128 protein-coding genes and 2 tRNA genes are annotated in these 166,449 nt (G+C 63.5%); 48 read left to right on the top strand and 82 right to left on the bottom strand.

The window, feature by feature from the left end; all coding sequences use genetic code 11:
- Nucleotides 1–571: 571 nt before the first annotated feature.
- The 18 genes from ACFSJC_RS16915 to ACFSJC_RS16830 form a co-directional block, all read right to left on the bottom strand.
- The gene (locus tag ACFSJC_RS16915) at nucleotides 572–703 is read right to left on the bottom strand and encodes a maturase (RefSeq protein WP_386028374.1); all 132 of its coding nucleotides are present in this window, start codon (nucleotides 701–703) and stop codon (nucleotides 572–574) included.
- 293 nt (nucleotides 704–996) lie between these two features.
- Nucleotides 997–8,259 carry an amino acid adenylation domain-containing protein gene (locus ACFSJC_RS16910; RefSeq protein ID WP_386028373.1) on the bottom strand — a complete coding sequence of 2,421 codons (7,263 nt, stop codon included), beginning with the start codon at nucleotides 8,257–8,259 and terminating at the stop codon, nucleotides 997–999.
- A 26-nt stretch (nucleotides 8,260–8,285) separates the two neighbouring features.
- Nucleotides 8,286–10,151 (bottom strand): asparagine synthase (glutamine-hydrolyzing), encoded by a 1,866-nt coding sequence (asnB, locus tag ACFSJC_RS16905; RefSeq protein ID WP_386028372.1) that lies wholly within the window; start codon nucleotides 10,149–10,151, stop codon nucleotides 8,286–8,288.
- Between the two features lie 7 nt (nucleotides 10,152–10,158).
- Nucleotides 10,159–23,952, bottom strand: coding sequence for an amino acid adenylation domain-containing protein (locus tag ACFSJC_RS16900; RefSeq protein ID WP_386028371.1), 13,794 nt, complete (start codon nucleotides 23,950–23,952; stop codon nucleotides 10,159–10,161).
- A 215-nt stretch (nucleotides 23,953–24,167) separates the two neighbouring features.
- Nucleotides 24,168–27,920 (bottom strand): AMP-binding protein, encoded by a 3,753-nt coding sequence (locus ACFSJC_RS16895; RefSeq protein WP_386028370.1) that lies wholly within the window; start codon nucleotides 27,918–27,920, stop codon nucleotides 24,168–24,170.
- A 207-nt stretch (nucleotides 27,921–28,127) separates the two neighbouring features.
- Nucleotides 28,128–28,982 (bottom strand): hypothetical protein, encoded by an 855-nt coding sequence (locus ACFSJC_RS16890; RefSeq protein WP_386028369.1) that lies wholly within the window; start codon nucleotides 28,980–28,982, stop codon nucleotides 28,128–28,130.
- Nucleotides 28,963–29,976: a type IV toxin-antitoxin system AbiEi family antitoxin gene (locus ACFSJC_RS16885; protein WP_386028368.1), complete on the bottom strand. Its 1,014-nt coding sequence runs from the start codon at nucleotides 29,974–29,976 to the stop codon at nucleotides 28,963–28,965. The genes ACFSJC_RS16890 and ACFSJC_RS16885 overlap by 20 nt, the downstream gene beginning before the upstream one ends.
- A 196-nt stretch (nucleotides 29,977–30,172) precedes the next feature.
- Entirely contained in the window at nucleotides 30,173–32,011 is a 1,839-nt protein-coding gene (locus ACFSJC_RS16880) for a DNA phosphorothioation-associated putative methyltransferase (protein ID WP_386028378.1), read from the bottom strand.
- Nucleotides 31,933–32,577 (bottom strand): class I SAM-dependent methyltransferase, encoded by a 645-nt coding sequence (locus ACFSJC_RS16875; protein WP_386028367.1) that lies wholly within the window; start codon nucleotides 32,575–32,577, stop codon nucleotides 31,933–31,935. The genes ACFSJC_RS16880 and ACFSJC_RS16875 overlap by 79 nt, the downstream gene beginning before the upstream one ends.
- A 199-nt stretch (nucleotides 32,578–32,776) precedes the next feature.
- A complete protein-coding gene (locus ACFSJC_RS16870; RefSeq protein WP_386028366.1) occupies nucleotides 32,777–33,658 on the bottom strand; it encodes a hypothetical protein in 882 nt (293 codons plus the stop codon).
- 18 nt (nucleotides 33,659–33,676) lie between these two features.
- On the bottom strand, nucleotides 33,677–34,783 hold the full coding sequence (locus ACFSJC_RS16865; protein WP_386028365.1) for an AAA family ATPase: 1,107 nt from the start codon (nucleotides 34,781–34,783) through the stop codon (nucleotides 33,677–33,679).
- Between the two features lie 35 nt (nucleotides 34,784–34,818).
- Nucleotides 34,819–36,345 carry an FtsK/SpoIIIE domain-containing protein gene (locus ACFSJC_RS16860; protein ID WP_386028364.1) on the bottom strand — a complete coding sequence of 509 codons (1,527 nt, stop codon included), beginning with the start codon at nucleotides 36,343–36,345 and terminating at the stop codon, nucleotides 34,819–34,821.
- A 3-nt stretch (nucleotides 36,346–36,348) separates the two neighbouring features.
- The gene (gene dndD / locus ACFSJC_RS16855; protein ID WP_386028363.1) at nucleotides 36,349–38,394 is read right to left on the bottom strand and encodes a DNA sulfur modification protein DndD; all 2,046 of its coding nucleotides are present in this window, start codon (nucleotides 38,392–38,394) and stop codon (nucleotides 36,349–36,351) included.
- Entirely contained in the window at nucleotides 38,391–38,615 is a 225-nt protein-coding gene (locus ACFSJC_RS16850) for a hypothetical protein (RefSeq protein ID WP_386028362.1), read from the bottom strand. Before ACFSJC_RS16850 ends, dndD begins: the two co-directional genes overlap by 4 nt.
- On the bottom strand, nucleotides 38,612–38,929 hold the full coding sequence (locus tag ACFSJC_RS16845) for a hypothetical protein (RefSeq protein ID WP_386028361.1): 318 nt from the start codon (nucleotides 38,927–38,929) through the stop codon (nucleotides 38,612–38,614). Before ACFSJC_RS16845 ends, ACFSJC_RS16850 begins: the two co-directional genes overlap by 4 nt.
- 30 nt (nucleotides 38,930–38,959) lie before the next feature.
- Nucleotides 38,960–39,739, bottom strand: coding sequence for a phosphoadenosine phosphosulfate reductase domain-containing protein (locus tag ACFSJC_RS16840; RefSeq protein ID WP_386028360.1), 780 nt, complete (start codon nucleotides 39,737–39,739; stop codon nucleotides 38,960–38,962).
- Between the two features lie 532 nt (nucleotides 39,740–40,271).
- Nucleotides 40,272–40,348, bottom strand: a tRNA-Arg gene (locus ACFSJC_RS16835).
- A 59-nt stretch (nucleotides 40,349–40,407) separates the two neighbouring features.
- Nucleotides 40,408–40,484, bottom strand: a tRNA-Arg gene (locus tag ACFSJC_RS16830).
- A 315-nt stretch (nucleotides 40,485–40,799) separates the two neighbouring features.
- Between ACFSJC_RS16830 and mazG the strand changes: the two genes are divergently transcribed.
- The 5 genes from mazG to ACFSJC_RS16805 all read left to right on the top strand — a co-directional run bounded on the left by mazG (nucleotide 40,800) and on the right by ACFSJC_RS16805 (nucleotide 44,671).
- A complete protein-coding gene (gene mazG / locus ACFSJC_RS16825; protein ID WP_386028359.1) occupies nucleotides 40,800–41,600 on the top strand; it encodes a nucleoside triphosphate pyrophosphohydrolase in 801 nt (266 codons plus the stop codon).
- A 43-nt stretch (nucleotides 41,601–41,643) separates the two neighbouring features.
- On the top strand, nucleotides 41,644–42,498 hold the full coding sequence (locus tag ACFSJC_RS16820; protein WP_386028358.1) for a DUF4743 domain-containing protein: 855 nt from the start codon (nucleotides 41,644–41,646) through the stop codon (nucleotides 42,496–42,498).
- A 139-nt stretch (nucleotides 42,499–42,637) separates the two neighbouring features.
- The gene (gene ispG / locus ACFSJC_RS16815; protein ID WP_386028357.1) at nucleotides 42,638–43,879 is read left to right on the top strand and encodes a flavodoxin-dependent (E)-4-hydroxy-3-methylbut-2-enyl-diphosphate synthase; all 1,242 of its coding nucleotides are present in this window, start codon (nucleotides 42,638–42,640) and stop codon (nucleotides 43,877–43,879) included.
- A 77-nt stretch (nucleotides 43,880–43,956) separates the two neighbouring features.
- A complete protein-coding gene (locus tag ACFSJC_RS16810; RefSeq protein WP_386028356.1) occupies nucleotides 43,957–44,448 on the top strand; it encodes a GlcG/HbpS family heme-binding protein in 492 nt (163 codons plus the stop codon).
- A gap of 40 nt (nucleotides 44,449–44,488) precedes the next feature.
- Complete coding sequence (locus ACFSJC_RS16805) at nucleotides 44,489–44,671, top strand: hypothetical protein (protein ID WP_386028355.1); 183 nt, start codon at nucleotides 44,489–44,491, stop codon at nucleotides 44,669–44,671.
- Nucleotides 44,672–44,678: 7 nt separating this feature from the next.
- Here ACFSJC_RS16805 and arfB read toward each other — a convergent pair whose 3' ends face one another.
- Nucleotides 44,679–45,101 carry an alternative ribosome rescue aminoacyl-tRNA hydrolase ArfB gene (gene arfB, locus ACFSJC_RS16800; protein ID WP_386028354.1) on the bottom strand — a complete coding sequence of 141 codons (423 nt, stop codon included), beginning with the start codon at nucleotides 45,099–45,101 and terminating at the stop codon, nucleotides 44,679–44,681.
- Between the two features lie 140 nt (nucleotides 45,102–45,241).
- Here arfB and ACFSJC_RS16795 point away from each other — a divergent pair, with 140 nt between their 5' ends.
- Together ACFSJC_RS16795 and ACFSJC_RS16790 are read left to right on the top strand one after the other, a co-directional pair.
- Entirely contained in the window at nucleotides 45,242–46,036 is a 795-nt protein-coding gene (locus ACFSJC_RS16795) for a dienelactone hydrolase family protein (RefSeq protein WP_386028353.1), read from the top strand.
- A 114-nt stretch (nucleotides 46,037–46,150) separates the two neighbouring features.
- A complete protein-coding gene (locus ACFSJC_RS16790) occupies nucleotides 46,151–46,618 on the top strand; it encodes a universal stress protein (RefSeq protein ID WP_386028352.1) in 468 nt (155 codons plus the stop codon).
- A 125-nt stretch (nucleotides 46,619–46,743) separates the two neighbouring features.
- Here ACFSJC_RS16790 and ACFSJC_RS16785 read toward each other — a convergent pair whose 3' ends face one another.
- The 4 genes from ACFSJC_RS16785 to ACFSJC_RS16770 all read right to left on the bottom strand — a co-directional run bounded on the left by ACFSJC_RS16785 (nucleotide 46,744) and on the right by ACFSJC_RS16770 (nucleotide 51,718).
- The gene (locus tag ACFSJC_RS16785; protein ID WP_386028351.1) at nucleotides 46,744–49,617 is read right to left on the bottom strand and encodes a DUF349 domain-containing protein; all 2,874 of its coding nucleotides are present in this window, start codon (nucleotides 49,615–49,617) and stop codon (nucleotides 46,744–46,746) included.
- Between the two features lie 142 nt (nucleotides 49,618–49,759).
- Entirely contained in the window at nucleotides 49,760–50,392 is a 633-nt protein-coding gene (locus tag ACFSJC_RS16780; protein WP_386028350.1) for an MBL fold metallo-hydrolase, read from the bottom strand.
- Nucleotides 50,393–50,539: 147 nt separating this feature from the next.
- Nucleotides 50,540–50,776, bottom strand: a complete 237-nt coding sequence (locus ACFSJC_RS16775; RefSeq protein WP_386028349.1) for a YdcH family protein — start codon at nucleotides 50,774–50,776, stop codon at nucleotides 50,540–50,542.
- A 426-nt stretch (nucleotides 50,777–51,202) separates the two neighbouring features.
- Nucleotides 51,203–51,718 (bottom strand): OmpH/Skp family outer membrane protein, encoded by a 516-nt coding sequence (locus ACFSJC_RS16770; protein WP_386028348.1) that lies wholly within the window; start codon nucleotides 51,716–51,718, stop codon nucleotides 51,203–51,205.
- A gap of 278 nt (nucleotides 51,719–51,996) precedes the next feature.
- Between ACFSJC_RS16770 and ACFSJC_RS16765 the strand changes: the two genes are divergently transcribed.
- The 4 genes from ACFSJC_RS16765 (at nucleotide 51,997) to ACFSJC_RS16750 (ending at nucleotide 54,897) form a co-directional block, all read left to right on the top strand.
- Nucleotides 51,997–52,536, top strand: a complete 540-nt coding sequence (locus ACFSJC_RS16765; RefSeq protein WP_386028347.1) for a DUF2058 domain-containing protein — start codon at nucleotides 51,997–51,999, stop codon at nucleotides 52,534–52,536.
- Between the two features lie 63 nt (nucleotides 52,537–52,599).
- Nucleotides 52,600–53,346, top strand: coding sequence for an NYN domain-containing protein (locus ACFSJC_RS16760; RefSeq protein WP_386028346.1), 747 nt, complete (start codon nucleotides 52,600–52,602; stop codon nucleotides 53,344–53,346).
- Nucleotides 53,347–53,365: 19 nt separating this feature from the next.
- Nucleotides 53,366–54,151 carry a TatD family hydrolase gene (locus tag ACFSJC_RS16755; protein WP_386028345.1) on the top strand — a complete coding sequence of 262 codons (786 nt, stop codon included), beginning with the start codon at nucleotides 53,366–53,368 and terminating at the stop codon, nucleotides 54,149–54,151.
- On the top strand, nucleotides 54,148–54,897 hold the full coding sequence (locus ACFSJC_RS16750) for a tRNA threonylcarbamoyladenosine dehydratase (protein WP_386028344.1): 750 nt from the start codon (nucleotides 54,148–54,150) through the stop codon (nucleotides 54,895–54,897). Before ACFSJC_RS16755 ends, ACFSJC_RS16750 begins: the two co-directional genes overlap by 4 nt.
- 18 nt (nucleotides 54,898–54,915) lie before the next feature.
- Here ACFSJC_RS16750 and ACFSJC_RS16745 read toward each other — a convergent pair whose 3' ends face one another.
- Together ACFSJC_RS16745 and ACFSJC_RS16740 are read right to left on the bottom strand one after the other, a co-directional pair.
- Nucleotides 54,916–56,343, bottom strand: a complete 1,428-nt coding sequence (locus tag ACFSJC_RS16745; protein ID WP_386028343.1) for a cryptochrome/photolyase family protein — start codon at nucleotides 56,341–56,343, stop codon at nucleotides 54,916–54,918.
- Between the two features lie 111 nt (nucleotides 56,344–56,454).
- Nucleotides 56,455–57,387: a histone deacetylase family protein gene (locus ACFSJC_RS16740; protein WP_386028342.1), complete on the bottom strand. Its 933-nt coding sequence runs from the start codon at nucleotides 57,385–57,387 to the stop codon at nucleotides 56,455–56,457.
- 156 nt (nucleotides 57,388–57,543) lie between these two features.
- Between ACFSJC_RS16740 and ACFSJC_RS16735 the strand changes: the two genes are divergently transcribed.
- Complete coding sequence (locus tag ACFSJC_RS16735; protein WP_386028341.1) at nucleotides 57,544–60,222, top strand: bifunctional acetate--CoA ligase family protein/GNAT family N-acetyltransferase; 2,679 nt, start codon at nucleotides 57,544–57,546, stop codon at nucleotides 60,220–60,222.
- Nucleotides 60,223–60,304: 82 nt separating this feature from the next.
- Here the strand turns inward: ACFSJC_RS16735 and nadB are convergent, their stop codons facing one another.
- On the bottom strand, nucleotides 60,305–61,933 hold the full coding sequence (nadB, locus tag ACFSJC_RS16730; RefSeq protein ID WP_386028340.1) for an L-aspartate oxidase: 1,629 nt from the start codon (nucleotides 61,931–61,933) through the stop codon (nucleotides 60,305–60,307).
- Nucleotides 61,934–62,175: 242 nt separating this feature from the next.
- Here nadB and rpoE point away from each other — a divergent pair, with 242 nt between their 5' ends.
- From rpoE to serS, 16 genes are all read left to right on the top strand, one after another.
- The gene (rpoE, locus tag ACFSJC_RS16725; protein WP_386028339.1) at nucleotides 62,176–62,754 is read left to right on the top strand and encodes an RNA polymerase sigma factor RpoE; all 579 of its coding nucleotides are present in this window, start codon (nucleotides 62,176–62,178) and stop codon (nucleotides 62,752–62,754) included.
- 125 nt (nucleotides 62,755–62,879) lie between these two features.
- The gene (locus ACFSJC_RS16720) at nucleotides 62,880–63,431 is read left to right on the top strand and encodes a sigma-E factor negative regulatory protein (RefSeq protein ID WP_386028338.1); all 552 of its coding nucleotides are present in this window, start codon (nucleotides 62,880–62,882) and stop codon (nucleotides 63,429–63,431) included.
- 49 nt (nucleotides 63,432–63,480) lie between these two features.
- Nucleotides 63,481–64,437 carry a MucB/RseB C-terminal domain-containing protein gene (locus tag ACFSJC_RS16715; protein ID WP_386028337.1) on the top strand — a complete coding sequence of 319 codons (957 nt, stop codon included), beginning with the start codon at nucleotides 63,481–63,483 and terminating at the stop codon, nucleotides 64,435–64,437.
- An 8-nt stretch (nucleotides 64,438–64,445) separates the two neighbouring features.
- Nucleotides 64,446–64,940, top strand: a complete 495-nt coding sequence (locus ACFSJC_RS16710) for a SoxR reducing system RseC family protein (protein WP_386028336.1) — start codon at nucleotides 64,446–64,448, stop codon at nucleotides 64,938–64,940.
- Between the two features lie 11 nt (nucleotides 64,941–64,951).
- Entirely contained in the window at nucleotides 64,952–66,379 is a 1,428-nt protein-coding gene (locus tag ACFSJC_RS16705) for a DegQ family serine endoprotease (protein WP_386028335.1), read from the top strand.
- Between the two features lie 260 nt (nucleotides 66,380–66,639).
- Nucleotides 66,640–68,442 carry a translation elongation factor 4 gene (gene lepA, locus ACFSJC_RS16700; protein WP_386028334.1) on the top strand — a complete coding sequence of 601 codons (1,803 nt, stop codon included), beginning with the start codon at nucleotides 66,640–66,642 and terminating at the stop codon, nucleotides 68,440–68,442.
- 35 nt (nucleotides 68,443–68,477) lie between these two features.
- Nucleotides 68,478–69,296, top strand: coding sequence for a signal peptidase I (gene lepB / locus ACFSJC_RS16695; RefSeq protein ID WP_386028333.1), 819 nt, complete (start codon nucleotides 68,478–68,480; stop codon nucleotides 69,294–69,296).
- Between the two features lie 17 nt (nucleotides 69,297–69,313).
- Nucleotides 69,314–69,718 carry a DUF4845 domain-containing protein gene (locus tag ACFSJC_RS16690; protein WP_386028332.1) on the top strand — a complete coding sequence of 135 codons (405 nt, stop codon included), beginning with the start codon at nucleotides 69,314–69,316 and terminating at the stop codon, nucleotides 69,716–69,718.
- Nucleotides 69,715–70,392: a ribonuclease III gene (rnc, locus tag ACFSJC_RS16685; RefSeq protein ID WP_386028331.1), complete on the top strand. Its 678-nt coding sequence runs from the start codon at nucleotides 69,715–69,717 to the stop codon at nucleotides 70,390–70,392. The genes ACFSJC_RS16690 and rnc overlap by 4 nt, the downstream gene beginning before the upstream one ends.
- Entirely contained in the window at nucleotides 70,385–71,308 is a 924-nt protein-coding gene (era, locus tag ACFSJC_RS16680; protein ID WP_386028330.1) for a GTPase Era, read from the top strand. Before rnc ends, era begins: the two co-directional genes overlap by 8 nt.
- Nucleotides 71,309–71,353: 45 nt before the next feature.
- Complete coding sequence (gene recO, locus ACFSJC_RS16675) at nucleotides 71,354–72,103, top strand: DNA repair protein RecO (RefSeq protein ID WP_386028329.1); 750 nt, start codon at nucleotides 71,354–71,356, stop codon at nucleotides 72,101–72,103.
- 70 nt (nucleotides 72,104–72,173) lie between these two features.
- On the top strand, nucleotides 72,174–72,935 hold the full coding sequence (gene pdxJ, locus ACFSJC_RS16670) for a pyridoxine 5'-phosphate synthase (RefSeq protein ID WP_386028328.1): 762 nt from the start codon (nucleotides 72,174–72,176) through the stop codon (nucleotides 72,933–72,935).
- Between the two features lie 95 nt (nucleotides 72,936–73,030).
- On the top strand, nucleotides 73,031–74,263 hold the full coding sequence (locus ACFSJC_RS16665) for a GlgC family sugar phosphate nucleotidyltransferase (protein WP_386028327.1): 1,233 nt from the start codon (nucleotides 73,031–73,033) through the stop codon (nucleotides 74,261–74,263).
- Between the two features lie 64 nt (nucleotides 74,264–74,327).
- The gene (locus tag ACFSJC_RS16660) at nucleotides 74,328–74,987 is read left to right on the top strand and encodes an endonuclease III domain-containing protein (protein WP_386028326.1); all 660 of its coding nucleotides are present in this window, start codon (nucleotides 74,328–74,330) and stop codon (nucleotides 74,985–74,987) included.
- Between the two features lie 14 nt (nucleotides 74,988–75,001).
- A complete protein-coding gene (locus tag ACFSJC_RS16655; protein WP_386028325.1) occupies nucleotides 75,002–75,598 on the top strand; it encodes a class I SAM-dependent methyltransferase in 597 nt (198 codons plus the stop codon).
- 57 nt (nucleotides 75,599–75,655) lie between these two features.
- A complete protein-coding gene (serS, locus tag ACFSJC_RS16650) occupies nucleotides 75,656–76,933 on the top strand; it encodes a serine--tRNA ligase (protein WP_386028324.1) in 1,278 nt (425 codons plus the stop codon).
- A 169-nt stretch (nucleotides 76,934–77,102) separates the two neighbouring features.
- Here serS and ACFSJC_RS16645 read toward each other — a convergent pair whose 3' ends face one another.
- From ACFSJC_RS16645 to ACFSJC_RS16625, 5 genes are all read right to left on the bottom strand, one after another.
- Nucleotides 77,103–77,594: a universal stress protein gene (locus ACFSJC_RS16645; RefSeq protein ID WP_386028323.1), complete on the bottom strand. Its 492-nt coding sequence runs from the start codon at nucleotides 77,592–77,594 to the stop codon at nucleotides 77,103–77,105.
- A gap of 29 nt (nucleotides 77,595–77,623) precedes the next feature.
- Nucleotides 77,624–79,024, bottom strand: coding sequence for a TRAP transporter large permease (locus ACFSJC_RS16640; protein WP_386028322.1), 1,401 nt, complete (start codon nucleotides 79,022–79,024; stop codon nucleotides 77,624–77,626).
- Complete coding sequence (locus ACFSJC_RS16635) at nucleotides 79,021–79,566, bottom strand: TRAP transporter small permease (RefSeq protein WP_386028321.1); 546 nt, start codon at nucleotides 79,564–79,566, stop codon at nucleotides 79,021–79,023. The genes ACFSJC_RS16640 and ACFSJC_RS16635 overlap by 4 nt, the downstream gene beginning before the upstream one ends.
- Before the next feature lie 126 nt (nucleotides 79,567–79,692).
- Complete coding sequence (locus ACFSJC_RS16630; protein ID WP_386028320.1) at nucleotides 79,693–80,688, bottom strand: TRAP transporter substrate-binding protein; 996 nt, start codon at nucleotides 80,686–80,688, stop codon at nucleotides 79,693–79,695.
- Nucleotides 80,689–81,266: 578 nt separating this feature from the next.
- On the bottom strand, nucleotides 81,267–83,513 hold the full coding sequence (locus ACFSJC_RS16625; RefSeq protein WP_386028319.1) for a PhoPQ-activated protein PqaA family protein: 2,247 nt from the start codon (nucleotides 83,511–83,513) through the stop codon (nucleotides 81,267–81,269).
- 301 nt (nucleotides 83,514–83,814) lie between these two features.
- Here ACFSJC_RS16625 and ACFSJC_RS16620 point away from each other — a divergent pair, with 301 nt between their 5' ends.
- On the top strand, nucleotides 83,815–84,132 hold the full coding sequence (locus tag ACFSJC_RS16620; RefSeq protein WP_386028318.1) for a hypothetical protein: 318 nt from the start codon (nucleotides 83,815–83,817) through the stop codon (nucleotides 84,130–84,132).
- Nucleotides 84,133–84,214: 82 nt separating this feature from the next.
- Here the strand turns inward: ACFSJC_RS16620 and ACFSJC_RS16615 are convergent, their stop codons facing one another.
- The 5 genes from ACFSJC_RS16615 to mnmL form a co-directional block, all read right to left on the bottom strand.
- Complete coding sequence (locus tag ACFSJC_RS16615) at nucleotides 84,215–85,573, bottom strand: sigma-54-dependent transcriptional regulator (RefSeq protein ID WP_386028317.1); 1,359 nt, start codon at nucleotides 85,571–85,573, stop codon at nucleotides 84,215–84,217.
- On the bottom strand, nucleotides 85,570–87,375 hold the full coding sequence (locus ACFSJC_RS16610) for a sensor histidine kinase (protein ID WP_386028316.1): 1,806 nt from the start codon (nucleotides 87,373–87,375) through the stop codon (nucleotides 85,570–85,572). The genes ACFSJC_RS16615 and ACFSJC_RS16610 overlap by 4 nt, the downstream gene beginning before the upstream one ends.
- 83 nt (nucleotides 87,376–87,458) lie before the next feature.
- Nucleotides 87,459–88,391, bottom strand: coding sequence for a ubiquinone anaerobic biosynthesis protein UbiV (gene ubiV / locus ACFSJC_RS16605; protein WP_386028315.1), 933 nt, complete (start codon nucleotides 88,389–88,391; stop codon nucleotides 87,459–87,461).
- 73 nt (nucleotides 88,392–88,464) lie between these two features.
- Nucleotides 88,465–89,460, bottom strand: a complete 996-nt coding sequence (gene ubiU / locus ACFSJC_RS16600; protein WP_386028314.1) for a ubiquinone anaerobic biosynthesis protein UbiU — start codon at nucleotides 89,458–89,460, stop codon at nucleotides 88,465–88,467.
- Nucleotides 89,461–89,480: 20 nt separating this feature from the next.
- Nucleotides 89,481–90,455, bottom strand: coding sequence for a tRNA modification radical SAM protein MnmL/YtqA (mnmL, locus tag ACFSJC_RS16595; RefSeq protein ID WP_386028313.1), 975 nt, complete (start codon nucleotides 90,453–90,455; stop codon nucleotides 89,481–89,483).
- 367 nt (nucleotides 90,456–90,822) lie between these two features.
- Here mnmL and ACFSJC_RS16590 point away from each other — a divergent pair, with 367 nt between their 5' ends.
- Nucleotides 90,823–94,674, top strand: coding sequence for a DUF3683 domain-containing protein (locus tag ACFSJC_RS16590; protein ID WP_386028312.1), 3,852 nt, complete (start codon nucleotides 90,823–90,825; stop codon nucleotides 94,672–94,674).
- A 294-nt stretch (nucleotides 94,675–94,968) separates the two neighbouring features.
- On the opposite strand, the gene ACFSJC_RS16585 is transcribed toward ACFSJC_RS16590, so the two are convergent.
- Nucleotides 94,969–95,163: a hypothetical protein gene (locus ACFSJC_RS16585; protein WP_386028311.1), complete on the bottom strand. Its 195-nt coding sequence runs from the start codon at nucleotides 95,161–95,163 to the stop codon at nucleotides 94,969–94,971.
- Between the two features lie 325 nt (nucleotides 95,164–95,488).
- A complete protein-coding gene (locus ACFSJC_RS16580) occupies nucleotides 95,489–96,406 on the bottom strand; it encodes a LysR substrate-binding domain-containing protein (RefSeq protein ID WP_465325790.1) in 918 nt (305 codons plus the stop codon).
- A gap of 145 nt (nucleotides 96,407–96,551) precedes the next feature.
- Here ACFSJC_RS16580 and clpB point away from each other — a divergent pair, with 145 nt between their 5' ends.
- The 3 genes from clpB (at nucleotide 96,552) to ACFSJC_RS16565 (ending at nucleotide 100,705) form a co-directional block, all read left to right on the top strand.
- Nucleotides 96,552–99,149: an ATP-dependent chaperone ClpB gene (gene clpB, locus ACFSJC_RS16575; protein WP_386028309.1), complete on the top strand. Its 2,598-nt coding sequence runs from the start codon at nucleotides 96,552–96,554 to the stop codon at nucleotides 99,147–99,149.
- Between the two features lie 140 nt (nucleotides 99,150–99,289).
- Nucleotides 99,290–100,267: a PDC sensor domain-containing protein gene (locus tag ACFSJC_RS16570; protein ID WP_386028308.1), complete on the top strand. Its 978-nt coding sequence runs from the start codon at nucleotides 99,290–99,292 to the stop codon at nucleotides 100,265–100,267.
- A gap of 102 nt (nucleotides 100,268–100,369) precedes the next feature.
- Complete coding sequence (locus tag ACFSJC_RS16565) at nucleotides 100,370–100,705, top strand: DUF4124 domain-containing protein (RefSeq protein ID WP_386028307.1); 336 nt, start codon at nucleotides 100,370–100,372, stop codon at nucleotides 100,703–100,705.
- Between the two features lie 97 nt (nucleotides 100,706–100,802).
- Here ACFSJC_RS16565 and ACFSJC_RS16560 read toward each other — a convergent pair whose 3' ends face one another.
- The 4 genes from ACFSJC_RS16560 to ACFSJC_RS16545 form a co-directional block, all read right to left on the bottom strand.
- Nucleotides 100,803–102,053: a NupC/NupG family nucleoside CNT transporter gene (locus ACFSJC_RS16560; RefSeq protein WP_386028306.1), complete on the bottom strand. Its 1,251-nt coding sequence runs from the start codon at nucleotides 102,051–102,053 to the stop codon at nucleotides 100,803–100,805.
- Between the two features lie 41 nt (nucleotides 102,054–102,094).
- Complete coding sequence (hslO, locus tag ACFSJC_RS16555) at nucleotides 102,095–102,967, bottom strand: Hsp33 family molecular chaperone HslO (RefSeq protein WP_386028305.1); 873 nt, start codon at nucleotides 102,965–102,967, stop codon at nucleotides 102,095–102,097.
- Between the two features lie 72 nt (nucleotides 102,968–103,039).
- The gene (locus tag ACFSJC_RS16550; protein ID WP_386028304.1) at nucleotides 103,040–103,876 is read right to left on the bottom strand and encodes a metallophosphoesterase family protein; all 837 of its coding nucleotides are present in this window, start codon (nucleotides 103,874–103,876) and stop codon (nucleotides 103,040–103,042) included.
- Between the two features lie 71 nt (nucleotides 103,877–103,947).
- Nucleotides 103,948–104,280, bottom strand: coding sequence for a thiamine-binding protein (locus tag ACFSJC_RS16545; protein ID WP_386028303.1), 333 nt, complete (start codon nucleotides 104,278–104,280; stop codon nucleotides 103,948–103,950).
- Between the two features lie 140 nt (nucleotides 104,281–104,420).
- Here ACFSJC_RS16545 and ACFSJC_RS16540 point away from each other — a divergent pair, with 140 nt between their 5' ends.
- The 4 genes from ACFSJC_RS16540 (at nucleotide 104,421) to ACFSJC_RS16525 (ending at nucleotide 108,638) form a co-directional block, all read left to right on the top strand.
- Entirely contained in the window at nucleotides 104,421–104,882 is a 462-nt protein-coding gene (locus ACFSJC_RS16540; RefSeq protein WP_386028302.1) for a hypothetical protein, read from the top strand.
- A gap of 99 nt (nucleotides 104,883–104,981) precedes the next feature.
- The gene (locus ACFSJC_RS16535; protein WP_386028301.1) at nucleotides 104,982–105,254 is read left to right on the top strand and encodes a DUF6489 family protein; all 273 of its coding nucleotides are present in this window, start codon (nucleotides 104,982–104,984) and stop codon (nucleotides 105,252–105,254) included.
- A 155-nt stretch (nucleotides 105,255–105,409) separates the two neighbouring features.
- Entirely contained in the window at nucleotides 105,410–107,947 is a 2,538-nt protein-coding gene (locus tag ACFSJC_RS16530) for an EAL domain-containing protein (RefSeq protein ID WP_386028300.1), read from the top strand.
- A gap of 82 nt (nucleotides 107,948–108,029) precedes the next feature.
- Entirely contained in the window at nucleotides 108,030–108,638 is a 609-nt protein-coding gene (locus ACFSJC_RS16525; RefSeq protein WP_386028299.1) for an Lcl C-terminal domain-containing protein, read from the top strand.
- A 25-nt stretch (nucleotides 108,639–108,663) separates the two neighbouring features.
- Here ACFSJC_RS16525 and purN read toward each other — a convergent pair whose 3' ends face one another.
- A complete protein-coding gene (gene purN / locus ACFSJC_RS16520; protein ID WP_386028298.1) occupies nucleotides 108,664–109,344 on the bottom strand; it encodes a phosphoribosylglycinamide formyltransferase in 681 nt (226 codons plus the stop codon).
- A complete protein-coding gene (gene purM, locus ACFSJC_RS16515; RefSeq protein ID WP_386028297.1) occupies nucleotides 109,337–110,410 on the bottom strand; it encodes a phosphoribosylformylglycinamidine cyclo-ligase in 1,074 nt (357 codons plus the stop codon). Before purM ends, purN begins: the two co-directional genes overlap by 8 nt.
- Nucleotides 110,411–110,574: 164 nt before the next feature.
- On the opposite strand from purM, the gene ACFSJC_RS16510 reads away from it, so the two are divergent.
- Nucleotides 110,575–111,132 carry a CDP-alcohol phosphatidyltransferase family protein gene (locus tag ACFSJC_RS16510; RefSeq protein ID WP_386028296.1) on the top strand — a complete coding sequence of 186 codons (558 nt, stop codon included), beginning with the start codon at nucleotides 110,575–110,577 and terminating at the stop codon, nucleotides 111,130–111,132.
- A gap of 83 nt (nucleotides 111,133–111,215) precedes the next feature.
- On the opposite strand, the gene hda is transcribed toward ACFSJC_RS16510, so the two are convergent.
- Both hda and wrbA read right to left on the bottom strand, forming a co-directional pair.
- A complete protein-coding gene (gene hda / locus ACFSJC_RS16505) occupies nucleotides 111,216–111,974 on the bottom strand; it encodes a DnaA regulatory inactivator Hda (RefSeq protein ID WP_386028295.1) in 759 nt (252 codons plus the stop codon).
- Nucleotides 111,975–112,574, bottom strand: a complete 600-nt coding sequence (gene wrbA, locus ACFSJC_RS16500) for an NAD(P)H:quinone oxidoreductase (RefSeq protein ID WP_386028377.1) — start codon at nucleotides 112,572–112,574, stop codon at nucleotides 111,975–111,977.
- Nucleotides 112,575–112,818: 244 nt separating this feature from the next.
- Here wrbA and ACFSJC_RS16495 point away from each other — a divergent pair, with 244 nt between their 5' ends.
- Both ACFSJC_RS16495 and ACFSJC_RS16490 read left to right on the top strand, forming a co-directional pair.
- Nucleotides 112,819–113,361 carry a thioredoxin family protein gene (locus ACFSJC_RS16495; RefSeq protein ID WP_386028294.1) on the top strand — a complete coding sequence of 181 codons (543 nt, stop codon included), beginning with the start codon at nucleotides 112,819–112,821 and terminating at the stop codon, nucleotides 113,359–113,361.
- Between the two features lie 83 nt (nucleotides 113,362–113,444).
- Nucleotides 113,445–113,735, top strand: a complete 291-nt coding sequence (locus tag ACFSJC_RS16490; RefSeq protein WP_386028293.1) for an acylphosphatase — start codon at nucleotides 113,445–113,447, stop codon at nucleotides 113,733–113,735.
- On the opposite strand, the gene cpdA is transcribed toward ACFSJC_RS16490, so the two are convergent.
- Complete coding sequence (gene cpdA / locus ACFSJC_RS16485; protein ID WP_386028292.1) at nucleotides 113,732–114,604, bottom strand: 3',5'-cyclic-AMP phosphodiesterase; 873 nt, start codon at nucleotides 114,602–114,604, stop codon at nucleotides 113,732–113,734. The two genes, ACFSJC_RS16490 and cpdA, sit on opposite strands and share 4 nt — an antisense overlap.
- 255 nt (nucleotides 114,605–114,859) lie before the next feature.
- On the opposite strand from cpdA, the gene ACFSJC_RS16480 reads away from it, so the two are divergent.
- Nucleotides 114,860–115,279 (top strand): rubrerythrin family protein, encoded by a 420-nt coding sequence (locus ACFSJC_RS16480; protein WP_386028291.1) that lies wholly within the window; start codon nucleotides 114,860–114,862, stop codon nucleotides 115,277–115,279.
- Nucleotides 115,280–115,396: 117 nt separating this feature from the next.
- On the opposite strand, the gene ACFSJC_RS16475 is transcribed toward ACFSJC_RS16480, so the two are convergent.
- The 3 genes from ACFSJC_RS16475 to glgX form a co-directional block, all read right to left on the bottom strand.
- Nucleotides 115,397–116,890, bottom strand: coding sequence for a lytic transglycosylase domain-containing protein (locus ACFSJC_RS16475; RefSeq protein ID WP_386028290.1), 1,494 nt, complete (start codon nucleotides 116,888–116,890; stop codon nucleotides 115,397–115,399).
- Between the two features lie 132 nt (nucleotides 116,891–117,022).
- The gene (locus ACFSJC_RS16470; protein WP_386028289.1) at nucleotides 117,023–117,616 is read right to left on the bottom strand and encodes a Maf family protein; all 594 of its coding nucleotides are present in this window, start codon (nucleotides 117,614–117,616) and stop codon (nucleotides 117,023–117,025) included.
- A 98-nt stretch (nucleotides 117,617–117,714) separates the two neighbouring features.
- On the bottom strand, nucleotides 117,715–119,793 hold the full coding sequence (gene glgX / locus ACFSJC_RS16465) for a glycogen debranching protein GlgX (RefSeq protein ID WP_386028288.1): 2,079 nt from the start codon (nucleotides 119,791–119,793) through the stop codon (nucleotides 117,715–117,717).
- Between the two features lie 503 nt (nucleotides 119,794–120,296).
- Between glgX and ACFSJC_RS16460 the strand changes: the two genes are divergently transcribed.
- Nucleotides 120,297–120,692, top strand: coding sequence for a DUF2750 domain-containing protein (locus ACFSJC_RS16460; protein ID WP_386028287.1), 396 nt, complete (start codon nucleotides 120,297–120,299; stop codon nucleotides 120,690–120,692).
- 111 nt (nucleotides 120,693–120,803) lie between these two features.
- On the opposite strand, the gene ACFSJC_RS16455 is transcribed toward ACFSJC_RS16460, so the two are convergent.
- The gene (locus tag ACFSJC_RS16455; RefSeq protein ID WP_386028286.1) at nucleotides 120,804–121,736 is read right to left on the bottom strand and encodes a LysR family transcriptional regulator; all 933 of its coding nucleotides are present in this window, start codon (nucleotides 121,734–121,736) and stop codon (nucleotides 120,804–120,806) included.
- A 117-nt stretch (nucleotides 121,737–121,853) separates the two neighbouring features.
- On the opposite strand from ACFSJC_RS16455, the gene ACFSJC_RS16450 reads away from it, so the two are divergent.
- Nucleotides 121,854–122,459: an FMN-dependent NADH-azoreductase gene (locus ACFSJC_RS16450; RefSeq protein ID WP_386028285.1), complete on the top strand. Its 606-nt coding sequence runs from the start codon at nucleotides 121,854–121,856 to the stop codon at nucleotides 122,457–122,459.
- Nucleotides 122,460–122,469: 10 nt separating this feature from the next.
- Entirely contained in the window at nucleotides 122,470–123,321 is an 852-nt protein-coding gene (locus tag ACFSJC_RS16445; protein ID WP_386028284.1) for a pirin family protein, read from the top strand.
- Nucleotides 123,322–123,364: 43 nt separating this feature from the next.
- On the opposite strand, the gene ACFSJC_RS16440 is transcribed toward ACFSJC_RS16445, so the two are convergent.
- The 16 genes from ACFSJC_RS16440 to ACFSJC_RS16365 all read right to left on the bottom strand — a co-directional run bounded on the left by ACFSJC_RS16440 (nucleotide 123,365) and on the right by ACFSJC_RS16365 (nucleotide 142,479).
- Nucleotides 123,365–125,215, bottom strand: coding sequence for an EAL domain-containing protein (locus ACFSJC_RS16440; protein ID WP_386028283.1), 1,851 nt, complete (start codon nucleotides 125,213–125,215; stop codon nucleotides 123,365–123,367).
- A gap of 109 nt (nucleotides 125,216–125,324) precedes the next feature.
- A complete protein-coding gene (locus ACFSJC_RS16435; protein WP_386028282.1) occupies nucleotides 125,325–127,196 on the bottom strand; it encodes a methyl-accepting chemotaxis protein in 1,872 nt (623 codons plus the stop codon).
- A 10-nt stretch (nucleotides 127,197–127,206) separates the two neighbouring features.
- The gene (locus tag ACFSJC_RS16430) at nucleotides 127,207–127,932 is read right to left on the bottom strand and encodes a hypothetical protein (RefSeq protein WP_386028281.1); all 726 of its coding nucleotides are present in this window, start codon (nucleotides 127,930–127,932) and stop codon (nucleotides 127,207–127,209) included.
- A 162-nt stretch (nucleotides 127,933–128,094) separates the two neighbouring features.
- On the bottom strand, nucleotides 128,095–128,919 hold the full coding sequence (gene pstB / locus ACFSJC_RS16425; protein WP_386028280.1) for a phosphate ABC transporter ATP-binding protein PstB: 825 nt from the start codon (nucleotides 128,917–128,919) through the stop codon (nucleotides 128,095–128,097).
- A gap of 28 nt (nucleotides 128,920–128,947) precedes the next feature.
- Complete coding sequence (gene pstA, locus ACFSJC_RS16420; RefSeq protein ID WP_386028279.1) at nucleotides 128,948–129,853, bottom strand: phosphate ABC transporter permease PstA; 906 nt, start codon at nucleotides 129,851–129,853, stop codon at nucleotides 128,948–128,950.
- Nucleotides 129,850–130,824, bottom strand: coding sequence for a phosphate ABC transporter permease subunit PstC (gene pstC / locus ACFSJC_RS16415; RefSeq protein ID WP_386028278.1), 975 nt, complete (start codon nucleotides 130,822–130,824; stop codon nucleotides 129,850–129,852). Before pstC ends, pstA begins: the two co-directional genes overlap by 4 nt.
- Nucleotides 130,825–130,947: 123 nt before the next feature.
- Nucleotides 130,948–132,006 (bottom strand): phosphate ABC transporter substrate-binding protein PstS, encoded by a 1,059-nt coding sequence (gene pstS, locus ACFSJC_RS16410; protein WP_386028277.1) that lies wholly within the window; start codon nucleotides 132,004–132,006, stop codon nucleotides 130,948–130,950.
- Between the two features lie 171 nt (nucleotides 132,007–132,177).
- Entirely contained in the window at nucleotides 132,178–132,456 is a 279-nt protein-coding gene (locus ACFSJC_RS16405; RefSeq protein WP_386028275.1) for a hypothetical protein, read from the bottom strand.
- 219 nt (nucleotides 132,457–132,675) lie between these two features.
- Entirely contained in the window at nucleotides 132,676–133,437 is a 762-nt protein-coding gene (locus ACFSJC_RS16400) for an SDR family oxidoreductase (protein WP_386028273.1), read from the bottom strand.
- A 132-nt stretch (nucleotides 133,438–133,569) separates the two neighbouring features.
- Nucleotides 133,570–136,665, bottom strand: coding sequence for a serine hydrolase (locus ACFSJC_RS16395; RefSeq protein WP_386028272.1), 3,096 nt, complete (start codon nucleotides 136,663–136,665; stop codon nucleotides 133,570–133,572).
- Nucleotides 136,666–136,725: 60 nt separating this feature from the next.
- Nucleotides 136,726–137,817 (bottom strand): hypothetical protein, encoded by a 1,092-nt coding sequence (locus tag ACFSJC_RS16390; protein ID WP_386028270.1) that lies wholly within the window; start codon nucleotides 137,815–137,817, stop codon nucleotides 136,726–136,728.
- Between the two features lie 249 nt (nucleotides 137,818–138,066).
- Nucleotides 138,067–139,251 (bottom strand): sulfate transporter CysZ, encoded by a 1,185-nt coding sequence (gene cysZ / locus ACFSJC_RS16385; RefSeq protein WP_386028269.1) that lies wholly within the window; start codon nucleotides 139,249–139,251, stop codon nucleotides 138,067–138,069.
- 270 nt (nucleotides 139,252–139,521) lie between these two features.
- On the bottom strand, nucleotides 139,522–140,220 hold the full coding sequence (locus ACFSJC_RS16380; protein ID WP_386028376.1) for an alpha/beta fold hydrolase: 699 nt from the start codon (nucleotides 140,218–140,220) through the stop codon (nucleotides 139,522–139,524).
- Between the two features lie 29 nt (nucleotides 140,221–140,249).
- Nucleotides 140,250–141,104: a GTP cyclohydrolase FolE2 gene (gene folE2, locus ACFSJC_RS16375; protein WP_386028267.1), complete on the bottom strand. Its 855-nt coding sequence runs from the start codon at nucleotides 141,102–141,104 to the stop codon at nucleotides 140,250–140,252.
- A 246-nt stretch (nucleotides 141,105–141,350) separates the two neighbouring features.
- Nucleotides 141,351–142,244, bottom strand: coding sequence for a (2E,6E)-farnesyl diphosphate synthase (gene ispA, locus ACFSJC_RS16370; RefSeq protein ID WP_386028265.1), 894 nt, complete (start codon nucleotides 142,242–142,244; stop codon nucleotides 141,351–141,353).
- Nucleotides 142,237–142,479, bottom strand: coding sequence for an exodeoxyribonuclease VII small subunit (locus ACFSJC_RS16365; protein WP_386028263.1), 243 nt, complete (start codon nucleotides 142,477–142,479; stop codon nucleotides 142,237–142,239). Before ACFSJC_RS16365 ends, ispA begins: the two co-directional genes overlap by 8 nt.
- A 135-nt stretch (nucleotides 142,480–142,614) precedes the next feature.
- Between ACFSJC_RS16365 and parE the strand changes: the two genes are divergently transcribed.
- On the top strand, nucleotides 142,615–144,501 hold the full coding sequence (gene parE / locus ACFSJC_RS16360; protein WP_386028261.1) for a DNA topoisomerase IV subunit B: 1,887 nt from the start codon (nucleotides 142,615–142,617) through the stop codon (nucleotides 144,499–144,501).
- A gap of 38 nt (nucleotides 144,502–144,539) precedes the next feature.
- Here the strand turns inward: parE and ACFSJC_RS16355 are convergent, their stop codons facing one another.
- The 9 genes from ACFSJC_RS16355 to ACFSJC_RS16315 form a co-directional block, all read right to left on the bottom strand.
- Nucleotides 144,540–148,145: an EAL domain-containing protein gene (locus tag ACFSJC_RS16355; RefSeq protein ID WP_386028259.1), complete on the bottom strand. Its 3,606-nt coding sequence runs from the start codon at nucleotides 148,143–148,145 to the stop codon at nucleotides 144,540–144,542.
- A 41-nt stretch (nucleotides 148,146–148,186) separates the two neighbouring features.
- Entirely contained in the window at nucleotides 148,187–148,858 is a 672-nt protein-coding gene (locus ACFSJC_RS16350) for a YceH family protein (protein ID WP_386028257.1), read from the bottom strand.
- A 66-nt stretch (nucleotides 148,859–148,924) separates the two neighbouring features.
- Nucleotides 148,925–149,536, bottom strand: coding sequence for a histidine phosphatase family protein (locus ACFSJC_RS16345; protein ID WP_386028256.1), 612 nt, complete (start codon nucleotides 149,534–149,536; stop codon nucleotides 148,925–148,927).
- On the bottom strand, nucleotides 149,533–151,698 hold the full coding sequence (locus tag ACFSJC_RS16340) for a tRNA(Met) cytidine acetyltransferase TmcA (protein WP_386028254.1): 2,166 nt from the start codon (nucleotides 151,696–151,698) through the stop codon (nucleotides 149,533–149,535). The genes ACFSJC_RS16345 and ACFSJC_RS16340 overlap by 4 nt, the downstream gene beginning before the upstream one ends.
- Nucleotides 151,699–151,704: 6 nt before the next feature.
- The gene (locus ACFSJC_RS16335; protein ID WP_386028252.1) at nucleotides 151,705–152,001 is read right to left on the bottom strand and encodes a hypothetical protein; all 297 of its coding nucleotides are present in this window, start codon (nucleotides 151,999–152,001) and stop codon (nucleotides 151,705–151,707) included.
- A 95-nt stretch (nucleotides 152,002–152,096) separates the two neighbouring features.
- Nucleotides 152,097–152,534: a YqaA family protein gene (locus ACFSJC_RS16330; RefSeq protein ID WP_386028250.1), complete on the bottom strand. Its 438-nt coding sequence runs from the start codon at nucleotides 152,532–152,534 to the stop codon at nucleotides 152,097–152,099.
- 182 nt (nucleotides 152,535–152,716) lie between these two features.
- Nucleotides 152,717–152,932, bottom strand: a complete 216-nt coding sequence (locus tag ACFSJC_RS16325) for a hypothetical protein (protein WP_386028248.1) — start codon at nucleotides 152,930–152,932, stop codon at nucleotides 152,717–152,719.
- On the bottom strand, nucleotides 152,929–153,480 hold the full coding sequence (locus ACFSJC_RS16320; protein WP_386028246.1) for a hypothetical protein: 552 nt from the start codon (nucleotides 153,478–153,480) through the stop codon (nucleotides 152,929–152,931). Before ACFSJC_RS16320 ends, ACFSJC_RS16325 begins: the two co-directional genes overlap by 4 nt.
- Before the next feature lie 342 nt (nucleotides 153,481–153,822).
- Nucleotides 153,823–154,299, bottom strand: a complete 477-nt coding sequence (locus tag ACFSJC_RS16315; protein WP_386028244.1) for a DsrE family protein — start codon at nucleotides 154,297–154,299, stop codon at nucleotides 153,823–153,825.
- 424 nt (nucleotides 154,300–154,723) lie between these two features.
- Here ACFSJC_RS16315 and ACFSJC_RS16310 point away from each other — a divergent pair, with 424 nt between their 5' ends.
- Complete coding sequence (locus tag ACFSJC_RS16310) at nucleotides 154,724–154,864, top strand: DUF3096 domain-containing protein (protein WP_386028242.1); 141 nt, start codon at nucleotides 154,724–154,726, stop codon at nucleotides 154,862–154,864.
- Nucleotides 154,865–154,913: 49 nt separating this feature from the next.
- Entirely contained in the window at nucleotides 154,914–156,203 is a 1,290-nt protein-coding gene (locus ACFSJC_RS16305; protein ID WP_386028240.1) for a pyridoxal phosphate-dependent aminotransferase, read from the top strand.
- Between the two features lie 150 nt (nucleotides 156,204–156,353).
- Here ACFSJC_RS16305 and ACFSJC_RS16300 read toward each other — a convergent pair whose 3' ends face one another.
- The 6 genes from ACFSJC_RS16300 to ACFSJC_RS20045 form a co-directional block, all read right to left on the bottom strand.
- The gene (locus tag ACFSJC_RS16300) at nucleotides 156,354–157,724 is read right to left on the bottom strand and encodes a sensor histidine kinase (protein ID WP_386028238.1); all 1,371 of its coding nucleotides are present in this window, start codon (nucleotides 157,722–157,724) and stop codon (nucleotides 156,354–156,356) included.
- On the bottom strand, nucleotides 157,721–158,395 hold the full coding sequence (locus tag ACFSJC_RS16295; protein ID WP_386028236.1) for a response regulator transcription factor: 675 nt from the start codon (nucleotides 158,393–158,395) through the stop codon (nucleotides 157,721–157,723). The genes ACFSJC_RS16300 and ACFSJC_RS16295 overlap by 4 nt, the downstream gene beginning before the upstream one ends.
- 343 nt (nucleotides 158,396–158,738) lie before the next feature.
- A complete protein-coding gene (locus ACFSJC_RS16290; RefSeq protein ID WP_386028234.1) occupies nucleotides 158,739–161,888 on the bottom strand; it encodes an efflux RND transporter permease subunit in 3,150 nt (1,049 codons plus the stop codon).
- On the bottom strand, nucleotides 161,878–163,152 hold the full coding sequence (locus ACFSJC_RS16285; protein ID WP_386028232.1) for an efflux RND transporter periplasmic adaptor subunit: 1,275 nt from the start codon (nucleotides 163,150–163,152) through the stop codon (nucleotides 161,878–161,880). The genes ACFSJC_RS16290 and ACFSJC_RS16285 overlap by 11 nt, the downstream gene beginning before the upstream one ends.
- Entirely contained in the window at nucleotides 163,149–164,516 is a 1,368-nt protein-coding gene (locus tag ACFSJC_RS16280; RefSeq protein WP_386028230.1) for an efflux transporter outer membrane subunit, read from the bottom strand. The genes ACFSJC_RS16285 and ACFSJC_RS16280 overlap by 4 nt, the downstream gene beginning before the upstream one ends.
- A gap of 191 nt (nucleotides 164,517–164,707) precedes the next feature.
- A complete protein-coding gene (locus tag ACFSJC_RS20045) occupies nucleotides 164,708–165,130 on the bottom strand; it encodes a tyrosine-type recombinase/integrase (protein ID WP_465325756.1) in 423 nt (140 codons plus the stop codon).
- 839 nt (nucleotides 165,131–165,969) lie between these two features.
- Here ACFSJC_RS20045 and ACFSJC_RS16265 point away from each other — a divergent pair.
- The coding region (locus tag ACFSJC_RS16265) for a hypothetical protein (protein WP_386028228.1) at nucleotides 165,970–166,449 on the top strand (480 nt) is incomplete at its 3' end.

The following is a 166,449-nucleotide window of genomic DNA, read 5'->3' as shown; positions in this document are numbered from 1 at the left end:
TCTGCTCCAAAATATCTCAGGAAAAACAACGCACCATCGTACACTCAAAGTTCTGTGTAATGGGATGCGTCAAGCCTCAATCCTCGAGTCGCCAGCAGCATCAATCCGCAGGTAGCTTCAAGTCTGAACTACAGGGTCGCTAGCAGCATCAACCCAGGCGTCGCTAGCAGCCTGAACCCTCGTGTCTCAACGTCACTGAATCCAAATGTTGTTTCTAACATTGCTGGCCACTACGTCTGGTCACTGGAATTGGAGGCTGTTGCGTTTACTGTCGAGGCTAACGACCGCGTGCGGCTTCTCTTTGATACAAGTGCCGAGTTTACTGGTGTTTTGATAGTCGTTCGCGACGATTTCGTAAATGAGTTTGACCTCGATAACGAGTGGACGGGGTATTGGATCCATGCGCGCGACAACGTTTGGCTTCGGTTCGCGGTAAATGGCGAGTGGGTTGGGTTCACGACATAACGCCGAATCGGGTAAGGGCGGGTATTTAGCCCGCCCTCCCCACACCACCTAGCATGCGGGTCCGCACTAGGCGGTTCACAACACAAGAAGGGAGCACACGAGGACTTCAGGCATAGCCATGCGCTTTCATCCACTGATCGCGAATGCTGATCAAGCCCTGACTTTTCAGCCAGTCATTGGTCATCCCGGTTTGCGTGCCCAGCGACCGGGACAGGTGCCAGTCGCTCTTGGAGCTCATGCCCGTCCAGATCGCGGTCCGTATCCGTGTTCCCAGAGCCCTCAGCTGACGAATGCGATTGTGCACCCCTCGCCACTGTTTCCAGTAGCACATGCGGATGCGTCGCCTCAGCCAGTGGTCCAGCTCGGAGATCGGCCGGTAATCGTCCGAGATGCCAAAGATGAAACGGGCGTTAGGTTGGGCCGACGAAAGGAGGCCCAACGTACGACGTCTTGTTGGGCCTCGTACCTCGGCCCAACCTACGAGCCGGCGGTTTCACGGTAAGGATTGATCGAGCAGAGCCTCGAATCCCGTCACAAACCAAGCCGATCCGCCAAATCGTCCATATCCAGTTCGCTCGCCCGATGCGCGTGTCGTATGCCGCTGGACCGGTCGAGCGCGTCGCGCAGCGCCTCGACGAAGCGCTGTCCCTGCTCCTCGTCGATGAGGGCGAGGTCCGCCGTGACCGATAGGTAGAGACCCTCCGCGACCCGATGGGCGAGCAGGGCGAGGGCGTGTCCGGTTCGGAAGCTCGGGTCGATCGGGTTGCCCAGGCCGTTCCAGTCCACCCGCAGCCGATCAGTCGGGCCGTCGCCGGACAGGTCTCCCAGATAATTGAGCGCCAAGGGGGCCTGTGCGTCGCGCAGATTCCGTCCGTCCTCGCGCATCCAGGCCAGTAGGGCGTGCCCTAGGCCGCCTCGCGGTAGTGCTGCGAGTGGATCGTCCCGGGATCCGGCGGTCACATGGACCGGCGTGATGCGGGTGAGCCAGCCGACGAGGTCTCCGGCGGCGGGCAGGTGCGCCGGCAGGTCGCGTCCATGGGTCTCGACGTCGATGACGCTCTCGGGCCAGCCGAACACCTCTTGGGCCGCCTCAGCCATCGCCAGCAGCAGCCCGCTGGCGAGCGGTTCGCGTCCGTTCCCGCGCCCCAGGAGATCCGGGCTCAGCTGGTCATGGGTCAGGGTCATCTCGAAGCGGTGCGTCGCGTTGCGGGCGCTGCCGTTCGGCTTGATCGGCAGACCGAGGGTTCCGCAGACGGCCGCGACCCGGCTCCAGTAGTGCCGCTCGGAGACCGTGGTCGGCGATTGGGCCTCCCTGGCCAGCGCGGCGGTCAAGGCGCCATAGCTCGTCGCGGGCGGGGGCAGGGCGGTCTCCGGCTCATCGAGCAGGGCCGCGAGATCGTCCAGCAGGATCCGCCAGGACAGGAGATCGACGGCCAGGTGGTGCGCGGTGAGGAAGAGACGGTCGCCCGAGTCCAGACGCAGGAGATGGGCGGCGAGGAGGCGTCCGGTCTCGGGGTCGAAACCGGAATGCACCTGCTCGGCGAGCCGTTCGAGATAGGGCTCCACCTCCGTTGCCCCATGGGTGCGGAGATCGTGCCGCTCCAGTGCGCACGGCGTCCCGGAGGGTTCGAGCCGTGCCTGCTGCCGATCCAGCCGGAAACTCAGTGCCGGATGACGTTCCGTCAGCGCGGCCAGCGCGCGCTCGACGCGGTTCGGTGTCGAGGATTCGGGCAGATCGACGAGGATCGACTGGTTGAAACGCCCGATGGGGCCGCCGTCGCAGCGCGACAGGAACCAGTGCTGAATCGGGTGCAGGGCGACCGGGCCAGTCTGCGTCTCGGCCAGGGCCGGGCTCGCGTCGCGTGCGTGAGCGGCGAGCGCGACGGCGGACTGGTACTGGAAGATATCGGTCGCCGTGATGCCGATCCCCAGTTTTCCCAGGGCGCCGACCGCGCGAATGGCCGCGATCGAATCCCCGCCGAGTCCAAAGAACGAGCGATGCGGATCGATCCCGGTCTGTCCGAGGATCTCGGCGAAGACTCGGGCGATCGTCCGCGCGGTCTCCGTCACCTCGCCCGGTTCCTCGTCGTGCCGCTCGGTCGCCGTGGGGACCAGGTCGGGCAGCTCGTCACGGGCCAGCTTGCCGCTGACCGTGCGCGGCAGGGTCTCGATCTCGCGCAGCAGACTGGGCACGGCATAGCGCGGCAGATGCCGCAGCGCATGGGCCCTGACATCCTCCAGGAAGCTGTCTTCGACCTCGCGCGGCGTCCCCTGATCGTCGAATAGATGCTCGCGCAGCGGATTGCCGCCGAGGTCCCCGGCCGTGTGGGGCATCGACACCTCGAACGTCTGGATCGGCTCGCCCTCGCGCAGGATCGCGGCGGAGAGATGGAAGTTCGGATGCAGTCCGTCGGCATCCAGGGTGCGGGTCAGGGTTCCCTCGATTCGGTCCCCCGTCCTGAGCGCGAATCCCTCCAGCGCGATGGGGACGTAGATCGGCAGCCAGCTCGATGTCGTCTGGAGGATGTCCACCTCGCGGTTCGCGCCGACATCCAGGGTCAGCCACAGCAGGAAACCGGTGAACCGGCCGTCGCGCAGCGCCTCCAGCGCGATCCGGTGGCGGTCCTCCAGCGGCCAGTCCCGCGTGAAGTCGAGACGCTCGAAGACGTCGGATCCGGTCAGCAGGCGTTCGCGGTCGAGACGCCGGAGGCAGAGGCGCAGATCGAAGGGCCGTCCCCGCTGCTCGAAGATCCTCGTGACGTAGCGCGCCGTCAGTGGGGAGAACCCTGGCTCGATCTCGTCGGCCGGCAGCTCCAGGGCGGCGATGCGGGTCTCGGTGCGGCGCGGCAGCATGTTCTCCGGCGACTTCAGCAGTGCCCGTGCCGCCTGCAGGATGACCGCCGCGCCTTCCGAGCCGCCGATCGACCCCACGATCTCCGAGATGCACCAGTCGACCTTCTCCGGCAGTTGGACGCTGGAGGCGTCGCCCGTGACGATGCGGATGCGGTCCTCCAGTCCCAGTTCGGAGACCGTCGCGCGCGCCCGATCGGCGATCTCGGGATTGATCTCGATGGCGTAGACGTATCGCGCCCCCGCCTCGACGGCCATGCGCGAGAGGACCGCATAGGGCCCCGGGCCGACCTCGACGACGGTCTTGCCCGGCAGATAGCGGCGGAATCCCTCCATATAGCGGAGGTTGCGGCCGCGGTCGGTGGCCATGGCCGAGTAGAGGATGTCGTCGTAGACGAAGAGCTCGGCGATGGACGGCCAGACGCCGACCTTTCCGGGCCGGCGCAGGATCCAGGCGCCGACCGAGGTATAGCGGCCCTCGTCGCCCAATGGGGTCACGATGGCCTCGGCGACCTCGGGCGCCCCCCTCAGGGTCTCGGCGACCTCGTCGAGCTCCAGACGCTGACCGGCGACCTTGATCTGGCCGTCGTTGCGCCCGGCGAAGAGGAGCTCGCCGTCATCGCGCAGGATCCCCATGTCCCCGGTGCGATAGACCCGCGTCTCGGGGCCGTCCGGTCCCTTCGTGAAGGCGGCGGCCGTCAGGTCCGGGCGCTTCAGATAGCCCCGGGCCAGCCCCAGGCCATGGAGTCGGATCTCGCCGGGCACACCGATCGGGCAGAGACGGTCCTTGGGGTCGCGAATGGCGAGACCGCAGCCCGCGATGGGACGGCCGATGGGGATTCGGGGACCAGGCGTCTCGGACCGCGTCCGGAAGAGGGTCGAGCACACCGAATTCTCGGCGGGTCCGTAGGCATTGAAGAGACGCAGCCTGGCACCGAAGCGCCGGGCGTCCTCGACGCGCGCCGGTTCTCCGGCCGAGACCAGGGTTTCGAGGCTGTCGGGCAGATGATCCCCGATGACGGCGAGGTAGCTCGGCGGCAGGGTCGCGACGCTCACGCGCGTCCGTTCCATGAAGTGGCGCAGCTCGGCTGGATGCTCGACCGTCGCCTGAGACGGGATCGCCAGCCGTCCGCCGGACAGAAGCGCGGTGAAGATCTCGGAGATGGAGGCATCGAAGACGGGGGCGGCGAATTGCAGCACCCGGCTGCTCTCCGTGATCCCGAAGGTCTCGATCTGCTCGCGGATCATATTGGCGACGCCCGCGTGCTCGATCAGTACGCCCTTGGGCTCGCCGGTCGACCCGGAGGTGAAGAGGATGTAGGCCAGTCCCTCGGGGCGCGCCCGATCCACGGCATCACGGACCGGGGCGATCTGGCCCGGATCGATCCGGGTCCGCGAATCGGGCAGCTCGGCCATCGGCAGAGCGGTCAGCACATGGCGGATCTCGGCCCACTCCAGGGTCGCCTCGATCCGGGTCCGCGGCCAGCGCTCGTCGAGCGCCACATAGGCCCCGCCCGCCTTGAGGATTCCCAGGATCCCGGCGACCCCTAGGATCGAGCGAACGCCGAGCACGGCGACCGCCTCCTCGGGCTGCAGACCGCGCGCGATCAGGTCGTGCGCAATGCCGTTGCCGAGCCGGTCCAGCTCGGCATAGGTCAGGCTGCCGGTCTCGTCCGAGACCGCGATGCGGTCCGCGCGCTCCTCGACGACGTCCGAGAAGATGCGGGTCAGGGTTCGGGCCGGGCGTCCCTGATGGCTTCGGTCCAGCCGGGCGACGAGTGCGGCCTGGGTGGCGTCATAGGGCGTCAGATCCGCGACGGGCGACTCGCAGCCGGGCATGAGCTGCTCCAGGATCGCCCCGTAATGGCGGGCGATGCGCGCCACCTGTTCGGCGTCGAACAGCGCGGTGTCGTAGTTCAATGCCAGGGTGAAGGCGCCGCGCCGGCGGTCGTGGGTGACATGGAAGACGAGGTCGAAGCGGCTGAAGCGCCATTCGGTGTCGCGGCCCAGGGGAGACAGGGCGACGCCCGGCAGCTGCAGCTCGGGGCGATCGGCGTCGTAGTAGACCAGCAGCAGGTTGCAGATGGGATTGCGGGAGAGGTCCCGCGCCCGGCCCTGACCCGCGATCATGCGCTGGAAGGGCCACTCCTGATGGTCGAGCGCCTCTCTCAGGTCGCGCGTCGTGCGATCGATCAGCTCGGCGACCGTCTCCTGGTCGTGGAGACGCAGGCGCAACGGCAACGTGTTGGCGAAGAAGCCGATCTGATCCTCCAGGTCGGGATGGTTGCGCCCCAGAACGGGCGTCCCGATCACCATGTCGGACTGGCAGGCGCGCTGTTCCATGGCGATCGTCAGACCGGCCAGCAGCAGGGCGAAGAGGCTGGTGCCGCGCGCCTGGGCCAGGGTGGAGAGGGTGTCGGCGAGTACGGGCGGCAGCTCCTGGTGGAGCGTGCGGCCCTCGAATGCCTGGCGTGCCGGGCGTGCCTTGGCCTCCGGGAGCTCGACCGATTCGGGTGCCCCGCTCAGGACCTTTCGCCAATAGCCGTCGAGTTCTTGGGCCGTCTCGCCATGCAGACGCTCGGCCTGCCAGGCGATCACATCGCGATACTGGAGCCGGGGCGCGGGCGTCGGGCCATCCGTGGCGTAGGCCTCGCCGAGCCGCTGGACGAAGATGTCGAGCGATTCGCCGTCGCAGACCGCGTGATGGAAGGTGACGACCAGGATCGTCTCGGCCCCGGACGCGGCGGTCGCCGCGACGAGGCGCAGGAGCGGCGGCTGGGACAGGTCGAAGGGGCGCTCCCGTTCCTCGATCAGGAGACTCTCCGCCGTCGTCTCGATGTCCGACGCATCGGCCAGGACGCGGCGCTCGATCCGGAATTCCAGGTTTCGATCCACCCTCTGGCAGGGGACGGAGTCGATCTCGAGGATCCGGGTGCGCAGGATGTCGTAGGCATCCATCACCGACTGGAAGGCCCGTTCGAGCCGATCGAGATCCAGCCCGGGTCCGGCGCGGAAACCGTAGCAGAGGTTGTAGGCGACCGGGCTCATGCCGATCCGGTGCATGGCCCACAGCTGTTCCTGGGTGTCGGACAAGGGGTCCTGGGGTGCAGGCAGGGCCTGAGGGATTCCGGCCGGGGCCGCCGTGGTCGCTCCGGTGCCCATGCGTTCGGCCAGCCGGCGGATGGTCCGGGCCTCGAAGAAGTCGGCGATCTTGAGATCATGCCCGGTGGCGCGGAAGATCTCGCCGACCAGCTTGATGGCCTTCAGCGAGTCGCCTCCGAGATCGGCGAAGGGGGTTTCGACGCCGATCCGCTCGACCTTGAGGACCTTGCGCCACAGCGCTTCCAGCAGTCTCTCGGTCTCGGTTGCCGCCGCGACTGGTCCGGCGGCGCCGTGGACCAGTGCCTCTGGACGCGGCAGCGCCCGTTTGTCGACCTTTCCGTTCATCAGCAGCGGCAGCTCGTCGAGCGGCACGATGAAGCGGGGCGTCATATAGCTCGGCAAGAGGCTGCCCAGATGCGCCCGCAGCCGGTTGCTGTCGCGGTTGCCCGGGCCGACGAGGTAGGCGATCAGGAACGGGTCGGCCGGATCCTCTCGATTGACGACCACCGTGCACTGCTCGATGTCTGGCGCAGTTCGCAGCGCCAGCTCGACCTCGCCGGCCTCGACCCGATTGCCAGCGATCTTGACTTGCGAGTCGCGGCGGCCGAGACATTCCAGCCGCCCGTCCGGCAGCAGGCGCCCCAGATCGCCGCTGCGGTAGATGATGTCGTTCTGCTGCTCGCTGAAGGGGTTTTTCTGGAAGACCTCGCGCGTTGCCTCGGGTGCATTGACATACCCCAGAGATGGAAAGGCGGTGCGGATGCAGATCTCGCCGATCTCGCCGGTCAGGGCCGGGCGGTCCGCCTTCAGCACCAATGCGGCCGTATCGGGCAGACAATGCCCGACGGGCAGAATCGCATCCGCGACCAGGGCGTCGGTGTCGATCTCGTAGAAGAGCTTGGCCAGGGTCGTCTCCGACGGGCCGTAGAGGTTGACGATGCGCTGCCGGTCACCAGCGACCGCCCGCCAGTCGATCAGGTCGCGGCCGAACAGCGGTTCGCCCGCCAGGAACAGCCGTTCCAGCCGGTGCAGAGAGGCACGCTCCGATTCGGGCTGCGCGCCACGGGCCTGGGTGAGCAGACGCAGGAGGCTGGGGACGCAATGCAGCAGGGTCACGCCTTGCGCTTCGATCCAGCGCAGCAGGCTCGGCGGGTCGGCGATCACCTCGCGCGGTGGGATCGTGACCCTGCCGCCAAGCGTCAGCGGTAGCAGTGTGTCGCGCAGACTGACATCGAAGGTCACGGGCGCGAGCTGCGCGGTCGTTGTGTCCCTGCTCAGCTGGAAGGTCGTTCGCTGCCACGACAGGAAATGGTCGAGGCTCTTGTGACGCCCAAGGATGCCCTTGGGCTCCCCGCTGGAGCCCGAGGTGAACATGACATAGCTGGGCGCATTGGGCGCCATTGTCTCGATCTGAAGCGTTTCGGGTTGCAGACCCTCCAGATCGAGGGGCGCGAGTTCGGGAGCCAGCGAGACGGCCGAGTCCTTGGTTGCCCCCACATGGACCAAAACGAAGGGGCGGGCCTTGTCCAGCATGGCGCGAATGCGGGCTGGCGGAAGGTCCGGGTCGAGCGGCATGAAGGCGCATCCGGACGCGGCGACCCCGAGCATTGCGGCAACCTGCAAGCTGCCCGCGCGACACAGGATCGCGACGATGGCGGGTCCCTGTTCCGGCCTCGGGATTCGGCGCAGCGCCTTGGCAAGGCCGCCGGCGAGGCCCATGAGTTCGCTGTAGGAGAGCGAACGTTCCGCGTCTGCGACCGCAACCTCGGTAGGGTAATCGGTCGCGGCCCTCAGAATGGCGGTCCTGTAATCGAGCATCGTCATGGCTTTGCCCCAGCTCACGTGTGCCGCTCGAAACGTGCGGCCTGTCAGGGTGGAGAGAGATCGAACAGGTCCATCAGCAGCTCCGTGGTCAGGACGATCATGAGATAGTCGTCCTCGTAGGTCTGGCTGATGTCGAAACCCGGTTTTTCGTATTGGGCGCGCAAACGCGCCACGGTCGCGGGATCGAATACCCCGCGTCGTGCGATGGTGTCGGGCGATAGGAGGTCCAGGATCCAATCCTGACCTCGGCGCAGCAGCCGGGGGCTGCCCTGCGCGACGAAGCTGAACTTGCGCCGCGCGACGAGTTCGGGTGGGAGGTATCTCAGCGCGAGCCGCTTGAGCAGATATTTCTCCTCGCCGCCGCGCACCATCAGTTCGGGCGGAATGCGACGCGCGACCGCGATTACATCGGGATCCAGAAAGGGATAGCGGGCCTCGACGCTCGCGGCATAGGCGACCCGGTCCGAGTGATCCGCCAGCAGGTGGTCCGGCAGACGCAGCTTGAGATCCAGATAGGAGCGTTTGTGGAAATCCGATCGCCCGGCCAATTGGCCGACATCGATCGGCGGTGCGGCGAGTGCCGAGAAGTCGTGGCGTCGCGCCGCCAGCTCGGGCGAGAACAGCGCTTGGGTCAGCTCGGCATTGGCCGTGTAGTCGCGCTCGTAGAAGAAGCCGCTATCGCCCCAGAGTCGGGCGCGGGTTTCCTCCTCCAGCAGCGCGTCGAGGTCGAGCTCGCCGCTGTCGCGTCGCGTTTGGTCGAGCCGATAGCCGACATAGCCTCCGAACAGCTCATCGGCGCCTTCCCCGGTCAGGACGACGCGCATGCCCTGTTGCCGCACCAGCCTGGCGAGTGCCAGGGTGCAGGCATTGTAGCTTTCCTTGAGGGCGGTCTCGCCGGCCCAGACCACGTCTCTGAGACTCGAGAGCACCTCGTCCTCGTCGAATTCGACCGCGTGATGGACGCTGCCCAGACGGTCCACCATGAGCGCCTGCCAGCGTCGTTCGTCGATCTCGGGGCGGTCGAAGGTGATCGAAAAGCTGTGCCGGCTCTGCTCGGGTGCGATCCTGTGGGTCAAGGCGGCGATCAGCGAGGAGTCCAGCCCGCCGCTGACATAGAGGCCCACCGGCACATCCGCCATGAGCCGTCGGCGCACCGCCTGGGTCAAGGCGGCATCGAGCGCATCGAGCAGCTCGGCCTCATCGGTTTCGGTCTGGGCGGAATCCGCGCATGTCGGAAAGTCATAGTCCCAGTAGCGGATCTCGCGGCAGCGGTTGCCCTCGACCACCAGCAGGTGTCCGGGCGCGAGGGCATGGATTCCCGCGAACAGGGTGCGCGGGCTCACCAGACCGGGAAAGGTCAGGATCTGGTCCAATCCAGCCGGATCCAGCCGGCGCTCGACCTCGGGATGCGCCAGTAGCGCCTTGATCTCGGAACCGAAGACGATGGCGTTGGCTGTCTGCGTCCAGAACAGTGGCGCAATCCCTGTCTGGTCGCGTCCGAGCACCAGGCGCTTGCGGGCCTCGTCATAGACGGCAAAGGCGAATTGTCCGTTCAGGCGCTCGGCGAGCTGGAGACCCTCATGCAAATAGAGATGAGGGAGCACCTCCACGTCGCAGTGCGTCGCGAATTCGGCCCCCTGACGCCGAAGCTCGGCGCGTAACTCCTGGTGGTTGTAGATCTCGGCATTGGCGACGGAGATGATGCGTCCGCCATCGGCAAACATCGGCTGATGGCCGCCCTCGATATCGACGATCGCCAGGCGGCGGCAGCCCAAGGCTACCCTGTCACCGATCATCAGGCCCTCTTCGTCGGGACCGCGATGGACGATCTGCGCCATCATGGATTTCAGGATGGCTTGGGCGTCACCCCGCAGCCCCGCATGCTGATAGATTCCGGCAATCCCGCACATGGCGCGCTCAGACCTCCAGGAGCGGATCGGCCAGGTCCAGCAGGCCGAGGTTAGGATCCAGGGCCGGTTCGGCCCGTGCCAAGATCGCGAGCGGCGACAGACTCGGCGAGTCCACGAAGGCGTCGAGCAGCGATAGCAGATCCGCGAAGAGCCAGTCGATGGTCTGGGCGCGGAAGAGGTCGGTGTCGTATTCGATGAGAAGCTCGATCGCGGGTCGATCCTCTACCATCAGACTCAGATCGTAGCGTGCGGTGCGGGTCTGGTCGGGCAGCATCCGAAGCTCCAGATCGCCGAGCCGCGTTTGCGGGTCGGCATTGGTCTGCACCAGCAGGAGGATGTCGAAGATCGGGCTGTGGCCGGGCAGGGTGTCGATCGCCAATTCCTCCAGCATGCGGTCGAACGGATAGGCCTTGTGCGCCAGCATCGCGACGGTTTCGGCGCGGCTGAGCTCGATCCAACGCTCGATGGAGAGGTCGGCGGAGCCGCTCAGGACGTGTGGAAGGAGATTGAGATAGAAACCGAGCTGATCCTCGGTTTCCAGCGCGTCCCGGCCGGCATCCGCCGTGCCGATGACGGTTGCGCCCCCGCTCTCGCCGCGAAGCTCCAGCAATATGTGCAGTGTGGCCGCGAAGACCGAGAACAGGGTCAGGCCCGATCTTGCTGCTGCGCTGCGCAAGGCGCGGCTGCGTTCCTCATCCAATCGTCTAAGGGCCATGGCGCCACGGCCCGCACGGGTCTTGGTGCGTGCCGAATCCGTGGGCAACGCGGTCTGGAGCGGGGCGTCGCTGGCCAGACGCGCACGCCAATGCGCCAATGCCGCCTCGGCCTCGGGGTTCGCGCAGGCCGTCTGCTGCCAACTGGCGAAATCGCGATACTGAATCGCCAGCGGCCTGAGCCGTGGCGGCCCGCTGCCTGCGGCTCGCGCGGCGTAGCAGCGCGACAGGTCCGCGATCATGACGGGGACCGACCATCCGTCCGAGATGATGTGATGGAGGTTGAGCACCATGAGCCAGCGCTCCGGTCCCAACGCGGTCAGGCGGACCCGGAACAGGGGGCCTTGGGAGAGCACGAAGACATGACCGAACTCGGCGTCCAGTGCGCGATCGATGATGGCTTGCTCGTCGGCAGCGTCGGTGTTGCGGATCGGGTCGAGCGCGACGGCTCGACCCGGCGGATCGATCAGTTGACGGGCCTCGCCGTCCAGGATGAGGAATCGGGTGCGCAGGATCTCGTGACGGTCCACGAGATCGGCAAATGCGGTCGCGAGTGCCTCTGGATCCAAGTCGCCCGAGACGATGAAACCGCCGACCATGTTGTAGGACGCGCTGTTCGGGTGCGCGGTCTGGATTGCGAATAGGCGCCGCTGTGCGGATGAAAGCGGATAGCTGTCCGCGTCCGAGGTCCGCACGATGCCGGTCGTTTCCGTATGCTGCGAGTCCTGTTTCAATACGGCGAGGGCGGCGATCGTCTGCGCGGTGAAGAAATCGCGCAGGGTCAGCTGGAGGCCCAAGCGTTTTCGCAACCGCAGGACCGCCTGGTTCGCCATGAGGCTGTGCCCGCCCAAGGCGAAGAAGCTGGCGCTGCGCGACATCTCGGTGCGGCCCAGGAGTTCGCAGAGTATGGCGGCAATCTCGGTTTCGAGCCCCGGACGTGGGGCGTCGCCCTCGGTCGCCGCGCCGATTTGGCGGTCGCACATGCCCGCAAGCGCACGCAGATCCGCCTTGCCGTTCAGCGTCAAGGGGATCCGATCCACGCGATAGAGATGCTTGGGGATCATGTAGGCGGGCAGGACCTTGGCCAGATAGGCGCTCAAACGGTCCGCATCCGGCTCCGCGTCGGCGATCATCCAGGCGGCCAGCGCCGTCTCCTCTCCCGCGATCCCCCGAGTGCCCACGACGGCCTTGCGAATGCTCGGAAATCCGCTCAGTGCCGTTTCGATCTCGCCCAGCTCGATGCGAAAACCCCGGACCTTCACCTGGCTGTCGGCGCGGCCCAGATAGGTCAGCTCGCCCGCGAGGTCATAGCGACCCAGATCGCCGGAGCGATAGAGACGAGACTCGGGGCGATAGGGATCCTCGACGAAGCGCGCGGCCGTCAGGTCCGGCTGACCCAGATAGCCGCGTGCGACACCGGAGCCACTGACCAGGATCTCGCCCTGCACGGTGGCTGGAACGGGCCGCAGCTCGGCATCGCGGATCGTGACCCCATAGCTGGGCAGGGGACGTCCGATCAGGCTGTCGGTGCGATCGAGATCCTCTTTGGTAAGGTGCCGGAACGTCGTGTGGACGGTCGTCTCCGTGATCCCGAACAGATTGATCAGTCGACACTCCGGATAGCGTTCGGACCAGGCGCGCAGCTGCGTCGGCGTGAGTGCCTCGCCGCCGAGCCAGATCGAGCGCACGGCCAGATCGGCCTGCGCCTCGTTCATTTCCTGATCCGACAAGACCTTGAAGGCCGAGGGGGTGAGGCTCAGAACCGTCACCTCCTGTTGCTTCAGTTGGGCGCGCAGCAGGGCGAAATCGTCGCGCGCCGCCTCCGGGATCACGACGATCCGGCCTCCGGTCAGGAGCGCGCCCCAGATCTCCCAGATCGAGAAGTCGAAGGCGGGTGAGTGGAACCAGCTCCAGCGATCGCCGGCCGCGACGGGAAAGAGGTCCTCTTGTCCGAGCATCAGTGCCAGCACGTTGCGGTGCTCGACCATGACCCCCTTGGGGCGTCCAGACGATCCCGAGGTGAAGATGACGTAGGCCCCATCCGTCGCGCGCACTGCGGGCCATTCGGGCTCGACCTCGGAGCGATCTTCCGCGAGTCTGGTCATATCGACGCGGGGCAGGTCCAACGGCAGCAGGTCCCGACCCATGGCGCCTTTGACGATGACCGAGACGGCCTGCGCATCCGCGAGGATGCGCGCGGTCCGCTCCGGGGCTGCGCTCAGATCCATGGGCACGAAGGCGGCTCCAGCACAGAGCACCGCCAGCATCGCCACCACCGTATCGCGGTCGCGCGGCAGCATCAGGGCCACGCGATCGCCGCGCAGCACGCCGCGTGCGATCAGCGCTCGCGCCAGGGCGCGCGCCTGGAGTTCCAGATCGGCATAGGTGAGTGTGCCTTTCGCATCGGATACGGCAATCATGTCCGGCATGCGGCGCGCACGATCCGAGACCGCGTCGGGCAGGCTGGCATAGGGCCAGGTTGCTCGTGTCTGGCGCGGCCCGCCGGCTGCGATGAGCTGTTCGATCTCGGTTTCCGTCGCCAGCGGCAGGCTCAGGAAGGGGCGATCGCCATGCGCGCACAGGGCCGCGAGCAGCCGGCACAGCAGCCGACCCCAATGGTCGACGGTTTCTGCGTCGAACATCTCGGTGTTGAAGACCAGCATCAGGTCGAGTCCGCCATCTGACGCACGATTCGCCGCCAGGGTCAGATCGTATTTGCCCCAGCCGATGGCCGGGGGCATTTCCCGACCTGGAACGGGCTCGGCACTGCGCACATAGAGGACATCGAACAGCGCCGTGCGACTCATGTCGTTGTCCGGCTTCAGATCCAGGACGACCTGATCGAAATCGGTCCGCGCATGGGCGAGCACCTCGGTCGAGTGACGCGCGATCTCGGCGATCGCCTCGGCCGTGCCTGCGATCACGCTCAGGTCGATGCGTAGAGCGACCAGATTGGCCTGTCCGCCCGGATATCCGGATCGGCGCGGCACGGTCTGTCCGAGCACGATCTCCTCTTGACCGCTGAGTCGGCTCAGCAGGCTGACGAATCCGGCCAGAATCAGATCGTCGAGTGCGACATGCGATTCGGCCGCAAGCCGCTCGATCGCGGCGAATTCGGCAGCGTTCAGCGAAACCTGGCTGAAGCCCGAGCCGAAGACATGAACGGCGGCGCGCGGTCGGTCGACCGGCAGCAGCAGCCGAGGCGGATGGGGGCCGAGATAGCGCTGCCAGAAATCCCGCTCATGCAGCAAAACAGCGGCGTCCGGCAAGCTAGTCTGGTCGGGCGCGGGTCGTCTGGGGATCTCGGTGCCGACCCTCAGCCAATCCGCGATCCCGGCGAGCGATGCCTCGTCCACGATGATGTGATGTCCGACGAGCAACAGCGCGCGCTGGGCGTGCGGTCGTTCCACGACCGCCATCCGCAACAGAGGACCAGTCTGCACGTCGAACGGCGCAAGGATGAAGCGGCGGACCTGTGCGTCGACCTCATCGCCGCCGATCGATGCGCACGGCGGCGCCTGGATGCGCGCTGCACTGATTCGAGGGTTGCCGTCGACGGTCTGGAAGGCAGCCCGAAAATCGGGGGTGTCGGCGAGCAGTTGCGCGAAGCGCTGCTGCAGTAGCGCCGGGTCTGCGCTTGCGTCCAGCTCGAAGGTGGCGGCCATGTTGTAGTAGGTCGGTGCCGTTGCGTAGAGCTGGCCGTTCTCGAACTGATCCACGAACCAGAGACGTTTCTGTAGCGCGGACGGCTCGCGGAGCTGGTCCGTTCGTGACCCGTGCGCGATCGGCGCCTCGGGATCGTGACACAGGGCCTGAAGCATCCGTTCGATCTCGTCGAGGATTCCGGCGATGGTTTGCGGCTGGAAGATGGCTGTCGCATAGGTGAGGTCCAGACTCACTCCATCGCCCGTTTCCACGACATAGAAGGACAGATCGAACTGCGAGGTCGGCAACGCCGGTTCCGCGAATGCGAACCCCAGCTCGGCGCCGAGCTGGCTGAGACCGCTGCGGTCGTCGTGCGTGACGCAGATCTCGAACAGCGGGTTGGCCGCTGGATCCGGGGTGAGTTCGAGTGCCGTGCAGATGTCCTGCAGGCTGCAACCGGAATGCTCGGTCGCGGCCATCAGGGCCGAGCGTACCGCCGCGATCAGATCCAGCGCCCGCCAATCCTCGTGCAGGACCAGATGCAGCGGCAGCGTATTGGCGAAGAAGCCGATGGGCCGATCGAGGCCGGGTAAATCGCGGCCTGCGACGACGCAGCCGAGCACCAGATCTCCGCTGTCGTTGCGCCGGGCGACGAGCTGGGCGATGGCGGCCACGACGAGCTGATAGACGCTGGTACGCAGCCGCTTGGCCAGGCCGCGCATGCGCTGTTGCAGTGCTGGCGCCAACGTCAGCCTGACCTGCTCGCCAGCGAAGGATTTGATCGGCGGTCTCGGGGCGTCTCCAGCGAGTGCCGTCAATCTGGGTGCATGACGCAAGGCGGTGCGCCAGTATTCCAGATCTCGGTCTCGGCGCTCGGTCCCGAGCGCACGTGCGAGCGCATAGTCGGAGTAGTCGATCGCGAGCGGCATCAAGCCTGGATCCTGTCCGGCAAGGATCTGCTGATAGGCACCCAAGAGGTCGCGCACCAGGATCTCCATCGACCAGGCGTCTGCGATCGCATGATGGACGACCAGGACCAGTGTGCAGCCGTCGTCAGGGAGCGCCAGACCGGCGCGCCACAGTGGGCCTTCAGCCAGATCGAAAGGTTCCTGCACGAAGGTCGCGAGCCATTCGGGTGCTGACGCATCGAGCGTGCGCAGCGCGATGTCCGGCTCCGACGCGATGGATTGAACGATGGATTCACCGTCCATGTGCAGCCGGGTTCGCAGGCTGGTATGACGCGCGCCGACTCGGCGCAGTGCGCCATTGAGCGCCTGGGCGTCGAGTGGATAGGCAAAATCCAATCGCAGACAGAGGTTGTAGGCGGGACCGGCCTCGCTCATCTGCTCCAAGAGCCAGAGCTGTTGCTGCTGGCGCGTGGCTGGGATCCGTGCCGGGATCGGACGCACGGGGTAGATGCCTCCGTCCGCCGCGCTAGCGGTTTCGATCTGTCGCGCCATGTCTTCCAGGAGAGGGGCTCCGAAGATCTGAGCGAGGCTCAGCTCGACCCCAAAGGTCTCGCGGATCCGCGCCAGTAGCCTGACCGCGTGGAGACTGCTGCCGCTAAGGTCGAAGAAGTCCCGCGATACCAGATCGGTGCCCGCATCCAGGATCTCGCGCCAGAGATCGGCCAGTGTCTGTTCGGTTGCGGTCGAGGGGCGCGCGGGCTCCTGGGGCCGAGGCGCCTCTCCTTGCGCGGGCGCCGTGGGCGGAGCGGGCCATGCGAGATCTCCGAGGATCTGGGCGACGGTCGCATGACCCGCGCAGCTGCGCTCGGCGATTTCGAGGAAGGCCGCGAGCCAGGATCGGGCGCTGTCCTCCGAAAAGCGGTCGCTGTTCCAGTCGAAATCCAGGATGACCTGATCGTCGAGCAGCAGGATGTTGGCGAAGAGGTCCGCGCGTGCCCCAACGATCGGCACGGAATGCAGCGCCACCGGACGCGATGCACTTCCGAATCGAATCGGGCCGTCGATGTTGAAGAGGACATGCCGCTCGGGCATGGCATCGGCCGGCGGATGGGCGCCTGGCTCCAGGAGCCTTTGGTGCAGTGTGCGGCGCAGTTCGGCCAGCGTCATCGCGTCCGCGATGTCCAGGGTCACCGGCCGGATGAAGGAGACATTGCCGACCAGCCCCGTGAGGCCGGACAGGGCCTGTCCGGCGATCGGCAGGCCAATGGTCACGCGCTCCTCGCCCGTCAGTCCACGGACCAGCAGTGCGAAGGCGGCGAGCATGCCGACCAATGGGGTCTGCCCGCCCGAGCGCGCCGTTTCGGACACCCGAGCGAAGAGCGTTCCGATATCCGTGCGGGTGATGCGGCCGCCGGCTGCCGTCATGGACCCCGGCTCGGCATCGCAGGGTAGGTGCATCGGTCGTGCCGGCATGGATGCCCGTGTGAATTCGGCCTGGGCCTCCCAGTCCAGATAGGCGTTCCAGCGATCGGCCTCGGGCAGTGGGGCATCCTCGATCAACTGGAACAGCTCGCGCAGTAGGAGTGCGACGGACCAGCCGTCGAAGCCCAGATGGCTGCTTCGAACGGCCAGCGCCTGCTCTCCGGTCGCCGTTTCGAGCAGCACCGGCTCGATGGGGGCGCGATCCAGCCGGAAGGGCTTCGCGAGTGCGCTCTGCGCCCATCGATCGAGCAGCAGGCGAAACTCGGGCTCCTCGGGGAGCTGTACGCGCTCCAGTGCTGGCGCCATGACAGCGGCGACGCATCGCGTGCCATCGGCCGCCAGACAGGCCCGCAGTGCGACATGACGTCGGCAGAGTGCGGACCAGGCCGTCGTCAAGTGGTCTGGGTCGAGTCTGTCGCCGCTGAGACGCAGGATCACCAGATCGGTCCAGGTTCCCGGATGGACGGTTCCAGCATGGCGTCGCATCGCCGTTTCGCTGATCGCGGGCTGGAGCCGGCTTGGCTCTCCCGACTCGCTCTGTCTCGGGCTCTGCCCGAGCCAGCCGGCCGTCTGGAGTGCGGCGATCCCGCGCCGTGCCGCCTCGACGATCTTGGCGATGTCCTCGTCGCTGTGCGCGGTCGACAGAAAGCAGTTGCGCTGCTCCCAGACGAAGATGCCCCCGTTCAGCAGGTGGCTGTTGAGGATCTCCATTCCAGGTCCGAACGCGAAGCGGAACAGGGATCCGAACCGCTCCATGCGCACCGGGACGCCGGCCTCCTCGAAGATCCGGTCGAGCTGGACGCACATCGCCTCGGTGCGTCGGGCCAGCGTTTGCTGCAGGGCGCCCGCGTCCTCGATCAGCCGGTCCAGCACGGCGCGGGCCGCGGCCAGTCCGAGCGGATGCGCATTGAAGGTGCCGGCGACGAACGCGGTGCGCGTACCCGGACCGCTGTCGTCGCCATAGGCCCAGTCTCCGCCGTCGATCACGTCCATCAGCCTGGCATCGCCGGCGAGCACGCCGATCGGCTGACCGCAGCCCAGCACCTTGCCATAGGTGACGAGGTCGGCCTTGATCCCGAGCATGGACTGCATTCCACCCGGGGCGAAGCGGAAGCCGGAGATGATCTCGTCGAACAGCAGCGGGATGTCGCGCTCCCGGGTGAGCGCCCGCAGTGCGTGCAGAAACTCGATCGGTCGGTTTTCGGGATTGCGGCTCTGCACCGGCTCCACGAGGACCAGCGCGATCTCCGAGGCATGGCGGGCGATGAGGTCGAGCCCGGCCATGTCGCCATAGTCGAGGACGATCACCGGGTCCACCATGCCCTGGGGCGTGCCGTCGGTGAGCGGAGCGGATTGGGGGCTGCCGTCTTCGTCGATCCAGCCGGTCGCCAGAACCCCGTCGAAGCTGCCGTGATAGGCCCCTTTGAAGAGGACGATGCGGTCCCGTCCGGTCACGGCGCGGGCGATGCGCACGGCGCACATGATGGCCTCGGTTCCGGTCGCGAAGAAGGCGCAGCGATCCACGCCCGTGAGCTGGTGGATGCGCTCGGCCACCTCCGCCGCCAGTGGCGAGGTCGGCCCCAATGGCGCGCCCCGGTCGAGCTCTTCTCTCAGGGCGCTGGCGACGAAGTCTGGATTGTGACCGAAGAGATAGACCCCGAATCCCATGGTCACGTCGACATAGGCGTTGCCGTCGAGATCCCAGACCTGTGACCCCTGAGCACGCGAGGCCATGAGCGGGTAGGTCAGTTCCTTGTAGTCGGGGGCGAAGCCGAAGACCGCCCGGCTGTTGGCGACCCGCTTGCGGGCGCGTTCGGCCCCGGCCTTGGAACCGGCGGACTTGGCATTCCAGCTCCGTGCTAGACGCGCCACATGCGAGCGTCGCCTTGGGTCGAGCTCGACACCGGAGCTGCCCGGCTGGCGGAACAGTCCCTTGATCTCGCCCCTATCCGGTTTCCGTGCATGCGTCTGAGCCGGCGTCTGTGCCAGTGTCTGAACTGGCGGCATCTGGGCTGTTCCGGCCGGTGCGCCCAGCGCGGTCAGCTGCCGCTCCATGACCTGTTGCAGTGTGCGCAGTTGCTCCTGCATCAAAGCGACGACGTCCGGGCTGGGATGCGCTGAAGCTGGGGTTGCCGCCTCCGGGGGCGGCGGAGGCTCTGGCGCTGGCTGCGGCCGCTGGGCATCGATGTGATCGGCGAGCTTGCGCGGCGTATCGAGCGTTTGGAACAGTGCCGTCAGGTCGATCTGGAGGTCGCAGGATTTAGCCAGCGAGCGTTGGATCTGCACCATGCCCAGCGAGTCCAGCCCCAATGCCACCATGGGCCGGTCCGGGTCGATCCGGTCGGGATCGATGCCCGAGATGCGGCTGGTCAGCGGCAGCACGATCGCGTCCAGTGCATGGCCAAGGGCCGGCTGTGCGTTCGACGCAGCGGTCGTCGGTCGAGGAACCGATGGCGCATTGGGCGCGACCGCCGCGCCGGACCAAGCGCGACGCGGGATGGGTGTCTCGTTCAGTGGCAGGCGCGGCAGATCCTGACCGGGCGCGCCGCGCGACCCGAAATAGCGCAGCCAATCCAGGGGGGCGCCATGGGACCAGGCCTGGCCCACGGCATGGGCGAGATCCTCGATCCGATCCCCGCCGCCAATCCAGGCGGCATCCGGCGCGCAGGCCGGACCCAGCTTGGCCAGTACATTGCGCGGTCCGATCTCGATGCAGATGAGATCGCCCGACTCGGCGGCCGCCGCCATGGCCTGTCTAAAGCGTACCGGCGACAGCATCTGCGAGGACCAATAGCCGGGTTGCGCCATCTCGTTGTCGCCGAGGACGGCGCCGGTTGCCGTCGAATAGACTGGAATGACGCCCCTGCGCTCGGGGAGGCGCAGCCCGTCGGCGAGTTCCGCCGATGCGCGGCGCATCTGGGGGCTGTGGAAGGCGCGGGTGACATGCAATCGTTGCGCGGCCAGGCCTGCCTCATCGGCCCTGGCGAGCAGTGTCTCGATCTGCGCGACCGAGCCGGCCAGGGTCAGCGAGCCTGGTGCGTTGTAGCCGGAAATGACGACCTCATCGAGCCCCCGCAAAAGTTCCTGCGCCCGTTCTTCATCGGCTCGGAGTGCCAGCATGGCGCCCTCCGGCGCGGCATGCTCCATCACCTGGCCGCGTCGCACCGCCAGCCTCATGGCCGCTTGCAGATCCAGTTGTCCGGCGGCCAGAGCGGCCGGGATCTCGCCGATGCTGTGGCCGATGACGGCGTCCGGCTGGATACCCCAGTCCGCCCAGAGTCGCATCAGGCCATGCGCCACGGCCACTAGCGCCGGTTGTGCCAGATCGGTTCGATTCATGCGCGTGGCGTCTGCGGCGTCTGGACCATAGAGCCAGGCGAGCAGGTCCTTGCCGTCGATGGGGCCGGCCGCCTCGGATGCCTCGATCAGCGCGTCGCGGAACAGGGGCTCTTGGGCGAAGAGCTCCGCTCCCATCGATGGGAATTGAGCCCCCTGGCCGGTGAAACAGAACAGCAGACGGGGCATGGTCTTGGCCTTGAAGGCGGGCGGATGCGCGGATCCGAGTCCCGTCTCCATCAGCGTCACGGCCATCCGATAGGGGCCGGACCAGCGGCGTGTGGCCTGCCCGGCACACAGGGATGGCCAGTGTTCGGCCGGACGTTCGGACAGGAGTGCGACCCAGCGATCGTGGAGCTGCTGGAGCGCCTCCGGGGTATGCGCCGAGAGCGCCAGGACCAGGATGCGGTTTGGCATGGGTGCGACCGCCTCGCTGACCTGCTCCTGTCCGATCAGGACATGCACGTTGGTGCCACTCATGCCGAAGGAGCTGATGCCGGCAACCCGGCGCTTCGCGTCGTCCCAATCCAGTGCTTGATCCAGTGGGGTCAGTGGGCTGCTCGACCAGTCATAGCGGCTGTTCGGGGCCTTGCGCGGTGCATTCCTCGGCAGTCGTCCATGGACCATGGCCAGGATCGCTTTGATGACTCCGGCGATTCCGGCCGCTGCCTCCAGGTGGCCGATCCGGCTCTTGACCGCGCCCAGCGGCAAGGGCGCGTGGGGCTCGGGCCGCAGCACCTCGCGCAGCGCGGCCAGCTCGATCGGATCGCCAAGCGGGGTCCCGGTGCCGTGGGTCTCGACCCAGTCCACGTCCTGGCCGGCGAGCCCGGCCTCCCGCAGGGCCCGCAGCAGCAGGTCGCGCTGAGCCGTGCCGTTCGGAGCGGTCACGCTCTGACTCTGTCCGTCATGATTGACGGCGCTGCCGAGGATCTCCGCCCAGATGTGATCCTGTGACCGGCGCGCCTCCGCGAGCCGCTTGAGCACCAGTAGCCCGGCACCTTCGCCGCGACCATAGCCGTCGGCCTCCTCGGCGAAGGTCTTGCAACGGCCGTCGGGGGACAAGACGCCCATGCGCGCCAGGCCGGCATGCAGTTCGGGCGAGATGATCAGATTGGCCCCACCTGCGATCGCGAGATCGCAGGTGCCTTGGCGCAGGCTGTGAGCGGCCATGTCCAGCGCGACCAGCGACGAGGAGCAGGCCGTGTCGAGCGCGATGGCGGGACCTCGGAAGTCGAACAGGTGCGCGATGCGGCCCACGGCGACGCTGCTGGCATGCCCCGTTACGCTATAGGCGCCGAGACGCTCGGCGTCCTCCATCAGGCGTCTGTCCCCGGCTCCGAGCCCGCTTTCGCTCAGTCCGATGAAGAGTCCGACCCGCTGACCGCGCAGCGCCGCCGGGTCGAGACCGCTGTGTTCCAACGCCTGCCAGAGCACCTGCAACAAGAGCCGCTGCAATGGCTGCATACCTTCCGCCTCGCCGCGCGTGATCCCGAACAGTCCGCCGTCGAAGCGATCGATGTCGTCCAGCAGTGCGGCGGGTGGGCAGGGAGTCTCCTCGGGCCAGGCGGAGGCAGGCCAGCGATCCTCGGGAATCGGGCGGATCGGGTCATGGTCGCCGGCCAGAAGATCCCAGAAGGCGTCGGGATTTTCGGCACCCGGAAAGCGACAGCCGAGCCCGATGACCGCGATGCCGCCAGCCGTTGCGCTCTGGGCCGAGCAGGTCGGGGCGGGGGAGGCATCGGCTTGCTGTGCGATCAGGGCGCGTGCAAGTCCGCGTGGGGTCGGGTGGTCGAAGAGCACGGCGATGTCCAGGCGACGATTCAGCCAGGTGCCGATCCGTGCCGTCAGCGCCAAGGCTTGCTGCGAGCTGACCCCTTGGTCCATCAGACCCGAGTCCGGCTCGATCGATGTGCCGCTCAGATGGGATGCCAAGCGGCAGAGCAGACGCGTGACCTCCGAAACGTGGCCGCTCGCGACCGCTTGACGGAGCGCAGCGGCCTCTGTCTGTCCCTCGCGTTCCGTGTCGCCGGTCTCGGCGCTCAGCGCGCTCGCCTCGAACTGCTGTCCGAGTTCGTAGCGTTTCAGCTTGCCGCTGGTAGTGCGGGGCAACTGATGCACCGGGATGACCTGATCGAGCGCCAGGCCGCTTTTGGCCAAGACGTGGTCGGTGATCGACGCTTGCAGTTTTTTGGCCTTCTCGGGCGTGCCGCGAAAGCGGACGAAGCACAGCGTCTGGATCTCATCGCTGTGCGGACAGCGTGCCTGGACGATGGCGACCGGATTTGCGCCCGAGAGCCCCGGCGCCTCTTGGGCCACCCGCTCCAGGTCCGCTGGGTGATAGTTGAGGCCGGCCACGATGATGACATCCTTGTGCCGTCCCACGAGGACCAGTTCCTCCTGCCACAGGAAGCCGATGTCGCCGGTGTCGAGCCAGCCATCCTCATGCAGGGCCGCTCGCGATTGCTCTGGGTCGTTGATATAGCCACGCATGAGCGAGGGTCCGCGCACCTCCAGACGACCGATCGTGCCCGAGGGTAGCGGCGTTCCGGCGTCATCGACGATGCGCATCGCGAAGCCGTATGCCGCGCGGCCCAGCAGGCACAGGTGGGCGGCATTCGGGGCATCGGGCTCGCGTTCGACGATCTCCGCGCCGATGGCGAGGCGATCGCGATCGACCGCAAGCACCGCGAGCGGCTCGCCCGGCTCGCGAATTGCGGTGACCAGGGTTGCCTCGGCGAGACCATAGGCGGGTGTGATCGCCGTTCGGCTCAGTCCGCTTGGTGCAAGCGCATCGAGAAAGGCTGCAATGGTCCCGGGGTTCAGCGGTTCGGCCCCATTGCTGATGCTGCGCAGTGCGCTCAAATCGAGTTGCGCGGCACTCCGAGGCTTGAGTAGGCTCGCCACCATCTGCAGCGCGAAATTCGGGGCCCCGGTGAGACTGGTACGGTGCCTGTCCATCGCCCGCAGCCAGGAGATGGGGCGTCGAGCGAAGTCGTCGGGCGCCATCAGCACCTGGGGCAGATCCACGAGCAGCGGCAGGATATGGAAGTGGAACAGCCCGAAGTCGTGCGACAAGGGCATCCAGCTCAGGAAACGGTCGTCTGCCGTCAGCCCGAGGTGACGTTTCAGCAGATCGATTTGAGCCAGCACCGCGCGATGGGTCAGTTCGACGCCCTTCGGGGCGGCCGTCGACCCCGAGGAGAACTGGATGATGGCGATGTCGTCCGGATGAATTGCAGACGCCAGCGGAGACGTCGACGAAGGCGGCTCATCCAGTCCGGCGATGCGGTCGAAGCGCTCGCCGATCAGACGGTATGCGCGGTCGATCGCCTCATTACCCTCGAATGAGGCTCGGGCGTCCTCCTCGTCGGCGAGCACGATGCAGCGACCGATGACGCCCGCTGCCGCCAGCGTGCGTTGCTGCTGGGTTGGGTTGTCCAGAGGCGGCATGGGTACGGCCGTGCAGCCCGCCGCGATACAGCCCCACAGCCCGGTCACGTAGGCCAGTGGGTCGCGCATGACGAGCATCACGCACGCGCCTCGGCCGATTCCTTCACTGTCGAGTTGCCGGGCGATCCGAGTGGCGGCTTCGCGTAGGTCGGCGGGCGAGAGAACCGTTTCGCCGTCGTCACCGGCAATGCGTGTCAGGGTCCCGCTGCGCGAATCGGCGACGAGGAATGCCGCGCGCAGATCGGGGAACGAGATAGGCTCGAGCACGTGCATCCCTCCGGCGTCTCTTGAGGCTAGATCCGGCTGCGGCTGTGAGTCGCCGATGCCAGGTGTCAGCGTGTCTGGGCGTGTTTAAGGTGCCCAGTCTGAAAGACTCTGCTGGACTGGGGCGCCACGACATTCGGTGACGGTTTCACACCGTTCTGGTCGTGAGTGCCCCGCTATTCCTATGTGCCCTCTGCAAGTGGGGGCATGCGCCGGGATTACGATATGGTTCCCTGAACCTCGCCGATCCAATCATAGACATGAGGCGGGTGAAATAGGTTGAAGTGATCGGCGGCGACGACTTTGATGCGGACGTCGCCCAAGCTCAATGCCTCAATGCGTTTTCTTCTATCGGGTCGGATGGTTCCGCTCGGCTCCGCCGCGATGAACAGAAGGTCGTTCCTGAGCGGACCACCGAAGCGATAGCGCATCAATTTTTTCCGTCGACCACGGAGCTGTTGCTGGTATCGCTCCAGCCCGGAGGCGTCGAGACTTTCGGTCATCTTGCGGAGAACGGTCGACCAATAGCGCTGCATCGCAAGTGACTGGAAATCATCCGTGACCGCGTTGCGATCGGCATCGGGATCGGCGGGAAGACCGTCGATCATCACGAGCTGCGGTCTGTGCCCACTGTGCTCCAATTGACGGGCGGCCTCGAACGCCAGGCTGGCGCCGAACGACCATCCCAGCAGTGTCTTATAGTCGTTGCCGGTCGCGGTTGCGCAGACCAGCATCTCTCGCACCATCTCCTCCAGCGTTTCGGCTTGGTCGAACCGATCCGCATCCTCAAGTCCATCGATGGAGCCGCTGAGTTCCATGAGGTCCAATGTCTCGCGATAGATGCTGGCGCTGCCGATCATGGCGGGGAAGCACAGGACGCTGGCGGCTGTGCCCGTATCCAGCAATGGGAAAACGCCTCCATGGTTCCCAGGCATGTCCCCATCGATCCGCAGCGCCAGATCCATGAGTCTCGGCGCTTCGAAGAAGGTGTGCAGTGGAACCGCCGAATGACCGCTCCGAGCGAGGCGGGCGGACACCTCGATGGCCTTGAGGCTGTGGCCGCCGATGACGAAAAAATCATCCTGGCGCGAGATGTCCTCGACGCCCAAGACGTCGCACCAGATCTCGGCCAACAGCCTTTCGGTCGCGGTGGCCGGTTTTTCCGAGTCGGTCCCGCCAGGCGCTGGTTTGGCCGCAGCGATCATGCTGCCCGTGTCGAGCTTCCCGTTTTCGGTCATCAAGAGTCGAGACAGGAAGTAGAACTGACAGGGGATCTGTGCGTCGAGAAGGGTCTCGCGCAGCCGTAGCCTCAACTGGGATGGCGAGATGGCCCGGTCTCCGACCGCCACGAAGGCAATCAGCTGGGGCTCGTCATTGTGCTTCCGGATCGAGACTGCGGCATCTTCCACCTCAGGCAGACCGATCAGGGCCTTACGCGTATCCGATGGCGATACCCAATGCCCCCGGATCTTGGCCCGCTCATCCAGGCGTCCGAGCAGGCGCAAGGTGCCATCTCGGCCCATGACGGCCTTATCGCCCGTGCGATAGGCTCGCTCGCCCCCGATCTCCATGAAGCCCGCATCGCCCTGGACATAGCCTTCCGCCAACGCTGCGCCGAATACCGTCAACTCGCCCGCGATACCCCTTGGCACGGGTTGGCCGAAGGGATCGAGGATCTTGACCCGGGTATTCAAGACCGGCGCTCCGATGTCGGCGCTATCTGTTTCCCCGATGCGCGAGATGGGAAAAGGCTTGGTCATGGTGCAGCCGATCGTGGCCTCCGTCGGGCCATAGTGGAAAGCCAATTGCAGCCATGGGCAGAGGTCCCCGAGTTGGGACAGAGTATTGAGATTGGGGCTTTCTCCACCGAGGATGATGAGTCGCCAGTGCGCCAAGTCTCTGAACCGGCTTGGATCCGGAGCGGAAAGCATCAGGGTCAAAAAGGACGGCGTCAGTTTGAGCACGCTGATCTCATGCTCCGCCATCAGCCTCAGGATCCGATTCGGGTCGACCAGATCCTCGCGGTCCGCCCAGAAGACCGATCCGCCGACCGCGAGCAGGCCGAAGGCCGTCGTATAACCCAGGTCGAATGCGGCGGAGGTCACCTGGAGCGCGCGATCCGTCTCCTTCAGTTCGAGGCGGTCGATCGCGCTGACGCAGTAATTGGTAAGCGCCCGCAGGCTCACGTCGACTCCCTTAGGGGCGCCCGTCGAGCCCGACGTGAAGATCCGATACGCCATGCCGGGGGGGCTCGCGTCGTCGCATTCGACCGTCTCGACCGCATCCTCAAGGCCAAGCTGGATCGTCGGGCGGGCTGCCGCGAGGATGCGCGAACGTCTCTCTGCTGACCATGCCGGATTGATGGGCACGAAGCTGGCGCCGAGCATCCAGGTGGCGAGGATCTGGGCGAGAAGATCGGTGCTCGGCAGGGTCGATAGAGCGACCCGTGTGCCTGCGACGACACCGTTTGCCGCCATCGTTGCCGCGAGGGATTCCGCGCGCGATCTGAGTCCCGAATAGGAGAGTCGACAATGCCGATCCCAGGTTGCCAGACGCTCGCCCGGCACCTCTGCGATCAATTCAGGCAAGGTGCTGTCGAGCACGCGGCTCGGCCCCTCGAGAATCGAGAGTCTGGGTCCAGTGTTTGAGCTCAGTGGTTGCGAGGCGATGGGGGCGTAAGGATTGTCAAGGCAATTGGCGAGCAGTGCTTGGGCGGCTTCGAGAATGTCGGACAGTTGAGCCCGCTCAATTCTGTTGGAGTCAAAACGCGCCTCGATGAATGGGGTGCGACCGAGTGTGAAGCCGATTTGAAAGTCGTAATGATCCCAGCTCTCGGCGCGGTAGTCGTCGATCAGTAGGCCCGATCGGGGAAACGGCAGCTGTTCGAGATCGCCCCAGGCCAACCCGGACGGACGGCCGTTCATCGTGTGGTCGAGTTCGGATGCCTGAAGTTTGGCGGCGGCGAGCATATCCGCCAAGGGTGGCGATGACCAATGGGGCGCGAGTGTGAGTTGCGCGTGCAGCGCTTGGCAGGTCTCGGCGAAGCCTGGGTTGCCGGACAAGGAGACCTTGACGGGCACGGTGACGATGAACATGCCGATGACCCGCTCGATGTCTGGCATGTCGTGCGTTCGGTTGGCCAAGACCGTCGCGAAAATCGGTTCCGGGGTACCGGTCAGACGCCCCAGGAGCAGGCCCCATAGTGCGTGAAGAATCGAGCTTTCCGAAATTTCGAGTCGTTGTGCGAGGGCCGAGAGCTGAGTGGCAGTACGTTCTGGGATGAAGCTCTTGAGGCATTCCTTGCGGCCAGCAGGCCGCGACGCATCGAGAAAGGGCAATCGGGCGATCTCGCCGCGCTTGAGCGTTGCTTCCCAATAGGCGCGATTGGCTGGACCCCGATTGGCGTATAGCGCATCGGCAAAGTTTCCGGGTGTCGTTCGCGGCAGTGCCGGCAAGGTCGATGCAAGGCCCGATGCGCTCTCGTAGAGCGCGATCAGATCGTCGATCAAGATTGGAGCGGACCAGGCATCCGCAATCAAGTGGTGAAAGGTCACCACCATCTGCCACACCTTTGGCGCCTGTTCGATCAGCACGACGCGCAGTAGAGGATCGCGTGCCAAATCGAAGCGTTGGGAGCGCTCGCGACAGGCAATGTCATCTCGTTCACCGGGGCTGTCGTCTTCAGTCACCAGCACATGAGGTCGGCGCGATGTCAGCACGACTTGCACGACCTTGCCGTCTTTCGTCCGGGCAAAGGCGGTTCGCAACGCGGGGTGGCGCTCGGACAAGGATGACCAGGCTTGGACGAGCAATTCGGGATCCAATGCCCCGGTTATTCGGCAGGAAAACTGCTCGTTGTAGGGCGGCGTCCCTGGGCTTGCTATCGAAAGCTCCGAATAGACGGCGAAGATCGCCTCTTGAAGCCCGGTGAGCTCGTGAACCGATGAGATGGCACTGTCCTTTGGGGCCATGATCAGGGGATCCGCTAGTTCAAAGAGGGATGGCGTTCCGCTTGCCGATGATGCGGTCGAAATCTAGCCTGTAACCGTCGGCGGAAATGCCCCTGGATGCGGGGCGGGTATCTATCGGCGGTGGAATAGCCGCCGAACGGAGCGACTCGTCTGCGTAAGCATAGACTCCAGTCGAAGCCGTTGCTGGAACACCGACGCTGCGATGGCTCAAAGTTTTCGAACGCGTGTCAGCCCGTTGCCAAAGGCCCCCAGCTTGCGTCTCGCCCGTTCCGGATCCCTCGCCTCAACCTCGCCGATCAAGCTGAGCGGGCCGTTCGGATCGGTTTCTCGCTCGACGATCATGCTGGCCCTGGTGATGATCTCCTGAGTGCGTTGACTGTGCTGATCAATGACCAAGCGCGCTTGAAACCCGATCAACCAGGCACCGGCCAGGTCGGAATCGAAGTCATCCAGTTCGAACAGCTCCGGCGCGATGTCGTGCAACCGTTCAAGTCCAGCAATCTGAAACGAATTGTCGAGCACGAACAGCAGATCGCTGGCATCTTTTCGCGGTTGCGTCCAATGGCGCTCTTCCCAGGTGAACAGCTTGATTAGCGCAAACATGGGGATCGTGATGACGGCAAGTTGCACGGTCCCCGGCAGAACGACAGTCGCTGTTGCTGCGTTGGCTTCGGCATAGCCGATCACCGACATCACAGTCTGGCCCGAAGGCGGCCAGGAGATTTGAGCCTCAGCAGATTCGACACCGCCGAACGGCAAGATGTCGATCACTGTTCCTCGTCGGCTGAGGAGACGATGTTGCGCCCGATCGTCTGGCTTGAAGAATCCGCTGTCGATCAGCCTCTCTGTCAGCGCGATGTAGGCCGGCCAATCGGGCACGGCGAAGGCGAAATCCACATCTGTTGTCTTGCGCAGCGGCTCAATGCCGTGATGGTGTTGGAGCAACAAATCCCTTGCCGCTGCGCCGACTAGCATGAAGTCGGTTCCAGCAGATTGGCTTCGGATGTCTCTGACGATGTCGCTGAGGGCACGCAGGTCATTCTTACCCTGCAAATCGATCAAGGAGTCGCCCCTCCATCTCTTGGGCTGCTTCGATACAGCGCGCGTCGCCGGTCGTCAAGAGATCGGCGTAGATCAGCAAAGGAGGGGTCAGCGTCGGCGGATCTTGATCGAAACCCCAGAATTTGCTGAGGATCTCGACATTGCCATCAGGAGCGGCGCGCATTGGCTGCTTAGCCATGAATAGCAATGACGCCGCCTTGGTCCCGTAGAGCGTCACTGTTTGCGGTTCGATGATTCCGGTGATTCTGGCGGCCGCAGCCTCTCCGCCGAGAGTCAGGCCGTACTGTGCGAAATCGAGTTCGCGCCACCAACTGATGGTCGGGGCCTGGAAGATGCGCAACAGCAGTTTGGGTCTCAGGGTCCGGGCATAGGCCTCGATCCACTGACGCAGCAGACGCTCGGGTTGGAGTAGTCTGCGCTTGCCGCCGATCTCGGCGAGGAATCCGAGCTTAGGTAGCTCCGTCATCACTGAGCCCACTGTACCGTGGGCGACGCCAGCTTTATCGGCAATGGCTCGATAGGGTTGGTTCACGAGTTCCGGTACCGACAGCAACGCGAACAGCACGCGCAGGCCGCTGGCTTTGAAAGCCCGACTAGGAGCAGGTGGGTTGAGGTGTTCTTGCGGACGCTCACCCTTGACCCAAATCAACAAGGCGGGGTGGGCTAGGAAGGCGTTGCCGGCGCTGTCGATGAATTGGATACCGAGGTCTCGCAGTCGCTCAGCCAAAGGCGGGGACACATGATCGCTGACCAGCAGGGCGTCGGGGCCGAGTTCCTTGAGCTGCAGCGCGACCGCTCCGAGTGTCGATGGCCGCAAGCTGCGTTTCACTTCGACGCGGTACAGTGCCGTACCTCCGCTCCAACCTAAGCGCAAGCGGGCGTCCGCGCGACTCAGTGGCTCGCAGGTGTCAAGCTTCGCCGTGACGTTTAAACGAGCCAGTTGAGCAGACGCCGCCTTGATCAGTTCAATGTCCGATGATGTCAGTGTGTCCACGAATATTTCGTGTCCATGTTTCATGAATTTGGCGAAAAATTAGACGCAATGGGGCCGGCATGCAAGTCTTCCCATCCCCGATTCAAGTTCGCCCGCAGGGTGTGAGCTTAAACATTGAGGTTTCGGGGAGTTGACGAATGCTAGCGAGAAACCGCTCAGATCATCGAACGAGTGCTGCCCACATGTGACGGCCCCATCACTGACGTGGCTCGGCGACCAATTGCAAGAACGCCTCCTCCGACACCACGCGAGGCATCAGACGGCTAGTCTTACCCGCGACCATCCGCACGATCTGGCGATCCCCGTTTGGCCTATAGCTCACATGAACCGGCAGGTCATCCCCGTAGAAATAGAGTCGGTCGAAGTGGGTATTGGCGACGATCCATTGCGCCACGTCCAGCATGCTCTCGTCCTCGACGAGGAAGTCCACCGCCGCCCCCAGACGCTCGCACACCGGCTTGCCGAGGCGATTGTGCTCGTGGGCAGCGTGCTGATCACGCTTCGGGTCGATGCGTCCGGGAATCTGCTTGGCGAGCGGCGGCGAACAGAAGCCATATGTCAGCCGGATCATCCCGAAGTAATCGATGACAGGATCCAGCACCTGCTCCGCCAACTCGATGAGCGCGTTGTAGCTCTTGGGCTGCTGCGGCCGATTGGGCAGTCCCGTGCTGGCCTGGGTTTCGCCACATTCGATGAGCTGGCGGAAGGTCAGGAAACGTCCGCAGGGATCATCGAGCTCCGCCAGGTTCAGGGCGCGCAGCAGTTCGAACCCCGCGACTGTCCAGCGATGTTGCGCCAGCGTCTCCAGGAAAAGCCCGGGCGGCGGACCATAGCCGCTAAGGTCGAGCAGCTCCAGCGCATCAAGTGCCTGCTCGAAGGCAACCTGCTCCGGGTAGCTTGGAAATTCCTCGTTGATGAAGCGCGACTTGTGGAAGAGAAACGGCGGGGCATACTCCTCGCCATAGGCGAAATAGTCGATGTCCAGATCGCGCAACTTGATCTTGACCCGCTCGACCAGACGCGGCAGCGGTTGACCCTCGAAATCGTCGTAGCGCATCAGGCTGACCTTGCCCGAGGCGATGTGGATCTTCACTAGATCCGCCTCGCGGTAGTCGCCATAGAGCACGGCGGCACAGCCAACATAGATGCGCAGCAGCGGCGGGAGCCGCTCGACCAGGCTGACATGCAGCTGGAGCGACAGGCCGGGATCCAGCCAGCCTAGACCATGTTCGGCGGCCGCACGGCAGGCGTCTTCGATGGCCGCCACCTCCGCAATCCGGAACAAAAGTGCCAGGGATTGCTCTCTCGCCGCCGCGTAGTCGCCAAAGAATACCTTGATGTCCTGCTGTAGGCCCCGCTCCAGATGGCTATAAGGCTTGCGCCGCTCGAACTGCTGAAGGGCGAAATAGACCTCCAGGTCCGCCGTCCGGCCAGCCGCAGCGCGCTCCAACTCGGACGGATCCTGCCGCTCCTCCAGGAAGCGCAGCGCTTTGGGCAGTGACCCGAAGACTTCGGTCAGCACCACTAGATCCTCGACCTCGGCCCTGTCCGGCTTGCGCCCCAGAGTCAGCCAGCGATCCCAGAGACGCTCCAGAGGCTCGCGATAGACGGCGCATTTCTCGGCGGCGCGATCACGGCGCTCGCGCGGCGCAGGCTCGCGCGCTCGCTGGGAGGGAACGCGCAGCCGGTTGCGCCGGCTGCGATAGCGATCGACCAGAAAGCGCTGCTCGGCGTCCTTGTCGCGAAAAACATAGAGCACGCCCGGCGCGACCGGGATCGCCTCCTCATCGAGCACCTGCTCCAGGAATGTCTTGATCTCCGCTTGGGTATAGTATTTCTGGAAGGTTCCACGCTGGGTCATGACCCCATCGCGGAAGCGCTCGCCGCGCGGATCGTTCTGGTTGGACAGCATCACCGAGACGACCAGCAGCCGCTCAGCCAGCGACCAGGCCCGAGTCAACGCCTCCAGCCGCTCATCGAAGTCCTCGATGACGTTGATGACGAATCCCAGGTTGACCAGGTCGGCGGATGCAATGGGGTTGTCCGGCGCGTAGTACGGATCCCAACCCGACGCACTGAGTCCGTTCTCGACCAGCCCAGCCCGCGCACGTCGTCACCCCGACCGCAACCATAGTCGAACAGCCGATGTCGCCCATCGAGGAAGCCATAGCGCGCCAGGGATTGGATGGGGGCGGAGAAGCCGTAGCGAACCAGGGCGGTCAAGTGGCGCGAGGCTTCCCAGCCGGCCTGTCGGGGTTCCTCCTCCTCCAACGCCACATTCGATTCCTCGTTGCCCAGCGGAACAAGCGTGTAACCGTCGAGGCGATAGCCCTTCTCCCGAATGAGCGCAAGCCACTGCCGTTGGTAGCCGATGCGCCGAGGATCATCGAATAGGCCGACGAACTCACAACTCTCCGTGAGTGCCGCGCACGCCTTTCGGCGCGGATCATCCTCCGCCAGCAGAAGCTCCTTGCGGTGCAGAATCGGCGGATTCAGCGAGTCAGCATAGGTGCGGTAGCTCACCGCGCGCTGGTCGAGGTCGACCAGCCAACTTTCCTGAAGGGCAGGAAAGGCGTCATCGTCGAAAGTTGGATAGTTCAAGAGCGCGAGACGGGAGTCAGAATCATCAAAACGCAACAGATTGAACTGCGCGTACCGCTCGACCCCAGCCAACATTTCGGCCGCCGCAACGCGAGCCGAGGTTTCCGAATCTAGACATGCCAGCGCACGGACATGGAGGTAAGTTCGACGCCCGACGATCTTGCTCGGAATCACAGGCATCACATGCGATCAGCCATCTCTATGCAGCCGCCTTGAACTCGCTTATGTACTGAACGATCTCCACTGGAATCTGTCCCGTTTCGAACAGACGGCGGGCCAGGGCCGCTCGATTTTCGTCGAATCGCGTATGTGCCCGGTGGCTGACGTACTTGAGGGCGGCTTTACCATCGAGCATACGGACAAGACGTTCCCATCGCTGAGTTTGCGGAGCCATATCCGCATCGAATCGGTCGATCCTCGTGCGCGCACTCCGCATCGATTCGGCGGCGTCAACGACGCCCTTCTTGGTCAGGAGGCTCTCCAGCTCGGCGGTGAAATCGGTGCCGCACAACAAAGGATTGCATCCGTATGCTTCAGCAGGAGGTGAAATATTCTCGGCTTTCGCCGCCACGGTTGCCGCCGTTCTATCTTTCAACTCCTCGGCACATTCGAGGCACAGTGCGACCGTGGATTCGATCGAGTGCTTCGACGTCATCCCCGCATCGTTCGCAACAGTGGACATGGCGCCGGGGTCGAGCAGGTAATTTTCCAGTTCCCAGCGCAGCAGCACGCGGATGTGAATTCCATAGGGACGGGCCGTCAGAAACAAATCGTCCTGATGCTCCCACCACAAGGACCAGTCCTGGTCGTTCAGAAGAACGTCCCGATCGACGATGCCGAATGCACTGATTCCATCCGACCTGGCTCCCTCGACCAGGTCGATGACCGCACCGCAACCGCCACCACCGGTGCCTTTCTCGTAGGTGTCGGCGGATTGAAAAACAATGTCCTCGCCCTCGTTGAAGAACCACCGCTGAGCGATGATCTCGAAATCGTCATTCGACTCCAAGAAGACGACTGCTCCGCCGCGTTGCTTGAGCACCAATTTGTCTGTCTGTTTCAACTTCTTGAACGCGCCCATGTCCCTTGAAGTAGCCTCCTAATGCAGATTGTCCTCAATGATCCATCCTCCTTTGACCAAGCCATCCTCCAGTATATCGACCGGAAAAGCCTCCAGAATCTCGACAGAGTGAGTGGCGGCGATGACCGTCGTTCCGGGTTGTCGACGGACCTGCTCTTTCATCAAATTCAACGCCTTGTGCTGCCATCGTACATGCAGGTGGACATCGATCTCGTCCACCAGGATCCATGTATTACGGGTACTGTGAGCGCCAATCCGCAAGAAGAGCTGAGCTAGATTCTTTTCTCCGCTGGAGAGACGGTCCAAGCGGTGTGTCTGATCCCCGCTATGGACGACAGCCTCTGGCGGAACTCGGCGGATTTCGGGAGCCAGGAATTTGTCTGGGGATTTTCCGAATACGGTATCGTTTACCGTCTTCACCGCATCCTCATAGCTGCCGTTGTTCAACCAGGCAAGCCAAACAAGGAGATTGTCCAGTGACTCGGTCCAATGAGTCCCGTGGGCGGCAAACTCCTGAGCTGAACGGTAGCCCCAATATTCTGGCTGAATGATTGGCCGTTCCTCGATGCCAAGAACTGGCGGAATGTCCCGGTAGGCCGGGAAGAACAGGGTCGTGGGCAGACTCAGAGTTGAATTGGCGAAACCCTCCGGTGCCATCCGGCTTGCGTCGATCAAGGTATGTCGCAAGTCTTGAACGAGGTCGTCACGGCGCTCGATTTCCACCAGCCGGCCGCGTGCTCGCTGCCGATACCCGGTTCGGTGCCAGCGCTCCGCCCCGTACCGCTTCAGATCCGCGTCATCCCAGACCTTCAGAAACGTCTCCTCGCCAATGTCCCCCGCCAGGAGGGACAGGACGATGCGATGGTCGCTCCCCTGCCAGTAGATCCGAGTCAACACGTCGAGCTGAATCCGTCCCCGGCCTTCGTCGAGATCCTCATGCCCGAACCGCTGGGGATCGAGCTCACCGAGCTGCCGCATCAGCAAGGTCATGCAGTCCAAAACCGTGGTCTTGCCGCGCCCGTTCTCGGACATCAAAAGAAAGATGTTACAAGGGCGGTTCTCCTCGTCGGTGAAATCGATCTCGTAAGGCAATCCCTGGAATGGGCCGACCCGATCCAGGGTCAACCAAAGGGGTTGGAACTCGTAGACCGTCATGTCGCTCATTGAGACCTCCCGCGAACGCTTTGCAGGCAGAGCCGGATATCGTCGCTGCCGACACGCACCCCATGGGCGCGGCGTGCCGCTACTCCGGCTTGGGGACGCAGCAGCATATCGCCGGCACCAAGCAGCTTCTCCGCGCCGGTTTCGTCGAGGATGATCTTGGACTCGGCCGCCGTGCGGACCGAGAGCGCAATGCGCCCTGGCACGTTGCTGCGCAGCAAGCCACTGAAGGTTTCGGCATCCGGACGCTGAGTGGCGAGCACCAGATGTATGCCGACGGCTCGCGCCTTCTGCGTAAGTCGCACCAGTGGTTGCTCGGCCTCTCTGGATTGGAACAGCAGATCCGCCAACTCTTCGACCACCACGACCACGAAGGGCAGATCGACCCGCCCCTGTTCGCGCCCCTCGATCAGGTTCGCGACTCCATGCTGACGCAGCAGAAGGGTCCGCCGCTCCATCTCCTCGACGAGCCCATCCAGAGCCTCAAGGGCGTCGCCGATATCCTCGATGATCTGACCGCCCGTCAGATGCGGAAAACCTGCGTAATGGACCAGTTCAACCCGTTTGGGGTCGATCAGCGTGAGCTGGAGATCCTGTGGCTCCAATCGCCAGAGCAGGGATAAGAGCAATGCATGCAAGCAAACGCTTTTCCCGCTGCCCGTGGTGCCTCCGACGAGTAGATGCGGTGCCGCAGCCAGGTCGAAACGCACCGGCTCTCCCAGTACGTCCACCCCCGGCCAAACCGTGAGGGTGGGAACCTCGGTCGCCTGAACGGCCCAATCTCGGAGCCGAGCACCCGGCACCGTATACCAACTTTCCCGAGGACGTGGCACGTCAAGGGCCAACACCCGCGCCTCACGCTCCCGGTCTTCGTCCTCTTGAAGGAGAATTCCTTGTCGCGTAGACAGTCCCAGATGCAGACCAAGTTTGTCCAAGCCCCGCTTGACTCGATCGTAATGATTCACGTCGTCGAGATAGATGCGATAACGGCTGATGCGGGGACCGTCCTCGACACCGCGAATCTGGGCTGAAACGCCAATCTCGCGTAGCCCTGCAAGGATCTCCTGCCCCAGGTCAGTTCGTGCCGGACGAGGTACGGCATTGACGAACAGCTCATGGTAGAGATAACCGTGAAAATCATGATCTGGACGCCAAGTGGTGCGGATCTCCTGAAGTCCTCTTCGGACATGGCGTTGCAGATAACGGCGGTACCGTCGCTCGGACTCCTCACCTTGGAACATGTCCTCGTCGTGGTAGACGCTGAGCAGAGCACGCACGGCTAGATCGTAGTCCCGACGCTCTCCCTTATCCGCCGAAAGGCCGACACCTGTGATACGGGCCAAGGCATATTCGCTGCCACCCAGACCGCTACCGTCCAAGTCCTCTGGTGGCGGCGTCGAGATCTGTAGCGACCGTGCCAGCGCAATTCGCAAGACACGCAATTTCGGAGCGCGGGGAGTCCCGAGCCCATGGAGCACATCCTTGATGGTCTGCTCGTCCCGAGCATCGGTGTAGAGAGCGGCCATCGATTAGCCTCCCTGGATCAGGTCTGCGACGGCCACCGGCTCGGGGACCGTGTGTTCGCCGTCAGGATTGGTTAGGCGATAAGCGCGATAGACGTGTGAACCGATAATATTAAGGTTACGGTCGTCCAATTCGGAATCCGTGGGCAACACGATGACCTGAGCTGCGGCATTTGGGTAATAGTGCTGTAAGACGCCTTCCTGGTGAGCACGATCGATGCGCGCTAACGGGGTGTCGATCACGACCGGAATCTGTTTGCCAGAAACATCGCTTAACGCCCATATCAGCGCCGTCGCCATAAGCTGTTTCATTCCTGCGGCAAGGTTGCCCATCCCGATAGAACGCCCTTGTTGATCCAGGTACTTCATCCCAAAATCCCTATCCACCTCCACCCGGTCGATGAGGTGATGAGAAGTCACCAGAACTCGAACGTGGCGGTTGATGGCCTCCTCCAACTCGCCCCGTCTTTCTTGCTTTCGCCTATCCTTGAGCGCAGCGAATAGGCCGCCAAGACGTCGCGCGGTGGCAATTCGATCCTCGATAATCACATTCTGTCCGATTTTGGCCCTGATTTGCTCCGTGCGCTTCCGCGCATCGTCCAGCTTCCGTTTTAGACCGTTGGCTTCCCCTTCGAGCTCAGTTTGACGTTTCTTTTTGGCATCCAGAGTTCGTTCCAGCTCGTCGCGTTCGACCAAATCATGGTCGTAGCGAGCTTGCTCCTCTTTGGACAGCGAGCCGACATTCAACAAGTCGGTCTCTAACTGACGAAGCTCGGCGTCGTACCCCTGCAGACGGCGCAGCTCTTCGATCCTGACTGAGCGCAGTGCGTCTGCCTGGGCGTAGGGTGAGAGTTGGTCACGGGCGGCGGCGGCCGCTTGGGGGTCTGGTGCAAAAGTGGTGTCGAGCGTGTCGCTGATCGCTTCGGCTTCCTGCTCGAGGACGCGCGTCAACTTGTATCGATAGTAGGCCCGCTGACTATCGCGGATATCCGGATCAGGAAACGCAGGCTGATCGAACAAGCGCGCGGGCAATGTCTCCAGCAAGGCGTTCAAGACACGCGAACGGGTATTGGCATCGCTGCCAAGTACCTTGTCCAGCCGCTCCAATGCCCGGGTGATCAGAGACGGGTTGGCTAGCAATACGACATCCCGGGGAAGTTGAGCCGAGAGACGATCCAGAGACTCGGCCCGCTGAGCCTGTATGCGCGCCCGAGCGTCTTTCAGCTGGGCCTCGTCGTGACGATGAACAAAGGCGCTCAAGCCCTCGATACGACGCCGGATCCGTCGTAAAGCGTCCGTATCGCTCTCGATCTCCTGCTCCAGGCTAGTTTGCGTCCGGTCCAGCAAATCCAGATCGGCCTCGGTCCCCCTGATCTCTCCCTCCAGACGTTCCAAATCGGCCCTTGCCTGGGGTTCAAGCTCGTCGCGCTCCCAGCGACCGATGGCCTGGTTCAGACTCCCCCGAAGGGCGTCGATCGCGCCGATTCCGAGGAGGCGCTCCATCTGACGTTGTTGCAGATCCCGTTTTGACTCAGCCAACTCCTGAATCTGCTCACCATCGAACAGAAAGAAATACACATAATCTTGTGGTAGTCGACGATCGAGGAACTCCTGAGCTTCCTCGTCCCTGAACGTCTCGGTCGCGGTCGTAACAGTCAAGAGCTCTTCATTGTCCCAGGCTCCATTCTCGATGCACCAGGCGCGTTCAGCGGCGACTCGCCCACTCTCCTCGTTCCAGATCAGTCGAACCGAGCAACGGGTCTGGCCTTCGTTGCGTGCCCGCCGATTCATGATGCCCCACCAATCGTTGCCAGCGCCTTCGACGTATTGCTTGACCGTGGGCATGCGCGTGCGCTGCACCGCGCGACGCAGGGGCTCGTAACGCACTCCGGTGAACAAGAGCTTGAGGCTGTTCAGGAGACTGGTCTTGCCGAAGCCGTTGCGACCCATGATCAGGCAGACATTTCGGCCTGGCTGGGGACTGCCGAGTTGGATCTCCTGAGCCCCGTAATAGGAGAACAGGTTTGTGAGTTGGATACTCTCGAAGATCATGCGGCCGGCTCGGTCCGATCGGCTTGACGCACGGCGTTCTCGACAACCTTGATCACATCGTCCAGAAGCTGCTGATGACTGCTCGGGCTATACAATGACGGGTAGCGCTCGGTCACCAAGTGATAGAGATCCGTTGCCCAGATACTTTGGACCTCGAAGCGAGGGGCCAGCTCCTCGATCAGGGCGAGGTCGCTGGAAGCGTCTTCAGGTGTGACCTTCAAGGCACCTGCCTCCCTCCAAACTCTCTGGCGATGGCCAACGCGCTATCCGTGACATCGAACTTATCGCTCCATTGCTGCTGAATATAAGAGATCTCAGCATCCTCGATCAGTCGGTGTCCTACAGTCTTCTCCAACTCCAAGAGCCGCCGGAGAATCGTTTTGCGTGCCTCGGAATTGAAAGGACCAGGCCCGATGGAGTCGTTGCGGCGGATCCCGTCCCGCATGCTCGTCTCTTCGCGAATCGATTTGAGCCAGTCCCGGAATTCATTGAGTGGCCGCATCCAAGCAGCCCCTGAGTCGATGAATCCACGCATGGATTTATCCTCCTTGACGACGGTGCAGGTCTAGCAACCGAAGCGGCTTCCCCCACAGGATGGGGTGTTGAGGTCCAAGACGACGGGGCATTCGCCCCCGCTCGCCTGCCGATAGAGGTCGAGCATGAAATCGTGGGTTCCGCCCCAGGGCGGCGGATTGTGGGTGAAGAGGTATTCCCAGACTTGATCGGTCGTCCAATCGGCGATCGGCGTCATGACAAGTGCATCTGGGATTTCGCCGTGGGGATTGAGCCCACGACTGTTGGTGGCGCGTCCTTCCATCCGCTGTGCCCGACCCGCGCTTTCATCAATGCGGGTTCCCAAGAGCAAGACGACGCCTCCATGCTTCCGTACGATACCGTCGATCACCGCCCGAGAAGGCTTGATCTTCATCTTGGTCGTGCACCAGCGAAACCAGCGCGTCGGTGACGGATAGCCCTTCCCGATCAGGTTGCCCCAGAAGCTTTGCTCGGGCGTCGGCTGAACTCGATGCACATGAACGGGCAAGCCATTGGCGCGTGCGTGACTCTCGATCCGCGAGAGCCGGTCCGCAAGATACTCCTCCACATTGGGAGCCTCGACTCTGGTATCGGATGCCACGATATCGATTGGCTTGGTCGCGCCTGACCCGAGCTCTAGGATCAGCTCGTAAACCAGCTGCAATAGAAGGGTTGAATCCTTTCCGCCAGAATATGCAACCACCCAAGATCGCTGATCCGCAAAATAGTGTTCGCGGAGGGATTCCTTGGTTTGCGAGATGTGTTCCGGTGCTAACGACACATCAGTCGCTGATTTGACAAGCATTTGCATCGAATACTTTAAGATATGCAGGGTAAAGAGGCGTTAGTCTACATCTTGCAGCTAGGTTTAAGGTCATGTGGGAGCCTCATCTCCTCAGAGCCAGCCCGGCTCGGGATCCACCACGACCGCGATATGTCCAAACCTCCACTCGGGGTCCACCGGGGCAGGCTCATAGATCCCAGGTTCCCGCTGGGCGCTTCTTGGCCTTTAGGGCGCGTGAGTGCCAGCTTGCGGGGGCTTTGGGAATTTGCGTATTGCCCGCCAACGTAGAGACTGGCTCGTTCTGCTGCGTGAGCATATTGGCGGTGAGGTCGACTTTCAGTTCGTCCCAAACGATTCTCATCGTTCCGTGCCCGTGTCAGCAGTGTAAGGGCTTTCTTGTGCGGCTTGTTGCAGTGAATAAGGCGGGCGCTGGGATGCGGATGCGGATGTGGATGTGGACGCTCAGAACGCAAACGACGATTGGTTGAGTTGATCACAATCAGGAGGGCAACTCAAACAAAAACGGCTCAGGCGAAAATCGCCTAAGCCGTTGATTGTATGGCGCGCCCGGAGAGATTCGAACTCCCGACCACCTGGTTCGTAGCCAGGTACTCTATCCAGCTGAGCTACGGGCGCATTGTACTTTGATCTTTGAAATTTAGAGGCTCGTTATCCATTCAAGCCACTGCACTGTATGGCGCGCCCGGAGAGATTCGAACTCCCGACCACCTGGTTCGTAGCCAGGTACTCTATCCAGCTGAGCTACGGGCGCATGGTTCAACGATGTGTGATTTCGCTTATGAAATGCGTCGATCAATCGTCGAGCTGCGCATTATCTTTTTCCGGGATTGCTCTGTCAAATTTTTTTCACCATTCTCGGTGATCCCGTGCGTTGGGCTTGCACGCGCCTTTACAAGGCTTGTCGGCGGTTGGTGCGCGGCATAGACCGTCGGTGGGGCCTTCCGCTACCATTCGGGCATGAACTTGAGTTCCTGAGTCGGATTCGGGTTTCGTCTTGCCCTGATGGCTTCCTTACCATGCCAACCGAGCCGGTTTTCGGCGCGGTTCGCCTTCTGCTTTCGGATCTATGGATCGAGACGCTTCCATTGAGGATTTGCTTGGCATCATGGCGCGGCTGCGCGATCCGAGGGACGGCTGTCCCTGGGATCTGAAGCAGACCTTCGCCAGTATCCTGCCCTATACCCTGGAGGAGGCCTACGAGGTCGCCGAGGCGATCGAGCAGTCGGACATGCCCGCGCTGCGCGACGAGTTGGGCGATCTTCTGCTCCAAGTGGTCTTCCACTCGCGCATGGCCGAGGAGGGAGGGCATTTCGATTTCCATCAGGTGGTGCGATCCATCTGCGACAAGATGATCCGGCGTCATCCGCATGTCTTCGACGATCAGGATCTCGGTAGTCCCGAGGCGGTGTACGCCAGTTGGGAACGCATCAAGGCCGGTGAGCGCGAGGCGAAATCCAGCGCTGTGGAGACGGGCGCCCTGGCCGGCGTGGCCCAGGCGCTGCCGGCCCTGATTCGGGCCGAGAAGCTGCAGAGGCGCGCGGCACGGGTCGGTTTCGACTGGGACTCGGTCGATGGGGTTCTCGATAAGGTTGCCGAGGAACTCGACGAGTGCCGCGAGACCCTGGCCGATGATCTGCCGTTCTCGGAACGCGTCCATGAGGTTGGCGATCTGCTGTTCTCCTGTGTAAATCTAGCGCGCCATCTCGGGGTGGACGCGGAGCAGGCCTTGCGGGCGGCGAATCATCGCTTCGAATCGCGCTTCGCCAAGGTCGAGTCGGGGCTGGCCGAGCAGGGATTGGAGCCTGGGGTGGAGGTTCGCGACGAGATGGAGCGTCTCTGGGAGCGCGCCAAGAAGGATCCGCAGTGATACCGAGGCCGACCGCCCCGGCGGTGTCTCATTCGGAGTTTCGATGAGCTTTCTCGATAAGATTCAAGCCTGCAATGCCTGGAATCCGGGCGATTTCGTTCCCTTTCTGCTCGACGGCGAGCGCATCGGCATGCTGCGCCATACGGCAGTCGATCGGCTACGCCGCTGGCCCGAACATTTCACTGTCTCCGATACGGCGGTGCATTGGATTCAGGCCCCGAGCGATTTCGATGGCCGCACGGCGCTGCTGGCGGATCTGGTGCGACAACTGGTGGAGGAGGGCGTGCTCTCGCATGTCCACGGCGAGCGCTATCCGGTGACCTCGGGCAATCGGGATCGGGCCATCTGTCTGGTGGATCGGGCCTGCGCACCCTTCTTCGGGATGCGGGCCTTCGGGCAGCATCTGAACGGATTCGTTCGCACCCCCACGGGGATCGAGATGTGGGTCGGCCGGCGCGCGGCGGATCGGCGGCTCTATCCTGGATATCTGGACAATCTGGTCGCCGGCGGACTGCCGTTCGAGCTGACCCTGGCCGAGAACCTGCGCAAGGAGTGCGCCGAGGAGGCGGGGATGCCACCGGAGTTGGCTGATCGGGCCGTGGCCGTCGGTGCCGTGACCTACTGTCGGGACTCCGAGCGGGGACTCAAGCCGGATGTCATGTACTGCTACGACCTGGAGCTGCCCGAGGATTTCGAGCCACGTTGCACCGATGGCGAAGTCGAGGCCTTCTATCGTCTGCCGGTCGAGGAGATCCGGGATCTCGTACGCGATACCGGCGAATTCAAGCTCAACTGCAATCTCGTGATCATCGATTTTCTGATTCGGCATGGGATCATTCCACAGACCGATCCGGACTATTTGGCGATCCTCAGCGGATTGCGTTCGCCGCTTTCCTGAGCGGCGGTCCAGTCGACTCGGAGCCGCCCAAGATGCCAGGTCGTTGAAACCAGGCAAACTTCGTCTGTTTCCGGGTCACGTTCAAGTGTCAGACTACACTCATTCACATATCAGCGAATCCCATCGCGGAAAAGGCACCATGAGCCCAGTTCTAGATCCCATCCAAAGACGCAAAACCCTTCCAGTCGCCGTCGGCCCGATCACCATCGGGGGCGGTGCGCCGATCGTGGTTCAGTCCATGACCAATACGGATACCGGCGACATCGAGTCGACGGTCCGGCAGATCGCGGAGCTGGCGCGCGCGGGATCGGAGCTGGTGCGTATCACGGTGAATCACGAATCGGCGGCCAAGGCGGTTCCGGTGATTCGCGACGCGCTCGCCGTCCAGGGTTGCGAGGTGCCGCTGGTGGGCGATTTCCATTTCAACGGTCATCGTCTGCTGGCGGACTATCCGGAGTGCGCCGAGGCGCTCGCCAAATACCGCATCAATCCGGGCAACGTCGGTAAGGGCGAGAAGAAGGACAGCCAGTTCGCGACCATGATCGAGCTGGCCTGTCGCTACGACCGTCCGGTGCGCATCGGTGTCAACGGCGGCAGTCTCGACCAGGAGGTCGTCGTCCGTCTGATGGACGAGAACGCCCGCGCGGCGCAGCCGAAATCGGCTGAGCGCATCATGCACGAGGCGATGGTCGAGTCGGCCATCTCCAGCGCCGAGCGCGCCGTGCAGATCGGGCTTCCGAGGGATCACATCATCCTCTCGTGCAAGATGAGCGGCGTGCAGGAACTGATCTCGGTCTATCGGATGTTGGCCGATCGCGGCGATTTCGCGCTGCATTTAGGGCTGACCGAGGCGGGCATGGGCTCCAAGGGCATCGTGGCCTCGACGGCTGCGCTTGCGGTGCTGCTCCAAGAGGGCATCGGCGACACCATTCGCGTCTCCCTGACCCCGGCGCCCGGCGAGGCGCGGACCCGAGAAGTCCAGGTCGCCCAGGAGATCCTGCAGTCCATGGGATTTCGCTCCTTCGCCCCCATGGTCACGGCCTGTCCGGGGTGTGGCCGCACGACCAGCGATACCTTCCAGCATCTGGCTCAGAACATTCAGGCCTATCTGCGCGATCAGATGCCCGACTGGCGTAACCGCTATCCGGGCGTCGAGCGTATGCAGGTCGCGGTGATGGGCTGCGTGGTGAACGGGCCGGGCGAGAGCAAGAACGCCAACATCGGCATCAGTCTGCCGGGCAGCGGCGAGCGGCCCTCGGCCCCGGTCTACGTCGATGGCGAGAAGGTTGCGACCCTCAAGGGCGAGGGGATCGCCGATCAGTTCAAGCGTATGGTCGACGATTACATCGAAACGCACTACGGCGCGCAGTCCCGAGGCTGAGATCGCCGCTCGAATCGCTCCGGGCGAGCGCGACGCTCATCCTCGTCAGCATTCCCACAACCGATGGAGAAGGACCGATGGTGAGACGATTGCTTGGTGTGATGGGGCTTCTGTGCGCGGTCGGCGCCGCGCAGGCCGAGGAGCCGATGGTGATTTCGCTCAAGCGGCTATCGCTCGACACGGCGATGCAGATCGCCGAGGGTGCGATTGCCGCCTGCCGTGAGAAGGGTATCCAGATCGGGGTGACGGTGGTCGATCGGGAGGGCAACGTGCAGGTGAGCCTGCGCGACACCATTGCCTCCCCCATCACGGCGCGCATCAGCCAGATGAAGGCCTATACGGCCGTCAACTTCAATGCGGCGACCTCCGGCATGAGTTCCAGGGCCGACAGTCCGGTCGGTCGGGTCGAGGGATTGGTGATGTCTGCCGGCGGTGTGCCGGTGCTCGTGGGCGGCTCCTCGCTGGTTGCGGGGATCGGGGTCAGCGGCGCGCCCGACGGCGAGACCGACGAGGCCTGTGCCCTCGCTGGCCTGGCCAAGGTACAGGACGAGCTGGATATGGCGATGTAGCGGTCGATGTGAGAGTCCACTCGAAAAACGGAGGTGTGTCGTGTCGCGCCTGATCGATGCTGAACCAGCCCTGATCGATGACCTGAAGGAAGAAAGCGAACTCATCAGCGAGAAGACCGTTGCGGGCGTCACGGTTTTCGTTGCGCGTCATCCTACGCTCGGCAAGATTGTTCTGGTGAGGACTAAAGACGGTTCGGGGATCGCCGTCGAGGTCGACGCCTGATGGTCGCTCACTCCTCGCTCGGTCGAGATTGACGGCCGCGCTTCTTTGCCGAGGTGCGGCGTTTGCTGTCCAGGCGTCGTTCCTTGGAGGCGCGTGTCGGTCGGGTGCCGATGCGCGTTTTCGGCCGATGGCTGGCTTGGCGGATGAGCTGTGTCAAACGCTCGCGTGCATCCTCGCGATTGCGCTCTCGGGTGCGGAAGCGGTGCGCCTCGATCGTGATGACGCCTGCGCTGTCGATCCGACGCCCGGCCAGTCGACGCAATCGCTGACGCACGTCCTCCGTCAGCGCCCTCGATCCCGCTGCATCGAATCGTAGTTGAACGGCCGTTTCGACCTTGTTGACGTTCTGGCCGCCAGGTCCGGGTGAGCGGGTGAAGCGTTCGCTTAGTTCGGATTCGTCGATCTGAATGTGCGGCGTGATGTGGAGCATGTCGAAAAAGGGGCGCCCTTAGATGGTGGATGGACAGAATCAGGGGCGGAAGCTTGCCCGTCGCGCGCGCCAGCATCAAGTCTCGGGGCGGAATACCCGCCGACCAATCGTGTTTATCAACGCCATTCAGGAGAAAGACCATGCTTCATCGCATCGCCGTGCTCTCGTCGTTGTTTGCAGCAAGCCTCTTCGTCACCGCCCAGGCTCAGGCCGAGGTCCAATCCAAGCCCATCGAGTACGAGGACCACGGCACCCATTTGACCGGCTATCTCTTCTGGGACGATGCCGCGACCGGCAAGCGACCGGGCGTCCTGCTGATCCATGAATGGTGGGGGCTGAACGACTATGCCAAGGAACGGGCGCGGATGCTCGCGGAGCTTGGCTATGTCGCCTTCGCGGCCGATATGTATGGCGATGACCGTGTGACCGACAAACCGGATCAGGCCCGGGACTGGATGCAGGAGGTCACGGCGGACGTGGAGCTGTGGCGCGAGCGCGCCGGTCTCGGTTTGAAACAGTTGATGGCGAGCGATCTGGTCGAGCCCGGTCAGGTCGCCGCGATCGGCTATTGCTTCGGCGGCGGGACCGTGTTGCAGATGGCCTATGGCGGCGCCGAGCTCAAGGGCGTCGTGAGCTTCCACGGTTCTCTGCCGGCCGCGCCCGAAGAGTCCAAAGGGCGGATCGACGCGAAGATCCTGGTGCTGCACGGCAATGCGGACAGCTTCGTGTCGCCGGAGGTCGTCTCCAACTTCCAGGACAAGCTGGAGGCCGCCGAAGCCAACTGGGAAATGGACATCTATGGCGGCGTGAAACACAGCTTTACCAGTCCGAATGCCGGTGACTACGGCATCGAGAACCTCCGCTACGATCCCCAGGCCGACCGCCGCTCTTGGACGCGGATGCAGTCCTTCTTCGACGAGCTGTTCGGGCGATAGGGCGCATCGCTCATGGCGGGGCGGGGATGCCGCCGCCCAGCCCCGCCGGACGGCTCGGGGTCGCCGATCCTCCGATATACTTCGGGTCAGACCGAACAGTCATCGAGGTGTGCGATGGAGATCAATGCCTACCGGCATATTCTGGTTGCGGTGGACTTCGAGCAGGAGAGCGAGGTCGTGATAGCTCGCGCGGAGCAGTTGAGTCGTCTGCTGGATGCGCGTCTGACGCTGCTCCATGTGGTCGAGTACATCCCTCCGGCGGTCGAGTCCATGTATCTCGGTTACTCGGGCGAGATCGCCTTGCCCGACACCAAGGACCTGGAGGATGAACTGATGAAGCTCTCCCAAGGCCAGATGGCACTGCTGGGCGAGCAACTCGGGGTGCCCGAGGCCGATCGGCTGATCCGGGTCGGTGCGACCGGTCGTACGATCGATACGGTTGCGGCGGAGCTGGAGGTCGACCTGGTGATCGTCGGCAGTCGCGGACGTCATGGACTGCTGGGGCTCTTCGGCGATACGGCCGAAAGCGTACTGCGTCGAGCCACCTGCGATCTGCTGTGCGTCAAGATCCACGAGGAATGAGTGTTTGCGCCGAGATTGGGTCGGATCGGCGCGTTGGCGTTGAACCTCCTGGGTTGCGCTGCGCTTCACCCAGGCTACACCGTAGCCAGGATGGAGCGGGAGCGGAATCCGGGAGCGTTCGAGACTCAGCCTTGTTCCTGAGTGGACCTCAGCTTGAGGCGGACCCGCTCGAAACGTTGGCTGAGCGCCGTGTCGTCCGCCGCTGGGCCGCAGATATACCAATCCTGCAGCAATCGGGTCGCGCCCTCTAATGGGTCTTCCTCTCCCTCCATCATTCGTTCGGAGAGTCGCGCGACCTGATATTCCAGTCGCTGCTGCGCCTGTTCCGGTGGCGACTCGACGCCGGCGATGATTTCCAACTGTAGACAGAGCTGACTCAATCGCCGGTCGTTGGCCTCGCGTCGCTTGCGGAGTTCTTTGCGTTGCTCGGGGTCGGTCGCAGCGGTCTGGGCGAACGCGAAGCGTGTCTCCAGCGCCTGTTGCAGATCGGCATCCGTTTGCTTGGGGAGCTGTTGCCAGGCCTGCTGGGCGGCTGTCGGATCCATTCCGTCGGCATCGTTGGCCAATAGGCTCGCTTCCAGGCGCTTGCAGAGTTCCGACTGGCGTTGCAGCAGTTCCAGCGCGGCCTGGCTGTGTCTGTCTTCAGCAGCGCGGCGGCGGTTCTCGAACGCAGCGCGCGCGTCCCGCCAACGCTGATTCGACTGGCTGGCCGACTGGCGCGGTATGGGGCGCGACTCCAGTTCTCTCCAACGTGACTCGAAGTCGCGCAATGCGGCACTCAGGCGTTGCGGATCGGTTTCGGTTTCGGCGAAGGCCAGCGCCTCGTCGCAGAGTGCGTCGCGGGCAGACAGGTGATCGCGCATCTCGTTCGCGTGCGCCTGCTGGATCGCGGCGCGGCGCTCGAAGACGGCGTCGCAGACCGCACGAAATTCTTGCCACAGCTTGTTCTCGTCCTTCTGGCGCGCGGGTACCGTGGTGTGCCATTCGCGTTGCAGCGCCTTGGTTTGCTCGATGGCCGTATCCAGGTCCGGGTGCTCGATCAAGGCCCGGACCTGCTCGACGAGGTTCTGTTTATGGGCCTGGTTCTGACGTCGCTCGCGTTCCAGGCGCTGGTCGAGCGTCTTGAGCCGTTGATGGAAGCGGCGTTCGAGCTTTTTGCGCTGGCGCGGATCGGTCGGGCCGATTGCGGCCCAGGCCTGGCGGGTCTCGCGCTCGGCGCGCAGGATTTTCTTCCAGTCGACCCGCTCCCAGTCGACCTTGGACAGGAAGTCTTCGAGTTGAGCGCAGACGCGCTCGCGTGCGATCGCATTGGCCTCGCGTTCGGCCGCCTGCGCCTCCATGAAGGGGCGGCAGCGCGCATAGACCTGCTCGGAGGCCGCGTGGAAACGCTCCCACAGCCCCTGATTGGCCGGCGATCCGGTCTTGTCGAGCCCTTTCCAGTCCGTCTGCAGACTGCGCAGCTGTTCGGCTACTGCGGCGAGCGGGAGATCCTTGTCGATCAGGGACTCCATCTCGGCGCACAGCCCTTCGCGATGCTGGTCCGCACCCCAGCGGCGCCAGTTCTGCAGCTCGCGCAGTTTGGGTGCGAGCGCGCGCAGTCGCTGTCCCAGTTCGGTGGCGGTCGCGGGCTGTAATCCGCTCATCTGGATCAGTTCGAGTGCGGCCTGCAGGCTCTGGTGTACGGGGTCGGCCTTCTTGAGTTCGCCGTTGTCCAAATGGCCCTCAAGCTCTTCGAGGCGTTCGGCAAACTGTCTCAGACGCTGTTCGGCGCTCTTGCGCTGATGTTTGAGGCGGGCATCCAGCCGCTCGGCGTGGGCGGTGAAGGATTCGGTCAGGGCGTTCTCGCTCGCCTCGGCGGCCAGCGTGCGTCCTTGGTCGAGCAGCGTTTTGACCTGTTTATGGTCCAGGGGCTTGGACTCGCCGAGTAGGCGTTCGATCTTGTTGGTGAGCTTGCCGAGACGCTCGTTGGCGTGGCGTCGATCGGAGAGCGCCTTGCGGCGTGCCTCCAGTGCCTGGAGGCCGTCACGATAGCGGGCGTCCAAGTCGCGTTGCGTCGTGTCGTGCGCGGATGGGAGCGCGTCCCAGGAGGCGGCGATGCGCTCGCCTGCTGCCTGGAGTTCCGACTCATCGGTCAGCGCGGCGGCCTCGGCGAGTTCCTGGATCAGGCGTTCGCGTTCGGTGCGCGCCGCCTCTTGCGCCTCCTGGGTTGCGATCTGAGCGGCATTCTCGCGACGGTATTCCTCGTAGGCGCTCAGGAAGCGCTCGCGCTCGGCCTGGAAGCGGGCCTGCCATTCGGGGTCGGCTTCGTCCTGGACCGTGCCCCATTGGCGCTCCAGATGGTCGAGCAAGGCACGGTCCTGGGTCCAGTTGCCGAGCCGTCCCAGGCGTTCGATCTTGGAGCAGATGTCCTCGCACTGGGTGCGAATGCGTTTCGGATGTTCCTCGCGGACCGCGATCAGACGTAGCTTCTCGCGCGCGGCGCGCAGGACGTTCTTATCGCGCTTGCCGATGTCGTGCACCACCTGTTCGAGGCCGGCGCGATCCTCCAGGCGCTCGATGGCGCGGGCGCGATTCGCCGCCAGGGGGTCATGGACCGCACAGTGCGCGAGGACTGGCTGCGAGCCGATACGTTCGATGGCGCTCCGGCGCAGTTCCGGGGCGACGCCGTGCTGGGCGACACGCTCGATCAGTGCGTCGTCCTGGATGTCGGCGAAGGCGGCCAGCAGCTCATCGTATGGCGGGGGCGGCTGAGTCTTCTCGCACTGAATCTGCATCAGGCGGTCGAGTGCGTCGGAGCGGACCCCGGAATCGGCATCCTGGGCCAGGATCCGGCGGAGGGCGGATGGGCTGACGACCTGGCGGATCGCCTTGCTCCGGGTGCCTGGATCGGCGTGGCTCAGTGCCTGTTCGGTCAGTGTCTGCTGATTCTGTGACGCGACGGCCTGCTGAGTCGCCTCGGCGGCCTGTTTGCGTTTTTTGAGGAATCGCTGGAATAGCATGTCAGCTCCGCCAATCATTTGGTGTCAGCGCGGCATTGTAACCGAGCCTGAAAACCGCTCGGTTCGGTTCGCGCGAGGCCGCCGATGTCGTGTGATTCGGGGTTCATCGGCACCTTGGTTCCTTGCTTTGGTTCTCGTCTCTCTAGCCCCTGACGTAGGGGTTGGTCTGACGTTCGTCACCGAAGCTGGACATGGGGCCGTGTCCTGGAATGAAGCGCATCGCGTCGCCCAGGGGGAAGAGGCGCCTCTGGATCGAGTCGAGCAGCTGGCGATGGTCTCCGCGCGGAAAATCCGTGCGTCCGATCGAGCCGCGAAAGAGTACGTCGCCGACCTGGGCGAGTTGCGCCTCGGCGTCGACGAAGACGACATGGCCGGGCGTATGCCCGGGGCAGTGGATCACGTCGAGCCGGCGCTCTCCGACCTCCAGTGTCTCGCCGTCTTCCAGCCAGCGGTTCGGCATGAAGGCCTCGGCTGGGGGAAAGCCGAACATCTCGCACTGGCCGGGTATGGCCTTGAGCAGGAAGGCGTCCTCGGCGTGAGGGCCGATGATGGGGAGCCCGATTCGTTGGGCGATGATGGCGGCGGCGCCGACATGATCGAGATGCCCGTGGGTCAGCAGGATCTGCTCGGGCTCCAGATTCAGCGCGCGGACAACGTCCAGGATGCGGTCGGGCTCACCACCTGGGTCGATGATGGCGGCGCGCCGCGTTTGTTTGCACCAGAAGAGGGTGCAGTTCTGCTGAAAGGCCGTGACGGGGAGGATGCGGAATTCCACTGGCTTGAGCGTTCCTGGTGCGGGCTGATTGCGGTAAGTGGGACCTTGCGAGTTTCGGTTGCGGGCGCACGCTCGGGCGATCTCACGCAAGGTGAAGGCGGCCACTCGGCCGAGCGTCGGCGAAAATCGCTCGGTCCCTGGGCGGGGTCAGCCCTTCAATATGGCGTAGAGGGCGTCCTTGAGCTGGAGGCGTTCCTTCTTCAGTTCTTCGAGGGTTTCATCGGCGACCGGGGAGCCGAGTTCCTCGATGCTGCGCACGCGCGCATCGAGGCTGTCGTATTGGTCCATGAGCGACGCGAAATCCGGGTTTTGAGTCCGCAGATTCGCGATTTTGCTCTCCAAGTCGGGAAATTCGTGAAACAGGTCGTGCGATTCACCAAGCATGGGTCCGCTCCTAAGCAGTGAAGGTGGCCGCGACAGGCGCGGTCGGGGAGTTGTGGGTGAGATTGGTTCGGGCAGGGGCGAGGGATTCGGGACAGTTGAGGTCGCGCTGCGTTGCCGCCTGGCGACAGGGGGTGGGGGAGCGCGTGTCCCACTGAAATGCCAGAAGAACCGCCTTCCTCGCGCGGACGCGCAGTCTGGTTCGGAGTCTCACATCAAATGTTCCGGCAATGCCCGATCGACTCGCATACGGCGAAGAAATTAGGTGTGTTTGGCGCGGCCTCGATCGGTCTTCCGCGCCCGTGCTGCGGGCCTGGGAAATGCCCCGAAGCGCCTGGATTATACCCTATGGGTAATCGTCGGAAACAGCCCGGTCACACAGCCGTCAGACGTCATCGGGTAGCTGTGTGACCGGACCTGTCTCAATCCCTATTTGGTCGATGCGTCAAGTTGTTTGATGACGTCGGCGGTGATGTCGAACCCGTCGTCGACGTACATGAGGCCGCTCATGCCGCGCTCGACGACCATGCCGAGCTTCTTCTTCTTCGCGACCTCGTTGACCGCCTTGCGCGCGGGCGCCACGATCTCGCGACCCTTCTCCTGCTGGGCCTTCATCAGTTCCTGCTGAACGGGCGCGGCCTTCTTCTGGTAGGCGGCGATGCGGGTCTCGATCTCCTTCTCCTTCTTCTTTACCTGATCGTTGCTCATCAGCGGCTTGTCACGTGCCAGTTCCTGCTGGAGTTGGTTGATCTCGCGCTCTTCGATGGCGAGTTCCTTGGCCTGGGATTCGAACTCCTTGCGCAGCTGTTCTTGCAGGCGCTGTCCGAGCTTGCTGTCCTCTAGCACCTTTTGCATGTCGACATAACCTATGCTGACGGCGCTCCCCGCGTAGGCCGGCAGAACGAGAGAGAGCGACAAGGCGGCGAACAGAAAGAGTCGGGTCATGAAGGCTACTCCGTGTAATCAGTGGGGCTTGGAATGTGGACTGGATCGGAAATCGGTGGCGGCGGGCGGCGTGCATTTGCCGCCTTGCCGCGCGGATTGTACTCATCCAAGTTGGTCGGGCACAAAATTGTCCATTCGAGACGGCAAACTTGCGTCCCGGGCGCGGCTGTCGGATCCTCTCGCCAACGTCGATTGCAGCCATCCTTTTCACCATGGGGTCGTCGAGATCATCTGGCTTCGGCCGGATCCTTCGACTCCGATCAGCGGGGAACCATATCGTGGGTAATTCACTTCAAGATCAGCTCCTGAAGGCCGGCCTGGTCGACGAGCACAAGCTCAAGCAGGCGCGGTCGTCGAAGCGCAAAAACGTCAAGCAGTCCGGCAAGCATGGTCCTCGGCCCGACGCCGAGGCGCGTCAGGCGGCGCAGCGAGCGCAGGCCGAGAAGGCCGAGCGCGATCGCGAGTTGAACCGCCAGCGCCAGGAGGAGGCGGCCAAGCGCGCGGCCGAGAACGAGATTCGCCAGCTGATCCACACCCATCGGGTGGTGCGCGACGGTGGCGAATTGGCCTTCAACTTCACCGACGGCACGAAGCTCAAGCGCATCTATGTCAATAAGGATCAGCACGCCAAGCTGGTTGCTGGCCGCTTGGCCGTGGTACGTCAGGATGCCTTCTATGAGGTGGTTCCGGTCGAGATCGCAGAGCGTGTGCGTGCACGTGATGCGAGTCTGGTCCTGGTCCACAACCAGCCGATCGAGGAGAAGGACGCCGACGATCCCTATGCCGACTTTCAGGTGCCCGACGACCTCATGTGGTAGAACGATCGGGCCATGCTCGGGCGTTTTTCTTCGTTTATCCTCGACCCAGGGAATCCGGTACCCATGTCCGATCCAGTCAATCTCAAACTCGCCGTCCTGATCGATGCCGACAACGCCCAGGCGAGTATCGTCGACGGCCTGCTGGCCGAAATCTCCAAGTACGGGACGGCCCACGTCAAGCGCATCTATGGTGACTGGACGCTGCCGAATCTGGGCAGTTGGAAAGAGACTCTGCTGCAGCATTCGATTCAGCCGATGCAGCAGTTCCGCTATACCAAGGGCAAGAATGCGACCGATGGGGCCATGATGATCGACGCCATGGACCTGCTCTATTCGCGCAATTTCGAAGGCTTCTGCATCGTCTCCAGCGACAGCGATTTCACCCGTCTGGCTCAGCGCTTGCGCGAGTCGGGGATGACGGTCTATGGGTTCGGCGAGCAGAAGACGCCCGAACCCTTCGTCGCCGCCTGCGACAAGTTCGTCTATACCGAGGTGCTGCGCGAGGATTCGAGTACGGACGCCACCACCCGCAAGAGCGGCAAGGAGCTCAAGCGCGATGCCAAGCTGGTCGCCCTGTTGCGCGGCGCCGTGGACAGCGCGGCGGACGATACGGGTTGGGCGGCGCTGGGCATGGTCGGCACGGCCATCGCCAAGCGCAGCCCGGAGTTCGACTCGCGCAACTACGGTTATGCCAAACTCAGCGGTTTGCTCAAGGCGACCCAGTTGTTCGACCTGGAGGAGCGCGCGGCGGGACGGGGGGCGCATAAAGCGATCTTCGTGCGCGATCAGCGCAGCAATGCCGGGGCCTGATGGCGAGCGAGGAGAGGTAGTGCTCGAATTGATCGACACCCATTGCCATCTGGACGTCGCTGCATTCGACCAGGATCGCGATGCGGTCTGGCGCCGATGCGGGACGCTCGGTCTGAGCGCGATCCTGGTTCCGGCGATCCAGGCCGACGGTTGGACGCATTTGCTCGATTGCTGCGCGCGCTCGGAGGCGGGCGCGCCGCGTCTCTTTGCGGCCCTCGGTCTGCATCCGGTCTATCTGGAGCAGCATCGTGAGGTTGATCTCGTTGCCTTGGAGCGGCTGGTCGCCGAGCAGCGTCCGAGCGCCATCGGTGAAATCGGTCTGGATTTTTTCGTCGAGGGACTGGATTCGGAGCGCCAGCTGCGACTTTTCGAGGCGCAGCTGCAGATCGCCCGCGATGCCGGTCTGCCGGTTCTCCTGCACGTGCGCAAGGCCCACGATCAGGTGCTGGCGGCGCTACGGCGGATTCCGGTCCTCGGCGGTATCGCCCATGCCTTCAGTGGCAGCCTGGAGCAGGGGAGGCGCTATCTGGATCTGGGGTTCGCGCTCGGCTTCGGCGGTATGCTGACCTTCGAGCGTTCTACTAAGCTGCGGCGTCTGGCGCGTCAGCTGCCCTTGGAGGGCATCGTCCTGGAGACGGATGCACCGGATCTCACGGTCGCCTCGCATCGCGGCGAGCGTAACAGCCCGGAATATCTGCCGGAGATTCTGGCCGCGTTGGCTGCGGTTCGCGGGCTTGGTTTGGATGAAGTCGCGCGCGCGACGACGGTTAACGCGCGGCGAGTGTTGAGATTGGATCGCGTATGAACGAGGCAGATTCGAACGTATTGTCCGAGGGGCTCTCGGATCGCACCCGCATTCTAGTCGGCGATGACGGGGTCGCGCGTCTGGGTGCGAGCCATGTCCTGGTCGCCGGGCTCGGCGGGGTGGGTTCCTTCGTCGCCGAGGCGCTGGCGCGGGCCGGTGTCGGCGCCTTGACCCTGGTCGACCACGACCGGGTCGCGCCCTCCAACCTCAATCGCCAGTTGGTCGCGCTTCGCTCCACGGTCGGTCGACTCAAGACCGATGTCATGACCGAGCGCATCGCCGACATCAATCCGGGCTGCTGCGTGACGGCGTTGCCGGAGTTCATCAATGAGGATCGAATGGAGGACTTCGTCGGCGGCGGTTTCGACCTGATCGTCGATGCCATCGACAGCCTCTCCAGCAAGGTGGCCCTGATCGAAACCTCCGTGCGGCTCGGTGTGCCCATTCTCAGCAGCATGGGCGCGGGCGGGCGCATGGATCCGACCCGGCTGCGGGTCGGTGATCTGATGGAGACCCAGGTCTGTCCCCTGGCGCGCGAGGTGCGCAGCCGGCTGCGTCGGCGCGGTGTGGGGCAGGGCGTGACCGTGGTTTGGTCCGACGAGTCGCCGATTCCGCCACGTCCGCCTGAGGATACGGGACGCGGACGGCCCCGCGCGGTCAATGGGACCCTGAGCTACATGCCTTCATTGTTCGGACTCACCCTGGCCGGTCTTGCCGTGCGCCGCTTGCTCGGTCAGGTCGGCTGAGCGAGCGTCCCTCGTCGCTCATTTGAGTGTCTCCCAGGCAGCGAGCGCCAGCTTGCGCGAGGTCGCCAGATCCACCATGGGATGCGGATAGTCGGTGCCGAGCGTCACCACGGCCGCCGTTAGGACCGCCGTGGGTGCCGTCCAGGGTTGGTGCAGATACTTGAGCGGCAGACGTGCGAGCTCGGGGCACCAGTGTTTGACGTAGGCACCGTCCGGGTCGAAACGCTGACCTTGCAGGACTGGATTGAAGACTCGGAAATAGGGTGCCGCGTCGGCGCCGCAGCCGGCGGTCCATTGCCAACCGAGCGTGTTGCTGGCCAGGTCGGCGTCGACCAGGGTGTCCCAGAACCAGTCCGCGCCTTTCTGCCAGGGCAGCAACAGGTTCTTGGTCAGGAAGGAGGCGACCAGCATGCGCGCCCGGTTGTGCATCCAGCCGGTGTGCCAGAGTTCGCGCAGTCCCGCGTCGACCATGGGAATGCCGGTGCGGCCTTGGTGCCAGGCCTCTAGTCGGGTATCCGTGCCGTCCTGCTTCCAGGGGAAGTCGGCGAAACGGGGATTCAGCGGCTCGGTCGGCGTCTGCGGGAAGTGGTAGAGCAGGTGATGGGCGAACTCGCGCCATCCGACCTCGCGCACGAAGGGCTCGGCCGGATCTTCGGTCGGGTCCGCAGCGCGGGCGCGTGTCAGCTCCAGCAGGCGACGCGGACCGATCTCACCGAAATGCAGGTGGGGCGAGAGTCTGGATGTGCCAGGCACGTCCGGTCGGTCGCGGTCCTCGCCGTAGCGCTCCAGCCGGGCGTCGAGGAAGCGGGTGGCCATGTTGAGCGCGGCCTGTTCGCCTGGCGTCCAGGACGCTTGGAGTCCGGCATCCCAGTCGATGCGGGGGCAAAGGGCCAGATCCTCGATCGCGAGCCCGGGGGATTCGATGCTCGCCCATTGGATGTCTTGGGCTGTCGCCGTCGGTCGGATGTCCGGGAGGCGTCTCGCCGCATTGCGCCAGAAGGCGCTGAAGACCCGGTAGGGCTGGCCTTGTGCGGTGAGAATTTCCCAAGGCTCGAACAGTAGGGATGCATTGTGGCTCTCGCAACGCAGTCCGTCGGCCCTGAGCGCCTGCTTGATGGCGGCGTCCCGCTCCCGGATGCGCGGGTCGTAGAGTCGGTTCCAGTGGACCTCGGCGGCGCCGGTCGCGGCGACGATGCGTCGGAGTTCCGCGAGGCTGTCGCCTCGGGTGATCCATAGCCGGGTTCCCCGCTCTTGGAGCGAGCGATCCAGGGACTGGAGGCTGCGATGCAGCCACCAGCGGCTCGCTGCGCCGGGCGCCCAGGGTGCCTCTTCGTGTGGCGCATGGATATAGACGGGCAGGACGGGGCTGCCGCTCGCCAAGGCGGCAGCCAATGCGGGGTTGTCGTCGAGACGCAGATCGCGTCTGAACCAGAGGATCGCGGTCATCCTGAGCCTTCGATTGGGGCGGTTTGTCCGACGGACGTCATTGCAACCGATGGGGTGGACGTCTATTCTAATGCTGCATTGCAGCACCCGAATTCAGACCATGCGGCCGGTTCAGACATGACCGATCAGTTCGTCGATGTGGGTGCTGACGCAACGTCCGAGCGCAGATAGCGTATATCCCCCTTCGAGACAGGAGACCACCCGCTCTTTGCAGTACTTCGTCGCCAGCTTGTGGATCTCTCGCGTGATCCACCCAAAGTCTGCCTCGCGTAGATTGAAGTGAGCCATATCGTCTTCGACGTGTCCATCGAATCCGGCCGACACCATGATCAATTGAGGGGCGAAGGCATTGAGTCTCGGAAGCCAGCTGGCTTCGACCTTCGCCTTGAAGGCCTCTCCGTCGGTCAATCTCGGCATCGGCAGGTTGACGACGTTCGGTGCAACGCTATCGGCTCCGGTCCCTGGATAGAAGGGATGCTGAAAGCTGGAGCAGAAGAGGATGCGCTCGTCCCCGGCGAAGATCTCTTCGGTTCCGTCCCCGTGATGCACGTCGAAATCGACGATGGCGACCCGCTCCAGGCCGTGGTGCTCCAGTGCGTGGGCCGCCCCGATGGCGACGTTGTTGAAGATGCAGAAACCGCTGGCCTTGGCGCGTCCGGCATGGTGGCCGGGTGGGCGTACACTGCAGAACGCGGTGTGATAGCGATCGCCCATGACCAGATCCACGCCGAGTATGGCTGCGCCGGCGGAGTGCAGCGCGGCCTCCAGGGAATGGCGGTTCATCGCTGTGTCGCCATCGATCCAGGTCAGGGCGTCGTCTGTCTTGGGCGCAGCGTCCATGATGCTCTGGATGTATGCGCGATCGTGGACGCGGGCGAGTTGATCGATGGTCGCTGCGGGCGAGTCAAAATGAGTCACCAGCATCTCCATCCCCGACGCGATCAGGCGGTCCTGGATCGCGTGGAGCCGTTCGGGGCATTCTGGATGATGTGCGCCCATCCTGTGTTCCATACAGGTTTGGTGCGAGATTAAGGCGAGATTCATGGTGGCTCCTCAGGACGCGTACCCGACGCGTGACCCGATGGTCTCGGTACAGGGTGCGTGAGCTAGGCTTCAGATAGTCGATTGCCGCTAGTCGATTGCCGCTCTTCGGCGGCATGACGAGAGATTAACCCCTTTTATGCCTCAGAGGGCAGACCCATGCGTTTGACGGATATTGACCAACTCTTCACCCCGAGTGCCGTAGCGGTGTTCGGCGCGAGCGACAACGAGGGCTCGATCGGTGGCATGGTCTTCCGCAACATCTTCGCGGGCGGCTTCAAAGGCGTCTGCTATGCCATCAACCCCAAGCATGAAGAGGTGAACGGTCAGCCCTGCTACCCCTCGCTGAATGTGCTGGACAAGCAGGTCGACCTGGCCGTGATCGCAACCCCGGCCGAATCGGTGCCGGCGATTCTCGATCAGTGCGGAAGCTATGGGGTCAAGGCGGCCGTTGTCCATTCCGCTGGCTTTGGCGAGCATGGCGAGCGCGGCGCCATCCTGCAGGAGAAAATGGTCGAGGCGGCTCGGCGCAATCGCATCCGCGTGCTGGGACCCAACTGTCTCGGGGTGATGCGCCCTCAGCATGGACTCAATGCCAGCGTCGGTCAGGATCTGCCCCGGCGCGGCAACGTGGCCCTGGTGTCTCAATCCGGCGCCATCTGTACCGCCATGATCGATTGGTCCGAGCCGCGCGGCGTGGGCTTTTCGGCCGTCGTTTCCTTGGGCGCGGCGGCCGATTTGGACTTCGGCGATATTCTCGATTACCTCGCCCTGGATACCCAGACCCAGTGCATCCTGCTCTATGTCGAAGGGGTCCGCAACGCGCGGCATTTCATGAGCGGTCTGCGCGCGGCGGCGCGTCTCAAGCCGGTGATCGTGGTCAAGGCGGGCCGCCAGCCGGCGGGAACCCGCGCCATTAAATCGCACACGGGGGGCTTCGTGGGTTCCGCCGATGTCTTCCGGGCGGTCACCGATCGCGCGGGGGTGGTTCAGGTGACCAATCTGGATCAGCTGTTCTCGGCGGCTCAGGTTTTCGGTACGCGGCGCCGGCTCGCCGGGGATCGCATCGCCATCATCACCAATGGCGGCGGACCGGGCGTCCTGGCGGCGGATCGCGCGGTCGAGCTGGGGCTGTCCCTGGCCCAGTTCAGCGACGCCACGCGCCAGAAGCTGGAGCAGGCGCTCCCGGACTATTGGTCGCACGGCAATCCGATCGATATCATCGGCGACGCCCCGCCCGAGCGCTATCGTATCTCGCTCGACGCCTGTCTGGCCGATCCCGAGGTGGACGGCGTGCTCTGTATCCTGGCGCCCTTGATTTTCGGGGATCCGGTCGCGACCGCCCGTCACCTGGTCGAGGCGTCGAAGAGCAGCCGCAAGCCCGTGCTCGCCTGTTGGATGGGCGGCAATCGTGTCGCCGAGGCCCAGGCCCTGCTGTCCGAGCACAACGTCCCTCATTTCGACAATCCAGAGGCTGCGGTCGAGGCGTTGTCCTTCCTCGCCGCGCATGAGCGCAATCAGAAGCTGCTGATGCAGTCACCCTCGCCGCTGTCCTATGAGGATCCGCCGGACGTCGAGGGCGCGCGACTCATCATCGAGGGCGTCATGGCCGAGGGGCGCAAGGTGCTCGGAACGGTGGAGGCCAAGGCGATCCTGTCCGCCTTCCGTATCCCGACCATGCAGGCGGTGCTGACCCGTACCCCCAACGAGGCCCTGATGGCGGCCGAGGCGCTGGGATTTCCGGTGGTGATGAAGATCAACTCGCCGGATATCGAACACAAATCGGATGTCGATGGGGTCAAGCTCAACATCGATGACGCCCAGTCGGTTCGGCGCACCTTCACCGAGATCCTGGAGCGCGCCAAACGGTTGCGCCCAGAGGCCCGGATGGATGGCATCACGGTCGAGCACATGGTGTCGAGTCGCGCCGCGCGCGAGTTGATGACGGGCGTCTTCCGCGACAAGATCTTCGGCCCGGTGATTAGCTTCGGCTCGGGCGGAACCAAGGTGGAGGTCCTGCAGGATCTGGCCCTCGGTCTGCCGCCGCTGAACGCCTTCATCATCCAGACGATGATCGATCACACCCGAATCGCGCGTCTGATGGGGGCCTTTCAGCACATGCCGCCGATGAACCGGGTCGCGCTGGCTCGGATTCTCCAGCGCGTCTCGGAGATGGTCTGCGAGCTGCCCGAGATCATCGCCATGGATATCAACCCATTGATCGGGAACGATAAGGAGGTCATCGCCGTCGATGCGCGGATCAAGGTCGAGTATCGCCCGCCGCAGCAGCCGACCTATGGTCACATGGCCATCCATCCCTATCCGAGTCATTTGATCGAGCGGGTCCAGCTCCCGGACGGCAAGGACTTGGTCATCCGTCCGATCCGGCCCGAGGATGCGGAGATGGAGCAGGATTTCGTGCGCGGGCTTTCGGAGCAGACCAAGTATTTCCGTTTCATGCAGGCGATCAAGGAACTGACCCCGGAGATGCTGGTACGCTTCACCCAGATCGATTACGACCGCGAAATGGCCCTGATCGGCGTGGTCGAGTACGAGGGTTCGGAGGCCGAGGTGGGCGTCGCGCGCTACATGTCGCGTCCCGGCGGTGAGGCCTGCGAGTTCGCGATCGTGGTGTCGGACACCTGGAAGAATCTAGGCATCGGCGCGCGCTTGATGCGCTCGCTGATGCAGAACGCGCGTCTGCGTGGTTTCCGCCTCATGGAAGGGGAGGTCCTGACCGCCAATACCCGCATGCTGGCCCTGGTCAAGTCGCTTGGATTCCGCATCGAGAGCGATCCGCAGGATATGGCCGTCAAGCTGGTGACCAAGATACTCTGACACCCGGGTATTCGCGCTTTGGCGCGCGCGGAGCGGCGGTGCGCTCCGCGCGCGATTCAGGCTGGATTCGACGCTGGCGCGGTCATTCCCGATCACGCGGCTGATAGGTATCCGGAATCAGAATGGTCGGGCCGTGCTGGTTCTTGTCCTTGAAGGGGAAGTCGAGCGTGTAGTGCAGTCCTCGGCTTTCGCGACGGCGCAGTGCGGATTGGATGATGAGGTTCGAGACTTCCTGTAGATTGCGCAGCTCGATGAGGTCGTTGCTGACCCGGAAGTTGCTGTAGTACTCGATGATCTCCTGCGCCAAGAGCTCGGTGCGGCGCTTGGCGCGTCTCAGTCGCTTGTTGGTGCGGACGATTCCGACGTAGTCCCACATGAAGCGGCGCAGCTCCTCCCAGTTGTGGGTGACCACCACCTCCTCGTCGGGTTCGGTGACGCGGCTCTCGTCCCAGTGCGGGACCTCGACCGGATCCGGGTACCGGCCCATCAGCCGCTCGATGTCCTGCGCGGCCGACTCCGAGTAGACCAGGCATTCCAGCAGCGAGTTGCTGGCCATGCGGTTGGCGCCATGCAATCCGGTATAGGCCGTTTCGCCGCTCGCATAGAGGCCGAGCAGGTCGGTGCGCGCATGATGGTCGACCATAACCCCGCCGCAGGTGTAGTGTGCGGCGGGAACGACGGGGATGGGCTCGCGGGTGATATCGATTCCGAGTTCGAGGCAGTGCGCGTGGATGGTGGGGAAATGTTCGACGACGAAGTCCGAAGGGCGATGCGAGATGTCCAGGTAGAGGCACTCCGACCCCAAGCGCTTCATCTCATGGTCGATGGCGCGGGCCACGACGTCTCTTGGGGCCAGTTCGGCTCGGGAGTCGAAGCGCGGCATGAAGCGCTCGCCGTCTGGCAGCAGGAGTCTGGCGCCCTCGCCGCGCAGCGCCTCGCTGATGAGGAAGGTGCGGGCCTCCGGGTGATAGAGACAGGTCGGGTGGAACTGCATGAATTCCATGTTGGCGACCCGGCAGCCGGCCCGCCAGGCCATGGCGATGCCGTCTCCCGTGGAGACGTCCGGGTTGCTGGTGTAGAGATAGACCTTGTTGGCCCCGCCGGTGGCCAGGATCACGAAGCGCGCGAGGAAGGTCTCGACCTGGCCGGTTCCGCGATCGAGAATATAGGCCCCCAGGCAGCGATTTTGCTCTTGGCCTGGGTGGTGTCTGGAGGTGATGAGATCGACCGCGATATGTTGTTCGTACAGCGTGACGTTGCTTTTGGCTCGGATTCTGCCCTCAAGGGTGTTGGCGACCGCCGCTCCGGTGGCGTCTGCGGCGTGGACCACGCGACGATGGGTGTGTCCGCCCTCGCGTGTGAGGTGGTAGCCGCCGGCCGAGACGTATTCCTCGTCGCGGGTGAACTCGACCCCTTGGTCGAGCAGCCAGCGGATGTTGGCCGGTCCGCGCTCGACGACGAAGCGCACCGCCTCGGGGTCGCACAGTCCGGCCCCGGCCTTGAGCGTGTCTTGCACGTGCGACTCGATGGAATCCTTGGCGTCGAGCACGGCGGAGATGCCGCCCTGGGCGTAACGGGTACTACCCTCGATCAACTCGCGTTTGGAGACGACCGCGACCGAGAGGTCGTCGCGCAGTCGCAAGGCGAGACTCAGTCCCGCAGCACCGCTGCCGAGGATCAGGACGTCGTGGCGAAAATAGTTTGCGGACATGGAATCACTCGTATGAAGGGCGGACGCTCTGCCGGCCCCGGGCGGCGGCGGTTCGCCAACTGCTGCGTCGATGGCCTGTCGCCATCCGGTATTGCAAGGGCTTTGCGATCGCGGCCTGGGTCAAAATACCGCACTTTATTCGACTTGAATCGGCCGCATCCGTTCGCGGCCCAGAACTTCCCTTTCGGTGGATTGTCCATGCCAACGGAACCCATGGCTAGATGCCATACGGGGCCTGTCCTATGACGGAGCGTCAAACCGACCAAGAATTGGTGGTGCGCGCTCAGTCGGGAGACAAGCGCGCCTTCGACCTGCTGGTCCTCAAATACCAGCAAAAGGTATCTAACCTGATTTCGCGATATCTCAGAGATCCGAGTGAAGTCTTGGACGTGACCCAGGACGCCTTTCTCAAGGCCTATCGCGCACTGCCCGGATTTCGCGGCGAGAGTGCCTTCTATACCTGGCTTTATCGGATCGCTGTCAACACGGTCAAGAACCATCTGGTGGCGCAGGGCCGCAGGCCGCCGGGAGATGATGTCGAGACCGAGGTGGCTGAGCAGATGGACGGAGGCGGTCGGCTGCGCGATTCCGCAACGCCCGAGCGGGCTCTGCTGACGGACGAGATCGCGCGCACCATTCAGGGCGCGCTCGACGATCTCCCGGAGGATCTGCGCACGGCCATCATGTTGCGCGAATTCGAGGGTATGAGTTACGACGAGATCGCGACGGCGATGGAGTGCCCGATCGGAACCGTCAGATCAAGGATCTTCCGCGCCAGGGAGGCGATCGATAAGCGGCTGCGGCCATTGCTCGAGGCATGAGCGATGGCGTGGTCCAAAACAGACATGGCGATGACTCGCGGGAGGGTCGTCATGGCGACAAGGCTGAGGCGAATACTCGATCTCGATATGACAATGGCATAGATAATCAGCTCAGGCGTGAGACGATGACCGACGAGCACAAACAGCGACTTTCGGAACTTCAGGATGGCGAGCTCGACTCCACGAGCGTGACGCGATTGCTCGATGACTTCGCGTGCGACCCCTCGTTGCGCGGGAGTTGGGAGCGTTACCACCTGATCGGCCAGGCGATCCGAGGAGAACCCCTGGACCTTGAGCATAGGCGGATCGCCGATGCCGTTCGGTGCGCATTGGATGGCGAGCCTGTCATTTTGGCGCATCGCCGCAGGCGCTGGCCCGGGCGCCAGCAATTGCAGCGTGTGGCCGGGATGGCGCTAGCCGCCTCGGTTGCCTTCGCGGTTTTCCTCATGGGGCCGATGTTCTATCAGGATCTGTTGCAGGACGACCAGCCGGTCGTTTCCTCGCCTCGCTTCGTCGAGCGTGCCGTGGCGCCGGCTCAGCGCTGGCATCTCAATCGCTCGGACGTGGCCAATAAGCTCGACCTCTTCCTAGTGACCCACCAAGCGACGGCGCCGACGACCGGGGCCAAGGGCATGCTGCCATATGCGACACTCGTCGGTTATGAACTGCCGCGTTGATCGGCAAGGGGGGCTTCGTGTGAGCGGAGCGGCCCTGAGACGCGCGCTCGTGTGTTTTGGAGTTGGGATCTGCGGTTTCGGGGCTGCGCCCTGGACCTTCGCTGGAGGCCAGGAGGCGAGCGAGGTGGTCGCCACGCCCGCCGAGGACGTGAGCGCGCTGCTTGCGCGGATGGCCGAGGCGGTACGCGTGCTGAGCTACGAGGGCACCGTCGTCTATCTGCATGAAAATCGTTTGGATGCCTTGAGTCTGATGCATCGTGTCGAGAACGGGCAGGTCCAAGAGCGTCTCATCTCGTTGAGCGGCCCCGTTCAAGCGACCGCCCGCCAGCATGATCGCGTCATGTGCGTGTTGCCCAACGGTCACCCGATTTCGGTCGAGGCCGAGAACGGTCCCGGTTTTCTCGATGCCAAGGGCATCGACCCGACGGTTCTGGGGCGCTATTACCGGATCGTGGCGCTCGGGTCCGCGCGCGTCGCCGGACGCGATACGGACGTGGTCGGCATCATCCCGCGCGACAACTTGCGTTATGGATACCAGTTCCACATCGATCGCAAGACGGCCTTGCCGCTCAAGTCCGACCTGATCGATGCCAATCGGGAGCCGCTCGAACAGCTGATGTTCACCGCCATCAGTCTTCAGCCCTCGGATGGGGAGCCCCCTCGGGACGATCCGCCCTCGGTGCGCAACGCCCCGGTCGCCGGGAGCGAGGGTGAGTGGCGCTTCGAGGATCCTCCGGCTGGGTTCGAGTTGGTGATGCATAACGGCTTGAAACAGACGGACGACTCGACGGTCGAGCATTACCTCTTCACGGATCGCCTCTCGTCCTATTCCATCTATATCGAGGCGGGTGCTTCGGATGGTCTGGAAGGCGCCGCCAATATCGGCGCCGTGCACGCGGTTGGCCGTCGTGTCGATGGGCATCAGGTGACGGTGGTCGGGGAAGTGCCCTTGGAGACCGTTCAAACCGCTATCGCCGGCGTGCGTCACGCACGCTCGGCGCATTGAGGCGCGAGATGATCGAACAAGAGGGAACCGTGGTCGCCGTTATCGGGCGGTATGCGCGGGTTCGTACCGAGCGTCGTGGCGCTTGCGGCAACTGCTCGGTGAGCAACGCCTGCGGGACCTCTTTGCTGGAACGTTTCTTCGGACGGCGTCCGGGCGAACTGACCCTGCTCAATGTGCCGAGTGCCGGCGTCGGCGAGCGGGTCGTCGTCGGAGTCAGCGAGCAGGGATTGTTGCGCGCTTCGATCGCCGCCTATCTCGTCCCGGTGCTTGCGCTGATCGGTGGGGCGATGATTGGCGACACCTGGGGCGGCGATTATCGCGGTATCGCGAGTCTTCTGGGTGCGGGTTTGGGGCTGACGCTGGCATTGCTTTGGCTGCGTCGCTACAGTGTCTTATCGGTGCGGCACCCCGAGCGCCAGTCATTGATCCTCAAACGATTAGAACCCCATTCGATCGCCGTCGCAGTGCCTGCGGCGCATTGCCAAACGCGCGATCGCGATTAACGGAGCCGTCCATGCGATCCTCACCAGCCCTGTCACTCGCCTTTATCGCCCTGTTCTGTTGCGCACTGGCGCCTGGGATGGCCGTCAGTCGCGAACTTCCCGACTTCACCGCGCTCGTTGCCAAGAACGGGCCGGCCGTCGTGAACATCAGCACCAAACAGACGACGACCGCCACCACGCCCGGCCTGCGCGGCTTTTCGATTCCGGATCTGCCCGACGACAGTCCGCTCCAGGACTTTTTCCGCCACTTCTTCGGTGAGGAGGGCGAGCTTCCGGACGACACCATTCAGGCCCGTTCGCTTGGGTCGGGCTTCATCGTGTCCTCGGACGGTTACGTGTTGACCAACTCGCATGTGGTCGAAAGTGCCGATGAAATCGTGGTGCGTACCAGCGACCGTCGCGAATTTGTCGCCAAGTTGGTCGGGACCGACAAGCGTAGCGACATCGCACTCCTCAAGGTGGACGGAACGAATCTGCCCGCAGCTCGGATCGGCTCCTCCAAGGATCTGCAGGTCGGCGAATGGGTGCTTGCGATCGGTTCTCCATTCGGCTTCGAGTCCTCGGCGACGGCGGGTATCGTCAGCGCCAAGGGGCGCAGTCTGCCGACCGAGAACTATGTACCCTTCATCCAGACGGATGTCGCCATCAACCCAGGTAACTCGGGCGGACCCCTGTTCAACCTCGACGGCGAGGTGGTCGGCGTCAACAGTCAGATCTACAGCCGCACCGGTGGCTTCATGGGGTTGTCCTTCGCCATCCCGATCGACGTCGCGATGGACGTGGTCAATCAGCTCAAGACCAAGGGGCGTGTCAGTCGGGGATGGCTCGGCGTCTTGATCCAGGACGTGACCCGCGAGCTGGCCGAATCCTTCGGGATGCCTCAACCGAGAGGGGCGCTGGTGGCTCAGGTGCTGCCGAACAGCCCGGCCGAGGCGGCCGATCTGCGCCCGGGTGACGTCATCCTCAGCTTCAATGGGCGCGATGTGGTTACCTCCAGCACCTTACCGCCGTTGGTCGGCGAGACGGCGGTCGGTGCCGAGGCCAAGTTGCAGGTGTTGCGACGCGGTGAGAAGGTCGATCTGAGCGTGAAGATCGAGGAGCTCCCCGATGATGAGCAGGCCGCATCGCCCAGTCAGGCTCCGACGGAGGAGCCGGCCAATCGGGTGGGACTGGTGGTGCGCGATCTGACCGCCGATCAGCGTCAGCAGTTGGGTCTCGCGCAAGGCGGCATCCTGGTCGAGGGCGTGGATCCGGGGCCGGCGGATGATGCGGGAATCGCGCCGGGCGATGTCATTCTCATGTTCGACAATCAGCCGGTCGCGAATGTGGCCGGTTTCAATCAGATCCTGGATGCGGTTTCGCCGGGCAAGCCCGTGGCGGTGCTCGTGCAGCGCGGAGAGAGCCGCATGTTCTACGCGATCAAGGTCCCCAAGAGCTGATTCCGGCGCGGGATTCGTGGGCCATTCGTCGCGCGTGCGGCGGATGGCCCGATCGTTTGATTGCGCTCGATTCCTTCAGGTCTGCTACTATTGCGCGTTCTTCAGCGCACAGTCTCCTTCGTGATTGGCCGTTTCGGACCCGATCTCTCGTTTCCCGATGGTCCTCCGAAGGCTCGATCGGCGTCTTCCCATGGATTTCGATCCGTTTCGGCGGCGTCTGGCGTACCGCTTTCATTTGCCTCTGGGCCTCCTGACTATCGATGACCGACCTCAGTCATATCCGTAATTTTTCGATCATCGCTCACATCGATCATGGAAAATCGACGATCGCCGATCGTTTCATCCAGATCAGTGGGGCACTCAGCGACCGTGAGATGTCCAGCCAGGTGCTGGACTCCATGGACCTGGAGCGCGAGCGAGGCATCACCATCAAGGCGCAGAGCGTGACGCTCGACTTCCGTGCGCACAACGGCGAGATCTATCAGCTCAACTTCATCGACACCCCCGGGCATGTCGACTTCTCCTATGAGGTCTCGCGTTCCCTGGCGGCCTGCGAGGGCGCGCTGCTGGTGGTCGATGCCGCTCAGGGTGTCGAGGCCCAGAGCGTGGCCAATTGCTATACGGCGATCGAGCAAGGACTGGAGGTGATTCCGGTTCTCAACAAGATCGATCTGCCCTCTGCCGAGCCCGAGCGGGTCATCAACGAGATCGAGGAGATCATCGGTCTGGAGGCCCAGGACGCCCTGCGTGTCAGCGCCAAAACGGGGGAGGGCATTCCCGAGCTGTTGCAGATGCTGGTCGAGCGGGTTCCTCCGCCGCAAGGCGACGTGGAGGCGCCGCTCCAGGCGCTCATCATCGACTCCTGGTTCGACCCCTATGTCGGCGTGGTATCGCTCGTGCGGGTCGTCAACGGGACCATTCGTCGCCGCGACAAGATTCTCATCATGTCGACCGGTCGCTCCTTTCAGGCCGACAACGTCGGTGTCTTCACACCGAAGAAGACCGAGCGCGAGCGTTTGTCGGCGGGCGAGGTCGGCTATCTCATCGCCGGCATCAAGGAGATCGACGGCGCTCCGGTGGGCGACACCATCACGCTGGCCGACCGTCCCGCGCAGAAGCTGCCCGGATTCAAGGAGGTCAGACCCCGGGTGTTCGCCGGTCTCTATACGGTCGTCTCGGATGATTACGAGGACCTGCGCGAGGCATTGGGAAAGCTGCGTCTGAACGATGCGGCGCTGAATTACGAGCCCGAGGTGTCCCAGGCGCTCGGATTCGGCTTCCGCTGCGGCTTTCTCGGCATGCTGCACATGGAGATCATCCAGGAGCGGCTGGAGCGCGAATACAATCTGGATCTCATCACCACCGCGCCGACCGTGGTCTACGAGGTGTTGCGCACGGACGACGAGGTGGTCCGCATCGACAATCCGTCCGATCTGCCCGACTCGGGCAAGATTCGCGAGGTCCGTGAGCCCATTATCGAGGCGCATATCCTGGTGCCCCAGGATTATCTGGGTGCCGTGATCACGCTCTGTATCGAAAAGCGCGGGGTCCAGAAGCAGATCCATTATGTCGGCGGCCAGGTCCAGGTGACCTACGAACTGCCGATGAGCGAGGTGGTGCTCGACTTCTTCGACCGCCTCAAGTCCTGCAGCCGGGGTTTCGCCTCCTTCGAGTACGAATTCAAGCGCTTTCAGTCGTCCGATCTGGTCAAGCTCGATATCCTCATCAATGGCGACAAGGTGGATTCGCTGTCCTCCATCGTCCACCGCTCACTGTCGCAGTCGCGCGGACGCGATGTGACGGAACGCATGAAGGAAATCATCCCGCGTCAGATGTTCGAGGTGGCGATCCAGGCGGCGATCGGCTCCAAAGTCATCGCTCGGACCACGGTGAAGGCGCTACGCAAGAACGTGACCGCCAAGTGCTATGGCGGAGACGTGTCCCGTAAGCGCAAGCTGTTGGAGAAGCAGAAAGAGGGTAAGCGCCGCATGAAGCAGGTCGGCAAGGTGGATATTCCCCAGGAGGCCTTCCTTGCTGTGCTGCAATCGGGCAAAGATAATTAATCTCTTGGAATGAGAACTAAGTGACAGAGTCGACCATGACCTTTGATTTTCCGGCTTTTTTGGTGTTGGCGTCCGTTCTGACCGGCGGTATTTGGCTAGTCGACGCCCTCGTTTTCGCCCCACGGCGTCGTCAAGCGGGCGAGGCGGGTACGCCCTCCAAGGAGCCGGTTCTGGTCGAGTATGCCCGCTCCTTCTTTCCTGTGATTTTCGCGGTGCTCATCCTGCGTTCCTTCCTGGTGGAGCCCTTCCGTATTCCGTCCAACTCGATGATGCCGACCCTATTGACCGGTGATTTCATCCTGGTCAACAAATTTTCTTACGGTCTGCGTCTGCCGGTGATCAACGCCAAGTTCCTCGATCTTGGCGAGCCGCATCGCGGCGATGTGGTGGTCTTCCGCTATCCGCTGGATCCCAAGGTCGACTACATCAAACGCGTCATCGGTCTGCCTGGGGATAAGGTCTACTACCGCAACAAGACGGTGTTGGTGAACGATCAACCGATGGCGCAGCTGCCGGTCGGCGAGTACACCGGGGTTGGCTCGGGACGTGAGATGACCGGTGCGCGCGAGGCGCTGGAGAGTCTCGATGGAGTGGATCACAGTATTTTGACGCGCCCCGCTGCGCCCGATCTTCCCTTCGGTTGTCAGGTCCTTGCGCTTGGTCCCGTCGTCGTGCCGCCCGGGCATTACTTCGTGATGGGCGACAATCGGGACAACAGCAACGACAGCCGTTGCTGGGGGTTCGTCCCCGAGGAGAATCTCGTCGGCAAGGCGTTCGGTATCTGGATGCATTGGGACGGACGGCGTGACGGCTTCCCGATCGCCTGGTCGCGGTTGGGGAGCGGAATCGATTGATTTCGGAGCATATCGATATGTCGAGTTCATGGGTTGGTGTTTCGCGCCTGGGGCCATCGCGTCAGGCCGGCTTGGGTCTGTTCGGTTTCATCTTCGTGATCGGGTTGGCCGCCTTTTTCGTGACGATTCTCTTGAAGGTCGGTCCGACCTATCAGAATTTCTGGACCGCCCGCACTATCTTGCATGAGGTCGCGAGTCCCAACCAAACGATCGAGGGCGGTGCGCGAGGTATCGCGAGCGCCATTGGAAAGCGTTTGGATATCAATATGATGTCGTTCCCGACTCAGAAAGAATTCACGATCAAGAAGCTCGACAGCAATACCTATCAGGTGACGCTCGACTACGAGCAGCGCGTGCATCTCTTTTTCAACGTCGATGCCGTAACGAGCTTCAAAGACCAGGTGGAAGTCCAGACCCAGTGAACGCTGATCCACGCCGCCTCGCACAGGCATTGGGACATTTCTTTGAGCAGGGCGGTTTGCTCGAACAGGCGTTGACGCATCGCAGCGTCGGGCCTACGAATAACGAGCGGCTCGAATTCCTGGGCGATGCGCTGATCGGGTTCGTGATCGCGGAGACGCTCTGTCTGCGCTTTCCTCAGGCTGACGAGGGAACGCTGAGCCGGCTGCGGGCCTCGCTGGTGAAGCGAGAATCGCTCGCCAAGCTCGCGCGTAGTCTGAAGCTCGGGGAGTACCTACGGCTTGGCGCGGGCGAACTGCGCACGGGCGGCCATGCGCGCGACTCGATTCTGGCCGATGCGCTCGAGGCCGTGTTCGGCGCCGTCTATCTGGATGGCGGCTTCGAGGCTGCACGTACCGTGGTGCTGAATCTGTTTGCAGGTCGGTTGGAGCAAACGGATGCCGCGCATGCCGGAAAGGATCCGAAGACACGTCTCCAGGAGTGGCTGCAGTCGCGCAAGCGTCCGCTGCCCGAGTACGTGGTGCTCTCGATCGGCGGCAATCAACACGACCAAACCTTTACCGTGAGCTGTTTGCTCAACGACGCCAACGAGAGCACCCGGGGCGAGGGCACGAGCCGGCGTCGAGCCGAGCAGGCCGCCGCGCAGGCGATGCTGGAGAAAATCGAGAATGCCTGAATCCAACACTGGGCCCGCTGTCGGACGTTGTGGATACGTTGCCATCGTTGGACGTCCGAATGTCGGCAAATCGACCCTATTGAATCGCATTCTGGGTCAAAAGCTGGCGATCACCTCGCACAAGGCGCAGACCACGCGTCATTCCATTCTGGGGATCAAGACCCGTCCGGAGGGGCAGATCCTCTTCGTCGATACGCCCGGCATTCATCAGCGCGGTGGAAGCGCGCTCAATCGGTATCTGAATCGCTCCGCGCGGGCCAGTCTCGCCGATACGGATCTCGCGCTTCTCGTCGTCGAGGCGTTGCGCTGGACCGATGAGGACCGCGAGGCACTGGAGGCGGTCGTCAAGGCCGGCGTTCCGGTGATCGCCGTCATCAATAAGGTTGACCGAGTCGCCGACAAGACGTCTCTGCTGCCCTATCTACAGACACTCTCCGATCGTCACTCCTTTCTGGCCCTGTTTCCCGTATCGGCGAGCCGAGGGGAGCAGATCGAGGCCCTGGAGCAGGCGGTGGTCGAGGCCCTGCCCGAGGCGCCGGCGGTGTTTCCCGAGGACCAGGTCACGGATCGCTCCGAGCGTTTCTTCGCCGCCGAACTGGTGCGCGAACAGCTGATGCAGCGCTATGGCGAGGAGCTTCCCTATCGCACTACGGTGGAGATCGAGCGCTTCGAGGAGCAGGACGGGCGTTATCGCATCCATGCACTGATCTGGGTCGAGCGTTCGAGCCAGAAGGCCATCATCATCGGCAAACAGGGCGAGGCGTTGAAGGCGGTCGCGAGCCAGGCGCGCCAAGAGATGCAGAAGCTCTTCGATTGCTCGGTTCATCTGGATGTCTGGGTCAAGGTCAAGAAGAGCTGGTCGAGCGACGAGGCCGCCATCGCGAGCCTCGGCTATGGCGGCAACGAGGATCACTGAGCCACTCACTGGGCCAGATCGCGGTTCTTGCGCATCCGGGGCGACATGAGCGGATGTCCCGCAACCTTTCAGGGCGGGCTTTCGCCCGCCTTCGTGCTGCATCGGCGCGATTACAGCAACACGAGCCTGCTGGTCGATCTCTTTGTCGAGGGTCGTGGACGCTTTCCTGCCGTCTGCAAGGGTGCGCGGCGCCCACGCAATCCGGCGAGCGTCTTGCTGCAGCCGTTTCAGCCGCTCTGGCTCGACGCGACCGGACGCGGCGAGGTGCGGACCCTGACCCGCGTCGAGCCGGATGGACCTCCGTTGCCGCTGACGGGCGAGGCGCTATTGGCCGCCTTCTATCTCAACGAACTGCTGATACGCCTGCTCGGTCGGTACGATCCGCATGACCGGCTCTTCGATGCCTACCGGGGCGCGCTTCTCGATTTGGCCGGCGGGTTCGATTTGGAGACCCTGCTGAGACGTTTCGAGCTCGACCTGCTTCGAGAACTCGGATATGGCCTGATTCTGGATCGGGAGATGGCTGGCGACGCCGTGATAGCCGATGCCTGGTATCTGGTCGAGTTGGAAGAGGGCGTGCGTCGGGTCGAGTCGGACAGCGACGGACCGCTGGTCTCGGGTCGGACCCTGATCGCGCTGGCGCGCGGAGAGCCGCTCGAAGATGCGCCGAGGCGCGAGGCCCGCGCGTTGCTGCGGCGCATACTGGCCCCGCATCTCGGCGATCGTCCGCTCAGAAGCCGAGAACTCTATCTCCAATGGCACGGTTCCAAGTCACGCGCAGGACTCGGCGGCTGATGTTCGGTTCCGTTTTCATACTCAGCTGACAGCTGATCGCCCATCTATCTTCAGGAGGCCCTCGGATCTCATGCCATCCGATCACATCGCGTTGTCCGCCAAGTCGGGCGAAGTTCTGCTCGGCGTCAATATCGATCATGTCGCGACCCTGCGTCAGGCGCGAGGAACGCGCTATCCGGAGCCGATCCAGGCGGCGTTGGTCGCCGAGCAGGCGGGTGCCGATGCGATCACCCTGCATCTGCGCGAAGATCGTCGCCACATCCAGGATCGCGATGTGGAACTGCTGCGCGGCATTCTGCAGACCCGTATGAACCTCGAAATGGCGGCGACCGTCGAGATGGGCGATATCGCCTGCCGTTTGCGTCCCTCGGACTGCTGCCTGGTTCCCGAGCGGCGCGAGGAATTGACGACCGAGGGCGGTCTGGACGTGGCCGGGAATCAGCCCTACCTGACTGATTTCTGCGCGCGGCTTGCCGAGGCCGGGGTGCGGGTATCGCTCTTCATCGACGCCACCCCGGCCCAGTTGGAGGCCGCCCATGCGGTCGGCGCGCCCGTGATCGAGATCCATACCGGACACTATGCGGACGCCGATACCCCGGAGGCACGCGCCGCCGAGTTGGAGCGAATCCGCCAGGCGGTGGAGCGGGGGCGCTCTCTAGGGCTGCAGGTCAACGCCGGTCACGGGCTCGACTATCACAACGTCAAGGCGATTGCCGCCATCGAGGGTGTGCGTGAACTCAACATCGGCCACTCGATCATCGCGCGTGCTGTCTTCTCCGGGCTCGATAGCGCCGTGCGAGACATGAAACGCCTCATCAATGCCCAGATTTGAGCGGTCCGTCTGACCGCAGCGCTGGTCTTGGGGCGCACCTCCCCGCTAGACTGTGATGCTTGGCTCAACCGTCCAGCCCTATCCGACGAAAACTCATGTCCGCCGATACACTGATCTTCGTTCTCGCCATCGACCGTGGCGTTGGTCCAGAGCCGCTGACGCTCCACCGCACTAAGGCGGCGGTGCCCTTCGGTGGCAAGTATCGCGTCATCGACTTCACGCTCGCCAACTGTCTGCATTCCGGGTTGCGGCAGGTGCTGGTGCTCACGCAGTACAAGAGCCACTCGCTGCACAAACATCTGCGCGATGCCTGGTCCATCTTCAATCCTGAGCTGGGCGAATTCATCACGGCGGTTCCCCCTCAGATGCGCCGCGCGCAGGAATGGTATGCCGGCCCCTTCGATGCGATCCGCCAAAATCGCTATCTGATCGAGCGCAATCGGGCTAGCCGGGTGCTGATCGTCGATGGTGGTGCCATCTACCGGATGGATTACGCCGAGCTGGTGCGGGCGCATGTCGAGAACCAGGCGCGCATCACGGTTGCGATGCGTGCCGTGCCGGGAGTCGGATCCAGCACCCAGGCGCGTCTGACGCTCGACGCGCACGAGCGGATCACCGACATTCTCCCTCCAACGCATCAGGGACAGGATGAGCGCGATGGCTCGGCTACGGAAGACGCAGAGCATTTCGAGACCATGGGGGTCTATCTCTTCGACAAGGACTTCCTGCTCCAAGAGCTCGATCGCATCGAGGTCGGAGCGCGTCCCGACCAGGATCTGGCGCTGGATATCGTCGCCCCTTTGGTCTCCGAGCAGTCGGTGCTCGGCTACCGCTTCGGTCAGCCCAGGGGGCGCGTGACGCCGGATCGCTACTGGTGCGATCTCGCGACCGTCGACGCCTATTACCGGGCGAACATGCAGTTGCTGCGCGCCGAGCCGCCGATCGATCTCTATCAGGCCGACTGGAACATCCATACCTATCAGGGCCAGTATCCTCCGGCACGGACGGTTCCGGGGCCGGTGACGGGAACCGAGGGCGTCTTCGTCAACTCGATGCTGGCGGCCGGAACCGTCATCAGCGGTGGTGGGGTGAATCACTCCATCCTGCATCCCTGCGTTCAGGTCAAGGATGGCGCGATCGTCGAGGCATCCATCCTCTTCGACGGCGTTCAGGTCGGAGAGGGCGCCCATCTGAATCGCTGTATCGTCGAAAAGGATGTTGTGATCCCGCCGCGCGAACAGATCGGATTCGATCCAAAGCTGGATCGCGAGCGTTTCACCCTGTCCGAGGAAGGGATCGTGGTCGTGACGCGTGGGGTGTGGGATTAGCCGCAGTCGATCGGGGCGGGGCGTTCTTGGCTCGGGCGGCGAGGTTAGGCTCGACCCGAATCTGGTGCATGCCGTCTACTCGAACCTGCTCGCGGTCTACGGTCGGCAAGGTTGGTGGCCGGCCGATACGCCCTTCGAGGTCATGGTCGGCGCGGTGCTCACCCAGAATACCGCCTGGACCAACGTCGAGCGGGCCTTGGAGCGTCTGGCTGAACGCATCGATCTGAGCGCGGAGGCGATCCTGGCGCTCGATGCGGAGACACTGGCGGACGCAGTGCGTCCGGCGGGCTATTTCAATCTCAAGGCCCGACGGTTACGCGACTTCTGCGATTTCTATGTCGCCTCCGGCGGCCTCGACGCCCTGAGTCGGATCGCGACGGACACCCTGCGCGCCCAGCTCCTGGCCGTGAAGGGAATCGGCCCGGAGACCGCAGACGACATGCTGCTCTACGCCTTCGATCGGCCGGTCTTCGTGGTCGACGCCTATACCAGGCGTCTGTTCTCGCGGCTGGGCCAGCTCGCGGGCGACGAGGGATACGAAGGGGTTCGGGCCGCCTTCGAGGCCGTGCTCGGTCCTGACGTCTCGGTGCTCAAGGAGTACCATGCGCTCCTCGTGCGTCATGCCAAGGAGGCGTGCCGGAGTCGCCCCCGCTGTTCGGCCTGCTCGCTGCGTCCAGACTGCCCCGCCGGTTTGGACGCGTTTCCCTTAACGCAAGGCGATTGAACGAAGGACGATCCATGCCCCGAGTCGACAACGAGGCCTTCTATCGTAGCGCCCTGATCGCCCACGGCGAGACCGCCGAGGGCGTGCATTGGAATTCCACCGAGTCGCAGGAGGTCCGCTTTCGGGTCCTGCGCTCGCTGCTGCCGGACGATCTCTCCGATCTGACGCTGGTCGATGCCGGATGCGGGTTCGGCGATCTCTACTGCTATCTCGACCGTCATGGCGAGCGGCCCGAGCGCTACATCGGCCTGGATGTGATGGAGCCGATGGTGCAAGCGGCGCGCAAGCGCACCGGCTGCGAGATTCGCGTCTGCGACATCATCGGAGATCGGTTGCCGTCGGCCGACTACTACCTCTGCAGCGGCGCCATGAACACCCTGACGCGCGAGGAGACCGAGGCGTTCATCCGCAAATGCTACGAGGCCAGCACGCACGGTTTTCTGTTCAATCTGCTGAAGGGCTGGAATACCTCGCCCATCTACAACCTGTATCTACCGCGTGAGATCAAGCGTCTCGGGCTCGACATGGAGGCCGAGGTGGAGATCCGCGAGGGGTATCTGTCCGGGGATTTTTCGGTCGCCTTCATCAAGCCGCGCCCCGACGCGTCCTGATCGGGGCGCAGATTCTCGTCGTGCGATAGATATCTGCATCTTTCTAAGGAATCGATCATGTTAGACCCACGTTTGCTGCGTACCGACCTCGAATTGGTTGCGCAACAGCTTGCCCGTCGCGGCTTCGCCTTCGACACATCCCGCTTCGAATCGCTCGAATCCGAGCGCAAGGATCTACAGGTTCAGGTCCAGGATTTGCAAAATCAGCGCAACACGCGCTCCAAGGCGATCGGCAAGGCCAAGGCCGCAGGCGAGGACATTCAGCCTCTGCTGGCCGAGGTCTCGGATCTGGGCGATCGGCTCAAGGCTGCCGATGCGCGCCTCGCCGAGATCCAGCAGGAGGTGAGCGCCATCAGCCTGGGGCTGCCCAACCTGCCCGACGCCAGCGTCCCAGATGGGCGCGACGAGTCGGCCAACCGCGAGGAGCGCCGCTGGGGCGAGCCGCCTGCATTCGACTTCACCCCCAAGGATCATGTCGACATCGGCGCCGTCAACGGCTGGATGGACTTCGACCTGGCCGCCAAGGTGACTGGGTCGCGTTTCATGGTGCTCTCCGGCCCCATGGCCCGGCTGCATCGCGCCCTGATCCAGTTCATGCTCGACACTCACACCACCGAGCACGGTTACACCGAGACCTATGTTCCCTATCTGGTCAACGCGGACAGCCTTCAGGGAACGGGTCAGTTGCCCAAGTTCGAGGCCGATCTGTTCAAGGTGCCCGGCGAGCGCGATCTCTATCTGATCCCGACCGCCGAGGTGCCGGTGACCAATCTGGTCCGCGACTGCATCCTGGAAGCCGGCGACATGCCGCGCAGGTTCGTCGCCCATACGCCCTGTTTCCGCAGTGAGGCCGGATCCTACGGGAAGGACACCCGCGGCATGATCCGTCAGCACCAGTTCGAGAAGGTGGAGCTGGTCCAGGTCGTGCGCCCCGAGGAGTCCATGCAGGCGCTGGAGGCGCTCACCGGGCATGCCGAGACGATCCTGCAGAAGCTGGGTCTGGCCTACCGGGTCGTGACGCTCTGCACCGGCGACCTCGGGTTCTCCTCGCGCAAGACCTACGACCTGGAGGTCTGGCTGCCGGGGCAGCAGACCTATCGCGAGATCTCCTCCTGCAGCAACTTCGGCGACTTCCAGGCGCGTCGTCTACAGGCGCGCTGGCGCAATCCCGAGACCGGCAAGCCGGAACTGGCCCATACGCTCAATGGCTCGGGTTTGGCGGTTGGGCGCACACTGGTTGCCGTGCTGGAGAACTACCAGCAGGCCGATGGCAGCGTCCTCATCCCTGAGGCGTTGCGGCCCTACATGGGTGGGGTGGAGCGTCTCGGCGCCTGATGCCCCGGCGTTGACCGCTTGCGCGCCCTCGCGGAGGGCGTGCGGAAGACGAGGAAGGAGGCCCGCTGCCCAAGGCGCGGGCTGTGTTTCGAGGGCTTGTGGGTGGCGTCACCCTGAGTGAGGCGAGCAGGGCGTTTCCGCCCTGTGTTTCATCATTCTTTTGCTCGGCTCAATGCGTCAGATTCGGCACCAGCAGCACGGGGATGTGGCTGTGCTGCAGGACCTTGCGGGCGGTGGAGCCGATCGCGGCATGTCCGAGGAGCGAGTGGGTACAGCTGCCCATGACGATGAGGTCGGCGTGCCGGCTCTCGGCGGTTCGGATGATCTCCTCTGACGGCAGGCCGGTCGCGACCTCCAATGCCTCGACGATGTCCGATTCGAGCTTGTTGGCGCTGAGTTCCTCGGCGCAGAATTTGGCTAGACGCTTGTGCATGGTCGCCAAAACCTCCTTCAGTGCGTCGCGCTCGATCGCATGGACGTCCACGTCCGGCAGATAGGCGCCGATCACGGCGCGTCCCGTATTCCCCAACGGTTCGACGACGTGCAGCATGGTGATGCGCGCACCGGTCTTCTCGGCCAGCGCGACGGCGTTGCGGAACACCGGGCGGGTATAGCGCCCGATGTCCGTCGCGTACAGGATGTGCGTGTAGTTCGGCAGCATGCGTATCGATCCTATGTCTAACCCAGCGATCAGTTATAACCCTGCAATTTATCGATATATTCCGGCAGGAACAGCGAAATTTGCGGGACGTAGGTGATCAGCATGAGGAAGCCGAGCAGCAGGAGCATCCAGGGCAGAACCGCCTTGATGACCCAGCCGATACTCTCTCCCGTGATGCCTGCCGTGACGAACAGATTGAGCCCGACCGGTGGCGTCAGCATGCCGATCTCCATATTCACGACCATGATGATGCCGAGATGGATGGGATCAATCCCCAGGTGCGTGGCGATGGGGAAGAGGATCGGCGCCATGATCAGCAGGATCGCCGAGGGTTCCATGAAGTTGCCGGCCATGAGCAGCAGCAGGTTGACCACGATGAGGAACATCCAGGGCGAAAGTCCCCATTCGACGATGGTCTCGGCGATCTGGTGCGGGATGCGCTCGGTGGTCAGCACGTGCGCGAACAGCATCGCGTTGGCGATGATGAAGAGCAGCATGATGGAGACCTTGGCGGCGTCTAGCACCACCTTGCGGACCTCCGGGTGGGCGAAGCTCTGAGGGAGTGCCAACAGCACCTGCCAGGTATTGCGCACGATCAGATGGCCGAATCCCTCGCCCTGTTCGCGCCAGGGGATCGTCTTGAGCGGACCCATGTCGCGATAGCCGATGACGGCGACCAGGAAGGCATAGACCGCCGAGACCGCAGCCGCTTCGGTCGGGCTGGCGACGCCGCCGTAGATGGAGCCGAGCACGATGACGATCAGCAGGATGCCGCCCGAGGCGCTGAAGCCCGAGCCGAGGATCTCGCGCAGTCCGGGCCAGGGTTGCGAGGGCAGTTTCTTGAAGCGTGCGACGATATAGATGGCCAGCATCAGGAGCAGGCCCATCAGCATTCCGGGGACGAATCCGGCCATGAACATCCGTGCCGCCGAGACCTCGGTCGCCGCCGCATAGACCAGCATGACGATCGATGGCGGGATGAGGATGCCCAGGGTTCCGGCGTTGGTGATGACGCCTGCAGCGAACTCCTTGGGATAGCCGGAGCGCACCATGCCCACGATCACGATGGATCCGATGGCGGCAACGGTTGCCGGCGAGGATCCGGAGACCGCCGCGAACAGCATGCAGGCGAGTACCGAGGCCATTGCGAGTCCGCCACGGATGTGGCCGACCACGGATGTGGCGAAGCGGATCAGCCGCTTGGCTACGCCCCCGGTCGAGAGGAAGGCCGAGGACAGGATGAAGAAGGGGATCGCCAGCAGGGTGTAGTGGCCGGACAGCGATTCGAACAGCTTGAGCGTGATCGAGGCCAGCGAGTCGTTCGAGAACAGCAGAATAGTGACGATGCTGGAGAACCCGAGGGCGATGGCGACCGGCACGCCGAGCAGCATGCAGCCGAACAGGAGCAGGAAGAGCGTCGCGGTGGTCATGCCTTGATCTCCTCGCGCTGGATTTCCTCGGCTAGATGCATGCTTTCCTTGGCCTCATCGGTTTGGTTGAAGCCGTTCGCCTTGCCGGTGATGACTGCCCAGAGCAGGATCAGCAGCCGGATCGAGAGGAAAACGAGTCCGATCAGCAGAATGCTTTGAGCGATCCAGGTCGGGACCGGGATGTCCTCCAGCTCGATACCGATGCGTTGCATCTTGCTGAGATAGATCCAGGACCCGTAGATGAAGAGTCCGCAGTAGCCGAGCGAGAGCAGGATGGCCAGCGTGCTGATGAATCGCTGCCCAAGTGGCGAGAAGAGTCTGACGAAGGCGTCGACACCGATATGGGCACCGACCTTGAGCCCGTAAGATGCCCCGAACAGGACGAACCAGGCGGACAGGTAGAGGGTGCCTTCCTGGCCCCAGGTCAATCCGGTGTTGAATGCGAAGCGCATGATCACCTCGGCGAATACCAGTAGCGTCATGGCTACCAGCAGCAACGAGATGATGGCCTCTTCGGTCTTGTTGAGTAGACGAAGCAGCATGTCAAAGATCCAAGCTGGGTGGGCGGGTGTGCCCCGGGGCGGTCATGTGCCCCGAGACGCCCGTGGAGCGGGCGCCAGGCGCCCGCTCCGTTCGCGGAAGATCGCGGCGGTCGAGACCGACGCGAATCAGCGGCGGTTCGCTGCGTAGGCCGCGTCGATGAGATCGGCGCCGATCTCCTTCTCGAACTGCTTCCACACCGGCTTCATCGCCTGCACCCACTGGGCGCGTTCCTCGGGGGTCAGCTCGATGACCTCGCTGCGCTTGGAGTCGATGATCGCCTGGCGATCCTCGATGCCCTTATCGCGTGCGATCTGGTTGCCGTAGATGATGGCCTCGTCCAGTGCGCTCTTGAGCTCGCTACGCAGATCCTCGGGCAGCCCCATCCAGAACTCGGTCGAGGTCACGACCAGATAGTCGAGCAGACCGTGGTTGGTCTCGGTGATGTAGGGCTGGACCTCGAAGAACTTCTTGGAATAGATGTTGGACCAGGTGTTCTCCTGACCGTCGATCGCCTTGGTCTGGAGCAGGGTGAAGACCTCGGAGAAGGGCTTCTTCAGAGGGGTGGCATCGACCGCCTCGAACTGGGCCTCAAGCACGGGCGAGGACATGATGCGGAACTTGAGTCCCTTGGCATCGGCCGGAACGCGCAGCGGCTGGCTGGAGCTGAGCTGCTTCATGCCGTTGTGGAGATAGCCCAGGCCGATCAACCCCTTCTTTTTCATGGAGTTCATCATGGACTGGCCCTTTTCGCTCTGCTGAAAGCGGTCGACCGCGTCCAGATCCTCGAACAGGAAGGGCAGGTCGTAGAGGGCGAGCAGATCCGTGTAGCGGCTGAACTTGGACAGTGCCGGAGCGGCGAGCTGAACGTCGCCAAGCTGCATGGCCTCAAGCACGTTGTCGTCGCCGAAGAGCTGCGAGTTCGGATAGACCTCGACCACGACCCGATCGCCCATGCGTTCCGCGACCAGCTCCTTGAACTTGTTCGCCATCTTGCCCTTCGGCGTGTTCTCGGCGACGACGTGCGAGAACTTGATGACGATCGGCTCGTCGGCTGCGTTGGCCAGGCCGACCATGAGCGTAGAGGCTGCGGCGAGCGCGAATGCGGCTAGGGTTCGTTTCATGCGTGTGTCCTCACGTTGGGGTGTGTGCTGATTCGCCGATCCGTTTGGATCCCGCTTACGTCAGCAAAGAGTGGGCCAGCAGAGTCGAGAGTGGTCAGATCCCTGAAAATTCGGTGGTTAGCCGCGATGCACGACGAGGTGGCTGCGTTCGCGATGGGTGAAAATCCGCCCATTTCGCCGCAGTCGAAGGCGGGAATCCGCCGGTGTGTTCGTGCCTGGCCAAGCGAACTTGTTGATCTGTACCGGTTCGGATGGGGGGCGGAGGAGCCCGCGTAGGGCGCAATAGCGATAGCGTATTGCGCCGTATGGTTGGCAGGCTGCCCACCCCAAGACACAACATGCGCTGCATGCCCCTTGCCCGTCGAATGGCGTCTTTGTGCCACCAACCTAATGGACTTGTGCCAATATCCTTTCGGCGCAATACGCTGCGCTATTGCGCCCTACGAATCGAACCTGCAAGGGCGGCACTGCTTGAGCTTGGTCGTTGGCCTACCAGGCGTGCGCTATCGGCGATGCTTCCGACATCGGAGGTCACTGCCCGGCTTTCCGTTCCCCGTGTGATGCGTTCACAACAGTCATCAGGGCGCGGCTGCCTCTGAACTCGATTCGAGTCGCCGCAGGGCTGTGGTGTCGGTTCCGTTGTCGGTGACCTGCTGGACAAAGAATCCGTCGCCCAGAAGGAGGGCGTCCAGGGTTTCTTGGACGTGGTCGGTTTCGGGATCCAGGGATGCTTCCTCTTCCAGTCTCACCTGCCGGTCGAGCATTGGTGTCCAGCGCGTATCGGCGCTCGCGGACTGGAGCGCATAGGGCATCTCTTTGCCGCCGAGATCGACGATGCCGCTGCCGGTCGGGCTGTGGATGGCAAGATAGCCGACGACCTCGGTTGTGTGACCGTCGTTAAGGGCCTCTTCCTCGAACAGTGCGGCCTGGAAGCCGTTGGCCGTGACCTGGCGCGCCCGGGCCGTGACGGCCTGGACGCCGTTTGCGGTCTGGACGGTGAGGAAGAGTTTGGGCGCCGCGTCGAAGGCCGTGCCGAAGGAGATCGGTTTCCAGTCTTGTGTGCCGCCGAGGTCGAAGGTGCCGACCTCCCAGGCGGAGCCGTCCGTCATGATCCGACGGCCGGGTTCGAGCATCGCGAAGGGAACGTCCTCGATCGCGTGATAGACGTCGCCGAAGCGGCGTGCGCGGTAGTCCCATTCCTGGAACCGCAGCTCGAATCCGGCCGGGCCGACGGCACGCAGACGTGCCACACCCGGGTCGGGGCCACGGTAGCTCGGCGGGCCGGCGATGACGACGGCGTCGGCGTATCCGGAGGGTGCGTCGACGAAGCGCCAGCCGTGATCGACGGCGGCGTCGCTGCCGGGGAGCGAGATGGGCGATCGGGGATAGGCCGGGCAGACGGTATCGGCATAGGGCAGGATGTCCGGGACGATGCGCACGTCCGTGGTGAGGATCTCATCGCTTTCCAGGGGTGTTGGAATGGCGGTTGCTCCGGGAAAGGTCACCTCGACGGCGAAGGCCGTCCAGCCCTCGGGTGGCGGCGCGACACGGCCCAGGTAGCTTCCGTCGGCACTCGGCTGCAGCGGCGTGCTCGTCCAGGCCGCTCCGATCGTATCCAGGCGGAAATCTCGGGCATTGGGGTTGGTGGCTTGCCAAAGCTTGACCGTCTTGGGTGCGCTGTCGGTCCAGACGCGAATCGAACCGTCGGATTCGCGCGTCCAGTCGATTCGCGGGCTCGGGTTGTCGTCCAGGACATCGCTGAGCCATGAGAGCGTGGGCAGGATGACGCTCGGCAGATCTTGGCTTTGGGAGTGGTCTGTATTGAACGAGTAGCGCAGCTGCTTCGGTTCCGGTAGTCCAGCCCAGTAGAACTGCGACGAATCGGGGAGGAAGAACTGATCGCCCGAGGAGTTGACCACGAGCTTCGGCATGGTGAGACGGTCGCGGTAGGCGTATGGATCGATGATCTCCAGCATCGCCTGACCTTCCGGAGTGCCCGCCCGGCAGGGGATGTCGAGGTCGGCATAATCCTGGACGGCGGGCGCGTAGAATCCATAGGCCTCCCAATGGTGGTCGAACTGGGCGTCGAGGTTGAGCAGGTCGATCGAGGCCGGCAGGATTGCGCGCACTCGGGACGCCTCGCCCTTGCGGGCCTCGACGGCGGCGGCGAGCCAGGTCGTCCAGCCGCGTTTGGAGCCGCCCGCGATGATGACGTCCTCGATGATCGGGAGTGTCGGCCAGACGTTGGGATAGGTGGCGGCGAAGGTCTGGATGCTGTCCAAGGCCCGGATCGCGGCCTTGGTCATGGGCAGCTGGGGCAGCCATTCCGGGTCGCCGGTCGTCAGGTACTTGTCCATGCCGTAGGCGAGAATCGCGTCCTCCTCCCTGGGGGCGCTCTCGTCGGCGAATTGGAGTGGCTGATTGGGGACCTGGCTCAACATGGCGACGACGGCCCCCGTCGTTCCCGCCATGATGCCCAGCAGTTCGTCGTTCTCCGTGCCGCCCGGTTTGATATTGCCGCCGCCGTTCACGATCAGGATGGCCGTGCCCTGGTTTCCGGAGTGGAAGATCCAGGGCACGGCGATCAGCAGCTCGTGCCTCCACAGCGTTCGATCGACCTCCGATGGCGAGCGCCATTGCTGGGAGGTCATGTCGACGACGTGAATGCTGTATCCCCAGCCCTGCCGCGTTTCCTCGTAGGAATAGCTATAGCTCGGGTCCGGCTTGTCCACGTAGTCGTCCAAGGCGGTCGCCTCGGTCCTCGGGGCCTGCCCGACGAGTATCAGCACTGTCGCCAGCATGACGGGGACCATCGAGAATTTCATGACCAACCTCCCACGTTTGGCCTCGATCGCGCTCGATCAGCGGTTTCAATCGCCCTGAATCATGGTCTTGGTGAGCATGAGGTGAATTCAGGGGAACATCGCCTGGGTCGCCTCATTTGCGGAAATCGCCTAACCTCCAGTCTCCAGGTGCCGGTGACTCGGCCCAAAGTCAACTGTCGCTGCCGTGTGGGCGCGCGCTCGTTTGACCTTGGGTTCGGCGCGGTGAAGACGTATGACGTCGACATCAATGCGCCAGGCATCCGAATCGGATCCAATCGATCGGGCTCCAGAGGGGACTGCAATGAAGCGTACGACCTTTTCACTCGCCATCCTGTTCGCCCTGACCGGCTGCGGCAGCGGTGTCCTTGCACCGGAAGGTCCGGTGACCAATGCGTTTCTGAATCGGGTGGGCACCAACTGCGCCAAGCTCAAGATCGGAAACCAGCCGATCGACTTCCTGCTCGAAGTCAACGGCGACGACGTCTATTTCATCGACGAGACCAGCAAGCTCGCTGTAGGCAGCGTCGACAAGGCCACCTATGCCGAAGACATCAATGCCTACTATCCGACGGGCACCGATCAGGCGGCCCTCGACTGCATCTTCGATCAGCTCGACTGACCCCTCGATGCGCCTGAATGGAATCGCATTCCAACCGTGGGGCTTGAGCGCATCCTCGTGGGCATGAGCCGCCCCCGGCGGCTCATGCCTTGTAGTCGTCCTTGTCGAGTTGGTATTTTTGCATCTTGTCGTAGAGCGTCTTGCGGGGGATGCCGAGCGTGGTCATGGTGTCCTTGATGCTGCCCTTGCTGAAGGCGAGGGCCTGTACGATCAGGCTCTTTTCGAAGCTCTCGATCTGTTCGGGCAGGGTTCGGGGTGCGCCTGCCATGGGGGCGGCCAAGAGGTCTGCGAGGGACCAATCGAACTGTTCGCCGAGCAGGACGTAGCGTTCGGTGATATTGCGCAGCTCGCGCACGTTTCCCGGCCAATCGTAGCCGATCAGGCGGCTGACCTCGCTCTGGGCGGGGAAGGGTGCATCGCGCTGGAAGCGGTCCTGGGCCACCAGCAGGAAATGGTGGAAGAGCAGCGGGATGTCGTCGCGTCGGTTGCGCAGCGGCGGGATGTGCAGGGTCACGACGTTGAGCCGATAGTAGAGATCCTCGCGGAAGCTGCCCTGATTGGCCGCCTCGCGCAGATCGACCTTGGTGGCGGCCACCACTCGGAAGTCGAGCGGGATGACCTGGTTGGATCCCAGCCGTTCGATGGCGCGTTCCTGAACCACTCTGAGCAGTTGTACCTGGGCCGAGGCGGGCATGCTCTCGATCTCGTCGAGAAAGAGGGTTCCGCGATGGGCGTGCTCGAACTTGCCGATGCGTTTGGATTTGGCCCCGGTGAAGGCGCCTGCTTCGTGGCCGAAGAGTTCGCTTTCGATCATGGTCTCCGGCACCGCGCCGCAGTTGACCGCGACGAAATTGCAGTCGCGCCGACGGCTGTGTTCGTGCAGCGAGCGCGCCACCAGCTCCTTTCCGGTTCCCGTCTCTCCGAAGATCAGCACGTCCGCGCCCGTATCGGCGATGCGGGCGATGGTCGCGCGTAGCTGGCACATTTCGGGGCTGCGTCCGATGATGCGCGGCCCCAGGGCCGTGTTGGCCATAAGCTCGACCCGCAGGTTGCGGTTCTCCATCACCAGGGCGCGCTTGTCCAAGGCGCGCTGCACCGTGTCGATCAGACGCTCGGCGGGATAGGGCTTCTCGATGAAGTCGTAGGCGCCGCCGCGCATCGCCTTGACGGCCGTGCTGACGTCGCCATGCCCGGTGATGAGGATGACCGGGATGTCCGGGTCGATCGCGTGGGCCTGTGCCAGCAGTTCCAGGCCGTCCATTCCGGGCAGACGGATGTCGGTGATGAGGACTCCCGGCCAGTCGCGGGTGAGCAGCGGCAGGACGGGCTCGGCACGCTCGAATGTTTGCGAGGTCAATCCGGCGAGTTCGAGCGTCTGACGATTGGCCGCGCGGATGTGTTGTTCGTCGTCGACGAAGAGGATCGATGGGCTGCTGTTCATGTTGCCTGAGAGGGGTGGATGTCCGCCGCTGGAAGCCTGAGCTCGAAGCAGGCGCCAGAGTCGAGCGGGACGGTGGCGAGCGAGCCGCCCATCTCGGCGGCGATGCGGGCCGAGATCGCGAGCCCCAGGCCCAATCCTTCGCCGGCGTCCTTGGTGGTGAAGAAGGGTTCGAAGATGAGGTTCAGGTCGGATTCGGGAATTCCGGGGCCTGTGTCATCGACGGTCGTGATCACCCAATCCTGGGTGCGGCGCGCCTCGATGCGGATACGCCGTTCGGGCTGCCCGTCGATCGCCTGGCAGGCGTTGCCGAGCAGATTGACCAGGACTTGCTGCAACAAGACGTCGTTGGCCTTGACGCTGAGCTCGGCCGGAACCTGTGATTCCAGGGTGCCTCCGCAGCGGTCGAGGATGGGGGCGGCGATGCGGGCGGCGCCTTCGATGACCGGGGCCAGGGGCAAGGCGATCAGCTCGCCCGAGGTCTTGCGGGCGAAGAGCTTGAGCTGAGAGCCGATCTTGGCCATGCGTTCGGTGAGGGCCAGGATCTGTTCGAGGTTGAGCTCGACCTCCTGGGTGCGGCCCTTGGCCAGCAGCAACCGCCCGTTGTCGGCATAGGTGCGGATGGCGGCGAGCGGTTGGTTGAGTTCGTGATTGATGCCGGCCGACATCTGTCCCAGCGTGGCCAGTTTGGCCGACTGGATCAGCGCCTGCTGGGCCTCGCGCAGCGCCTGTTCGGCGCGCAATCGCTCGTCGACCTCGTCCAGAAGGCGCCGGTTGGTGCGGGTCAGCTCGGCCGTGCGGGTGGCGACCCGTTCCTCCAATTCCAGGTTGATGCGTTCGAGCGAGGCGCGTGCCCGTTCGGTCAGCACGTCATGGACGCGTCGGGCGCGCTGGTGTTGCAGCATGAGCGCGGCGATCAGGGCCGCAGTGGCGGCGAGTGCGGCGGCGAGGGTGGTCAGCTTGAGCGTATCGCGGATGACCTCGCGGGTGTCCGAGAGCTCGTGAACCTGCCAGCCGGCGGCCGGCATGGGGCGGGACTGAAGCAGATAGCGCGTGTGCTTGGGCCATCCCCGTTCGGGCTCTAGACGCACGAGTTGGCCCTCGGGAAGACGTTTTAGGATCTCCAGCCCCATCGGGGATAGCGTGGCGTTCAGATAGCGGTTGCTGTTGGCGATGCGCCGACGGGCTGCGTCATCGAGCGGGAAGAGGGTGCGGAAGCGCTGCTCGGGGTGGGTGGAGACGAAGACGACCCCATCCGGGTCCGTGACCAGAAAGATCCGGTCCGGTTTGGCCCAGCGGCGCTCGGCCTCGCTGATGTCGATCTTGACCACGACGGCGCCGAGGATCTCGCCCTTTTCATGCACTGGATAGGCGAAATAGTAGCCGCGCTGCTTGGATGTGGTTCCTAGCGCGAAATAGCGTCCCAGTTGTCCGCCCATGGCGTCGCGGAAATAGGGTCGGAAGCTGAAGTTGCGTCCCACGAAGGGGCGTTCTGCCTGCCAGTTGCTGGCCGCGATCGTCAGCCCCTCGGCGTCCATCAGGTAGGTGTCGGTGGCGTCGCTGATCCGGTTGATGGTTTCGAGGTAGCGGTTGAGCGCCTGGATGCTCTCCTGTCCGCCGGGCGCGCGCAGGAATTCGATCAGACGGGGGTTGGTGGCGAGCAGTTCCGGAAGTGGCTCGTATTTGGCGAGCAACCCCTGGAGATGGGCCATGTAGAGATTGAGGTCGGTGCGTCCCTGAGCGGCCAGGCGTCCGATGCCGTCGCGGTAGGACCAGAGGCCGAGCGCCCAGAGCCCGGCGCACAATCCGAGGAGCAGCGCCGCCCATAAGAGGCGGCGCTTGAGTCGGCTGGACCTTGGCTCGATGCCGATTGCTCCTCCGGGGGCGTTTAACGCGTGCTTGGCAGCGTCAGCCCGGTCTGGTGACCGGCGTCGCCAGTCCAGTAGCCGTCGCACAGACCGGAGGGTGCCCAGTCGTGCAGCTTGGTCATGCCCTCGGCGGTGTCCAGTTGGCCGCTCAATGTGTCGGCGAAGACGCGGACCACGTCGGCGGTATGGGCGGACTGGGGACTGATGCGCAGCAGGTCGACGCCCAGTTCGCTCACCTCGTCCAGTGCGGGCAGTAGATTGTGCGTATTGGCCGACTGGGTCTGGATGCCGTTGAGGGTCAGGAATTGCAGGCCGTCCTGGGTCGAAATCGTCAGTCCGTCCGGATAGTCGCCGCAGCAGAACTGGCAGTCGTCCTTGCCCAGGTCGCGGTTGTAGGCGGTGAAGCAGCGCGCCGAGTAGGCGAGCGGGAGACGGCCGAAGGCGAACAGCTCGCACTCGACGCCGGCCGGGCGCAGGCGCAGCAGATCGGTGGCGGTCTCGCGGCCGAGTTCGACCGGCAGCACCCAACGCTTGAGTCCGCGCTCGGCGAGGAAGGCCAGGGTGCGGTGGTTGTAGAGGTTGATCGAGTGTCCGGCGATGAAGGGGCGTCCTTCCAGGAAGTCGAGCGCGCCCAGGTCATTGGCCTCGATCGAGAAGCGCTCGTCGGCGCAGATGCGCTTGAGCGTCTTGAGTTCGCCGTCGGATTCGATCAGGGCCAGTGTGGAGATAACCGCCTCCTTGCCGGCGGCGACGACGCGCTCGGCCAGCTCCCAGTAGTCTTCGGGACGCAATTGGCGGCGCTTGGAGCAGATGGTCTCGCCCAGATAGATGACGTCGACTGGCGACTCGATCATCTCGGCGTAGAAGTCCATGACCTGCTCGCGCGACCAGAGATAGAGGATGGGGCCGAGCGAGAGGCGGGGGCGATGTGTGCTGTTGCTCAAGGATGTCATAGGTTCGGTCGGGTGTTCATCGAGGCGTGCTGTTGCAGCGCTGGAAACTGGGATCTGGAAGCTGGCCGCTTCTTCAGTGCCAGGTCCGCTCGTAGGGGCCAATGGTGGTTTGGGCGCCTTCCGAGACCTGGGCCAGGATCTGGTGCCAGCTCTCCTTGGGACGGAATGCCTGCGGGTTGCGCTGGCAGCTGTCGATGGCCTCGCGCCAGACCTGGGTGATCTGGGAGACGTAGCGGGTGCTGCGCTGGCGTCCCTCGATTTTGATGGCGCTCACACCGGCGGCCATGATGTCGGGCAGGATGTCCAGTGTGTTGAGGCTGGTCGGCTCCTCGATGGCGTGTCGCAGCTCGCCGTCGACCTGATAGCGGCCCTTGCAGAGGGTCGGATAGCCGGCTGCCTCGGAGTGCGAGCGACGCTCAATCAGGATGCCGCCGAGCCGCGTCTCCTGGCCCTCGGGGGTATCGCGCCACTCGACATGCGCGGCCGGCGAGCAGGCGCCGTAGGTATTGGGTGACTGACCGCTGGCATAGGAGGACAACAGACAACGACCTTCCACCATGACGCAGAGGCTGCCGAAGCCGAAGATCTCGACCGGGACCGTCGTTTCTTTGATGAGATTGGCGACCTGGGTCAGCGAGAGCACGCGCGGGACCACCACGCGCTTGATGTTGAAATGACGTTGCATGAAGCCGATCGCGGCCGGATTGGTCGCCGATCCCTGGACCGAGAGGTGCAGGTTGATGTTCGGGTGACGCTGCGTCGCGTAATCGAGTATGCCCATGTCGGCCAGGATGATGGCGTCGACGCCCAGTCCGGCGGCACGGTCGACGGCGGCCGTCCAGCGCTCCCAGCCGTTCGGTTGTGCATAGGTGTTGATGGCGACGAAGACCTTGACGCCTCGGTCATGGGCGTACTGGATGCCCTGCTGGATCTGTTTGTCGTTGAAGTTCAACCCAGCGAAGTGGCGGGCGTTGGTGTCGTCACGGAAGCCGAGATAAACGGCATTGGCGCCGTTGTCGACGGCAGCCTTGAGCATCGGCAGGTTGCCGGCGGGACAGACGAGTTCCATGGTGGATGGTCTCCAGCGGGTCAGGCAGTGCTGAGAAGTTTCTGTTGTGAGAGCGGATCGATCCCATCGCCCTGGCGCGTACCGCGACGGTATAGCTCCGCCTCGATCCCGTTCAGGGCCGCCCATTTGCCGCTGCACCAGTCGGGCGCGAGCAAGATGTCCTTGGACGCGGTTCCGGTGAGGCGGTGGAAGATCACGGAGGGCGGCGTGCGCTCGATCAGATCGGCGCAGATGTCGATGTATTCGGCGAGGGTCAGCGGTTGATAGTCGCCCCGCCGCCATTCGATGGCCAAACGTGTGTGGCGGACCACGTGCAGCGGATGGAGCTTGAGCCCTTCCACTCCGAGTTCCAGCACCCGATCGAGGGTGCGCAAGGCCGCCTCGCGACCCTCTCCGGGCAATCCGATGATGAAGTGGGTGCAGACCGGGATTCCGCGCCGGTGCGCCGCCATGACCGCCGTGCGATAGTCGGCGAACCCATGGCCTCGGTTGACCCTGGCGAGCGTGGCGTCGTCGGCGGACTGCAGGCCCAGTTCGAGCCAGACCTCCTTGCCCTTGGCGCGATAGCTGGCCAGCAGGTCCAGAACCGCCTCGGGGACGCAGTCCGGCCGGGTGCCGACCGAGAGTCCGATTACGTCCGTGTGGCTCAAGGCGTCGTCGTAACGCGATCTCAGCACCTCCACCTCGTCGTAGGTGTTGGTGTAGGTCTGGAAATAGGCCATGAAACGACGGGCACCCGTGCGCTTGGCGAGCACGCCGCGTCCCGCTTCGAGCTGCGGGTCGATCTGCGGCGATCGCTTGGCGTTGGGGCCGAAGGAGACGTTGTTGCAGAAGCTGCAACCGCCATGGCCTTTGGTTCCATCGCGGTTCGGACAGGTGAAGCCGGCATTGAGCGCGAGCTTGTGCACCCGCTGGCCGTAGCGTTTCAGCAGGTACTGTCCAAACGTATTGACGCGATCACTTAAGATGCGGTGTTGAGCGGGAGGGGAGGGCATCCGGGCAAAATTAACTGGGCTGGCTGATGAAAAGTTTGATCTGAATCAATAAAATATCAATCTAAGGTTTCGGGACATCTGTGTCCAGGGGTGAGTGGTTCACTGATCGTTCGGTGTCGGAGGGTTTCTGGAACCATTCCCCGCAGCTGCCAGATGTCGTTGCCGCCCCGGCGGCCGCATTCGATACTCGGCGTTTTCGAGAGGCTTCGCTCATGGCGAAAACCTCGCCGCGAACGACGGATCAACACCAGGAGCAATGTCGTCGCCTCGCAAGACGATACCTGCTCGAAAGACAGGGAAACGCGGGGAGCGACTTTGCAGTACCATTTTGTGCAGTGCAAAAACACGCCCTACAGCAGAATCAATAATGTCAGACACCCAGCAGCGTATCCGCGAGATCCCTTACAACTACACCTCCTTCTCCGATCGAGAGATCGTCATCCGGTTCCTCGGCGAATCGATGTGGAGCCTGATCGAGGAGCTGCGCGGTACGCGTCGGACGGGTCGCTCGGCGCGCATGCTGTTCGAGGTGCTGGGCGATATGTGGGTCGTTACCCGTAATCCCTACCTGCAAGACGACCTGCTCGAGAATCTTGACCGGCGTCGGCTGTTGCTGCAGGCGCTCGAGCATCGGCTCGATCAGTTCGAGCAGCGGCTCAACGACAACCAGCGTGCGGCGCGGCTGTTGGAGGCCGCACGCGCGGCGGTACAGCGCTTCGGAGACTGGTTCGAGGCCGAGCATGCCCAGCGCGAGCGTCTGAGCAAGGCGCTGTCCGGGATCACCCGTAAGGACAACCTGGACTTCGGCGGTCTGGCGCGCGTCTCGCACGCCACGGATGCCACCGACTGGCGTGTCGAGCTGCCCTTCGTCGTCATCTCTCCCGATACCGAGGACGAGGTCGCGCATATCGTGCGGGCCTGTATCGACTGTGGTCTGACGCTGATTCCGCGTGGCGGCGGCACCGGCTACACGGGATCGGCGGTGCCGTTGCATCCCATGACAGCGGTCATCAACACCGAGAAGCTGGAAACCCTTTCGGGCGTCGAGCGGATCGCGCTGCCGGGCGTCGAGGGGTTGGTGCCGACGGCCCATTGCGGCGCCGGCGTGGTCACCCGGCGCGTCTCGGATCTGGCCGACGCCAACGGCTTGGCCTTTGCCGTGGATCCGACCTCGCAGGACGCCTCCTGCATCGGCGGCAACATCGCCATGAACGCGGGCGGCAAGAAGGCGGTGCTCTGGGGCACGGCGCTCGACAACCTGGCCTCCTGGCGCATGGTGACGCCGGATGCGGACTGGCTGGAGGTCGAGCGGCTCGATCACAACCTCGGCAGGATCCACGATCAGGAGCAGGTGCGCTTTCGGGTGACGCGTTACGCCCCCGACGGCAAGACGCCGCGCGGCGAGCCCGAGGTCCTGGCGATGCCGGGTCAGTCCTTCCGCAAGGTCGGTCTCGGCAAGGACGTGACCGACAAATTTCTGTCCGGCCTGCCCGGCGTCCAGAAGGAGGGCTGCGACGGCATCATCACCTCGGCGCGTTTCGTCCTGCATCGCATGCCGGATCATGTCCGCACCGTGTGCCTGGAGTTCTTCGGGACCGATCTGGATCTGGCCGTGCCGGCCATCGTCGAGATCAAGGATTACATCGAATCCCAGTCGGGCGTGCAGATGGCCGGTCTGGAGCATCTGGACGAGCGCTATGTGCGCGCCGTGGACTACTCGACCAAGGCGGCCCGTCACGAACTGCCGAAAATGGTTCTGATCGCCGATCTGGTGAGCGACGACGAGGCTGCGCTGGTCAAGGTTGCCGAACAGGTCGTGCGCTTGGCCCAGGCACGCGACGGCGAGGGCTTCATCGCCGTGAGCCCGGAGGCGCGCAAACGTTTCTGGCTCGATCGCGCCCGCACGGCCGCGATCTCGCGTCACACCAACGCCTTCAAGATCAACGAGGACGTGGTCATCCCGCTCGATCGGCTGTCCGACTACAGTCGGGGCATCGAGCGTATCAACATCGAGCTGTCGATCCGCAACAAGGACGCCATCATGGCGGCCGTGCTCGACTACCTGGCCTCGGATATGCCGGAAGCGCGCTGCGAGGGCGATTACGAGGAATCGGACGAGGGTCGTGCCATTCTCAACGCCAAGCGCGATGCGGCCCGCGATTCCATCGTCGGGGTGCGTACGCGCTGGCAGGCGATCCTGGAGCGTCTCGACCAGCCAGCCGCCGAGAACCTGGAGCTGCTGGAAGATGCCGAACGGGCGCTGATCCGCGAGGGCGACAGCTTGGCTTCGATGATGCTGCGTCGCGACCTGCGTCAGGCGCTCAAGGGCGAGATCGCCGACCGCCTCGACGAGATCTTCTCGGGTCAGGAGTTCGCCCGCGTGCGCGAGCGGCTGCGTGAGATCCACAAGCGCGTCAAGGACTCGCGTCTGTTCGTTGCCCTGCACATGCACGCCGGCGACGGCAACGTGCATACCAACATCCCGGTGCACTCCTCGGACTACGCCATGCTGCACGAGGCCGATCAGGTCGTCGCGCGCATCATGAAGCTGGCGACCGGACTGGGTGGCGTCATCTCGGGCGAGCACGGTATCGGCATTACAAAGCTGCAGTTCCTGGAACAGGAGAAGCTGGACGCCTTCGTTGCCTACAAGCAGAAGGTCGATCCCAAGGCGCTTTTCAATCGCGGCAAGCTGATGCCCGGCTCCGGGTTGGACGGGGCCTACACCCCCTCGCTGCGCTTGGTGCAGCAGGAGGCCATCATCCTGGAGGAGACCGAACTCGGCGCCCTCAACGATGACATCAAACACTGTTTGCGCTGCGGCAAGTGCAAGCCGAAGTGCATGACGCATGTCCCGCGAGCGAACCTGCTCTATTCGCCGCGCAACAAGATTCTCGGCACCGGGCTCATGATCGAGGCATTCCTCTACGAGGAGCAGACTCGGCGTGGCCTGTCGCTCAGACACGTCGCCGCGATGAACGACGTCGCGGACCATTGCACCGTGTGTCATAAGTGTCTGACCCCATGCCCGGTCGACATCGATTTCGGCGATGTGACCATCCGGTTGCGCCGTATCCTGGTTGCGCGTGGTCAGAAACGCTTCAGTCCGGGCGCCTGGGCGGCCATGCAGTTTCTCAACGTCACGGACCCGACCGCCGTGCGCTGGTTGCGCACGGGGCTGGCCAAATGGGGCTTCGCTGCGCTCAATGTCGCCCATCGTGGCGCCAAGCTCTTGCGTCTGACCCGCAAACGTACCCAGCGTCCCGGCAGCACCACGGGACGTCCGACAATGACCAATTTGGCAGTGGAAATGGTCAGTCGGTCGATCCGTGTCGATCTGCCGCGCCGGACCTTCCGTCAGGTGCTGAATCTGGAGGATAAGACCCAAGTCGCCATCCTGCGCGATCCCCAGGTCGCCGACGATGGCGAGGCGGTCTTCTACTTCCCCGGTTGCGGATCCGAGCGGCTCTATTCGGACATCGGTTTGGCGACCCTCGCCATGCTGTGGAACCAGGGCGCCCAGACTGTACTCCCGCCCGGTTACCTCTGCTGCGGCTATCCGCAGAACTCGGCCGGACAGGAGGCGCGCGGTCGGCAGATCACCATGGAGAATCGGGTGCTCTTCCATCGTGTCGCCAACACCCTGAACTATCTGGATATCCGGACCGTGCTGGTATCCTGCGGCACCTGCATGGATCAGCTGCTCAAGTACGAATTCGAGCGCATATTCCCCGGCTGCCGGCTCCTGGACATCCATGAATGGCTGATGGAGCAGGGGGTCAGTCTCGATGGTGTGTCCGGGGTCCAGTATCTCTACCATGATCCCTGTCATACCCCGATGAAGACCTATGCGCCGACCAAGGTGGCGACCAGCCTGATCGGTCAGCGGGTCGATCTCTCCGACCGCTGCTGCGGAGAGGCGGGTACTCTGGGTGCTTCGCGTCCGGACATCGCCAATCAGGTGCGTTTCCGTAAGCAGGAGGAACTGACTAGCGGCATTCGCGCCCTGACCGGACGGGATCAGGTGGTCGCTGGTGAGGTCAAGCTCCTGACCGCCTGTCCCGCCTGTCAGCAGGGTCTGAGCAAGTATCAGGACGATACCGGGCTCAAGACCGACTACATCGTCGTCGAATTGGCCAACCGCATGCTCGGCGAGGGCTGGCGCCAGCGTTTCCTCGATGAAGCTGCATCGAATGGGATCGAACGCGTCCTGTTGTAGACGCCATCGTCCAGGCTGTCGTTGCGCTCCATCTGGATCGTCGAGGCACCGTCCTCGATCCGGGTGGAGTGCGCGTGGAGTTTTGGAGGGGGCGAGTCGGCTCCCTTTGGGGCGATCTGCGGACGTCCTGCGGGATAGACGGGCGTTACCGGAGCGGTGTCGAGACGAGTGAGCGAGAGCAGGCGCCTCGCCCGGCATGATGTGCTACCGGTACGAAGCGTTGGGGGCTGTGATGGCGCGTCGATAGATAACGCACTTTGCGTCGTGCCATAAAAGGCCCGAAAAGGAGTGGGATCAGATCTTGTCGTGCTCCTTTTCGATTTCCCAATTGCATTGTTCGATTAGATTTTCCAGCGGCTTGGCGAAATGGAATTCCTCTTCGGGCTCGAAGGGCGCCCCTTTGTTCCAACACCTTGCCGCATCATCTGCGGTAATGGGAAATCCCTGCCGGCAAAGTTCCCAGATCGCTTGTAACTGTTTGACGCTCATGATGGCCCCCTTGGGTCGATCGACTTCGAGGCGAGCGGTTCGATCGGTGATGGGTGAATCCGCTCGATACTCGATGGGAGGAATCGGGTCTTTGTTGCTCTAGAGCAACGGTCAATAATTAGAGACACTTTTCCCGATCCCCAGTAAATACTAGCCGATTCTTTGCTGCTCGTGATGACGAGCAAGAAATAAATGGCCATTTTTGTCACACAGCCCGTAATTCCTAGCTTGGGACTGAGGATAGTGGCGTGTGGTGAACTTTCCAGTATGAGTGCAAGGTGTCTGCGCGAATATGTGAGCGAGGTCTCGGCTTTGCGAACGGGCGTCAGCCGATCCGGGTCACGGTGTCCGGGAGTTGGTTGCAGACCGTCGCGGCGAATGCCTCCAGCGCCTGGCGGCGTGGGAAGCTGCGCCGATAGACGAGCGAGATACGGCGGAAGGCATCTTGGAGATGTAGCTGGCGGGCGACGATTCCCGTGTCGGTCATCCAGCCGCCGCGTATCGCCAGGGCCGGTACCAGGGTGCAGCCGAAGCCGGCGCCGACCAGCTGCAGCAGGGTCTCCAGGCTCGATGCGCGCAGGTCCGCCATTTCGCCGTGGACTGGGCGCACGGCTAGGCGGCATACCTCCATGACCTGGTGTGCCAGGCAGTGGCCGTCGGCGAGCAGGAGGAGTTCCAGCTTCTCCAGATCCTGGGCCGTGATCTCGTCTTTGTCGTTGAGGGGGTGCTCCGCGGGGTAGGCGAGCCAGAAGGGTTCGTCGAACAGGGGAATGCTGTCGAAGTCGGACTCGTCCACCGGGGTGGCGAGGAGGGCGGCGTCGATTTCATGGCGCGCGAGCCGGCCCAGCAGACTGTCGGTGATCTCCTCCGACAAAATCAGCTTGAGCTTCGGAAAGGTGCGTTTCAATGGCACCAGAACTAGCGGCATCAGATAGGGACTAATCGTCGGGATGGCGCCGATGCGCAGGGGGCCGGACATGGGGTCTTGGTGCGCACGCGCGACCTGCTCGATGGTTTCGGCCTGTTCCAGCGCGAGTCGGGCGTGCGACAGGATAATCTCGCCGACCGGCGTGATCTCGACCGACCGATTGGTGCGTTCGAAGATGACGATATCCAGCTCGTCCTCAAGCTTTTTGATCTGTCCGCTCAGGGTCGGCTGACTGACGAAACAGCGCTCGGCTGCACGCCCGAAGTGGCGCGTTTCGGCAACGGCGAGGATATATTTGAGGTCACGTAGATTCACGCACGCATGATAACGGAAATCGGCGTCTGTGCGCTCCATCCGTGTCGGCATCCTCGTATTCTGAAACATGCCGGCGACTTGATACCCTTGATGCGGCGTCCCAATTTCCCATGTAATTAGACAGGAATTATTTGGAGATACGACTGTGAGACAGGACAAGCTGACCGCGAAATTTCAGATGGCGCTCGGCGACGCCCAGAGTTTGGCGCTCGGGCGCGATCATCAGTTCATCGAGCCCGTGCACCTCATGATCGCCCTGCTCGACCAAGAGGGCGGGACCATTCGGCATCTGCTGAGCCGGGCCGACGTCAACACAAACCAGCTGCGCTCGACGCTTGGCGAGGCGCTCGATCATCTGCCGATGGTCGAAGGGGTCGGAGGCGATGTTCATCTGAGCAACGACCTGAGCCGACTGCTCAACCTGACCGACAAGCTCGCTCAGCAACGCAATGATCAATACGTCTCATCCGAGCTTTTCGTGCTCGCGGCCCTGGAAGACAAGGGGGTGCTCGGCAACGCGCTACGCGAAGCGGGTGCCAGCAAGTCGGCTGTCGAGCAGGCGGTTCAGTCGGTGCGCGGTGGCCAGAAGGTCGACGACCCCAATGCCGAGGAGCAGCGCCAGTCACTGGAAAAATACACCATCGATCTGACCGAGCGTGCCGAGCAGGGTAAGCTGGACCCGGTGATCGGGCGCGACGACGAGATTCGGCGCACCGTGCAGGTGCTGCAGCGGCGCACCAAGAACAACCCGGTGCTGATCGGCGAGCCGGGCGTCGGCAAGACCGCCATCGTCGAGGGGCTGGCGCAGCGCATCGTCAACGGCGAGGTGCCCGAGGGGCTCAAGACCAAGCGGTTGCTCTCGCTCGACATGGCCGCGCTCATCGCTGGGGCCAAGTTTCGCGGCGAATTCGAGGAGCGCCTCAAGGCGGTGCTGAACGACGTCGCCCGTCAGGAGGGCAACGTCATCCTCTTCATCGACGAGCTGCACACCATGGTCGGGGCCGGCAAGGCCGATGGCGCCATGGATGCTGGCAACATGCTCAAGCCGGCCCTGGCGCGCGGCGAGCTGCACTGCGTCGGCGCCACCACGCTCGACGAGTACCGCAAATACGTCGAGAAGGACGCCGCCCTGGAGCGCCGCTTCCAGAAGGTGCTGGTCGACGAGCCCAACGTCGAGGACACCATCGCCATCCTGCGCGGACTCAAGGAACGCTACGAGGTCCATCACGCGGTCGAGATCACCGACCCGGCGATCGTCGCCGCAGCCGTGCTCTCGCATCGCTACATCGCCGACCGTCAGCTTCCGGACAAGGCCATCGACCTGATCGACGAGGCCGCCTCGCAGATCCGCATGGAGATCGACTCCATGCCCGAGGAGATGGACCGGCTCGACCGGCGCCTGATCCAGCTCAAGATCGAGCGCGAGGCGGTGAAGAAAGAGACCGACGAGGCATCCAAGAAACGTCTGACGGACCTTCAGGGTCAGATCGAACGGCTGGAGCGCGAGTTCTCCGATCTCGACGAGATCTGGAAATCCGAGAAGGCGGCAAGCCAGGGCAACGCACATATCAAGGAGGCGTTGGACCGCGTGCGTCTGGAGATGGAAACCGCGCGGCGGGCGGGGGACTGGGCGCGGATGTCCGAGCTTCAGTACGGGCGCATCCCGGAGCTCGAGAGACAATTGGCCACGTCGGCGTCTGTCGAGAAGGGCGAAAACCGTCTGCTGCGCAGCAAGGTCACGGAGGAGGAAATCGCCGACATCGTCTCCAAATGGACCGGCATTCCGGTCTCGCGCATGCTCGAAGGCGAGCGCGAGAAGCTCTTGCGCATGGAGCAGGCGATCGAGCAGCGTGTGGTCGGCCAGAACGAGGCGGTCCGTGCGGTCAGCGATGCCATCCGCCGCTCGCGCGCCGGTCTGTCCGATCCGGCGCGCCCCATCGGTTCCTTCCTCTTTCTGGGGCCGACCGGCGTCGGCAAGACCGAGCTGTGCAAGGCGCTCGCCTCATTCCTCTTCGATACCGAGGAGGCGATGGTGCGCATCGACATGTCCGAATTCATGGAGAAGCACTCGGTCGCGCGCCTCATCGGCGCGCCGCCCGGCTACGTCGGCTACGAGGAGGGCGGCTATCTGACCGAGGCCATCCGCCGCCGGCCCTACAGCCTCATCCTGCTCGACGAAGTCGAGAAGGCCCATCCGGACGTCTTCAACGTGCTGCTTCAGGTCCTCGACGACGGGCGTCTGACCGATGGCCAGGGACGCACGGTCGACTTCCGCAACGCGGTCATCGTCATGACCTCGAACCTGGGGTCGGACGTCATCCAACAGATGGCTGGCGAGGACAACTATGCCGAGATGAAGGAGGCCGTCATGGAGGTCGTCAGTCACGCCTTCCGGCCCGAGTTCATCAACCGGCTGGACGAGATCGTCGTCTTCCACCCGTTGCAGCGGGCTCAGATCCGCGCCATCGCGCGTATCCAGATCGACTATCTCCAGAAACGTCTGGCCGAGCGCGACATGAAGCTGGCGGTGAACGATGCCGCGCTGGATCATCTCGGCGAGGCTGGATTCGATCCGGTCTATGGTGCGCGTCCGCTCAAGCGTGCCATCCGGGCGCAGTTGGAGAATCCGCTGGCGCAGGAGATCCTGTCCGGTAAGTTCGCCCCCGGCGATCTGATCGAGGTCGGCTTCAGCGACGGCCAGCTCGTCTTCGAGCGGGTGCTGCAGGGCGAGTTGGTGGATTGATCTATAGCTTCCAGCTTCCAGCTTCCAGCCGTCAGCGATCAGCTGGTCGGTTGGGGTTCGCGAGAGCGAACCCCACCAGATTGCTGGAAGCTGGCTGCTGGAGGCTGGCCGCTTTTTCACATGAGGCAGGGCATACCGCCATGAGTCAGGCATTGCAGACCGTCGTCGCGCGTCAGCGCATCGAGCTTCAGGAGCGATTGGCCGGATTGCTGGAGCGTCTGGTCGTCGGCTGCCGCTCATGCTGGCCAGACCGTGAGGCGCTGGAGGTGTTGCTTCAGGAGGCGTTGCCGACCCTGCCGTCCTGCAAGTATCTCTACGTGCTCGACGCCGAGGCCCGCCAGCTGACCGCCAACCTCTCGCCTCAGGGCGTGCTTCCCGAGCATCTGGGGCGGGATCGCAGCGAACGGCCCTATCTGACCGAGGCGCTGGCCGGAGCGCGCTTCTCCCTCTCGCCCGCCTACCTCAGCCGCAATGCCCGCCGTCCTTCGCTGACGGCGATGCAGCGCATCGAGGCGGATGACGGCGCCTTGCTCGGATTCCTGGGGGCCGATTTCGATCTGCGCGAGCTGCCCTTGACCCGCGAGCTCTATCAGCAGCCGGGTCAGTGGTTCCAGCTCAAGGGCGATCCGGCGATTCGCGGTGGTCTCTTCCAGCAGGAGCGGGTCGAGAGCCTCATGGACAGTCGCATCGACGAGGTCTTGGATCTGCTGATCGAACTCGTCGCCGCGCATGGCGTCTTCCACTGCAAGCTGCATTTCTCCAGCTCGCGGGCGACGCTCTGGATGATCGACGACCCCTTCCGCTACCGCATCCTCGACTACGAGGATCTGGCCGATCCTGGAACCTGTCTCGCCTATCCTCGGCGCGACTACCCGCAGGATGTAGCTATCCCGGTCGAGCGGATCGCCGAGGTCTTCCACGCCTTCCGCGATCTGCGTTTCATGGACGAGACCATCTATCTGCGTTCGGGGTCGCTCAACATTTTCAACGGCATGGTCGGCCTCACCTTCTCCTGCGACGGCTCGCACTACATGCCCTGGGAGGAGTTTCTCGACAAGAGCCTGTCCTTCTGGCTCGGAACGGGCGAGGCCTGCGCCGCCGTGAAGCCGCCATCTTGAGATGGGGCTTGGCGACAACAACCGGTATCTCCAGCGCGCGATTTGTCGCGCTGAAGCCAGCACTAGAATCCGACGCTAGACGATCTCAATGAGGACGATCATATGAAGCGGCTTTCGGTACTTGCAGTGAGTCTGTTCATGGTCAGCGGGTCAGTGGTGGCGGCCATGTACAAATGCGACGATCCGGCAACGGGAAAGCCGACCTATTCGCAGACCCCATGCGCCCCGGACGCTCAGGTCATGGAGCTCAATATCCATCGTCCGACCCCTGAGCAGATTCGGCAGCACGAGGCGCAGGTCGAGTCTGAGCGCAAGTTCATCGAGGAGAGCCGCGCGCGCCGTAAGGCATCGCAGGGGCAGCCGAAGTCGTCGACCGCAGCCGAGCCGTCGCGCAATATCCCGCCGTTGCCACAGTCTGGTAAGCCGGCTGATTCATGATGTCCAGCCGCCAGCCGCCAGCCGCCAGCCGCCAGCCGCCAGCCGCCAGCCGCCAGCGATATCATCTAGCTGGTAGCTGGTAGCTGGTAGCTGGTCGCTACAGCAGCATCCCCACGACCGCGCCCGTCATCAGGGTGGCCAGGGTTCCCGCGACGATGGATTTCATGCCCATGGAGACGATCTCTCCGCGTCGTTCCGGGGCCATGGCGCCCAGGCCGCCGATCATGATTCCCAAGCTGCCCAGGTTGGCGAAGCCGCATAGGGCGTAGGTCATGATGAGTCGGCTGCGCTCGCTCAATGCGTCGGCGGGCAGCTTGGCCAGTTCCAGATAGGCGACCAGCTCGTTGATGACGGTCTTGATGCCCATGAGCGAGCCGGCGGTCGGTGCCTCGGACCAGGGGATGCCGATGAGCCACACGATGGGCGCCATGATCCAGCCGAGGATGCGCTGGGCCGAGAGTGGCTCTCCCGAGATCTCCGGCAGCCATCCGAGCAACTGGTTGATGAGGCTGACCAGCGCGACCATGACGATGAGCATGGCGATGATGTTGAGCCAGAGCGGGATGGCGTCGAGCGTGCCTCGGGTGATGGCGTCCATGCTGCTGTGGTCCTGATTGGGGATGTCCTGCGGGATGTCCTCGATGTCCGTGCGCTGTTCCGGGACCATGACGCCGGCGATCATGAGCGCGGCCGGTGCGCTGATGATCGAGGCGATGAGGATGTGGCCCATGGCGTCCGGGATGGCGGTTGCGATGAGGCTGGCGTAGAGCATCATGACGGTTCCGGCGATGGTGGCCATGCCGCAGGTCATGAGTCCGAACAGGGCCGAGCGTGACATGCCGCTCAGGTAGGGGCGGATGAGCAGTGGCGCCTCGGTCATGCCGACGAAGACGTTGGCGGCGGCGCCCAGTCCGAGCGGGCCGCCGGTGCCCAGGGTTCGGCGCAGCAGCCAGGCGAATCCGCGTACCAGTTTCGGCATGACTCCCCAGTAGAAAAAGAGCGCCGAGAGTGCGCTGATCACCAGAATCAGCGGTAGCGCCTGAAAGGCGAGAACGAAGCTGTTCTGTGGAAGTTCGGTCGTGAATGGCGCCGAACCGCCGCCCAGATAGCCGAAGACCAGTTGGGTGCCCGCCTGCGTGGCCTGCTGCACGGCGAGGACGATCTGGTTGAGTGCCAGGAACAGGTCCTTGGCGTAGGGCAGTTTGAAAAAGAGCAGGGCGAAACCGAACTGTAGCGCCAGTCCCGCGAGGATCAGGCGTGGGCTGACACGGCGCCGATCCTCGCTGAACGTCCAGGCGAACAGGGTCAATAGCGCGAGGCCGAGCATCGGCTGTAGGAAGCTCGTCATGGGGTGCGAGTCTCGTCGAGGGCGCCCTGATGGGCTGGGCTTCAGTGTTGCGAGGCGGGTGTCTCGTGACGCGTGTGCTCGGCGAAGATCTGGCGCGTATCGACCGAATCGAAGCGGTATTCGCGGTTGCAGAATTCGCAGATGACTTGGATGAAGCCTTGCTCGGCCAGAATGGAATCCACCTCGTTTTCGCCGAGCAGCTTCACCGTATTCTCGATCCGGGTGCGCGAGCAGCCACAGCGGAACGCCATGGGGTCTGGCTCGAACAGACGGACCGACTCTTCGTGGAAGAGGCGGTGTAGCAACTGGTCGCTCGGCAGTTCGACGAGTTCTTCCGGCGTGACGGTGGCGGCGAGCATGCAGATGCGCTCCCAGTCCTCGTCGATCGTTTCCGATCCGGGCATGCGCTGCAACAAGAGTCCGGCCGCGCGGTCGGCGGAGGAGGCGAGCCACAGGCGCGTGGGCAGTTGCTCGGATTGTCCGAAATAGCGTTCGATCGCCTCTGAGAGCTGTTGCCCTTCCAGCGGGACGACGCCCTGATAGGGTTCACCGGTCTCGTGCTCTACGGTCAGCACCAGTCTTCCCTCGCCGAAGCGGGCGTCGAGACGCTGTTCCGCCGGAACCTCTCCGCTCCAGCGGGCCAGTCCTCGGACGGTGTGCTCATGCGTCGCTTGAGCGACCAGTGTGCGGATTGGACCGGAGCCCTGGGCCTGGAGGATGAGCGAGCCGTTGAATTTGATGGTCGCGCTCAGAAGTGCGACGGCCGCGAGCGCTTCGCCAAGCGGGTTGCGCACGGTTTCGGGGTATTCGTGCGCGGAGAGTACAGCCTGCCAGCTGGCGTCCAGATGGACGAGGTTGCCGCGGATACCCGCATGCTCGAAGAGAAAACGCGAGAGAGTGTCGGAATCGGTCATTGATAGCGTCGTTGAAGTTGGTATGCGCTTTTGACGTGAGTCTGATTCAGCGCGATCGTGATAAAGATGGGGTCAATCGAGCGTTGCGAGGAAGGCGTCCACGGCTGGCTGCAGTGGACGCTCGCCGGCCAGTACGGCCGGCTCGAAATCGCGTCGCCAGAGCGGCATCAGGAGGCGTGCGCGGCGCCACTCCTCGTAGAGAATGCGCACCAGTGGTCCGCCCTGGTCGATGAATCCCGAGTCATGAAAGTTGCGGTCCGCATGCGCGCGATCGTAGTCGAATCGGATGATCTCCCAGTGCCAGCGCCCATGATGCCATTCCAGTTGCGCGTAGCTGCCGCGCGGATCGCCGTCGAAGGGCGAGCCGGCGGATCCGACGTTGAGGACGGGAACGCCGTCGAGTATGCGCTGGAGCGGGCGATGGGTGTGCGCCGTCACGAAGAGTGCGATGTCCTCGGGCAAGGCATCCACCAATTCTGTGTCGGGGATGCTTGCCGTGATGCCCTGACGGTTGCTGCTCATGGTGCCGTGCGTGACGTGAACCCAGCTCGCCTCACTCTCGCCGGGGAAGCACAGATGGTCCGGCCAGTCGCTCAGCGCATCCAGACGCGGCTGGACCTGGGCGAGGGTCCAGTCGGCGAAGCGGCGCAGCTCCTCTTCGAGCGCGTCCTTCGGTGCCTCGCGGGCGCAGCGCATGATCCAGGTTTCGTGGTTGCCATTCACCGGGAGCCATCCGGATTCCCGGCGTAGCCGGTCGAAGAGTTCCAGGCACGCGAGGCTGCTGGGGCCTCGGTTGATGAGGTCGCCGTCCATGACGACCAGATCCGGATGCCAGGCGTCGATGGCCTCGACGACCGTTTGCATGGCCGGCAGATTGCCTTGGACGTCGGAAAAGATGGCGACCTTCATCTGTGTCGGCTCGTTTCGGTTGAGGTTGTTACGCGGACACGATACTCAAAGCCGCCCGCGAGGAAAACCGCTCAGGACGCGAGCGGAGCGGCTGAGTCGAGATCCCCGATGTGCGCGCGGATGGAGTCGATTTTACCCGTCAGTCGCCCCAAAGGCCCTTGGCGGATATCGAACTTTGAGACCACGTAGATCCGCTCGCAGCCGAATTCGCCGAGTAGGAGTTGGGCGCGGTTGATGATATCGAGTGCCTCAGGGAGGGTTTCGGTCTCGATTTGGGTGCCCATGGGTGAGACTCGATACGCGTGTCCGCTGTCGCGGATCATGCCGATGATGGGCGCGACGAAACGACTGACACTGACTCCTTGGTCCATTGGGAAGATGGTGAGATCGAGGATGACGGACATGCGGGTTGCCTTCTTGAGTTTAGTTCGCCGTGTGCTCGGAAGAGACTGGGATTGCCGCTTTCGGGTCCAGGGCCGTAGACTGGGAGCCCGACAATTGCCATTCGAGACCCGGCGCGAGCCTAGGATCCAAATCGAACACGATGACTCCCGAACACGATACCTCCGAGCCGGACTGGGACACCCCCTTATCGCTGACCATTACGCCAGCCTTGCTGATCCATGCGCTGATGGGTACGGCGAGCGCGGTCCACACGGGTTGGAGCAGTTGTGTCGATGATACCTTGATGCTGTCCAATCTGGTGTCCATGGATGATGCCGCCGGAACCTACGTTCGCCTGGTCGAGCAGGAGTTCGTCGAGGAAGATCAGCCTGAGACCCTATGGCACGACTGGACGTTGGAGGTTCGTATCGGCGCCGTCCTCACGACCGGCCACTGGCAGTTCCAGTCGACGGCCCATCCCTCCGAATGGGAATGGAATGCCCGTGAGGCGACGCGTGCCTTCGAGCGTGCCTGCGTCTTGATCGGTCGGCGTGTTCGTCCGACGGTAGCCGTCGAGGAGCCGGTGCCGATGGACCCCATTCCGCGTGCCAGCCGGCATTGATCTCTATGGCGGCCTCGTTCACGCGTTTTCGTAGCTTAGCCCCGGTCCGTCCATCTGGCGAACCATCGCGGCAGGAAGCTGCTCCTACCGGAGAATCCCATGAAGGTCACCGTCGATTTCGATATTACCCCGGAAGAGGTGCGCAAGCTCTTTGGCTTGCCTGATGTCGAGGCGTTTCAACGTCAGCTGATGGACGATATCCGCGAGCGCATGGCGGCGGGCGCCGAGGGGTACGATCCTCTCAAGCTTTTCCAGCCCTATCTCGCAGGAACCATGGCCTCCTGGGACATGTTTCAGAAGATGCTCGGCAATGTCACCACTATGGCGGCCTCCGGCTCCGCAAGCGCGGATGGAGATCGCGGAAAGAAATGAGCCTTTGCCGGGATCCTGATGATCCAGGCTGGGTGCGTGGGGACATTCGATGCCTTGGCGTCGATCTTGTCCCCCTGGAGCGCGATCGGACTCTCGGGTCGCTCCCGGTGACGCTTCCGGTCGTTCGTCGATGACCCTTTCGCTGCAGACGGCCGATGTCCCAGGGTAAGCGATTAGAACAGCAATGGAATCATCGTATCTACGGACAGGATTTTGCGATCGAGCTGGTTCAGCAGCTGGTGATTCCCACCTTCGTGCTCGACGCAGGCTGCCGGGTCATCGTCTGGAACCGGGCCTGCGAGTGTCTCACGGGGATGGCGGCGATCGAGGTCATCGGGACCCGGGAGCATTGGCGGGCCTTCTATGAAGAGCCGCGTCCCTGCCTGGCCGATCTGGTCGTTCAGGATCGGGGAGGGGAGTTGCCCTGCTTCTATTCGAAGCATGATGTACGATCCGAATCGGCGTTCGACCTGCATGCGGAGAACTGGTGTCGCATGCCCCTTTTGGGGACCGAGCGCTATCTGGCACTGGACGCCAGCCCGATCCAAGACCCAGACGGTCGCCTGATCGGTGTCGTCGAGACGCTGCGCGACATGACGGATCGCAAGCGGACCGAATCGAAGCTCCAGCTGATAGCAAGCGTCTTCGACCACTCTCAGGAAGGCATCCTGATCACGGATCCCGAGGCTCGGATCCTGGATGTCAACGCGGCATTCACCCAGGTGACCGGCTATTCGCGCGATGAGGTGCTCGGTCAGACACCGGCGTTGCTCAAGTCGGGTCTCCAGGAAGCAGCCTTCTACAAAGAGATGTGGCGCTGGCTCGGAGAAACGGGTCAGTGGCAGGGCGAGATCTGGAATCGGAAGAAATCGGGCGAGGTTTATCCCGAGATCCTGCACATCAATGCGGTGACCGGAAGCGACGGGGCTGTCACCCATTACATCGGGATGTTCACCGACATCACCGACCTCAAGAGCACCCAGCAGCGTCTCGTCAGCCTCGCCTATTACGATGCCCTGACCGACCTGCCCAACCGTGTCCTCCTGGCCCAGCGTCTGCATCAGGCGATGTCGCGGGCTAAGAGTCATGAACGGCTGGTGGCCATCTGCTTCCTCGATCTCGACGACTTCAAGGTCATCAACGATCGCCATGGGCACGAGATCGGGAACCGTTTCCTGGTCGAGACGGCCAATCGTCTGCTCGCTTCGCTGCGAAATAGCGATACGGTGGCGAGACTGGGCGGGGACGAGTTCGTGCTCTTGGTCACCGATCTGGTCAGCGCCGAGCAACTCGAAGGGATCCTGGCCAAGGTCTTCGAGGTGGTGGCGGCCCCGTTTCGTATCGGCGACATCGACATCGGTGTGTCGGCCAGTATTGGCGTGACCCTCTACCCGCTGGACGACAGCGATCCCGATACCCTGCTGCGGCACGCCGATCACTCCATGTATCAGGCCAAGCAGCTGGGACGCAATCGCTACCATCTCTACGACCTGGATGCCGCCAAGGATCTACAGACGCGTCACCGCGAGTTGGAGCGTATCCGCCAGGCATTGCAGCACGGCGAGTTCCGCGTCTATTACCAACCCAAGGTGAATATGCGCAGCGGTCAAGTCGTCGGGCTGGAGGCGCTGATTCGCTGGCAGCACCCGCAACGGGGTCTGCTCGGTCCCTTGACTTTTCTTCCCCAGATCGAGCAGTCCCCGCTGATCATCGATGTCGGCGAATGGGTGCTGCACGAGGTCTTGGCCCAAATGGGGCAATGGTTGCAGGAGGGGTATCGTCTGTCGGTCAGCGTCAACATCGCGGCGCGCCATTTCCAGCATATCGATTTCGTGTTGCGACTGGAGGCGATACTCTCCGAGCATCCCGATGTGTCTCCGCATCTGTTGGAGCTCGAGATCCTGGAGAGCGCGGCGCTGGATGATGTGGTCTTGATGCGCGAGGTGATGGCGGCCTGTCAGGGAATTGGAGTCTCCTTCGCCCTGGACGATTTCGGGACCGGCTATTCATCGCTTGCCTATCTCAAGCAGCTGCCTGCTGAAACCATCAAGATCGACAAATCGTTCGTGCATGACATGCTGGATGATCAGGAAGATCTGGCTATCATCGAGGGCGTGATCGGACTCGCCGGCGTCTTCCGCAAACAGGTGATCGCAGAGGGCGTGGAGACGCCCGAGCATGGTCTGCTGCTGATGCGTTACGGCTGCGACTACGCCCAGGGGTACGGCATCGGTCGTCCGATGCCGGCCGAGTCGATCTCACCCTGGATCTCCGAATTCCGGCCGGATTGGAAGTGGCCGCTGTGGGCCGGCGATTGCTGGGACTGGGCCGACATGCCGTTGTTGCTGGCCGCCCATGACTACGAGAAATGGATCGGTCAATTGCAGGCGTGCGTGACTGGTGCGAGACGGGGCGATCCGCTATTTGAACTCTTGGATCTGCCCGACTGTCGTTTGAGTCGATGGTATGCCGGCGGTAGTCGGGAACGGTACGGTGACTTGCCCGAGTATGGCGATCTGGAGGCGATTCACGCCCGCATCCATCATCTCGGTTCCCAGTTCATCGCGATGCATCGGAGCGGGCGCCAGGTTGTCGCCGCCAGGCTTTGGGAAGAGTTGAGCGAGGCCAAGGCGCCCTTCATCCAGAGGCTCGTCGAGTTGCAACGGCGCGTGGCGCGTGTGCGGGCGTCCTGATGTCGATTTGCGCTCCTGTGGGGCGTCTTGTCGCGTTGCCATCCTCGGATCGAGTTTCAGCACCTTGGGGAGAGCCGCATCCATGAAGGTATCGAGTTGTCTGCTGCTGGTCGGGCTCTTGCCTGTCCTCTCCTTGGCGCTGGCGCAGGATTGCGTCGAGGATGGCGTACCGATTCCGGCGGCTCACTTCATCCAGGTTCAGAATGGCACGATCATCGATCGCTCGACCAATCTGATGTGGAAACAGTGCAGCGAGGGTGCAACCGGCGTCGGATGCGCTACCGGGCAGCCGGAGCGGCTCAAATGGAAGGCGGCGATGGCGCGGGCGAGGGACTCCCGCTTCGCGGGCTATGCCGACTGGCGTCTTCCGAATCGGCGAGAGATCAAGACCCTGATGCAGAACCGCTGCTATGGGTTGCGCATCGACGGCGTCATTTTCCCCAATACACCGGCCGCCCGCTTCTGGACCTCGACGCCGGCCGCCTACTATCCCGGCAGCGCCTGGACGTTCGATTTCGGTGACGCCACCATCAGCTACGGGACCAGGAGCGATGCAGCTTATGCGCGGCTGGTCCGGGATAGCGAGTCCTGCTCTCCGGTGATTCCCGGTACCTGTCTTCCGCATGAGGACCGGATGTACGAGCCGCACGGCTCGGTCGAGGAATTGGATCCCAGCAAAGAGATCCCCTAGGATCCGTAAGGACCCTGGGGCGATGTCAGTCGAGCGGCTCGTTCTCGGAAATTCGCTCGTCGATCAGATACGGCGATTCGAGTCGGGTTCCATCGAGATAGGGCACCCCGTCCGCACCCAAGCGCAACCGTCCCTGAGCGAACCAGTCTGCAGCCATGGGATAGATGATGTGCTCGTGTGCCAGAACCCGCGCGGCCAGCGTTTCGGCGTTGTCGCCAGGCAGCACCGACACCTTGGCCTGGGTGACGAGCGGTCCGCCATCGAGTTCTGCCGTCACGAAATGCACGCTGGCGCCATGCTCGGATTCTCCCGCATCCAGTGCTCGCTGATGCGTGTGCAGGCCACGGAATTTTGGAAGCAGCGAGGGGTGGATGTTGAGCATTCGGCCCTGGTAGTGGGCGACGAATTCCGGGGTGAGAATGCGCATGAATCCAGCCAGGATGACCAGGCCGGGCGCGTAACCGTCGATCAGCTGGCGCAGATCGGCATCGTAGCTCGCGCGGTCGGAATAGCCGGAATGACTCAGCACCTCGGCTGGGATGGCATGCCGACGCGCCCGCTCCAGCCCGAAGGCATCGGCTCGATTGCTGATGACCGCTACGATCCGAAAAGGCGCCCCCCGGTGCTGGGCGTCGATCATCGCCTGCAGGTTGCTTCCGCTGCCCGAGATGAGCACGACGACCGCGAGCGGTCCCTGATCAGGCATCGGACGAGCCGCCCTGATAGACGACCTCGGGCGCACCCTCGGTCTCCTCGATCCGTCCGATCGTCCAGGCATCTTCGCCTGCCGCGCGTAGCCGTTCGAGCGTCGGCTCCGCGTCCTCGGCGGCGACACAGACCACCATGCCTACGCCGCAGTTGAAGGTGCGGAGCATCTCGGCGTCGGTGATGCCGCCCGCGTCTTGCAGCCAATCGAAGACGGCCGGACGGCGCCAGGAATCGAGATCGATGCGGGCGCGGGTTCCTCCAGCCAGCACGCGGGGCAGATTCTCGGTGAGGCCTCCACCGGTGATGTGGGCAAGCGCGCGCACTCGGATCGCGCGGGTCAGAGGCAGCAATGAGCGCACGTAGATGCGCGTGGGCGCGAGTAGCCGATCGGCGAGCGATGCGCCGTCCAGGTCGATGCCCAGATCCGTGCCGCTGACCTCGATGACCTTGCGGATCAGCGAATAGCCGTTCGAGTGTGGCCCGGAGGAGGCCAGTCCGATTAGGACATCGCCGACCCGGACGCGGTCGGGCTGGATGAGCTCGGATTTTTCGGCGATTCCGACGCAGAAGCCGGCCAGATCGTAGTCGCCCTCGCTGTACATTCCGGGCATCTCTGCGGTTTCGCCGCCAGTGAGGGCGCAGCCGGCCAGTTCGCAGCCCTTGGCGATCCCGGAGACGACGGAGCTGGCGACCTCGACATCGAGGTGCGCCGTCGCGTAGTAATCGAGGAAGAACAGGGGTTCGGCGCCGCTGACCAGGATGTCGTTCACGCACATCGCGACCAGGTCGATGCCGATGGTGTCATGGCGGTCGAGTTCGATCGCGAGCCGCAGTTTCGTGCCGACGCCATCGGTTCCAGAGACCAGGACCGGCTGACGGTAACGATCCAGCGGGATCTCGAAGAGCGCGCCGAAACCGCCCAGTCCGGTGAGCACACCCGGCCGCATGGTCGCTGCGGCCAACGGTTTGATGCGCTCGACGAGTTCGTTACCGGCGTCGATATCGACGCCGGCATCACGGTAGTTGAGAGAGGCGGTTGTTGGCTGTTGCGAATCCTGCGGCACGCGAGGGCTCCGGTATTGGGTGGATATGGGCGGTACGATCTGTCGAGTCGATCGGGGCGCCGGTTCGGTTCAATAGATCAATTGTATAACGAGCCTTGGACAGCCGGCATGGGTCAGGCTAGCATCTGGTGATTAGAAAGCAGTCAAGCGCCAGAGATACTGTCGTGCAGCTCAGGGATATTCCAAATATAATCAGCGTGTTGAGACTGATCGCCGTGATTCCGGTGGTCTATCTGCTGTTGGTGAACGCGTTCGGCTGGGCGTTGCTTCTGTTCATCGTGGCCGGCGTATCCGATGGGCTCGACGGTTTTCTCGCCAAGCACTATGGCTGGCAGAGCCGTTTGGGCGGCATGCTGGATCCGCTCGCGGACAAGACGCTGCTCGTCTGCTGTTTTCTGGTCCTGGGCGCGCTTGGTCTCATTCCGCTGTGGCTGGTGTTGGCCGTCATCTTCCGTGATCTGATGATCGTCGGCGGTGCCGTGCTCTATAACTACCGGGTGGCCGAGGTCGAGGCGGCACCCATCCCCGTCAGCAAACTCAACACGCTCCTGCAGATCCTGTTGCTGGTCGCCGTCATCACCGATGCAGGGATCCGCCCGCTGCCGGATTGGCTGCTCGCAGGCCTCATCTGGGGCTGTCTGGTCACCGTCGTCGTCAGCGGGGCGCAATACGTCTGGATCTGGGGGCGCAAGGCGATCGCTCAGGGTTGGAAGGACGACTAGAGAACGCCGGTTCGGCTTCGGCCGAGCCTGTTCGTTCTGTCGGCCGCAATCAGGGATCGCCGGTCCAAACCGCCCTGAAGCGCTTACCCGCCTGCTTCCGTGCCGTCCTCCATGGCGCGGCGCACGAGCGGGATGGTCGGCTGGCGCTGCTCGCGTAGGCTGAAGCTGTCGAGGCGCGCGATCAGCGTCACGAGCGAGGCTGGATCTCGCGCATTGTTGTTCATGATGAAGCGCACCACGTCGGGGCTCAGACGCATCCCGCAATGCTCGGCGGATCGGATCAGCAATTCCTCGCACTGACGGTCGTTCAGTGGGGCGAGACAGTATCTCGGCCCCCATTGGAGCCGTGAACTCAGGTCCGCCAGTTCGAGGGAGAGGGTGTCCGGTGCCGTGCGCGCGGCCATCAGCAGTCGATGTCCCTGGGCGCGGATCTGGTTGAAAAAGTCGAGTAGCGAGCGTTCCCAGTCCGCGTTCCCGGAGATGGCCTCAATGTCGTCGATGGCGACCAGATCGGAGTGCTCCAGGTTTTCCAGAATTCCAGGACCCAATCCCTCCGTCCCCAACGGAACGAAATTGGCCTTGAGACCGCGTTGCGCGGCATCGAGGCAGGCCGCCTGCAGCAGATGGGTCTTGCCGGTTCCCTGATTGCCGAAGAGGAACAGGAAGGGTTCGCCCGTTCCGGCCGCCATGGCGGCGATAGTATCCACCGCCTCGGCGTTCGGGCCTGGAAGGTACTCGGCGAGTGTCGGCTCGCGTCTGAGTTCGATCGGCAGGTGCAGTTGTTGGTTGGAGGTGTTCACGCCGATGGCGACCGCTTGAGCGAGCTGTGTTGCGTTGGACATTCAGTCGTGGTTCCGTGCGAGCTTGATCGCCGTTTCGGCGAGGCGTTTGCCGAGCCCGTGGCAAAGCCGTTTTTCTTCGTCCGAGACAGGCAGGTTGCTCTCGGTTCCGGCGAGGTGGGAGGGGCCGTAGGGGGTGCCTCCAGTGCGGGTGCGCAGTAGATCGGTTTCACTGTAGGGGAGCCCGGTAATCAACATGCCGTGGTGCAGCAGCGGGAGCATCATGCTGAGCAAGGTTGTTTCCTGACCGCCATGCAGGCTCGACGTGGAGGTGAATACCCCGGCCGGTTTGCCCGCGAGCGCCCCGCTCAGCCAGAGTCCGCTGGTTCCGTCCAGGAAATATTTGACCGGCGCCGCCATATTGCCGAAGCGCGTGGGGCTGCCGAGCGCAAGACCGGTACAGTCGCGCAGGTCGTCGAGGGTGGCGTAGGGGGCTCCAGTGTCCGGAATGCTCTCGGCCGTTGCCTCGCAGACGGTCGAGACCGGCGGTAGCGTGCGCACACGGGCCGCGAGACCGCCGGATTCGACTCCGCGTGCGACCTGTCTGGCCATCTCGGCGGTCGCGCCATAGCGACTGTAGTAGAGGACGAGGATGTAGCTCACTGTGTTGTCCGGCTCTGTTCTATCGGTCATCGGGTTTGGACGCGCGCTCCAGCTGGAATCGAGGTTGCGAAATCCAACCGACAGTCTATCAGTGCGCGCGTGATTCGTATCCCCCGAATCTGGTGCTCAAGGGTTGGGCGCGAATGCGTTGATCGACCTGACGGAAGCGGCGAGAATCGTGCTAGCGCCGCAATTGTGGCGTTTGTTCGGACAAACGACGATAAAAACGATGGAGGATGAACCAATGATCGGTCGACTCGAATTCGAGATTTTACGCTGGGTTGCGGCGATCGCCGTGGCGTTGGTCCTGGTCGCTGGAGCCTCGGCGGCGACCCGGGATCCAGGTCAGCATTTCTTCGACACTACCTTCGGCAATCTGCCGGAGGAGTTGACCACGGCGAAGGCGGAGGGCAAGCAGGGAATCCTGATCATGTTCGAGATGGATGAATGTCCCTTCTGCCATCGGATGAAAAACACCGTGCTGAACCAGTCCGAGGTTCAGGATTATTTCAAGGAGCATTTTCTCATCTTTCCCCTGGACGTCGAGGGCGATGTCGAGGTGACCGACTTCAACGGTTCGTCGATGCCGGAGAAAGATCTGGCGCTCAAATCCTATCGCGTTCGAGCGACCCCGGTTTTCGCATTCTTCGATCTCGACGGTAAGCTCATCACCAAATATATCGGAGCGACGCGAGATCCCGCCGAGTTCATGCTGTTAGGCCAGTATGTCGTCGAGGGACACTACAAGGAGATGAGCTTCCAGCAGTACAAGCGCGCGCATCAATAGATGCACGTGGAAAGCTGACGCGGCTCGTCGCTGCAGGGTGTCGAGCCGTGCGGCGTGGGATACTGGATGGCGAGGACTGAACGATGGATGAGCAATCGAGTGAACAGAAGGTCTGCTATCGCTGCGTCGTTGGCGGGCGGGTGCAGGGCGTCTTCTTTCGCGGCGCCACGCGAGAGCAGGCGATGCGTCTCGGCGTGACCGGGTATGCGCGCAATCTGCCCGATGGACGGGTCGAGGTCATGGTGTGCGGCGATGCGGCTGCCGTGTCCCATTTGCGAGATTGGCTGCGAATCGGGTCGGCGCATGCCGACGTGACCGGGGTGGCATGCGAGCCGCTGGATTATCAGCCGCACGCCAGTTTTCTGATCGATTAATAGCCCTGTGCCTGATAGATCGGCCGTTCCTCGTAATGGTCCAGCCTCAGAACCTCTGTCTCAAGCTGCCCATCCGCATGGAGGGAGAGCGTGCGATAGCCCGGTGGTCTTGTGTCGAGTGCGAAGGTTTGGTTTCGTGGCAGGAACTGGATGCAGGTCGAGGGCGTCCCCAAGAGCTGGTAGCCCTTGCGGTGGCTGGAGAACTCCTGGTGGATATGACCGAAGATGACGCCCTTGACCTGCGGACTGCGGTCGCAGGTCGCAATCAGTGACTCGCCGTTGTCGATACCGATACGATCCATCCACTCGCTCTGGACCGGGATCGGGTGGTGGTGCATGAACAGCAGGGTTGGTGCCTGATCGTCGGCCAGAAGATCCTCCAGTTGTGCGATCTGCTCAGATTTCAGGTGACCTCCGTCGCTGTCGCAGCGGCTGGAGTTGAGGAAGACCAAATTCCAGCCCTCCAGGCGGCGCAGCGCGAAGGGGCCGACCGCCGCTGCTCCGAGATGCTCGTCCATCAGTCGCTGCTGGTCGTGGTTGCCCGGTGTGCAGAAATAGGGTAGGCCGGTGCTGTTCAGGGTGTCGTGTAGATAACGGTAGCCGGCGGTCGATTCGTCGTGAACCAGGTCTCCGGTGACCACTAGCGCCTGCGCGCCCGATGAACGTTCGAGCGCCATCTCCAAGACCGATTCGAAGCTCGTCCGGGTCGTGATGCCGAGCAGGCGGCCTTGCGGGGCGGCGAATAGATGCGGGTCGGTGAGCTGAATGAGTTTCAAGGGATCTGTCGTGTGGTTACGTTTCCCGAAGTCCTGATGCAGCCAGAGTGGATGGGTCAGGTAAGGAGGCGATGAGGGCGTGTTTGCCGACATGTGATATCCAGTGTTTTTTGTCCGAACCGGCGATTTCAAGGGAAATCTGCGACTGCATGCAGTTTTACCAGCCGTCGTCCTCTTCAGTCGGGAACCTGTTCACGCACGTTGCAACAGCGGGCGGAACGTGCGTGTCGTTTGCGAACCAGTTCACATGCTCCATGTTTTTCCTGCGCGTCTTGCAGGGGGGGCGAGGTTCATCATTCCATCCAATCCGCCACCCACCCAATCGTCGTTGATCACGAGGAGAACGCAATGGAACTCAAGGGCAGCAAGACCGAGCAGAGTTTGAGAGACGCCTTCGCGGGCGAATCTCAGGCGAACCGGCGTTATCTCTATTTCGCGGCCAAGGCGGACATTGAGGGGTATAGCGACGTCGCTGCGGTTTTCCGCTCGACTGCCGAAGGTGAAACGGGCCACGCTCACGGCCATCTGGAATATCTGGAGGCCATCGGCGATCCGACGACCGGCCTACCGATCGGCGCAACCGATGCGAACCTGAGGGCGTCTATCGCCGGAGAGACCCACGAGTACAGCGATATGTATCCTGGGATGGCCAAAACGGCGCGCGAGGAGGGGTTCGATGAGATCGCCGACTGGTTCGAGACGCTCGCCAAGGCGGAACGGTCTCATGCCAATCGATTTCAGAAGGCATTGGACAATCTGGACACCTGAGCATCCTTGTGGATCGGAACCGACGAAAAAGGGGCGCTAAGCGCCCCTTTTTCATTTCATCTCCCGTCGAAGAGACAGCGTCCATGAAACGCGAGCTGCGTTCCCTGGGCGTTGGTCTCAGATGCCGACGAGCAGTCGCTGACCGACCTGAATGTGGTTGTCGTTCGGTCGCATCTTGTTGAGCTTGCGCAGTTCCGCGACCGAAATGCCATTTTGGATCGCAACCCGGTAGAGGGTTTCCTGAGGCTTCACGGTGTGGTAGCGAACCTTTGCGGTCTTTTGCCGGCTCTTGGTGGCCGCGATTTTGGCCGTTTTGGCGACGGGCTTCCGCTCGACCTTGGCGACAGCCTTGCGCGAGACAGTGGATTGAGTCCGTTTAGGCTCGGCGCGCGCGATCATGGTCGGGACCGGAGGTGGAGGGGTGGCGACGCGCTTCTTCGAGCCATGCGGCAGCCAGACGGTGGTTCCGACCGGAATGTTTCGGGCCCCGTTGCGCAGCGCGTTGCGCCAGTGCATGTTGAGGTCGGCGAGAACGTGCGGCGACGTTCCGTAATGTCGGGCGATATGATCTGCAGGCATGCTCGATGCCAGGATCAGACGATCATGCGGCCAGGGGGATTCATAGCGCACCCCTTCCGAAAAATAACGCGTTGGGTGCGATGCCACCTCGCGGGCGGCGACGAATTCGGAATAGAAGTTGCGCGAGGCGAAACCGAAATATTGCCCCTTGTAGCTGCTCACGATGCGGCCGATATCGTTTCCGAACTGGGATTTTGCCTTGGCCATGCCGCCTTGGCCGTGATTGTAGGAGGTGATGGCGAGCGGCCAGCTGCCGAGCTTGTCGTAGGCCTGCGCGAGGTAACGCGCGGCACCGTCTGCGGCCAGGATGGGATCGTAGCGTTCGTCCACCGAGTCGTTCACGGTCATGTACAGACGGCCGGTGGAGGGCATGAACTGCCAGACTCCGCCCGCGCCGACGGAGGATTTCGCGTTGGTCTGAAAGGAGGATTCCACGTGTGGTAGATAGGCCAGATCCTCCGGTACGCCGTGACTGCGCATGATTTCGCGGAAGATGGAGTCGTAGCGCCCGCTGATCTCCAGGCCGCGCTTGAAGCGTTCGCGTAGACCGCGCTGAGAGCGAATGCGATCCGAGGCTCCATAGATATTGCTGAGTCCGCCGGATTGCTCGAATTTGGCGACCAGTTCCTTATCCTCCGAGGTCGGTTTCTGACCGGAGCGCAACCGTTGTTCGAGGGACCTGACGCGGTCTGTGTAATAGCGGGTTCGGGTCTCCAGCCAGGCCTTTTGGGTGGCGCTGTATCCGGCCTGAGCCGGACCGGGAAGTCTGACGACCTCGTACACGACGCCTAGATGGTCGCTGTCGTGAATGGCGACGTCGGAGCGGCTCCAGATGCCATAGACGTGACGCCAAAAATCCACGTTGTCCTGAATCTCGTCCGGCACGGGGAAGGTGTCCGCGTTGCCGTAATCGATGTGGGTGTGGGTGAGTTGACGCTCTCCGCCAGTCCCAGCGCATCCGGCCAGAAATAACATGGCGAGCAGGGCGAGCATTCCCGCTGATGTGCGAAGGTGGGTGAGGTCAGGTCGCATTGTTTGAAAATCCCCCTGGAAAATCGAGGCCCTATGCGTAGTCTCTCGTGTATAGGATGAAGTGTGGACTAGGGGCTGAGGTCTTTCAATGGGCAAATTCCCTATGCCCGGATCGCCCCGATAGACGGGCATTCAATCGCCCAGGGGATGGATTCCCGCTGCCTCCAGGAGAGGGATGAGCCGAATGAGCGGGAGCCCGATGAGCGCGTTCGGGTCCTCGCCCTCCAGTCGCTCGAACAAGGCGATGCCGAGTCCCTCTGACTTGAAACTCCCTGCGCAATCGTAGGGCTGCTCGCGGTCGAGATAGCCTTCGATCCGCGTGCGAGAGAGTGCGCGGAAATGGACATGAAAGGGTTCCACCAGGGTTTGCGCTTGGCCTGTTCGGGCGTCAAGTAGACAGAGACCCGTCTGGAAGACGACGCAACGCCCCGATGCCCGCTCCAGCTGTGCGATGGCCCTGATGCGATCTCCCGGCTTGCCGAGAATCTCTCCGTCGATACAGGCAACCTGATCGGATCCGATGATCAGCGCGTCCGGGTGGCGTTCGGCAACGGCACGCGCCTTGGCTTCGGCCAGCCGCAGAACCAGCACCTGAGGCGGTTCGTTCGGCCGTCGGCTTTCGTCGATTCGGGGTGAGTCCGTCAGGAAGTCCAGCCCGAGCTTTTCGAGCAAGGCGCGACGGTAGGGCGAGGTGGATGCGAGGACGAGCGGGAGGGGAGATGACAAACGGGTCGGCTCCTGGGGGCTGGTTTATCAATAAATCGCCCCTCCCTTTGCGAAGGGGCGTCTCGGTTCGGTGTGCGAAAGTGCGATAGGGGGCGATTTCAGCCTGGTCTGGCCTCCAGAACGACGACGCTGAAGGCACCGAGCTGAAAGCGGTCGTCTTCTATCAGGCTTTGGTCTGTGGGTTCCACTGCGGGTCTTTCGGATGAGGTGTCGAGTGCGAGTCCCCAGCGCAGCCCGGCGATCGGCGGTAAGGCGAATGCGATGGGCTCGGATCCCATGTTCAGCATCACATGGAGTGGCTGCTCGTCGTCGACGGATCCTTCCAGTGTGAAGGCCAGTTGACGGCTTTCGGCATGCGTCCAGTTCGGTTGTTCGAGATCCACGCCGTGCCAGATGATGTCCGGCCGGGTGTGGCCGTAATCCGGTTTGCCCCTGAGAAAGCGGTCGCGCGTCAGTGTGGGATGGCGCCGACGCAGGGCGATCATGGAGCGAACGAACTCGAGCATTTCGCTATTCGTATCGACCAGGCCCCAATCCGACCAGGATAGCTCGTTGTTTTGGCAGTAGGTATTGTTGTTTCCGAACTTGGAGCGAAAGACCTCGTCGCCCGAAAGCAGCATGGGCACGCCTTGGCTCAGCATCAGTATGCTGATGAAATTGCGCGCTTGGCGACGGCGTAACGTTTGGATCTCGGGATCGTCGGTGGGGCCTTCGATACCGCAGTTCCAGCTCAGATTGTGATCGTGCCCGTCGCGATTGTCCTCGCCGTTGGCCTCATTGTGCTTGGCGTTGTAGCTGACCAGATCGCAGAGTGTGAAACCGTCGTGACAGGTGACGAAGTTGATCGAATTCATGGGTAGGCGTCCGCGCCCCTCGTACATATCGCTCGACCCGGACATGCGCGTGGCGACCTCGGGCACCATGCCGGCATCCCCACGCACGAAACTGCGGATGACGTCGCGATAGCGACCGTTCCATTCTGCCCAGCGATAGCCCGGGAAGTCCCCAACCTGATAGAGACCGGCCGCGTCCCATGCCTCGGCGATGATGTGGGCGCGGTTCAGGGAAGGCGAGAGCTCGATCGCCCAGAGCACCGGCGCATGGTGCTGCGGATTGCCGTCCTCGCCCCGGGCGAGCGCGCTCGCGAGGTCGAAGCGGAAGCCGTCCACATGCATATGGCGCACCCAATAGAGCAGTGCGTCGATCAGAAACCGTGTCACGATGGGGTGGTTGCAGTTCATGGTGTTGCCGCAACCGGTGTAATCGCGGTAGCGGCTGGGATCTTCGAAATCGAGGTGATAGAAGATCTCGTTGCCGAACGCCTTGAAGCTGATGACGGGGCCGTTCTCGCCGCCCTCGGCCGTGTGGTTGAAGACGACGTCGAGGATGACGCCGATCCCGGCGCGGTGGAACGCCTTGACCATGTCGCGGAATTCGTCGCGCGCGTTGATGGCGGTCACCGCGAAACCGGGGTGCGGGGCGAAAAAGCTGTGAGTGCTGTAGCCCCAGTAGTTCTCCATCCCCATCTTGGCGGTCTGCGGTGGGACGTCTTGGGGATCGAAGGCCATGACCGGCATCAGTTCCACATGGGTGATGCCAAGATCCTTCAGATAGGGAATCTTCTCGGTGACGCCTTCGAAGGTCCCTGGATGGACGACGCCGGAGGAGGGATGGCGGGTGAAGCCGCCGACATGCATCTCGTAGATGATGGCGTTGTTCAGCGACACGTAGAGCGGGCGGTCTTCCTCCCAGTCATAGTCGTCGCGGATCACCTGGGCGCGCATCGCCTTGGCGACATTGTTGCCTGGGCGGGATGCGGTCGCGCGGTCCCAGAGACGGTCGCTGATCGTCGTGGCCCAGGGGTCGAGGAGCGCCTTCTCCGGGTCGAGACGAGAGCCGGTCTCGCTGGTGTCGCCCGGTCCCGTGGCGCGCCAGTTGTAGTAGGTGCCGTCGGGCAGATTCTCGACGAAGATGTGCCAGAAAAAGAAGGTGCGGTTGAGGCGTGGGTTGAGGTGGAGGACTTCGTAGGGTTCCTTGCTGGTCTCGCGCTCGAACAGCAGCAGGGACATACGCTCCGCGTAACGCGAAAAGACGCAGAAATTCACGCCGTCATCCAAGACGGTTGCTCCGGCCGTATCCCAGTTGCCCGGTCTGACGCGATATCTAGGTGATCTCATTGGACGATCTCCAGCGGGTTCTCATCGACCTGACATCAGGGGTCCAATGTCCGGTCGATAGGGACGGGAAGGCGTCGTCTCGTAACGCCATGTCTCAATCCCGCCAATTCCCGTCCGGCGCCAACGAGGCACCGGCGGGCATGTCTGTTGCCATCCGCCATGGCGGAGACGGAGACATCGCGTCAGCCTTGGCTCACTTGAGCATCCCAGGGACGAGGAGATAGCCGATGATGGTTCCGACGATGGTGCCAAGCATGGCGCCCAAGAGAATCCCATACCATTTCACGAGGTCACCCCTCTCGCTTCGATCCGATCATCGGCTATTGTGATCCGCATCTGTGTTGATAGACAAGTCGCGCGAACCTCTTCAGGACCCACATTGTGACGCGCGTTCCGCCCGTTTTCGGGGTTTTCTCCCGTTAGCCCGCGCTGTTAGAGTGATCGGCCCGGTCGCTCGACCGGGTGCCGTTTGTCACCAAACCTTATACAAGGCCACCCGATCCATGAACGCACCACTGTCTCGATTTGACATCTCCAACCTCTTCGGTCTGCCAGCCTCCGAGCGTTACACCCATTTTCTCACCGAGGTCGTGCGAACGGGTAAGGTTTGGACGCTGTGCGGTGATGGGGGATTCGTCGCCTTCTGCGACGAGGAAGGTCACGACTGTTTTCCTTTCTGGCCGGCTCCGGAGCTCGCTCGGGCGCTCGCGGATGCGGATTGGTCCGATTGCAAGCCGGAGCCGCTTGAACTCGACGTCTTCATGAACCGTTGGCTCAAGGGTATGGCCAAGGACGATCGTCAGGTCTCCGTCTTTCCCGCGCCGGACGGCACGGGGATCGTCATGGATCCCTTGGCACTGCTCGAAGACCTCGAAGAGGAGCTGAGTCAGCCGGATTGAGCCTGGCGGTGCAGCCTGGATGAAGCGCGAGCGGAATCCGGGGATGCCACGGAGCTGGGTGGGCGATTGAGGCGTTGACGGCGTCCTGGCTTTCGCTGTGCTTCACCCAGTCTACGAGGTTTTGGGGGCGTCTGTCGGATCGGCGGCTCGATGTGCCTGCGCCTGTTCCGTCAATAGATCTCCCAAGGCTCGGGTCGCAGGTCCCGCTCCGATCGGATCCGCGTAGACCAGATAGAGGGTCTCGTGACGTTCGCCGCCTTGCGCCAAGGTCAGGGTGGCCAGCTCTCCCCGTTTCAATTCCTCCCGGATGTGCGTGCGTGGGATCCAGGCGAAGCCGATGCCGCGCTTGAGGATGGCGATGGCCGTGAGGAGATGGGAGACGGTCCAGCGCTCCTCGGCGTCGAGCCAACCGCTGTCGACCTGACGGAAGCGCCCGGTATCCCGAATCACTAGTTGGCGGTGGGCCCGCAGGTCTTCGAGCGTCAAAGGGCGGCTCGATCGGCTCAAAGGGTGGTCCGGGTGTGCGACCGCGAGGAAGGTCACCTGGGTCAGCGGGTCGCCGAGGAATCCGGGCGGAACCAGCCCGGTGACCGCGAGATCCGCCCGCTGCGACAACAGCGCCTCGTTGGTCCCGGAAAGTACCGTCTCCATCAGCTGAACCCGTGTCTGGGGCGCCGCCGCGCTGAAGGTGGCCAGCGCGCACAGCAAGGGTTCCGGCGGCATGACGATGTCGATCGCCACCCGTACCTCCGCTTCCCAGCCTTGGGCGAGCGTCTCGGCGAGCTGCTCCAGACGGTGTGCCTCATCGAGCATGAATCGCGCGCGCTGAAGTAGGACCTGTCCCTGTTCGGTCAAACCTGTCCGTCGTCCCTGGGGGGAGAGGATGGAGACCGGAAGTTGTTCCTGCAAACGCTTGAGGCTGTAGCTCACCGAGGATTGGCTGCGGCGCAAGGCATCGGCCGCCGCCTCGAATCCACCCCGATCGATGACGGCCTGTAGCGTTGCCCATTGCTCCAATGTCGTTTTAGGCACCTGGTCGTTCATAAATCATCGAATTATTTGATGGGAAAAAGCCGAAATTAGAATAAATAAACCGGTCGCTCGATCCTATTCTCTTCCTCGAATCGTTCGAAACCCTTCAAACCCTTCGAGGACGTCAACATGAAACGCATCCTGCACATCGACAGCAGTCTCTTCTCCGGCGACGGTGTCTCGTCGACCCTGGCGGGCGAGTATGTCGCGCGTCTGTTGGAGCAGAACCCTCAGTGGCGTGTCACCCATCGGGATCTCGGGCGTAATCCGATCGCGCATCTGGATGCGACGCGTCTGACGGCGATCATGACACCGGAGGCGGACCGCACGGCCGAGCAGCGGACGATCGCCGAGGAGGCGGATACCTTGATCCGCGAGGTCCAGGAGGCCGATCTGCTGGTCCTGGGCGTCCCCATGTACAACTTCGCGATTCCGAGCGTGCTCAAAGCCTGGTTCGACCATATCGCTCGGGCCGGCGTGACCTTTCGCTATACCGCCGAGGGAGCCGTCGGGCTGCTCGAAGGCAAGCGGGCGGTGATTCTCGCCAGTCGAGGCGGACTGCACCGGGGACAACCCAGCGATACCCAGACCGATTACCTCGCCACGATGCTGGGATTCCTTGGGATTCGCGATGTCGAGTTCGTCTATGCCGAGGGGCTCAATCTGGATGAGGGCTCGCGAGAGCAGGCCATCACTTCAGCCAGAGACGCGATCGAGCAGCTCTTGGCTGCCTAGGAGGGACATCATGAACACACGCTCGATCGAGCGCATTTTGACGGCCGCCCCGGCCTCCGACGGCGGCGGAGTCAGTCTCTATCGCATCATGGGTCCGGACGGGATGCGTGGTCTGGATCCGTTTCTGATGCTGGACGATTTCGGTTCGGACAGCGCCGAGGACTATATTGCCGGCTTTCCGCCGCATCCGCATCGTGGCTTCGAGACGGTCACCTACATGCTGGAAGGACGCATGCTCCATGAGGATCACCTGGGCAATCGCGGCGTTCTCGCCTCGGGCGGGGTGCAGTGGATGACGGCCGGCCGTGGCGTCATCCATTCCGAGATGCCGCAACAGGAGTCTGGGCGCATGCACGGTTTTCAGCTCTGGCTCAACCTGCCTGCGTCCGAAAAGATGAGGGATCCGGCCTACCGCAACCTTACGGTCGACGCGATCCCCCAGGCCATTGTGGAAGATGGCATCCAGGTCAAGGTCATCGCCGGTGACTTCGAGCATGGCGACACGCGTTTCGCCGGGCCGGCCCGGGGGATCGCGACCGACCCGCTCTATCTGGATCTGAGCCTGCCGGCCAGTGCGCGTCTGGAAGTCCCCATCCGGCCTGGTCACCGTGCCCTGGTCTATCTGATCGAGGGCGAGATCCTGCTGGATGAGCGGACGCTCGTTCGGCGTCAGATGGCGGTCTTCGACATGGATGGCGAGGGTATCGCCTTATCGGCCGGTCCGGATGGCGCGCGAGCGCTGGTCCTCGCCGCTCGTCCATTGGGTGAGCCGATCGTCCATCACGGCCCCTTTGTGATGAATACGCGCGAGCAGATCCGGGAGGCGATCCGGGACTACGAGTCCGGTAGACTGACCGGCTGAAGGCGGTCGCTCGAACCCCATCGGGCACCGGGCCGCCGAGCGCTCATGCGATATCGGTGACCGGGCGCCGATGGTTTTCCTTCTTGGAGTCCGAGTCGATCGCGTTCTCTGCGCCCGTCTCGTGCCAGGTCGAGTCGGGCAATGTTTTTGTCTGGCCTTGTCGATGCTGTCTCAGGGTCAGCCCGGACGTGCTCCGCTTCGCTTGGCTCTTCATGGTCGCGATGATGCGTCCCAGCTCGTCGCCGCTTCCGTAGTCGTCTCCGGGCTGGATCTCCAGGATGGCACCGCTGCAGCGGATCAGCGGGATCTGACGTTTCTGACCGAAGCGGTCGCGAGCGTTCAGATAGCCTTGGGCGCGTTCCTCGGGGTCATAGAGGCTTTGGACGTCCGAGCGGAATTTGGTGACCAGCCCCTGCACCTGCTCGATCACCTGATCGAGATCCGCGTTGCCGATCGCGGCGAAGAAATCGTCCCCTCCGATATGCCCCACGAACCAGCGCCCGGAGTTCAGGTGTTGGCGCATGGCCTCGGCGAACATGAGGATGACCCGATCGCCGCGTCTGAAGCCGTAGTGGTCGTTGAATGCCTTGAAATTGTCGAAATCCAGATAGACCAGATGCCATTTCTCGGAGCGCAGCGAGAGCGTCCGCGACAGATACTCGTGGATCGTGTTGTTTCCGGGGAGCTTGGTCAGCGGATTCTGGTCGCGCGCGGCGGCGAGGTTTTTCTCCTCGATCAATTGCAGCAGCGCCATCGTACTGACGAAGCCGTGATAACGCCCGTCCAGCGTGACGATGAGTCCGGCCGGATTGGCGCTCGCGGAGAACGCCTCCAGAAAGCGGTCGGCCGAGTCGTGGATATCGATGGTTGGGCAGGGTTTGACGAAATGCTGCAGGGCGCGACCGAAGGAGCGGTTGACGATCAGATCTCGTCCATAGTGGGAATAGATGTATTCCTTCATGTCGGTCTCGTGGATCAGGCCAATCGGTCGGTCGGCCGAATCGAGCACCGGGATGATGTTGTGCGTCTTGTCGAGACGGAAGGCGTCGAATAGACGCGAGATGTTGTCGCTGGCGTGCAGTGGGGGGATGCGTTCCAGACAGCGTTCGATCAGCGCCACGTCGCTCGGGGTATCGCGGCGGTTGTTCGCATGGATCTCCGCGACCCGGTCGTAACGGGTATGCAGGGATTCGATGTGCGTCTGCGGGTACGCGATCAGATAGCCCTGTACCAGATCGCAGCCGACTTCGCGGCAGGCCAGCAGCTCGGTCTCGGTCTCGATGCCTTCGGCGATCACCTGAATGCCCATAACGTGCGCCAATTGAACCATGTTGGTAACGAAATGACGCTTGCGGTGGTCCTCGGGCATGCCGCTGATGAAGAAGCGGTCGATTTTCAGCAGGTCCGGCGGATGCTCGTACAGAAGCCTCAGGCCGGCATAGCCGGTGCCGAAATCGTCGATCGCGAAATGGAATCGGTGGCTACGGTAGGCTGAGATGGCCCGCGCGACGGCCGGGTTTGCGGTCAGGTCGACGTGTTCCGAAAGCTCCAGACAGATGGCGTCCGGGGTCAGGCCGTGTTGGCGTAGAAGCTCGACCGTGGTCTCCGGGTCCTCCTCTTCGATGAGGTGCGGATCCAGGTTGAAGAAGAGTTTGTGGCGCGCGGATCCGGGGACTTCGGCAAAGCGTTCCAAGGCCAGCGCGCGCAGCGTTCTGTCGAGTTCACGCGAGCAGCCCAGCGCCTGGGCCAGGTCGAATAGGGACAGAATATTGGGGATACCCAGTGTCTCCACGCCGCGCAGGAGCGCCTCGTATCCATAGACGCTGCCCGTGTGCACGTTGACGATAGGTTGCAGCGCATAGGTCAGGTGGTCGCGTGCCTGCGCAAGGAGCATCTGCGCGTCCTGTTTCGATCGATGATGCGTAGGATCGATCGCCGTAGGCGGTGTGTTGCCTCCCTGCACTGGATCGCCGTCTGAGATGCGGTTTAGATGCATGACAACCTCAATGGATGCGGAAGGCCGCGACATGCTCCGAGAGCCGGCTGGAGAGCTGCTGAAGCTGGGCGCTCTGGGCGAATCCGGAGTCGGCCGCGCCTGAGTTCTCGGCGGCGAGTTGGGATATCTGGTCGATGGCGCGGGCGATCTCGTCCGCCATGCGGCTCTGCTCCTCGGCCGCATCGGCGATACGGCGTGTCATCTCGGTAAGGCTGTTGATCGATTCGCCGAAGGCATCCAGGTTGCCCATCGCCTGTCCGTAGCGGTCGAGGCTCTGCTTGGCGCGATCGCGGTTGGCGTGGATGACGCCGACGGCGTCGGTCGAGCGGTTCTGCAGGGATGCGATCAGGGATTCGATATCCTGGATCGAGTGCTGTGTGCGCATCGCCAGTTGGCGTACCTCGTCCGCGACGACGGCAAATCCTCGGCCGTGCTCTCCCGCTCGGGCGGCCTCGATCGAAGCGTTCAATGCCAGGAGGTTGGTCTGGCTTGCGATGGCGCGAATGACTTCCAGCACGCTGCCAACCGCATTGCTCTGATCCGCCAGGCCGATGACGACCTCGGCGGCCTGATCGATCTCGGTCGCCAGCGTGTCGATCAGCGCCGAGGTTTCCTCTAGGATCTGGCGGCTGTCAACGATGCGCTGGTGGGCATCGGCGGTCGTTCCGACGGCATGGGTCGTGTGGTTGGCCACGTCCTGAGCGGAGCTGGCGAGCAGGCTGACGGCCGCGTTGACGTGGTGCGTTTCCGCCTTGTGCCGATCGAACTGGATCTTGCTCGTTTCCGCACGCTGGGCCATGTGACTCGCCGAGTCCTGCAGGTCCCCGCTCGCCTCGCGCAGATGGGTCACGATATCCCGGATGCGTTCGACCATGGTCTGCATGGCGCGCATGAGTTCGCCGACCTCGTCGTGGCGGTTGCTGGCGAATGCGACGTTCAGATCGCCATCGGCCAGCTTGGACACCATGCCGATCGCCTGGTCGAGCGGGCGGGTCGCCCGGCGCATGTACCAGTAGAGCGCGAGCGTGGCCAGGATCAGGGTCAGAGCGATGCTGGAATAGGCAATCGTCTCGAAGCGGCTCTGGGCGGCGTAACCCGCCGAGAAGTCGCTCAGGCTGACGAGGCGTGCCACTGGGTTTCCGTCGATTCCTTGGACGTCGATTCGGATGGCGTTGAAGACGCCCTGATCCAGGTTGGCCGTGCGCCGTCCCTTCTCGCCGAGCCGGCTCAAGGCGTCGCCCTTCAGTTGATCGAAGAGCTGGGCGTTGGTGTCGCCGAGCCGCGCTCCATCGAGACCGATCAGCGCCGACTCGGTCTCGTCCCAATTCTTGACGCGCTGGAGCAGCGGGGCGATGGGCTGCTCCAGGACCAGTGTGCCGATCTGGGCGTGCCGAACGTTCAATGGCGCGCTCAGCAGTGCGATCGGCGTTCCGTCGGCGTCGCGTCCGATGCCGCGATGGCGCTCGCCATCGTCGGCGGTCTTTGCCGCCAGGGCGATGGCGTCCTGAGAGATGCGCGCCGGGTCTCCGCAGCAGAGAACGGCGTTCTCCGTATCGAAGAGATGGAAACGTTCGAAATAGCCTTGTCCCCCAACCAGATTTTCGAGCGAGGCGACCGCCTCCTTCAGCGCAGCGGCGTCCTTCTGCTTGATGGCCTGTCGGAGATAGAAATCGTCCTCGAAGCTCTTGGCTCCCATCGCCATGTGGGTGAAAAGGCGCTCGCGGACCTGGCGCCAGATAAGTTGTTTGGCGTCCGCCATCTCTTCGGCGACCCGGCTCTGTAGACGCTGGTCATTGAGATGCGAGACGAGGATCAGCAGTGCCGCCACGACGAGGGTGACGGAGATGGCCGCGAGTGTGACGCTGGTACGGATACGCATGAGGTTCGGTCTAAAGGTTCGTGCGGCGGCCGACGTTGGACAGGCCAGCCGCGTCTGGTTGGGATCCGTTCAATAGATAGCGTGGGTCCTCCGTGTTCTGCAGTAGATTCGCCAGGCGCGTTTGCATTCGCGGGATGTCCAGGAACGCCCGGAAGCTCCGTTTGCGGAATCCCTTCACCAATGATGAGGGGTCGAAATAGTCCTTGGCGTTCTTCTCGGTCAGGATGAAAGGCGGTTTGCCGCCACGCAGCAGTACATGGTTCATGAGGAGCGTTCCGGTGCGGTGATTGCCCTCGAAGAAGAGTTGGGGCTCGGACAGAATCTGGATGTAGACGCCCGCCGCGCGCCGCCAGACCGAGGGTTCGGGGTGGTCCGCGAGATAGTTCATCAGCGAGCGCACGCCTCCGGGATTGCTGTCGTCGTAGAAGCGCCGTTCGGTCTCGATGAAGTGCGGTTTGCAGCTCTGGGCCTCGGTGTCCGTGCTTCCGCACAGCACCAGGCAATTGAGCTTGAGCAGAAGCGCCGAGTTGCCGATCGCGAACAGATCGATATCGGCCTCCTGGAGCCGGTCCAGGAAGGCATAACCGGCAATCAGGTTGTTCAGAACCTCTTCGCCGAGCGGATCGCGCCGGCTGGTCAAGTCGGCATTGATGTGTGCGAAATCGCGTTGCACCTTCCGCAGTGCGGCCTCTATCGCGCTCAGATCGAGACGCAGCGTGGATTGGATCCGTTCCAAGCGGGTTCGGCTCCGATGTGCTCGATTCGCGCCATGCCGATTCGAGTCATGCTAGGTCTGTTGTTCGAAAGGGACCGGAGGCGTTCACCTGGAATGCCTCCGGTTGCCCATATCCTCTTCGCTTCCGTTGCGGAGCATGCGGCCAGGGTGAATGGCTCGCTGTCAGCTGAACTCGCCGGAGATGTATTCCTTGGTCAGTCGCTCGCGCGGATCCTCAAAGATCTGGCGTGTGGGGCCCATCTCGACCAGATAGCCGGTGCGCCCGCCCTGCGAGATGTCGACCGAGAAGAAGGCCGTCGTGTCGGCCACGCGGGTCGCCTGCTGCATGTTGTGGGTGACCATGGCGAGCGTGTAGTGCTCCTTGAGTTCCAGCATCAGTTCCTCGACCTGGCGTGTCGCGATCGGGTCCAGGGCGGAGCAGGGCTCGTCCAGCAGCAGCACATCGGGCTCGGTGGCGATGGCGCGTGCGATGCAGAGTCGCTGCTGCTGACCGCCGGAGAGCGAGAGACCGCTGTTCTTGAGCTTGTCCTTGACCTCGTTCCAGAGCGCCGCGCTGCGTAGCGCCTTCTCCACCCGCTCCTCGACGTCCCCTTTGAAGCGATTCAGGCGCAGTCCGAAGGCCACGTTGTCGTAGATGCTCATCGAGAAGGGGTTGGGCTGCTGGAACACCATGCCGATGTAGCGGCGTACCACGACGGGATCGACCTTCTTGGCGTAGATGTCCTGACCGTGATACATGACGTTGCCCTTGAACCGGAAGACCTGAATCAGGTCGTTCATGCGGTTGAGGCTGCGTAGCACGGTGGATTTTCCGCAGCCCGATGGGCCGATGAAACCGGTGATCTTGCGCTTTTCGATGGGGACGATGCTGTCGCGCACTGCAAGAAAATCACCGTAGAAGATCTTGTCGACTTTGCAATCGATTACGACGTCTCCGCTCGCCTGGAAAGGTTCGGCGACGAACAACGCCTCAGCTGTTGCGTTCATGTCTTAAATACCTATGTTGCGAGCTGCTTCAGTACTTCGAGCGACCGAGGAGGCGCGCCAGGATGTTGAACATCAGCACGATCAGAACCAGGGCCAGGGAAGCGGTCCAGGCCAGCTCGATCTGATTCTGGAACGGCATGCCCGAGAAGTTGTAGATGAGGATCGAGAGCGAGGCGGTCGGCTCGTTCAGCTCCGAGATGTAGTAATTGCTGAAGAGCGCGGTGAAGAGCAGCGGCGCCGATTCGCCCGCCGCCCCGGCGATGGCCAGCATCACGCCGGTCAGGATTCCGGTCAGTCCGGTTGGCAGCACCACCTTGAGGATGACCTGGGTACGGGTGCAGCCCATTCCGTAGGCGGCGTCCTTCATGCGTTGCGGAACCTGAGACATGGCCTCCTCGGCGGCCAGCACCACGGTGGGGAGCATGAGCACCGCCAGGGCGATGCCGCCCGCCATGGCCGAATAGCCGAAGTGGATGACGACGACCGCATAGACGAAGACGCCCGCGAGAATGGACGGGAAGCCGGTCAGGACCTTGGCCAGAAAGCGGGCGTTGGTCGAGATTCGGCTGCTCGGTTCGAGCACGCCGAGATAGATGGCGGCGAGGATGCCGATCGGGATGCTGATGAGTGCGCCGATGCCCACCATGACCAGGGTGCCGACGAGCGCTGGCCCGATGCCGCCGCCCATTTCGAAGCCTGCCGGAGGCAGTCCGGTCAGTACCTCGCCGATCGAGGAGCTGAAGAGTCGGCTGCCACCCTTGAATACCAGCATGTAGATGACGGAAATGAGCGGGATGGCCGCGAGTCCGGCGGCGATCCATGTGAGCCAGGTCAAGAGGCCGCTCTTGAGGGCCCGGATCTCGAAGGTTTGATGTTCGAGCCGAGGCAGGCGAGGGGCCTCGATCGCGCGGGAGGTGAGATCGATGTCGCTCATTTCTTGCCCTCGAACTTACGCAGGGTGTATTGCTGAATGCCCAGTCCGAGTACGTTGACCAGGAAGGTGATCGCCAGCAGGACCATGGCGGCGTACATGAGTGCGTGCACCTCGACCTGTCCGGCCTCGGGGAAATTGGAGGCCAGGAGCGAGGCGAGCGTGTTGGCCGGCGAGAAGAGCGAGAGGCTGATCTGATTGGCGTTGCCGATCAGCATGGCGAGTGCCATGGTCTCTCCGAGGGCGCGGCCGAAGCCCAGAACCAGGGCGGCCAGCAGGCCGGAGGAGGCGGTCGGCAGCATGACCTTGAGGATGGCCTCCCAGCGCGTAGTTCCCATGCCGTAGGCCGCTTCCTTGACCTTGTAGGGGATGCGGCGCAGCGCATCCACCGAGATGGCGGCGACCGTGGGCAGGATCATGATGGCCAGGACCAGAGCAGCGGGCGCCATCCCGGGCCCGGACAGATCGCTGCCGAACAGCGGGATCCAGCCGAACTCGTCATGAAGCCATTCGGCGCCGGGCTTGAGCAGCGGGATGAGGACGTAGATGCCCCAGAGACCGAAGACGACCGAGGGGATGGCCGCGAGCATTTCGATCAGGGTGCGGAAGATGGTTGCGAGCCGGTGGTTGATGAAGTCCTGGGTCAGGAAGATGGCGATGGCGATCCCGAAGAGTCCGCCCAGCAACAGGGCGAGCAGCGAGCTGTAGAGCGTGCCCCAGATCTCGGGCAGGACCCCGAAGGTCCCCTTGTTGACATCCCATTCGGTACCGGTGATGAATCCCAGACCATAGTCGCCGATGGCAGGCATCGCCTTTCCGGCGACCTCCCATAGGATGTAAGCGGTCAGGATGATGATGACGGACGCGGCGCTCAGTGCGATGGCGCGGAAGATCCGGTCGCTGGCGTATTCGAAGGCGCTCGGCGGCCCGGAGATGGGGCTCGCGGACTGGGCGTGTGGAAACGGATTGGCCATGGCGTTCTCTTCAGGGTGCGGTGACTGCTGCGGAAATGGGTGGTGTTCGGTTCCGAGCCCGGCCGCCACCGGGCTCGGGCGAATCCCAGGGCGCGCGCCCTGGGATTCATGTCCCGCCTAGCTTCAGCGGATGAACTCAACCGTGGAGAGGACACGCTCCTGAACGCTCTTGGGGAGCGGGATGTAGCCCATGGAATCGGCGATCTTCTGGCCCTTTTTGACGCCGTATTCGACCATTTCACGCAGCGCGGCGGCCTTCTCGTCGTCCTGATCCTTGTAGAAGAGCATCCAGGTGAAGGTCGCGATCGGATAGGCGTCCTCGCCGGCCGGATCCCAGACCCAGGCGATCAGGTTCGGTACGTCGCTGTTGGGCAGGGTGCCCTCGGGGAACTCGGCGGAGGCCAGTGCGGCCGCGCCAGACTCGGGACCTGCGGCGATGAACTTGCCGGACTTGTTTTCGAGCTTGGCGACCTGCTTCCAGCCGGTCAGCTTGGCGTAACCGTACTCGACGTAGCCGATGGAACCCTCGTTCTGCTGCACCTGAGCCGTGACGCCATCGTTTTTGGGTGCGGCGATGAACTTGCCGGTATTGGGCCAGTTGGGCGCCTTGCCCTGACCGACGCTTTCCTTGAAGGTTTCGTTGATGGCCGAGAGATGCCCGGTGAAGACGAAGGAGGTCCCGGAGGAGTCGGAGCGGGTCACGACGGTGATCGGCTCGTCCGGCAGATCGACGCCCGGGTTGGCCTTGGCGATGGCGGGATCGTTCCACTGGGTGATCGTTCCGGAGAAGATCGCCGGATAGACGTCACGGGGCAGATTGAGCTCATTGACACCCTTGAGGTTGTAAATGATGACGACCTCGCCAGCGGTCATGGGCAGCAGCACGACGCCCTGCTTGACCTGGGCCATGTCCTTGTCGCTCATGGCGGCGTCGGAGGCGGCGAAATCGACGGTGCCGTTGATCAGGTCCTGAATGCCGGCGCCGCTACCCTTGGACTGATAGTCGATACGGATGTCCTTGTGCTCGGCGCTGAAGTCCTTGAACCACTTGGAGTAGATGGGGAAGGGAAAGCTTGCGCCAGAACCGTTCAGCTTGACCTCGGCGTGGGCGGCGACGGAAACCGCGCACAGGGAGACCAGCCCGGCGGCGAGCGCCGACTTGATATAGGAAGGTGTTTTCATGACAGAACCCCAGGGGATGATTGACGGCCGGGGCGAATGCCCAATCGGCCTGCGTGGAAAGCCGCTTAATTTTCCCGCTGGACTGCGAACGCTATGATGACGTTTTCAAGAACGTTTGATGACGACGAGGGCATCTTGCCATCGTCTAAAGTCTTGGGGTTAGTGCACGGATCAGGCGATCAAATCCTCTAGATGACCTGTGTCCGTGTCGCTGCGCTTCGACTTGCCGTGATTGGCCTCGATCAGACGACGGAAGCGTTCGGGATCCTCGTTCAGCATCCGCACATAGTCCTCGACCAGCCCCTGCCAGCCGCGTCGGTCGTGCTCCTTGAGTTCGAGCAGGGCGATCATGAGGAGTTTGGATGCCGCCCGGACCTCGCGGTCTTTGCCCTCTCCGTACCAGGCGACCAGTTCCTCGTAGAGCGCTTCGACCTTTTCGAGCGGTGTCATGATGGCCTCGTGGGCCTGCTGGGCAGGCATGGTGAATGGGCTGATTCGCTCGGGTCGCCACCGTCGTTTCGGTGGCCGGCCGGATCGGGGATAGACTCCTACGCGTCGACCGGCTCCCGTCCCGAGCCGACACATCCTAGTGCCGGATTGTTGCTCTCGGATGACGTTCGTCGACGCCGTGCCTGCGGGCGAGTGGCTCGCCCGCAGGCACGCCTTCGATCAGGGATAGTCCTGGCGGGTGGGGCGAACCACGATGTCGCTGATATGGACGTGCGGCGGCTGGGTGACGATGTGATGGATGGCGTTGGCGATGTCCTCGCCGAACAGCAGCGGGCCGAACTTCTCGTCGAACTCACGCACCAGATCGTCGCTGTAGCCCGCCACCGCCTGGAATCCGCTGACTACGATTCCCGGTTCGACCAGCGAGACGCGCACCCCCTTGGGGCCGACCTCGCGCCTCAGTCCCTCGACGAGTGCGTGGACGGCGAACTTGGTTGAGCCATAGACGGCGCTGAAGGGGGAGATGTGGCGTCCGACGACCGAGCCGATGACCACGATGTCGGCGGCCTTCTTCGGATAGGTGTCCTGTTGGGCGGCGACCATGTGTCGCCCTGCGGCCTGCATCAGACGCAGTGCGCCGCCGATGTTGATGCGCATGACCTCCTCGAAGGCGTCCGCATCGGCACCGGTCACCGTGCCGCCCAGACCGCGTCCGGCATTGACGACCACGATGTCGGCGGGGCGACCGAATCGACTTTCTGCGGTCTCCAGCATCTGCTGGATCACATCGGCGTCGCTGGCATCGCCCGCGACGCCGACGAAGGATGCGCCGAGTTCGCTCTCCAGGGCGCTCAGCTTTTCGGCGGTGCGACCGTTGCCGACGACAGCGAAGCCGGCGGTGACGAAGGTTCGGGCTGTCGCCTCGCCGATCCCGGAGGTGGCGCCGGTGACGATGGCGATACGTTCGGGGTGTGATGACATCGTTGATGCTCCCATCGTGTGGAGGGTTGGAGTGAAGTGGTTTCGTGTCCGCAGACATCTCGGTTAAGAGAGCATTTTTTCAACGAGGTTCACCGATCGACTTATTCCAGCACCGTTGCGCCTCGAACGCCTTCAGAAGGCGAAATCGACGCCTGATGTGAAACCGACATTGGAGTAGTCGTCGCCGGCGCTGACATATAGAGCGGCTTTGAGCATCGCGTTTTTGGTCAGTGCGTAGGAGAGACCCGCCGTCATTCTGACCTCTGGGCCATCCGCCGAGCGGCCCTCCAATGTGCCGTGGCTACCGTCGCCGTACGTGTAGGCGATGTCGGAGTTGTCGAGATCCAGGTGTTGGAACAGGTCCAGGCTGAGCGAGGGCGCCACGCGCTTGAGCGTGGGTGTAACGGACGCCGTTGCGCCGATGCCGAGGCGCAGCCGCTCGTAAGTGCGTCCGCCAAACCGTGCCGGAATGCCTTGTCCGCTGGTCTCGGTGAATGCGGCCTCGCTGCCGCGCATGTAGGTCAGATTGGCGAGCCAGTTCCAGTTCCAGCCCCGGACGACCCTGGTGCGCGAGACTTCCATTCCCAGGATCCAGCGCTCGTGATCGGTCTCTCCCGTTGCCGTCGCGCCTCCCAGATCCCGCTGATAGTCGATATCGCCGAAGCCATAGGTGATGCCCAGACCGAGGTCGACGAGATCCAGGTCGAGCTCGGCCGTGATGCCGATCATGGTCGCGTCAAGCTGTTGCTCCCGGTGCGTCTCATCGATTTTGGCCTTTTCGGAGGTCTTGGCCAGCGAGAGTGCCCAAACTCCCCGGTTTCCGATTGAACCACTGAGGCCGGCCAACATACCGCCGATGCGGATGTCATAGCCGGATACGCCATCCGCGTCGTCGAATGAGAACTCGTCTCCGAGCGCCGAGACGACGAATCCTGACAGCCGGTCCTGTGGTACGATGGAGGTCGTCCGTGCGAACTCCAAGATGCTGTCCATGACGGCCAGTGAGCTTCGGTACGCCGTTTCGGCGGCCCCGTCGAAGATGGCGGGGCTAGTGCTCGTCAGCGTCACTGCGCTGGATGAACTCAGCACATCCAGGGCGGTACGACCGGAGTCGAGTAGCATCCCGTCGGGATCCTCAACCCTGGCGAAGCGACCGCTAACACCGTTGGCTGCCGTGAGGATGGGCAGCTGCACGTCTCCCTGGGGCGCCGTCCCCTTCAATCGCAGCGTTCCATTGCCGAGGATCGCCACGCCAGTGTCTGCGACCGGGTAGTTCTCGATGGTTGCGGTTTGCCCGACGACCGACAAGAGATCCGCGCGGCTCGAAGCACGATCGACGTCGATCTCGAGGACCCCATCGGCGGCCTCGTAGCGCGTGACGGTCAGCGTTCCGAGCGTGGCGCGGTCACCAGGGGTTATGGTGCCGGAACCGGAGACGCGTCCGTCGATGCGTCCGTTGCCGGACAGACGCGAGGCCGCTCCCGTGGAGACATCTCCCGTGAGGATCCCGTTGACCGTGAGTCGGTCGGATCCCTGGGTGATGTCGATGCCGCCGCTCACGCGGCCTGTGGGGCCGATGCCGATCGTATCGTTCGATGGGGCGCTGGCGTCGATCGCGATCGTATTGGCCCCGATGGTCTCGATCTCGCCATCGACCTGTACGCTGTTTTCGGTGCCTTCGAGCCGGATCAGGGTCAGATCGTTGCCATAACCTTTCAGAATCCCTTGATCTTCGATCCTGATCGAGCCATTGGTCATGCGTGTGGCCGTCGTGTCTTGGCCGTAGAAGACATAGGTGGGCACGGGCGCGTCGAAGCCGATTTCAGGACTCACCCAGCGGTATCCCGAAGGTCGGACCGTGAAAGCAGTCGTCATGTCGCGCAGCTGATCGGCAACCGTGGTGCCCCGACAGACCGTGCCGCTGTCCGAGGTCGAGCAACCGTTCGGATCCATCACAAAGGCATCGAAGATGGCGACCGTCTCCTGCAGATCGTAGAAGTAATCGTTGATGTCGGCAGGCGTGTACTGACGCTCGCCCGGCAAGCTCAGGAAGGTGTTGAGATCCGATACGATGAAGAGGTCGTCCGCCGTGGTGCTGGGGTCACCGGGGAAATGGAACATCAGGGTCTGATAGCCGCTCAGCTCGCCACCGTGGCCCAGCATGAAGACGCCGGTCTCGGTACTGTGCTGGCCATAGATCGCAAAGCCGTAGCCGCCTGCGATGATGCCGACCTCGCCGTTCATGATGTCTGTGTTCCGCAGGCGCTCTGCAAAGACTGCCGGGTCCAGGGTGCCATTGCGGTTCGTTGTCAGCTCGATGAGCCAATCCAGTTGATCGTGAATATTCGAGATCATGGCGCCGGCCGAGTTGGGCACCGAGGGTGTCGTGAAGGTGAAATCCGTCAGCTCGCCGTATGCATTCCATGTTCCGTTCGTGTGCTGGTCGGACCCCCATTCGGTGCCCGTGGGATAGAGCGTATTGGTCAGGCCCAGTGGCTCGACCACGCGCTCGGTGATCAGCTCGGCGATGGTCCTGCAGTGTCCTGTCTCGCAGCTGGCGGCCTCGGCGATGATCCCCGCCAGCGTGAAGTTGGTGTTGGAGTACTGGAAGGTGCTTTGATCTCCTGGCGTCATCGTCGATCCTTCGGCGAGAGCCGCCGCGATCAATTGAGCGCGCGCCAAGTCATAGTCGCCATTCTTGGCATTCCATGTATCCAGGATGGTCGCGCCAGGATGATTCGGGTCGTCGCCTGACAGATATTCCGCGATGCCAGTGCGCATCGAGATGAGGTCGCGAACGGTGAAGGTTTCGCGCTGCTGCTGACTCATGACGCTTAGGGCCTGTGTTGCAGCAGGCTGGCGCACATACCATTCCTGTAGCGTGTCGTCCAGGCCGATCACACCCTCTCCGACGAATTGGAGCACCACGGTTCCGGTGTAGGTCTTGGTCTGACTCCCGATGTGGAAGCGGTCGTCAACCGTCAAGGCTCGTCCGCCTTCAGAGGCCGTGGCTGGACCTGTCGTCCCTGTCGCATGGGTCCAGCGGCCCCCGTTCCCGAACTCCATCCCTGAGACCACCCCGTAGAAACCATGCTGTCCGACGAGCGCGTCTTGCGTGATGTCCAGGTAGCGGGAGAGCGCTTCGACGTCCTGGGCTTCAGCTCCGCCGCACATCGCCAGTGTCAAGGCTGTCGCGAGTGCTGTCCGTGTGTCATGAGTGCCGTTCATAGTGAATGTACTCTCTCGCAGTGGTGGAGATTGGCCGTCGGCTGTGAGTGCTGCGAACCGTCAACCGTATTTGGGCAAGCGCAATGGAATGATGAGGTCAAATGAGAGGTAGCCTTCGGGCTTTCCGGCGGTTGATACAACGGATAGCCCGGTTTGCAGCTTGAATCCGCTGTGCCAATCATAGTCAACGCCAATGGATATCAGCGATGTGTTGCTGCTATGTGATAGCCGGCGATAGGCATAGGTCAGGGAGAAAGTGAGTTGCTTGTACTTATAGGCGGTATTCAGCGCCGTGTATTCGGCGTTTTGGGTCGTTCCTTGATAGCCGTCGAAGGCGGCAACCTCGGCATAGAGCGACCAAGTGTCGCCGATTTGCCGCAATAGGCTGGCGACTCCTCCGAGTTCATCATCTTCGGATGTGCTCACCCCCGGAAGATAGCGCGCGCCGAGTGAAAGACGTCCCTTGTGAATCGTATGGTTCCACTCCAGCGCGACATTGTTCAGGTGGCCATCGGGATAGGAGCCGACAGCATCGAAGGATGCATTCTTGCCCAGCTTGCAGACCGCATCGGCGGGCAAGATATTGTCTGCGGACGAGAACAGAGAGACGGTCAATGAGCCGTTCTCGGTCTTGCGCGCTAGAGAGGCGCCAAGGCAGTCCGTGAGTTCATAGTCTTCGGCGAGGTAGGCGGCTGCGACCCCCTTCGCCAGGGACCAGCTGTTTCCGAAGGCGGGTGCGAATTTGCCGATGCGTAACCTGTTGTCAGCCCGATTGAACTCGGCGTAGAGCTTGTAAACGGCATGACTTGGCGCGCCGAGCTGACCTCTGGCGGAGGTCTCGGTGTAGTCGATCTCATTGCCGTAGAGTACATAAAGCTGCGTGCGGTTGGAAAAATACCACTGACCCAGAATGAACAGTTCGATATCGCCGTCGTTCGTGGCCGCTTGGTTGAGGGCCAAATCGAGTTCGCTCTCAACGGATACCGCCCAGTCGAAGCCATGCCGCTCCTGTGCGTCTGTGGCGCAGAGCCCCGAAGGTGACGCGAGGGTGAGTAATGCGAGAATGGCGGGTCGTGCCGCGTCGTGACAATGGTTGAGGCGCTTCCTGTCGGGGGCTGTCCAGGATGCGCTCAGAGGCTGATCGACAGTCATCGCAGCGACATCCGGTGATATTGACAGGGGTACGACCTTCTTTGGGGAAAGGACCAAATGCCCGATGGGACAGTGGTTTCAGCCGTAATGCGGGGCGCTTTCCGTTTTTAAAGGTAGGCCAATCGAAGCAAGTCTCGGATTCCGTTCACGTTGACTGTAGATCACGCCGGCGATCGCTGCCAGCCGGGGACGTGGCGAAGTGCCGTCGCCTGGGTTTCGCTGCGCTTCACCCAGGCGACGGGCGGGGCGTCAGGCGGTGAGGATACGCTTGGCCTCGTTGACCTTGGCGGCGAGGTAGTCCGAGCCGCCGCGGTCCGGGTGGATCCGCTGGATGAGTCGACGGTGCGCGGTCTGGATCGCTTCCGGTCCAGCGTCGCGCTCGATGCCGAGGATGGCGCGTGCCTCGCTCTCTGTCATTGGGGCCGATCCCGGCTGGGGCGCGGCCTCTGGGCGGTGACGCGGCGGTGGTTCTTGGACCTGATGTCCGCGCGCGCGGGTCAGGTAGACCTCAAGCGCCTCGGCCGATTCGGCATCCGTGCGATAGCAGGTGGTCAGCAGATCCAGCAGTTGCTCGGTCGGAATCTGTTCTAGCGACTGTCCGCGCAGCGGGCCAAGCAGGATCTCGCCGCTCATGGCGCCCGAGAGATGGTCGATCGCCAGCAGCACGTAGCGGGTCGCAACCCGCGATTGGTTGGGTCCCTGGTAGTTGCTGGCGCTACGGAATTCACGCACCCACATGGCCGTGGCTCCGGCGACCGCGCTCGGCATCATGATGAAGTTGAGCACGGGGATCATGCCGAGTCCCGCAGCGGTTGCGCCGAAGCTCAGGCTCATCGTGCGGCGGCTGCGGAGCTTCTGGCGTATCTCGGCGAATTTGAGTCCGTGATTGCCCATCGGGTAGTCGGAATATTCGACCGCCAGCATCCAGGCCGTATAGAGGAACCAGATCGCCGGACCCACGATCGGGACGAACAGCAGCATCAGGAAGGGGATGGCCCAGAGCAGTGCGTAGAGGATCTTGCGCAGCTCGTCGAACAGGGTCGGTACCAGCTCCGCCAGCAGTCGGCGGAAATCGCCTTCCTGCTCGATCGGGCGCCCGGTCAGCAGGAGCTCGACCTTTTCGGCCAATAGGCTGTTGAAGGGCGAGGCGACGAGGTTGGCGATCATGCCGAAGGTGTAGAAGACCACCACCAGCAGCAGCACGATGAAGATGGGCCAGAGGATCCAGTCCAGCCAGCCGAGCCATTCGGGGACGTGCGACTGCAGGGTCGCCATGAGCCCCTCGAACTGGGTGACACCGAAATAGATGCCGCCCGTGAAGATGAGGACGTTGATCAGCAGTGGGATGAGCACGAATCGCCTGATACCTGGGCGTGCGATGAGTCGCATGCCCTGCAGCAGGTATCCGGCACCAGAAACGGGATTGGTGACCATAGAAGACTCTGAATGATTGTCGATGATGACTCAGCGCGCGCCCTGGATCGGGCGGCGCGACGTTCCGGCGCTCGGTCGGGTACCGGGCGGCGCGGGCGATAGGTTCGCGAGCGAGCTGAATCCTTAGCTGATGAGGCACGACGGGGAAAACGGCTGGACCCGCTTTGAATGGGGTCCAGTATACCCGTCGAATCCCGGCAAATCAGGAGCGTTCTGACACAGCGGTGCGCGGGCGCCGCGCTGGAGCGACGCGGTGCGGATCGCCCGAGATCAATCGGACAACAACTGGGCGAGCGCGTTCGGTGCTTCCAGGAGCGGATTGTGCCCCACGCCCTCGATCAGGTGGACCCGAGTCGCCGGGCGACGCTCGGCGACCTGGCGCGCGATCTGGATGAACTTGCGGTCCTCGCCTCCGACGATCCAGGTCAGATCCCCTGGATAGCGATCGAGGTCGTCCCAGGTGCTGGGCATCTCGGCGAGACCGAGGCAGGCGAGACAGCGGGCCAGTCCTCCCGGGCGATGGCTGAGGCGGATCCGGCGCTGGCGTTCGAGGATTGCCGGCGATAGGGCCTGCTGGGTGGCGAACAACGCTTGACGCTCCCAGGCGCGCACGAATGCCTCGATTCCCTGGGTGTGCAGGAGCTGGATCCAACCCAAATCGGTCGCGCGACGCTGTTGGCGCAGCTCCTGATCCGTCAGTCCCGGATGCGCCGAGATGATGGTGGCGGCGCGAAAGCGTTCGGGTGCGGCCTGGAGCAACCCGAGCGCGATTCGCCCGCCCATCGAGTAGCCGATCAGTGAGTCGATGCTGGCCGGAAGCCTGTCCAGCAGCATGGCGATCTCCTCGGCGAAGGTGCCGAGAGGAGCGGGCTCGTGCCCATGGCCTGGCAGGTCGATCGCGACCCTCGATGCATCCTCGGGGAGGCAGGCGGCCCAGTCGGCCGCGCAGCCGGTGAATCCATGGAGCAGCAGGGTGCGCGATGCCGTGGAGTCGGAGGTCAGAGCGATGCCTCGGCCATGCGGGCCTCGGCTTGCTTGTCCCTTTCGATCAGGGCGTAGGCCGAATGGTTGTGGATGGACTCGAAATTTTCCGCTTCCACCACATAGGAGAGGATGCGGTCGTCCTGGTTGAGCCGCTTGGCGACGTCGCGCACCAAGTCCTCGACGAACTTCGGATTGTCGTAGGCGTGCTCGGTGACGTATTTCTCGTCCGGGCGCTTGAGCAGACCGAAGAGTTCCGAGGATGCCTCGTGTTCGATCAGCTCGATCAGTTCCTCCAGCCACATGAGCCCCTGCATGCGCACCTGCACCGTGACGTGCGAGCGTTGGTTGTGCGCGCCGTAGGCGGAGATTTCTTTCGAGCAGGGGCAGAGGCTGGTCACGGGCACCACCACCTTGATCTCCAGTCGCGGTTCGCCGTGACGGATCTCGCCGATGAAGGTGACGTCGTAATCGAGCAGACTCTGCACCCCGGAGACGGGCGCCTTCTTGCTGATGAAGAAGGGGAAGCGCATCTCGATGTGGCCGGCCTCGGATTCCAGCCGATGCGACATCTCGGTGAGCATCTCCTTGAAGGACGAGACGCTGATGTCGCGCTCGTGGTTGTTGAGCACCTGCACGAAGCGGGACATGTGCGTCCCTTTGAAATCGTGCGGGAGATAGACGTACATATTGAAGGTGGCGACCGTGTGCTGCTCGCTGCCGCCACGCTCGCGCACCCGTACTGGGTGGCGGATATCCTTGATGCCCACCTTGTCGATGGCGATGCGGCGGGTGTCGGCGCTCCCCTGAACGTCGGCAATATCGGTCGCTGTGCGCGCGGCGCAGCAATTGGGTTCGAGCGCTTGCTCCATGGGTCAACTTCCTCGACGGATCTGCACGGCCTGATGCCGGACGATTTGGGTTCTATTAGACCGAAAACAAAGCGAGAGTTGCTCCCGCCGGTCGTGCGATGCGGTGTGCGTTCAGGTGGATTCGGTTCGATCCATCCCTGTCGGTCGGACTCGAAACGGACGGGCTGCAAACCTGGGTATCCAGTGCATCCTGTCCGAATCGAGTCTTCTGGACGTGATGTCGATGTTCCGGTGGGGCTCGGCGCCTCAGCTCTTGCGTCCCAGCAGACCGCTGGCGATCCAGCGTAGCGGGTCGGCTTCGGCCGGGAATATCTCGATGGCCGAGAGTGCCTCGGCGATGAGATTGGCCGCCATCTCCTTCGCCTCGGTCAGTCCCACCAGGGAGGGATAGGTCGCCTTGTTGAGCGCCTGATCGCGGCCTGCGGTCTTGCCGATCTCGGCCGTGTCGCCCTCGACATCGAGTACGTCGTCCTGGATCTGGAAGGCCAGACCGAGACATTTTGCATAGCGATCCAGGCGTTCGGTGTGGTCCGGGTCGAGTGTGCCGTGGCTCAGCATGCCCATCTGGACCGAGGCGCGGATCAGCGCGCCTGTCTTGTGGATGTGAATATGTTCGAGCATGGCGACGTCGAGCGGCTTGCCTTCGGCCGCCAGGTCCATCGCCTGTCCTCCGACCATGCCGCGCGCGCCGCTGGCGCGTGCGAGCGCCTCGACCATGGCGATGCGATGCTCGGCGGCGATTCCGGGGGCCTCGGCCAGCGCCTGGAAGGCCAGGGTCTGGAGCGCGTCGCCGGCGAGGATGGCGGTCGCCTCGTCGTAGGCCTTGTGGCAGGTCGGGCGACCGCGTCGCAGATCGTCGTCGTCCATCGCCGGCAGATCGTCGTGGATCAGCGAATAGGCGTGGATCAGCTCCACGGCGCAGGCCGGGCGGTCGAGCAGGCCCGGCTCGATGCCGAGCGCGGCGCCCGCCGCATAGGTCAGCAGCGGACGCAGCCGCTTGCCGTTGGAGAGCGCCGAGTAGCGCATGGCCTCGTGCAGCCGCGCGGGCTCGACGCTCACGGGAGGCAGCAATTCATCGAGTGTCGTGTCGACGCGCGCTTGACAGCGCGCGCGAAAGGCGTCCAGGTTCTGATCAGTCATGGATGTCGAAAGGCTCTGGCTCGGCGCTGGGCCGTGCGTCGGTAAGGATTCGCACCCGCTGCTCGGCCGCTTCGAGCGACTGTTGACAGCGTCGGGTGAGACCAATCCCGCGCTCGAAGGCCGCCAGCGAGTCCTCAAGGGTCATCTCGCCTTTCTCTAGTGCGTCGATGAGTCCTTCCAGTTCGGTGAGGGCTTGCTCGAAGGTCGGCTCGGGCGGATTGGTTGTTTTCTTCATGGGGTTTGAATCTGAGTTTCCAGGTACGGTACCGTAGGTCCTTTTGGCGGTCAAACCAGCCTCGGTCGAACCAGGGCCTCTGGGTTGGCCATTCTCCCTCATCCAAGTCCCTCCTTAGGAAGATCACGCAGCGCCATGACCGGCAATTACGACGCTTCAGCCATCGAGGTCCTCATGGGTCTCGACCCAGTGCGCAAACGCCCTGGGATGTACACGGACACCAGTCGTCCAAACCACCTGGCCCAAGAGGTCATCGACAACAGCGTCGACGAGGCGCTGGCCGGTCATGCGCGGGCGATCGCCGTGGTGCTCCATGCCGACGGCTCGCTGGAGGTCGCCGACGACGGTCGTGGCATGCCGGTCGACATCCATCCTCAGCAAGGGTTGCCGGGCGTCGAGGTGATCCTCACCAAGCTCCATGCCGGCGGCAAGTTCAGCAACGACAACTATCGTTTCTCCGGCGGTCTGCACGGCGTGGGCGTCTCGGTGGTGAACGCGCTCTCGGGCCGTCTGGAGGTGTGGGTCAAGCGCGGCGGGTATGAGTACCAGATGGCCTTCGAGCATGGCAACAAGGTGAGCGATCTGGTCCAGATCGGCTCGGTCGGGCGCGGCAACACGGGGACCCGGTTGCGCTTCTGGCCCGATCCCAAGTATTTCGACAGCCCCAAGTTCGCCACCCGGCCGCTGACCCATCTGTTGCGGGCCAAGGCGGTGCTCTGTCCGGGGCTGGAGGTGCGTTTTCGCGACGAGATCGCGGCGGACGAGCAGGTCTGGTGCTATCGCGAGGGGCTCAAGGACTATCTGGTTCAGGAACTGAAGGGCGCCGAGACCATCCCTCCCGAGCCCTTCGTCGGCGATCTGGAAGGCCGCACCGAGGCGGTCAACTGGGCCGTCGCCTGGCTGCCCGAGGGCGGCGAGCCGGTGGCCGAGAGCTATGTCAATCTGATCCCGACCGTGCAGGGCGGCACCCATGTCAACGGGCTGCGCAGCGGTCTGACCGAGGCGGTGCGCGAGTTCTGCGAGTTCCGCAACCTGTTGCCGCGCGGGGTCAAGCTGGCGCCGGAGGACATCTGGAACAAGCTCAGCTACATCCTCTCGGTCAAGCTGCTCGATCCTCAGTTCTCGGGCCAGACCAAGGAGCGTCTGTCCTCGCGCGAGTGTGCCGCCTTCGTCTCAGGCGTGGTCAAGGACTCCTTCAGTCTCTGGCTCAACCAGCATGTCGCCGAGGGCGAGCGTATCGCCGAGCTGGCGATCGGTGCCGCCCAGGCCCGTCTGCGCGCCGGGCGCACCGTCACCCGCAAGAAGGTCACCCAGGGGCCGGCACTGCCGGGCAAGCTCGCCGATTGCACCGCGACCGACCCCGAACGGGGCGAGCTGTTCCTGGTCGAGGGCGACTCGGCCGGTGGTTCGGCCAAGCAGGCGCGCGACCGCGAGTTCCAGGCCATCCTGCCGCTGCGCGGCAAGATCCTCAACACCTGGGAGGTCGATCCGGCCGAGGTGCTGGGCTCGCAGGAGGTTCACGACATCGCCGTCGCCATCGGGGTCGATCCCGGCACAGACGATCTCGCCCGGCTGCGGTTCGGCAAGATCTGCATCCTGGCCGATGCCGATTCGGACGGCGCCCACATCGCGACCTTGCTGTGTGCGCTCTTCCTCAAGCATTTCCGGAGACTGGTGGCCGAGGGGCACGTTTATGTCGCCATGCCGCCGCTGTATCGGATCGATGTCGGCAAGCAGGTCTTCTATGCCCTGGACGACGGTGAGAAGCGGGGGATCCTCGATCGTATCGCCGCCGAGAAGATCAAGGGCAAGGTCAATGTCCAGCGCTTCAAGGGGTTGGGCGAGATGAACCCGGCACAGTTGCGCGAGACCACCATCCATCCGGACACCCGGCGTCTGGTGCAGCTCACGGTCGATCCGGACGATGAGAGCGAACGTCTGCTCGACATGCTGCTCGCCAAGAAACGGGCCGCAGATCGAAGGGGTTGGCTGCAACAGAAGGGCGATCTGGCCGAGGTGTGATCCCTTCCGGATCATCCGGCCTCGCCCAGGGGCGAGGGTTAGGCCGCGAAGGCGCAGATGAGGTTGTAGCAGACGTGAACGTCCTCGGACATGTCGAGGAAATTCATGGTTCGTGCCCGCCAGCCCTTGTAGTCGAACCCCTGGTCGAGATGATCCATGTTGCGGAATCCCATGCTCCAGTCGCTGAAGATGCGTTTGTCGATGCTGCCTTCGTAGAGACGGGTGACGTTTCGATGCCGAGAATCGGCCTCGATGCGCTCCATCAGACGCTGGATGCGTGGGTAGCTGCCCTCGATCATCTGCATGAACGAGCCGTTGAGATAGAGCAGGAATCCGGTAATGCCCTGCGCTCGGTTCGCCTCGCGTGAAAAGCCGAGCAGATCCATGAGGTCGTCCTGACTCATGGGCTGGGTCGCCAAGCTTACGTAGAGCACGGCATGGAGATCCTCGGGCATCGCCCCGCGCTCTTGTGCGTCGCTTTCGAGCAGCAAGGAGAGGAATTCCGCCGGCGGCACGGGGCGGTGAAAGAGGTAGCCCTGGACATAGTCGCATCCGATGTCGCGCAGATAGCCGTGCTGGGTTTCGTTCTCGACCCCTTCGGCGACCACCTGGAGCCGCATGGCGCGGGCCATGCTGCATACGGCCGAGACGATGGCCTTGCTGTCGTGCCGCTTGTCGAGACCGTCGACGAACTCGCGGTCGATCTTGAGCAGGCTCACCGGCATGCGCAGCAACTGGACCAGAGACGAATAGCCGGTGCCGAAATCGTCCACGGCCACCCGCAGGCCCAAGTCGGCCAGACGGTGAAGCAGACGGAGATTCGAGGTGACGTCGCTCATCAGCGCAGTCTCGGTCAGTTCGAGCAGGAGGCGGCTCGGGTCCGCCCTCGTGTCGCGCAGGATCTCGGAGAAGGCCTCGACTACCGATTCGTCGTTGAGCTGGCGCGCCGAGATGTTGACGCTGACATAGGGGGCCTGTTCGCCGAAGCGCGCGAACCAGTCGCGTTCGGCCTCGCAGGCGGCCTGAAACACCCATTTGCCGATCGGTACGATGGAGCCGCTCATTTCGGCGATGGGGATGAAGAGCGAAGGTGGGATCTCGCCTGAGGGCGGCATCCAGCGCAGCAGCAGCTCCGCCCCTCGGATGATCTGGCTCTCGGCACAGAGGATGGGCTGGAACCGGATCTCCAATTCCGCGTTCTGGATCGCCTGGCGCAGTCCGTTACTGATGTCGAGCCGTTTGCGCGCCTGTTCGTGGATCTCCTCGCTGAACAAGCGCCAGCCGTCGCGTCCCTGCTCCTTGGCCGAATACATGGCCGTATCCGCGTTGCGCAGCAACTCCTCGGCGCAATGGGTGCGTCCGTGTCCGATGGCGAGCCCGATGCTCGCGGTGGCGAAGAGTTGCCCTCCCTGTAGGTCGAGCGGTTCGCGCAGCGCGTCGTTGAGCCGTTCGGCGAGGCTCACGACGGAGACGGAGTAGTCGACCTGATCGCAGAGGACGACGAATTCGTCTCCACCGAGTCGGCCCACGGTATCCCCAGGTCGGACGTTCTCGACCAGCCGCGTGGCGATCCCTCGCAGCAGCTCGTCCCCGACGCCGTGGCCGTGGGTGTCGTTGATAAGCTTGAACCCGTCGAGATCGATGAAGAGCAGGGCGACCGCGTGGCCCTGTTTCTTCGAGCGCGCCAGAGCGCGTGCGAGACGCTCCTGCATCAGGTCGCGGTTCGGCAGACCGGTCAGCGCATCGTGCGAGGCGCGCCAGACCAGTTCGGTTTCGGCGGTCTTGCGGTCGGTGATATCGCGCAGGGCCGCGACCAGGATCGTCTCGCCGTCCGTGTCGCATCGGGAGATGGACACCTCGACCGGAAAGAGCGCGCCGTCGCGTCGATAGCCGTGGACCTCGGTGCGCATCGCCATGCGTCGCTCTTCGCTTGGCCCTGCCTGGAAGCGCAGGAGGTTGTCGGCGTGCTGGCGGCGCGCCTGGGGCGGGACCAGTTCGTGGATCGAAATTCCCAGCAGTTCGCCGCTGGCGTAGCCGAACAGGTCGTTGGCCCGATGATTGGTCTCGATGATGGTGCCCGAGGAATCGGTGGCGATCACGGCAACGTCGGCCATGGCCAGGAACGCATAGGAGGCGATGGTCTGCTGGAGTCGGGCTGCGTGGGTGTCGAAACAGCTCAGGATGTATCCGGGCCGATCGGTATGCAGGTGTGTGCTGGTCTCGCCGACCACCCGCAGCCGCTTGGACGTTCCGTCGGCGAGCCTTGCCGTGAGTGCGCTTTGCCATTCCGATTGATGCTGGCGCTGAGCCATGAACGCGGCGAGTTCGTCCGCCGACTGCCAGAGCGTGTCGATCGGGACTCCGTGCAGGTTATGCCGCTCATCGAAGCCCCAGAGGCGAAGGAAGGCGCGATTGACGAATGTGATCCCTCCATCCGCATCGGCGCCGATGACGGCCAGCTCTGGCATGTTGCTTGCGACCTGGGGCAGCGCTGTATGGCCTTGGGCCGGGTTGCGCGGCTGTTGGGGCGGCGTCTCGGATGCGCTGGTTTGCTCCGGGATGGGGCCGAAGGATTGAATGATGCTGAAGGTGCCGTCGAACGTGCAGCGCGCCAGATGGGTGGCGAGACGGACGCGGTGGCTGACCGGGTCCATGCGCACGGAACCCTGTGGGCCATCCAGTTCGAGCCGCTCCAGCGCTCGGATGAGCGCGGAAGGCTCTAAGCTTGCGGCCTGCTCGGCGGCCCGGGCGAATCCTCCGATGCAGAGATAGGTGGGTACCCCGATTCCGGCAACGGGCGGCAGCGGGGTTTCGGCGTCCCCCAACTGGTTGCGTAGCGCGGCCAGATAGGCCCGATTCGACGGGCTATCCAGGCCCGTGAAATAGCTTCCGCAGGCGAAGAGTCCCTCGCGTACCTCGGGGGCGAGTCGGGCGGCGACCGACTCGTCGAGCCGGCTTGCCAGGACCGCGATACGGCGCTTCAGTCCGCGCCGAGCGAAGCGAACCAGGAGCGCCGGGAGATCCTTGCGGTCGAAACAGGGCATGAAGACATCGACGCCGGATCGCTCGACGTGATCCAGCAGTGTCTCTATCCGCACCCCATCCAGATCCAGGTGGTCGGTCGAGACCAACTCGCCGCCGATCGCCTCCAGCGCGCGGGTCGCGGAGTCCGTCGTGCCACGCGACCAGGCGTCCCGGCCGCCGGCGATGAAGAATTTGGGGCCGGCGATCCGGGCCATGGTCTCAATCGCGGGCGCGACGTTGTGCGCGGGCAGGGGGGCGAATCGAAAGACCTCCGGCGATGCCTCGTCGAGGGTCGCGCCATGGTCGAGCGCGATGAGCGGACGGCTCGGGCTCGGCGCGGCTGGCGTGCTTGGGTTTCCGATCAGCACGTCGCAGCCGAGCACATCGGTCAGGTGTCGGGTTGCCGCCTCCAGCCCGAGGGTCGGCGCCGCTTCGATCAGCTCGATCGGACGTCCGAGGAGACCGCCTGCGGCGTTGATCTCGGCACAGGCCGCCTGCGCCGAGAGCCTGATTTTTCCGAGCTGGCGGGCATCCACTGCCTTCGCGGGAGGAAGGAGACCCAGCCTGATCGGCTGTGGCGGGCCGTTTTCGATCGGACTCAGTGGGGTGCTCGATGACACGTTGGCAGACCTCCGGTTTAGGTGCGCGTGACGCCGGGAGGCTAGCGTTGATCCGAGAATCCGGTGAGTTCCCACAGCCGATCCAACTCGTCGCGTAGCCTGGCGACCTCGGCCTCCAGCGCCGCGACGCGATCCTCTGCGTGCGTCGTTCCTGACGTCTGTTGGTTCGGCGCGGGCGCGTCCTGGGCTTCCGGCTCGGGATGTCCGCACAGCAGATGGGCATAGCGCTCCTCGCGTTTTCCAGGTAGACGGGGCAGTTCGGTGACGAGCGCGCGCTCATGTCCCGAAAGGCCCTGGATCGTCTTGGCGACGCCCTCCAGATCGGTGAAATCGGCCATGCGGGCGCAATTGACGCGCAGCTCGCCCAGGGTCTGTGGCCCGCGTAGCAGCAGGACGCAAAGCACGGCCTGCTCCTCGCGGCTGAGAAAATAGGTACCGACCATCTTGTGGTCGTAACGCTCGGTACGTCCGTTGGAGCTTTCATGGACCAGGCCACGGTCGCGTAGCCGATTGACCGTGTTCCCGACCTCGCCCTGGCTCAGATGCATCACCGGGTGACGGGCCGTTTTCTGATTGCAGGCGCTGACGAGACCATTGAGCGTGAGCGGGTACTGATCCGGGGTCGTGCGCTGCTTCTCCATCAGGCAACCGATGACACGCGCTTCGAGTGGCGTCAGCTGAGCGGTCGAGCTGGATGAGTCGTCTTGGGTCATGGCTTCGCCTGTTCGTTGAAAGTCGCTGGACTTGGATAGGGATCTTCGCGCGGAATGCCGGTCGAGTCACGGTCGCTTGGATCGGTCGCATGCCTGGAAACCCGCGTCGGCGCGCGGCTCGATCCAGAGACATTCGCCGTTTTTGCGCTTCATATCGAGCACGGCGGTTCGCGGCAACCCCATGACCTCGCGTGTGATGACGTCCATCACCCAGCCGTGGGTGATGACCAGTATATGGGTGCCGACATGGTCGCAAGCGATGGCGCTCAATGCATGTATCACCCGGTCTGCGAATGGGTCGAGCGCCTCGCCGTCCTCGAAGTCGCAGCAGGGATTGCGACGCGCGATCTCCTCGTGCAATCCGGGATGGGTGAGCGACAGCTCCTGCTTCGGCATGCCCTGGATGCGCCCGAAATGGCGTTCCTTGAGGCCCGGGTGATAGTGCGGCGGCCCCAGGTCCCAGGTTGCGGCGATGATCTCGGCGGTTTCGGCCGCCCGTTTCAGTGGGCTGGAACAGATGTGCGAGAACGGGTGATGGGCGAGCTGTTGGGCGAGCTCGCGCGATTGCGCGCGTCCCCGGTCGTTGAGCGGGACGTCGGTCCAGCCTTGCAGGATGCCGGTAAGGTTCCAGTCGGTCTCGCCATGGCGGCTGATGCACAGACGCGTCGTATCGTTCATGCCGAGCCCGCCATCAGATGGCCGACCGCGCGGCGCAGCCGGGTCAGGATCTCCTCGCGCCCGCTGGCGTCCAGGCATCGGGTCAGGTCTCGTGGTGGGCGAAGCTGCAGGCAGACGGCGACTAGAATCGCTGCCTCCTCGGTGGTGACGATCCCATGCTGCAAGGCGGGTGCGAGGCGTTGCTGGGTGAGTTGGTGCAGTAGTGGCAAGCTGGCCTCCAGTGTGCGATGGCCCGCGACGAATCCTCGGAGCTCGTCGTGGTTGTCAGGCTCCAGGTCCGTTGGGGCGAGATGCGGTGGCGGGTCGAGGGTGCGGATGAGTGCGGCTGCGATCGAGGGCGTCAGTCGACGCAGCGGTCCGGCGAGCAGGACCGGCAGTCGCGCCGCCAGGCGCCCCTGGGCGCGGCGGATGAGGCGGTTGCCCCGATCGCTCGCCGCCCCGGCAACCACGACCGCATGCTCGCCGCTCGCCGCGTTGCGGCTGGTGCCGATCTGTAGCGTCGCATGGCCGCAATGGTGCCAGAAGCGCACTAGCTCGGGGGTGGCGCCGAAGCTGGCGCCGACCAGATCGAGATTCTCGCTCGCCGCCTGTCGGAGTACCAGATGCAACAGCATGCGGCCGAGACCTCGGCGTGCGGCCATCGGATGCACGGCGATGCGGATCACCCGTAGATAGCGCAGTCGTGGCGCCTCCATCAGACCGGCATGGGCCGAGAGCGTTTGGGGCAGCAGATGGCCGCGCGGACGGCGGTGTCCCATAAAGATGGCCTCGCGCAGTGAGGCGTCCTCGAAGCCGCCTTCCTCGGCCGCGAGCAGCGTGGCGGCGACATGCCCGTTGTGGCGCAGCACCAGCACACGAACGTTGGGGCCATCCAGAAGCATGCGCAGATCCATGGGGCGGGTCTGGTAGTGGGCCAGCACCAGGAGTCCGAACAGCTCGCCGAGCGTCCTTTCGTCCTTGGCGAGCGCGTCCCGGTCGAGCCGCTCGAAGCGGCAGCTCCCCGGACTCGCCGACGCCAGCCTATCGTCGGGCGCCGGGGTGGCGTCGAGCAGCAGCGCGCGCAGGGTCAGCGCCTCCAGCGGGTCCTCAGGTGCCCAGCGGATCGGTGTGGACAGCTCGATCGCGCGCCAGTCGGGCGTGAGCCGGTCGAGCGTTGCGCGAAAGCGGATCTCGAAGCCGCGTCCGGTGCCCTCGTAGCCGTGAACCGTGGTCGAGAAGACGATTCGGCGATAGTGCGCGAGCAGGGCGTCGAGCAGTGGGGTCGGAATGGCAGCCGCCTCGTCGATCAGCAGCAGATCGGCCTCGGGGCGTTCCTCGACGATGGCGTCCGGCGACAGGAACAGAATCCGCTCCCTGGCGTCCGGTCGCTCGGCCTCCGTCAGCAGGGTGTCGAGATGGGCGAGGACGCTGTCGACGCTGGCGCGCTTGGGCGCAGTCAGCAGGATGCGCAGCCCCGTCTCGCACAGCAGGCGTCCGGCGGCGATGCCCAGCGCGGCGCTCTTGCCGCGTCCGCGATGCGCCGTCATCACCAGCGGACGGCGCGCGCGACCGCGTGCGGTCTTGAGGATGGCCTCGACCGCGTGCGACTGATCGGCGGTGCAGGGCTGGCTGTCCCTCGATCGGTTTCCTGGCGGTTCTGGTTGCGTACATGCCTCGATGGATGTCCATCGGGCCGGCTCCGTGTCGGATTCGCGCAGATGCAGGATGCCCTCGGCGTCCTGGAGCGTTCGGACCAATCGGGCCAGGAAGCGTCCGCCGACCGATTCGGCGCCGTGCGGCCAGACGGCGATGCGCTCGGCCTGGGGATCCGGCAGATCGGCCCAGAGGTCGAGCGGCGGGGCGAGCAGGATCAGCAGCCCGCCGCCGCGAATGGCCCCGGTGGCGGCCCCGAATCCGTCCGGATCGAACCCGCTGTGGGCGTCGAAGACCAGAAGGTCCAAGTCTTGGCCAAGCAGGGCGAGCGCGGAGCGCATCGGGCGGGCATGGGGTGCGATGGGGCGGTCGGAGAGCCAGACGGATTGGGCTCCCGCGAGTTTGTCCACCAACTCCCGTGCCCGATCGGCCGTCCACTCCGCCGAGCCGCTGAGGAGCAGGGTGCGTCGCTGGTTGGCCGAACGGGCCTGGTCGATCAGCTGGATGAGAGGGTCCTGCCGTTCGTTCATGAGGGGCTATTTGAACAGATCGTCGGCGGCGCTGCGTAGCTGGTCCGGGTCCGCCCGGCCGTTTCCGGCGGCATCGGGCGAGGTCGGTTCGAACAGCTCGCAGAAGTTCGCCCGGGTCTTGTCCAGAACCCGTTCCACCATGGGCTCGCGACACGCGTTGGCCCGTCCGGGGGCGTAATGGGCGCAGTTGCGGCAGCAGCGGGTCGGTTTGTCGCATGCGCGGCAGCTTGCCTCGCGTCCGTAGTCGGCGGCGGTTAGCGCGCGGCCGCAGTTCCAGCAGTGACCCAGGACAATGTCCGACATCGTTCGACCTCCCAACAGGATCGGATCATGAATGTGCGCCGATCATAATCAATCGGGAGGCGGCGGACATGGGGCTCCTGCCCATCGCCGTCCATTCAGGACCAACCGAGCGTGATGGCCGCGAGCGCCAGATAGCGCCCGCCCTTGGCGAGCGTCACCAGACAGAGAAAGCGCCAGAGCGGTTCGTGCAGGACTCCGGCGATCAATGTGAGCGGGTCGCCCACGACCGGGGTCCAGCTCAGGAGTAGCGACCAATGACCGGCGCGGCCATAGAAGGACTCGGCCCGTTCGAGTTGTTCAGGGCCAACGGGGAACCAGGGGCGGTCGCGCCAACGTACCAGGGAACGCCCGAGCCACCAATTGACGACCGAGCCCAATACGTTGCCGATCGTGGCGACCGCCAGCAGGCCCCAGGCGGAATAGTCGCCAGACAGCAGCAGCCCGACCAGCAGCGCCTCGGACTGCAACGGCAGCAGGGTGGCCGCGCCCAGCGCCGACAGGAACAGTGCCAGGTAGCCGGACAGTTCCAGCATGAGGGAATTCGGGCCTCAGTCGCCTTGATTCGGTGCGGTCTCTATGCGTGCACGCGGATCGACGAACGCCTGTTCGATGTTCGGCGCTTTTGACGTCCTTGAGACCTGTTGCGTGTTGGAGCGGGGCCGCAGTGGCCGCGACCCGCTGGAGGGTTTTCCAGGACGGATCGCGCGCGTGCGCCTTATTGGCCGTTATCCGGATTCTGCTCGTGCTTCGTCGGGGCCACGGGGATGCAGCGGATTCCGAGCGCGCGGCGGACGACGGTGGTCGCCGTGGCGTCGTCTGATTTGAGTGCGTCTTGCGGCTCTTCGGTTTCCTCGGATTCCACTTGCGCTTCATTCGGGCTGCGGGGGGCGCAGCGGATTCCGAACGCGTGGCGGACGATGGTGGTCTTCATGGTGAAGTCTGGCTCCAGTGAATGCCGGTCAACCCGGTCTCGACAGCTGTTCGAGCGGTCTCCCAGTCGGGTGGTTGAGTCTGCGCAGCCTTCATGGCCGTGTCGACCGCTGTCCGCGCTCGGTTCAGCGGCAGCCATCCGAGCCTGGTCTCGGCCCGATAGCGTTCGGCGGCGCCGGTTTGCGTTTCGAACCGGATGGCGATCCAGCGATCCCCATCGGCCTCGCGTCCCAGCGCGGACAGCACATCGTCCTGCTCCTCCTGGATTTCCTCATCCTCCGCCGGAAGCCCCAGCAGGGTCAAGTCGTCGCGCGCATTCTGGATCGCGACCCGTAGCAGGCCCGCTTCATGGTCGGCGATCGCCGATCGGGCCCGTTCCAGGTTGTCGTGGATGTCGCTGGCGAGCGTTTGGACCATCGGCCACTGCCGCTGGTGCTTGGGGGGCGGCTGTCCCTGATCGGACGCTGTGGGCGCGGCAAAGGTGTCACCGCAGTTGAGCGCCAAGAGGGCGGGAAGGATGCACGCGAGCTGTCGGTTGAGGTAAGGCATGGGGCGAGCTCCAGAGGGATTCCTGATGCGCTTGGGCAAATCATGGGCCAAGCTCGCTGGTTGTAAGCGACGGCGGATGCGTTCCCCGGAGAGGGAGGCATCGGGTCTTTATCACCACAATGCCCCATATAGATTGGTTGATATGAACCAATGGTGGCGCTGTCGAACGCTGCTCTCCCACGTTTGGCACGCAACCCAGCGCCTGTGGTTCGGATGGTCCTGTCAGTCGGGAAACGATGTGACGAGATTCCGCTCGCCGATTCGCAAGGGCATCCCGGCATGACTGGATCCCGGACCGGGCGCGCCGGTCCAGGTCCTGGGGTTCGCGGGCGAGCCCGCCGATCAGGGCTTGATGTAGGTGAATCCCATCTGCTGCAGTCGTGAGAGCTCCGCGACGCCGCTCGGGACGATGTCCGCGTCCTCTACATCGTAGAGCGCGTCCCTGGGAATGTTGCGTCCCTTCAGCGTGTTGGCGCAGACCTCGAAGGCGACGCCCTGCTGTTTGAGGCCGGCGATCCGGGCCTGCATCTCCGAGGTCGCGTTGGCGTTCTTCATCTTGGTGCCTTCCAGATAATCCGGATCCATCACCAGCGAGACGCCGTCACCATGCATCACGATCTTGAGCTCGATGTTGTCGGCGCCGACGGCATTGACGTGGTTCTGTACGTTGCGCAAGGCGGCGACCTGCGCCTGGGCGTCGTCGCCGTTGACGTGATAGACGACCTTTTGCTTTCCATAGCGATCGTTGGCCAGAAGCGGGCTGCTCAGCGTGATGGCGATCAGAATGAGGGCGAGCGTTTCTAATGGGCGTTTCATCATCGTCTCCAATGGGGTCTTATTGGTTGTCGTGGATGACGCCGACCTTGCCCGTCCGGAGCGCAGCCGACGCGGGATCCGCGAAAGACGCCGGATCCTCCCGAAGAGCACGCGGGGCGCGTCTTCCGGGATCTGAACTGCTCCTGATGATGCGGCGAGCCTTCATCCGATTCCGCCCCCGATGAAGACGCCCCTGTGACGGGCGAGCGAAGGCGGGTGGTTGACGGCTCTCGACGGCCCGAGCGTGCAGGCCGATCGTGGGCAGATAGGGGCGCGACCGAAGGGTCGCAATGGTGGTGTGGCCTTGGGGGCGTGGCATGCTTGATGCTTGGATTGTCCCGAGTCCGATGGTCGCGCGGCCTGTCGCAGTGGTCGCGTCTCCATCGGGACTCGGGTTTTTCACGACATCTCGCTGGAGGTACGCACCATGGGTATTATGATGATCTCCCCATTGCTCTCGCTGCTGGCCGGGGTGGCTATCCTCGTCTGGCCAAGGCTTCTCAGTTATATCGTCGCCTTCTATCTCATCTTTTTCGGTCTGCTCGGCTTCATGGCTCAGATGCAATGAGGCGCGTGCGGCATGCCCCTTTTTCGCAACCATCCATTGGACGCTGACCATGCCCGAATCCCATCCCAACGCCCCACGCGACTATCTCAACCTCAACATCCGAGGCATGGGGCCGTCCGCGACTCTGGCCATCAACGCGCGTAGCGCCGCATTGGCCGCAGAGGGGCGCAAGATCTATCGCATGGGGCTCGGGCAGTCGCCGTTTCCGGTGCCCGATCCGGTGGTTGCCGCGCTACGCGAGAACGCCCATCAGAAGGCCTATCTGCCGGTCCGTGGCTTGCCCGAGCTGCACCGCGCCATTGGCGGCTACCTGAAGCGCACCCAGGGCATCGAGTATCCGGAGAGCCACATCCTGGTCGGTCCCGGCACCAAGGAGCTGATGTTCATCGTCCAGCTCACCTATTACGGCGAGCTGGTCATTCCCAATCCGAGCTGGGTCTCCTACGCGCCCCAGGCACGTATCATCGGCCGTCATCTGCAATGGCTGCCGACGCGTCCCGAGACCGGTCACGGCGTCACCCCGGCCGTGCTCGACGCCCATTGCCGACTGGACCCCGACCGTCCGCGACTGCTGATCCTGAACTATCCCGGCAACCCGAGCGGAACCGCCTATGAGGCGGACCAGCTGGCCGAGATCGCCGAGGTCGCTCGTCGCTACCGGGTGTTGGTGCTCTCCGACGAGATCTACGGCGGACTGCGCTTCGATGGCGCTCACGTCTCCATCGCCCGCTTCTATCCCGAAGGCACCATCATCAGCGACGGTCTGAGCAAATGGTGCGGGGCAGGGGGCTGGCGCGTCGGTGCCCTGGCCTTTCCTGAGGAGCTCGATTGGCTGGCCAAGGCCATGGCCGTCGTGGCCAGCGAGACCTTCACCTCCACGAGCGCGCCGATCCAGTACGCCGCCGTGCGCGGCTTCTCGCCCGATCCCGAGATCGATCGCTATCTGGACCGCTCCCGGCGCATCCTCGCCGCGCTTTCGGGCTTCGCCTTCCGCACCCTGACCGCCTGCGGTGCCGATGTCTGCGAGCCGAAGGGCGCCTTCTATCTCTTCCCTGACTTCGGCAACCTGAGCGAAACACTGAACCGTCGTGGCGTGCACAGCGGCGCCGAGCTCTGCGAACGTCTGCTGGAGGATACCGGCGTCGCCACCCTCCCTGGCGATGTCTTCGGGCGTGCCGCGAACGAATTCTTCATGCGTCTGGCCACCGTGGACTTCGACGGCGCCGCCGCGCTGGCCGCGCTCGACGACGAAAGGCCCGTCGACGAGACGTTCCTGCGCGACCACTGCGGATCCGTCGTTACGGCACTGGAGCGCATTGCGGATTGGATGGCGGGGTGAGGCCCGAAAACGGGACGTCGTTCAGACGGTTCGTCAATGTGGTGAGGAACGAACCGCATCGGTCGCCACGGATAGCGGTGCTATGCGCATTTGGATATCTGACCTGCAGACCGCCATGGGTCGATTTGGAGTGCGCGGCAGCGGCGATGGCTAAGGCGCTGCCTCGTTCGACCTTGAATGTTGGCCACTGTCGACCGGGTGCACGTCTTCCTTCTCGTCCCTCAGCTTCAGAAACACCCGATGTCCGCCGGGTTGAGCCTCGTTCGCATATCCCCACCCGAGCCGCTCCGTCAGCTGAGCGGTCAATTGCAGACCCAATCCGAATCCAAGCGACTGTGGTGCCTCGTCCCTCGGCTCGGGACTGCTGTTGAGGATTTCGATCCGCTCCTGGATCTGGCGGATGCGGATCTCTCCGTCCCAGGTGTGCTGAAAGGCGTTCCGAATGAGATTGCCGAGAACGATACGCGCGGGAACCTCGGGCAGCCTGAGACGGCAGGGATGGGTGACGAGGCTGACCGAAACGCGTTTTTCGTTGAGCAGATAGCGCATCTCCTCGACCAGCTCGCGGATGAGCGTGTCGATCTCGATCGGATGCGTCGCAGGCGCCTCGCGATCGTCGCGGCTCAGCCAGAGCAGGGTCTCGGTCAGATGCTGCATGCTGAGACTGGCCCGGTTCATCCGCTCGACCACCTGGGTCTGACGGGCGTCGATCGGGGCCGCGCTCGTTTCCTGCAACCGCGAGAGCAGCTCCAGATTGCTGCGCATGACGGCGATCGGGGTGCGCAGCTCGTGACTGGCATGGCGTAGAAAGCGGTGTTCGCGCTCCAGACTGTCCTGCACCGATGAGAGGCTGGTCCGGATCAGCTCGGCGAGTGCGTTCAGCTCCGGATAGGAGAAGTCCGGCGGCGGTTCGCGCAGACGCTGTGGATCGAGCGATCCGGTCCAGCGGCCGAGCGCGGCGACAGGGCGCGCGATGCGCCGCAGAAGCAGCCAGATGATGAGAGCCAGTGTCGCCGCGATGAGCCCGCTGATCGTCAGCAAGGTCTGCATGGAGCGGGTGGCGTTGCGGCCGATGATCTTGGGTGCGTTCGCGGTCGTGGCGGTCTTGGCGACGAAGAGCGTTTGACCCTGGCGCTCCAAGCGCATCGCGAAATGGATGACGTCCGGATGCTCGAACCAGTGAGACGCGCGCTGTTTGTAAAGCGTATAGAGATCCTCCGGCGGCCTTGGGAAGGCGGCGCGGATCTCGGGAGGCATCCGTTCCCACTGACGGGTGATGGCATAGCCGCTGAAGAGGCTCGGGGCGCCGTCCTGTCCGGAGTGGATGCGGTCCAGATAGCGATCGACGGTTCGGTCCATGTTGCTGGCGACGATGTTGTCCATGCCGCGAATGAAGAACTGAACCGAGAGCCAGGAGTAGCCGACCACCAGGACGCAGCCCAGGGCCAGAAAGGAGAAGATCAGAAACCATTTGAGGCTCAGTTGTCGGCGTGCACGGATCGCAACGGCCTGCCTGCTCATGCATCCCGATCCTTGAGCGCGAAACCGTGACCTTGGACGGTCTGGATGAGCGGGGTGGGGAAGGGCGCGTCGACCGCCTTACGCAGATGGAAGAGATGCACCTTGAGGCTGTCGCTGTCCGGCATCTTCTCGCCCCAGACCGCCGCTTCCAGCGCCTGTCGCGAAACCACAGCCGGCGAGGCGCGCATCAGGGCCTCCAGCAGCCGCCAGCCGGTCGGGGTCAGCTTGAGGGACCGTCCCGCGCGGGTCGCCGACCGCTCGGCCAGGTTCATCTCCAGATCGGCGCAGCGCAGACACTGGGCCTGACCGCTGCGGCGCCGAGCCAGTGCCCGGACCCGAACCACCAGCTCCTGGAGCGCGAACGGCTTGACCAGATAGTCGTCGGTGCCGGCGCGAAAGCCCTCCAGCTTGTCGTCGAGCCGATCGCGGGCGGTGAGCATCAGGATCGGGGTGTCGTTGCCGTCCGTGCGCAGACGTTGGCAGACGCTCAGACCGTCGAGCCGGGGCAGGTTGAGATCCAGCAGCAGGGCGTCGTAGCGTCCGCGCCGCATCAGCTCCAGTCCGGCCATGCCGTTGCTGGCATGGTCGCAGCGGATACCTTCCAGATCCAGGTAATCGACCAGGGTCTGGGCCAGATCCAGATCGTCCTCGACCAGCAGCAGGCTCAGCATGGCTGCGCCTCCCCGCGAGCCCGGCGTAGGGCGCAATAGCGATAGCGTATTGCGCCGCATGACCCCATGCGGCCCGTTCTTCGCTGCCGAGGTTGTCGGAGAGACGCTGAAAAGTCGACGAATGGGGGGCGAAAGGAACCTGTCGCGTAGGGCGCGGCTTGCCTTTCGGCGCAATAGCGATAGCGTATTGCGCCGCATGACCCCATGCGGCCCGTTCTTCGCTGCTGAGGTTGGCGGAGATGCGCTGAACCGTTGAAGAATAGAGGTCGAAAGAAACCTGGCGCGTAGGGCACGGCCTGCCTTTCGGCGCAATACGCTGCGCTATTGCGCCCTACGTGTTCGCTCAGCATGGGTGCTTCTCTTCCTTGATGCGGGAGGAGAGACGGTCACGCAGCCTCCCGATCAGCGTGACGACATCCTGCTGGATCAGCAGCAGGGCCGGGATGAAGATGAGCGTGATGAAGGTCGCGAACATGATGCCGTACCCCAGCGAGACCGCCGCCGGGATGAGGAACTGTGCCTGTAGCGAGGTCTCGCCGAGCAGCGGCACCAGGCCGGCGAAGGTGGTGAAGGAGGTCAGGAGCACCGCCCGCAGCCGGTCGAGTCCGGCGTGCGCGGCGGCCTCGCGCACGTCGTCGGCGCGCTTGTGCAGCTCGTTGAAGCGCGCAGTCAGCAGCAGGCTGTCGTTCACCACCACGCCGCTGAGGGCGATGATGCCGTTGAGCGAGAGGATGCCGAGCGAGAGTCCGTTGATCCAGTGCCCCAGGATGGCCCCGACGATGCCGAATGGGATGGCCGTCATGATCAGCAGCGGCTGGACGTAGGAGCCCAGCGGAATCGCCAGCAGCAGATAGATGAGCAGTAGCGCCAGCATGAACATCTGGGTCATGGACGCCTGGGTCTCGGCCTGCTCCTCGGCCTCGCCGGCGAAATGGATGTCGAGCCCCGGATACTGGCGCTCGAGCTGTGGGGCTACATCGGACTGCAGCTGGGTGACCAGCTCGGTCGCCGAGAGCTGGTCCTTGTCGAGGTCGGACGAGATATAGACCGCGCGCTTGCCGTCGATGCGGGTGATGGTGTCGCGGGTGTAGCCGAAGGTCAGTGTCGCCACGCTGGCGAGCGGCACCACCGATCCGTCCGGCGTGCGCACCCGGGCCTGGAGCACGTCGGCCGCGCTCTGACGGTCGATCTCCGGATAGCGGACCTTGACCTCGATCTCGTCGCTGTCGCGCTGATAGCGCTGCACCACCTGACCGCTGAAGGACTGCAGCACCTGGACGGCGAGGGCGCTGGTGGTCATCCCCAGCGCCCGTCCCTGCTGGGTCAGCTCCAGTCGCAGCTGGGGCTGGCCGGGTTCCAGGTTGTCCTCGATGCCGAAGACGGCGGGGATGCGCTCCAGATGCGCCTTGAGCGCCTCGCCGGCCAGGGTCAGCACCTCGTCGTCGTTGGCGCGCAGCTCCACCCGCAGCGCCGAGACCATGCGCCGGAAGCTCTGGACATTGAGGGTGCGCACGCCCTCCGGCAGTCCGGCCGCCTCGCGCCAGCGCTTGGTGAAGACACGGATGTCGTAGGGCGGATCGGCGTGCAGCTCGACCGTCACCGTCCCGGATTGGTCGCCCGAGGAGAGCACCTGCAGATTGGCGATGCCGCTCTCGTCCGCGTTCCCGCGCAACTCGCGGTCGATCGCGTAGGCCAGCGATTCGAGCCGGTCGAGCGCCCGATGGGTCTGGCCGAAGCTGGCGTCGTTGCGCATGGCGACCTGGGCGCGCACCGTGTCGCCAACGATGTCCGGGAAGAAGCTGAGACGGACCGCGCCGGTGAAGGGCATGGAGATCACCAGCACCAGCACGGTCAGGAAGACGAGGACGGTCGCGTAGCGATGGATCAGCGCCTGCTCCAGCAGCGGCCGGTAGAGACGGTCGCGGAAGAGGGTCAGCCCCAGATCCGCCCCGCGCTGCACCCATTGCCAGCCGCGCAGCAGCGGATTGCGGGTCGGCCGGCGATGCGTCTTGAGATGGGCCAGATGGGCCGGCAGGATCAGCTTGGACTCGACGATCGAGAGGATCAGGCAGATGGCCACCACGTCGGCGAACTGGGCGTAGAGCTCGCCCAGATGCCCCTGGATCTGGGACAGGGCGTAGAAGGCGGCGACCGTGGTGAAGACGCCGAAGAGCGTCGGCACCGCCACCCTCAGCGTCCCCCGGATGGTGTTGCCCAGGGTGTCGCCGCGCTCGGAGCGCAGTGTGTAGACGCTCTCGCCGACCACCACCGCGTCGTCGACCACGATGCCTAGGGCCATGATGAAGCCGAAGGTGGTGAAGGCGTTGAGCGAGAGCCCCATGAAGCCGTCGCCCATGAAATAGAGGGTGCCGAAGAAGATGAAGGGCAGCCCCATGGCGACCCAGAAGGCCAGGGTCAGATCGAGGAAGGCGGCGAGCAGCACGAACACCAGCAGGATGCCGGTCAGGGCGTTGCGCACCAGCAGTTCGAGCCGGCTCTGGATGCTCTCGCTGCGGTCGTACCAGGTCGCCAGCTCGACGCCCTTCGGCAGATCGCCGCTCGTCTGCCAGACGTCCGCGACCCGGCGCGCGGCGTTGACCGTGTCGATGATGTCGTCCTGCCCGGTGGTGACCACCTGTAGCCCGATGCTGTCCTGCCCCTGATAGCGCAGGAGCGAGGAGGTGAGGTCGTCGTAGGCGTCGCGGATCCGGGTCACGTCGCCGAGACGGATCTCGCGCCCGTCGGCGGCCGTGATCAGAGGGATGGCGGCGAATTCCTCCACCCGGTAGGCCTGCTCCGAGGCCTTGAGTTGCAGATAGAGGTCGCGGTCGCGCAGCACCGCCGTCATGGTGTTGGAGGATCCGGCGTTGACCGCCTCCTCCACGTCCGAGAGCGAGAGTCCGTAGGCCTGCAGCCGGCCCTCGTCGATCTCGACCACCATCATGGGGTCCAGCCAGCCCGAGATGGTGACTCGGCTGATTTCGGGTGTGGCCATGAGGTCGGACTTGAGCTCGTCGGCCAGGCGCTGCAGGGTGTGGCGGTCGGCATCGCCGTAGAGCTGCAGCCAGAGCGAGTGTTCCTCGCGCTCGGCCTTCTGGATGACCGGATTCTTGGCGTCGGCCGGGAAGGTCGAGATGGCGTCGACCTTGGTCTTGACGTCGGTCAGCAGGGTATCGAGATCGTAGTCCGACTGCTTCTCGATAGTGACGGTGACGCCGCTGCCGGTCGAGCTGCTGGTGATGCTGTCGATGCCGGTGACGCCCTCGAGCTGATCCTCGATCTTGATCGCCAGCCCTTCCTCGGACTGCTGGGCCGAGCCGCTGTCGTAGGAGACGGACACCGTGATGCTGTTCGGCTCCAGGCTGGGAAAGGCCTCCTTGCGCAGATCGCCAGCGGCGAAGACGCCCGCGAGGATCACCAGGATCATCAGTAGGTTGGCCGCGACCGGGTTGCGCGCGAACCAGCCGATGATGCCGCCCCTGTCAGTCCTCATCGCGCGATACCTCGACCGGATTGACCGCCATGCCCGGCAGATAGCCGTTCAGCGGATGGACCAGTACCTGCTGCTCGGTGCCGCGCAGCGTCTCGGGCACCTCGATATAGATGCCCTGGGCGTCGCTGAACACCGGCTCGGCGGCGAAGCTCTCCAGGTTGCCCTCCGGGTCGACCCGCCAGATCTCGCCGCGCTGGCTGAGCGCGGCGCTCGGCAGACGCCAGAGCCCGTCGAGCTCGCGGCCCGCCACCTCGGCCTCCACGAAGGTGCCGGGCAGAAGGGGCGGCGAACGGTCGAGCGGATGGTCGACGGCGATCACCAGTGCGCGCTGGCGGGTGGTCTCGTCCAGATGGCGCTCGGCGCGCAGCACCCGCCCGGTCCAGACCTGGCCGTCCTCGACGCTGGTGAGCCTGGCGGGCCAGTCGCCCCGGGTCAGGGTTTGCGTGTCCGGCAAGGTGCTCCAGTCGCGCGCCGAGAGCGCGACCGAGACCTCCAGCCGATCCAGACTGTAGAGCGAAGCGACCTGGGTGCCGGCCTGGACATAGCTGCCGGGCGCGACAGTGCGCTCGACCACCAGGGCATCGAAGGGGGCGGTGATGCGGGTCTCGGCCAGATCCTCGCGGGCGCTGACCAGGGTCGCCTCGGCATGGGCCACCGCAGCCTTGGCCGCCGCCAGCTGGGGCTTGCGCAGGACCAGCTCCGAGTCCGGCTTGCCGCGCAGCCCAGAGGCCTTCCATTCGGCCGCCGCCTGGACGCCCTGGCGCTGCTCTTCGAGTAGGGCCAGCTGGGCCGAGGCCAGATCGTTCTGGGCGCTGGCGACAGCGGCGCGATAGTCGCTGTCCTCCAGCTGCACCAGGACATCGCCCTTGGCGACCCGCTGACCGGATTCGAGATGTTCCGACAGCGCGTCGACACGGCCAGAGACCTGGGCCGTCAGGGTCAGGGCATAGTGCGCCCGGGCCTCCCCGTAGCCGCTCACCTGGGCCTGATAGCGCGCAGGTGTCACCCGCACTACGCGCACGTCCGGACGCTGGGTGGGCGTGCCTGCTCCCTTCGGGGCAGCTCCACCGGGTGGCGCCGATTCCGAGGGTCCGCCCTTAGGCTCGGGCTTGGAGCTGGTTTGGCTCGGCGGCCCGCCGGCTCCGGGTGATCCACCCGATCGGCCACCCGGGCCATTCAGGTGGGTCTGTACATAGAGTCCGGCGCCGGCCAGCAAGACCAGAGCGGCGATGAAGACCAGCCATTGTCTGGAGCGCGGACTCATGCGCGCGTCCCCAGCCCAAGGGCGAGCCCGAGCACGACACGGTTCGCCAGGCGTTCGTAACGAAGGTTGTCCAACTGCGCCTCCAGATCATAGGTCTGCTTCTGGACGCTCAGCAGATCCAGGATGTCGACCAGCCCGGCCCGGTAGCTGCGTTCGTACTGGGCCAGGTTGTTGCGTGCGGCGGTCAGGGCCGCCTTGACATGGGTCTGACGCTCGGCAAGCGTCCGTTCCTGTCCCAGCGCGTCCTCGACCTCCTGCACGGCGGTCAGCAAGGTCTCGCGATAGGCCTGGTAGGCCTGGGCCGTCTGTAACTTGGCGATTTCGGCGGCCGCGCGTAGCTGTCCGCCCCGGTAGAGGGGCGCGGTCAGCTGACCCAGCAGCGACCAGAGCGGATCCTGAAGCAGGGTCGCGCTCGGCTTGGCCGCCGCATCGGAGAGGGCCGCCTGCAGACTGATGCTGGGCAGCAGATCCTTGTAGGCGACCGAGGTGCGCAGATCGGCCGCCTGGATGGCTGCATAGGCGGCCTGGAGGTCAGGGCGGCGCTGGAGCGTCTGATCCGGCAGGGCGGCGAGGGGAGGGAGCACCTGCGGATAGTCGGCGGGAAAGTCGATCGTCTCGGTTCCGCCGACACGTCCCAGCAGCACCCTGAGCGCGCGCTGGCGCTGTGCCAGGGATTCGCGATACCGGGCGAGCGAGGCCCTCGAACTGGCCGCCGAGCTGCGCGCGCTGTCCAGATCCTCCAGGCGGCCGAGCCCGCTGCGGTAGCGCTGTAGGATGAAGTCGGCGTTCTGCTCCAGGGTGGCGAGCCGGCGCTGTTCGATCTCGATGGCGTGACGGTCGGCGATCAGACCCAGCCAGTTCTCCATCAGGTCCGCCGCCAGTGCGTCGCGGGCCGAGCGATAGAGCGCCTGCTGCTCCTCGACGTCCTTCTCGGCGGCCTGATAGTCCTCCGACAGCTTGCCCCAGAGATCCACCTCCCAGCTCACCGTGACCGAGCTGCCATAGGCCGGATCGCCGAACTGCTCGCGCGATCCCGAGGCCGAGCCCTCGACCGACGGCAGCCGCGCGGCCCCGGTCTGACGCCGCTGGGCACGGGTGATCCGCAATGTGGTCAGGGTCTGTTGAAGGCTCGGATTGGCCGCCAATGCCTCCTTGACCAGCGCATCCAGCTCGGGCGAGCGGATCAGATCGTCGAGATAGGCGGACGGCACCGCCTCCGGCTGCGGAGACCAGGCCGGAACCTGCTCGGCATCGCGCACGGCCTGGGCGGCCAGATCCGGCCGTGTCGGTCCCAGGGCGCAGCCGCAGACCAGAGCGGCCAGGCCGAAGGCGATGCCCTGCTGTATGAATAACTTCGATCGCATTGATGAGCCTGAGAAGAACTGCCGAACCTCTAAGAGCGCAAAGCGCGCAAAGGGTTTCAATGGCTCACGCCCTTGGCGAAGCCCGGCTAGAGGTCGAAGGACGCTGAAGATTCACAACCTCGCATTTCTTAGCGTCCTTCGCGCCTTTGCGGTTCAAATTTTCCGATTTCTGAAAGATACGCCTGGAGGGGTTAAGGGCGGGTTAAGCGGCTCAAAGTCCGTCGACGGGGCTCTTCACCGGCAGGACACCAGGCCGGTTCATGACGTGCGTATAGATCATGGTGGTCGAGACGTCCGCATGTCCGAGCAGTTCCTGGACCGTGCGGATGTCTCATGGTCGTCTTCACCCCATCCTTGGCCCCCTTGCCGTCGCGGATGACGATGCGGCGGTTGCCGAAATCGAGATCCCCGACGCGCAGCCGGATGCATTCCATCAGCCGCATCCCGGTCCCGTACATGAGCCGCGCCATGAGCGCCCGCGTCCCGGTCAGCTGGTCGAACAGGGCGCGAATCTCGTCCCGGGTCAAGACGACCGGTACGCGCGGCGGCCGCCGGGCGCGCGTGAAGCGCAGCTCGTCCAAAGGCCGCTCCAGGACATGGCGAAACAGGAACACCAGCGCATTGAGCGCCTGGTTCTGGGTACTACTGGCCGCGACACCCTGATCGGCCGCCAGATGGGCCAGGAAACGCTCGACGTCCGCTGGTCCCTAAGTTGCCGGATCCGAATTGCCGCAAAAGCGCATAAAGCAGTGACAGCAATAGCATAGGTCTGCTCGGTCCGGATGACATAGCGCCTCGCGCGCATTATGCGCGCGAGCGACTTCAACAGATCGAGATCCTCTGCCGAGCGTTGGAAATATGAGTGGTTCTCAATCGCCTCCTCAAGCGTCAGTGTTCATACAAGGATCGGGTGATCCGATGCCAGATTCTTCGCCGTCGATTTCCAATCGAGCTGTTCCGCGCCCCGATTATGCGCCAGATCAATGAGAAGCAGTTGCACGATATACACGATTTAGAGACACTTCAGGTCAGTCAAACGCTGCTCACGGATATAACGAGGGAAGAAGGCCGTGATTTGCTCATTTGTCACCTCACGCATACGCGCCGGGCGCATCGCCTCGATGAATACCTCCACGCGTTTAACATACCACTTGCGTTGTTTGTGTAGGATGCGATGGCGCTCCAAGAGCGACAGGTATCGATCCCAGCCGGATGGGTTTCCATATTCACGGCGGGTAGGGGACAAGGCAATCGCATTATCGTGCAGAGCGTGTCGTCTCGTGCTTACATCTTCTGGAGGTGCGAGACGCTGCTTAATTTTTAATTTCTGGAGCCCCTATTTGCTATATGAAACATATGTTTAAGTAGATGATTTGCATGTCGGCTTCAAGATCTAAATTACGCCCAATACGTAATTCATTTCCAATCTTTAGTAAGAATTAGGACGTACTCGATGCCAGATGCGCAGCACTCGAAGCAACTCGATTCTGTCATACAGAAATTCTTAGAAGGCTGTAAAAAAATTATTGATGAATCCCGTCCAGATGGGTTGTTCGCCCCTTGGCGTAGGCCGCTATCATTACGCTCAATCCAAGACGAAATGCTCGAATCAGAAATTGACTCTAGTAAGCATCAAAACAATGTAGATAAAGACATACTTAGATACTTTCGGTATGTTCTAGGCCTTCAAACGGCGAACCCGTCACACGGTAAAGCCAAAGCGGTTTTTGATGACCTTTACGTGGATTCTCCTACGCTTGAAACGCTACGATACCGACTAATTGATGCTGCGGAACGAAAGGAGACTGTCGCTTATCTACTGTGCGGACCACGGGGCTCTGGAAAAACAACGCTCCAGAACAAATTTATTGTCCGAAGCAGGGTTAAAACCACCGCCTTTAGGCGGTCAGATTTATCTTTGAAGCCTTTTGCA

The sequence above is a fragment of the Thiorhodococcus fuscus genome, assembly GCF_042682685.1.
Taxonomy (GTDB): Bacteria; Pseudomonadota; Gammaproteobacteria; order Chromatiales; family Chromatiaceae; genus Imhoffiella; species Imhoffiella fuscus.
Note: the sequence above shows the minus strand (reverse complement) of the source record. Positions and strands in the feature narration are given on the sequence as shown.

Bases quoted from the DNA above. Each gene is read 5' to 3' on its own strand.
- ACFSJC_RS16915 (WP_386028374.1), bottom strand. From the start codon at position 703: ATGAGCTCCAAGAGCGACTGGCACCTGTCCCGGTCGCTGGGCACGCAA.
- asnB (WP_386028372.1), bottom strand. From the start codon at position 10,151: ATGTGCGGGATTGCCGGAATCTATCAGCATGCGGGGCTGCGGGGTGAC.
- ACFSJC_RS16895 (WP_386028370.1), bottom strand. From the start codon at position 27,920: ATGGCCCCAAAGGACAGTGCCATCTCATCGGTTCACGAGCTCACCGGG.
- ACFSJC_RS16870 (WP_386028366.1), bottom strand. From the start codon at position 33,658: ATGGGCGCGTTCAAGAAGTTGAAACAGACAGACAAATTGGTGCTCAAG.
- ACFSJC_RS16860 (WP_386028364.1), bottom strand. From the start codon at position 36,345: ATGGCCGCTCTCTACACCGATGCTCGGGACGAGCAGACCATCAAGGAT.
- dndD (WP_386028363.1), bottom strand. From the start codon at position 38,394: ATGATCTTCGAGAGTATCCAACTCACAAACCTGTTCTCCTATTACGGG.
- ACFSJC_RS16845 (WP_386028361.1), bottom strand. From the start codon at position 38,929: ATGCGTGGATTCATCGACTCAGGGGCTGCTTGGATGCGGCCACTCAAT.
- ACFSJC_RS16840 (WP_386028360.1), bottom strand. From the start codon at position 39,739: ATGCAAATGCTTGTCAAATCAGCGACTGATGTGTCGTTAGCACCGGAA.
- mazG (WP_386028359.1), top strand. From the start codon at position 40,800: ATGGATCGAGACGCTTCCATTGAGGATTTGCTTGGCATCATGGCGCGG.
- ACFSJC_RS16820 (WP_386028358.1), top strand. From the start codon at position 41,644: ATGAGCTTTCTCGATAAGATTCAAGCCTGCAATGCCTGGAATCCGGGC.
- ispG (WP_386028357.1), top strand. From the start codon at position 42,638: ATGAGCCCAGTTCTAGATCCCATCCAAAGACGCAAAACCCTTCCAGTC.
- ACFSJC_RS16810 (WP_386028356.1), top strand. From the start codon at position 43,957: ATGGTGAGACGATTGCTTGGTGTGATGGGGCTTCTGTGCGCGGTCGGC.
- arfB (WP_386028354.1), bottom strand. From the start codon at position 45,101: ATGCTCCACATCACGCCGCACATTCAGATCGACGAATCCGAACTAAGC.
- ACFSJC_RS16795 (WP_386028353.1), top strand. From the start codon at position 45,242: ATGCTTCATCGCATCGCCGTGCTCTCGTCGTTGTTTGCAGCAAGCCTC.
- ACFSJC_RS16790 (WP_386028352.1), top strand. From the start codon at position 46,151: ATGGAGATCAATGCCTACCGGCATATTCTGGTTGCGGTGGACTTCGAG.
- ACFSJC_RS16785 (WP_386028351.1), bottom strand. From the start codon at position 49,617: ATGCTATTCCAGCGATTCCTCAAAAAACGCAAACAGGCCGCCGAGGCG.
- ACFSJC_RS16775 (WP_386028349.1), bottom strand. From the start codon at position 50,776: ATGCTTGGTGAATCGCACGACCTGTTTCACGAATTTCCCGACTTGGAG.
- ACFSJC_RS16770 (WP_386028348.1), bottom strand. From the start codon at position 51,718: ATGACCCGACTCTTTCTGTTCGCCGCCTTGTCGCTCTCTCTCGTTCTG.
- ACFSJC_RS16760 (WP_386028346.1), top strand. From the start codon at position 52,600: ATGTCCGATCCAGTCAATCTCAAACTCGCCGTCCTGATCGATGCCGAC.
- ACFSJC_RS16750 (WP_386028344.1), top strand. From the start codon at position 54,148: ATGAACGAGGCAGATTCGAACGTATTGTCCGAGGGGCTCTCGGATCGC.
- ACFSJC_RS16745 (WP_386028343.1), bottom strand. From the start codon at position 56,343: ATGACCGCGATCCTCTGGTTCAGACGCGATCTGCGTCTCGACGACAAC.
- ACFSJC_RS16740 (WP_386028342.1), bottom strand. From the start codon at position 57,387: ATGAATCTCGCCTTAATCTCGCACCAAACCTGTATGGAACACAGGATG.
- ACFSJC_RS16735 (WP_386028341.1), top strand. From the start codon at position 57,544: ATGCGTTTGACGGATATTGACCAACTCTTCACCCCGAGTGCCGTAGCG.
- nadB (WP_386028340.1), bottom strand. From the start codon at position 61,933: ATGTCCGCAAACTATTTTCGCCACGACGTCCTGATCCTCGGCAGCGGT.
- rpoE (WP_386028339.1), top strand. From the start codon at position 62,176: ATGACGGAGCGTCAAACCGACCAAGAATTGGTGGTGCGCGCTCAGTCG.
- ACFSJC_RS16720 (WP_386028338.1), top strand. From the start codon at position 62,880: ATGACCGACGAGCACAAACAGCGACTTTCGGAACTTCAGGATGGCGAG.
- ACFSJC_RS16710 (WP_386028336.1), top strand. From the start codon at position 64,446: ATGATCGAACAAGAGGGAACCGTGGTCGCCGTTATCGGGCGGTATGCG.
- ACFSJC_RS16705 (WP_386028335.1), top strand. From the start codon at position 64,952: ATGCGATCCTCACCAGCCCTGTCACTCGCCTTTATCGCCCTGTTCTGT.
- lepA (WP_386028334.1), top strand. From the start codon at position 66,640: ATGACCGACCTCAGTCATATCCGTAATTTTTCGATCATCGCTCACATC.
- lepB (WP_386028333.1), top strand. From the start codon at position 68,478: ATGACCTTTGATTTTCCGGCTTTTTTGGTGTTGGCGTCCGTTCTGACC.
- ACFSJC_RS16690 (WP_386028332.1), top strand. From the start codon at position 69,314: ATGTCGAGTTCATGGGTTGGTGTTTCGCGCCTGGGGCCATCGCGTCAG.
- era (WP_386028330.1), top strand. From the start codon at position 70,385: ATGCCTGAATCCAACACTGGGCCCGCTGTCGGACGTTGTGGATACGTT.
- recO (WP_386028329.1), top strand. From the start codon at position 71,354: ATGAGCGGATGTCCCGCAACCTTTCAGGGCGGGCTTTCGCCCGCCTTC.
- pdxJ (WP_386028328.1), top strand. From the start codon at position 72,174: ATGCCATCCGATCACATCGCGTTGTCCGCCAAGTCGGGCGAAGTTCTG.
- ACFSJC_RS16665 (WP_386028327.1), top strand. From the start codon at position 73,031: ATGTCCGCCGATACACTGATCTTCGTTCTCGCCATCGACCGTGGCGTT.
- ACFSJC_RS16655 (WP_386028325.1), top strand. From the start codon at position 75,002: ATGCCCCGAGTCGACAACGAGGCCTTCTATCGTAGCGCCCTGATCGCC.
- serS (WP_386028324.1), top strand. From the start codon at position 75,656: ATGTTAGACCCACGTTTGCTGCGTACCGACCTCGAATTGGTTGCGCAA.
- ACFSJC_RS16645 (WP_386028323.1), bottom strand. From the start codon at position 77,594: ATGCTGCCGAACTACACGCACATCCTGTACGCGACGGACATCGGGCGC.
- ACFSJC_RS16640 (WP_386028322.1), bottom strand. From the start codon at position 79,024: ATGACCACCGCGACGCTCTTCCTGCTCCTGTTCGGCTGCATGCTGCTC.
- ACFSJC_RS16635 (WP_386028321.1), bottom strand. From the start codon at position 79,566: ATGCTGCTTCGTCTACTCAACAAGACCGAAGAGGCCATCATCTCGTTG.
- ACFSJC_RS16630 (WP_386028320.1), bottom strand. From the start codon at position 80,688: ATGAAACGAACCCTAGCCGCATTCGCGCTCGCCGCAGCCTCTACGCTC.
- ACFSJC_RS16625 (WP_386028319.1), bottom strand. From the start codon at position 83,513: ATGAAATTCTCGATGGTCCCCGTCATGCTGGCGACAGTGCTGATACTC.
- ACFSJC_RS16620 (WP_386028318.1), top strand. From the start codon at position 83,815: ATGAAGCGTACGACCTTTTCACTCGCCATCCTGTTCGCCCTGACCGGC.
- ACFSJC_RS16615 (WP_386028317.1), bottom strand. From the start codon at position 85,573: ATGAACAGCAGCCCATCGATCCTCTTCGTCGACGACGAACAACACATC.
- ubiV (WP_386028315.1), bottom strand. From the start codon at position 88,391: ATGACATCCTTGAGCAACAGCACACATCGCCCCCGCCTCTCGCTCGGC.
- ubiU (WP_386028314.1), bottom strand. From the start codon at position 89,460: ATGGAACTCGTCTGTCCCGCCGGCAACCTGCCGATGCTCAAGGCTGCC.
- mnmL (WP_386028313.1), bottom strand. From the start codon at position 90,455: ATGCCCTCCCCTCCCGCTCAACACCGCATCTTAAGTGATCGCGTCAAT.
- ACFSJC_RS16590 (WP_386028312.1), top strand. From the start codon at position 90,823: ATGTCAGACACCCAGCAGCGTATCCGCGAGATCCCTTACAACTACACC.
- ACFSJC_RS16585 (WP_386028311.1), bottom strand. From the start codon at position 95,163: ATGAGCGTCAAACAGTTACAAGCGATCTGGGAACTTTGCCGGCAGGGA.
- ACFSJC_RS16570 (WP_386028308.1), top strand. From the start codon at position 99,290: ATGAGTCAGGCATTGCAGACCGTCGTCGCGCGTCAGCGCATCGAGCTT.
- ACFSJC_RS16565 (WP_386028307.1), top strand. From the start codon at position 100,370: ATGAAGCGGCTTTCGGTACTTGCAGTGAGTCTGTTCATGGTCAGCGGG.
- ACFSJC_RS16560 (WP_386028306.1), bottom strand. From the start codon at position 102,053: ATGACGAGCTTCCTACAGCCGATGCTCGGCCTCGCGCTATTGACCCTG.
- hslO (WP_386028305.1), bottom strand. From the start codon at position 102,967: ATGACCGATTCCGACACTCTCTCGCGTTTTCTCTTCGAGCATGCGGGT.
- ACFSJC_RS16550 (WP_386028304.1), bottom strand. From the start codon at position 103,876: ATGAAGGTCGCCATCTTTTCCGACGTCCAAGGCAATCTGCCGGCCATG.
- ACFSJC_RS16545 (WP_386028303.1), bottom strand. From the start codon at position 104,280: ATGTCCGTCATCCTCGATCTCACCATCTTCCCAATGGACCAAGGAGTC.
- ACFSJC_RS16540 (WP_386028302.1), top strand. From the start codon at position 104,421: ATGACTCCCGAACACGATACCTCCGAGCCGGACTGGGACACCCCCTTA.
- ACFSJC_RS16535 (WP_386028301.1), top strand. From the start codon at position 104,982: ATGAAGGTCACCGTCGATTTCGATATTACCCCGGAAGAGGTGCGCAAG.
- ACFSJC_RS16530 (WP_386028300.1), top strand. From the start codon at position 105,410: ATGTCCCAGGGTAAGCGATTAGAACAGCAATGGAATCATCGTATCTAC.
- ACFSJC_RS16525 (WP_386028299.1), top strand. From the start codon at position 108,030: ATGAAGGTATCGAGTTGTCTGCTGCTGGTCGGGCTCTTGCCTGTCCTC.
- purN (WP_386028298.1), bottom strand. From the start codon at position 109,344: ATGCCTGATCAGGGACCGCTCGCGGTCGTCGTGCTCATCTCGGGCAGC.
- hda (WP_386028295.1), bottom strand. From the start codon at position 111,974: ATGTCCAACGCAACACAGCTCGCTCAAGCGGTCGCCATCGGCGTGAAC.
- ACFSJC_RS16495 (WP_386028294.1), top strand. From the start codon at position 112,819: ATGATCGGTCGACTCGAATTCGAGATTTTACGCTGGGTTGCGGCGATC.
- ACFSJC_RS16490 (WP_386028293.1), top strand. From the start codon at position 113,445: ATGGATGAGCAATCGAGTGAACAGAAGGTCTGCTATCGCTGCGTCGTT.
- cpdA (WP_386028292.1), bottom strand. From the start codon at position 114,604: ATGTCGGCAAACACGCCCTCATCGCCTCCTTACCTGACCCATCCACTC.
- ACFSJC_RS16480 (WP_386028291.1), top strand. From the start codon at position 114,860: ATGGAACTCAAGGGCAGCAAGACCGAGCAGAGTTTGAGAGACGCCTTC.
- ACFSJC_RS16475 (WP_386028290.1), bottom strand. From the start codon at position 116,890: ATGCGACCTGACCTCACCCACCTTCGCACATCAGCGGGAATGCTCGCC.
- glgX (WP_386028288.1), bottom strand. From the start codon at position 119,793: ATGAGATCACCTAGATATCGCGTCAGACCGGGCAACTGGGATACGGCC.
- ACFSJC_RS16460 (WP_386028287.1), top strand. From the start codon at position 120,297: ATGAACGCACCACTGTCTCGATTTGACATCTCCAACCTCTTCGGTCTG.
- ACFSJC_RS16455 (WP_386028286.1), bottom strand. From the start codon at position 121,736: ATGAACGACCAGGTGCCTAAAACGACATTGGAGCAATGGGCAACGCTA.
- ACFSJC_RS16450 (WP_386028285.1), top strand. From the start codon at position 121,854: ATGAAACGCATCCTGCACATCGACAGCAGTCTCTTCTCCGGCGACGGT.
- ACFSJC_RS16445 (WP_386028284.1), top strand. From the start codon at position 122,470: ATGAACACACGCTCGATCGAGCGCATTTTGACGGCCGCCCCGGCCTCC.
- ACFSJC_RS16440 (WP_386028283.1), bottom strand. From the start codon at position 125,215: ATGCTCCTTGCGCAGGCACGCGACCACCTGACCTATGCGCTGCAACCT.
- ACFSJC_RS16435 (WP_386028282.1), bottom strand. From the start codon at position 127,196: ATGCGTATCCGTACCAGCGTCACACTCGCGGCCATCTCCGTCACCCTC.
- pstB (WP_386028280.1), bottom strand. From the start codon at position 128,919: ATGAACGCAACAGCTGAGGCGTTGTTCGTCGCCGAACCTTTCCAGGCG.
- pstA (WP_386028279.1), bottom strand. From the start codon at position 129,853: ATGAGCGACATCGATCTCACCTCCCGCGCGATCGAGGCCCCTCGCCTG.
- pstC (WP_386028278.1), bottom strand. From the start codon at position 130,824: ATGGCCAATCCGTTTCCACACGCCCAGTCCGCGAGCCCCATCTCCGGG.
- pstS (WP_386028277.1), bottom strand. From the start codon at position 132,006: ATGAAAACACCTTCCTATATCAAGTCGGCGCTCGCCGCCGGGCTGGTC.
- ACFSJC_RS16405 (WP_386028275.1), bottom strand. From the start codon at position 132,456: ATGACACCGCTCGAAAAGGTCGAAGCGCTCTACGAGGAACTGGTCGCC.
- ACFSJC_RS16400 (WP_386028273.1), bottom strand. From the start codon at position 133,437: ATGTCATCACACCCCGAACGTATCGCCATCGTCACCGGCGCCACCTCC.
- ACFSJC_RS16395 (WP_386028272.1), bottom strand. From the start codon at position 136,665: ATGAACGGCACTCATGACACACGGACAGCACTCGCGACAGCCTTGACA.
- ACFSJC_RS16390 (WP_386028270.1), bottom strand. From the start codon at position 137,817: ATGACTGTCGATCAGCCTCTGAGCGCATCCTGGACAGCCCCCGACAGG.
- cysZ (WP_386028269.1), bottom strand. From the start codon at position 139,251: ATGGTCACCAATCCCGTTTCTGGTGCCGGATACCTGCTGCAGGGCATG.
- folE2 (WP_386028267.1), bottom strand. From the start codon at position 141,104: ATGGAGCAAGCGCTCGAACCCAATTGCTGCGCCGCGCGCACAGCGACC.
- ispA (WP_386028265.1), bottom strand. From the start codon at position 142,244: ATGACTGATCAGAACCTGGACGCCTTTCGCGCGCGCTGTCAAGCGCGC.
- ACFSJC_RS16365 (WP_386028263.1), bottom strand. From the start codon at position 142,479: ATGAAGAAAACAACCAATCCGCCCGAGCCGACCTTCGAGCAAGCCCTC.
- parE (WP_386028261.1), top strand. From the start codon at position 142,615: ATGACCGGCAATTACGACGCTTCAGCCATCGAGGTCCTCATGGGTCTC.
- ACFSJC_RS16350 (WP_386028257.1), bottom strand. From the start codon at position 148,858: ATGACCCAAGACGACTCATCCAGCTCGACCGCTCAGCTGACGCCACTC.
- ACFSJC_RS16345 (WP_386028256.1), bottom strand. From the start codon at position 149,536: ATGAACGATACGACGCGTCTGTGCATCAGCCGCCATGGCGAGACCGAC.
- ACFSJC_RS16340 (WP_386028254.1), bottom strand. From the start codon at position 151,698: ATGAACGAACGGCAGGACCCTCTCATCCAGCTGATCGACCAGGCCCGT.
- ACFSJC_RS16335 (WP_386028252.1), bottom strand. From the start codon at position 152,001: ATGTCGGACATTGTCCTGGGTCACTGCTGGAACTGCGGCCGCGCGCTA.
- ACFSJC_RS16330 (WP_386028250.1), bottom strand. From the start codon at position 152,534: ATGCTGGAACTGTCCGGCTACCTGGCACTGTTCCTGTCGGCGCTGGGC.
- ACFSJC_RS16325 (WP_386028248.1), bottom strand. From the start codon at position 152,932: ATGAAGACCACCATCGTCCGCCACGCGTTCGGAATCCGCTGCGCCCCC.
- ACFSJC_RS16320 (WP_386028246.1), bottom strand. From the start codon at position 153,480: ATGCCTTACCTCAACCGACAGCTCGCGTGCATCCTTCCCGCCCTCTTG.
- ACFSJC_RS16315 (WP_386028244.1), bottom strand. From the start codon at position 154,299: ATGATGAAACGCCCATTAGAAACGCTCGCCCTCATTCTGATCGCCATC.
- ACFSJC_RS16310 (WP_386028242.1), top strand. From the start codon at position 154,724: ATGGGTATTATGATGATCTCCCCATTGCTCTCGCTGCTGGCCGGGGTG.
- ACFSJC_RS16305 (WP_386028240.1), top strand. From the start codon at position 154,914: ATGCCCGAATCCCATCCCAACGCCCCACGCGACTATCTCAACCTCAAC.
- ACFSJC_RS16300 (WP_386028238.1), bottom strand. From the start codon at position 157,724: ATGAGCAGGCAGGCCGTTGCGATCCGTGCACGCCGACAACTGAGCCTC.
- ACFSJC_RS16295 (WP_386028236.1), bottom strand. From the start codon at position 158,395: ATGCTGAGCCTGCTGCTGGTCGAGGACGATCTGGATCTGGCCCAGACC.
- ACFSJC_RS16290 (WP_386028234.1), bottom strand. From the start codon at position 161,888: ATGAGGACTGACAGGGGCGGCATCATCGGCTGGTTCGCGCGCAACCCG.
- ACFSJC_RS16285 (WP_386028232.1), bottom strand. From the start codon at position 163,152: ATGAGTCCGCGCTCCAGACAATGGCTGGTCTTCATCGCCGCTCTGGTC.
- ACFSJC_RS16280 (WP_386028230.1), bottom strand. From the start codon at position 164,516: ATGCGATCGAAGTTATTCATACAGCAGGGCATCGCCTTCGGCCTGGCC.